Here is a 226,377-nt window from a genome sequence, read left to right as displayed (position 1 = left end):
CCGGCACCTGCGAACCGAGGAATTGATCAAGCAGCTTCTTCGCGTCGAACATCGGGCGTCTCCATAGGTTTCAGTCTCGACTGCTAGATAAGAAGGCGATCATGAAAATACAAAGACGTCCCCGCGCTTCGATCGAACTTTCCGTCAGCCGGCGAGTGCGCAGGCTTCCGCGGCGAGCCTCGTGATGCCCGCCCAGTCGCCGGCCTCGACCATTTCCTTCGGCGCGACCCACGAGCCGCCGACGCAGACCACGTTCGGCAGCGAAAGGTAGTCCCGGGCGTTCTTCAACGAAATGCCGCCGGTCGGGCAGAACAGCGTGCCGGCGAGCGGCGAGGACAGCGACTTCAGATAGGCTGCCCCCCCGGCCTGCTCGGCGGGGAAAAACTTCAGCACCTGATAGCCTTCTTCACGAAGCTGCATCACTTCGCTGGCGGTGGCGGCACCCGGCAGAAGCGGGATGTCGGAAGCACGCGCCGCATGGATCAGTTCGCGGGTCGTTCCCGGGCTGACGATGAACTGCGAGCCGGCCTTCACCGCCGCCTCGAAATGCGAGGGATTGAGAATCGTGCCGGCACCGACCACCGCGCCCTCGACTTCCCCGGCGACGCGACGAACCGCGTCCAGCGCCGCATCGGTGCGCATGGTGATCTCGATCGCCTTCAGACCGCCAGCCACCAGCGCCCTTGCGAGCGGCACGGCACTGGCCGCATCCTCGATGATCAGAACCGGAACGACCGGCTGCAGCTTGAGGGTGGAAAGGAGCTTTTCGGTTTTTTCACTCACGCCGGTCATCCATTTCAAACGATTGAATTCGCCCCAAGGATTATCGCGAACCTGTGTCATTGTCGAGACAAATGCGCGCGGTAAGGATGCTGACCGTTTGCATGGCGGCGCAACTGCGGTAGGGTGCTGGAGATTTTCACGATGGGCGGCGAGATGGCGAAAGAGATCGAGCGCAAGTTCCTGGTGATCAATGACAGCTGGCGCGACCGCGCCACGTCGGCGACCGCGATGCGTCAGGCCTATCTCTCGGTCAATTCCGATCGATCCATCCGCGTTCGCACGAGCAATGAGAAAACGGCGAAACTCACCATCAAGTTCGGCAAGACCGCTCTTGTTCGGGACGAGTTCGAATACGACATCCCGTTCGAAGAAGCGCTCGAGATGATCACCTTCGCGATCGGCAGCGTCATCGAAAAGGTTCGCTACACGGTCGATGTCGGCGGCTTCACCTGGGAGATCGACGTGTTCGAAGGCGCCTTCCAGGGGCTGGTCATCGCCGAGGTCGAAATGCGGTCGGAGCATGACCGTCCCGAACTGCCGGCCTGGCTCGGCCGCGAGGTGACCGGCGACCGCCGCTATTCCAACCAGGCGCTCGCCACCGAACGGTTGAAGCCCGAGGTCGTGCATGCCGTATCGAATTAGACCGGACCGCCCGTTCGGCGAGGAGGTCGTGGCCGTCGCGAGCGAACAGCTCGGACGGGCGATCGCGGCTCTGGAGGAACAGCCCGAAGGCCTGCACGAAGCCATCCACGAAGCCCGCAAGAAGTTCAAGCGGGTGCGCTCGCTCTACCGCCTGGTGGCCCTCGACCAGAAATCGTTCCGCGCTGCGGAGAACGCCCGGCTGCGCGACACCGCCCACACGCTATCCGTCGTCCGCGATGCCACGGCTTTGATCGAGACCGTCGTCTATCTCGAAAACCACGCGCTGAACGACGAGGAGAAAAACGCCCTCTCCCATGCGCGCGCCGCATTGACCGAAAGGCGCGACGCGCTGGCGCTCGCCGAAACCGATCTGCCGGACAAGGTCGCAGCCGCGATCTCGGCCTGCCACGACGCGATCGCCGCCCTGGAAACCACGTCCTTTCCCTCCAGCCCGCGCAAGGCCGCCAGGCTGCTGGCAAAGGGCTGGCGCAAGGGTCTCGGCCGCGGGCGCGCCGCCCGCGACGACTGCCACCGCAGTGTGCACGAGGAAGTCTTCCACGAACTGCGCAAGGCGGGCCAGGCCTATTGGATGAACCTCTCGCTGCTGCGCGGCATCTGGCCTTCGGCCATGCATGCCAAGCGCGCCGAGGCCAAGGCGCTGGTCGACACGCTGGGCCACGAGCACGACCTCGCCCTTCTCGCCGACCTTCTCGACCGGGAGACCGGACTGATCGGCGGCGGCGAGGAATTTTCCCACCTGCTCGGCGCCATCATCCGCCAGCAACAGGAACTGCGCCGGAATGCCCTGGCGCTCGCCGAGCGCATCTTTGGCGACACGCCGGAGCGCGAGGGCATGATCATCGAAGCCTTGTGGATCGCTGCGGCGACCGAATAAGCGTCACTGCTGACACTTTTTGACAGCAAGTCCTGTATGATCGCACAATGAGTCGCTCCGAACGCTTGCTGTCGCTCTTGCAGGTGCTGCGCCGCCACCGCCAGCCGGTGAGCGGAGCTGCGCTCGCGTCGGAACTTGGCATCTCTTTGCGCACCCTCTACCGCGACATCGCCACCCTGCAGGCGCAGGGGGCCAATATCGAGGGCGAGGCCGGCGTCGGCTACGTGCTGCGTCCCGGCTACATGCTGCCGCCACTGATGTTTTCCCGCGAGGAGATTGAGGCACTGGTCCTCGGCGCAAGGCTCGTGGCCCAGAGGGCCGACCCGGAGCTGGCGATCTCCGCCCGCGATGCGCTTGCCAAGATCACCGAAGTCCTGCCGGGCGATCTGCGCGAGGAACTCGCGGCGAGTACCCTGTTCGCGGGGCCGGGACTGCCTCTGCCGGAAGACCGCATCGACCTTGCCCGGCTGCGCGAGTTCATTCGCTCCGAGCAGATGATGAAGATCGCCTATCGCGACGAAAAAGGCTCCGCGACCGAGCGACTGATCTGGCCCTTTGCCCTTACCTTCTTCGAAGGCGCCCGTTTGGTCATTGCCTGGTGCACACTGCGCGGCGACTTTCGCAGCTTCCGAACCGACCGCATGGATCTCATGGAGGGGCCGCTCGGTCGCTATCCGAAGCGGCGGATGCAGTTGCTGAAGGCCTGGCGGCTGCAGCACGGCATTCCCGAGCGCATGTTCTAGGCTGCTGCCATTTTTTGGCAGCATGTCGGCGTAGGAATGGGCTCTCACCACAGGAGAGACCCATGACACCGAACCTCATCATCCTCTATGTCGCCGATCCGGACCGCAGCACCGCCTTCTACGAAAACGTGCTGGGCGTAGCACCGGTCGAACGCTCGCCGGCCTTTGCCATGTTCGTCTTCCCCGGCGGTATCAAGCTTGGTCTCTGGTCCAGGAAGGCCGTGGAGCCGGCAGTGACCGGCAGCACCGGCGCCTTCGAGATCGACGTGCCCCTGGCAAATGGCGCCGAGGTCGACACGGTCTTCGCCCGTCTGTCCGCTGCCGGTCACACGGTCCTGCAGGAGCCGACCGACATGGAATTCGGCCGCACCTTCATGCTGGCCGATCCCGACCAGAACCGCATCCGTTTCTACAATCCGCCGGTGTGACCGATGGCCTGGATCATCGTTGCCTCCGCCGACCACGTCGCAAGAGGGGTTGAAGGCGGGTTCGTCCAGGCCTGCCATGGAAAGGATGCGCCGCTCAGGCGCATCCGGACCGGCGAGACCGTGATCGCCTACTCCCCGGTGACGGTGTTCGGCGGCAAGGAACGCCTGCAGGCCTTCACCGCGATCGGAACGATCCGGGAGCGGGAACCCTATCGGGTCCAGATGAGCGCCACCTTCCATGCCTCCCGTTCCGACGTCGACTGGCGGCCGAGCCGGCCTGCTTCCATCCACCCCCTGCTCGACCGACTCGAACTCACCAAGGGCAAGCGCAATTGGGGCCAAGCCTTCCGCTTCGGCATCGTCAGGATTTCGGCGGAGGATGCCGGGATCATCGCCGCGGCGATGGCGGCACCACCTGTGGAGGGCGACATATGCCCGCCCAGGCAGGCTTCACTGCTTGCCCTGCTCGGCATTTGACAAAATTCAAAGTGTGGCCCATCGCGCGAAAATCGTTGCACAGCAGGGGCCGAGGCAGTATTCCCCGGCCATGACCGATGATTTCCAGACCCCTCGCCACGAAGAGGGCGGCGCCTTCTGCGTCGCCGCGCTCTATCACTTCGCCCGCTTCCCGCGCTTCGAGAGCTTTCGCGCGGAGCTCGATGCCGTCGCCCGCGAAAACGGCATCAAGGGCACGCTGCTGCTGGCCGCCGAGGGTATCAACGGCACGATCGCCGGCACCGACGAGGGCATAGCCAGGATCCTCGCCTTCATCCGCTCCCAGCCGGAATTTTCAGGCTTGGTGCACAAGGAAAGCCGCGCCGCGAAGATGCCCTTCCTGCGCATGAAGGTGCGGCTGAAGAAGGAAATCGTCACGATGGGCGTCGAGAATATCGACCCCAACAAGATCGTCGGCACCTATGTCGATCCGAAGGACTGGAACGCTCTGATCTCCGATCCGGAAACCATCGTCATCGACACCCGCAACGATTACGAAACGGCGATCGGCATCTTCAAGGGCGCCATCGACCCGAACATCAAGACCTTCCGCGAATTCCCCGACTGGATGCGCAACAATCCCGGCCTGCACAACAAGCCGAAGCTCGCCATGTACTGCACCGGCGGCATCCGCTGCGAGAAGTCGACGGCCTTCGCCAAGGAAATGGGCTTCGACGAGGTCTACCACCTCAAGGGTGGCATCCTCAAATATCTCGAGGAAGTGCCGGCGGAAGAAAGCCTATGGGACGGCGCTTGCTTCGTCTTCGACGAGCGCGTGTCGATCACCCACGGCCTGAAGCAGGGCGAACACACGCTCTGCCACGCCTGCCGCTATCCGCTGACGGCGGAAGAGGTGACGTCGCCGAAATTCGAGGAAGGCGTCTCCTGCCCGCACTGCTACGACAGCCGCACCGAGGCCGACCGCGACCGCTACCGTCAGCGGCAGATGCAGATCGCGCTCGCGAAGAAGCGCGGCGAAAGGCACATCGGCAGCTGATCGGGCGGCCGATGTGCGGCCCTCGCCTTACGGCTCCGGCTCCCGATCGCGCATGAGCAGCCCCCATGCCAGGCCGTGTTGCCTGGCTGTCTGCGCCAGCACCACGACAGCCAGAACCAGAAGCATCAGATCCGCTATCGGGATGGCGAACCAAATTCCCTGCTCGCCGAAGACCATCGCAAAGCCGATGATCAACGGGATCGTGAAGAGGTAGGGCTTCGACAATCCCAGGATCGCTGCCCGGCCGGCATCGCCGATCGCCTGGAAATAGCCGGTCAGCATGACGAGCGGACCCGAGACAACATACATCGCGACCATCACCGGCATGATCCGGGCGATCTCGCTCACGACCGCATCCTCGCTGACGAACAGCAGGCTGAGCGGCCGGATTGCGCCGACCAGGAGACATTCGACCGCAAGGCAATAGAGGAGCGCCGCCATCAGCCCGAACCGGAGGCTTTCGTTCGAGCGCCGCCAGAGCCTCGCGCCGACATTGTTGCCCACCATCGACTGCATCGCCTGGCTCATGCCCAGCAGCGGAAGATAGGCAAATGTCATGATCCGGGTGATGATGCCGTAGCCGGAAACGACCGCTTGGTATCGGTCGCCCGCCGAGACCTGCAACGCCGCAATGATCGTCGCCGATATCCCCGCAAGGCCGACGAAGCCGAGGCTCTGTGGCGCACCCAGAGAGACGATCCGGCGCCACGCCGTCGTCGGCCTGTGCCGCAGCAGCGCGGAAAGCCGGAGATCCGTCCGACCGACCAGGCGAAAGACGACGAGCAGGCAGAGCGCCATCCCTTGCGCCAGCGCCGTGCCAGAGGCGGAGCCCACCACTCCCCAGCCCAGTCCGACGATAAGGAGATAGTTGAAACCGATATTGGCGAGCGATACCACAAGGCTCATCGCTGCCATCAGTCCGGTCCGGCCCTCGCTGCGCAACGCATCAGCCTGGACCAAGAGCAGGAACTGCAAGGGTGAAGAGAAGACGATGGTCGCGGCAAAGGCGTAGGCCATCTGGTAAAGCACAGGCGATCCGTTGGCGAGGCGCAGAGTCAGGCGATCGCCGAAGACGATGAAACCGACAATCAGCAGGGCACTGATCGCCAGCGCGAGCATATGCGCCCCGGCAAAAACGCCTTGCGCCTCGTCAATCCGGCCTGCCCCGAGACTGCGCGCGAGCAGGCTGGACATGCCTGCGGATACCAGTGTCGCAAGGGCGACGATCAGCATGTAGACCGGAAACACGACAGTGACGGCGCCCACCGCCTCCGGGCCGACAAAGGCCCCAAGGAATATCGCATCGACGACGGTCAGGACGCCGTTCATGCTCATCACGAAGACTATGGGCAGCGCGGTTTTTGCGAACAGGCCGGAAATAGGCCCACTGAGATAGGCATTGTGGGTGGAGGTGCCAGACGACATCCCACGCTCCTCAAAAAGGCATTTCGCTCTGAAGGAGGGGGCTCGCATTGCCCGCGGCGCGAAATGCACAGAGGGTGAGAAATCGTCAAGGTCAGACCTTCACCGAGACACGTGTCCGCGAGCGGCAGGCGGCTGAAACCTGAAGGCTGCGTAACGTCGAATACCGAATACGTCAATGCGAATCAAAAGAGATCGGGCGGGCAATGGTTCTCTCCATCGCCCGCCCGTCATGAATCCGGGATTGCTGCCCGCTTACCAGCCGGCGACGACGGCGCCCTTGAACTCTTCGGCGACGAAGGCCTTGATCTCGTCGTTGTGGTAGGACTCGAGCAGGGTCTTCAGCCAGGCGGCGTCCTTGTCGGCCGCACGAACCGCGATGACGTTGACGTAGGGCGCCTTCTCACCTTCGATGGCGATCGAATCCGTCTTCGGATTGAGGCCGGCTTCGAGGGCGTAGTTCGTGTTGATCACCGAGACGTCGACGTCGTCGAGCGAGCGCGGCAGCTGGGCGGCGTCGAGTTCGACGAATTCAAGATTCTTCGGATTTTCGGTGACGTCCGCCGGACCGATCTTCAGGCCCTTGGCCGCATCGACCTTGATCAGGCCCTTGTCGGCCAGAACGAGCAGCGCGCGGCCGCCATTGGTCGGGTCGTTCGGGATCGATACCTTGGCGCCGTCGGTCAGTTCGTCGAGGCTCTTCACCTTCTTGGAATAGACGCCCATCGGGAAGTTGACGGTCGGGCCGACGCTGATGATTTCATAGCCGCGGTCGGCGATCTGGTTGTCGAGATAGGGCTGGTGCTGGAAGGAATTGGCGTTGAGGTCGCCGTCGGCCAGCGCCTGGTTCGGCACGACATAGTCCGAGAATTCGAGGATCTCGATGTCGAGGCCCTTCTTGGCGGCGACTTCCTTCACCTTTTCCATGATCTGCGCATGCGGGCCAGGGGTCACGCCGATCTTGATGCTTTCGGCCAGAGCCGCGCTTGCGGAAAAGAGGGCGGCGAAAGAGGCCGCGAGGATCAGTTTCTTCATGGAAATCACTCCTTGGGTTTTCTGAAGAGGGGGAATTCAGTTCTTGCGGCTGCGCTTGTCGAAGCGCCGCGCCAGATGGTCGCCGGCGCTCTGCACCGCCTGCACCAGGACGATCAGCACCACGACCACCGCCAGCATGACGTCGGGCATGAAGCGCTGGTAGCCGTAGCGGATGCCGAGATCGCCGAGCCCGCCGCCGCCGACCGCACCGACCATGGCCGAGAAGCCGATCAGGCTGACGAGCGTCAGGGTCAGCGCCAGCACGATGCCGGGCCGCGCTTCGGCCAGAAGCACCTTGCTGACGATCTGCAGCGGCGTCGCGCCCATGGCGCGGGCGGCCTCGATCAGCCCCTTGTCCACTTCGCGGATCGCCGCCTCGATCAGGCGCGCGACGAAGGGAATGGTGGCGACGGTGAGCGGCACGATCGCGGCAATCGTGCCGATCGAGGTGCCGGTAACGAACCGGGTGAAGGGGATGATCGCCACCACCAGGATGATGAAGGGCGTCGAGCGCGCCGCATTGACCACCAGGCCGACGATCCGGTTGATCGTCGGGGCGGCAAAAAGCTCGCCCCTTCCGCTGGTGGCGAGGAAGACGCCGATCGGCAGGCCGACCAGCGTGCCGATGACGCCGGCCATGGCGACCATCTGGAGGGTCTGCCACAGCGCCTTTACGAGCAGGTTGAAGAGCATATCAAACGCCATAGCCGATCACCTCCGTGGTCAGTCCGGTTTCGGTATAGAAGCGTTGCGCCCGCGCAAGCGTTGCCGGATCGGCGGGATAGGAGACCACCAGCGAGCCGAAGGGCTCGCCGGCAATGTCGTCGATGGCGCCGGCCAGGATGTTGACGTCGGCGCCGAGCTCGGCCACCAGCCGCGCGGTCAGAGGCTGGAATGCCGTCTCGCCGAAGAAGATCAGCCGCACGAGCGCCCGGTCGCCCGGCGACGGTTCGGCTTTGAGATCCGAGCGGATCCACTCGGGCAGCTTCGCCCCGATCGAGGCCGACAGCAGCGCCTGCGTGGTTTCGTGTTTCGGCGCGGTGAAGACGTCGAAGGTCCGGCCATGCTCGACAATCAGGCCACGGTCGATCACGGCCACCTGCGAGGCGATGGTCTTCACCACTTCCATCTCGTGGGTGATCAGGAGCACGGTCAGGCCCAAATCGCGGTTGATGGTCTTCAGCAGTTCGAGGATCGACTGCGTCGTTTCCGGGTCGAGCGCCGAGGTCGCCTCGTCGGAGAGCAGCAGCTTCGGCTCTGTGGCAAGCGCCCGGGCAATGCCGACGCGTTGCTTCTGCCCGCCGGACAGTTCCGCCGGATAACGGTCGGCCTTGTCGGAAAGTCCGACCAGGTCCATCAGCGGCCTGACGCGCTGGTCGATCGTCTTCCTGTCGAGACCGGCGATCTCCAGCGGCAGGGCGATATTGTCATGCACGGTGCGCGAGGACAGCAGGTTGAAATGCTGGAAGATCATGCCGACTTCGCGGCGCAGCGCACGAAGGGCTGCATCGTCAAGCGCGCCGACATCGACGCCGTCGACCAGCACCTTGCCGGACGAGGGAATTTCAAGGCCGTTGACCAGCCGGATCAACGTTGACTTGCCCGCGCCGGAGCGGCCAATGATGCCGGTGATCGAGCCCCTCGGCACGACATAGTCAACGCCCGCCAGTGCCGTGAAGGCCGGCTGGCCCTTGGCGCCGCCGAAATGCTTGGTCACGCCCTCAAAGGCGACCATGGGATTGAGGACGGTCGGTGTTCTTTCGGCAGCCGCGCTCATCGGAAGCCTCCTGTCGAGGCGTCGCGCGGATTCGGTCGGTGGGTCATGCTAGTCTCTTCGGTGATCGCCGCTCAAAAGGCGGCCAAGATGGCAGGATGTCGGACGGTCTATCGCGACATACACATTCGGACGGTTCGGCGCCGATCTAGCATCTTTGGTTTCACCTTTTCAAACCCGCGAAACGCAGGTCAGCCATGCGTCGCAGAAAACTGATCCGCTTATGCCATCGGCGGCCCCAGCGGAACAGAGAGGTTTTTCCCCGGAATCCCCCTGCACGCGGAAAATTCGTCCAAGCAGCAAACCACCGGTCACCGGCCTTTGGGTGCACGGCGGACCAAGAAGGCCAGAGGATAGGGCGGCCTGCCCGCCCGAAGGCGGCATCGCTCCATCGACCTTCGGCGTGCCGGGCCGCAAGCCCGGCACGCCGCATCGCTTACTTCACTTCGGAGATGAAGCTTTCCTTGGGGCGGCGCACCTTCTTGAGGTTCACCAGCCAATCGCCTTCAGCCTGGCGATAGCCGAGCGGCATGATCGTCACCGAACGCAGGCCCCGTTCGCGAAGGCCCAGGATCTCGTCGAGCTTGGCGGCATCGAAGCCCTCCATCGGCGTGGCATCGACACCTTCGAAGGCGGCGGCGGTCAGGCCGATGCCGAATCCGATATAGGCCTGGCGTGCGGCATGTTCGAAGTTCACCTGCGGATCGCGCGGCGGATAGGTGTCGAGCAGCATCTTACGATAGTTCTCCCAGCCTTCGTTGGAGAAGCCGCGTTCCGCATTCACGAGGTCGAACATGCCGTTGATGCGCTCGGGCGTGTAATTGTCCCAGGCGGCAAAGACGAGAAGATGCGACCCTTCCGTGACCTGGGCCTGGTTCCACGCGATCTCGCGGATCTTCGCCTTGGTGTCCGGATTCTTGACCACGATCACTTCATAGGGCTGCAGACCGCTCGAGGTCGGCGCAAGCCGAATGGCTTCGAGGATGCGCTGAACCTTGTCTTCGGATACCGGCTTGGAGGGGTCCATCTTCTTCGTGGCATAGCGCCAGTTGAGTTTGTCGAGGAGCATGGGAGGGTGCCTTTCCTGGTTGCCCGCGCGCGCCCTTTCCAAGCCTTGGGAGGTCGGCCGGAAGCGGACCGCAAATGCGGTATTGATTAGTAACCAGGTGTAAATAGGGAACTTGAAATCTTCAGCAAGAAGGCACATTTTTGTAACCGAAGAATGGGGGAGGCAGGATGCCGAAACACTACGACCCGGCGAAATGCCAGACGGTCAGCGAAATGCTGTCGCGCATCGGCAACAAGTGGAGCGTGCTGGTCATCATGATTTTGGGCGATGGCCCGGCCCGGTTCAGCGATCTCAAGCGCGCTGTCGTGGGTGTCTCGCAGCGCATGCTGACGCTGACGCTGCGGGCGCTGGAGCGCGATGGCCTGGTGAAGCGCAGTGTCTATCCCACAGTCCCGCCGCGGGTCGAATATGAGCTGACCGAACTTGGCCAGTCGCTGCGCGAACCGATTCAGGCCATGGGCGGCTGGGTGTTCGCCAATCACGACAAGATTCACGCGGCCCGTGCCGAGTTCGACAAGCGACACGCCGCCGAGCGCCCCGATCAGAAGCTGGTCAAGCTGGCCTGAGGCCCGGCAAAGCCGCTGGCCGCCCTTGAGAGACGCGCAAGGACTCACACCGTCTTGTGGTTGCCCTTCGGAAACTGTGCCGCGAGCGCGCTATACCACTTGCCGCTCTTCTTCACGGTGCGCACCTGGGTGTCGTAGTCGACATGGACGAGGCCGAAGCGCATCTTGTAGCCCTGCGCCCATTCGAAATTGTCCATCAGGCTCCAGGCGAAATAGCCGCGCATCGGATAGCCGTCCTTGATCAGGTCGGCGACGATGCTGAGGTGCTCGGCGTAGTAGTCGAGGCGCGGCTGGTCGTCGACCTCGCCGTTCTCGACTTCCATGTTGTAGCAGGCGCCATTCTCGGTGATGTAACAGACCGGCAGCTCGTAACGCTTGTAGAGGCCCTCGACCAGCGACTTCAGCGCCGGCGCATAGACCTCCCAGCCGATATCGGTCTTGACCTCGGAGACCGGCGGCGCGTCGACGGTTGCCGGGAATTCCGCCCCCGGCGTCGGATCGTCGGCGACCCGCAACGGCGTGTAGTAGTTGAAGCCCCACCAGTCGAGCTTCTGGCTGATGATCTCCATGTCGCCATCTTCGATCTTCGGCAGACGGGAGCCCAGCGCCGACAGGAAATCCGCCGGATAGGCGCCCTTGAACACCGGATCGAAGAAGACGCCGTTGTGGAACTGGAAGGCCCGCTCGGCCGCGGCCTTGTCCGCAGCGCTATCGGAACCGGGTACGACCGAATGGGCATTCAGCACCAGCCCGACCAGCACCTGCGGCGCCACCTGGCGGATGGCGTCGACGCCGAGGCCGTGCGCGAGATTGGTGTAGTGCAGGGCGTGGAGTGCTGCGTCCATGTTCTTCTCGCCCGGCGCATGCACGCCGTAGAGGTGGGAGAGCCACACCGAGCACCAGGGCTCGTTGAAGGTCGCCACCGCGTCGAGCCGATCGCCGAGCCGGGCCATGACGATCTTGGCATAGCGCTGGAAGGCGTAGGCGGTCGAACGCGCGGTCCAGCCGCCGTCGCCCATCAGCGCCAACGGCAGGTCCCAATGGTAGAGCGTGGCAAAGGCCTTGATACCGCGATCCTTCAGGCCGTCGATCAGCTTGTCGTAGAAATCGAGGCCCTTCTCGTTGATCCTTCCGGTCCCCTCGGGGATGATCCGCGGCCAGGCGATCGAGAAGCGATAGGCCGAAACGCCCATTGCCTTGATCAGGTCGAGATCCTCTTCCCAGCGATGGTAGTGATCGCAGGCCACGTCGCCGTTGTGCCGGCCATAGACGCGGCCCGGCATGTTGGAAAACGCATCCCAGATCGACGGCTTTCGCCCATCGGCCTTGGACGCCCCTTCGATCTGGAACGAGGCGGTCGCCACACCAAAGGTGAAATCGCCGGGGAAGCGTTCGGCAAGCGACTTGGGATCAATCATGGCTGGTCTCATCCAGGCTATGCATCTGGCGCAGATCACGGCAGCGGGATGCAGGAACTTTGTCCAAGGCGGTTTAACCCATGTTCAGTTCGGGGTGAAGAGCCCGATGCACAATTCTGCAACGTTGCAGATTCGGGGTGTTGCCGGAACATCGTCAGCGCCTCGCTTCGAGATGGTCATCCCTGGCCGATTGTCCCCCGGCACCGGCTCAGATCCCTCGCGAGCGCATCCCAACTGGACCTCGCCTTCCAGGCTCTGTACCCTGGCCGCATGACCAGCAAGGAAAGCGACAGCGCGCAAACGGTCCCGCCGGGTGCAGACGTGCAGACGCGGCACGTGGGCTCCGGCGGCGTCACCCTGACGCGCCTGCGCCACTCGGACTTCGAGACCCTGCAGCCGGCGCTTCCCGACTACACCTTTTCGATATTGCTGGCCGGCCGTTCCCGACCCTGGCGCGACATCGGCGACGGATTGGTGGTTCCGAAGGGCGCGGAAGGATACCGGCATCAGGGTGCGGGTATCCTGACCCCTGCCGACACCTCCGCTCTCTGGCGGGTCGAGGGCAATCACGACTGCCTGATCTTCTCCTTCCCGAAGGACATGGTGGCACGCATGCTCGAAGAGTTCACGCCGACGGGCGCAACCTCGCTCGACCGGCTGACCGGGCACGTCGTGCAGGATCCGATCTTCGCCGCCGTCTCGACCGCGCTCTGGAAGGAAGACATTGGGGCGGGAGCGGACGGCATCGGCCGCGCCTATGGCGACCATGGTGTCGCGCTTGTTCTTGCGCAGCTCGCCCAGGAAGCGGAGCGAAACCCGTCCCTTGATACTGCTCGGCAGGCGAAAGAGCGCCTGTCACCAGCCAGCCTGAGGCGGACGATCGACTATATGCGCTCGAGAGTGACGAACGATCCGAGCCTCGAGGAGATCGCGGCTGCGGCAGGATTGAGCCAGTTCCATTTCCTGCGCGCGTTCAAGGCCTCCACGGGGCGGACGCCGTTTCAATGGCTGCAGGACTTCCGCATCGAACTCGCCTGCGGCTTGCTGGCGGCCACCGACATGCCCCTCGCACAGCTCGCCCTGGACGTGGGCTTCAAGAACCAGAGCCATTTCACCAACGTCTTTCGCGGAGCGACCGGAACGACGCCGGCGCAATGGCGTGCGCGGGCACGCGCATAGTTTTCGCAATGGCAGGCAATGGGCCGCAACCAGCGGAAAGAATGAGGCCTCCAGATCCCCTAGGGAACACGCATCGGCACCGATGCCGCCCGAAGGAGATTTGTCATGCAAGCCAACACAGCACGGGATAACTCGGCTGAGAACCACCCCTGCCCGCTCGATGTCGTGCGCGCAGTCTACCGGGCCTATGCCGGCCGCGACCTGCCCGCCATCCAGGCTCTCTACCATCCCGACTGCGAAATCTACCAGTCCGACCTCCTGCCCTGGGGCGGCGAATATCGCGGCCACGCCGGCCTGCAGCAGTTCTTCATCCGCCTGACCGGCACGATCGACACCCAGATCGTCGACGAGCAACTCTTCCAGGCAGGCGACCGCGTGGTGAGCATCGGCCGCACACGGGGCAAGGCTCTCGCGACGGGCCGGCAATTCGAGCTTGCCGCGGTCCATGTCTACACAGTGCGCGAGGGAACGATCCGCCGCTACGAAGCCTATGTCGACACCCCCGCCATGCTCTCGGCCTGCGCACCGGACTGACCGGTCAGATTTGCCTCGGCATCTCCAGAATCTGCCTACGTCCCTTCGGTCACCCTCCTCCGCACCGGCGGGGAGAAGCGGGGAGCAAGCCAGTTGCTCCCGTGGTGAGGGCAGTGCGGGCGAGGAGAGCTTGCGCTCGGCCCCACGAGCGTAACGTCACACCTTGACCCAAGCCCCGTTGCTCTTCGACGAGGCCACGCAGGCCTCGACGAAGGCAACGCCTTTGACGCCGTCGTCGATGGTCGGGTAGACGACCGCCGGATCGACGGCCGTGCCGGCCTTGGCGGCATTGATGGCGGCTGCCGCCTCCGTGTAGATCGTGGCGAAGGCTTCGAGATAGCCTTCCGGATGGCCGCCGGGAATACGCGTGACGCGCTGCGCCGAGGCTCCGGCACCCGCACCTCCGCGCGTGATCAACTGTTTCGGCTCGCCGAGCCGGGTGAACCACAGATAGTTCGGATCGGCCTGCACCCATTCGATGCCGGCCTTGGTACCGTAGACCCGGACCTTCAGCCCGTTCTCGTGGCCGACTGCCACCTGGCTGCACCACAGCAGCCCCTTGGCGCCGCCCTTGAACCGCAGCATCACATGGGCATTGTCGTCGAGCTTGCGGCCGGCGACGAAGGTGTGCACGTCGGCGGCAAGTTCCTCGATTTCGAGGCCGGAGATGAAGCAGCCGAGATTATAGGCATGGGTGCCGATGTCGCCGGTCGAGCCGCCGGCGCCCGACTGCTTGGGATCCGTGCGCCAGGCTGCCTGCTTCTGGCCGGTCTGCTCGATCGGCTCGGCCAGCCAGTCCTGCGGATACTCCATCTGCACCAGGCGGATTTCGCCCAGTTCGCCGGACCGCACCAGTTCGCGCGCATGACGCGCCATCGGATATCCGGTGTAGTTGTGGGAGAGCACGAACAGCGCCTTGGACTGGTCGGCCACCGCCTTCAGCTTTTTCGCATCCTCCAGATTGGACGTCAGCGGCTTGTCGCAGATGACGTGGATGCCGCGCTCGAGAAAGGCCTTGGCCGCCGGATAGTGCACATGGTTGGGCGTGACGATCGACACGGCCTCGATGCCGTCCGGCCGGGCCGCTTCCTTCTCGGCCATCTCCTCGAACGAGCCGTAGCAGCGCTCCGGATCAAGCCCCAGTTCGCGGCCAGAGGCCAGCGATTTCTCCGCCGTCGACGACAGCGCGCCGGCCACGAGATCGAAATGATCGTCGATGCGCGCCGCCATGCGATGCACGCCGCCGATGAAGGCGCCGGAACCGCCGCCCACCATGCCGAGCCTGATCTTCTGCGTCCGCGCTTCCGTCTTTCCTTCAATTGCCATGAAATACCTCCTGGAAAAATCTGATGTGGTGGAGCTGCCCCTCATCCGGCTGCCGCCACCTTCTCCCCGCAAGCGGGGGAGAAGGACCTGTGCGGCACCGTCGCGCCGATGCTGTTCACCCGGGGCTGGAAGGGGCAAGTCCCCTCTCCCCGCACGCGGGGAGAGGGCTAGGGTGAGAGGCGAACGCCGCCTCTCAAAGCCCGAGCATGCGCCGGTTGGCGGCATCGTCGGTGCCGCCGGCGGCGAAGTCGTCGAAGGCGTGGTCCGTGACCCGGATGATGTGGTGCTTGACGAACTCGGCGCCTTCGCGGGCACCGTCTTCCGGGTGCTTGAGTGCGCATTCCCATTCGACCACGGCCCAGCCGTCGAAGTCATTGGCGGCCATCTTCGAGAAGATCGCGCCGAAATCGACCTGGCCGTCGCCGAGCGAGCGGAAGCGCCCTGCCCGGTTCACCCAGCTCTGGTAGCCGCCATAGACGCCCTGCCGGCCGGTCGGATTGAACTCCGCGTCCTTGACGTGGAACATCTTGATCCGGTCCTTGTAGATGTCGATGTGGTCGAGATAGTCGAGGCACTGGAGCACGTAGTGCGACGGATCGTAGAGCATGTTGGCCCGGGTGTGCCCGCCGACGCGCTCGAGGAACATCTCGAAGGTCACGCCGTCATGCAGGTCCTCGCCCGGATGGATCTCATAGGCGACGTCGACCCCCTGGGAATCGGCATAGTCGAGGATCGGCTTCCAGCGCCTGGCCAGTTCGTCGAAGGCTGTCTCGACGAGACCAGCCGGCCGCTGCGGCCAGGGATAGAAATAGGGCCATGCCAGCGCCCCGGAAAAGGTCGCATGGGCATTGATGCCGAGATTGTTGGACGCCTTGAGCGCATACTTGACCTGTTGCACGGCCCATTCCTGCCGCGCCTTGGGATTGCCGCGCACTTCCGGTGCGGCAAAGCCGTCGAACGCCTCGTCATAGGCCGGATGCACGGCGACCAGCTGGCCCTGCAGATGGGTCGAAAGCTCGGTGATCTCGACGCCGTTCTGGCGCGCCACACCGGCGAGTTCGTCGCAGTAGGTCTTGGATTCGGCCGCCTTTTTCAGGTCGATCAACTGTCCGGCCCAGGTCGGCACCTGCACGCCGAGATAGCCCGCGTCCGCCGCCCATTTGGTGATCGCATCCCAGGAATTGAAAGGTGCGGCATCGCCAGCAAACTGGCCGAGAAAGATCGCCGGCCCCTTGATCGTCTTCATGAATTCTCCTCCCAAAGTCTTCCTGCAACGTTTCAGTCACGATTACAGGAGATGCAAAATCGATACAACGGCGATGATGACGGCGGCGAAAATCTGCCCGGGAAAACCGGGCAGATCGCTGCGTCTGGCAGATGCCGCTGGTCAGAACGGCGAGTCCGGGAAGTAGTAGTTCTTGGCATTGTCCGGCGTGATCAGGGTCGCGTCCAGCGTGTAGGTGCCGTGGACCGGAACCTGGTCGTAGATCGCGGCCGCGGTCAGCTCCATCGCGGTGCCGACCATCGACGGCGGATAGAGCACGTTGACCGGCACCATCTTGTCGCCGTCCATGACCTTCTTGATCATGTCCTTCGAACCCGCGCCGCCGATGATGTACTGGATGTCGGTGCGCTTGGCCTGTTCGATGGCCTGCAGTACGCCGACAGCCATGTCGTCGTCCTGGCACCAGACCACGTCGATCTTCGGATACTTGGTCAGGTAGTCCTGCATGACCTTGAAGGCGTCGTCACGGTTCCAGTTGCCGAACTGGCGGTCGAGGATCTTGACGTTCGAGCCGGCAATGCCCTTATCGAAGCCGTCCTGGCGCTGCTGGTCGATCGGGATCGGCATGCCGCGGATGACGACCACTTCGGCATCCGGCGTGTTCTTGGCGATATACTGGCCGGCGACTTCGCCGAGCGCCGGATTGTTGCCGGCGACGTAGAGGTCGCGCACCGTGTTGTCGTTGACGGAGGGCGCACGGTCGACGATCGTGACGAAATGGCCTTTGTTCTTCACTTCCTTGATCGCGTTGACCAGCGGGTCCGGGTCGGTCGGCAGGATGACGAGCGCGTCGATGCCCTGGATCTCGAGATCCTGCACGGCGTTCGCCTGGGTGGCAGGATCGGCCGAGGTCTTGACGATGACGTTGAGGCCGGGATGTTCCTTCATCAGCAGTTCGGCGACGCGGTTGGCGTGGTAGACGACACCGGCGGTCCAGCCGTGGTCGGCGGCCGGAATGGAGACGCCGATCGTCTTCGTCTCCTGCGCCTCGGCGGCGGTGAAGATCGACGCCAGTGCCGTCATGGCGACGGCAAGGCCGAGCAGTTTCTTGTGCATTGGTTTCCTCCCAAGATGTCCAGGGTCTCGTTGATGGACGGACCGGGCGACCCTCCTGCCCGGCCGCGGTTCACGCCTTGCGCGCCAACGACCGCTGGACGAGCATCGCGATGATGATGATCGTGCCCTGGATGGCGCCGATCAGATATTCGGAGATGAAGTTGGAGAGCAGCATGATGTTGCCGACGAGTTCCAGGATGAAGGCGCCGCAGATCGTGCTCCACACCCGGCCGGCGCCACCTTTCAGCGCCGTGCCGCCGACGACGACCGCGGTGATTGCCTGCAATTCCCAGAGGATGCCGGTGGTCGCCGAGGTCGAGCCGAGACGCGGCACGTAGAGAAGCACGGCGATCGCCACGCAGAGCCCCTGGATGATGAAGGCGATGGTGCGCACCCGGTCGACCGCGATGCCGGAATAGCGCGCGACGTCGCGATTGGAGCCGACGGCGACCACATGCCGGCCGTAGCGCATGCGGTAAAGCACGAAGGCGGCGATCGCGGTCACGACGAGGATGATGAAGATCGGCACCGGCAGACCGAGGATCGAGCCGAAATAGACCGGCCGATACATTTCCTGCTGTGCCGGATCGCGCAGCGTGATCGCCCCGCCCTGCGAGAGCCAGGTCGTCAGGCCGCGGTAGATCCCCATGGTGCCGAGCGTCGCGATGAAGGGCTCGATCTTGCCGACCGTGGTAATCAGGCCGTTCACCAGCCCGCACAGCGATCCGATGACGACGGTGAGAAGCATGGCAACGGCAATCATCATGCCTGGATCGGCAATCACACCCGAATTCATGAACAGGATCATCAGGCTGGCGACGAAGGCCACCATCGAGCCGACGGAGAGATCGAGGTCACCGGACGAGATGACGAAGGTCGCGCCGACCGCGATGATGGCGATGAAGGCCGAGCGGGTGGCGACATTGGCGAGGTTGGTGAGGCCGATGAAATTCGGATTGACCATCGCCCCGATGATCAGCAGCAGGAGCAGGGCGGCAAAGGGCGCGACCGCTCTCAAGTCCACGTCCCGCCATGTGCGGCGGCCACGGATTTCGGTTGCGCTCTCGGTCTCGGTCGTCATTGTCTCTCGTCTCCTCCGGCAGCCTGCCCAAGTCGGCGGCTGCGCCGTCCCATGTCTCTTGTCCAAGCCCGGTCTTGCCGCCGGGCCTTTTCGCAGAAACGTTCTGTCAGCTCGCCATCTGGCGTTTCAGGCCCGCGGCGTAGCGCATGATGGTCTGCTCGTTGATCTCCTCGCCTTCCAGCATGCCAACCATGCGACCTTCACGCATGACGGCGACGCGGGTGCACAGCCCGATCACTTCCGGCATCTCCGAGGAGATGACGATGATCGAGCGGCCCTCGCGGGCAAGTGCTGCGATGAAATGGTAGATCTGCTGCTTGGTGCCGACATCGATGCCGCGCGTCGGCTCGTCGATGACGATCACCTGCGGCTCGATCTCCATGATCTTGGCGAGCAGCAGCTTCTGCTGGTTGCCCCCCGACATGCGGCCAACCTTGATCCTGTCGTCGCGCACCCGGATGTCGAAGCGGCGCTTGGCCCGGGCCATGGCCCTGGCTTCGCTCGCCGGATCGAGATAGATATGCTTGAGATGCCGCTCCATGGATTGCAGCGTCAGGTTGGCGGTCATCCCCTCGCCGAGCAGCAGCCCCTTGCCCTTGCGGTCCTTGGTCATATAGGCGAGCCCGCGGCGGTTCGCCTCGCGGAAATCCTGCGGCTCGAGCACGGCACCCTTCAGCCAGACCTGCCCCGACAGGCGCGGGCGCAGGCCCGCGACCGCCTCCATCAGTTCCGTGCGGCCCGACCCGATCAGGCCGGAAAAGCCCAGCACCTCGCCGCGCCTCAGCTCGAAGCTCGCATTCTTGACGAAGCCGGTGGAGAGACCCTTGACCGACAGCACGACCTCTTCGTCGACATCCGGCTCGTGCTTGTTGGGATAGAGGCTCGACAACTCGCGCCCGACCATCAGCTGGGCGATCGCCTCGCCGTCCAGCGCAGAGGTCGGCGCGGTCTTCACCCACTGTCCGTCGCGCAACACGGTCACCCGGTCGGTCAGCTCCATGACTTCATCGAGCTTGTGCGACACGAAGACGAAACTCGTGCCCCCGGCCCGCAGCTTGCGCACCTGGTCGAACAGCACCTCGGTTTCCTCGCGCGACAGCACGGCCGTCGGCTCGTCCATGAACACGATGCGCGCCCGGCGGCTGATCGCCTTGGCGATCTCCACCATCTGCTTGTCGGCCACGGCGAGCGAGCTGATCAGCGCATTCTCGTCGATCCGCGAGCCGAGCTGGTCGAGCACGCGGCGCGTCTCTGCCCGCATGTGCTTGCGATCGAGCATGCCGAAACGGGTGACCTCGCGGCCAAGGAAGAGGCTCTCGGTGACGGTCAGGTGGTCGGCGAGGTTGAATTCCTGGTGGATGAGCACGATGCCGAGCGCCTCGGCCGCGCCGTTGGGCGGCAGGATGACCGGCTCGCCGTCAAGCAGGATGGTGCCGGAGCTTGCCTGTTCGAAGCCCGACAGGATCTTGACCAGCGTGGACTTGCCCGCGCCATTCTCGCCCATCAGCGCGTGCACCTCGCCCGGCAACACGTCGAAATCCACGCTGAACAGCACCTGGACGTCGCCGAAAGATTTCGAGATTCGCTCCGCCGCGAGCACGGGTGCGCGCGCAGAGTCCCCAACTGATGTCATGCAAGCCTCCCCGCGGCTCCTCAACCGCTCCTGGGATTTTGTGTAAACCTTTACATTGCCAATGTAAAGGTTTACATCACTGCATCATGGGGGTAAAAGCCACCCCATCGGCTTTCGCAGTCGCAACACAGACGATAATCTCTCCAGCGATTCCAGACGGATAGGGGGATGGTGTCCGCGTGCAGAACTCAGCACCAGCGACGATCGAGGATGTTGCGCGCCTGGCCGAGGTGTCGATCGCGACGGTGAGCCGTGCGATCCACACGCCCGACAAGGTCGCCAAGTCGACGCGCCAGCGGGTGAACCAAGCAATCGCGATCACCGGCTACACGACCAATGCCATGGCGCGCTCGCTGCGCATGGGCCGGTCGAACATGATCCTCATCCTGGCGCCGGACATCGGTGATCCGAACTTCTCCTCCACGCTGATCGGGCTGGAGAACGAGGCCCGCGCCCATGGTTTTGGCGTTCTCATCGGCCACACCCAGAACGACCCCGAGCGCGGCCTTGAATATCTGAAGTTCCTGAGTTCCGGCCAGGCGACCGGCCTAGTGCTGTTCACCGGCCACGAGCCCTTTGGCCACCAGGTCGCCGGCACCCGGCTGCCGCCGACGGTCGCCGTGTTCGAACCCGTTTTCGGCTCGAAGATATCCTATGTCGGCGTCGATGATGTCGCCGGTGCCCGGAAGGCCGCCGAACACCTGCTCTCCGCGGGCCATCGCCGCATCGCCTTCATCGGCGACAGCCGAACCCGCCTCGGCCACCAGCGCCGCCGTCATGGCTATGATCTCGCGCTCGACGCGGCGCGCATCGTGCCGGAGAACCGCATCGTGGTCGAGGGCGAAGGCACGATCGAAAGCGGCCGCCTGGCGGTCGAGCAGCTCTTCATGCGCGACACGCTGCCGACCGCCTTCATGTGCGTCAACGACGCCACCGCCATCGGCGTGATCAACGGGCTCAATGCGCGCGGCTACGACCTGCCGAAGGATTTTTCCGTCATCGGCTTCGACGACGTGCCGCAGGCGACCTATCTCAACCCGGCGCTCACCACCATCCGCCAACCCCGCACCGCGATCGGCAAACAGGCCATGGCACTGCTGCTCGCCCAGCTCGCCGAGCGCCCGACCGAGCGCCGCGAAATCCTGCTGATGCCGGATTTGATCGTGCGCGGTTCGGTGACTGGACCGGCGGCCAGACGCTAGGCGCCCCCGGGTCGGATGGACCATCGAACAAGGAGGAAGGCTCGATGTCTTTGGAGATCCGCCCGGCCACGATACAGGATGCGGGCGCAATGGCCGAACTTCTCAACGAAATCGTCGCGATCGGAGGAACCACGGCCTATGCCGAGCCTTTTGACGAGGCCGGCATCGTCGATACCTTCATCACGCCTCGGTTCGCCATCAGCTGCTTCGTCGCCGTGAACGGTTCGAAGATCGTGGGTTTCCAGTCGCTCGAATGGGCCGATCCCGAATGGACCGGCGACGATCCCTTGCCCTCCGACTGGGCGATCATCGCGACCTACGTGGATCCACACGCGCACAAGATGGGCATAGGGCGGTCGTTGTTTGCCGAAACGGCCAGCGCGGCGAAGGCGGCCGGCGCCACCTTCATCGATGCGACGATCCGGCGGGAGAACAAGGGCGGCCAGGCCTACTACCAGGCAATGGGCTTTCGCGATTATCGGGACGCTACGGCAACCATATCCAAGCGCTATTCACTGGGTTGAATGGCCCGATCCGCCGCCGGGCGGAGCCCTCTCCCCGCAAGCGGAGAGAGGGCCTGTTGCTGTTAGACGTAGCGGTTGACCACGTTCTCCAGATACTCCTGCCGGCCCGACTTCGGTTCCGGATTGACGTTACCGTCCTCGACCATTTTTGTGATCGCTTCCAGCGACAGCTCGCCGCGCAGCATGCGCTGTGCCTCGGGGCTGTCCCAGTTTGCGTAGCGCTCTTCCAGCGGCTTCGACAGCGCGCCGTCCTCGATCATCTTCGCCGCCGCCTTCAGGCCACGGGCGCAGCAGTCCATGCCGCCGATATGGCCGTAGAGCAGGTCGGCCGGATCGAGCGACTGGCGGCGCAGCTTGGCGTCGAAATTGGTGCCGCCGGTCTGGAAGCCGCCGCCCGACAGGACGTGGTAATAGGCCAGCGCCATTTCCGGCACGTTGTTGGGGAACTGGTCGGTGTCCCAGCCCGACTGGTAGTCGTTGCGGTTCATGTCGATCGAGCCGAAGATGCCGAAGGCGTTCGCCATGGCGATCTCGTGCTCGAAGGAATGGCCGGCCAGGATCGCGTGGCCCTGCTCGATATTGACCTTGACCTCGTTTTCCAGCCCGTTCTTCTGCAGGAAGGCGTAGACGGTCGCGACGTCGTAGTCGTACTGGTGCTTGGTCGGCTCCTGCGGCTTCGGCTCGATCAGGATCGTGCCCTTGAAGCCGGTCTTGTACTTGTACTCGACGACAAGGTTGAGGAACCGGCCGAGCTGGCTCAGCTCGCGCTTCAGGTCGGTGTTGAGCAGGGTCTCGTAGCCCTCGCGCCCGCCCCACAGCACGTAGTTCTCGCCGCCCAGCCGCTGGGTGGCGTCCATGCAGGTCTTCACGGTCGCCGCCGAGAAGGCGAAGACGTCCGGGTCCGGATTGGTGGCGGCCCCAGACATGAAGCGGCGGTTGGAGAACAGGTTCGCCGTGCCCCAGAGCAGCCTGACGCCCGTCTCGGCCTGCTTCTTCTCGAAATAGTCGACGATCTCGTTGAGGTTCCTGGTGTTCTCGGCGAAGGTCCGACCCTCGGGCCGCACGTCGGCGTCATGGAAGCAGTAATAGGGAACGCCGAGCAGCTGGTAGAATTCGAAGGCGACGTCGGCCTTCATCTTTGCCGCTTCCATCGTGTCGGAGAACCACGGCCGCTCGAAGGTCTGCCCGCCGAACGGATCGCCGCCCGGCCAGGTGAAGGTATGCCAGTAGGCCACCGCGAAGCGCAGATGGTCTTCCATCCGCTTGCCGAGCACCACTTCGTCGGGATTGTAATGGTGGAAGGCGAGCGGATTGGTGCTGTCCGGGCCTTCATACTCGACCTTGGCGATATCGCCGAAGAAGCCTGTCGTCATGGGTATTTCCTCCTGGTTCGTGTTCGAATGCTGTGAAAGTCGCATTTCTGGCTCCCCCCTCACCCTGCCCTCTCCCCGGTGGGGAGAGGAGGGCCTCGGCGCTTGCCGCAGATCTCTTCTCCCCATCGGGGAGAAGGTGCCGGCAGGCGGATGAGGGGGCTCCGTGTCAATGAGCCAGCGATTTGATCGCCGGATAAAGCGACCGGTAGCGCCCGTAGGCCTCCTCGTAGGCACCGGCGAGCGCCGTGACGGGTTCGACCGTCTCGGCCGTCTTCGGTGCCGTGCAGACGGAAAGCGGGTCTGCGCCCGTCGCGGCGATCAGCCCGAGCCGTGCCGCACCGAAGGCCGCGCCGAAATCGCCGTCGGCCGGAATGTCGACCGGAAGGCCGAGCGCCGTTGCGATCGAGGCCAGCCAGTAGCGCGAGCGCGAACCGCCACCGATCGCCGTCACCCGGGAGATATGGGTGCCCGCCGACCTCAACGCCTCGAGATTGTCGCGGATAGCGAAGGTAACCCCCTCGAGCACGGCCTGCGTCAGCACCTCGCGCGAACTTTCATGGCCAAGGCCGATGAAAGCGCCGCGGATCTTCGCGTCGTTGTGCGGGGTGCGCTCGCCCGAGAGGTAGGGCAGGAAGGTGACGCTGCCCGGCGCCTTCAGATCGTTGCCAAGGTCGCCGGTGAGTTCTCCGGCCGCCTTGCCGGTGATGCCGCTCAGCCAGTTCAGCGCGTCGGTCGCCGAGAGAATGACGCCCATCTGGTGCCAGGTGTTCGGCAGCGCGTGACAGAAGGCATGCACGGCGCTCTCCGGCTTCGGCAGATAGGAGCCGTTGGCTGCGAAGAGCACGCCGGAGGTGCCGAGCGAGACGAAGGCCTGGCCTTCCGCGACCGTGCCCATGCCGCAGGCGGAAGCTGCATTGTCGCCGGCGCCGCCGGCGATGGTCACGCCGCTCGCCATGCCCCATTCGGCGGCCAGTTGGTGACGCAGCGTTCCGGCCGGATCGGTGCCCTCGACGAGCCCCGGCATCTGCCGCTCGGAAAGCCCGGTCGCGTCCAGCAGTTCTGCCGACCAGCGGCGCGCGCCCGTATCGAGCCAGGCGGTTCCGGCCGAATCCGACATGTCGGAGAGATATTGGCCGGTCAGCCACAGGCGCAGGAAATCCTTCGGAAGCAGAACCTTGGCCACCCGGGCAAAGACGTCCGGCTCGTTCTTCGCCACCCAGGCGAGTTTCGGTGCAGTGAAGCCCGGAAAGACGATATTGCCGGTGATGGCGCGGAAGCGCGGATCGGCATCCATCTCCGCCGCCTCGACATGGCTGCGCGTGTCGTTCCACAGGATGCAGGGGCGAAGCACCTGATCCGCCGCATCGATCAGCGTGGCGCCATGCATATGGCCGGAAAGGCCGATGCCCTTGACGACGGAAAGCGCTGGGCCATGCGCAGCCTTCAGCGCGCCCACGGCTTTCCGCGTCGCCCGGATCCAGTCGAGCGGCTCCTGCTCCGACCAGCCGGGATGCGGACGCGAAACATCGAGCGCCGCATTGGCGACGCCCACCACCCGCTGGTTCTCGTCGATCAGCATGGCCTTCACACCCGAGGTGCCGAGGTCTAGCCCCAGATACATGTCGTCTCTCCTATTTCCCGCCCTTCACGGCAGGTTGTCCTTCAAGAAAATGTCGATGCGGATGCGTTCCTGCGCCGCCAGAAGCGGCAGGCCGTCGGCCTTGGCCTTCAGCACCCGGATGGCGCTGCGCACCTCGTGGCCGGCGTCCTGGTTGAGCACCGCGTCGATCAGACCGTCGGTCAGCGCGTTTCGCGTCGTGCCGGTCAGTTCATGGGCGATCACCGCCGGGCGCCGCTCGAACCTGGCCTTGCCAAGCGCTGCCACGAGACCACGATTGCCGGCGCCGAGGCTGTAGATTCCGAGAATGTCGCCGCGCTCGCGAAAGAGATCGGTGAGCCGGCTCTCGACAAGCGCCGGATCGTCGCGCCCCTCGATGACCTCGAGCAACGAAAGATGCGGATATTCGGCGGCCATGACCGAACGGAATCCTTCCAGGCGCTCGCGATGGTCGCGCACCAGCATGGAGCCGGCCAGAACCGCGATCGAACCGCGCCTGTCGCCGACGAAACGTCCGAGCAGGCTCGCCGCCGTTCGGCCGGCGGCCAGATTGTCGATGCCGGCGAAATGGACCCGCCGCGATGCCGGCAGGTCGGAAACCAGCGTCACCACCGGAATGCCCGCCTCCACCAGCCGGTCGACGGCACCCGCTACCTCCGGCGCGTCGACGGCGACGAGCGCCACGCCGGCCGGCCGGTCGTCCGCCAGTGCGTCCAGCGTCTGGACAAGGGCGGCCGCATCGAAGGGCGGCACCTTGAGGATGCGGATATCTGTCCGCTCCGAGGGCGAGCGCGCCACGGCATCATGCACCGCCGCCTCCACCTCACGCATGAAGGAATTGTCGTTGGAAGGCAGGATGAAGGTCAGCGGATAGACGCGCCCCTTGGCGAGATTGGCAGCCGCCACGTCCCGCACGAAACCGAGCGTCGCGACGGCAGCCTCCACCCTGCCGCGGGTGCGGGCGCTCACGCCCGGCCGGCGGTTGAGCACCCGGTCGACGGTGGCAAGGCTCACGCCCGCGGCGGCTGCGATGTCGTGCACGGTCGGCTTCATGTTTCCTCCGAGCGGACTCCTAGCGCAGGTTCCGAGGTACGTAAATCATTTTCTGATGTACGTACCTCATCTTTTCTTTCATGCAACAACGAAAAGGACCGTCTCCTGTTGGGAAAGACGGTCCTCGGCGCTGCGGTGGATTTCGAAAGAGGGTCCGGAGGGCCCGGATCAGTGGCCGGAGCCTGCCGGCGCGGGCGCACTTGGCTTCTTGATCAGAAGCGTCAGGAAGACCAGCAAGAAGAACAAGGCGGTCAGTCCCATGAAGACGTCGATGAACGACAGCAGCGTGGACTGCTGGGTGATCACGCCGGAGAGCTTCTTGATCGCAACCGCAGTGCCGTCGAGGCCGTAGGAATCGTAATTGGCGCCGACGCTGGCCAGCCAGTCGAGGGCGGCGCGATTGCCCCAGTCGGCATGCTCCGACAGACGGGCATAATGCTCGTCCGAACGCTGGGTCAGCATGGTGTTGATGATGGCGAGCCCGACGGCGCCGCCGAGATTGCGCGTCAGATTGAACAGGCCCGAGGCGTTCTTCATGCGGTCCGGCGGCAGCGTACCGAGCGCGATGTTGTTGATCGGCACCATGCACAGCATCAGCGAGCAGCCGCGGAGGATCTGCGGCAGCAGCAGCTCGTAGAAGTCCCAGTCGGCCGTCATGTAGGTCATGGTGTAGGTGCCGGCAGCGAAGCCGGCGAAACCGATCATCATCATCACCCGCGGGTCGAGCTTGCTCGAAAGCGCACCCGCCACCGGCGCGGTGAGGAACATCGCCGCGCCCGAGACGAACATGGTCTCGCCGATCATCATCGAGTCATAGCCGCGGATGCGGCCGAGATAGACCGGGTAGAGATAGGTGAGCCCGTAGAGACCCACCCCCATGACGAAGGAGAACAGCGAGCCGAAGGCGAAGTTGGCGTTGGAAAACGCCCTGAGGTCGACAACCGGGAAGTCGACCCTGAATACCCGGTGGAAGAAGAAGAACCCACCCGTCACCATGGCCACGGTGCCCATGACAATGTGTTCGTCGTTGAACCAGTCCTTGTTGTTGCCCTCCTCCAGCACGAATTCCATCGTGCCGAGGAAGAGCGCCATCCAGAACAGGCCCCACCAGTCGAACTTCTTCAATAGCTTGAAGTCCGGCTTGTCGAAGTCGATCAGACCGAAGGTCACCGCCGTGACGATGATGCCGGGCACGACGTTGACGAGGAACAGCCAGTGCCAGGACATGGCATGGCTGATGTAGCCGCCGATGGTCGGGCCGATGGTCGGCGCGAGCGTCGCGACCAGACCGATGATCGGCGACACGATGTTGCGCTTGGACGGCGGGAAGATGGTGAAGGCGGCAGCGAACACCGACGGGATCATGCCACCGCCGATGAAACCCTGGATCGCCCGGTAGACGATCATCTGGTCGATATTGGTCGCGGTCGCGGCAAGTGCGCTGGCAAGGGTGAAGCCGGCGGCGGAGAAGGAAAACAGGATGCGGGTCGACAGGATGCGCGCCAGTGCTCCCGACAGCGGAATCATGATGACCTCGGCGATCAGATAGGAGGTCTGCACCCAGGCGATCTCATCGGAGCCGGCGCCGAGACCGGCCTGGATCTCGGCCAGCGAGGCCGAGACGATCTGGATGTCGAGGATCGACATGAACATGCCGAAGACCATCGCGAAAAAGGCGATGACACGCTTCGGATCCATGCGCTCGTCGGCAACCGGCAGCGCCACGGCACCTGCCCCTGTCGTTCCCGCTGCCGCCATTGTCTCGGGCCCCCTGCGATCCGCGTTACTTGGCCACCGGCGCGGCACCTTCCGGCGCCGTGCGCGTGTCGACATCGACCACGACGCTCAAGCCCGCACGCAGATGGCCCGAATCAAGCACGTCCTGCGGAATCTCGATGCGAACGGGAACCCGCTGCACGACCTTGGTGAAATTGCCCGTGGCGTTTTCCGCCGGCAGCATGGAGAAGACCGAACCCGAAGCCGGGGCGATCGACGTCACTGTGCCCTCGATCGCCTGGTCGCCATAGGCATCGACATGGATCGCGACCTTGGAGCCGGGAACCAGCCTGGCGATCTGGGTCTCCTTGAAGTTGGCCTCGATATAGAGTTCCTGGACCGGAACCAGCGCGGCGAGGCGCTTGCCGACCGAAACGAGATCGCCCGTCTGGACCGAAAGGTTGCCGACAATGCCCTCATAGGGGGCCTTGAGCACCGTGAAGGCGAGATCGCGCTCCGCCTTTTCCAGCGACAGCTCGGCCGAGCGCATGCCGGCATCGGCTTCCGCGCGCTGCGCCTTCAGCACGGCAATGCTGGCGTCAGCGGCAGCAATATTGGCGTCGGCGGCGGCAATGCTTGCCTTGGCCTGCTCGAGCTGGGTCCTGGCGCTGTCGAGATCGGCGGTCGAAACCACCTTCTGCTGCTGCAGGTCGCTGACGCGCTTGAGCGAAAGCTCGGCAAGGCTGAGCGTCGCCTGGGCCGACTGCTTCTGTGCCATGGCCTGGGCCAGAGAGGCATCCCCGCCCTTGATCTGGGCGTCGATCCGCGCGAGCGTCAGGCGCTCGACGGCGATCTGTGCCTGGGCCTGCTCGGCGGCGATCCGGTAGTCGCCGTCATCCAGCGTCACCAGCGGATCGCCGGCCTTCACGCGCTGGTTGTTCGTCACCTCGACCGCCTTCACATAACCGGAGACCTTGGGCGAGATGATCGCGATGTCGCCCTCGATATAGGCGTCTTCGGTCGAGACCATGAAGCGTCCTTCGGTCCACCAGCCGTAGCCGTACCAGGCGGCGCCGGCGAAGAGCGCGGCCAGGATCACCGGCAGCACCAGGCTGCGGCGCTTCTTGGGCGCAATCTGTTCTGCGGCGGCGGCCGGGGCAGCCTGCCGTTCCGCCGTCACGCCGGGACGCGCCTCCAGAACGGCAGAGCCGTTTTCGGCTGACTGCGCGTCGATGGCAGCGACAGAGCGGACGGCACCCGTCCTTGAGGATCCTGACATGATCAAACCATTTGTTGGCGAAAAAGGAAATCGGACTGAACCGTTCGGTTCGATTGACATAAAGGCTTTTCTATCACATATCAAGAGCCAGAAAGTCAGTACGTTTCCTATCTGACGGGATGCAGTTAATTTTCGGATAGTCCATGACCCGCAAGCCTAAAAAGGTCGAGGAGATCGCCGCGACCGACTTCCCCTACCCTGTCGTTCCCAACCGCTTTCCGGCCGGTGCGGACCCGGTCAAGCGCGGCCAGATTCTCGACGGCGCCAAACAAGTCTTCATGAAGATGGGCTTCGACGCGGCCAGCATGAACGACGTGACCCGCGAGGCCGGCGTCTCGAAAGGCACGATCTACGTCTACTTCCAGAGCAAGGAAGACCTGTTCGCCGCCCTGATCGAGCGGGAAAAGGGCCGTTTCACCGAAGCGCTGCGCGACATCCTCGCCGAGAGCAAGGATGCCGAACAGGGCCTGCGCCGCTTTGCCACCGTCTTCATCAACCAAATCGTCTCCACCGACATGATCCCGGCGATGCGGATCGTGCTCGGCGTCGTCGACCGCATGCCCGGCCTTTGCCATCGCTTCCTGTCCAATGCCCCGGCCAATGCCCGCAGCGTTTTGGAGGACTTCATCCGCCGGCAGATCGAAGAGGGTGCGCTGAAGACCGAGGATCCCGATCTCGCCGCCCGCCAGTTCATCGATCTCTCCACCGGCACCTATTTCAAGCAGCGCCTGTTCGGCGAGATGCGGCGCGACCCGACGCGCGAGGAGATCGACCGGGTGGTCGAAAGCGCCGTGCGGGTATTCCTGTGCGCCTACGGGACGCAATCCTGCTCGAAGCCGGGCTGAGGCCGTAAGGACAATCTTTTTGACCCGCTCTTTGCGCCGGCCCTTGCCCTTGCGAGGGCCTTGCTCCATTTGTTGCAGCGACCGCCAATGCAAACCGGAAAGAGCTCATGCAGGAAATCCTCCTCCTCCTTCAGGATCCCGCCGCCTGGATCGCCCTCATCACCCTCGTGGTGATGGAAGTCGTCCTCGGCATCGACAACCTCGTCTTCATTTCCATCCTGACCAACAAGCTCCCGGCAGAACAGCGTGAAAGAGCACGGCGCATCGGCATCGGCCTGGCGCTCATCATGCGCCTCGCCCTGCTCGGCACCGTCGCCTATATCGTCAAGCTGACCACACCACTGTTCGAAGCCTTCGGCCACGGGTTCTCGTGGAAGGACCTGATCCTGATCGCCGGCGGCCTGTTCCTCGTCTGGAAGGCGACCAAGGAAATCCACCACAGCGTCGATCCGGTCGACCACGACGAAGATTTCATCGCTTCTTCGAAATCGGGAACGATGACCGCCGCCATCGGCCAGATCCTGCTGCTTGACCTGGTCTTCTCGGTCGACAGCATCATCACCGCCGTCGGCATGACCGACCACCTGCCGATCATGATCGCCGCCGTGGTCATCGCCGTGGCCGTCATGCTCATCGCAGCGACTCCGCTGGCCAACTTCATTGAGAAGAACCCGACCATCGTCATGCTGGCGCTCGGCTTCCTGCTGATGATCGGCATGACCCTGATCGCTGACGGCATGGGCTTCCATGTGCCGAAGGGCTACGTCTACGCCGCCATGGCCTTCTCCGGCCTCGTCGAGGTATTGAACATGTTCGCACGGCGCAAACGACAGGCCGAGAAGGTATCGAAGACCAAGCTGCACTGAGCCGGCGACCTTCGCCGACAGGGACACATAAGAGAGGCCCGCGACCGCGTCGCGGGCCTCCATTTTTGGCGCAATGCTCTCGCGCCAGGAACAAAGCCAATGCGGCGGCATTGATAGCGACCGCCTGCCCTCTATATCTCCTCGACACAACACATCCGGAGTCCCATGACCACCGAGCAAATCCTTGCCTTCGCTGTCATCGGTGCGATGATGGTCGCCTTTCTCTGGGACCGTCTGCGCTATGACGTGGTCGCCTGCGTTACCCTGATTGTCGCCGTGGCCCTGGGTCTGGTTCCCGCCGCAGAGGCCTTCTCCGGCTTCAGCGACGACATCGTCATCATCGTCGGCAGCGCCCTTGTGGTCAGCGCCGGCGTGGCGCGGTCCGGTATCGTCGACTTCGCCATCAAGAAATTCTTCCCCTCGCTCACCTCGATCCGCGGCCAGATGCTGCTTCTGGTCGTGACGGTGACGATCCTGTCGGCCTTCATCAAGAACATCGGCGCGCTGGCGATCATGATGCCGGTCGCCTTCCAGTTTGCCCGGCGCTCCGGCACGCCGGTCTCCGCTTTCTTGATGCCGATGGCCTTTGGCGCCCTGCTCGGCGGCCTGATGACGCAGATCGGCACCTCGCCGAACATCGTCGTGTCGCGCCTGCGCGCCGAGATTACCGGCGAAGCCTTCTCCATGTTCGACTTCACCCCGGTCGGTGCGACGCTCGCCCTTGCCGGCACAATTTTCCTGATGTTCTTCTACTGGCTGGTGCCAAAGCGCGAGAACCAGACCCCCTCCCTCCAGGAAGCGCTGGAAAGCTCGACCTTCTCCACGGAGGCGACCGTCGGCAAGCAGTCGCCCTTCCTCGGCAAGTCTCTCAACCAGCTCCTGGCGATCGCGCCGGGCGAAGTCATCGCCACGGCGATCCTGCGCGGCCACACCCGCATCTCGCCATTCCCCGACATCGTGCTGAAGGAAAACGACGCGGTCCTGCTGGAGGGCACATCCGAACCCCTCGACCGCATCGTCTCCCAGGCCAAGCTTTTGCTGTCCGGCAAACCGATCGGAAAAAGCGAGACGAAGGCCAGCGGCGAGATCGCCGCGATCGAGGCAGTCATCAGCCGCGACTCCGCCCTCATCGGCCTGTCCGCCCGCGAGCTCTCGCTCTACAACACGTATGGAGTCAATCTCCTCGCCGTTAGCCGCAAGGGCAAGCGCATCCGCGAACGTCTAGGCCAACTGACGCTGCGCTCCGGCGATGTCGTGGTGCTGCAGGGCCAGCGCCAGGCCCTGCCCGGCCTGCTGCTCGAACTCGGCTGCCTGCCGCTTGCCGAACGCGAGATCCTGCTCGGCACCAGCCGCAGCGCGATGGTGCCGCTGGCGATCCTCGTCGCCGCCATGGGCGCCACGGCACTCGGCCTTGCCCCGGTACCCGTCGCCTTCTTCGCCGCAGCGCTGGCCATGGTCATCCTGAAAGTCATCCCGCTCAGCGAGATCTACCGCGCGGTGGACGGTCCGATCCTCGTCATGCTCGCCGCCCTTATCCCGGTCAGCGACACGCTGCGCACCACAGGGGCAAGCGAAGTGATCGCCGGCTGGCTCGGCACGGCCGCGGACGGACTGCCCGCCTATGGCGCGCTGACCCTGATCCTCGTCACGGCCATGGCGGTCACACCGTTCCTCAACAACGCCGCTACCGTGCTGGTCATGGCACCGATCGCCGCCAGCTTCGCCGCCGGTCTCGGCTACAAGCCGGACGCCTTCCTGATGGCGGTCGCCATCGGCGCCGGCTCGGACTTCCTCACCCCGATCGGCCACCAGTGCAACACGCTGGTCATGGGTCCCGGCGGCTATCGCTTCAGCGACTATCCGCGTCTCGGCCTGCCGCTGTCGATCATCATCATCGTGGTGTCGATCCCGATGCTGCTGCTCGTCTGGCCCGTTCAGTAGGAAGACCCCGAGCGTCGACACAAGGACAGGCCCGCTTAAAAGCCGGGCCTGCTTTCGTATCAGCGGTCGGATCGTCTATCCCTGGGCACCAAAAAGGAAAAGCCTGCATCGGCGGGATGCAGGCTTTCCTCGGGGCGGGAGACTAGGAACGAGCGCGGGCCGAACGGGTAAGAGGCTCGTCTGCCGTTTCGTTGGCTACGGAGAGAAACCGGAAAAATCTCCGTATTCCCCTTTTCCCGTCGCGTCCGGTTGGCACGACCTGCGCTCTGTTCACAAAACGACGGTGCCATGCTTTGGTTCCCGAGCCCCGCGATTTCCTAAAACTTGCGTTGGAACACGGCTGCCATGCCGCGCGCACCTGCAGTTTTCCTTGACGCCTGCGGCTGAATATGGCCTAAGGCCAACCGACGGAATTGACGGCATGGGCGTGTTTATAAGGCCTTTTCTCGTCTTTCCGCCCGATTGTTTTCCATTTTTTCGCTGATCCTGCGGCCACCGCTCGATCACCCCGCACGTCACTACGAGCAAGATTCCATGAGCACTTCCGGCGTCCGCGTCCGCATCGCACCCTCCCCGACCGGCGAACCCCATGTCGGCACCGCCTATATCGCGCTGTTCAATTATCTCTTCGCCAAGAAACACGGCGGCGAGTTCATTCTGCGCATCGAGGACACCGATGCGACGCGCTCCACGGCCGAGTTCGAGCAGAAGGTGCTGGATGCGCTGAAATGGACCGGCCTGAGCTGGTCGGAAGGCCCCGATGTCGGCGGCCCCTACGGCCCCTACCGCCAGTCCGAGCGCAAGGACATATACCGTCCCTTCGTCGAGCAGATGGTGCGTGACGGCCATGCCTTCCGCTGCTTCTGCACGCCCGAGCGCCTGGAAATGATGCGCGACGCCCAGCGCGCCAAGGGCCTGCCGCCGGGCTATGACGGCCACTGCCTCAACCTCAAGGCCGAGGAAGTCACCGAACGCATGGAATCCGGCGAACCGTCGGTCGTGCGCCTGAAGATTCCGACCGAAGGCTCCTGCGATTTCCACGACGGCGTCTATGGCGACGTGTCCATTCCGTGGGAAAGCGTCGACATGCAGGTCCTCCTGAAGGCCGACGGCATGCCGACCTATCACATGGCCAATGTCGTCGACGACCATCTGATGAAGATCACCCACGTCGCGCGTGGCGAGGAGTGGCTGGCCTCGGTGCCGAAGCACATCCTGATCTACAAATATCTCGGCCTCGAGCCGCCGAAGTTCATGCACCTGTCGCTGATGCGCAATGCCGACAAGTCCAAGCTGTCGAAGCGCAAGAACCCGACCTCGATCTCCTACTACTCGGCCCTCGGCTACCTGCCGGAAGCCCTGATGAACTTCCTCGGCCTGTTCTTCATCCAGATCGCCGAAGGCGAGGAACTGCTGACCATGGATGAGCTGGCGGAGAAGTTCGACCCCGACCACCTCAACAAGGCCGGCGCGATCTTCGACGTGCAGAAGCTCGACTGGCTGAACGGCCGCTGGATCCGCGAGAAGCTGTCGTCTGACGACTTCCTGTCCCGCGTCTTCGGCTGGGCCTCGGAGAACGATCGCCTGACGGAAGGCCTGAAGCTGGCCCAGAGCCGCATTTCCAAGCTCGGCGAACTGCCGCAGCTTTCCGGCTTCCTGCTTGCCAGCGACGTCGGCCTGACGCCCGCCTCGTTTGCCGGTCTCAAGACCTCGCCGGCCGAAACGCTGGAAATCGTCAACACGGTGGCCTTCGATCTCGAGAAGATCCTCGAATGGAATGTCGAAACGATCGAGCAGGAACTGCGCGACATCGCCGACCGCCTCGGCAAGAAGCTGCGCGTGGTCACCCCGCCGCTCTTCGTCGCCATGTCCGGCTCGGCGCGCTCGCTGCCGCTGTTCGATTCGATGGCGCTGCTCGGCCGTTCGGTCGTGCGCCAGCGCCTGAAGGTTGCAAGCCAGGTGCTGACCGCCATGGTGGGTGCCCAGAACTGACTTGAGATAGTGCCCCTCATCCGCCTGCCGGCACCTTCTCCCCGCGAGCGGGGAGAAGGCCACAAGCGGCGCCGCAGGCAGCCCCCTCTTCCCGCTTGCGAGGAGGGGCAGGGTGAGGGGCAAAGACATACGGCAGAGGCCAGAGGCCGCCACAGGAACGACACGATGACCGAACAGAAGACCGCAGCACCCGCCCTCTCCTCCGACGTGACCGAAGTCCGCGCCCAGAAGCTCGCCCTCCTGCGCCAGCAGATCGGCGACGTGTATCCGGCGCATTTCCACCGCACCATCACCAATGCGGAGCTTGCCGAGAAATATGCCGACCTGGAGCTCGACACCGAATCCGGCGATATCGTCACTGTCGCCGGCCGTGTCTACTCGTCGCGCAATTCCGGCATGTTCATGGACATCCATGACGCCTCGGGCAAGATCCAGATCTTCTCCCACAAGGACACGACGCCGGAGGAAGCCCGTGCGCTTCTGCCGATGATCGACCTCGGCGACATCATCGGCGTGACCGGTGCGGTGCGCCGCACCAAGCGCGGCGAGCTGACGATCAATGCGCATGAGATCACCATGCTCACCAAGTCGCTGCTGCCGATGCCGGAAAAATATCACGGCCTCGCCGACATCGAGACGCGCTACCGCAAGCGCCACCTCGACCTTTTGACCAACGAGGAATCCAAGCTGCGCTTCCAGCAGCGCTCGAAGATCATCTCGGGCGTGCGTCGCTTCATGGAAAACGACGGCTTCATGGAAGTCGAGACCCCCATGCTGCAGACGATCTATGGCGGCGCCACGGCCGAGCCCTTCAAGACCCACCACAATACGCTGAAGATGGACATGTTCCTGCGCATCGCGCCGGAACTCTATCTCAAGCGCACGCTGGTTTCCGGCCTGTCGGACAAGGTCTTCGAGATCAACCGCAACTTCCGCAACGAAGGCGTCTCCACCCGGCACAATCCGGAATTCACCATGATGGAGTGCTACTGGGCCTATGCCGACTACGAGGACATCATGGACCTCGTCGAGCGCATGTTCTCGGAACTGGCAATGACCATCCACGGCACCACGGAAGTGCCCTATGGCGACAAGGTTTTGTCCTTCAAGGGCCCGTTCCGCCGCATTTCCATGCCCGGCGCCGTCAAGGAAAAGACCGGCATCGACTTCCTCGCCATCAAGACCGACGAGGAGGCGCGCGCCGCCGCCCGCCATGCCGGCTTCGAGGTCGAGAAGGATTCCACCTGGGGCGAATGCCTCGCCTTCGTCTTCGAGGAAACCGTCGAGGGCGACCTCATCCAGCCGGCCCACGTCATCCACTTCCCGAAGGACATCTCGCCCTTTGCCAAGGAAGTGCCGGGCGAGCCGCGCCTGGTCGAGCGCTTCGAGACCTATGTCAACGGCTGGGAACTCGGGAATGCCTTCTCCGAACTCAACGATCCGGAAGAGCAGCGCACCCGCATGGTCGAGCAACTGACACAGGCCCATGCCCGCGGCGAAAAGGAAAAGGCCCTCGACGAGGACTTCCTCGATGCCATGGACCAGGGCATGCCGCCCGCCGGAGGCCTCGGCGTCGGCGTCGACCGCCTGATCATGGTGCTGACCAACGCGCCGTCGATCCGCGACGTCATCCTCTTCCCGGCCCGCCGCCACAAGGGCGACTGAGCGGCGCAACAAAGGGACAAGACAAACAAAGGCAACCCTCGCGGGTTGCCTTTGTTGTTTCTGGCGCCGGAACCAGGACGACCTCGCGCTGGCCGAAGGACAGGGCAAGGGTGCCGATCACCGCCTGCTCACTCCTCGGAAAATGACCACGTCACGCGCGCCTCCAGAGGCGCTGCGACTTGGCCGGAATTGTGCGAGGCCGAGCCTGCGGCCGCGACCTCGGCGACGCCGGTCCAGGCGCCGTCCCGCCCGGCGGGCTGATCGAAGAGTTCGATGACCTGCTTGCCCTCGATGAGCGGCACCGCCCTCTCGTCGGTGAACGCTCCAGGTCCCAGCGTCACCGGAACCGCGAGCTTGGCGGCGGAAAGCCGCAGGCTCATATGGCCCGTCTGCCGGTCGAGGGTGAGTTCGACGGCACAGACGGCGTCCATCAGGCCGAAATCGTCCTTGGGCAGCGTTAGGCTGCCATTGCGGGTGAAACGGTAGGCGCGGGCCGGCTCCGGCGGCGAGATATTGACGCCGCTCAGCACGTCCTCGACCACCAGCGTGCCAGACGCGCAGGTGCCGGCGCGATCGGCGGCGAAATTGCCGTAGCGGCCGGGCTGCTGGCCGGTCATCTGCAGGAAGGGATTGCCACTGCCCGTCTTGGCGAATTCCATCATCGTCCGGGCCAGGCATTGCTGGTCTTCGCCGCAGGCATCGATCTTCGCCTTCAGATCCTCCATCGCCGGCGGCAGTGCGGCGTCGGCCTTGCTCGCGGAGACGATGGGTAAACCGTCATTGCCGACATCGACGACGGCAAACGCGATTTCCAGCGTCCGCCGCGCCTCGATGGCCGCCCATTCCACACCGTTGGGAAGATCGACGCGATTCCTGCCGGAAAGTTCGATGCGGACATCGAGCCTGCCGCGCGGATTGCCGGCAAACGGGTCCTGCGCGCAGGCCATGGTAGCGGACGTCAGAAACAGGCTCGACAAGGCAAGGACAAGGCGCACGGCAACCTCCGGCAATCGCATGCACCTGTCATAGCGATCCGTGACTTTCGCGCCAACACGGCGAGGAGGGCAAAGAACTATGAGAAACTGCAAAGAGTTATGCGCGACTGCCGGCCTGTGGGGCCGGCAGGGACCGGGGCGGAATCGACCGCCCCGACGGCGACAGGTCGCTGGCACGGTGCAGCCGTGGGCGCCGGGAGCCGGCCTACCGTTCGAGGGTGAAGACGACTTCGTAGAGGCCGGGGTTTGCCACGCCGTATTTCTTGTTCTCCGCGATCAGTCCCCTGGCATTCAGTCGGTCGATGACCCGCCGGGCTGCGTCCATACTCTCCGTCTGGGCGTAGTTGACGACCCGTGTGCCATCGAGACATCGGTGAAGACTGGCCGAAATCCAGCCAGGCTCCTCGCGAGCCACCCTCGCCGCCTCGACGAGAAAGGCGACCATCGCGTCCTGCCCGCCTGGCGGAACCGTAAAGACATTGATCTGCGTAACGATGGCGGTATTCGCAAGGATGATGGGCATGTGCGTTCTCCAGGGTTGGAGGCGCGGCAGCCGGCGTCAGGACGCGAACAAGTTCAGGCACGCGTCAAGCCGCCGGTCTTCGCGCCGGTTGCTTGCCGCGGGTCCGCCGAAGGGGCGGTACGGAGCCTTCCATGGGAAGAGAACGGGCTTACCATTGCCGTCCTGGGTCCTTTTCGACAGGTCCAGACTAGCGAATGACGCCCGGAGCGGCAAGACCGTATGCCGGGCTGGTCCGACCGATCGCAATGTCAGCCCCGTGTCGGGCATTTGCCGGAATACCGGCCTCGATGCCGGCTCTCGGCCAGGGCACGCCTCAGTGGGTCGCTTCGGCGTGCTTTTCGGCATCGGCCTTGGCGCTTGCCTTCGGCGGCAGGATGTCGGAATCCTCGGCCGGCATCTCGCCTGCTCCCGGTGCGGCCGTCACGCCTTCGAGCGGTTGCGACCTCAGTTTCTCCAGCCATGCGGCGCCGGCGGATTTCGCCTTGCCTTCCGCAGCAGGCTCGGGTGCAGCTTCGTGTTCCGCAGCCGCGGCGTCTTCGGTCGGTGCGGGGTCATGCGCCGCCGGTGCCGCTGCCTCTTCCGTTTTGGCCGGAGCGGCGTCGTGGCCGGCAGCAGTGCCGTCCGGCGTCGCAGGCGCGGGCGATTCTTCATCGCTGCCAAGCACCATGCCCTTCAGCGACGAGAACCAGCCGCCGCTCTCGGCCGGTTCGACCGCCTTGGCATGAGCGTCAGCCTCGGCTGCATGGGCCACAGCTTCGTCCTGCCCGCCTTCGCCAACCGGCATTTGGTGGGCGGGAGCCGCTTCGGCGGCATGGCCCGCATCCGCGCCATGCACGTCGGTTTCAACCGGCGCAGCAGGATGGGCATCCGCAGGGGCCGCGTCATGGGCGCTCGCCGGTTCGTCGGCGGGCGCTTCCGCGTGGCCATCGGCCGGAGCGACCGCATGGTCCGCCGGAGCGGCGTCGTGACCATCGGCGGGCAACGCCTCGCCGGTTCCGGCATCAGCACCGTGGCCATCTTCGGCCGGCGCTTTCTCATCCGAGCCGAACACCATTCCGGTGACCGAATCGAGCCAGCCCTTGCTTTCCGCAGGACCCTGCTCGGGCGCTGCGGCGCCATGCGCATCGGTTGCGGCTTCCGCGCCATGCTCCGCGGCGGGTGCTTCCGCTCCGTGGCCCTCGGCAGGCGCGGCCTCTCCATGACCCTCGGCGGGCGCAACCTCTCCATGGCCGGCCGGCGCACCGTGCTCGGCAGGCGCCCCGTGCCCCTCGGGAATGACCACTTCGGGCTTGATGCAATCGGTCTTGTCGTCCAGCCGGGCGACCAGTTTCTCGATCTCCGCCTCGGGAAGGGCGATCTTCTCGCCGTAGAACAACCCTTCGGCATTCGCGAGCTTGTCGACATAGCGCGCGGTGAACACCTGGCCGTTCGCCTCCTCCGGCACGCGGCTCGGATCGGCAATGTAGACGACGTCGGCGCCGACGGCGCGGCCACGCATCGCCGAACGGTCGGTCGGCCCGTTCTTGTCGAGCACGACCACCTGCACCAGATCCGGCTTCTCACGCTCATAGAGGGTTCGCGCCACGCGAAGTGCGGTCTTGACGCGCGTCATGCCGTCGCCGGGGTCATCGGTGGTGATGTATTTCCGGACCCAGAAACGGTCCTTCTTCTTGATCGTGACGGTCTGGACCTCGGTGCATTCGAGGCCGTTCAGGTCCGCATAGGACGGACCGAGGATGACGTCGGCGCCGATGAACACGGCCGCGGCACCGGTCGCACCGCACAGGACAAGCACGCCGCCAAAGGCGAGGACGATCTTGCGAGAGATCCGGATCTTGCTGAAAAGACCCTTCACGCCATGAACTCCGACATCAATCCCGCCCCGCCGCAACACGCAATACTGACGTCGATACTTGCCACAACGGTCTTGATGAAGGTTTAATCCGCTCGCGACAATCCTCTGCACGTCGCCCGGCCTGCCGTCAGAACCTCCGATTTTTTCGTCTTTTTGCGAGCCATTCGCAAAAAGCATTGACAATCGGATTTTCCACCTTAGCTTTTAATGAGAATTATTCGCAAGAAGCCCCAGGAGTTTTCATGCTGCCCCGCATCGCCGGCTTTCTCGCTGCCGCCCTCATCCTGCTGCCGCTCCCGCTTGCCGCTGCGGAAAAGCCGAAGGTCATCACCACCTTCACCGTGATCGCCGACATTGCCCGAAACGTCGCGGGCGACATGGCCGAAGTCGACAGCATCACCAAGCCGGGTGCCGAGATCCACAACTACCAGCCGACCCCGCGCGACATCCTGAAGGCACGCGATGCCGACCTCGTGCTGTGGAACGGCCTCAACCTGGAACGCTGGTTCGAAAAATTCCTCGCCAATCTCGGCTCGGTGCCGGCCGCCGTCATCAGCGACGGCGTCCAGCCGATCAGCATTTCCGGCGGCGGCTATGACGGCAAGCCCAACCCGCATGCCTGGATGTCGCCGGACAATGCGCTGATCTATGTGGAGAACATTCGCAAGGCGCTGGCCGAAGTCGATCCCGACCATGCCGAGGCCTATGCTGCGAACGCCAAGGCCTATTCCGACCAGATCCGCGCCGAGATCGAGCCGATGAAGGCTAAGATCGCCGCCCTGCCGGCCGAAAAGCGCTGGCTGGTGACCAGCGAGGGCGCCTTCTCCTATCTCGCCCGTGATCTGGGCCTGAAGGAACTCTTCCTTTGGCCGGTCAATGCCGATGCGCAGGGCACGCCTCAGCAGGTGCGCGCCGTAATCGACGCCATACGCGAAAACCGGATCGCCGTGATCTTCTCCGAGAGCACGATCTCCGACAAGCCTGCCCGCCAGGTGGCTGAGGAGACCGGGGCTGCCTATGGCGGCGTTCTCTATGTCGACTCGCTGAGCGAGGAAGGCGGCCCGGTTCCGACCTATCTCGACCTGCTGAAGGTCACCGTCTCGACCATCGCGGAGGGGCTCGCCCGATGATCATGGGACCCAGCACCAGAACACTGCCCGAGGGCCTGACCGCCAAGAACGTGACGGTCACCTACCGCAACGGCCTGACGGCGCTCAAAGCCGCAAGCTTCTCCATCCCGAAAGGCACGATCACCGCGCTCGTCGGCGTCAACGGCGCCGGCAAGTCGACCCTGTTCAAGGCCATCATGGGTTTCGTTCCGCTCGCCGCGGGCGAAATCAGCGTGCTCGGCATGAGCGTGCGCCAGGCCCAGCGCCAGAACCTCATCGCCTATGTGCCCCAGGCCGAGGAGGTCGATTGGGACTTTCCGGTCCTGGTCGAGGACGTGGTGATGATGGGCCGCTACGGCCACATGAACTTCTTCCGCATCCCCTCGCGCACCGACCACAAGATGGTCGCCGATGCGCTGGCGCGGGTCGGAATGAGCGATTTCCGCAAGCGCCAGATCGGCGAGCTTTCCGGCGGCCAGCGCAAGCGCGTCTTCCTCGCCCGGGCACTTGCCCAGGAAGGACAGGTGATCCTGCTCGACGAACCCTTCACCGGCGTCGACGTCAACACCGAGGAGCAGATCGTCGCATTGATGCGGGACCTGCGCGCCGAAGGGCGCGTCATGCTGGTCTCGACCCACAATCTCGGCAGCGTGCCGGAATTCTGCGACCGCACCATCTTCGTCAAGGGCACGGTGATCGCGTCCGGCCCGACCGAGGAAACCTTCACCGAGGACAACCTGAAGACCGCCTTCGGCGGGGCCTTGCGCCACTTCGTTCTCGGCGGCGCCGACCTGCATGACGACGCCGATGCGCGCCAGTTGAAGGTCATCACCGACGACGAACGTCCTTTCGTCATCTACGGCAAGCCGCAGACGGGAAAAGCCGATGACAAGCCTTCTGCTTGAGCCTTTCACCTATGACTACATGCGCAACGCCATCCTGGTGAGCGCGCTGGTCGGCGGGGTCTGCGGTTTCCTCTCCGCCTATCTGATGCTGAAGGGCTGGTCGCTGATCGGCGACGCCCTCTCGCATGCCATCGTCCCGGGCGTCGCCGGCGCCTACATGCTCGGCTTGCCCTTTGCCTTCGGCGCCTTCATCTCCGGCGGGCTTGCCGCCGCCGCCATGCTCTTCCTCAACCAGCGCACGCGGCTCAAGGAAGACGCGATCATCGGCCTGATCTTCACCTCCTTCTTCGGTCTCGGCCTGTTCATGGTCTCGCTCTCGCCGGTGTCGGTGAACATCCAGACCATCGTGCTCGGCAACATTCTCGCCATCACCCCGGCCGACACGCTGCAGCTCGTCCTGATCGGCGGCGTCAGCCTCGTGGTGCTGACGGCCAAGTGGAAGGACTTCATGGTCGCCTTCTTCGACGAGAACCATGCCCGATCGATCGGCCTGCGCCCCGACCTCCTGAAAATCGTCTTCTTCACCCTGCTGGCGGGTTCGACGGTCGCCGCCCTCCAGACGGTCGGCGCCTTCCTCGTCGTCGCCATGGTCGTGACGCCAGGCGCCACCGCCTATCTCCTCACCGACCGCTTCCAGCGGCTGATCGTGCTCGCCTTCCTGATCGGCGCTGGAACGAGCTTCACCGGCGCCTATGCGAGCTATTTCCTCGACGGGGCCACGGGCGGCGTCATCGTCGTGCTGCAGACCGCACTCTTCCTGCTCGCCTTCGTCTTCGCGCCGAAGCACGGCCTCATCGCCGCCCGCCGGCGCGCGGCCGAAGCCCTGGAGCCGACGCCATGAACAACGAGACCTTCGAGCTTCTGCTTCTGCCGTTCCAGCTGCCCTTCATGCAGTCGGCCTTCGCGGTGACCCTGATGATCGCCGTTCCGATGGCGCTGCTCTCCTGCTTCCTGGTGCTCAAGGGCTGGTCGCTGATGGGCGATGCGGTGTCCCATGCCGTGCTGCCCGGCGTCGTCATCGCCTACATGGTCGGCCTGCCACTCGCCGTCGGTGCCTTCGTCGCCGGCATGATCTGCGCGCTCGCCACCGGTTATGTGAAGGAGAACAGCCGGATCAAGGAAGACACGGTGCTCGGCATCGTCTTCTCCGGCATGTTCGGCCTCGGCATCATACTCTTCGTCAAGGTCGAATCCGACGTCCATCTCGACCATATCCTGTTCGGGGACATGCTCGGCATCCTGCCCTCCGATCTCGTCGAGACCGGCCTGATCGCCCTTTCCGCAACCGCCTTCCTGGTGATCCTGCGCAAGGATCTCCTGGCCCATGCCTTCGATCCGCAGCACGCCCGCGCCATCGGCCTGCCGGTACGCCTTCTGCACTACGGCCTGCTGGCCGTCCTGTCGCTGACCGTCGTCGGCGCACTGAAGGCGGTCGGCATCATCCTCTCGGTCGCCATGCTGGTTGCGCCCGGCGCGATTGCCTTCCTGATCACCCGCCGATTCCAGACCATGCTGGTGGCCGCCGTCGTCGTCGCGGTCACAGCAACCGTGCTCGGCATCTATCTCAGCTTCCTGATCGACAGCGCACCGGCGCCGACCATCGTCCTGCTGATGACTGCGATGTTCATTCTCGCCTTCCTGCGCACCGTATGGAAGTCGCGGGACCTGCGCAGGCAGCCTCAGCCGGAGATCGACGCTTAGCCGCGCCGGAATTGCCTTGAGTCAAGTCGCTCCCTTTGGCAATCGTCTAGCGTGAACGTCACGCCTGAACGAGGACCAAGCCCGATGACATCCATGACGCTGCTGACGAAGCCGAACCGCCACCTGTTTTTCACCGGAAAGGGCGGCGTCGGCAAGACCTCGATCAGTTGCGCCACCGCGATCACGCTGGCCGACAAGGGACTGAAGGTTCTGCTGGTCAGCACCGACCCGGCCTCCAATCTCGACGAGATGCTTGGCGTGGCGCTCGGCAGCGATCCGACTCCTGTGCCGGGCGTGTCCGGCCTCTTCGCCATGAACATCGACCCGGAGACGGCGGCCGAGGACTACCGCGTCCGTGTGCTCGACCAGATGGGGCCGGCCGCCACCGACAAGGACAAGGCGACCGTGCGCGAACAGCTGTCCGGCGCCTGCACCACCGAGATCGCCGCCTTCGACGAGTTCGTCGGCCTGCTCGCCGACGAAAATCCGCAATTCGACCACATCATCTTCGACACAGCGCCGACCGGCCACACGCTCAGGCTCCTCAGCCTGCCCAAGGCCTGGACCGGTTTCCTCGAGGCCAACGAGCGCGGCGCCTCCTGCCTTGGACCGCATTCGGGCCTGAAGATGCAGGAAGATCGCTTCCGCGAGGCTCTCGACTGCCTGGGAGACCCGGCCCGCACCACCATCGTGCTGGTGACCCGCGCAGAGCGGGGCGCGATCCGCGAGGCGGCGCGCACGGCGGGAGAGCTGGCCGAACTCGGCCTCTCCAACCAGATGCTCGCGGTCAACGGCCGCTTCACGCCCTCCGACCCGAACGACACGGTCGCGGCCGCCTTCGCCGCGGAGCAAACGGCAGCACTCGCCGAACTGCCCGCCTCGCTCGCGTCCCTGCCGCGCGACGAGGTGCCGCTGAAATCCTTCGACATGGTCGGGCTCGAAGCCCTGCGCGCCCTCTTCGCCCCGAATGACGATCTCACCGGTTCCGGCGCTGGCGACCTGCCCGCCATCACCGACCTGCCGCGCCTTTCGGCGCTGGTCGACGATATCGCCGCGGGCGGCAAGGGCCTGGTGATGGTGATGGGCAAGGGCGGCGTCGGCAAGACGACGATCGCCGCCGCCGTGGCGGTCGGGCTTGCCGCGCGCGGCCATTCCGTGCACCTGACGACCACGGATCCGGCGGCCCACTTGTCCTTCGTCGTCGGCTCGGACGCCATGCCGGGCCTGACTGTCGACCGCATCGATCCGGAGGCGGAAACCGCGCGGTATATCGACAAGATCATGACGACCAAGGGCCGCGACCTCGACGCGGACGGCAAGGCCCTGCTGCGCGAGGATCTGGCCTCCCCCTGCACCGAGGAGGTCGCCGTCTTTCACGCCTTTTCCCGCGTCGTCGGCGAGGCACGCAGCAGCTTCGTCGTCATCGACACGGCGCCGACCGGCCATACCCTGCTGCTGCTCGACGCGACCGGCGCCTATCACCGCCAGATGACGCGGCATCTCGACGAAAACGCCCCCGGCCGCATGGTGACTCCGCTGATGCGCCTGCAGGATCCGACCTATACGCGCGTCCTGCTCGTCACCCTGCCGGAAACGACGCCGGTCTCCGAAGCCGGAGCGCTGCAGGAGGATCTGCGCCGCGCCAGGATCGAGCCCTATGGCTGGGTGGTCAACAAGTCGATGGCGATCACCGGCACGCGCGACCCTTTGCTACGCGCCCGGATCAAGGGCGAGGCCGCCCAGATCGAGCGGGTGAAACGCGATTTCGCCAGCCGCGTCTACGGCCTGGATTTCCGCTCGGTCGCACCCGTCGGGCTGACCGAACTACGCAAGATCGCCGACTCGGCGTGAAGGCATGGCTGGCGCTGCGTTTCCGAACGGTCTCTGCGCTCATTTTTCCGGCTGAACCGCCGCATTGCGCCTTGCCAGCACGTTCTCCCGCCAGACGGTGAACAGGCCGGCGCCGACGACGATCGCCGCGCCGATCACCATATTGGCCCGCAGCACCTCGCCGAAGACCAGGACGGCAATGCCCGAGGCCAGCACGAGCTGCAGATAGGTGATCGGCTGGACCGCCACGGCGTCGAGATTGTCATAGGCCTTGATCAGCAGATAGTGACCGGCGATGCCGGTGCAGCAGAGCAGGATCATCCATTTCCAGTCGGCCGGCGAAATCTCGGTCCAGAAGAATGGACCGGCAATCGAGAGTGCCACCGCACCGACCGTGCCGATATAGAAGAAGCTCGTCATCGGCCCGTCCACGCGGCTGACCAGCCGCGTCATCAATCCGTAGAACGCGCCGATCACGGCAGTCGAGATCGGCAAGATCACCAGCGGGCTGAACTGGTCGCCGCTCGGCGACAGGATCAGCAGAACGCCGCACAGGCCGACCCCGATCGCCGTCCAGCGCCGCCAGCCGACCTTCTCGCCGAGGATCGGCACCGACAGCAGCGCGACGATCAGCGGCCCCGAGGCGAAGATCGCCTGCGACTGGGCAAGCCCGACCTTGGCGAAGGCGGTGATGGCGATCGGAATCTGCAGGGCCAGCAGCAGGCCGCGGGCGATCTGCAGGACCGGGCGCTTGGTGGCGACCGCCGCCCTCAGCCCGCCACGTGCGCGCATGGCGAACAGGATGGCGAAGACCGCAAACGCCCAATAGCGGAACATCGCCACCAGCACCGGCGGATAAGCCATGCCGAGATGCTTGGACACTGCGTCCTGCACCGAGAATATGGTGAAGGCGATGATGGCGAAGGCGTAGCCGAGCGGCGTGGATTTCATGAAACCGGCTGACCTGGGACGGGCGGAAACGGGGGCGCCACAGGGAAAGCGGCGAATCGATCGTATACGTCTCTTGTCATTTGCAAAGTCGGAACTTTGCACAGCTGCCCTGCGACAAATGAAGCCGAAGGGCGTCTGGGCCAGCCGCAAACTGCTGCCGCTTGCCCTTGCGCCGCCGCCCATGCTCTAACGGCGCCATGGCCTTCACGCTTCGCCAGTTGCAGTATTTCATCGCCGTCGCCGAGCAGGGCTCCGTGACGCGGGCGGCGCAGAACCTGTCGATTTCGCAGTCCTCGGTCACCGAGGCGATCAAGGAACTTGAGGGCGATCTCGGCGTCGAGCTGTTCGAGCGTCATCCGCGCGGCCTGTCGATCACCCATAACGGACACCAGTTCCTGCGCCATGCCACGAAGATCCTGGGCACCGTCTCCGACGCGCGCAACGCCTTTTCCGAGACGCAGGAGAACACCGGCGGCACGCTCAATATCGGCGTCACCTCGCTGGTCGCCGGCTACGTGCTCTCCGACCTGCTCGCCCGCTATCGCCGCGCCTGCCCCGGCGTCGAGGTCTCGGCCATCGAGGACAACGGCTCCTATCTCGAGCACCTGCTGATCGGCGGCGAACTCGATGTGGCCGTCATGGTCATTTCCAACCTGCGCGACCGCCTTGCGCTGCAGGCCGAGATCCTCGAAACCTCGCCCTACCGCCTGTGGCTGCCCATGGGCCATCCGCTCGTCTCCGCCGACATCATCTCGATCGCCGACATCGCCCGCGAACCGCTGATCATGCTGACCGTCGACGAAATCGAGGAAAACACCGGCAAGCTCCTCTCGGCGCTCGGCGCCCGCCCGCACGTCGCCTTCCGCACCCGCTCGGTGGAGGCGGTGCGCAGCCTGGTGGCGACCGGCGCTGGCGTGGCGCTCCTGCCCGACCTCGTCTATCGCCCGTGGTCGCTGGAAGGCGACCGCATCGAAAGCCGCGACGTCTCCGGCGCCCTACCGGTCGTCCAGGTCGGCATGGTCTGGCGCAAGGGCTCGAGCCTGCCCCAATCGGCCCGCGATTTCGTCGGCATCGCCGAGGCGCTCAGAAGCGGGCGGGGACGGTAAGAAGCTAATTTCCTCGAATTGGTGGTTTGCCTCTGCGGCTAATGATAGCGTCCGCCTTGGCTTCCAGTTTCATCCGTCGTTCGTCAACCAACTCAACCAAAATATCCTCTAACAACTCGTAGCAGTCCAGAACGTCGTCGAAATCGGCCTGACCCTCATGGCTACCGACATTTCCTACGTACCGTAGCGCGTTAAGCGCCTTTTCGTGTCCTGGTTTTGACTTTCCAAGGATTTCGATTCTGTCGAACAAGTCCAAGCGAGCGTTTTTCCTTCGACCCTTCTCACCTTCACGCTCAATACCGAGCTGATCGAGAAGCAATTCTACGACGATCCGCAGACGGTTTGCGCAGGCACCCGGATCAGACCACAGAAGTCCGAACGAGAGCTTGATCTGCTTAACTGCTTCAGCCCTCAACTTCCGGGGAATATTAATTATAGGCGGCGGCGGATGCATTATCTGCGGCGAGTAAGTCCTATCCGTAAACGCTACATCTTCCTGTGTAGTCTCATCATATTGATGAAATTCTCGCTCCCAGTAGTCTCCCGCGACGACGACTAGCTCCCCGCAAAAAGTTGCATTGCACTTCAGAAAACCGGAAAAGCGTCCCTGCTCCCATTCACCTTCCAAACCCTGTTCGATGCCTTGTGCCATATATTTCGGCACCACTCTGATGAAATCTTTTGCCACCATGCTGAGATTGCTTTTTCGGCACCTGGGACATGGGAAGCCTGAGAACGAGCTAAGGCTACGCTTCCAAATTTTCCGCTCCACGAGTTCCTCACTAGGCAGATTCAACCGACGTCTCAGACAGGTAGATTTAAGGTGATTTCACTGATTTGCCAGCCTGTCTCCCCCCAAGGAAATACCCTACAAAGACCACACACTCTTATACATGCCAAACCCGCCACTCGCCCCGTCGACCATTCGGAAAAACCGATAGCGACTTTCTGACAAATGAATTTGCGAATGCGGCGGTTTCGCGTCACCTTCATCGTCGGGAACAAGCGCCGCGACAAGGCGGCCCCCAACCGGGAGAAATCGCTATGAAAAAGTTATTGCAGTCCTGCACCGCAATCATTGCCGTTGCCAGCTTCGCCACCAATGCCGTCGCCCAGGAACCGCTGAAGGAACTCGGCAAGGGTGAAGGCGCGCTCTCCATCGTCGCCTGGGCCGGTTATATCGAGCGCGGCGAAACCGACAAGAATTACGACTGGGTTACCAAGTTCGAGGCCGATACCGGCTGCAAGGTCACCGTCAAGACCGCCGCGACCTCGGACGAAATGGTCGCCCTGATGAACGAAGGCGGCTTCGACCTCGTCACCGCCTCGGGCGACGCGTCGCTCCGCCTCGTCGCCGGCAAGCGCGTCCAGCCGATCAACACCGACCTCATCCCGTCCTGGAAGACCATCGACGAGCGCCTGCAGAACGCGCCCTGGCACACCAAGGACGGCGTCCACTACGGCACGCCCTATGTCTGGGGCCCGAACGTGCTGATGTACAACACCGAAGCCTTCAAGGAAGCGCCGACCAGCTGGAAGGTCGTCTTCGAGGAAATGACGCTCGCCGACGGCAAGTCCAACAAGGGCCGCGTCCAGGCCTATGACGGCCCGATCTATGTCGCCGACGCAGCCCTCTACCTGATGAAGCACAAGCCGGAACTCGGCATCAAGGACCCCTACGAGCTGAACGAGGACCAGTACAAGGCGGCCCTCGATTTGCTCCGCGTCCAGCGCACGCTGGTCGGCCGCTACTGGCACGACGCCATGATCCAGATCGACGACTTCAAGAACGAAGGCGTCGTGGCCTCCGGTTCCTGGCCCTTCCAGGTCAACCTGATGAAGGCCGAAGGCGCCAAGATCGCCTCCACCTTCCCGGAAGAAGGGGTGACCGGCTGGGCCGACACCACCATGCTGCACGCCGACAGCGAGCACCCGAACTGCGCCTATATGTGGATGGAGCATTCGCTCTCGCCCAAGGTCCAGGGCGACGTCTCCGCATGGTTCGGCACCGTCCCCTCCGTCCCGGCCGCCTGCAAGGGCAATGAACTGCTGACCGACGAAGGCTGCGCCGCCAACGGCTACGACAACTTCGAGAAGATCAGCTTCTGGAAGACGCCGACCTCGAAGTGCGAAAGCCAGGGCGAATGCGTGCCGTATCACCGCTGGGTGTCGGACTACATCGGCGTGATCGGCGGACGCTGATCGAAGCATATGAGGGCTCTCTGCCCCTCACCCTGACCCTCTCCCCGCAGGCGGGGAGAGGGGACTTATCCCGAAATGTCGCAGCAAACGCGCGGCAATTGAAAGATCCGCAAGGCCGAAAGGTTCGGCCTTCTCCCCGCATGCGGGGAGAAGGTGCCGGCAGGCGGATGAGGGGCCGTTTCATCCATCGGAGTACCCATGACCGCAGCCGTTGAATTCACGCAGGTGTCGCGCCATTTCGGCGCCGTCAAAGCCGTCGATGCCGTCGACCTGAAGATCGCGCCCGGCGAGTTCTTCGCCATGCTCGGGCCGTCCGGCTCCGGCAAGACGACCTGCCTGCGCCTGATCGCCGGTTTCGAACAGCCGACCTCCGGCCATATCGAGATCTTCGGCGAAACGGCCGAGGGCGTGCCGCCCTATCGCCGCCACGTCAACACGGTGTTCCAGGACTACGCCCTGTTTCCGCATCTCGACATCCTCAACAACGTCGCCTACGGGCTGATGGTCAAGGGCGTGGAGAAGTCCGAACGGCTGCAGCTCGCCGAACAGGCGCTCGACCTCGTCAAGCTGCCCGGCTATGGCGCACGCAAACCCAGCCAGCTCTCCGGCGGCCAGCGCCAGCGCGTGGCGCTCGCCCGCGCTTTGGTCAACAAGCCGAAGGTGCTGCTGCTCGACGAACCGCTCGGCGCGCTCGACCTCAAGCTGCGCGAGCAGATGCAGGAAGAGCTGAAAACCCTGCAGCGCTCGCTCGGCATCACCTTCATCTTCGTCACCCACGACCAGGGTGAGGCCCTGTCCATGGCCGACCGTGTCGCCGTGTTCAACGACGGCAAGATCGTTCAGGCCGGCACGCCGGAAGAAATCTACAACCATCCGAAGACCCGCTTCGTCGCCGATTTCGTCGGCTCCTCCAATGTGATTTCGCCCGCCGACATGAAAAAGCTCGGCGGCGAGGCGAAATGGGCGAGCCTGCGCCCCGAGGCCATCCGCCTTCTCTCCAGCGGCGGCATTTCGGCGACCGTCCGCTCGCACAGCTTCCTCGGCGCCGCCACCCGCGTCACGGTAGGAGCCGGCAACATCGTCCTGTCAGTCATGGTGCCGGCGGGCCAGCCGGTGCCGGACATCGGCGCCGCGACCGGGCTCTCCTGGCAGCCGTCCGACCTGCATTACATGGACGACGCGGCATGAGCGAGGTCGCCACCACATCGATCCTGCCGGGGCGCGGCGGCGTCATGGGGCGCCTGTCGGACCTGTTCTGGCGCCGCCCCAACCTGCTGCTCGCGCTGATGCTGGTCCCGCCGCTCCTGTGGCTCGGCATCATCTATGTCGGTTCGCTGGTCGCCCTGCTGCTGCAGAGCTTCTTTTCGATCGACGAATTCTCCGGGATGATCAACTACGAGCCGACGCTCGCCACCTATGGGCAGCTGCTCAACCCGGCCAATTTCGACATCATTCTTCGCACCGTGCTGATGGCGGCGGTCGTCACGCTCGCCTCCGCCGTGCTTGCCTTCCCGATCGCCTATTATGCCGCCCGTTACGCCACCGACAAATGGAAAGCCTTCTTCTATTTGGGCGTCATGCTGCCGCTCTGGTCGAGTTATCTCGTCAAGGTCTATGCCTGGAAGCTGATCCTTGCGAAGGAAGGTATCCTCACCTGGGCCTTCGACAAGCTGCATCTGACCTGGCTGCTCGACGCCGTCCTGGCGATCCCGGTGATCGGCGGCAATTCGCTGTCGATCAGCTATATCGGCACTTTCCTGGTGTTCGTTTACGTCTGGCTGCCGTTCATGATCCTGCCGGTCCAGGCAGCGCTCGAGCGTGTTCCCGGCAACCTGATCGAGGCGTCCGGCGATCTCGGCGCCCGGCCGAACCAGACCTTCCGCCATGTGCTTCTGCCGCTGGCGCTGCCCGGCCTCATCGCCGGCTCGATCTTCACCTTCTCGCTGACGCTCGGCGACTACATCATCCCGCAGATCGTCGGCTCCTCGCGCCTGTTCATCGGCCAGGCGGTCTATGCCCAGCAGGGAACGGCCGGCAACGTACCGCTCGCCGCCGCCTTCTCGGTCGTGCCGATCGTCATCATGGGCCTTTATCTGTGGGCTGCCAAACGCATGGGGGCTTTCGATGCGCTCTGATCGATCCTCGGCCGGATGGCCCCTCAAGATCGCAGCCGCCGGCGGACTTCTGTTCCTGCACCTGCCGATCCTCTTGATCTTCGTCTACGCCTTTACCACCGAGGAAAAGAGCTTCCAGTGGCCGCCGCCGGGCTTCACCACCAAGTGGTTCGCCGTGACCTGGAACCGGCCGGACGTGTGGGAAGCGCTGGCGCTTTCGGTCAAGGTCGCCTCGATCGCCACCGCCGTTGCGCTGCTGCTCGGCACGCTGGCCGCCGCCGCCGTCTCGCGCACCAAGTTCTTCGGCCGTGAAGTGATCTCGCTGCTGGTCATCCTGCCGATCGCCCTGCCCGGCATCATCACCGGCATCGCGCTGCGCTCGGCCTTCTCGCTCGCCGACATTCCGTTTTCGATGTGGACGATCATCCTCGGCCACGCCACCTTCTGCGTCGTCGTCGTCTACAACAACGCGGTCGCCCGTTTCCGGCGCACCTCCGGCTCGCTGATCGAGGCCTCGATGGATCTCGGCGCCGACGGCTTCCAGACCTTCCGCTACGTGGTGCTGCCGAACATCGCGACGGCTCTTCTCGCCGGCGGCATGCTCGCCTTCGCGCTGTCCTTCGACGAGGTCATCGTCACGACCTTCACCGCCGGCCAGCAGTCGACGCTGCCGATCTGGATGCTCGAAGAACTGATCCGCCCGCGCCAGCGCCCGGTCACCAATGTGGTCGCCATGCTGGTGGTGATCGTCACGCTCCTGCCGATCCTCGCCGCCTATTACCTGACCCGCGATACGGACCAGATTTCCGGCAGCGGCAAATAACATCAAAGACAACTCGATACGTTGAGGGAGAACCATATGGACACGCAAATGCTGATCGGCTCGAAGTTCGAGGCCGGCACAGAAACCGAGGAAAAGGTCCTCAACCCGAAGACCGGCGAGACCATTCTCTCCCTGCCCGAGGCATCGCTTGCCCAGGTGGACGCCGCCGTCGACGCCGCCGAAAAGGCCTTCGACAGCTGGTCCGCCACCACCCCGTCGCAGCGTTCCGCCTATCTCTTGAAGATCGCCGACGCGATCGAGCAGGATGCCGCCGGCTTTGCCACGCTGGAAAGCCTCAACTGCGGCAAGCCGATCAATGCCGTCCTGAATGACGAAATCCCGGCCATCGTCGACTGCTGGCGCTTTTTCGCCGGCGCCATCCGCTCGCTGCACGCCCCGGTCGCCGGCGAATACCTGCCCGGCCACACCTCGATGATCCGCCGCGATCCGGTCGGCATCGTCGGTTCGATCGCACCGTGGAACTATCCGCTGATGATGATGGCCTGGAAGCTCGCGCCGGCGATCGCCGGCGGCAACACGGTCGTCTTCAAGCCGTCCGAACAGACCCCGCTCACCGCGCTGAAGATGGCCAAGCTGCTGGCCGACATCCTGCCGGAAGGCGTGGTCAACGTCGTGCTCGGCCGCGGCGAAAGCGTCGGCAATGCCATCATCAACCATGTCAAGGTCAACATGGTGTCGATCACCGGCGACATCGCCACCGGCAAGAAGGTGCTGGCGGCCGCCGCCAAGTCGGTCAAGCGCACCCATCTGGAACTCGGCGGCAAGGCCCCGGTCATCGTCTATGATGATGCCGACCTCGAAGCCGTCGTCGCCGGCATCCGCACCTTCGGCTTCTACAATGCCGGCCAGGACTGCACCGCCGCCTGCCGCATCTACGCCTCCGACAAGATCTACGACAACTTCGTCGCCGACCTTGCCTCGGCCGTCTCGACGCTGAAGTTCAACCAGGCCGACGACACCGAAAACGAGATCGGCCCGCTGATCTCCAAACGCCAGCGCGACCGCGTCGAAAGCTTCGTCACCCGCGCCTCCGAGCACAGCCACATGGAGGTCGTCACCGGCGGCAAGGTATCGGGCGAAAAGGGCTTCTTCTACGCACCGACCGTCATCGCCGGCGCGCTGCAGGACGACGAGATCGTGCGCCGCGAAGTCTTCGGCCCGGTCGTCTCGGTCACCCGCTTCTCGGACACCGACGATGCGATCGCCTGGGCGAACGACAGCGACTACGGCCTTGCCTCCTCGGTCTGGACCAAGGACATCTCCCGCGCCATGAAGACCGCCGCCCGCCTGCGCTACGGTTGCACCTGGATCAACACCCACTTCATGCTGTGCAACGAGATGCCGCATGGCGGCCTGAAACAGTCCGGCTACGGCAAGGACATGTCGGTCTACGCGCTGGAGGACTACACCGCCGTCCGCCACGTGATGATCGCGCACTGAGCACCGCTCGCGGATAGGAGACAAAACCGGCGTGGCGAACCGCCACGCCCGAGCCTGCTGGACGATTGCACCAGCATCTCAGCCGCAGGTTCGCAGGAAACGACGCCCCTCGTCTGTGAATCCCTCTTCTCCCCGTCGGGGAGAAGTGCCGAGCGAATGCGAGGCGATGAGGGGGCGGGGCGGCACAGCGGGTATGGCCAGAGCTTCGCTCCCCCTCATCCGGCGCTACGCGCCACCTTCTCCCCGATGGGGAGAAGCGGCCCCGAAACCGCTCGCACCCCGCTGGATGGCCCCTCCACGTCTCTCTACGAAAACTCCGCCAACATCCGGCCGCGCCGCCCGTAGCGCCAGTGTCGAAACGCACAGCCAACGCGCCCCTCCGGTACGCACTGCTTGCCCCGCACGCGACAGCCCCCGTTTACCTTCGCCTGAGATAATCTGGCGACATAACGGCCGCTGTACTATCGTCGCCGCAAATCATGGAGAACCGCATGCGCCGCATCCTGCCCGTCCTGATCGCCCTGGCGACCTTGTCCTGGTCCGCCATCGCGCCGGCACAGGAACCGCTGGTCATCCCGGCGCCGAATCTCGGCGGCAATCCTTCGGACGATGCGGCGATCTGGCATGTCTACGGGCTGATCCCCGGCGATGTTCTGAACATCCGCTCCGGTGCCGGCCCGGCCTTTCGGGTGATCGGCGCGCTGCAGGAAGGCCAGCCGGTGCGCAATCTCGGCTGCCGCGAACGCGACGGCGGCTTCTGGTGCCGGATTTCCACCTATGACCGGCCGAGCATCAGCGGCTGGGTCAACGGTCGCTACATTACCGACGAATGGGTGCCGCCGGCCGGCGCGCTGCCTGAAGACGATGAGGACCGGGTCATTCCAGGAACCGCCTATCACGCCACCGGCACGATCCGCTGCCAGATGCCGGGCGACGCCCGCATCGGCGCCTGCGCCTTCGGCATCGTCCGCAACGGCCCCTTCGCCGAAATCGACCTGACCTTCGCCAACGGCTATACCCGCGCGCTCACCTACCGCGCCGGCCGCTTTTCCGCCAAGGACGGCGCAGAGGTCCGCAGCCACAAACAGGGCGGCGTCGCCGTCGTCACCGTCAACGGCGAGGAGACGTTCCACATTCCCGACGATGTCGTGATGGGGTGGTGAGGACGATCCCGCCCACGGAGAAATGCCCCTCACCCTGACCCTCTCCCCGCAAGCGGGGAGAGGGAATGGCCGCGGCCGCGCCGATTATCCCTTCTCCCCGTTCACGGGGAGAAGGTGCCGGCAGGCGGATGAGGGGCCGTTCTTGAAAACGGACCCTTAAGCCGCCAGCGCCTTGGCGATCTGTGCGCGCAGGGTGCCGAGGTCCTTGGCAAAACCGCGAATGCCTTCGGCGAGTTTTTCGGTCGCCATGGCATCCTCGTTCATCGCCCAGCGGAAGGCCCTCTCGTCGAGTGAGGCGCGCGGCTCGGCCTTGACGCTGTCCGGCGATAGCACGCGCGGCAGGTCGCCAGTCGCGGCGTCGAGTTCGTCGAGCAGCTGCGGGCTGATCGTCAGGCGGTCGCAGCCGGCCAGCGCTTCGATCTCGCCGGCATTGCGGAACGAGGCGCCCATGACGATCGTCTTGATGCCGTTCGACTTGTAGTAGTTGTAGATCGAGCGCACCGAGAGCACGCCCGGATCGGTCTCCGACGTGTAGTTCTCGCCGGTTGACTTCTTGTACCAGTCGAGGATACGGCCGACGAAGGGCGAGATGAGGAAGACATTGGCGTCGGCGCAGGCGATCGCCTGGGCCTTGGAGAAGAGAAGCGTCAGGTTGCAGTCGATGCCTTCGCCCTGCAGCACTTCGGCGGCGCGGATGCCCTCCCAAGTCGAGGCGAGCTTGATCAGGATGCGGTCGCGCTCAATGCCGCGCTCCTTGTAGGCGGCGATGATCTGGTGCGCCTTGGCGATCGACGCCTTGGTGTCGAAGGAAAGGTCGGCATCGACCTCCGTCGACACGCGGCCCGGTACGAGGCCGGCCAGCGCTGCGCCGACGGAAACGGCCAGCCGATCGGCGATGGCCTCGACCACGGCCTCGTCCGCGCCACCCTTGGCCTTGCCCCAGGTGATCGCTTCCTTGAAGGCGTCGGCAAAGGCGTCCGTGCCAAGCGCCTTCAGAACGATCGAGGGATTGGTCGTGCAGTCCACCGGCTTCAGGCGCGCGACGGCTTCGATGTCACCGGTGTCGGCGACCACGGTGGTCATGGCGCGAAGCTGTACGAGTTTGGAGGTCATGATCGTTATCCCTGTTCTTCGAAGCGGCCCGGTTGTGGAAAGGGTCGGGGCCGAAAAATTCGTGCCGACTATCACCAGCGGAAGATGGCAAAGTCAAGAATGCGGGAAAACGATTCTAATCGATTAATTGATCCATCAGCCTTAACGCTCAGCCGCAGATTTTTCCTGCCTCCCAGCCGAGCATGGCGCGCTTGCGCGTCAGACCCCAGTGATAGCCGGTGAGCGCGCCGCTCTTGCCGAGCGCGCGGTGGCACGGCACCACGAAGGAAATCGGATTGCGGCCGACCGCCGCACCGACCGCCCGGTTCGCCGTCGGCTGGCCGATCCTTGCGGCGATGTCGGAATAGGTGACCGCCTTGCCGAGCGGGATTTCCAAGAGGCTCTCCCACACCCGGACCTGGAAATCCGTGCCGATCAGCACGACGCGCAGCGGCTGTTCGCCGGACCATTTCTCGGGGTCGAAGATCCGGCCCGCATAGGGCGCGGTCGCGGCCTGGTCGGCGACATAGTTGGCCTGCGGCCAGCGCTCCGCCATGTCGTCGAAGCAGGCGGCCTCGCCGCCCGGGTCGGCGAAGGCTAGCCCCGCCAGCCCCCGCTCGGTCACCATCACCAGCGCCAGCCCAAAGGGCGAGGGATGAAAGCCGTAGCGTATGGTGAGCCCTGCCCCGCGCGCCTTCCATTCGCCCGGCGACATGGCCTCGTGCGTGACGAAGAGATCGTGAAGCCGGCCGGGGCCTGACAGGCCGAGCTCGATCGAGGTTTCCAGTAGCGGCATACCTTCCCGGCCGAGCAGCCGCTTGGCGTGGTCGAGCGTCACCGCCTGCAGGAAACCCTTCGGCGTGAGGCCCGCCCAGCGGGTGAAGGTCTTCTGCAGCTGGCTCGGCGATTGCCCGAGCCGCGCCGCCATCACCTCCAGCGACGGCTGCGCCTGGTAGTCGAGCGTCAGCATCTCGATCACCCGGCGCACGGTCTCGTAATCCGAGCCCTCGGGCGTGATGTCGGTGGTCGTCGAAAGGTCGATCTGTTGAGCAAGGGTCATGGCTTAATCCTCATTTATGACCCGACTTCACCACGCGCAAGGCCGACGCGCCACCCGTTTCTGGCCGGATCCGACGATGATGGACGACTTCGAGCACAAGGCAATTCTTCGCCGGGACGGACCAGGGTCGAGGCGTGTGTTCTGCCCCTCACCCTGCCCCTCTCCCCGTAAACGGGGAGAGGGGACGGCCACGGCGGTGCCGCATGGTCCTTCTCCCCGCCTGCGGGGAGAAGGTGCCGGCAGGCGGATGAGGGGCTGTCACCGCCGCCCCACGAAATGTTCGCATCAGATCCGCTGCTTGGCCGTCGCCAGCGCACCCTTGAACGCCCGGGCGAAGCTCTCCCGGTCGTCGGGATTGAGAAACGAGCCGATCTCGGTGCGCTGCCCCTGCCCCGTCACCTGCATCGAGACGATGCCGATCTCGTCGTGGCGCTTGACGAAGAAGCGGGCCCAGAAAGGATTGTACCAATGCTCGGTCATCCGCCCCGAAGGCGTGAACTTTCGGATCGCGAGATCGGTGCGCGAGACATAGACCTCCTCGCGGGCGCGGCCGGATCGGTAGTTCAGCCAGAAGGCGCCGTAGAGCAGCAGGAAATCGAGGCCGAAGAACAGGCCGATCGGCCAGGCACCGGTCGCCATGAAGAACACGGCATGCACGGCACAGACCGCGCCGGTCATCATCAGCAGGATGCGGAAGCCCTTCCGGCCGAGCGAGCGATGGGGCACAAGTTCGGCAGCGAATATCGGCTGCTCCGCGACGGGGTTCACATTGCCTTTGGTCATTGGGGCCGACTATAGATTGTCCATGACGAGTCCGATGAAGAAATCCAGCACCCAAACCTTGAAAAAGTCAAATCCCGGAGGCGTGGAGCGCAAGCCCCTGGTCCGTTCGGCCTATTCGAAGGCGGAATTGGAAGAGATCTTCCGCCGCTTCTCGATCCAGCGGCCTGAGCCCAAGGGCGAACTGGAACACGTCAATCCGTTCACTCTCGTCGTTGCCGTCGCGCTGTCCGCCCAGGCAACCGATGCCGGCGTCAACAAGGCCACACGCGCCCTGTTCAAGGTGGCCGACACGCCGCAGAAGATGCTCGACCTCGGCGAGGAAAAGGTCCGGGACTACATCAAGACGATCGGCCTTTACCGCAACAAGGCGAAGAACGTCATCGCGCTCTCGCAGCGCCTGGTCGACGTCTATTGCGGCGAGGTGCCAAAGACCCGCGAGGAGTTGGTGACGCTGCCCGGCGTCGGCCGCAAGACCGCGAACGTCGTCATGTCCATGGCCTTCGGCATCCCGACGATTGCCGTGGACACGCATATCTTCCGCATCGCCAACCGCATCCGCCTCGCCCCCGGCAAAACGCCGGACGAGATCGAGGACAAGCTGATGCGGATCATCCCCAGGCAATATCTCTTCCACACCCATCACTGGCTCATCCTGCACGGGCGCTACTGCTGCAAGGCGCGCAAGCCGGAATGCGAGCGTTGCATCATTGCCGACATCTGCAAGTCGCCGGAAAAGACCTGCGACGTGCCGGCGCCGCTGGTGGAACTGCCGCCGCAGATGATCGGCGCCGCCGACTGAGCAAGATCGATGGTGCCGTCCGCAATCGCAGTGGAGACTGCGCGGCTGCATCAACGTCGTGCTTGCGCGAGGCCGTCGACAAGAGTTCGGATCGCGTTCTCGTATTCGCTTCGCCGCCCCCCTGCCTCGATCGCAAGGGCGGCACGGTCAAAGGCTGCAGAGAGTAGATCGGTCAGCGCGTCGAGACCCTCGAGGGAAGCTCCGGCCTCTTCGAGATGAGCCTTCAGCCCCTCGCGCAAGCGACCTTCGGCGTGTTCAGCATCTATTTTCGACACCTTGGCTGTTCCAAGCCCGGCAGGCCCGTCAAGCAAAAGCAGCCGCGTCCGCCCGGGTTCACGCATGGTGTCGAAATAGGCCTTGGCGCCCGAAAGCAAAGCTTCGCGGGCAGACGTGGCCTCACCGGATTGCGCCTCGATGGCAGCGGAAACCGCCTCTGCCTCGGCAGCAAGGACCGCTTCGAACAAGGCCCTCTTGTCGTCGAAGTGATGATAGAGCGCGCCGCGCGTGACACCCGCGGCCGCGACAATGTCGTGTGTCGCGGTGTCGGCAAATCCCCTTTCCGCGAACAGCCGCCGGGCTGCGGCAATCAGCGCCTGCCGCGTCTGCTCCATTCCCTCTCGGGTATTTTTCGCCATGGACTCTCTTTACGTGCAAGGTGAATGTATGATAGGGATCACGATACATTCATACTGTATGTTAAATTCGATCGGAGCGAAAGCCATGAAAACGACAAGCTACTATCCGGTGATCATGACCGATCGCGTCGCCGAGACTGCCGGCTTCTATTGCCGACATTTCCGCTTCGCGACTCTCTTTGAGAGCGACTGGTATGTACACCTGCAGTCGACCGAGGACGAAAAGGTCGCGCTTGCGATCCTCGATGCTTCCCACGAAACTGTGCCGGAGAAGGCCCGCACGGGCGTGGCCGGCCTCATCCTGAACTTCGAGGTCGAGGACCCGGATGGCTTGTACGAGACCTGCCAGAACGCCGGCCTGCCGATCCTGAAGGAAATGACGGACGAAGATTTCGGCCAGCGCCACTTCATCACCGCCGACCCCAACGGGGTTCTGATCGACATCATCAAGCCGATCCCGCCGAGCGCCGAGTTCGCGGCAATGTACGATACGGTGGCCCTGCCGTCCTGATCAGACGGGTAGGACACCGTCCCGTGCCGACAGCAGCTTGTGCAGGTGCACCATCAGGCCCGCGGCAAACAGCGGGGTCAGCAGATTGAGGATCGGGATCGCCAGGAAGGCGGAGATCACCAGACCGGCTGCGAAGACGGTGCCGGAATGGCGTGAGCGAAACAGCCGCGCCTCGTCCGGCGAACGGAAGCGCATGGCGGCGAATTCGAAGAATTCCCGGCCGAGCAGATAGCCGTTGACGAGGAAGAAGGCGACGATGTTGATCCCGGGCACCAGCAGCAGCATCAAGGCGATGATATTGCCGACGAGCACGATGCCGAAGAACTTCAGCGAGGAGAGCATGGCCGCGCCGATCGGCATGGCCGTGCCCGGTCGATCGGCCGGATAGTCGCGCGTCTCGATCACCTCGGCCACGTCGTCGAGAAACAGGCCGGCAATGATCGCCGTGACGGAAGAAAGAAGCAGCGCGAGCGCCAGCGCCAGGCCGATGCTGGCGAAAATGCCGAAGATGAAGGTCAGCCACCCGGCCCATTCCGGCATGCCGGGCATCAGCGCATCGACCCAGGGCATGGCATAGGCGACGAAGGTCTCGCGAAGCGCGAACCACAAGCCGGCGAGCACCAGCAGCGTCAGCCCGATCACCTTCCAGAAGACAGACCGGGTCTCTGGAGCGAAAAGATTGCGCAGGGCCAATCCTGCAGCGTCAAGGATCATCCGGAGCCTCCATCGATGTCGCACCCATGTAGGATGCATCCGTCCGACGGACAAGGTCGCGGTTGCTCCGAGTCTATCCCAGCCGATAGAGCCCCGTCCGCCGGTCGGCGAGATAGGGGTTCTGCCGGCGGCAGTCGTCATAGGCGGCGGTGTCCATCTCGGCGACGAGCAGGGTTTCGCGCGTGCCGGCGCGGGCCAGTTCGTCGCCGTCAGGGCCGATGATCGCCGACCGGCCGCTGTAGGAGAAGCTGCCCTCCTCACCGCAGAGATCGGCATAGACGAGGAAGATGCCGTTCTCGAAGGCACGGGTCGGCACCACCATGTCGGCGACGCGTCGGCTGATTTCGCCGTTCGGAAGGGCCGTGGGCACCAGCACCAGTTCGGCACCGGCCAGCGCCAGCGTGCGGACATATTCCGGAAACTCGACGTCGTAGCAGATCAGCATGCCGGTGCGGATGCCGAATAGGTCGAAGACCGGCGGCACATCCGCGCCGGGCACGAAGCATGCCCGTTCTCCGTCGCCGTAGAGATGCCCCTTGCGGTAGAATTCACAAGTGCCGTCCGGTCGCGCCACGACCGCCGAATTGTAGACGGCCCCGCCGTCGCGCTCGGGAAACCCCGCGCAGATCGCCAGCTGGAACTCGGCGGCGATGTCGCACAGCGCCCCGACGATCTCGCCGTCCCGGCCCTCGGCGATTTCGGCAAAGCGCTCGGGCGTAAGCCCGTAGCCGCTGACCGCGAGCTCCGGCGCCACCAGCAGTTCGGCCCCCATGTCGCTCGCAGCTTCGGCCGCCTGGGCGATCTTGGCGAGATTGGCGGCCGCATCGCCGGAAACCGGCTGCATCTGGTAGAGCGAGATCAACATGGCATGTCCTGGGCGTGAAATTCGGTCCGCCGACGATAGGCTGCCTTCGACCGCTTTGCAAAGAGGTTGAAGGGCGGGCGGTTTTCGACGGTCAGAAGATCGTCGTTGTCAGCAGCAGGATGAAGCCCTTGACGAGGGCGAACAGCACGCCGGCGACCACCGTCAGCGAGACGACGGTCATCGCCGCTCCCAGCACCACGCATAGGCCGTCGCGCTCGAGAATGCCGAAGGAGAACAGGCATATCGCAATGGCCGGCAGGATGTTGCCAAGCGGCACGGGCAAGATCAGCACGGTGGACAGGATGAGACAGAGCAGGCCGATGATATATTCGGCTGGCGGATAGATGAGAAAGCCGAGGCGCGGCCGCAACATGCGCTCGCCACGCGCCAGCCAGGGCGAGATGCGGCTGACGATCGAGGCGAAGTCGCCGCGCGTCATCGACCGTTCGGCGATGATCTTCGGCAGCCAGGGCGACTGGCCGAGCATCAACTGGGCGGATAGGAAGACGAGTGGGGCGCCGGTGAGGGCCGAAGTGCCCGGCGGCGTGGGGATGATGTTCGGCAGTGCGAAGATCAGGATCAGCGCACCGAAGGCGCGATCACCCATGGCCTGGAAGATGTCGGCAACGGAAACGCGGTCCCGGCTTTCGTCACCGGCAATGCTCGTCAGGATATCGGAGAGCCGACCACCGCGCCTGCGGGCGCCGCGATCCCCGGGATCGTTCGAATGCTCGCCGTTTGTCTCCGCCATGCCATTTCCCCACCGGCTCTCGCCCGAATGCCCCTTGGCCCTAACCGAGAACAATGACGGATGTTTGATTAGGGGCAGATGAAATCTGCGCACCTCCAGTGGAAACAGGCCCGATCGAGAAGGCAGGCGATCGGACGCACCTGCCCTTACATCTGCACGAGATGCCCGGCCGAGACCTCGCGATATTGCCGCACTGGCGGCACATAGCCGACCGGCCGCACCGGGCTCTTGATCTCGTCGGTCGAGATGTTGCGCTTCAGGCTGCGACGTGCGGGGTCCGGGATCGGCACGGCCGCCATCAGCTTGCGCGTATAGGCATGCTGCGGATTGTCGAAAACCGCCTGGCGCGGACCGATCTCGACGATCTCGCCGAGATACATCACCGCCACCCGGTGGCTGACCCGCTCGACCACGGCCATGTCGTGGGAAATGAACAGATAGGCGAGATTGAAGCTCTGCTGCAGGTCGAGCAGCAGGTTGCAGACCTGCGCCTTGATCGACACGTCGAGCGCCGAGACCGCCTCGTCGGCGACAATCACCTTGGGATCGAGCATCAGCGAGCGGGCGATCGCGATGCGCTGGCGCTGACCGCCGGAGAATTCGTGCGGATAGCGCCGCATCATGTCGGCCTTCAGCCCTACCCGCTCGAGCAGGTCGGCGGCCTTGTCGCGGGCCTGCGCCTTCGGCCCCAGGCCATGTTCGACGAAGGGCTCCATCACCGCGCTGCCGACGCTCATGCGCGGATCAAGGCTGGCGAACGGATCCTGGAACACCATCTGGATGCTGCGTCGCATCTTGCGCAGCGATGTCCGGTCGAGGTTGACGACGTCATAACCGTCGAGCGAGATCGCGCCAGCGGTCGGCTCGACCAGCCGGGTGATCGAGCGCCCCGTCGTCGACTTGCCGCAACCCGATTCGCCGACCAGCGCCAGCGTCTCTCCTTCGCGCAGGTCGAAGGAGACGTTCTCCACCGCGTGCACGGCGCCGCTCTTGCGGCCGAGCAGGCCGGAATGGATGTCGAAGCGCGTGGTGAGGTTTTTCACCTCCAGCACCGGCCGCTTGGTACCGTCGACGCCGCCGGCTTCCGTCTCCGGAATGCGGGTCTCGCCCGTGACGATGTCGATCACCGGAAAGCGCATGGGCCGCAAGCGCCCGCCCATCGAGCCGAGCTTCGGCACGGCCGACAGCAGCGCCCGCGTATAGGGGTGCTTGCCGCGATTGAAGATGTCGTCGGTGGACCCCGTCTCCACCGCCTCGCCGCGATACATCACGATCGTCCGGTCGGAGACCTCCGCCACCACGCCCATGTCATGGGTGATGAACAGCACCGCCATGCCTTCCTCGTCCTGCAGCACCTTGATCAGGTCGAGGATCTGGCCCTGGATGGTGACATCAAGCGCCGTCGTCGGCTCGTCGGCGATCAGGAGCTTGGGGCGGCTGGCGAGCGCCATGGCGATCATCACGCGCTGGCGCATGCCGCCGGAAAACTGATGCGGGTAGTCGCCGAAACGGTTCTTGGCGTTCGGGATGCGAACCTTGTCCAGAAGCCGCAGCACCTCGGTCTTCGCCTCGGCGGCCGAGACGTCGCGATGGCAGGTAATAGCCTCGGCGATCTGCTTGCCGATCGGGAAGATCGGGTTGAGCGAGGTCATCGGCTCCTGGAAGATCATGGCGATCTCGTTGCCGCGCACCCTGCGCATCTCCTCGGAGCCGAGCGTGAGCAGTTCCCGCCCGTTCAGCTTGACGCTGCCCTCGATGCGGCTCGAATTCTGCGGCAGCAGCCGCATGATCGACAGTGAGGTGACGCTCTTGCCCGAACCGGATTCGCCGACGATCGCCACCGTCTCGCGCGGAGCGACATCGAAGCTCACGCCCTTGACCACCGACCGCCACTCGTCGCCGACCTTGAAGGAGGTCGTCAGGTCCCGGACCGAGAGGACCGGGGCATCGCCCTGAAGATTGCCATTCGCCTTATCCACCATCCGACACATCCCTTGAAGCCTACGATTTCCGACAAGAACCTGGGGTCGCGGCCCTATGCCGCGAGCGCCGTCTCCGCGAGCGTCACCCAATAGCTGATGCCATAGGGGATCGCCTCGTCATTGAAGTCGTAGGCCGAATGGTGAAGGTTGGCGCTGTCGCCATTGCCGATGAAGACGAAGCTGCCAGGACGCGCCTCCAGCATGTAGGAAAAGTCCTCCGCCCCCATCATCGGCGGCAGGTCGCCATCGACCGCCCGTTCGCCGGAGATCCGCCGCATGACGCCCAGCGCGAATTCGGTCTCGTGGGCATGGTTGAACGTCACCGGATAGCCGCGCCGATAGTGCACGTCGGCGCTGGCGCCGAAGCTCGCGGCCATGCCATTCGCCACCTCGCTCAGGCGCTTTTCGGCATAGTCCCGGGTCTCGGGCAGGAGCGTGCGGATCGTGCCGGTCAGCTTGACGGTATTGGGGATGACGTTCGAGGCCTCGCCGCCATGAACCGTCGCCACCGTGACGACCACCGATTTCAGCGGATCCACCTCGCGCGAGGCGATCGACTGGAGCGCGATGACGATGTGGGAGGAGACCAGCACGGGGTCGATGGTCTTGTGCGGCTGGGCCGCATGGCCGCCGCGCCCATGCACGATGATCTCGAATTCGTCGGCCGCCGCCATCACCGAACCCTTGCGGGTGGCGAAGTGTCCGACCGGAATGCCGGGATGGTTGTGCATCCCGTAGACCTGCGAAATCCCGAAGGTCTCCATCATGCCATCCTCGACCATCTCGCGGCCGCCGCCGCCGCCCTCTTCGGCCGGCTGGAAGATCACCGCGACGGAACCGCGGAAATTGCGGGTCTCGGCGAGATATTTCGCCGCGCCCAGCAGCATGGCGGTGTGCCCGTCATGGCCGCAGGCATGCATCTTGCCCGGCGTCTTCGACGCCCATTCCTTGCCGCTCGTCTCGTAGATCGGCAGGGCGTCCATGTCGGCGCGGAATCCGACCACCGGCCCGTCGCCGCGGTTGCCCTTGATGATGGCGACGACGCCGGTCCGGCCGATGCCGGTCTCGACCACGTCACAACCAAAGGATGTCAGCTTCTCGGCGACGAATTCGGCCGTCTCGTAGACGTCGAACAGCAGTTCCGGGTTCTCATGAAGGTGGCGGCGCCAGGCGGCTACCTCGCCCTGCAATTCGCTGGCACGGTTCAACACAGGCATGCGTTCGGTCCTCGATTATTCTTATGGTTCCCACTCTTGTTGCGTCATACTGCGCTGCCTCAAAGCGCTTTTGCAAGCCGCAATTTTCCGCCTTGAACGCAAAATAGGCCTATGCTTAGATGGCTCAAATTTTGATCAGGCCCGCCATCTTCGGATGTCTTTTTCGAACGGGCGGCGATTTTCAGCGGAGGCCAACCAGTCAAAATTACGAAACAAGGCCCGATATATAGGCGGAACGGGCCTTGATTGCCGGGAGAGCGGGAACTCTCCTTCGGCGGCTTTGACCATCACAACTCCAACTATAAAAACAGGGGAATGACGACATGCAGAAACTTCGCATACTATTGGCAGCTTCGGCTGCAGCGCTGGCCTTCCAGGCCGCGCCTGCGCTGGCCGAGCGAGGCTCGGACGGTGAACTGAAGATCCTCTTCTGGCAGGCCGTTTCGACCCTGAACCCCTATCTCTCCGGCGGCACCAAGGAAGTCTACAGCTCGTCCATGGTGCTCGAGCCGCTCGCCCGCTATGACGAGACCGGCGGGCTGGTGCCGATGCTCGCCGCCGAAATCCCGACCGTCGAGAACGGCGGCGTCGCGGCCGACCTGAAGAGCATCACCTGGAAGCTGAAGCCCGATCTGAAGTGGTCGGACGGCTCGGCCGTGACGGCAGACGACGCCATCTTCACCTGGAAGTATTGCACGGCGCCGGACGGCGGCTGCGCCCAGGCCGCGTATTACGAAGGCGTGACCAATGTCGAGGCGGTCGACGCCTCCACCATCAAGGTATCCTTCGCCGAAGCCAAGCCCTACCCCTATAGCGCCTTTGTCGGTGCCCAGTCGCCGATCATCCAGGCCGCCCAGTTCAAGGATTGCCTCGGCGCCAAGGCACCTGAATGCACCGACGCCAACTTCGGTCCGATCGGCACCGGCCCCTTCGTCGTCAAGGAGTTCAAGGCCAACGACGTCATCACCTTCGAAGCCAATGCCAACTATCGTGACCCGGCCAAGCCCGCTTTCGCCACCGTGACGCTGAAGGGTGGCGGTGACGCGGCATCGGCCGCCCGTGCCGTGCTTGAGACCGGCGAATTCGACTATGCGTGGAACATGCAGGTCGAGCCGGAAATCCTCGCCACCATGGTCGCCGCCGGCAAGGGCACGCTGGTCACCGCTTTCGGCACCCAGGTCGAACGTATCGACGTCAACGCCTTCGCCGTCGACTCCTCGCTCGGCGACAAGCGTTCCACCAAGGAAGCAGGCCCGCATCGGGCCTTCAAGGATCCGGCCGTGCGCAGGGCCCTGTCGCTCGCCATCGACCGCGACATCATCGACGAGGCCGGCTATGGCGAAGCGGGTCAGCCGACCTGCAACATCCTGCCGGCGCCGGATATCTACAAGTCGACCGACGTCGACTGGTGCCTGAAGCAGGACGTCGAGGGCGCCAACAAGCTTCTTGACGATGCCGGCTGGGTCAAGGGCTCCGACGGCATCCGCGAGAAAGACGGCGTGAAACTGTCCTTCCTCTACCAGAGCTCCACCAACTCGGTGCGTCAAGCCACCCAGGCGCTGGTCAAGGACATGTGGTCGCAGATCGGCGTCGATGTCGAACTGCGCAACATCGCGGCCTCGGTCTTCTTCGGCGGCGATCCGGCCTCCCCGGACACCTTCCAGAAGTTCTATGCCGACCTCCAGATGTACACCAACAACTTCGACGGCACCGATCCGGAGAAGTATATGGCCGGCTGGATGTGCGACAAGATCCCGAGCCCGGCCAATGGCTGGCAGGGCGAGAACATCGTTCGCTACTGCAATGCGGACTATGACAAGCTGGTCGTCGAACTCGGCAAGACCGCCAAGCTCGAGGACCGCGCGGTCATCGCCAAGAAGCTGAACGACATGCTGACCAACGACGTGGCGCAGATCCCGCTCATCCATCGCGGTAGCGTCTCGTCCCATTCGGTCACCCTCGAAGGCGTCAAGATGAACGCCTGGGACAGCGAACTGTGGAACGTCGCTGACTGGACTCGCAAGAAGTAAGTGCCGTTTCGCCGGGCCTGCATCCCCGCCGGCCCGGCGACCGCCCTCTTCGTGACAGTCAGGGGACCATCCGATGTTCACCTACACTCTGCGGCGATTGCTGTTTGCAATCCCGACGCTGCTCATTATTAGCTTCATTATCTTCGCCCTGCTGGATCTCGCTCCCAACGATCCCCTCGGCGACCTGCCCTTGACCATTCCGCCCGAAGTTCGCGAACAGATGCGAGCCGCGCTGGGCCTGGATCAACCCTTCTTCATCCGCTTCCTCAAATGGCTGCAGCAGTTCTTCGTCAACGAACCGCTGAACATCTTCGAACAGCTGACCGGGCTGACCATCGGCACGGGCGAACGCCTGCGCGTGCTGTCCTGGGCCACCCGCAGCCCGGTCGTCGACCTCATCGTCCAGCGCCTGCCCCAGACGCTCTGGGTCGTCGGCCTGTCCTATCTGTTCGGCGTCCTGCTGGCGATCCCGATCGGGGTGATCTCAGCCTACAAGCAGTATTCGGTGTTCGACCAGATCGGCACCTTCGTCTCGATGGTCGGCTATTCCGTGCCGACCTTCTTCACCGGCGTGCTGCTGATCGTCATCTTCAGCTCGCACCTGCAGTGGTTCCCGTCGATCTACGACACCAATCTGGTCGTCAACGACTGGTCGAGCTTCCTCGCCCAGGTCAGGCAGATGTTCCTGCCGGTCGTCGTGCTCACCCTCTACAATACCTCGCAGATCAGCCGCTTCGTGCGGGCCTCCATGCTCGACAACCTGCACCAGGACTATGTCCGCACCGCGCGGGCCAAGGGGGTGAAGGAAAAGGTCGTGCTTCTGGTGCATGTGCTGCGCAACAGCCTGATCCCGGTGGTGACGGTCATCGCGCTCGGCGTTCCCACCATCTTCTCCGGCGCCATCATCACCGAACAGATCTTCCGGGTGAACGGGCTTGGCCAATTGCTGATCACCGCCATCCAGGGCGCCGACATTCCGCTGGTGCAGACGCTCACCTTCATCTTCGCGGTGCTGATCGTTCTCTTCAACCTGATTGCCGACGTCCTCTACGGCATTCTCGACCCGAGGATTCGCTATGACTGACGCCATCGCCACCATCGAACAGCCGAGCGGCTCGTTCGCCGGAGATCTCTGGCGCCAGTTCCGGGCACATCCGGGCGGCGTCGCGGGGCTCATTGTCTTCGCCTTCATCGTCATCGCCGTCTATTTGGGACCGTTCATCCACACGATCGACCCGAACAAGATCGACATCAAGGCGAAGAACCAGGGACCGTCCTGGGTCCATCCCTTCGGCACCGACAATCTCGGCCACGACATGCTGGCCCAGGTTCTCGCCGGCGGGCAGATCTCGCTTGCAGTCGGCATCACGGCCATGCTGCTGGCCCTGCTGCTCGGCACGCTGGTCGGCGTCCTGTCCGGCTACTTCAAGCGGATCGACGGCATGCTGATGCGGATCACCGACCTGTTCCTCGCCCTGCCGCTGCTGCCGCTGCTGCTGGTGATCATCATGCTGTTCCGCGACACACTCAGGGCCGCCTTCGGCCCGGAGACGGGGATCTTCATCCTGATCGTCTTCGTCATCGGAGTGACCAGCTGGATGCACACCGCCCGCATCGTGCGCGGCGACGTGCTGGCCGTCAAAAGCCAGGAATTCGTGCTGGCGGCCAAGGCGAGCGGCATGTGGGAATACCGGGTGATCCTCAAGCACATCCTGCCGAACGTCATGAGCTCGATCATGGTTTCGGCGACGCTCGGCATCGCCTCGGCGATCATCACGGAATCGGCGCTGTCCTTCCTCGGCCTCGGCTTCCCGTCGGACTTCCCCACCTGGGGCCGGCTGCTGTTCGACGGCGCAAACTTCCTGCAGATCAACCCGTCGCGCGTCCTCTGGCCGGGTCTCGCCATCTCGCTCACGGTGCTCAGCGTCAACTATATCGGCGACGCGATCCGCGATGCGCTCGATCCGAGGATGATGAAGCGCTGAAGCTTCCCTTCTCCCCATCGGGGAGAAGGTGGCCCGAAGGGCCGGATGAGGGGGCGAAGCCAACTGATCTCAGCGCACGAGGCGTCCTCATTGCCCCGTCCTGAGCCGGTCGCAGGGTTCTCGGCCCTTCTCCCCCGGGGAGAAGAGTCGTTCTCCTCACACCCCGCTGATGATCTCGATCTTCGAACCGTCGAAGAAACGCGACAGGCGGAAGGCTTTCGGGTCGACGCAAGGGGCGTGACCAGTGACGAGGTCCGCCATCAGGCGCCCCGCCCCCGGACCGATGCCGAAACCGTGGCCGGAGAAACCGGTGGCGATGAAGAAACCCGGAACCGCCTCAACCGGCGAAATCACCGGCACGGCGTCCGGAGACACGTCGATATAACCCGCCCAGCGCTGCTCGATCTCCGCCTTGGCGAAGACCGGATAGTCTTGTCTCAGCTGCGCCAGCGCATGATTGGTCCACTTGTCCGAGGGTTTTGGGTCGAGCACCCGGCAGCGCTCGAACGGCGTTTCCTCGTCCATGCGCCAGCGCTGCGCCATGCGGCCCTCCTCGAGAAAACGGCCGGAGACGCGGAAGCGCAGCGAACGCCACTCGCTCTTCAGCGCGGGGAGGAATTTCAGCATGAAGCGGAAGCTGTCCGGCACGATCTCGACGATGTTGTCGTAGCGCGAGGCGATCGTGTAGCCGCCATCCTGGCGCTTACGGAAAGCGAAGTCCTTGCCATAGAGCGTGTGTTCCGGCCCGCCCTCGATCGGCTTGGTGCGGATGACGGTGTTCATCACCTTGAGCTGCGGCAGGTCGATGCCTGCATTGCGGGCAAACAGGCTCGACCAGGCGCCGCCGGCCAGCACGACCGAGGAACAGGCGATCGAACCGCGCTCGGTGACCACGCCGGAGATCTTTCCGCCCGACGTCTCGATGCCGCGCACCGCGCAGCTGGTCAGGATATGCGCGCCCTTGTCGCGCGCCGCCTCTGCGATCGCCGGTGCGGCCTTCTGCGGCTCGGCGCGGCCGTCGGCCGGCGTGAACAACGCGCTCTTGAAGTCGTGCTTCATGCCGGGATAGAGCCCGCTGAATTCCGGCCCGTCGATCATCCGCGACTTCATCTGGTAGTCGCTGAGAATGTCCGGCCACTCGGCATTCTTCGCTGCATATTTGTCGTCGAGCGAAGCAAAGACGATACCGCACTGCTTGTAGCCCGTGTCGCGCCCGGTCCGGGCGTCGAGCCCCTGCCAGATACGAATCGCCTCGGCCATCAGCGGCACCTCGCGCGGGTCACGCCAGGAAATGCGCACCCAGCCCCAGTTGCGGCTCGACTGCTCCTCGCCGATCCCGCCCTTTTCGCACAGCGCCACCGAGACGCCACGTTCGGCCAGTTCCAGCGCCGTCGACACGCCGATGATGCCGCCACCGATGACGACGACATCGACGCGGGCGGGCATGTGCGCGTCACCTTGAACGGGAACGACCTTGGGACCGGGCATGGGGGATGAACTCCTGAAAGACATAGAGGGTCCGGCAGGCGGGGAAGGACGCAGATTGGCTGCCGGTGCAATGGCCGAGCTATAGCACCGGCGGATCGCTTCGTCACGCCGCCAGGCTGACGCAGCGCATTACAAAGGCGGCAGGGCCGACCCCGTCCCGTCCGTCAGTGGTACTTGGCCTTCTCGGCAGTCAGGATATGCTCCGCATCGAGCGCCGCGATCGGCAGGTCGGGATTGGCCGGGATGTCGCCGGACAGCTGCAGTGCCAGATAGCGGCCGCAGCAGACGCGCAGGAACGAGGTGAAATTGCCGAGATCATGCCCGGCGTCGATCGATTCATGATAGAGCTTGGCGATCAGCTGGATCACGGTCATGCCGTCGCGGCGGCCGACCTCCTCCAGCGTCATCCAGAAGAAGTTCTCCAGCCGCACGCTGGTCACCATGCCGTCGATCCGGAGCGACTTCGTCTGGCTTTCCCAGAGGCCCGGATCGGCCTGGATGAAGAGCTTGCACATGGTTTCCTCCCGAATGTGCGGCCTCGACGTGGACAAGACCCTATCGCGAAACGGCGGAGCTCGCAAAGCCCCGCCGTCGCGGCAAAACGTCGTGGATCAGGCGGAAAGCACCGCCATGAACTGCTTGAGCCATGCCGGATGCGCCGGCCATGCTGGCGCGGTCACCAGCTTGCCGTCGGTGACGGCCGCGTCGATGGCGATGTCGGCATAGGTGCCGCCGGCGAGTTCCACTTCGGGGCGGCAGGCCGGATAGGCCGAACAGGTGCGGCCTTCGAGGACGCGGGCGGCGGCGAGGATCTGGGCGCCGTGGCAGACGGCGGCGACCGGCTTGTCGGCGTCGAAGAAGTGCTTCACGGCGGCAATCACCTCCGGATTGAGACGCAGATACTCCGGCGCCCGGCCGCCCGGAATGACCAGCGCGTCATAGTCCGATGCCTTGATGTCGGCGAAGGTGGCGTTGAGCGCGAAATTGTGGCCGCGCTTTTCCGTGTAGGTCTGGTCGCCTTCGAAATCATGGATCGAGGTGGCGATCGTCTGGCCGGCCTTCTTCCCGGGGCAGACGGCGTCGACGGTATACCCACAGGCCAGCAGCGTCTGGAACGGCACCATGGTCTCGTAGTCTTCGGCAAAATCGCCGGTGATCATCAGAATCTTTTTCGACATGTCATCCTCCCGTTCTGGAATGTCGGGCGGACGCTAGCAAATCGCCTGCGGCAGCGGGTATTATCGCCATACTACAGCGGCATATTTCGAAGGCCGGGCAGTTGTCCGTCTCGCGGCCCCATGCTCTTCCGGCGCACCATCCTCCTCCTATGGCTTGATTCCGATCACGGACGAGGCCAATCTCCGCGCATATTTTCAAGGCCATAGGTGGTTCCCTCGGAACCGTAGCGCATACGAGGAGCGGCATGACATCCCAACTCAATCTTCTGACCGATGTCGAAGGCGTTGCCGTCGGCCATGCGACCGACCTGAAGCTCGGGTCCGGGGTGACCGTGATCGTCTTCGACCGGCCGGCCACAGCCTCGGGCAGCGTGCTCGGCGGCGCGCCGGGTGGGCGGGAGACGGCGCTCCTCGATCCGGGAATGACGGTGGAAGCGGTCGATGCCTTCGTGCTGTCGGGCGGATCGGCCTTCGGCCTCGATGCCGCTGGCGGCGTGCAGGCGGGGCTTCGCGCCATCGGACGGGGCTTCCCTGTCGGCGATGTCCGGGTGCCGATCGTGCCGCAGGTGATCCTGATGGATCTGCTCAACGGCGGGAACAAGGACTGGGGCCTGCATTCGCCCTATCGCGACATGGGCTATGATGCCTTCATGGCGGCGAAACACGGTCCGTTCGAACTCGGCAGCGTCGGCGCCGGCACTGGCGCGACGACGGCCACCTTCAAGGGGGGCCTGGGCTCCGCCAGCGCCATGACCAGCGGTGGCCATACCATCGCCGCCATCGCCGCGGTCAATGCCATGGGCTCGGCCACGATCGGCGACGGTCCGTTCTTCTGGGCCGCCCCCTTCGAGCTCGACGACGAGTTCGGCGGCATCGGCCTTCCGGCCAATTTCTCCTCGCCCGACACCATCCTGCGCGCAAAAGGCATCAACCTGACCGCCACCACGATCGGCGCGGTCGTCACCGATGCAGCGCTGACCAAGGCGCAAACCCACCGCCTGTCGATCATGGCCCATGACGGGCTTGCCCGCGCCGTGCTGCCCGCCCACCTTCCGGCCGACGGCGATACCATCTTCTCGGCCGCGACAAGTCGCCGGGCGCTCACCAGTTCCACCGATTTCATGGAACTCTGCCATCTGGCCACCCTCGTCATGGCCCGCGCCATCGCCCGCGGCGTCTTCGAGGCGACATCCCTGCCCGTGGACGGTGCGCAAGCCTCCTGGCGCGATCGCTACGGCTGATCCGAGGCGCCGCCCTCCCGCGGGGGGGGGGCAACGCGGCCGGTTCACAGCCCGGCAAGACGGCATTAAGGGTGCGACGCAGCTTCGATTGAATCACGGCTGCAAAAGCTTATATTGCATTGCAATAACGACGATCATGCGACCGCCGGAAGGCGGATGGAACGGTCGCGTACCCGTCATAATGCTGGGCTATCCGTGGGCGGAAACGACACGCCGAAGCGTGCTGGAGAAGATCGCATGTCTATATCGAGTATGGTCCGGGCCGGTGACCCGTCGCGTGCCAACATGGATACGGCGCTTGATGTCATGGGGTTCGACGATGGGTCCCAGGCCGCCGGCTTCGAGGCACTGACGCGCATGAACGAGGCGCTGATCGCGCCCATGACCGGCGGCCTATCGCCCGCGGCCCTGTCGCTTGCGATCTACGACTGGGCGGTCCACCTGGCCATGGCGCCGGGAAAGCGGCTGGAACTGGCGCAGAAGGCAGTGCGCAAAAGCAACCGCCTTGCGGCCCACATGGCGGCCGCCGCCGTCGATCCGCAAACGCCTCCCTGCATCGAGCCCCTGCCGGGCGACGACCGGTTCAAGGGCGAGGAATGGCAGCACTTTCCCTACAACGTGATGAAACAGTGCTTCCTGCTGAACCAGCAATGGTGGCACAATGTCACCAATGACGTGCCGGGCGTCGCGCCGCATCATGAGGACGTGATCTCCTTTGCCACGCGCCAGATCCTCGACATGTTCTCGCCGTCGAATTCACCGCTGACCAATCCGGTGGTGCAGAAGCGGGCACTGGAAACCGGAGGCATGAACTTCCTCGAAGGTGTCCGCAATTTCATCGAGGACACCAACCGCCAGCTGACCCAGCAGCCGGTCTCCGGCACGGAGGCTTTTCAGCCCGGCGAGACCGTTGCGGTCACTCCGGGCCGGGTCGTCTATCGCAACCGCCTGATAGAACTCATTCAGTATACGCCCGCGACCGAGACGGTCCATGCCGAACCGATCCTGATCGTTCCGGCCTGGATCATGAAATATTACATCCTCGATCTCTCGCCGGAGAATTCGCTGATCCGCTACCTGGTCAGCCAAGGCCACACCGTGTTCTGCATATCCTGGCACAATCCGACCGCCGCCGACCGCGACTTGAACCTCGACGACTACCGTCGGCTCGGCGTCATGGCAGCGCTTGACGCAATCAATGCCATCGTGCCGGAGCGCAAGATCCATGCGACCGGCTATTGCCTCGGCGGCACGCTCCTGTCGATCGCCGCAGCCGCCATGGCGCGGGCGAAGGACGAGCGGCTGGCCTCGGTCACGCTTTTTGCCGCCCAGACGGATTTCAGCGAACCCGGCGAACTCGCCCTGTTCATCGATCACAGCCAGCTGCATTTCCTCGAAAGCGTGATGTGGAATCGCGGCTTCCTCTCCGCCGACCAGATGGCGGGCGCCTTCCAGCTCCTGCGCTCCAACGATCTCGTCTGGTCGCGCATCGTGCACGACTACCTGATGGGCGAACGTACGCCCCTCAACGACCTGATGGCCTGGAATGCCGACACCACCCGCATGCCCTTCCGCATGCACTCGGAATATCTTCAGCGCCTCTACCTCGACAACGAACTCGCCTCCGGCCGCTTCATGGTCGACGAGCGCCCGGCAGCGCTGCAGAACATTCGCGTTCCGGTGTTTGCCGTCGGCACCGAGCGCGACCACGTCGCGCCGTGGACATCGGTCTACAAGATTCATTACCTGACCGACACCGACGTCACCTTCGTGCTGACCAGCGGCGGTCACAATGCCGGTATCGTCAGCGAGCCGGGCCATCCCCACCGTCATTTCCGCACGACGACGAAGAAGGCCGTCGACCCCTGCGTCAGCGCCGAGGAATGGATGGCCGAATGCCCGTCGCAGGAGGGTTCCTGGTGGCCGGCCTGGTCGACCTGGCTTGCATCCCATTCCTCACCGGATAAGGTTGCTCCGCCGCCGATGGGATCGAGCGAAAACGGTTACGTCGCCAAGGAAGCCGCGCCCGGCACCTACGTCCATCAGAGATAGAGCAGCCATGAACCAGACCCTGCTTACGAACCGCACCTTCGACGAGCTGAAGGTCGGCGACAGCGCCACGATCGCCCGTACCATCGGCCGCGAAGACATGGAGCTGTTCGCGCTCGCTTCGGGCGACTTCAGTCCCGCCCATGTCGACCCCAAATTCGCCGAGAAGGACTTCTTCGGCCACATCATCGCCCACGGCATGTGGACGGCGGCCATGGTCTCGGCCGTGCTCGGCACCAGACTGCCCGGCCCCGGCACGATCTATCTCGGCCAGGAACTGCGCTTCCAGAAGCCGGTCTTCCCCGGCGACACGATCACCGCGATCGTCACGGTGACGGAGAAGCGTGCCGACAAGCGCATCGTGGTGTTCGACACGCGCTGCACCAACCAGAACGGCGAGGACGTGCTGAGCGGTCAGGCGACCGTGATTGCCCCCTTCGAACGGGTCGAGTGGCCGCAGGTCGCGCTGCCGACCATAGTGGCGCAGCACCATGATCGCTTTGAAGATATCATTGCGGAGGCGCGCGCCCTGCCGCTGATCAGGACCGCCCTCGTTCATCCCTGCTCGCCCGAGGCGATCCAGGCGGCCTTGGAGATCCGCGACGAGAACCTGCTCGACCCGATCCTGATCGGACCGGAGGCCAAGATCCGCGCCGCCGCGGCACAAGCCGGTATCTCGCTCGACGGTTTCGAGATCATCTCGGTCGAGCACAGCCATGCCGCTGCCGAAAAGGCCGTCGAACTGGCGGTCGCCGGCAAGGTCGCCACCCTGATGAAGGGAAGCTTGCACACCGACGAACTGCTCGGAGCCGTCGTCGCCCCCGGTTCGGGCCTCAAGACCGCGCGGCGCATCAGCCATGTCTATGCCATGGACGTGCCGGCCTATGAAAAGCTACTGGTGGTCACCGATGCGGCGATCAACATCGCGCCCACCCTCGACCACAAGCGCGACATCTGCCAGAACGCCATCGATCTCCTGCGGCTGCTCGGCAATCCCAATCCCAAGGTTGCCGTGCTCGCCGCGGTCGAGACGGTCAACGACAAGATGCAGGCGACGCTCGACGCAGCCGCGCTCACCGTCATGGCGGCGCGCGGCCAGATCACCGGCGGCAGCGTCGATGGGCCGCTGGCCTTCGACAATGCCATCAGCTTCGAAGCCGCCCGCACCAAGGGCATCGTTTCGCCGGTCGCCGGCCAGGCCGACATCCTGCTCGTGCCCGACCTCGAGGCCGGCAACATGCTGGCCAAGCAGTTGCTCTATTTCGCCGGCGCCGATGCCGCGGGCCTGGTGCTCGGCGCCCGCGTGCCGATCATCCTCACCAGCCGCTCCGACAGCCTCAAGGTCCGTATCGCTTCGGCCGCGCTCGCCAAGCTGGTCGCCGCCAAGCGTGCGGCACAAGGGCTGCCGGCCCAATGAGGGAGAAGATGCTCCTCACCTTCAATGCCGGATCTTCGACGGTAAAGATCGGCCTTTTCCGGCGCGAGGACGGCAAGGCGCGGCGCATCGGCAAGGGCATGATCGACTTCCGCCACAAGCCGTTGACCTTCCACTTGGTCGAAGGCCCTGAAGTGTTCGATGTGCCGCTAGAGGCGGAGGGCGGCGACGTGCTGCACGAGGTGCTGGACGAAACCTTCGGCTGGCTCGCCGACCATTTCGACATCGATGCCGTGACCGCCGTCGGCCACCGCGTCGTGCATGGCGGCGACGTCTTTGCCGGCCCGGTGCTGATCGACGACGCGGCGCTGTCAAAGATCGCCGCGCTAACCCCGCTTGCGCCGCTGCACCAGCCGCAGAACTTGCGCCTGATCGAGGCGATCCGCCACCTGAAGCCGCATCTGCCGCAGACCGCCTCCTTCGACACGGCCTTTCACCGGACCCAGTCGCCGACGGTCCAGCGCTTCGCCATTCCGCGCGAATACTTCGCCCGGGGCATTAAGCGCTACGGCTTCCATGGCCTGTCCTACAAGTACATCGCCGGCGCACTGACGAAGATCGGCCCGGATCTCGGCAAGGCGCGAACCATCGTTGCCCATCTCGGCAGCGGCGCCAGCATTTGCGCGATCAAGGACGGCTTGAGCCGCGACAGTTCGATGGGTTTCTCGACCATCGACGGCATCCCCATGGCGACCCGCTCCGGCGCGCTCGATCCGGGCGTGATCTTCCACTTCATGGCGCGCCTGGGCCTCTCGCGCGAAGAGGTGGAGGACATCGTCTACCACAAGTCAGGCCTGATCGGCCTCTCCGGCATCAGCGCCGACAGCCGTGCCCTGCTCGAAAGCAGCGCCGCGGAGGCCGCCGAAGCGATCGACGTCTTCACCTTCCGCATCGCCGGCGAGGTCGCCAGGCTCTCCGCCACCATCAGCGGGCTCGACACCCTGGTCTTCACCGCGGGTATCGGCGAAAACCAGCCGCCGATCCGCCGCGCGGTGTGCGGCCGCCTCGCCTTCCTCGGCGTCGAACTGGACGAGAGCGCCAATGCTGCCAATGCCCCGATCATATCGACGGCCGGTTCAAGCGTGCGGGTGATGGTCATCGAGACCGACGAGGAACAGGTGATCGCGGACGAAGCGCTGTCGGTCCTTTAGGCAGACAACCGACGCCACCGACATAGAACAGTCATATGCCGCCGCTATGCACACTCGCACACGGGGGCCCGCGTGAGTCGCATGGACATCCCCGATCTCCCTTGACCCGAAACGAGGATGCACGATGCTGGTCGAGACCTTTCAGAATGGCGAGCCGCGCCCCAACGCCGCGAACGATCGCCTCGTCATCGGCAATGCGCGGATCGTGCTGGCCGATCAAGTTATCCATGGCACGGTTGTCGTCGAGGATGCCCGGATCGTTTCCGTCGAGGCCGGTTCGCCGGTTTCCGGCGCGCTGGACTTCGGCGGCGACTACCTGCTGCCCGGCCTCGTCGACATCCACACCGACCATTTCGAAAAGCACGTCTATCCCCGCGCGCATGTCCGCTGGGACTATATGCGCGCCGTCCTCGCGCACGACGCCCAGATCATCGGCGGCGGCGTGACCACCGTGTTCGACAGCCTGTGCGTCGGGGTTTCCTCGGAAGACAGCGAACGGGCGGAAATCCTCGGCCCGATGATCGACGTGCTGGAGCGCGCCCAGGCCGCCGGCATGCTGCGCGCCGAACATTTCATCCACCTGCGCTGCGAAGTCGTCGACCCACGGACACCGGAACTGACCGCTGCCAACATCGACCGGTCGCTGGTACGCGTCGTCTCGGTGATGGAACACCTGCCCGGCATCCGCCAGAGCCGCGACATGGATGCCTACGTCAACCGCCTGCAGAAGGCGGGCGGCGAGAGCGAGGCGGTCATCCGCGACCGCATCGCCCAGATGGTGGCCGAGAAGTCGGACATCGGCCGCACGGTGCGCCCCGAGGTCGTGGCGCTCGCCCGCACGCGCGGCCTGCCGCTCTTGAGCCATGACGACACCGACATCGAGCATGTCGATCTGGCCGCAGACGAAGGCGTGGCGATCTCGGAATTCCCCTGCACGCTGGAAGCGGCCCGCGAAGCGCGCACCCGTTCCATGCTGATCGTCGGCGGTGCACCCAACATCGTGCGCGGCGGTTCGCAGTCCGGCAATGTCGCGGTGCGCGAACTGCTGGAGGAAAGGCTCATCGACATCCTCGCCTCGGACTACGTGCCGCGCTCCATGCTCGATGCCGCCTTCCTGATTGCAGCCGATCCGGCGCTCGCCTACGCGCTGCCGGATGCCGTACGTTTGGTGACGAAGGCGCCGGCCGAGGCAGCCGGTCTTTCAGACCGCGGCGAGATCGCCACGGACAAGCGCGCGGATCTCATCCGCGTCGGCCTGCACGACGGTCATCCGTTCCTCAAAGCCGTGTGGCGCGAGGGGCATCGGGTCGCCTGATCGCTCAGGCCTCCCGCACGAAACCCTCGCTCGCCACCATGAGCTGGCGGGTATAGTCGGTGGAGAACTCCCTGGAGCGCAGCTGCGCGACATCGAGCGCCTCGACCACCTTGCCGGTCTTCATCACGGCCAGCCGCTCGCACATATGGCTGATGACCGCCAGGTCGTGGCTCACCATGACGAAGGTGAGGCCGCGATCCCGGCGCGCCTGTTCGAGCAGGTTGAGGATTTCTGCCTGGATCGAGGCATCGAGCGCCGAGGTCGGCTCATCGAGCAGCAGGATCTTCGGCTCGACGATCAGCGCCCGGGCAATGGCGATGCGCTGGCGCTGGCCGCCGGACAGCTGGTGTGAGAATCGGAAACGAAAGCCCGTCCCCAGCCCCACCTCGTCAAGCGCACGGGCGATCCGCGTCTCGGTGTCGGTGAAGCCGTGAATGGCCAGTGGCTCCAGCAGCAGCTTGTCGACCGTCTGGCGTGGATGCAGCGAGCCGTAGGGGTCCTGGAACACCATCTGCACGGTGCGATAGAATTCATGGTCACGCTTGTGGCCGGTGAAGCTGCGGCCGTTGACGGTGAGCGTGCCGCTGTCGAAGCGGTTGAGGCCGGCGACTGCCCTCAGCAGCGTCGACTTGCCCGAGCCGGATTCACCGACGATGCCGAAGGATTCGCCCTCGGCGATTTCCAGGCTAACCTCATCGAGCGCCCGGAAGCCATTGAAGCTCACCAGCATGTCGCGAATGGAAAGTGCAGGTACGGTCATAGCGCCCACTCCGCCTGGCGTTCGAGGACGGGCAAGGGATGACGGTCGGAATTGATCTGCGGCAGACAGTTCAGCAGGCCCCGGGTATAGGGATGCTGCGCCTCGGAGAGACGCGATGCCGGCAACTCCTCGACCACCCGCCCGGCATACATGACCAGCACCCGGTCGCAGAAGGACGAAACGAGACGCAAGTCATGGCTGATGAAGATCAGCCCCATGCCGCGTTCGGACACCAGCTTGTCGAGGATCCCCAGCACTTCGAGCTGCACCGTGACGTCGAGCGCCGAGGTGGGCTCATCGGCGATCAGCAGTTCGGGACCGCAGACCAGCATCATGGCGATCATGACGCGCTGGCCCATGCCGCCCGAAACCTCGTGCGGGTAGAGATCGAAGACGCGTTCCGGATCGCTGATCTGCACCGCCTCCAGCATGGCAAGCGCCCGTGCCCGCGTCTCGGCATTGGACAACCGTTCGTGGGTCTGCAGGGTTTCCATGATCTGCCGGCCGATCGGCATGACCGGGTTCAGCGAATATTTCGGATCCTGCAGGATCATGGCGATCTTCTTGCCGCGCAGCGAACGCCGCTCGCGTTTCGAGATCGACAAGAGATCGGTATCGCCGAAGGAGAGCGTGTCGGCGGTGATCTTCGCGTGGCCGGGCGTCAGTCCCATGATGGCGCGGCCGGTCTGCGACTTGCCGGAGCCGCTTTCGCCGACGATGCCGAGCCGCTCCTTGCCGAGCGTGAAGTTGACGCCGCGCACGGCCTCGATCAGCCCGGTGCGGGTCGGAAAGCTGACCTTCAGGTTTTGAACGGTGAGGAGCGGCGTCATTGGCCGGCCTCCTTCGGATCGAGCGCGTCACGCAGGCCGTCGCCCAGAAGGTTGAAGCCGAGCGAGACGATGAGGATGGCGAAGCCCGGCATGGCCGCGACCCACCACTGGTCGAGAATGAAGCGGCGGCCCGAGGCGATCATCGCACCCCATTCCGGCAGCGGCGGCTGGGCACCGAGACCGAGGAAGCCGAGGCCGGCCGCGGTCAGGATGATGCCCGCCATGTCGAGCGTGACGCGCACGATCAGCGACGACATGCACAGCGGCATGATGTGGGAAACGACGATGCGCAGTGGTGAGGCGCCCATCAGCGTGACCGCGGCGATGAAGTCCGAGTTGCGGAAGGTCAGCGTCTCGGCGCGCGCGATGCGGGCATAGGGCGGCCACGAGGTGATGGCGATGGCGAGCACCGCATTCTCGATGCCTGGGCCCAGAGCCGCCACCAGCGCCAGCGCCAGCACGAGCTTCGGGAAGGCGAGGAAGATGTCGGTGATGCGCATCAGCACGGCATCGACCCAGCCCCCGGCATAGCCGGAAACCGTGCCGACGATCAGGCCGATCGGGGCGGCGATAATCGCCACCAGGAAGATGACGAAGAGCGTGAGCCTCGAACCGTGGATCAGGCGCGAAAGGATGTCGCGGCCCTGGTCGTCGGTGCCGAGCAGAAAACCGGCCGTGCCCGGCGGCAGGAGCCGGGAATTGCGCAGGTCCCCCTGCACCGGCGAGTGGGGTGCGAGCACGTCGGCGAAGGCAGCGACGAACAGCAGGCCGATCAGGATCAGCAGTCCGAGCACCGCCAGGCGGTTCTCGGAGAACCGCTGCCAGATGATGTAGAGGCGGCCGAGACGGGCCTGGCGGCGCGATTGCGGCCGGTCCGAGAGCAGCCAGTCGCGCAGGCTTTGGGTGGATTGCATTTGTGTCTCGCTCATCGGCTGCGCGTCCTCGGGTCGAGCGTCCGGTACAGGATGTCCGAGAGCAGATTGATCGCGATGAACACGGCACCGATGATCATCGTGCCGCCGAGCACGGCGTTCATGTCGGCATTCTGCAGCGAATTGGTGATGTAGAGGCCAAGGCCCGGCCAGGAGAAGATCGTCTCGGTCAGCACTGAGCCTTCGAGCAGGCCGGCATAGGAGAGCGCGATCACGGTAATCAGCGGCACGGCGGCGTTTCGCAGCGCATGGAACCAGATGATCCGCGTCTCGGACAGTCCCTTGGCACGCGCGGCGACGATATATTCCTGGCTAAGCTCGTTCAGCATGAAGGAGCGGGTCATCCGGCTGATATAGGCAAGCGAGAAATAGCCGAGCAGCGCGCCGGGCAGGATGATGTGGCGAAACAGGTCCCACAACACGTCCCACTGCCGTTGAAAGGCGGCATCGAGCAGGAAGAAGCCGGTCACCGGCGTGAACGAGTATTCGTAGAGGATGTCGACCCGCCCCGGATAGGCGACCCAGTTGAGCTTCGCGTAGAAAAACACCAGCGCCAGCAGGCCGAGCCAGAAGATCGGCACGGAATAGCCGATCAGGCCGATGACCCGGACGATCTGGTCGGCGATCGAACCCCGCTTGACGGCCGCAAGCACACCGAGCGGCACGCCGAACACGGCGCCGATCAATGTCCCCACGCTGGCAAGCTCGATCGTCGCGGGAAAGACCCGGCGAATGTCGGTCATCACCGGATTGGTGGTCAGAACCGACGTACCGAAGTCGCCGGTCAAGGCCTGGCGGACATAGATGAAGAATTGCTGGTAGAGCGGCAGGTTGAGCCCCAGTTCCTCACGCACGCGCTCGACAACATGGGCGGGCGCCCGATCGCCGACGATCGCCAGTGCCGGATCGATCGGCACGACGCGGCCGATGAAGAAGGTCACGGCCAGAAGGCCGAGATAAGTCGTCACTACGGTCAAGAGGAACCGTAGTGACGACATGGCGAAGGCCGAGGCGCCGGCGCCGGAGCGCCGCGCCTCGGTTTTTGTCTCGAGAAGGGCCAAGGGCCTCAGTCCTTGGAAACGGTGTAGACGAAGTTGGTATCGAAGCTCGGGCCGAGCTTGAAGTCCTTCACCTTGGCCGAGTAGCCGGCGACTTCGGTCTGCTGGAAGACGACGACGAACGGACCTGCGGCGAGAACCTGCTTCTGCAGGTCTTCATAGATCGCGGCGCGTGCGGCCGAATCCTTTTCGAGCAGAGCGGCCTGCGTCTTGGTCGACAGTTCCTTCGGGTCCCAGGAATTGCGCCATGCCAGCGTCTTGTTCTTGCCCTCGTCCGAATTGTCCGGGTTGAAGGTGAAGGTCTCGGCATTGGAGTTCGGGTCGAAATAGTCGGAACCCCACTGGCCGATATAGATGTCGTGCTGGCGGGCACGATACTTGGTCAGCGTCTGCTTGCCGTCGCCCGGGATGATTTCCAGCTTGATGCCGGCCTGGGCGAGCGTCTGCTGGACGTTTTCGGCAATGCCGGTGACCGGCTGGGTGTTGCGCACGTCCATGGTGACGGTGAAGCCGTCGGCAAGGCCGGCCTTGGCCAGCAGTTCCTTGGCCTTGGCGACGTCGAAGGTGTAGGGCGTGTCGTCGAGCGCGCCGAGCTGGCCGGACGGCAGGAAGGTCTGGTGGATGGTGCCGATGCCCTTGATCAGGGTCTCGCCGATCGCGTCATAGTCGACGAGATACTTGAAGGCCTCGATGACTTCCGGCTTGGCCAGGTTCGGGTTCTTCTGGTTGAGGCTGAAGTAGTAGAGCGTGCCCTTCGGAGCCGACGTGGTGGCCACGCCTTCCTTCTTGGAGACCGCTTCGATGTCGCCCGGCTCGAGGTTGCGCGCGACGTCGATGTCGCCGTTCTCAAGCGCCAGGCGCTGGCCAGAGCTTTCCTTCATGTGGCGATAGATGACGCGGGCGAGCTTCGCCTTTTCGCCGAAGTAGTTGTCGTTGCGCTCCAGCACGACCACTTCATTGGCGCGCCATTCGCGGATCTTGAACGGGCCCGAACCGGCATAGCCGGTCTTCAGGAACTCGTTGCCGAAGTCGTTATCATACTTGTATTCGGCGGTCGGGGTGACCGGCTTGACGTTCTCGGAGACGAGCTTCTTGTCGACGACCGAAGCGACCGTCGAGGTCAGCACGTTGAGCACGAAGGTCGGCGCGTAGGCCTTGTCGACGGTCAAGACGAAGGTGCCTTCATCGGCAGCCTTGGCCTTTTCGGTGACGTTGTCGCCGGAGAGACCGAACTGGGTCAGCAGGAAGGCCGGCGACTTGTCGAGCTTGACGGCGCGCTCGAAGGAGTAGGCCACGTCTTCGGCGGTGATCGGATTGCCGGAGGCGAACTTCAGGCCGGGCTTCAGCTTGAAGGTATAGGTCATGCCGTCGTCGGAAATCGTCCAGCTTTCGGCGAGCTCACCGACGACCTTTGAGGTGTCGGACGGGTCGAGGCCGACCAGCTTGCTGTAGGTGTTGGCGGTGATTTCGGCGGTCGACAGCTCGAAAGCCTCGCCCGGATCGAGCGTGATGATGTCGTCGAAGGCAAAGCCCTCGACCAGCGTGTCGGCCGGCGTCGCGGCAAAGGCCTGCGGGGCGGCTGCGAGCAGCAGCGCCATGGCCGCACTGCTGGTCAGCAGGCGCATCGTCTTGTTCAATGAGTGCATCATCTTCTTCGTTCCCCTGTTTGCTTTAGGTCGGTTTTCCAGAGCGTCCGCGGGCTATTCGTGCCAGGCGGATGCCAGAACTCTCAGCCAGTTTTCCCGGCATATTTTCGCAAGCTCTTGATCAGCGTATCCGGCGTCCCTGAGGGCCGCAACCAGTTTCTGGTTGCCGCTCGCATCGGTGATTTCGGCCGGAATCGTGGCGCCGTCGAAGTCCGAACCGAGTGCCACGCAGTCGATCCCCATGCGCTCCACCATGTAGTCGACATGGCGGACCATGTCGCTGAGCGGCGTTGCCGGGTCGTCCCGGGCATCATCGCGCAGCATGGTGACGGCGTAGTTGAGGCCGACCAGGCCGCGGCTCTCCTTGATCGCGTCGAACTGTTTGTCGGTGAGGTTGCGCGCCACCGGCGTCAGCGCATGCACGTTGGAATGGCTGGCGACGAGTGGCTGATCGCTGGTCTTCGCCACATCCCAGAAGCCCTGTTCGGTGATGTGGGCGAGATCGACCAGGATGCCGAGCCGGTTGCAGGCCTTCACCAGTTCGAAGCCCGCAGCGGTCAGCCCCGGCCCGGTGTCCGGCGACATTGGATAGGCGAACGGCACGCCATGGCCGAAAATATTGTTGCGGCTCCAGACCGGCCCGAGCGAACGCAGCCCGGCAGCGTAGAAGGTTTCCAGCGCATCGAGATCCTCGTCGATCGCCTCGCAGCCTTCCATGTGCATGACCGCAGCGAACACGCCGTCGTCCATGGCCTTGCGGATTTCCGCGGTCGTGCGACAGAGCCGCCAGGCGCCGGCCCGGTCGAGCCTCAGGGCGATCGATGTCATCTGCAGTGCGATGTCGAGCGACGGGGGGCGCGCAAGCGGCGCTTCGAGCGGCGTCGCATAATGGCCATTGGCGTCCGGCTCTTTGAGAGCGAAATCGCCGGGGGATGGAATGAAGATGGCGCAGAGACCGCCCGCGAGGCCGCCAGCCTTGGCCCGCGGTCCGTCGATATGCCCCTCGTTCGTGCCGTTGACGAACTCGGCGACAGGGTCGGTCCCGTTCGCCCGTCCGCGCCAAAGCCTCAGCAGGACGTCGTTGTGACCGTCGAATACCCGTTCCATGAAAAGAAATTCCTGCCGTCTGATAGCCAGATTGAAAATACCAAGGGGACGAAGCGGCCCTGTCCGACGTCGAGAAGACAATGGCCGAAAACGCTTGTTGAACTAACGTAGAACTAAATCGACGGCCGGTTCAAGCCAAAAAAAACGTGAACTTACAAGGCGATGCACGGGCTGGTAGAGTCAGCACCAGCGCATTCCCGTCAATTTCGGTGCATTTGCCGCGGCGGCAGATGGCCACCGCCGGAGGCAAAAATCGGTGGCGCTCAAATTTTACCCCGACTGGCGAAATAAAAATGGTCAAGCGACCAAATTTGCGGCAACATGCAGAAATTCCGCTCCGGGCGGGATGGGGCTTGGAGGAGCCTCGGGAGGATTGACGATGCCTAAGACAGCGCATTTGTCGTCGGTTCGTGGCATTTCGCGCCACGAATTGGACGGACGCGGAGGAATTCTTCACTTTGCCGTGCATGGCACGCTTATTGCGTCGCCATGGCCAGACGAGCCTACCGGACGAGACCTGAGATCGACTGCTCCGGGACGCGGATGTTGCCGAAAAGATTCATTTGAAACTGGGGATATTTCTTGAGTTCGATATCGAAAGAGGCCGCAATCGAAATCCGGGGTGTGAGCCGAGTCTACGGCTACGGCAATGCCCAGGTGACCGCGCTGGACAGAGTGCATCTGACCATCCGGGAAAACGAATTCTTCACGCTGCTCGGACCTTCGGGCTGCGGCAAGACCACGCTTCTCCGGCTGATCGCCGGCTTCGACTTCCCGACGAGCGGCGAGATCTTGCTCCACGGCCAGGACATTGCGCCGCTGCCGCCGTTCAAGCGCCCGGTCAACACGGTCTTCCAGTCCTATGCGCTCTTCCCCCATATGACGGTGGCCGAGAACATCGGCTTCGGCCTGAAGATGCTGGGCAAGCCCGCCGCCGAAATCAAGGCCCGCGTCGACGAGATGCTGGCGCTGGTGCACATGGAGGCCATGAAGGACCGGCAGGTCAGCCAGATTTCCGGCGGCCAGCAGCAGCGCGTGGCGCTCGCCCGCGCCCTTGCGCCCAAGCCGAAGGTCCTGCTGCTCGACGAGCCGCTGTCGGCCCTCGACTACAAGCTGCGCAAGGAAATGCAGATCGAGTTGAAGCGCGTGCAGGCCGAAACCGGCATCACCTTCATCTTCGTCACCCACGACCAGGAAGAGGCGCTGACCATGTCGGACCGCATCGCGGTCATGTCGAATGGCGAAGTCCGTCAGGTCGGTTCCGCCCACGAAATCTACGAGCGTCCCGCCGACCGTTTCGTCGCCGACTTCATCGGTGAATCCAATTTCCTGGCAGGCGACATCCTCGACCTGTCCGAAACGACCGGCAGCGTTCGCCTGGGCTCCGGCGCAGTGATCGAAGCCTCGCTTCCCGAAAAGGGGCGCCCCTCCGGCAAGGTCACCGTCGTCATCCGGCCGGAACATGCCTCACTCGACGCACCTGGCACCGGAAATTTCGACGGCGAGCTGGTCGATGCGATCTATTTCGGCACCGACACCCACTTCCACGTCCTGCTCGACAGCGGCGATTCCTTCATCGTGCGCGAGCAGAACATGCGATCCGGCGGCGTGCCTCACTTGAAGGGATCGCGTGTCGCCATCCGCCTCGGCCCGCAGGCCGCGCAGATCCTGAGGGATTGACGGATGAGCACCGCAGCCGAAGCCGCGAGCGCGGCAAAAAGCAAGGACATTCGCAACCGCTGGCTCTTGAGCGCGCCGGCCCTTGTCCTGATCACGCTGGCCGGCGTCGGCCCGCTGCTGATCGTGCTGGTCTATTCCTTCCTCGCTCCGGGCAGCTACGGCGACGTCAAGTGGGAATTCTCGACCCAGGCCTGGTTCAGCGTGTTCCTGGAACGCGACATCTTCGACGACACGCTGTCGCTCGCCGACGCCCATGTCAGCATCCTCTGGCGTTCGATCAAGCTGGCGGTCGCCACCACCATCGCCTCGCTGGTCCTCGGCTTCCCGACGGCCTATTTCATCGCCAGCCGCCCGGCCCATCTGCGCCAGGTCTGGCTTTTCCTGGTCACCATCCCGTTCTGGACCAACATGCTGATCCGCGGCTTCGCCATCCAGGAGATGATCCGCAACGAAGGTCTGGTCAACACCATCCTGATGAAGCTCGGCGTCATCTCGGCGCCGATCCAGATGCTCTATACCGACTTCGCCATCCTGCTCGGCATGGCCTATGTGCACCTGCCGCTGATGGTGCTTCCGCTCTATGCCAGCATGGAAAAGCTCGACTTCCGCCTCGTCGAGGCCGGCTATGATCTCTACGCCACCCGCTTCCAGGTGCTGCGCCGGATCATCATCCCCCTGGTCAAGCCCGGCATCATCGCCGGCTCGATCCTGGTCTTCATCCCGGCGCTGTCGTCCTACGTCATCCCGCGCATCCTCGGCGGCGGCAAGAACCTGATGATCGGCAACCTGATCGAGCTGCAGTTCGGCCAGGGCCGTAACTGGCCGCTCGGCGCCTCGCTGTCGATCACGCTCGTCATCATCGTGCTGGCGGCCATGCTCTACTACGTCAAGAATGCCGGAAAGACCGGAGGCGGCCATGCATAAGCGCTTCGACATCCGCGTCCAGCCGGGCTTCGCCGCGATCGCGATGCTCTGCTTCGCCATCCTCTACGTGCCGATTTTCACGCTGGTGGTCTATGCCTTCAACTCGGGCACGTCGATCGCCCGGTGGGAAGGCTTCTCGATGCGCTGGTTCGCCGCCGCCTGGAACAACAGCCAGGTGATCGAATCCTCGATCCGTTCGGTCGAGATCGCCGCCGTCGCCGCGGTCATCGCCACGGCGGCCGCAACGCTCGCGGCGATCGCCACGACCCGCACCGAGCCCTATCGCGGCCTGACGTTCAAATATTCTTTCATCAACATGCCGCTGATGGTGCCGGAAATCGTCACCGCCGTGGCGCTCCTGATCTTCTTCTCGCGCGTCAAGGTATGGAGCGGCTATTCCGGTCTGGGCTACCTGATCATGGCCCATACCGCCTTCTGCATTCCCTTCGCCTACCTGCCGATCCGCGCCCGCCTCGAAAGCATGGATCTGGCCCTCGAGCGCGCGGCCGCCGATCTCTACGCGACCCCGTTCAAGGCCTTCCGCTATGTCACCCTGCCCTTGCTGTGGCCCGGCATCCTCGCCGGCCTGATGCTGGCTTTCGTCATCTCGCTCGATGACGTGGTGATCACCGAATTCGTGAAATCCGGTGGTCAGGATACCCTCCCGACCTACATGCTCGGCCAGTTGCGCCGTGCCATCACGCCGGAAATGAACGCCATCTCGACAGTCTTTCTGCTGCTGTCGCTGGCGGTCGTCACGATCTTCTTCTTCCTCAGCAGATCCAATGAAAAAACCGAATAGAAAACAGGAGTGGGAACCATGAAGCATACCCTTAAGCTCGCGACCAGCGTGCTGGCACTGCTCGCATCGGCGACGTTCGCCCATGCGGAAGGTGAACTGAACATCTTCAACTGGGGCAACTACACCAACCCCGAGCTGATCAAGAAGTTCGAAGAGAAGTTCAAGGTCAAGGTGACCCTGACCGACTACGACTCCAACGACACGGCGCTCGCCAAGATCCGCCAGGGCGGCCACGGCTTCGACATCGTCGTCCCCTCGGCATCCGCCATGCCGATCTTCATCGGCGAAGGCCTGCTGCTCGAGTCCCGTCCGGACCAGCTGGAGAACTTCAAGAACATTGATCCGCAGTGGGTTGACGTACCGTTCGATCCGGGCCGTCACTATTCGGTTCCGTGGCAGTGGGGCACGACCGGCGTTGCCGTCGACAAGTCGGTCTATGCCGGCGATCCGAACACCTCGGCCATCTTCCTCGACCCGCCGGCCGAACTCGTCGGCAAGGTCAATGTCGTGCCGGAAATGTCCGACGTCATGCACCTCGCCGTCACCTATGCCGGCGGAGAACCCTGCACCGGCGACATGGAAGTGCTGAAGAAGGTCCGCGACCTGCTCGTCGCCGCCAAGCCGAAATGGATCTCGATGGACTACGGCACGGTCGAGAAATACACCAAGGGTGACCTTGCTGCCTCGGTCGACTGGAACGGCGCAACCTTCCGCGGCCGTCTTGCCAACCCGAACATCGTCTACGGCTACCCGAAGGAAGGCTATCCGATCTGGATGGACAATGCGTCGATCCTGAAGGACGCCAAGAACGTCGACAACGCCAAGCTGTTCCTGAACTTCATCATGGAACCGGAAAACGCCGCCCTGATTTCCGCCTTCGCCCGCTATGCGAACGGCATCAAGGGTTCGGACGCCTTCATGCCGGAAGACATGAAGACGGCCCCGGAAGTGAACATCCCGGAATCGGCCAAGGCCGCCGGCAAGTTCAACCTCGCCTGCAAGCCGGAAGTCCAGGAAATCTACACCAAGATCTGGACCGAAATTCAGAAGTAACCGGTCCAAATCCCAATGCCACGAAGACGGGAGAGCCCTTAGGCTCTCCCGTTGCAAGGATCCGCGTCCCATGACCACCGAATTCAAGACGACCTACGGCTTTGAGCGCCGCGACGTGACGATCGCCAACTGGCGCACCGCACCCTATAGCCGCTGGTCGTTCCAGAACCTGCGCGAGATGGTGCCGATCACCGAGATCCGCGCTGCCGCCGAGGAACCGGAAACCGCCCTCTCCGCCTCGCCCCTGCTCGATGCCGCGCTGGAGACCGGGCTTGCCGGCACGGCCGACGCCCGCGCCTTCCTCGATCATGCCCATACCAACGCCTTCGTCCTGATGAAGGGCGGCCAGATCCTCGCCGAACACTACGCGCCGCACACGCACGTGAATGCGCGCCACATCGTCTTTTCCGTCAGCAAGTCGCTGACCGCGCTGGTCTCCGCCGTGCTGCAGGACCAAGGCGTCATCGATCCGGACTGCCCGGTCATCAGCCTGATTCCCGAAGCCAAGGGCTCGGCCTATGGCGATTGCAGCTTTCGCGACGTGCTCGACATGCGCGTCAGCCTCGACTTCGACGAGGCTTATCTGACCAAGGACGGGGCCTTTGCCCGCTATCGCCGCTCGACACTGTGGAACCCGGCCGAACCCGGCGCGCCGGTCGAGACCCTGACCGAATTCCTGATGACCCTGCAGAAGGCTGACCGCCCGCATGGCGGCCCGTTCTTCTATGCCTCGCCCAATTCCGACCTGCTCGGCATCCTGATCGAGCGCGCCTCCGGCCGGCGCTATGCCGACCTGTTCTCCGACCTCTTGTGGAAGCCGCTCGGCGCGAAGAACCATGCGCTGGTCAGCGTCGATGGCGCGGGCACTGCCCGTTCGGCCGGCGGCGTCTGCGTCACGGCCCGCGACCTCGCCCGTGTCGGCCAGATGCTGCTCGACGGCGGAACTGCGAACGGCCGTCAGGTCGTGCCCGCCGCCTGGGTTACGGACATGCAGACCGCCGGCGACCCGAGTGCCTGGGCGGCAAGCCAGCCGACCATGCTGCCGAACGGTCGCTACCGCAGCAAGTGGTACCAGACCGGCGAGCCGGACGGCGCCTTCTGCGCCATCGGCATCCACGGCCAGTGGCTCTATGTCGATCCATCGACCGAAACGGTGATCGTCAAACTCTCGTCGCAGCCCAACCCGCTGGACGACGAACTCAAGCAGGACAATTTCGCCTTCTTCCGCGCCCTCAGCCGCCTTGGCGCCTGACCGCCGCACATACCCTATGCAGGACTGACACCATGCCCCAGACCGCCGACCTCATCATCCGCAACGCCTGCGTTCTGACCATGGACGCGGCTTCTCCCAGGGCCGAGGCCGTCGCCGTCGCCGGCAACCGCATCCTTGCCGTCGGCTCGAACGACGAGATCGCGGCGCTTGCCGGGCCGTCTGCGAAAGTGATCGACGCAAAGGGCGCGACCGTGCTGCCAGGTTTCAACGAAGCCCACATGCACATCTTCCCCGGCTCGGTTTCGCTGCGCCAGCTCAACCTGCACGGCATCCAGGGTTTCGAGGCACTGAAGAAGGCCATGCAGGACTATGCCGCCGCCAACCCGGGCGAACCGCTGCTGATGGGCTTCTCCGCCGACTATTCGATCATCTCGCTGACCGAATCCGTCACCCGCCACCACCTCGACGCGATCCTTCCCGATCGGCCCTTCATGATGTTCGCCCCCGACCATCACACCGCCTGGGCCAATACCGCAGCGCTGGAAAAGGCCGGCCTGCTGCACGGCAAGGATGTCGGGGTCGGCAATGAGGTCGTCATGGGCGACGACGGCATGGCCAGCGGTGAACTGCGCGAAGGCAATGCCTTCGGTCCGGTCTCCGCGCTCGCCTCGACCGGCGGCCGCGAAGAACTCGGCATGGTCACCGGCATGGACCCGGAAAACGTCACGCCTGAACAATATGCGCTGGACCGGGCGATCCTGAAGAACGGCCTCGAATATTGCGCCTCCTGGGGCGTCACCTCGATCCAGAACTTCGACGGCAACCACTACCAGCTGCGCCTGATGCACGACCTGGAGCAGGCGGGCGAACTCCCCTGCCGCATCCGCATTCCCTTCCACATGAAGAATTTCATGGATCTCGCCGAGCTCGACAAGGCGGCGGAGTGGAAGAAGGAGTTTGCCACCGACATGGTGCGCGGCGACTTCGTCAAGGTCTTCATGGACGGCGTGCTCGACAGCCAGACCGCCTTCATGCTCGAAGGCTACGGCGATCGCCCCGGCTACACCTACGAGCCCCTGTTCTCCGCCGACGCCTTCAACGCCATCGCCACCAAGGCCGACGCGCTCGGCCTGCAGGTCGCCGTGCACGCGATCGGCAGCGCCGCCATCCGCCAGACGCTCGACGGCTACGAGGCGGCGGTCAAGGCGAACGGCAGACAAGACCTCCGCCACCGCATCGAGCACATCGAGATCATCGACCCGGCCGACATTCCGCGCTTCAGGGAACTCGGTGTGGTGGCCTCCATGCAGCCGGTCCACGTTCCCGGCGGCACCTGCTTCCCGCTGGAGCCGACCGATGCCCGCATCGGCGAGGACCGCTGGGAATATGCCTATGCCTGGCGCACGATGAAGGAGGCCGGCGCCCCTGTCGTCTTCGCCTCCGACTGGCCGGTCTCGCCGGTTTCGCCCTTCCAGTGCATCCAGGATGCGCTGACCCGCAAGCCATGGAAGGATGGACTGCCAGACCAGCGCTTCACGCTCATGGAATCTCTCGAGGCCTATACCGCGATCGGCGCCTGGGTCGAGTTCATGGAAGACCGCAAGGGCAAGCTGAAACCCGGCTTCCTCGCCGACATCGTCATCCTGTCGCACGACATCGAGCGTGTCGCCCCGGACCAGATCATGGATACGGTCCGCCCCGCCGTCACCATCTGCGACGGCCGCATCACCCACGAGGCGGCCTGACGGCCGACATCGGCGCGGGAACGCAACAACCGCTTCCGCGCCCGGAACCCCGAACCGAAGGGCGAAGACGTCGCCCTGCCCCAAGCGTGTCGAAGACACCCAGCAAGACGGACGAACGGCCATGGACATCATCATTCGCAATGCACGCGTGCTCAGCATGGACGACGATGCGCCGCGTGCGCAGGCCGTGGCGATTGCCGGCAACCGGATCGCAGCCGTCGGCAGCGACGCCGAGATCGCCGCACTGGCGACACCCTCGACCCGCATCATCGATGCCGGCGGCGCCACGGTCATGCCGGGCTTCAACGAAGCCCACATGCATATCTTCGGCGGCTCCGTCGCGCTCAACGAACTGTCGCTGTTCGGGGTCAAGGGCTTCGATGATCTGAGCACTGCAATCAGCGCCTATGCCGCGGCCAATCCGCATCTCGAGCTTCTGGTCGGCCAGTCGGTCGACTATACCGTGCTATCGGAAGAAGAACGCGTCACCCGCCACCATCTCGACCGCATCATTCCCGACCGTCCCTTCATGATGGTCGCGCCCGATCGCCACACCGCCTGGGCCAACACGATCGCGCTCGAAAAGGCAGGCATTCTCCAGGGCCGCGATGTCGGCGTCGGCAACGAGATCGTCATGGGCGACGACGGATTGGCCAATGGCGAACTGCGCGAGTCCAATGCCATGCGGCCGGTCGCCATCATGAGCGCGACAGGCGGCCGCGAAGGGTTGGGCGTCGGCACCGGCGGCGAACCGGAGAGTGTCACGGCGGCCGAGCGGGCGGGTGATATCGCCGTGCTCAAGCAGGGCCTCGCCTACTGCGCCTCGCTCGGCATCACCTCGTTCCAGAACATGGACGGCAATCTCTACCAGCTCGAACTGCTGAAAGAGATCGAGGACACGGAAGGCCTGCCCGCCCGCGTGCGCATGCCCTTCCACATGAAGAACTTCATGCCAATCGCCGATCTGGAGGAAAAGGCCGCCGCCTGGCGTGACCGCTTCAACTCCGACAAGCTGCGCTGCAACTTCGTCAAGGTCTTCATGGACGGCGTGACCGAAGGCGAGACCGCCGTCTTCGTCGACGACTACGCCCACAAACCCGGCTGGAAGGGCGAGCCGCTGTTTTCCGCCGAGCACTTCAACCAGGTCGCCGTCGAGGCCGACCGCCTCGGCCTGCCGGTCGCGGTCCACGCCATCGGCGACGGCGCGGTGCGCATGGTGCTCGACGGCTACGAGGCGGCGATCAAGGCCAACGGCAAACGCGACAGCCGCAACCGAGTCGAGCACATCGAGGTGGTCCACCCCGACGACATTCCCCGCTTTGCCGAACTCGGCACGATCGCCTCGATGCAGCCCACCCACCCGCCGGGCTCGGCCGGGCTTCCCCTCGAACCCTACCTCACCTATATCGGCGAGGAGCGCTGGCCCTACGCATTTGCCTGGAAGACGCTGGTCGATGCCGGTGCCCGGATCGTCTTTGCCACCGACTGGCCGGTCTCGCCGCTGCCGCCGCTGTCGTGCATCCATGACGCCATGACCCGCAAGCCCTGGAGGAACGATATGCCCGACCACCGCCTGACACTCAACGAGACGCTGAAGGCCTATACCCGCACCAGCGCCTGGGTCGAGTTCATGGAAGACCGCAAGGGCATCCTGAAGCCGGGCTACCTCGCCGACGTGGTCGTGCTCTCCGGCGACATCGAAGCGGTCGCAGCCGAGGACATCGCCGCCCTGGCTCCCAAATTCACGATCTGCGATGGTCGCATCACCTACGAGGCAGCCTGACGACACCATGGACGAAGAACGCAGCCCATCGATTTCACCGCCCGGCAAGACGCCGGGCGCCACCCGCAAGGGGATCGAGACCCGCGCCCGCATCATTCGCGGTGCGCTGGAGGCGCTGGAGAACGGCGGCATGGAGGCGCTGACGACGCGCAAGATCGCCGCCAGCGCCGGCGTGAAACTGGCGACGCTGCACTATTATTTCGACAGCAAGGAAAGCCTGCTGCTGGCCGTGCTGGACGACCTGATCGCCGACATGGATACGGCCTACCGGCAGGACATGCCCATGCCGGCCGATCCGCTGGATCGCGTCGAGGGGCTCATCCGCGCCAGCTGGCGCTATGTCCAGCGCACCCGCAACAAGCAGCTCGCCCAGACCGAACTCACGCTCTATGCGCTGAGGACTCAAGGGGCCGACTGGCTGGCCGCACGCCAGTACGGCGCCTATATCGACTTCTACAGCAAGATGATCTTCGACGGCATGGGGGAGATGACCGAGGAGAAGTCGCGCATCGGCAGTGCGGTCGCCCGCTTCATGCTGATCGGCATCGACGGCCTGATCCTGCAGAACTTCTCGCTGTATCGCGACGGCGACACCAATGAGGGCGTCGAGACCCTGGTGATCGCGACGCGCGACCTGCTGCGCCGGCTGCAATCCGAAGCCGGGACGACGGCGGCCTGATCACTCTGTCTGTGCCGTGCTAGGATGCCGGTGACGTCCCCATCCAGCGGCTCAATCCCATGCCCGACACCGCCCAGGCATCCACTCGCCCTCCCCGCCCCAACCGGGTGACGCCCTTCGGCGATCTCGAAGCTACGCCGGCGCGCGGAACGCTGATGGGCAATCGCGGCGACCTGCACGGACCGGACGGCACGATCCGCCGGCACCATGTCGGCAAGGCGTGGATCTGCTGCACGCTCGCCGAGCGCAACGGCCGCCGCGTCGTCTTTGACACCAAGGGCCACTACACGCCGCTGTTCTTCCTCGACGAGGCCGTGGCATTCGCCGCCGGCCACCGCCCCTGCGCCGAATGCCGCCGTGCCGATTTCCTCCGCTTCAAGCGGCACTTCAATCGCGCCACCGGCCGCCCCGACGACCAGTTCGTCCCCGCCCGCGAGATCGACGCCCTCCTCCACCGGGAACGCCTCGACGGCAAGACCAAACACCTCGACCGGACCCCCGTCGCCGACCTGCCGGACGGCAGCTTCTTCACAACGGACCCCGCACCGCAGACGCCGCTCCTGCTCTGGCAGGGCAAGGCCTATCCGTGGAGCCACCAAGGCTATGGCGCGCCACTCGCCTTGCCGGACCGCGCGGATGTGACCGTCCTGACACCGCCCACGCTCGTTGCCGTCCTGCGCGCCGGCTATGCGGTGACACCCCGCCTCTGATCCTTCGGCGGCGGAACGCAAGGCCGGCCGGAATCGATCTCCCCCCTCGAGGGGGAGATGTCGGCGAAAGCCGACAGAGGGGGGTATCCGCCAAGCAAGCGCACGAGGGCGTGTATCCACCGCCCCGCAGCGCAGGTCGCCCCCTCTGCCCTGCCGGGCATCTCCTCCGCAAGGGGGGAGATCGTTTACGGCCGGCCTTGGGCGTGCGCCAAACAAAAAAGCCGGGCGTGTCCGCCCGGCCTCCGTCATTCACACTTGCGTGCGACCTTACTTGATCATCGGCAGAAGTTCGCTGACCGACTTCTTGGCGTCGCCGTAGAACATCCGGGTGTTCTCCTTGTAGAACAGCGGGTTCTCGATGCCGGAATAGCCGGTGCCCTGGCCGCGCTTGGAGACGAAGACCTGCTTGGCCTTCCACACCTGCAAAACGGGCATGCCGGCGATCGGCGAGTTCGGGTCTTCCTCCGCCGCCGGATTGACGATGTCGTTGGAGCCGATGACGATGACGACGTCCGTGTTGGGGAAGTCGTCGTTGATCTCGTCCATCTCCATGACGATGTCGTAAGGCACCTTGGCTTCGGCCAGAAGCACGTTCATGTGGCCCGGAAGACGGCCCGCCACCGGATGGATGGCGAAGCGCACGTCCTTGCCGCTGGCGCGCAGCTTGCGGGTGAGTTCGGATACCGCCTGCTGCGCCTGGGCGACCGCCATACCGTAGCCCGGCACGATGATGACGCTGTCGGCTTCGTTGAGCGCGTTGGCCACGCCTTCGGCGTCGATGGCCACCTGTTCGCCGGCGATCTCCATCTGAGGGCCGCTCGTGCCGCCGAAGCCGCCGAGGATGACCGAGATGAAGGAGCGGTTCATCGCCTTGCACATGATGTAGGACAGGATCGCACCCGAGGAGCCGACCAGCGCGCCGGTGACGATCAGAAGATCGTTGCCGAGCGTGAAGCCGATCGCCGCTGCAGCCCAGCCGGAATAGCTGTTCAGCATGGACACGACCACCGGCATGTCGGCGCCGCCGATGCCCATGATCAGGTGATAGCCGATGAAGAAGGCGAGCAGCGTCATCAGGATGACGGCCCAGATGCCCGCGCCGTTGAAATACATCACCAGCAGGATCAGCGAGGCGATCGCTGCGCCGGCATTGAGCATGTGCCCGCCCGGCAGCTTCTTCGCCTTGCCGTCGACCTTGCCGGCCAGCTTGCCGAAGGCGACGACGGAGCCGGTGAAGGTGACCGCACCGATGAACACGCCGAGGAAGACCTCGACCTTGAGGATGGCGACCAGAGCACCGCTCGGGTCGGCCAGCTTGTGCGCCAGAACGGCGGCAAAGCCGGTCAGCGCATGCCGCGCCGTCTCGTCCATGGCGGCGACCCGGCCGAGTTCGAGCTCGGCATTGTAGCCGATGAACACGGCGGCAAGGCCGACGAAGGAGTGGAGCGCCGCGACCAGCTGCGGCATCTCGGTCATCTGCACGCGCGAGGCGACGTAATAGCCGAGCACGGAGCCACCGGCGATCATCACCAGGATGACGAACCAGTTGCCGACATCCGGTCCGAAGACGGTGGCAGCAACGGCGAGCCCCATGCCGACAATGCCGTACCAGACGGCGCGCTTGGCGCTTTCCTGGCCGGAAAGCCCGCCGAGCGAGAGGATGAATAGAACGGCCGCAGCGATATAGGCGGCGGAAACGATACCGATCGTCATGACCCTATCCCCCTCAAGACTTCTGGAACATGGCGAGCATGCGCCGGGTGACGAGGAAGCCGCCGACGATGTTGATCGTGGCGATCAGCACCGAAAGCGCGGCCAGGATGACGATGAGCCAGTTGCCCGACCCGACCTGCAGCAGCGCGCCGATGATGACGATGCCGGAAATGGCGTTCGTCACCGCCATCAGCGGCGTGTGCAGCGAGTGGCTGACATTCCAGATCACCGAGAAGCCGATGAAGCAGGCGAGCACGAAGACGATCAGATGCGCCATGAACTCGGACGGCGCATAGGCGCCGACCAGCGCCATCAGCAGGCCGCCGATCACCAGCAGGCCGACCTGGTTGCGGGTCTGGACCTTGAAGGCGGCGACCTCCTTGGCCCGCTTTTCCTCCGGCGTCAGTTCCTTGACCTTTTCCTTCGGCTTGGCCGCGGCAATCGCCTGGATCTTCGGCGGCGGCGGCGGATAGGTAATCTCGCCGTCCTTGGCAACGGTCGCGCCGCGGATGACGTCGTCTTCCATGTTATGGACGATCATGCCGTCCTTGGCCGGGGTGAGGTCCGTCATCATGTGGCGGATATTGGTCGAGTAAAGCGTCGAGGCCTGGGCCGCCATGCGGCTCGGGAAGTCGGTATAGCCGACGATCGTCACGCCGTTCTCCGAGACGATCTTCTGGTCCGGCACCGTCAGGTCGCAATTGCCGCCGCGTTCGGCGGCAAGGTCGATGACCACCGAGCCGGGTTTCATCGAAGCCACCATGTCGGCAAGCCAGAGCTTCGGCGCGTCGCGGCCGGGGATCAGCGCCGTGGTGATGACGATGTCGATCTCGGGCGCGAGTTCGCGGAACTTGGCCAGCTGCTTCTCGCGGAATTCCGGCGAGGAAGGCGCTGCATAGCCGCCGGTCGCCGCCCCGTCCTGAGTCGCTTCGAACTCGAGATAGACGAACTGGGCGCCCATCGATTCGATCTGCTCGGCCACTTCCGGACGCACGTCGAAGGCGTAGGTGATGGCACCGAGCGAGGTCGCCGTGCCGATCGCGGCAAGACCGGCGACGCCGGCGCCGATGACCAGCACCTTGGCCGGCGGAACCTTGCCCGCCGCCGTCACCTGGCCGGTGAAGAAGCGGCCGAAATTATTGCCGGCCTCGATCACCGCGCGATAGCCGGCGATATTGGCCATAGAGGAGAGCGCGTCCATCTTCTGGGCGCGGGAAATACGCGGCACCATGTCCATGGCGATGACGTTGGCGCCCTTCTCCCTGGCGCGTTCCAGAAGCTCCTTGTTCTGGGCCGGGTAGAAGAAGGAAATCAGCGTCTTGCCCGAAGACAGACGCTCCACTTCCACCGTCTCCGGCGGACGCACCTTGGCGATCACGTCGGCGCTGGCATAGAGCGCCTCGGCACCCTCGACCACCTCGACGCCGGCGACGCGGTAGGCGTCGTCGGAAAACCCGGCAGCCTTGCCGGCTCCGCTTTCGATGATGCAGTCATAGCCCAGCTTTTTCAGCTGAAGCGCGCTGTCGGGGGTCATCGCGACGCGTGCCTCCCCCGCAAACAACTCCCGTGGCGAACCGATCTTCAAACCTGTCTCCCATCTCGCATTAGGCCAAAGTCGAACAATTTCGGCGTGAAAACGAGCAGAATGCGACAACGCTGTCCAGCCCACTTTCCCCCTCATGTGAGGGTTTCGCGCGGATGATACGGCTCCGTCAACGAATAATTCACATCGACTGTCTTCTGCGGCGATTGGCGCTCCCTAAGCCTGCGGCCCGAATGGAACAAATTCGCCTTTCGACGGTTCATCCAGCGGTCAAAAAAGAATGGAGAGCATCATGCTGCAATGGATTCTGATCTTCCTGGCGATTGCCGCCGTCGCCAGCCTTCTCGGCTTTCGCGGTGTTGCCGGCGCCTCGGCCGGGATTGCGAAAATCCTGATCTTCATCGTGCTGGTGATCTTCATCATCGCATTGTTCGCCGGCGTGCTCGTGGTCGCCTGACCGGAGCACCGGACGACAGAAGCAACCGCCGGCTTCACCACCGGCGTTTTTTTTGCGCCGCCGCGGACCCCGCGAAGACCTCAGATGAGGGGTCGCAGTCGTGGCGTGCCGGGATTCCAGTTCGCCACGGCCTGCAACCCCTGAGGGTCGAGGACCTCGCAGCCCCGGTCGAGCCACTGTATCAGGCCGCGCTCGGCCAGCTTGCGCAGCGTCTTGTTGGTATGGACGATCGAAAGGCCGAGCGTATCGGCGACATGCATCTGGGTGACCGGTACGTGCCGACGGTCCTCGTCGAGCAGGCCCGCGTTTCGCCCGCGCTCGAACAGGAAGGCCAGCAGATAGGCCGCACGTTCGGTCGCCGTGCGCCTTCCGACGCTGAGCAGGTGCTCGTCGAGAATGCTCTCCTCGCGCGCGGCCAGCCAGGTCAGGTCGAAGGCGAGCCCCGCATGCTTCTCGAACAGGTTGAACAGGCGGCTTCGCTCGAAGACGCACAGCGTCACGGGCGTCAGCGCCTCGACGGAATGCTGCATCTCGGCCATCACCGCCCCCTGCAGCCCGACCATGTCGCCAGGCACGACATAGTTCAGGATCTGCCGGCGGCCGTCTTCGAGGATCTTGTAGCGGAAGCCCCAACCTTCCAGTAGTGTATAAAGATGAGCACTGTGGGAGCCCTCGACGATCACGGTCGCGCCCGCATCGGCGTTGAGGTCACCGCGCTTGAAATGCGACACGAAGTCCAGTTCTTCGCCGCTGAACGGGCGGAAGTGTTTCTTCTGGCGCAAGGGACATTCGAAGCAGCTGACACGGACCGGGTTCTTGCGAGAGTCGATTGCCATGCACTGTTCCCTTGTTTCAGCGCCGGAGGAATACCGGCCACTGCCCGGTCGGGCATGTCTTATTTAAATGACCTCCTTCGCCAAACGACCGATAAGGCACTTTGGCAAAAAAGGAACAGCCATGCCCAACCCGTCGCTGCGCGTTCTCGTTGCGGAGAACCAATACCTGATCGCGATGGAGGTCGAACAGATTCTCGTCGACGCCCTGGACTGCACCGTTACCATCGTGCCGCTTGCCCGCCTCGAGCAGCAGCTCGGCGACGATCAATTCGACGCCGTCCTTCTCGACAGTGCCCCGATCCCCTCCGTCAATCTCGAGCGGGCGCGGCGGGTGAAGGAAAGCGGCGCGGCTGTCGTCATCCTGTCGTCCTATGACGACGTCGGCACGGAAGCATCCGGTATCCAGGCTTTCCCCGTGGTGGCAAAGCCCATCTTCGCAGACGAACTCATCCGCGCCGTGAAGATGGCGACGCGCGCGTCGGCCTGAACCTCAGACGGCGAAGGCGCGTTTGGTGACGGCGGAACTGTGGGCATCCGGACCGTAATCGCCTTCGCCGCTAACGCCGAGAATTTCCTGCAGCTTGTTGCGCGCACGGTTGATACGGCTCTTGATGGTACCGACCGCGCAGCCGCAGATTTCGGCGGCTTCCTCATAGGCGAAACCGGATGCGCCGACGAGAATGATCGCCTCGCGCTGGTCGCTGGGCAGTTGGTCCAGCGCCTTCTTGAAGTCCTGGAGGTCGAGGGAACCATACTGCTGCGGATGGGTCGACAACTGCGCCGTGAAGAAGCCGTCGCTGTCGGACACTTCTCGGCCGCGCTTGCGCATCTGCGAATAGAACTCGTTGCGCAGAATGGTGAACAGCCAGGCCTTCATGTTGGTGCCCGGCTCGAAATGATCCTGCTTGGCCCACGCCTTCATGATGGTGTCCTGCACCAGGTCGTCGGCGACGTGATGGCGGCCCGTGAGCGACACGGCAAACGCACGCAGATTCGGCAAGGCTGCGAGCAGATCCCGCTTGAACGAGCGTTCGATGGACGTGGCATCTTCAGTCATTGCGCTGAATCCTTGATGCGAAGAGCCTGATCGGCCTGCTGCTCAGCCTGATCGAGTTTCTCGAGCAGGCTGAGGAACCGGTCGGGGATCGCTTCATCCTGCACCGACTGGTAGAGCTGGCGCAACTGCGTAGCAATGCCGGGCTGTGAATCAGCCATGATCTGTCTTTCCTTGGCTGATGGATCGTTTGGGGAATTGGTCATGCTTTTCCAACGGGGTTGTGTGTCTCATCGCCTGACAACGGTCGTCCCGACCGAAGGTTCCGTAAGAGAACGGTTATTTTTCCAAAGCTTTTCGAGGGGGAAATCCGGTTGCGCCATTCTCGAACTTTCGCCATGGAACAATTCATCCCGTGCTTCGTTTCCCTGCCATCGAAATCAGGAGAACCGTCATGCTTTACTACGCACTCGTCTTCCTCGTCGTCGCCCTGATCGCCGGTGTGCTCGGTTTCGGCGGTATCGCCGGTGCATCCGCAGGCATCGCCAAGATCCTGTTCCTGGTGTTCATCGTGCTCTTCCTCATCTCGCTGGTATCGCAGCTCTTCCGCCGCCGCGCCTGAGCCGAACCAGCACCCATGACGAAATCGAAAGAGCCGGCCCTGCCCCCAGCCCTTAACCAAAATGTGGACTTTTAGTTGAAGTCCCTCGGAAACCCCTTAGAGAACAACGCTCTGAGGGGTTTTATCTTGCTTAAAAAATCTGAAGGAAGTCAAAAGTTACGTCTTCCCCACTCCTTCAACGGAGTGAACGTCAACTTCTGCAAAAATCCGCTCTGCTCCAACTTCGGTGAGCCAGCAGAGGTCGAGGACCAACGCGGGAAACGACGTGGCAACGACAGTTCCATGTACCGCGTCACGGGCGATTCCCTGTATTGCATCCCCTGCGGTACCCACAGCGCCGTCAAAAGCAACCGCGCCGTCAGCGAAGAACTCGACAGGCATCTTGAGCTACTGGCGACGCCAGGTGGCCTTCACTGCCCGACCGTGACCTGCGCGAACTACTTCAAACCCGTTGATTCGCACCCTGAATCTTATTCTCCGCACGGCAGGACCGCCAGGGGCGACAAGCGATACAAGTGCAAATGCTGTTCGAAGACATTCTCATCCGGGAAACCGCACCAGCGACAGAAGACATCCCACGAGAACAAGTCTGTCTTTCAAATGCTCGTAGGGAAAGTCTGCATTTCCAAGATCGCGCAGATCACGGGCCTCGCGCCGAAGACTGTCTACGACAAGATCGATTTCCTGCATGCCCAGTGCACGAAGTTCCTGGCTGATCGGGAACGACGTTTTCCAGAACTGGAATTCCAAAGCATGCGGATCTCCACCGACATGCAGGACTACATGGTCAATTGGCCCACCAAGAAGCTCAGGAAGACCATCCAGTTCCGAGCACTGGCATCGAGTTGCCTCGACACCGGATACGTGCTTGCATGCCATCCCCAACTCGATCCGCGGTTCAATACGAACGAGATCCAGAGCGCCGTAGAGGCATGCGGTGATCTCGATCTGAAGCCTGCCATGCGTGAGTACGCACGCCTCTGGAACTACGAGGACTACGCCACCGCGCTGCAGATGGAACCTGGGACTTTCGCACCTGTCCGCGAGGATCAAGACGCAGCCGAGGACATGACGGGGGATCGCCAGCTTCCCAACCAGAGGGCTATGGTGCACATCGACTACCTGATGTTCGGCCATTTCCTGTATCTGAACGCCCTGATCGGGCGCAGGTCTGGACACGTTCATTTCTCCCTGGATGCCGATCCGGGTTTAGCCAATGCGTGCCTTGCCGCGTGGAAGGACAAGTTCCTGAACGGCCAGCTCGATGCTGCGATCCTAACCTGCGACAAGGGTGCGACGATCGATCAGAAGAATGCCGCAGTCGCAGATGCGGCCAAGCTCAAGATGAAGGCTGAAGAGCAGTTTCCAGATCTACATCCGCTGCAGGCCTGGCTGGCCTACTTCGTCGACAACAGCGTTCTGCCTTACTTCAAGGGGCGCCGCCGAGGCGAGGAGCTACGATCCAGAGAGATCCCTTACCCGTTCATCAAGAAGTCGGAGCCAGGCAAGAAGGTGCGCTTCCTGACGGATGACGGCAGTCGCCCTGCCATGGAGATTGCACGCCTATTCCACGATACCTCATTGCACCAGGTAGACCGCTTCTTCATGCAGGTCCGGCGTAGCATCGCTGGCCTCGAGCGCGCGCCGCAGTACCCGCGGCGTGCTTCCCGGAAATGGTACCTGTATGGCTTCTATTCGCCGGAGATGGTCGAGAAGTGCCTCACTATCTATCGAACCTATTTCAACTACATCGCCAAGGGCGATGACAAGATGACGCCCGCGATGCGGATCGGCCTCGCAAAGGGGCCAGTGAGGTTCGAAGAGATCATTTATTTCGAGTGATTCAACTCAGGTGTTTGGCCACATTCAACCATCTTGCTCAACGGAACAAACCATGAAAACATGGATGAGCGAAAGAGGAACGCTTCATGACCAAGCCATTGGTGCCGACAAGAGAGTTGATTGAAAGCAAGAAGATCTCGGAGAGTAGGAATTACGACTTCAAGAGAGAAATAGATCTCGACAAGAAACACCCGAACGGGAGCAAGTCCGGGAAGGAGCGGTTTCTTGACGACGTTGTGGCGTTTCTCAATGGAGGCCACGGCCACATCGTCATCGGCGTGGTTGAAGTAGACGGAGTGTGGCAAAGCTATCAGCCTCTCAGCGGAGACCGCGAGAAGCTGTGCAACCGCATCCAGATGGTGATCCATGACAACATCAAGCCAGCCCCGACGAAAATCGAGGTTGTGCCAATAGACGTTGACGATGGATTCATTGTCGACGTCCAGATTCCAGATCACTGGAAGAAGCCTTATCAAAATGGCATGTCAGGCGCGTTCTACACACGATCAGGCGCGCGGAACCGGGTTCTATCCGTTGGGGAAATTCAAGAGCTGTTCGCCGAAAACGAGAGAATGGAATCTGACCTTGCGAAGATCTATACAGAGTTTGATCGCGATCTTGGTCTTCAGGATATGGTTTCCAGCTCTCGGTTGAGCGTACCGTCAGTATGGTCCTCCGGAGTTCAACAGGCGACTGATTACCCTCCTCGCCTCAAGTTCGGCATCTTGCCCCGCCAGCACTACGACCGTGACCGCCATCCATACAACCCACGCAAAATGGGAGGCCGGCGAGGTTTCTACTCATTCGACGGTGGGCTACTCCCTTCCCTTAAGGGCTGCAGCGAGGGCTTCGAGGCGGCATCCATCCACGAGCGGCTATTTCTTGGCACCGATTGGCGCGTCCTGGGTCACGTTGATCATCCGTTAGATTTGCGGTTGGGAAGGCCGAATGTCGAAGCTTTCGGGCAAAAATTGAGCGCGTATCTTTGCTCTATTGGAGATTTTCTTGCAGAGGAAGGCATCGTTGGACCGTTCGCGATCATTATGGGCATCGAGAACCTAGACGAACTTGATGGCTGGTCGCGGCCGGGCATGGCTAGTTCCGTTAGCGGCGGACGTCCCAGGATCGTGGAACAACTGCACGATGAGACTGTACTGGGAGCCTTCATCGAACAGGTCCGGAGCGGACTATTTGGCTAGCCAAAGAATATGTGGAGGCCATGTTTAGCCTCCACATATTGGTTAGGGGCTGGGGCCCTGCCCGGCTCTTTCCGTTTGACCGGAGCCGCCGACGCGATCTTTCCTCTCGGGGGCCGATCAGGAACGGGAAACGCGAAAAATCCGCCGGGTTCGGCGGATCGGGTCGAACAACGATGCGAAAGCGATGGCTAGAAGAGAATCGAAGCGATCATGATGGCGAAGGCCAGCAGGATCACCGAGACAACCAACACCGTCGAACCACGCCAGCGGGGCGGCACCATGGATTCGAGATCGGTATCGAGCTTGGCCTCCTGCGCGATCTCGCGCGTCTGCAGGTCGATGCGGCGGTCCCTCTCGGTCATATCGTCGGACATTACTTGCCTCCATCATAGCTGTCGAACGGCCCGGGGCCGGGCCTGACGCTGGCTGCGGAGAATGCCTTGGCTTCGACGGTTCCCTGGGAAGGGACCGCAAGCGCCGCGAGCTTCACCGGATCGATGGTGCGGCGGATCTGACGGCCGGCCAAAAGCTCGGCGTTCACAGGCACGCAATCACCGTAGATCAACGTGGCCATCCGACGCGCCTTGTCCATCTCGCTCGGCAGCGCGGTGCGACACTCGGTACCGGAAGCGTAGGAGATGACAACAACCGGCTCTTCGAGACAGCTGGTCTGCTGGGGATGGCATGCCACGAGTACCATGAGTGCAGCAAGCGTGTTCATCGACGTTCTCCTTGTTAGGAGGTTAACGTCGCTGACCGATGTAAGTTCCCTGGAGAACGTCGAGCGGCCTTGTTTTCGCCGGTTTCCCGGCGATCAGCCGGCGGGGGCTGCGTGGATGATGTCGTGGATGTACTGCAGCTTGCCCAGCACCGGCGCCGACAGGACGAAGGGATAGAGATCCCGCTGGCCCATGCTGCGGTTGATGCTGTTGATGGCGATGGTGAGCGGCACCCAGGCATCGAGCAGCACGCGCGCATCGATGGCGCGATAGCTGTCGAAGGTCGTGGTCAGCGAGAGTTCCGGCGCCTCGGTTTCCGGATGGGTCCTGAGGCCGAAGGCGTCGGCCGTGTCCAGCGCATCGACGATGTGGAAATAATGCGCCCAGGTTTCCGCAAAGTCCTCCCAGGGGTGGCTCGCCGCATAGGCGCTGACATAGGATTGTTCCCAGCCCTGCTCGGGCCCCCGCGCATAGTGCTGCTGCAGCGCTGCGCCATAATCCTCGCGCTCGTCACCGAACAGGGCGCGAAACGCTGCCTGGTCGCCCCGGTCGCGCACCAGCCGGTCCCAGTAGTAGTGCCCGACCTCATGGCGGAAATGGCCGATCAGCGTGCGGAACGGCTCGCCGAGCGATACGCGTCGCGCTTCGCGTTCCGCATCCGACGCCTCGACGATGTTGAGCGTGATCAGGCCGTTGGCATGGCCGGTCAGCACCGGAGACCCGGTTTCGTTTTCGTCGGCCAGGAACGCAAAACCCAACCCGTTCGCCGAATCGTCGGCGCGGCTCACCAGCGGCAGGCCGAAGCGCATGATCGAATAGATCACGTAGCGTTTCGCCAGCTCGATCCGCTGCCAGTTTTCGACATTCTGCTGGGTCGAGAGATTGGGGATGGTCAGATTGTGCCGGCACGCCATGCAGAAGCCCGAAGCATGGCCGTCCTCGACCAGCCAGTTGCAGGCGCCCATCCCGGCATTGGCACATGGTATGAGCAGGCTCTGCGGCTCGGCCGGGTCTCGAAAGGCACTGCCGTCCGGCTCCATGGCGACCATGTCGAAGCCGCTTGGGCGATAGGCCAGCCGCATGCCGCAACTGACACAGCCGTTGTTGTCGAAATGGACGACATTGGCGCAATTGGAGCAGTGGAAGATACGCATTCAAGGTTCCCGTGACGAAAGAAGGCGCGGCAGCAAGGGATGGCGGCATAGACCGGAATGGAAGCCTGACGCGCGCCGGGCCGACCGGATAGGTCATCAGACCACGAAACGTTCCACCAGGATTAGGGCTATTCGTAGATCTCCTGCGGGAACGTGAGATCGTAGCGCACCTGGTCACGTTCCACGCGATGGTGCGCGTGCCCGTTGACCGAGGACGGAACGACCCGTTCGAGAACGGTGCTGCCGAACCGGGCCGTCTTCGCCACCGCAATCGCCGCGTCGTCGAGCGGTCCGACCGGCTCGATCCAGGTCACGCGAATCTGCGGTCCCGTGCCGGCCTCGATCCGTTCGCAGTTGACCTCGATCGCCCGCCGGCGCGCCAGGAAGTCTCCGTGGCTCACCGCATTGACGATCAGTTCGTGCAGCGCCAGGCCGATATGCAGCGAGGAATTCGGGGTCAAAAGCACGTCTTCGCCCGAAACCTTCACCAGATCGCCGTTCTCCTGCACATAGCGATCCACCTGCTGCTTCAGCAGGTCGCGGAAATAGGCGCCGCGCCAGCTGGAATCGGTGATGAGGTCCTGCGATTGAGACAGGGCGTGCAGCCGGCCGCGGAACTTGCCGAGGAAGGACTCGAGCGTACCGGAATGGCGGGCGGTTTGCGACGCGATGCTCTGGATGATGGCAAGCAGGTTCTTCGAGCGATGGCTGACCTCGCGCAAGAGCGCCCTTAGCAACCGTTCCCGCCGGCGATCCTCGGTCCGATCCATCACCACGGTCAGCATATTGACCTCTTGGCTGCTCATCTCGACGAAGCGACACCGGAATTCGAAGAAGGTGTCGTCCCCGGCTTCAATCTCCAGCTCGGCGCGATCGCCGGGCTTGGTCAGCCCGGCCTTCAGTTCCTTGAGGCGGGCACCGATCTCTGGCCCGAAGATCCCCTCGTCGCTCGGGCGCTGCCCCGGCTTCAGCGACCAGCGGGCCGGCAGCGTGGTGATGCAGATATACTGGCCACCGCTGTCCTGCAGGATCAGGCTGGCACTCATGTCGATCAGGGCGGTTATGAAGAACTCGCGCAGCTTGTCGTCGCCGCGCTCAGGTTCAAACCATGTCAACCGATGTACCAACTTCTCACTCCGCCACTGCTCGGCTATCCGTTCTCGGCCTTTTGGGGCCTCCATGCCCCCGACGTGCGGAGCGCTCCCGTCCCCGGTCCTTTCGATTCTCGCTCAGGCGCCTTCGGCCACCCGCTCGTTGAAGAACAGGGCCTGGCTGATGAGCGCCTTGACCATGTCGGGGTTGAAGGGCTTGGTCACGAGGAAGGCCGGCTCGGGACGCTCGCCGGTCAGCAGGCGTTCCGGGAAAGCCGTAATGAAGATGACTGGCACGGTGTCGACTTTCAGGATGTCGTTGACCGCGTCGATGCCCGAGCTGCCGTCGGCGAGCTGGATGTCGGCGAGCACCATCTTGGGGCTGGTCCGCTTGTAGAGCTCGACGGCTTCGGCATGGGTGCGGGCGATGCCGGTGACGCGATGGCCGAGGTCCTCGACCATCTGCTCGATATCGAGCGCGATCAGCGGTTCGTCCTCGATGATCATGATGTCTGTCGCCACCTGGCGCGAAATCTCGGAGGATGCCTCGTTGAACAAGGCGTTGAATTTCGCCTCGTCGACACCGAGGATCTCGGCCGCCTCGGCCGGCGAGAAGCCTTCGACCGTAATCAGCAGAAAGGCATGGCGCGCACGCGTCGGGACGCTCGCAAGATTGGCTGCGGCGCGCTTTTCCCACGCGAAGGGCGAGGAGATCTCGGGAATTTCCACATGGGTGGAATCGAAGAGCGTGACGAACAACTTGTAGAGAGAAACGCGATCGTTGGCGCCCTTGGGAAAGATCGAGATGTCGGCGATCAACGCTTCGAGCGCCGCTGCGACATAGGCGTCTCCGGAAGTCTGTGAGCCGGTGACGGCTCGTGCGTATCGCCGAAGGTATGGCAGGTGAGCGGCAACGCGGGCAGTAAGAGACATGCGGTTTCTCCAATTGAATACAGTATGGGTGCGGACTGGGCTGGAAACGCGCCTTCCAAAAAAATGTTCCCCCGATAAGGAACTTTTTTCCGTTGCCCCGCTTAATAGACTAATCTCAATTTCGATCAGGGGACAAACGGGGCTTCATGACAATGCCGGATAAGAAATCCGAACCGGGCAAACGGTCCGACGCCGCGGCATCGGGAAAGCAGGATGCCAATGCGATGATCGCCCAGAAGCTCCGTGGATATTACGACAGCATCATCCAGGAAGGCACGCCTCCGGCGTTTCTCGACCTCCTCGAACGGCTCGACAAGGCGGAGCGCGGCGAAAAAGACTGAACCGGGTCCGCACCCGTGGTCCCGTCTCTTCCGCGCTCAAGCTCCGCCCCCTAGGCCCGCCGGATTTGGCTGAACGGCATCAGGTGCGATCCCGGGGACGCCGCCCGAACCCGCGGCTGCGGGCCAGCACATAGACCAGGCTGCTCACCATGAGCGTCGTGACAATAGGGCTTTCCCGCATCATGTCCGGCAGCTCGGCAACCAGCCGGGCGGTGACCGGATCAGGTCCGCGGGCCGCCATGGCCGCCTGCTGCTCCAGCATTCGCCGCTCGGTCTGCCGGTTGAGCACGGCGACGACGGCCAGCACGACCAGCGCTCCCGCCATGGCCGCGGCCGCAACCACCAGGGCTGCCGCCACGGGGCCTCCGTTCGCCGCGACATAGAAGGCCAGCGCCATCACCAATGCCACATAGGCGGTCAGCAGGAAGACCGTCGCGATCAGCCCGCCGATGGTCTTGCGCCTGACCTCGACGACGGTCGTCGTAACGTTTCCCAATGCCAGGACGGCGATCTGCTCGATCAATCCGCGCATCGATCAGCGCCGCGTCAGCAGGGCCGCCAGGAAGCCGACGCCGGCTGCGATGGCGATCGCCTGAAGCGGCTTGTTCCGGATATGCGCTTCGAGATCCTGTTCAGCCGAGACAAGACTGCTGCGTGCGCTTTCCACGTATTGGGCGGAAGCGTCCGCTGCTTCCGCACCGAGCTGGCTGGCCCGGTTGCTGGCTTCCTTGAGCTTGCCGGTGCCGAAGGAGGCTATCGTCTGCGTCAGCGCGGCAATGTCGCGACGCAGCTTCTCAAGTTCGGCCTGCACGTCGCCCGCGCTGGCGCTGGTTGCGATTTCCGCTTCGTCGATCAGGCTGTCTGCCTTTGCCTTCGCCTTGTCCGCCATGGATACAGTGGCCATCAGAAATCTCCTTGTGATCTGCTTCGTGCTGAAAACGTCTCAACCGCCGATCGGTTCCTCATTTTTGTAGGCCTTACGCCGATAGCGCGCAAGACGCGTGCACAACACCGGCCGGCGCACGGTGCCGCACCCATTCATCCATCGCCCATGCGCGGGACAAGTTGTGGCCTGTCGGCCCTTGGGGCGGAACCAAACCGCGCCCGTCGCGTTGATGCCCCGAGGACAACGGCCTCTACCGTTATCAACCGAGAAGGAGATCGACATGAACTGGAATCAGATCGAAGGCAATTGGGAGCAGTTCAAGGGCAAGGCCCAGGTTCAGTGGGGCAAGCTCACCGGTGACGACATGGACGTGATCGCCGGTAACCGCAAGCAGCTCGCCGGCAAGATCCGGGAAGCCTACGGCAAGACCGAAGAAGAAGCCGAACGCGAAATCGACACCTGGCTCGGCCGCCACTAAGACCTTCCGCCCCCTATCCGAAGGCCCGGGACCCCGTCCCGGGCTTTTCTGCGTCGGGCATCATCTTCGGATCAGCTCCGCTCGTCAGGCGGCGTCGACGGTCTGGCGCCACTGCCGACAATAGCCGGCAAGTGCCGGATCGGCGGCGATCGAGCGCTCCTCGCCGGGCTGAAGCGCAATGCCGGTCAGAAGCCCCGCCCCTTGCGCCGTGCCCGTCGGCGCCGCGCCGGACAGGACCACCACCGTGCGGCCGCCGGCCGTGGCGAGCGCGCGCAGATAGATTTCGTTTGCGGCAAAAGGCCCCTCGACCACGATCGGACCGCGATTGCCGATCAGATCGAGGCAGGTGGCCGTCATCATCGCCGCATAGAGCGAGGCGACGACCCGACGCTCGGCATCCGTCTCCGCCACGCCCTGCCATTCCATCCGGCGCCCCGGATAGGGTCCGGAGCCAGCCGCGACATTGGGGAATACCATGATTGAACGCGACACGACGGCCGCCAGCGCCGCGTCCAGCTCTGCCTCGCTTGCTGGCACGAGCGTCTCCGTCAGCATCTCGTATTCGCGGCCGCCCATGAAGCGTGCCGAGGGCACGGCACGGCCGAAGGCATCGACATTGGCGAGCGTATCGCGTGTCGGATCTAGGCCTTGAAGATTGCCGCCGACGGCAAAACACACAACCCAGGTTCCGGTCGACACCACGGCAAAGGGCGCCTCCCGCCGCAAGAGATGCGGCAGCAGCGACGCGTTGGAATCGTGAATGCCGCAATGGACCGGCACCGCATCCTTGAGACCGATGCGTTCGCAGATCTCCGGCAGGAGCGGTCCGAGCGCATCGAAGGCCGGCCGCACCGGCGCCATCAGCGAACGGATGCCGAGCCGGTCGACCAGCGTCGAATAGGTCCCCTCGCCCGGCAGCCAGAGATCGGTGTGGCAGCCGAGCGACGTCGCCTCGTTGGCGGCAACCCCGGTCAGCCGGAAGGCCCAGTATTGCGGATAGGTGAGAATGGTCGCCACCCGGCCGAAATAGTCCGGGTACAAGGACTTCTGGAAATGCAGCTGGGCGCCCAGATTGAGACCGCCGGAAAGCCTGGGCGAGCATGTCTCGGCAAAGTCCGGGCGCAGCCGGTCATAGGCGTCGCGAATGGCTTCAGGGTATTCGAACTCATAGTCGAGCACGGGCAGTGCCAGCCGCCCCTGAGCGTCGAGAAGGGCGGCACTCGCCCCGTGCGTGGTGATCGAGATTGCCTCGAAGCCCGGCGCGCGGGCGAACTCAGAAAGCGAGGAAAGGATTAAGCTCCAGAGCGCCTCCACGTCATAGTGCGGATAGGGCGTAGCACCGATCACCCGGTTGGGCGTCCTGCGCGCCGCGATTTCCGCCCCGCTCGTTCCGTCGAGCACGACGACCTTGGCATTGGTCTTGCCGATGTCGATGACCGCCACGCGGGCATGTTTGGACGCGGTCATGGCAGATGGAACACCGTGACGAGATCGATCGCGACCGGCGAATTGTCCGGATTGCTCTCCATGATGTCGGCCATATGCGCCCACCAGCGCTTCATCACCGGATGCTCCGGCAGGCTCGCCATCGTGTGGTCCTTCGGGCGGGTGAGAACGCCGAACAGGATGTTGGTCTCGCGGTCGAGATGGATCGTGTAGTCGCTGACGCCCGCCTCGCGCAGCAGATCCACCAGGTCCGGCCAGATCTCGTCATGGCGCTTCTTGTATTCCGCCTCCATGCCGGGATGGAGTTTCATCTTGAAGGCGTGTCTTTCGAGTTCACTCATCGTGCCGTCCTCGCATTGCGGATGCGCCGGCCAATGATCGGCAGCGCGATGGTGACGATCAAGAGCAGCCCGATGAAGATCGACATGACGATGCCGGGCACGTTGAGGAGGCCGAGGCCGAAGGTGACGAGGCCCATGACGAAGGCGGCGATCACCACGCCGGCGATCGTTCCGGCGCCGCCGAGGATCGACACACCACCGAGCACCACCATGGTCACCACTTCGAGCTCCCAGCCCTGCGCGATCGAGGGCCGGGTCGAGCCGAGCCGGGAGGTGAGGCAGACGGCGGCAATGCCGCTCATCAGGCCGGTCAGCAGGAAGAGGATGAACTTCACCCGCTCGACCGGAATGCCGGAGAAGCGCGCGGCCAGCGGATTGTTGCCGATCACATAGACCTGCCGGCCGAAATTCGTGGCGTGCAGCAGCACGGCGAACAGCCCGGCCATGACGAGGAACAGGACGAATTCGAAGGAGAACACCCAGAAGACGTAGCCCTGGCCGAAGAAGGCGAAGTCGGCCGGGTATTTGCCATAGGCCTGGTCGCCGAGCACGATATAGGAAATGCCGCGAAACAGGCTCATGGTGCCGATGGTCACGACGATCGACGGCAGTTTCAGCCCGGCCACCAGAATGCCGTTGAAGGCCCCGCAGGCGAGACCGGTGCCGATGCCGATCGCCACCAGCCCCGGCGCGCCGATGCCCATCTGTGCGGCATAGCCCATGGCGGTGGAGGCGAGCGCGATGATCGCGGCAACCGAGAGATCGATCTCGCCGGCGATGATCAGGAGCGCCATGGCAAAGGCGATCATCGCCTTTTCGGTGAAGTTGAATGTGGCGTCCGACAGGTTCCAGGCATCGAGGAAATAGGGCGAGGCCAGCGAGTTGGCGATGAAGATCACCACCGCCACGCCGAACAGAAGCACTTCCCAGCTGGCCAGCAGCCGCTTGAACGGCGTGCCGAGCCGGTCGGGGATCTGCCGCCGGGTGGTCTTGGTTTCGGAAGTCGCGATGCTCATGCGGTCACCTCCCGGCTGTCCTTGGCTGCGCGGTCGCGCAGGATGATGCGGCCCTTCTTCGCTTCGGCCCGGGCGTTGAAGACGACGGCGAGCACGATGACGACGCCGGAAATGGCCATCTGGGCGAAAGGCGAGATGCCGATGACCGGCAAGGCGTTCTTGATCACGCCGAGGAACAGCGCGCCGAGCACGGTGCCGATCACCGAGCCGATTCCGCCGGCGATCGATACGCCACCGATGACATTGGCCGCCACGCTGTCGAGTTCGAAGCCGGCGGCGATATCGACATAGGCCACCGCATAGCGCGACACCCAGAGATAGCCCGACAGACCTGCGAGCGCACCCGACAGCACGAAGGCGAGGAAGCGGGCCCGGCCGACATCGATGCCGGCATAGACCGCTGCCGTCGGATTGCCGCCCGCCGCATAGGTCGAGCGGCCGAACGGCGTGCGGGTGAGCACGAACCAGATGAGGAAGACGATGGCGATCGCCGCCCAGGACAGGATCGGCATGCCCAGCACGCTGATGCGCGGCAGGCCGAGGAAGTCCGGCGTCATCTGGTGCGCGTTGACCCAGCTGCCGCCCGAGAGCACGAAGGCCATGCCGCGATAGATGGTGAGCGTGCCGAGCGTGACGACGATCGGCGGGATCTGCAAGAGCCAGACGAGAAAGCCGTTGATCGCACCGAGGGCCGCGCCGATGCCGATCGCGATCACGATCAGCAGCGCCAGCGGCAGGCCGGGATAGGCGGCATCCAGCATGGCAACCGCCATGCCGGTGAAGGCAAGGTTGGCGGCGACCGAAAGATCGATCGACTTGGTCAGGATGACGGTCATCTGGCCGAGCGCCAGGATGATCAGGATCGAGGTGTCGTTGAAGATCGTCGCCAGATTGCCCGGCGTGGCGAAATTCGACGCCCGCGTCGAGAAGCCGGCAATCATCACGACGATGATCAGCGCCAGCAGGATTTCGCGGTTCTTGAGAAGCCGTTGCATGTCGAATGTCCTTAGCGGTTGCCGGTGGCGGCGCGCACCAGCGTCTCGGCGGTGAGGCCGTCGCGGTCGTAGAGCCCGGCCATCAGCCCTTCGTGCATCACCAGCACGCGGTCGGACATGCCGAGGATTTCCGGCAGTTCCGAGGAGATCATGATGATCGACAGCCCCTCGCCCGCGAGTTCCGAGATGAAGCCGTGCACGGCGGCCTTGGAGCCGATGTCGATGCCCTTGGTCGGCTCGTCGAGAATGATGACCTTCGGCTGTGTGGCGAGCCATTTGCCGATGACCACCTTCTGCTGGTTGCCGCCCGACAGCGTGCCGACCGGCACCGAGAGTGCGGCGGCGCGCAGGTCGAGCCGCTCGGCATATTTGCGGGCGAGCGACAGTTCGTTGACCACCTTGAGGAAGCCGCGGGCGGACGTGCGCGCCAGCGACGGCAGCGACATGTTCTGGTAGATCGGCATTTCGAGCGCCAGGCCATGGCGGCCGCGCTCTTCCGGCACGTAGACGATGCCCGCGGCGATGGCGTCGGCGGGGGTGCGGATCGATATCTCCCGGCCCTCGAGTGACAGCCGGCCGGAGGCCGGCGCGGTGATGCCGAACAGCGACTGGCAAAGCTCGGAGCGCCCGGCGCCGATCAGCCCGTAGACGCCGAGGATCTCGCCCTTTTTCAGGTCGAAAGAAATGTCGCGAAATTCGGTGTCGTGGCAATAGCCCTCGACCGAAAGCACCGTGCCGCCGATATTGGCCGGCACCTTGGGGAAGACGTCATGCACGTCGCGGCCGACCATCAGCCGGACGATCTCGTCCTGCGGCGTGGCTTTCAGCGCGCCGGAACCGACCATCTTGCCGTCGCGAAACACGGCGTAGTTTTCGGCGATTTCATAGACCTCGTCGAACTTGTGGCTGATGAACAGGATCGCCTTGCCCTGGCGCTTCAGCCCCTCGACGATGCGGAACAGGTCGTCGATCTCCTTGCGCGACAGGGCCGCCGTCGGCTCGTCCATGATGACGATGCGGGCCTCGACCGACAGCGCCCGGGCGATCGCGACCAGATGGCGCTGGGCGATCGACAGATCCTTCAACCGGATGGTCGGGTCGATACTGCTTTCCAGTTCGGCCAGCAATTGGCGGGCGCGCTGGTTGATGGTCTTCCAGTCGATCAGGCCGAACCGCGTGCGTGGCGCGTGGCCGAGAAAGATGTTCTCGCCGACGGTCAGTTCGTCGAACAGCACGGTTTCCTGGTGGATCGCGGTGACGCCGGCATCGATCGCGTCTTGGGCATTGGCAAAGGCGATCTGCCGGCCGTCGATCAGGATCTCGCCCTCGTTCGGCCGGTAGATCCCGGTCAGGATCTTGACTAGCGTCGACTTGCCGGCGCCGTTCTCGCCGATCAGGGCCGTCACCTTGCCCGGATAGAGCGCGATGTTCACGCCATCGAGCGCCTTCACCCCCGGAAAGATCTGCGAAATGCCGCGCATTTCGAGAATGGGTGTGTCGGCGATGGCGACCGTCGCATTTAGCTTTTGGGTTTGAACACTCATCATCAGGCTTTACCGGTCAATTCATTGAAATCGGGCGGTAGCACCCCCCTCTGCCCTGCCGGGCATCTCCCCCTCAAGGGGGGAGATCGGCAAGCAGCGAAGTCTTGCCCTTTATCATCGCAGTCGACGGCGCCACATTGAAGCCGCGCCGCACTTCACGATGGCGAAGCGGCCGCCCCATCCAATCTCCCCCTTGAGGGGGAGATGCCCGACAGGGCAGAGGGGGGCGGCGCTCGCGGTCGACAGATAGAAGATCAGAAGATCTTCGAGAACTCGTCGATGTTCGACGAATTGTAGACGAAGGGATCGGCCATGGCCGCTTCGCCATTGTCGCCGACCTTGATCTTGCCCATGCGGCCGGCTTCGATTTCCGAGCCCGGCGCGCCGTCGGTGTCGCCCTTAACCAGGTGATAGGCGATCTGGGTGGCCGAGTAGCCGAGGTCGATCGGGTTCCAGATGGCGAATTCCTTGGTGGCACCCGACTTGATGGCGCCGGCCATTTCGGACGGCAGGCCAAGGCCGGTCACGAAGACCTCACCGATCTTGCCGGCATCCTTGACGGCCTGCGAGGCGGCGAGAACGCCGACGGTCGTCGGAGCGACGATGACCTTGACGTTCGGCGAGGAGGACAGAAGGCCGTTGGCTTCGCGATAGCTCTTGTCGGCCAGGTCGTCGCCGTAGACGGTCGTGGTCAGGTTGAGGCCCGGGAAGTCCTTGAGCTGCTTCTTCATTTCCTCGATCCAGATGTTCTGGTTGGTCGAGGTCGTGGTAGCCGAGAGGATGGCGAAGTCGCCCTTGCCGCCTTCGAGATGGTTGGCCGCGAGCTGCAGGCACATCTTGCCGATCAGTTCGTTGGACGACGGATTGAGGTGCATGATGCGGCCTTCGGCGGCAACGCCCGAATCCCACGAGATGACCTTGATGCCGCGCTGGGCGGCCTTCTTCAGCGCCGGAACGACGGCGTCCGGATCGTTGGCCGAAATCGCGATGGCGTCGACGCCCTGGGCGATCAGCGAATTGATGACTTCGATCTGGCCTTCGGCCGTGGTCGTCGTCGGGCCGGTATAGATGATCTCGACGCCGCCGAGTTCCTTGGCGGCTTCCTCGGCGCCCTTGTTGGCGGCCTCGAAGAAGCCGTTGCCGAGCGACTTGACCACGAGTGCGATCTTCATGTCGGCCGCGTTGGCACCGGATGCCATTGCCATGGCGGCAAAAGCCACACCGGCGAGCAGTGTCTTGGACAGTTTCATTTGGTCTTCCTCCCAGGTTGATGGACTGCTTTGAACTCCCCACGCGGCCGGATCACATCATGCGACCGACGTGGTATCCTCCTTCTCGGCCGAAGCCATCGGCTTGACCGTAATGAGCTTGATGCCGGCATCGGCGACCATGGCAGCCGCCTCGTCGGGAATTTTGTCGTCGGTGATGATCGTCGAGACGCTGTCGAGCGGACACAGGATCAGGCTGGAGCGCTTGGCGAACTTGCTGGAATCGACCATGACGATCAGCTCCTCCGCCTGCCGCATCAGCTTCTGCTCGCTCTGGATCACCAGCGCATCGGACTCCATCACGCCATGCGCGTTGATGCCCTGCGCCCCGATGAAGATGCGCCGCGCATAGAAATTGCGGATCGCGTCATTCTCGAAGGGCGAAAGGATCAGGCTCTGGTCGCGATAGATCGCCCCGCCCGGCACCGACACGGTGCACTTGGAATGCTTCACCAGGTGCTCGGCGATGGCGAAGGAATTGGTCATGACCTGCAGGCGGCGCGCCGACATGAAATGCACCATCTGGAAGGTCGTCGTACCCCCGTTGATGATGATCGAGTCGCCTTCCTCACACAGATCGACCGCGGCGCGTGAAATTGCGCGCTTCTTGTCGATATTGACCGATTCCGAAACGCGGAACGGTCGCGCCGCGAGATTTCCAAGCTGCGGCGGATGCACTGCCTCGGCCCCGCCACGAACCCGACGGAGCTTTCCCTGCACGTGAAGCGACGCGATATCCCGGCGGATCGTGGCCTCGGAAGCCTCGGTCAGCTCGGCGATATCCTGCACGGTGATGACCGGCTTTTCCTGGATCGCGCTTAATATGATGCGATGACGTTCGCGTTCGTGCATGGGCTCCTCCTGAGCGTGATTTATCCGGATTGCTTTTATGCTGTCAATCACAAACGATCAAAAAAGATAATGTTGCGTCGCACAATGAATGTTTGTGATCGAAATTGATTGACAACTGTCGCCAGGATGCGCGATACCGTCGACCAGAAGGAGATGGGCCGCCTTTTGCGCGCCGCCCATGAATCGACATGCACAGGGAGGAAGCAATGACGGGCCAAACCCGCCTTCTCGAAAACCGTTGGGACGACGCTTGCGCTGCAAAGCTCGACGAGCCCGGCAAGCTGCTCTACCGGTCCAATCTCTTGGGCGCCGACAAGCGCATCACCAATTACGGTGGCGGCAACACCTCGGCAAAGGTCATGGAAACCGATCCGCTGACCGGCGAGAAGGTTCGCGTCATGTGGGTCAAGGGGTCCGGCGGCGACGTCGGCACGATCAAGCTCGACGGTTTCTCCACCCTCTATATGGACAAGCTCGAAGCGCTGAAGACGCTCTACAAGGGCGTCGAGGACGAGGACCGCATGGTCGGCTTCCTGCCGCATTGCACCTTCAACCTCAACCCGCGCGCCGCCTCGATCGACACGCCGCTGCATGGTTTCGTGTCGTTTACCCATGTCGACCACATGCATCCCGACGCGATCATCGCGATCGCCGCCTCGAAGAACTCGAATGAACTGACGAGCCGGATCTTCGGCGCCGACATCGGTTGGCTGCCCTGGCGCCGTCCGGGCTTCCAGCTCGGCCTCGACCTCGAAGCCTTCGTCAAGGCCAACCCGACCGCCAAGGGCGTGGTGCTGGAAAGCCACGGCCTGTTCACCTGGGCCAACGATGCCAAGGACTGCTACCTGCTGACGCTCGAGATCATCAACAAGGCGATCGAGTGGTTCGCCAAGGAAACCGAAGGCAAGACGATCTTCGGCGGTGCCGTCGCGAACAGCCTGCCGGAAGCGGAACGCCGCGCCATCGCCGCGAAGCTGATGCCGGAAATCCGTGGCCGCATCGGCAAGGCGGAGCGCAAGCTCGGCCATTTCGACGACCAGGCCGCCGTGCTCGAATTCGTCAATTCCAGGGATCTTCAGGCGCTGGGAAGCCTCGGCACCTCCTGCCCCGACCACTTCCTGCGCACCAAGATCCGCCCGCTGATCGTTGATTTTGATCCGGCGAAGCCCGATGCCGATACCGTGATCGCCGGCCTCGACAAGGCGCTGGAAGACTACCGCGCCGACTACACGCGCTATTACGAGACCTGCAAGCACGACAATTCGCCGAAGATGCGCGACCCCAACCCGGTCATCTTCCTGGTCCCCGGCGTCGGCATGCTGTCCTTTGCCAAGGACAAGGCGACCGCCCGCATCGCCGGCGAGTTCTACGTCAACGCCATCAACGTCATGAAGGGCGCCTCGACGGTTTCCGAGTACCAGGGCCTGCCCGAGCAGGAAGCCTTCGACATCGAATACTGGCTGCTCGAGGAAGCCAAGCTCCAGCGCATGCCGAAGCCGAAGTCGCTGGCCGGCCGGGTGGCCTTCGTCACCGGCGGCGCCGGCGGCATCGGCCGCGCCACGGCCGAACGGCTGATGGCGGAAGGCGCCTGCGTGGTGCTGGCCGATATCGATGCGGGTGCACTCGCCGACACGATGTCCGACTTCACCAAGCGCTATGGCGGTGACAGCGTTCGCTCCGTCACGCTCGACGTGACCAAGGAAGAGGCCGTCGCCTCCACCTTCGCCGAGGCCTGCATCGAATTCGGCGGCGTCGACATTCTCGTTTCCAATGCCGGCATCGCCTCTTCGGCGCCTGTCGAGGACACGACGCTTGCGATGTGGAACAAGAACATCGACATCCTGGCGACCGGCTATTTCCTCGTCTCGCGCGAAGCCTTTCGCCTGTTCCGTCGCCAGGCGATCGGCGGCAATATTGTCTTTGTCGCCTCGAAGAACGGCCTTGCCTCCTCGCCCAACGCCTCTGCCTACTGCACCGCCAAGGCAGCCGAGATCCATCTCGCCCGCTGCCTGGCGCTCGAAGGGGCGGACGCCGGCATCCGCGTCAATACGGTCAATCCGGATGCGGTGCTGCGCGGCTCGAAGATCTGGAACGGCGAATGGCGCGAACAGCGGGCCGCATCCTCCAAGATCGAGGTCACCGATCTCGAGGAGCATTATCGCAAGCGTTCGATGCTGAAACTCAACGTCTTCCCCGAGGACATTGCCGAAGCGATCTACTTCCTCGCCTCGGACCTCTCTGCCAAGTCGACCGGCAACATCATCAATGTCGATGCCGGCAACGCCCAGAGCTTTACGCGCTGATCAAGCCTCCCAAGCCCGCCACGGCGCCAATGCCGTGGCGGTGGCCGCTATCTCCGCAGGATCACCCAGATGGCGTGAATGATCCCCGGAACATAGCCGCACAGGGTCAGCAGTATGTTGAGCCAGAAATGCAGGCCGATACCGACCTGCAGGATGACACCGACCGGCGGCAGGATGATGGCGAGCAGTATGCGTACGACGTCCATGAATGCCCCATTTTGCAATGATCGAATTGACGTAGAACGCGGACGGACGACAATCGTTCGCGGGCAGGAGGAGATAACATGACGGACAGCCAGATTTCGTCGGACCTGATCGGCGCCGAGAACGACAAGCGCGCATCCGCGCTCAAATCCGACTATGCGGCGCTCGGCGAAAAGCTCGCCCGCGGCAATGTCGACATCGAGACGGTCACCGCCAAGGTCGCCGAGTTCTTTGTCGCCGTTCCCTCCTGGGGCGTCGGCACCGGCGGCACCCGCTTTGCCCGTTTTCCCGGCCTTGGCGAACCGCGCCACATCTTCGACAAGCTCGACGACTGCGCCGTCATCCACCAGCTGACCCGCGCCACGCCGACGGTCTCGCTGCACATTCCCTGGGACAAGGCCGATCCGAAGGATCTGAAGGCCAAGGGCGAAGCACTGGGTCTCGGCTTCGACGCGATGAATTCCAACACCTTTTCGGATGCGCCAGACCAGGCCCACTCCTACAAGTTTGGCTCGCTCTCGCATGTCGACGCGGCAACCCGCGCGCAGGCCGTCGAGCACAACATCGAATGCATCGAGCTTGGCAACGCGATCGGCTCCAAGGCGCTGACCGTATGGGTCGGCGACGGCTCCAACTTCCCCGGCCAGACCAATTTCACCCGCCAGTTCGAGCGCTATCTCGCCGCCATGGCCGACATCTACAAGGTGCTGCCCGACGACTGGCGGATCTTCTCCGAGCACAAGATGTACGAGCCGGCCTTCTATTCCACCGTCGTGCAGGACTGGGGCTCCAACCTGCTGATCGCCCAGACGCTGGGCGACAAGGCCTTCTGCCTCGTCGACCTCGGCCACCATGCGCCCAACACCAATATCGAGATGATCGTTGCCCGCCTGATCCAGTTCGGCAAGCTCGGCGGCTTCCATTTCAACGATTCGAAATATGGCGACGACGACCTCGACGCCGGTTCGATCGAGCCCTACCGCCTGTTCCTCGTCTTCAACGAACTCGTCGATGCCGAACATCGCGGCGTGAAGGGCTTCCACCCGGCCCACATGATCGACCAGAGCCACAACGTCACCGATCCGATCGAAAGCCTGATTTCGAGCGCCAACGAGATCCGCCGCGCCTATGCCCAGGCCCTGCTGGTCGACCGCGCAGCTCTTGAAGGCTTCCAGGACGGTAACGACGCGCTGATGGCGACGGAAACGCTGAAGCGCGCCTATCGCACCGATGTCGAGCCGATTCTCGCCGAAGCCCGCCGCCGCGCCGGCGGCGCCATCGATCCGGTCGCCGCCTACCGCGCCAGCGGCTATCGCGCCCGGGTCGCTTCCGAGCGTCCGGCCGTCAGGGGCGGCTCCGGCGGCATCGTCTGATCGCCGAAGTCACCACGCAAATGTTCCGCAATGCCGGGCTCGTCCCGGCATTGTCCGTTTTGCGCCTGCCGACCGTTTGAGCGCCAAACCGGCCTTGCCATCGTGATTTCCTCTATTTCTAATGCGCTCGCCTGAGCAAGGAGTGCTGAAAACCGATGCTGAAGATCGTCTTTCTCGACCGCGACACGCTTTCCCCCGAAACCGTTCTGCGCCCGCCCGCCTTTCCCCACGAACTGATCGTTCATGATCGCACTACGCCGGATAAAGTCGCCGAACGCATCGCAACGGCCGACATCGTCATCTCCAACAAGGCGCCGCTCAGCCGCGCAAGCCTTGGCCGGGCCTCGCGCCTGAAGTTGATCGCGGTCTCCGCCACCGGCACCGACATCGTCGATCTGGCCGCCGCCCGCGAGCAGGGCATCACGGTCTGCAACATCCGCAATTATGCGAAACACACCGTGCCGGAACACACCTTCGCGCTGATGCTGGCCCTGCGCCGCTCGATCCTGCCCTATCGCCAGTCGGTGCTCGACGGCCGCTGGCAGGAGGCGGCGCAATTCTGCTTCTTCGACCACCCGATCGCCGATCTCGGCGGCTCCACCCTCGGCATCATCGGCAACGGCACGCTCGGCAAGGCCGTCGGCCGCATCGCCGAGGCCTTCGGCATGACCGTGCTGGTCGCCGGCCGCAAGGGTTCAAGCGAACTCAAGCCGGGCCACACGCCGTTCGACGAGGTGATGCGCCGCGCCGACGTCATCACCCTGCACTGCCCGCTCAACGCCGAGACGCGCGGCATCGTCGGCGCGCGCGAATTCGCCCTGATGGAGAGAAAGCCGATCCTCATCAACACCGGCCGCGGCGGCCTGGTCGACGAACAGGCCCTGGAGCAGGTGCTGGAGAAGGGCGAGATCGCCGCCGCCGGCTTCGACGTCACCGACGGCGAACCGCCGGCCGCCGACAGCCCGATGATGCGCATCGCCGCCCGCCCGAACGTCATCCTCACGCCCCACGTCGCCTGGGCCAGCCGCGAAGCGATCCAGGCGCTCGCCGACCAGCTGATCGAAAACATCGAACTTTTCGTCGCCGGCACGCCAAGGAATGTGGTGGGCTGACGGACCGACGATCGCTCCGGACCTTGAGGCGTGCGTGAAGCGATCTCGAACTGTCCGCCTCCGCCCCATCACCTAGAGTTTGCCCCTCATCCGCCTGCCGGCACCTTCTCCCCGCAGGCGGGGAGAAGGACCATGCGGCACCGCCGTGGCCGTACCCTCTCCCCGATTACGGGGAGAGGGTCAGGGTGAGGGGCAAATGCCAAAAGCAACGACACCCCCTTGGTTTCCGCTCGCGCGCTCCTCATCCGGCGCTGCGCGCCACCTTCTCCCGGCCGGAAGCCAGGAGCACCCGCCCAAAAGATCGCACACTCCCGTTTCGCAACCCCGACTTTCGACAGGGATGATCGCGGGGGCGAAGCTGTGTTAAGCCGGTCGGCATTGAGGGCGCCCTGACGGAGGCGGTGCCCATCTCTTGGAGGAGAGCCATGGATTTCACCCTGAGCGACCAGCAGCAGGCCTTTGTCGACATGGCGGCCGACTTTGCCGCCGAGGAACTGGCTCCCTTTGCCCTCGAATGGGACCAGAGAAAGCACTTCCCGGTCGACACGCTGAAGAAAGCCGGCAGCCTCGGCCTCGGCGCCATCTGCGTCGCCGATGACGTCGGCGGCTCCGGCCTCGGCCGGCTCGATACGGCACTGATCATCGAGGCGCTGGCGACCGGCTGCCCGACGGTTGCCGCCTATATCTCGATCCACAACATGTGTGCGACGATGATCGACCGCTACGGCACGCCCGAGCAACGCGAGACGCATCTGCCCGCCCTTGCCACCATGGACGCGCTCGCCAGCTACTGCCTGACCGAGCCCGGCTGCGGCTCGGATGCGGCGGCCCTGAAGACCCGCGCGGTGCGCGACGGCGACGATTATGTGCTGACCGGCCAGAAGCAGTTCATCTCCGGCGCGGGTGCCAGCGCCCTCTATCTCGTCATGGCCCGCACCGGCGAAGACGGCCCCAAGGGCATTTCCGCCTTTCTCGTGCCGGGCGATGCCAAGGGGCTGACCTTCGGCGCCAACGAGAAGAAGATGGGCTGGAACGCCCAGCCGACCCGCGCCGTGATGATGGACGGCGTGCGCGTGGCCGCAGAAAACCGGCTCGGCGCCGAGGGCGACGGTTTCCGCATCGCCATGTCCGGCCTCGACGGCGGACGGCTCAACATTGCCGCGGCCTCGCTCGGCGGCGCCCAGTTCGCCTTCGACAAGGCCGTCGCCTACATGAAGGACCGCAAGGCCTTCGGCAAACCGATCGCCGAATTCCAGGCGCTGCAGTTCGAGCTCGCCGACATGGCGACCGATCTGGAAGCCGCGCGCACCTTCCTGTGGCGCGCCGCAACCGCGCTCGACGACAAGGCGCCGAACGCCACCACGCTCTGCGCCATGGCCAAGCGCCTCGTCACCGACCGCTGCTTCGATGTCGCCAACCGCGCCTTGCAGCTGCACGGCGGCTATGGCTATCTCGCCGAATACGGCATCGAGAAGATCGTCCGGGATCTCCGCGTCCACCAGATCCTCGAAGGTACCAACGAGATCATGCGGGTGATCGTTGCCCGCTCCGTGATCGGCGCTTAAGGAGACAGGGCATGCGCTATCTGACGACCGAACTGACCGGCGAGGAAGTTCTCACCGGCCGCACCGGCGCACTCGGCCTGATCGCGCTGAACCGCCCGCGCATCATCAACAGCCTGTCGCTGGCCATGATCCGCCAGATCGAGGCGGCGCTCGACGGCTTCGAGGCCGATCCGACGATCGCCGCCGTCCTCGTCACCGGCGAGGGCGAGCGCGGCTTCTGCGCCGGCGGCGATATCCGCATGCTCTACGAAAGCGGCCGCACTGGCGACCCGGAAGCGGCGACCTTCCTGCGCGAGGAATATCGGCTGAACGGCCGCATCGGCCGTTATCCGAAACCCTATGTCGTCATCATCGAAGGCATCACCATGGGCGGCGGTGTGGGCCTTTCCGGCCATGCCAGCCACCGCATCGCCACCGACACGACGAAGCTCGCCATGCCGGAAACCGGCATCGGCTTCTTCCCCGATGTCGGCGCGACCTGGCTTCTGTCGCAGGCGCCGGGCGAACTCGGCACCTATATGGGATTGTCCGGCGAGCCCATCGGCCCGGGCGACGCGATCGCCGCCGGCTTTGCCGACTGCTTTGTTCCGCCAGCGAATCTGACCGCCCTTGCCGAACGCCTCGCCGCCCTGCCCGCCGGCGCCGATGCAAAGGCCGTATCCGACCTGATCGCGACCTTCGCCACGCCCGCGCCGGAGGGCCTGTTCGCCGCAAACCGCGCCCTGATCGATCGCTGCTTCGCCTTCGACACCGTCGAGCAGATCATCGCCGCGCTCGACGCCGAGGAGAGTGACTTCGCCGCGAAGGCCAAGGCGACCATGCTGACGAAATCGCCGACCAGCCTGAAGGTGACGCTGGCGCTGCTGCGCGCCGGCCGCACCTCGCCGGATCTAGAAACCTGCCTGGCCCGCGAATTTGCCGCCACCGCGCAGACGCTGAAGACCCCGGACTTCTACGAGGGCATCCGTGCCGCCATCATCGACAAGGACCGCAATCCGAAATGGTCACCGGCAACGCTGGACGACGTCGGCCCTGAGATCGTCGAGGCTTTTCTGAAACCCCACCCGCAGCCGCTGTTCGGCTGAACCTCCGTAGGCGGGCGGGCGTTGCCCGCCCGCTCATGCCAAAAGCCAGGCTACCCCGCCGTCAATCGGGAAGCCGGACGGTCATTTCCATTTCCATCTGCAGATCAGGCCCGGCAAGGGCGGCGACCCCGACGCCGGTGAGGCTCGGCTTAGCGCCGTCGAAGAAGGCGGTGATATGCGGCATGGCCTCGGCGATACGCTCGGGCGTGAGATCCGTCATGTAGACGCGCACGATGACGATGTCTTGTGGGGCAGCACCGATCGCATCGAGCGCCGCCTTGGCATTGGCGCAGACCAGACGGGCCTGCTCGCCAAGGGAATCAGGGGCGGGTTCGCCGCCCGCCCGCCAGGCGACCTGTCCGGAAACGAAGGCGAGCCTGCCGGGCTCCATGACGCTGATCTGCGAATAGCCGAGTGCGCCCGCATCGGGCAAAGTCGGCGGGTTCAAACGGTGAAGTGTTTGTGCCATGTCTCTTCCTTCCTGTCGTCGTTCCGCTTCCCGGTCTAGAGCTGCCGCAAAGCATGGCCACTATAGCCGGTTGATTGGCGAATGGGCGTCGACACAGAAGCGAACGAGCGGAGTGAGCTGATGCTGCGTGCCAATCTGAACGACATCCAGGTGTTCATGGCGGTGGTCGACGCCGGCAGTTTCATCGCCGGCGGCAAGGCCATGGGCCTCTCGCGCTCGGCGGCGGGCAAGGCCGTCATGCGCCTGGAGGACCGGCTAGGTGTGCGCCTGCTCAATCGCACGACGCGCACGCTGAGCCCGACCGACGAAGGACGGCTGCTCTACGAACGTGGATTGCAGATCCTCGCCTCGGTCGACGAAGCGGAGGCAAGCGTGGCAGGAACGAGCGGCATGCCGCGCGGCGTGCTGAGATTGACGGTACCCGACGCCTACGGGCGGCACGTGCTTCTCCCGATCATCGGGAAATACCTGAAGTCATGGCCCGACATTCAGGTCGAGGTGAGCTTCACCGACCGGGTCGCCGACATCGTCGAGGAAGGATTTGACCTGGCCATCAGGATCGGCGTCACCAGCGCGGATTCGAGCTTCGTCTCGCGGGTCGTCGCCCGCTGCCGGGCCATGCTCTGCGCTTCGCCCGCCTACATCGCCGCGCGGGGGGAGCCGACGGATCTCGATGAACTCGCCGCCCATGACTGCCTCGTCTTCAGCAGCCGCAACCAGCGCCAGACCTGGCACTTTCCCGGCGAACAGGGCGGATGGATCAAGGCGCAGGGGCGGAGCCGGTTGCGGCTCGACAGCGGCGAGGCGCTGCTGGACGCCGCACGCGCCAGCCTCGGCATCGCCTTCCTCCCGGATTTTCTGGTCGCCGAGGACCTTGCAGCCGGGCGTTTGCGCCGGATCTTGCCCGAGCACGGCTCCGGCGACGTGCCGATCATCGCGCTCTACCCCGACAAACGCCTGCTCGAACCCCGCGTCAGGCGGTTCATCGATCTGATGGTGGAGGAACTGGGAGCGTGAGTGATCCCAAGAACGTGTCACATTGACAGCACAATGCATTTGCATTACATGGATCCTCTGTAGGAGGCTGATATGAGCACGACAGCGACTCTGGAAATCGACGCCACGATCACGGAACGGGGACAGACCACGGTTCCCGCGGCTATCCGCAAGATGCTGGGCGTCTCCAAAGGCGCAATCGTCTTCAAGGCGATGCCTGATGGCACGGTGATCATTGAAGCGAAGCGAGAAGAGACCGAAGAGGACCCCGCGTTGGGGGCGTTCCTTACCTTCCTTGCGCACGATATCGCCCGCAATCCCCAAGCGCCCGTTCCGTTGAGTCTGGAGCTCCTGCAGGAAGGCCGTGATCTTGTAGGCGATGTCTCCGTCGATCTTGATAGCCCACTCGACGATGACTGAAATTATGATCAACGGATGGCGGCTGTTCCTCCATCCCCTTTTCCTCGCGCAGTACCGGGCAATGATCGCGGCCGTGAGGCACGACCGGGCGAATGACCCGGAAAATTACAAGACGCGGCGCAATGCCAAACTGCTGGCAGCCACGATGAAGATGGCTTTCGAGGAAATCCCCGCCGATCCATCTCACTCCAGGTTCCGAATGGGGAGCACGCTCGGTGAGGGCTACAAACACTGGTTCCGTGGCAAATACGTTGCGCAATATCGGCTATTCTTCCGGTTCAGCGCCAAAGACCGGATCATCATTCTGGCCTGGGTGAACGACGACAATACCAAGCGAGCCTATGAAAGCCCGACGGACGCTTATCGTGTCTTCGCCAAGATGTTGAAACAGGGCCGTCCGCCGGACGACTGGCAAGGCCTGCTCACGGAGGCCGAAGCCGCCACGAAAGCCTTGGCGGACGATGATCTCGGCGCCTGAACGCCGATGACGCACGCCCTCACTCGATCTCGTAAGGGGTCGCGTTCCGCACGCTGTGGTCCACCACCAGCTTGCGCTTCAAGGGCGGCACGGCGCGGCTGGTGCATTTGACCCGCTCGCAGATCCGGCAGGAAATGCCGATCGGGTCGAAGGCGGCGCGGTTGGAGAGGTCGAGATCGTCGGCATAGACGAATTGATCGGCGTAGGAGATCTCGCAACCCAGCGCCAGGGCATAGCGCGGCTGCGCGGCGCGAAAGCCGAGCGTGCCCTTGTTGACCTGCATGGCGAGACAGAGATAGCGCACCCCGTCCGGCGTCTCGGCCAGCTGGCGGATGATCCGCCCCGGCGCCTCGAAGGCCTGATGGGCGTTCCACAAGGGACAGGCCGCGCCGAAACGGGCGAACTGCAGCCGCGCCGCGCTGTGCCGCTTGGTGATGTTGCCGGCCCGGTCGATGCGGGCAAAGAAGATCGGCACACCCTTCAGCCCCGGCCGCTGCAGCGTCGAAAGCCGATGACAGACCTGTTCCAGCGACGCACCGAAGCGGGCGGCGAGAAGTTCGATGTCGTGCCGCAGCTCGCGCGCCGCCTGGTGGAAGCTGCGATAGGGCAGGATCAGCGCGCCGGCGAAATAGTTGTGCAAGCCGATGCGACAGACCTCGACGGCTTCCTCGGTGCGGAAGCCCGCCTGCTTCAGCACCTGCTCGATCGTGTCGCGCGCATGGAGCTGGGCCACCTGGATGGCGATCTGGAAATCGCGGGTCGGCGCCGAGGCATAACGCGAGAGCGTCAGGATACGGCTTGCCGGGTCGAAGCGGCGGATCGCCTCCTCGCCCGCATCGCCGCGCACCACGCGCACCCCGTGGCGACTCTCGAGGAAGCCGGCGAGCGCCGCGTAGTTCTCCCCCTCCCCGAGCTTCAGCTGGCCGGCCAGGCTCTCAGCCAGGATGTCGATGTCGTGAATATAGTTGTCGACGAAGTGGAAGAAGTCGCGCACCTCGTCATAGGAGGTGGTCTCGTTCGAGGGGGCGGCGCCGAACCGGTCGTCATAGCTCACCAGCTGCTCGCTGTTGCGGCGATAGGCCTGGTGGCAGGTGATCAGGGCATGGGCGAGCCCCGGCGCGTTCTGGGTGACGAGCTTCAGTTCCTGCAGGCTCGGCGAATAGGTCTCGAACAGCGGATCGTTCAGTGCCTCCGACAGCGCCGATAGGAGACGGTCGTTCTGACCCGACGAAAGTTCAGTGATGTCGATGCCGAACTTCTCCGCCAGCGCCAGCAGCACCGAGGCCGAGACCGGGCGCTGGTTGTTCTCGATCTGGTTCAGATAGCTGGTGGAGATGCCGATCTTGTCGGCAAACTGGGCCTGCGTGGCATGGCCCGCCTGCCGAATTTCGCGCACCTTGCGCCCGATGAAAAGCTTGCCGATCGCCATTTGCAATTTCGCATTTCGCTGTTTGCAAATTTATAAATCCACAATTGCACCTGTTCAATCATTTTCTTTGCAAGCCCCTGCGTTTAAGGGCACAAATCACAGAGGCGCCTTGCATTTTGTCGGGAGGAAGCATGCTACAGATTCTGGACCAGCTCGAGGCGCGCCGCGCCGAGGCCCATCTCGGCGGCGGCCAGCGCCGCATCGACGCCCAGCATGCCAAGGGCAAGCTGACGGCGCGCGAGCGCATCGAAGTCCTGCTCGACGAGGGCTCCTTCGAAGAATACGACATGTACGTGACGCATCGCTGCACGGACTTCGGCATGGCCGAGCAGAAGATCGCCGGCGACGGCGTCGTCACCGGCTGGGGCACGATCAACGGCCGCCAGGTCTATGTCTTCTCTCAGGACTTCACCGTGCTCGGCGGCTCGCTGTCCGAGACCCATGCGCAGAAGATCTGCAAGATCATGGATATGGCGCTGAAGAACGGCGCGCCGGTGATCGGCCTCAACGATTCTGGCGGCGCCCGCATCCAGGAGGGCGTGGCCTCGCTCGCCGGCTATGCCGACGTCTTCAAGCGCAATGTCGACGCGTCCGGCGTCGTGCCGCAGATCTCCGTCATCATGGGCCCCTGCGCCGGCGGTGCGGTCTATTCGCCGGCCATGACCGACTTCATCTTCATGGTGCGTGATAGTTCCTACATGTTCGTCACCGGCCCGGACGTGGTGAAGACCGTCACCAACGAGATCGTCACGGCCGAGGAACTCGGCGGCGCCGGCACCCATACGAAGAAGTCCTCGGTCGCCGACGGCGCCTACGAGAACGACATCGAGGCGCTGGAGCAGGTGCGCCTGCTGTTCGACTTCCTGCCGCTCAACAACCGCGAAAAGCCCCCGGTCCGTCCCTTCCACGACGACCCTGCCCGCGTCGAGGCCCGCCTCGACACGTTGATCCCGGACAGCTCCAACAAGCCCTACGACATGAAGGAGCTGATCTACGCGCTCGCCGACGAGGGCGATTTCTTCGAGATCCAGGAAGCCTTCGCCAAGAACATCATCACCGGCTTCATCCGCATGGAAGGCCAGTCGGTCGGCGTCGTCGCCAACCAACCCATGGTGCTCGCCGGCTGCCTCGACATTGATAGCTCGCGCAAGGCCGCCCGTTTCGTGCGCTTCTGCGATGCCTTCAACATCCCGATCCTGACGCTGGTCGACGTCCCCGGCTTCCTGCCCGGCACGGCGCAGGAATATGGCGGTGTCATCAAGCACGGCGCCAAGCTCTTGTTCGCCTACAGCCAGGCCACCGTGCCGATGGTCACGCTCATCACCCGCAAGGCCTATGGCGGCGCTTACGACGTCATGGCCTCCAAGCATATCGGCGCCGACATCAACTATGCCTGGCCGACCGCCGAGATCGCCGTCATGGGCGCCAAGGGCGCGACCGAAATCCTCTACCGCTCCGAACTCAGCGATGCCGAGAAGATCGCGGCCCGCACCAAGGAATACGAGGTCAACTTCGCCAACCCGTTCAAGGCTGCCGAGCGCGGCTTCGTCGACGAGGTGATCATGCCGCATTCCTCGCGCCGCCGCATCGCCCGCGCCTTCGCCTCGCTGCGCAACAAGCAGGTCGGCACGCACTGGAAGAAACACGACACCATCCCATTGTAAGGGGAAGACGCCCATGGCCAAGACCCCCGAAATGACCAAGCATCGCGGCTTTCCATCTGGACTGCCGGGACACGGTCATCATTTCACCATCCGACGGCCGAACCAGAACGGGGCGACGCCGCTGAAGCCCCTGCAACGGCTCGCCCGGCCCAACACGATCGAGCAGAAGGTAGACGCGGCCTTCCTGCACGCGCTCTGGCACCATTTCGGCGACGAACCGTTCGAACGCGGCAATCTCGATGCGGGGCGGCTCAACCTGCTGTTCGGCCGCGAGGTGATCCCCGCCGAAAGCCCGTTCGACCCGACCTCCTACCAGGCCCTGCTGCGGATCGACGAACGCGTCGGCCGCAAGAGCTTTCCGGAAGCCTTCGAAGACGTGATGGAAATCTGACATGGCGCCCGACGAAATCCGCAAGCGGGGTTGCTGCTGATGGCCAAGGATCCGCTCATGCCCAAGCACGCCGGCTTCCCGGCCGGACTGCTCGGAACCCAGTGGCAATTCACCATCCGCCGGGCCAATTCCAAGGTAACCCCGTTGAGCGCCTGGCCGCGGCACCGGACCATGGACAAGTCGGTGGCGCTCGCCGACATCGAATTCGTCCAGGCCCTGTGGCGGCATTTCGGCACGGAACCGTTCCAGCGCGGAAACCTGGATGGCGAACGGCTCTGCCGCCTGTTCGGGCGCGAAGTGCTGCCGGCGGAACGGGCCTTCGATCCGGCCTCCTATTTCGCCCTGCTGAAACTCAATGCAAGCCTAGCGCGGAAGAACTTCCCGCAAGCCTTCGAAGACTCTATGGAAGCCGGAAAGCCATGATCAAGAAACTCCTCATCGCCAACCGTGGCGAAATCGCCTGCCGCGTCATCAAGACCGCCAGGAAGATGGGCATCAAGACCGTCGCCGTCTATTCCGACGCCGACCGTGATGCGCTGCACGTCAAGATGGCCGACGAGGCCGTGCATATCGGCCCGGCGCCGTCCAACCAGTCCTATATCGTCATCGAGAAGATCCTTGAGGCGATCGCGAAGACCGGCGCCGACGCCGTCCATCCGGGCTACGGGTTCCTGTCGGAAAACGCCGTCTTCGCCGATGCGCTGGCCAATGCCGGCATCACCTTCGTCGGCCCGCCGGTCAATGCCATCCAGGCCATGGGCGACAAGATCACCTCGAAGAAGCTCGCCGCCGAAGCCGGCGTCTCCACCGTTCCCGGCCATATGGGCCTGATCGAGGACGCCGACGAAGCGGTGAAGATCTCCGACCAGATCGGCTATCCTGTCATGATCAAGGCCTCCGCCGGCGGCGGCGGCAAGGGCATGCGCATCGCCTGGAACGCCGAGGAGGCCCGCGAAGGCTTCCAGTCGTCCCGCAACGAAGCGAAGAACTCCTTCGGCGACGACCGGATCTTCATCGAAAAATTCGTCACCGAGCCGCGCCACATCGAGATCCAGGTGCTCGGCGACAAGCACGGCACCGTGCTCTATCTTGGCGAACGCGAATGCTCGATCCAGCGCCGCAACCAGAAGGTCATCGAGGAGGCCCCCTCGCCCTTCCTCGACCCCGCCACCCGCAAGGCCATGGGCGAACAGGCCGTGGCGCTGGCAAAAGCGGTCGGATACCACTCTGCCGGCACGGTCGAGTTCATCGTCGACGGCAAGCAGAACAAGTTCTACTTCCTTGAAATGAACACCCGCCTGCAGGTCGAACATCCGGTCACCGAACTGATCACCGGCCTCGACCTCGTCGAGCAGATGATCCGCGTCGCCCAGGGCGAAAAGCTCTCCTTCGGCCAGGACGACGTCAAGCTCAACGGCTGGGCGATCGAAAGCCGCCTCTATGCCGAAGACCCCTATCGCAACTTCCTCCCGTCGATCGGCCGGCTCACCCGCTATCACCCGCCGGTCGAAGGTGTTCAGGACGACGGCACGATCGTGCGCAACGACACCGGCGTCTATGACGGCGGCGAGATCTCGATGTATTACGACCCGATGATCGCCAAGCTCTGCACCTGGGCCCCCGATCGCCTGTCGGCCATCGACGCCATGTCGAAGGCGCTCGACAACTTCGAGGTCGAAGGCATCGGCCATAACCTGCCCTTCCTCTCGGCGGTCATGCAGCAGGAGCGTTTCCGCTCCGGCAAGATCACCACCGCCTATATCGCCGAGGAGTTCAAGGACGGCTTCACCGGCGTCGCCCCCGACGGTGTCTCAGCCCGCAAGCTCGCCGCCATCGCCGCTGTCATCAACCAGACACTGCAGGAGCGCGCCGTCACCATTTCCGGCACGATCGGCCATCACCAGCGCAAGATCGGCAAGGACTGGGTCGTCACGCTCGCCGGTCATGAATTCCCGGTCGCGCTGTCCACCGGCGTCGACGGCATGGCCGTCACCTTCGCCGACAACGGCAAGTGCGCCGTCACCGGCGGCTGGCTGCCCGGCCAGTTGCACACCGTCTTCCACATCGACGGCGAGGCCGTGGGCGTGAAGATCAATCTCGTCGGCCCGGCCATCCGGCTGCGCTGGCGCGGCATGGACGTCACCGCCCGCGTGCGGTCGCCGCGCGTCGCCGAGCTTGCCAGGCTGATGCCGGAGAAGCTGCCTCCGGACACCTCGAAGATGCTGCTCTGCCCGATGCCGGGCGTCATCACCTCGGTCGCCGTCAAGGAAGGCGAACAGGTCGAAGCCGGCCAGGCGCTCGCCACCGTCGAGGCGATGAAGATGGAAAACATCCTGAAGGCCGAGAAGCGCAGTGTGGTCAAGAAGATCGCGGTGAAGGCCGGCGAAAGCCTCGCCGTCGACGGCCTGATCATGGAATTCGAGTGATGCTGGCAATGACGGCGTCACCCCCCTCTGCCCTGCCGGGCATCTCCCCCTCAAGGGGGGAGATCACGTGGGGAACCGTCCTGCCAAGAACATATGTGGCATTCGCAGATAAGACGCCGACGATACCCCGCAAGGCCAAAAGGTGGGCGCTAGGCCGCCCCCAGCCGATCTCCCCCCTTGAGGGGGAGATGGCCGGCAGGCCAGAGGGGGGTGTTTCTGCCCATCGTAAAGAGGAAGCCGATCGATGACCGAAAAGACGATCAAGGACTGGAAAGCGCTGGCCGAGAAGGAGCTGAAGCGTCCGGCCGACACGCTGACCTGGCACACGCCTGAAGGCATCGACGTCAAGCCGCTCTACACAGCGGACGACCTTGCCGGCATCGACCATCTCGGCTCGCTCCCCGGCTTTGCCCCCTTCGTCCGCGGTCCGCGCGCCACCATGTATGCCGGCCGCCCCTGGACCATCCGGCAATATGCCGGCTTCTCCACGGCGGAGGAATCGAACGCCTTCTACCGCAAGGCGCTCGCCGCCGGCCAGCAGGGCGTCTCTGTCGCCTTCGACCTCGCCACCCACCGCGGCTATGACAGTGACCATCCCCGCGTCGTCGGCGATGTCGGCAAGGCCGGCGTGGCGATCGACTCGGTCGAGGACATGAAGATCCTGTTCGACGGCATCCCGCTTGAGGCGATCTCGGTGTCGATGACCATGAACGGCGCCGTGATCCCGATCCTTGCCAACTTCATCGTCACCGGCGAGGAACAGGGCGTGCCGCGGGCACAGCTCTCCGGCACCATCCAGAACGACATCCTCAAGGAGTTCATGGTCCGCAACACCTACATCTACCCGCCCGAACCCTCGATGCGGATCATCGCCGACATCATCGAATACACGGCGAAGGAGATGCCGAAGTTCAATTCTATCTCGATCTCCGGCTATCACATGCAGGAAGCCGGGGCGACGCTGGTGCAGGAGCTCGCCTTCACGCTGGCCGACGGGCGCGAATATGTCCGCGCCGCCCTCGCCAAGGGGCTGAACGTCGACGATTTCGCCGGCCGCCTGTCCTTCTTCTTCGCCATCGGCATGAACTTCTTCATGGAAGCCGCCAAGCTGCGCGCCGCGCGCCTGCTGTGGACCCGCACCATGCAGGAATTCCAGCCGAAGAAGGCCTCCTCGCTGATGCTGCGCACCCACTGTCAGACCTCGGGCGTGTCGCTGCAGGAACAGGATCCCTACAACAACGTCATCCGCACGGCCTACGAGGCGCTGTCGGCGGCGCTGGGCGGCACTCAGTCGCTGCACACCAATGCGCTTGACGAAGCGATCGCGCTGCCGACCGACTTCTCCGCCCGCATCGCCCGCAACACCCAGCTCATCCTGCAGAACGAGACCGGCGTGACGAGGGTCGTCGATCCGCTCGCCGGCTCCTACTATGTCGAGAGCCTCACCAACGAACTGGCGGAAAAGGCCTGGGCGCTGATGGAAGAGGTGGAGGCCATGGGCGGCATGACCAAGGCCGTCGACGACGGCCTGCCCAAGCGGCTGATCGAGGAGGCCGCGACCCGTCGCCAGGCCGCCGTCGACAAGGGCGAGGAAGTCATCGTCGGGGTCAACAAGTTCCGCCTGGAAAACGAAGACCCGATCGACATTCTCGACATCGACAACACCGCCGTGCGCACCTCGCAGATCAAGCGCATCGAACAGACCCGCCGGCAGCGCGATCCGAGGGCGGTCGAAGCGGCGCTCGTCCGCATCACCGACTACGCCAGCACCGGCCAGGGCAACCTCCTGGAAGCCGCCGTCGAGGCCGCCCGCGCGCGAGCCACCGTCGGCGAGATTTCCGACGCCATGCGCGTCGTCTACGGCGACCATGCCGCGACCCCCATCGTCGTGCACGACATCTACGGCAAGGCCTATGAAGGCGACCCGGAAATGCAGATGCTGTCCGGCCGCCTCACCGATTACGCGAAGAAGGCCGGCAGGCCGCGCATCATGGTCGCCAAGCTCGGCCAGGACGGCCATGACCGCGGCGCCAAGGTGATCGCCTCGGCCTTCGGCGACATCGGCTTCGACGTCGTCGCCGGCCCGCTGTTCCAGACCCCGGAAGAGGCCGCCGACCTCGCCGTCGCCGAGAAGGTTCAGGTCGTCGGCATGTCGTCGCTCGCCGCCGGCCACAAGACACTCGCCCCGCAGCTGGTCGAGGCGCTGAAAGCCAAGGGCGCCAAGGACGTGATTGTCGTCGTCGGCGGGGTCATCCCGCGCCAGGACTACGACTATCTGATGCAACACGGCGTATCGGCCGTGTTCGGCCCCGGCACCAATGTGATGGAAGCGGCCCGCACCGTTCTCGACCTGATCGAGGGCCGGCTGCGCAACGCCTGACGCGTCAGCCCACCGCCTCGATGACCGCGCGCCCGACCAGGGGGCGTCCGGTAAAGGCCAGGGCATTGTCGCTGACCACGCCGCGCAGGAACTCGATCACGGTGCGCACCCGCGCCACCTGCCTGAGATCGTGATGGCAGGCGATCCAGTAGTGGCGGCAGAGGTCGATCTCGTCCTCGAGCACCGCCTGCAATTCGGGATAGCGATCTGCGATGAAGATCGGCAGCACGCAGAGCCCCAGCCCGCTGCGGGTCGCGGTCAACTGGGCAAAGATGCTGGAACTCTGGAAATGCGGCCGGATGCGCGGATGGATGTCGCCGAGATAATCCAGCCCCGGCGCGAAGATCATGTCCTGGATATAGCCGATGAAGGCATGTTCCAGCAGTTCGTCCCGGCTCCTCGGCTCGCCGCGCCTGGCGATGTAGTCGCGGGTCGCATAGATCTTCAGGTGATAGTCTGTGAGCTTCTCGGTGTAGTACGGCCCACCCTTCGGCGGGTCGAGGACAACGGCGACATCGGCCTCCTTGCGCGACAGCGCCATGATCTGCTGGATCGTCACCAGCTCGAGCGAAATGCTCGGATGGCCGGTGGTGAAATCCGGTAACATCTGCGTGAAGAAGAAGTTGGAAAAACCCTCCGGCGCCGAGAGCCGCACCACGCCGCGCTGGGCGGTCGCCCCGCCGGCGAGGTCGGCCTGCAGCCGCTCGGTCTCCTGCTCGATCTTCTCCGCCGTCTCGATGAAGCGCTGCCCCATCGTCGTCAGCACGTAGCCACGCGGATTGCGCTCGAAAAGCTTGACCTTGAGGTCGAATTCGAGCCGGTCGATGCGCCGCGACACCGTCGCATGGCTCGATCGAAGCTGGCGCGCCGCCGTCGAAAGCTGTCCGGTCCTGGCGACGGCCAGGAAGAACTGCAGATCGTCCCAGGTGAAACTGGCGTTGCTCATGGACCCTCCCTCTGTTCAGAAATGAACAGACCCTGTTTGCAATTAGTCAAGCCTTGCGCTTGCGTCAACCGGCGCTTTCCGGGATCATGCCCTCATGACATGCCGTTCTGAGGAGTACGGCTGGTCAATTTTGAACAGGTTCGCGACCTGCACTCTGGGAGGAGATCAAATGCGCAACAAGCTCATCGCGTCCATGGCTATGGTATTGGCATCCAGCACGGCGGTTCTCGCCGAGCCGTCCGACGGCAAGGTGAAGATCGGCATTCTGAACGACCAGTCCGGCGTCTACGCCGACTTCGGCGGCAAGTCGTCGGTCGAAGCCGCGAAGATGGCGATCGAGGATTACGGCGGCAAGGTGCTGGGCGTTCCAGTCGAGATCGTCGACGCCGACCACCAGAACAAGGCCGACATCGCCTCCAACATCGCCCGCCAGTGGTTCGACACCGAGCAGGTCGACGCGATCATGGAACTGACCACCTCGTCGGTCGCGCTGGCCGTCCAGGCGATCGCCAAGGAAAAGAAGAAGATCGACATCGTCACCGGTGCCGCGACCACCGAACTGACCGGCAAGCAGTGCTCGCCTTACGGCTTCCACTGGGCCTATGACACCCACGCGCTGGCCGTCGGCACCGGCGGCGCGCTCGTCAAGCAGGGCGGCGACAGCTGGTTCTTCCTGACCGCCGACTACGCCTTCGGCTACTCCCTCGAACAGCAGACCTCCGACTTCGTCAAGGCCAGCGGCGGCACGGTCACGGGCGCGGTCCGCCATCCGCTTGCCACCACCGACTATTCGTCCTTCCTGCTCCAGGCCCAGTCGTCCGGCGCCAAGGTCGTCGGCCTGGCCAATGCAGGCGCCGACACCCAGAACGCCATCAAGCAGGCGGCCGAATTCGGTATCACCCAGGGCGGCCAGCGCCTTGCGGCCCTGCTCTTCACCCTTGCCGAAGTGCACGGCCTCGGCCTCGAAGCGGCCCAGGGCCTGACGCTGACCGAGGGCTTCTACTGGAACCGCGACGAGGAGAGCCAGAAGTTCGGCAAGCGCTTCTTCGAGCGCACCGGCAAGATGCCGAACATGGTCCACACCGGCACCTATTCGGCGGTCACCCAGTACCTCAAGGCCATCGACAAGGCCGGCACCGACGAAACCGAAGCCGTCGCCAAGGCCCTGCATGAAATGCCGGTCGACGACGTCTTCGGCCGTGGCGGCACTGTCGGCGCCAATGGTCGCATGATCCACGACATGTACCTGCTCGAAGTGAAGAAGCCGGGCGAGTCCAGCGAACCGTGGGACTACTTCAACGTCCTCGCCACCATTCCTGGCGCGGAGGCCTATATCGACCCCGCCAAGAGCGGTTGCGAGCTGGTCAAGTAAGCGCCGACTGATGACGAACGTTTCAGTCCCAACTGAAAAGGAGCCGCGGGTGGTCTTGTCCGCCCGCGGTCTCCGCCGCGACTTCGGCGGCTTCACCGCGGTGCGCGATGTCGATCTCGACGTGCACCACGCACAGGTTCATGCCCTGATCGGTCCGAACGGCGCCGGCAAGACCACGGTCTTCAACCTGCTGACCAAGTTCCTGCAGCCCTCGGCCGGCACCATTACCCTGCTCGGCACCGACATCACCCGCACGCCGCCCGACAAGGTCGCCCGCATGGGGCTGGTGCGCTCGTTCCAGATTTCCGCGGTCTTCCCGCACTTGACCGTTCTCGACAATGTCCGCGTCGCCCTGCAGCGGCCGAACGGCCTTGCCCATCAGTTCTGGCGGCCGCTTTCGGCGCTCGATACGCTGAACGGCCATGCCGAGGATCTGCTGGCAAGTGTCGGCCTGACCAAGGAGCGCGACCACATCGCCGCCGACCTGTCCTATGGCCGCAAGCGCGTGCTTGAGATCGCCACGACCCTTGCCCTCGATCCCAAGGTCCTGCTGCTCGACGAGCCAATGGCCGGCATGGGCCAGGAAGACGTCAGCGTAATTGCAGAACTGATCCGCGAGGTCGCCAAGACCCGCGCCGTTCTGATGGTCGAGCACAACCTCTCCGTCGTCGCCGACATCTGCCACCACGTCACGGTCCTGCAGCGCGGCGAGATCCTCGCCGAAGGCGATTATGAAACGGTCAGCCGCGACCCGCGCGTCCGCACCGCCTACATGGGAACGGAGGACGCGTGATGACAGCACTTCTGGAAGTCCGCGGCCTGAACGCCTGGTACGGCGAGAGCCATGTCCTGCATGGCGTCGACATGAATGTCCGGGAAGGCGAAACCGTCACCATTCTCGGCCGCAACGGCGTGGGCAAAACCACGACGCTGCGCACCATTACCGGCATCGTCCGCACACGGAAGGGCGAGATCCGCCTCGGAGGCAAGGACCTGATGCAGGTTCCGCTTCACCGCAGCGCCCATCACGGCGTCGGTTACGTGCCGGAAGAGCGCGGCATCTTCTCGACGCTCACCGTGCTCGAGAACCTGATGCTGCCGCCGGAAGTGGCCAAGGGCGGCATGACACTCGGGGAGATCTTCGAGCTCTTCCCTAACCTGCACGAACGCCGCAACAGCCCTGGCACGCGGCTGTCCGGCGGCGAGCAGCAGATGCTGGCGATCGCCCGCATCCTGCGCACCGGCACCCGCCTGCTGCTGCTCGACGAGCCGACCGAGGGCCTCGCTCCCGTCATCGTCCAGCGCATCGGCGATGTCCTGAAAACCCTCAAGCAGCGAGGCATGACCGTGCTTCTGGTCGAACAGAACTTCCGTTTCGCAAGCCGCGTCGCCGACCGCTTCTACCTGATGGAGCATGGCCAGATGGTGGCCGAGTTCAAGGTCGAGGAACTGCCGGAGCGCATGGACATGCTTCACAAGGTCCTGGGGGTCTGACGATGACGATGATCTTCGGCATTCCCCTCCAGGCATTGTTCGGCCAGTTGCTGATCGGCCTGATCAACGGCTCCTTCTACGCGCTGCTGTCGCTCGGCCTCGCCATCATCTTCGGCCTTCTGAGGATGATCAACTTCGCCCACGGGGCGCAGTACATGCTCGGCGCCTTCGTCGCCTACCTGCTGCTGACCTTCGCCGGCATCGGCTACTGGCCGGCGCTGGTCCTGGCTCCGCTGATCGTCGGCGGCGTCGGTGCGGTGGTGGAACGCTTCTTCCTGCGGCGGCTCTACGATCTCGATCCGCTCTACGGCCTGCTGTTCACCTTCGGCCTGGCGCTGACGATCGAAGGCACGTTCCGCTATTTCTACGGCTCGTCGGGGCAGCCCTATGCGACACCCTCGGCCCTCGCCGGCGGTACCAATCTCGGATTCATGTTCCTGCCGATCTATCGCGGCTGGGTCGTCGTCGTCTCGCTGATCGTCTGCCTCGCCACCTGGGTGCTGATCGAAAAGACCAAGCTCGGCTCCTATCTGCGCGCAGCCACCGAGAACTCGACCCTCGTCCAGGCCTTCGGTGTGAACGTGCCGGTGCTGCTGACCTTCACCTACGGCCTCGGCGTGGCGCTCGCCGCATTCGCCGGCGTGCTGGCGGCACCGATCTACCAGGTCTCGCCGCTGATGGGCTCCAACATCATCATCGTGGTCTTCGCGGTGGTCGTCGTCGGCGGCATGGGCTCGATCATGGGCGCCATCGTCACCGGTTACATGCTCGGCATCGCCGAGGGCCTGACCAAGGTCTTCTACCCGGAGGCCTCCAACATAGTGATCTTCGTCATCATGGCGATCGTTCTTCTCATCAGGCCTGCAGGCCTCTTCGGCCGGGATGCGTGACATGGCTCATACCACGACGACAACCTCGACCCACGTTCCGCCGGCCTCGGGCAATGCGTCCACGGCCCGCGCCGTCCTCATCGGCGTCGGACTGCTGCTGCTCATCGCCGCACCCTTCTTCCTCTATCCGGTGTTCCTGATGAAGGTGCTGTGCTTCGCGCTCTTCGCCTGCGCCTTCAACCTGCTGCTCGGCTATACCGGTCTTCTGTCCTTCGGCCATGCCGCCTTCTTCGGCGGAGCTTCCTACTTCACCGCCCATGCGGTGAAGGAATGGGGCCTTTCGCCGGAACTCGGCATCCTCACGGGCGTCATAGGTGCCGCCATGCTGGGCCTGGTCATGGGCTTCTTCGCCATCCGCCGGCAGGGCATCTACTTCGCCATGATCACGCTGGCCCTGTCGCAGATGTTCTTCTTCTTCTGCCTGCAGGCCGAGTTCACCCATGGCGAGGACGGCATCCAGTCGGTCCCGCGCGGACATCTGTTCGGCTTCATCGATCTCAGCCAGCCACTGTCGATGTACTATCTCGTGCTCGCCGTCTTCGTCATCGGCCTGCTGGTCATCTGGCGCTTCATCAACTCGCCCTTCGGCATGATCCTCAAGTCGATCCGCGAGAACGAGGCCCGCGCCACCTCGCTCGGCTATTCGGTTGCCCGCTACAAGCTCGGCGCCTTCGTCATGTCGGCGGCACTGACCGGCCTTGCCGGTTCGCTGAAGGCTTTGGTGTTCCAGTTCGCCACGCTGACCGACGTGACCTGGCAGATGTCCGGCGAAGTCATCCTGATGACCCTGCTCGGCGGCATCGGCACGCTGATCGGCCCGATCTTCGGCGCCGGCCTCGTGGTCACGCTCGGTAACTATCTCGCCACCACCGGCTTCCCCGTGACGGTCATCACCGGGGTGGTGTTCATGGTTTGCGTGCTGGTCTTCCGGCGCGGCATCGTCGGCGAATTCTACGCCTCGCGCCTCGGCCGCAGGTTCGGCTTCGAATATCGGCGGTAAGGACGAAACGGAAAGCGGAGGCGGTACCCCTCTTCTCCCCATCGGGGAGAAGGGCGCGCGCAGCGCGGGATGAGGGGGGCGAAGCCAACTGGTCTGAGTGCACTTGGCCCCCTCATCGCCTCGCTATGCTCGGCACTTCTCCCCGTCGGGGAGAAGAGGGTGTCCGCCAGCCACCGGCCTGCCACGTTCGGTTCCCCCGAGGGACGATCCTCGCCCTTTGACAAACTCACAAGGGCAGACGGGTGCCTTCAGGACCTGTCGCCACCTTTGACAAAAATCGGCCCCAAGGCCGATGCGGAGTGAAGCATGGAAAGCTACGACTACATCGTCATCGGCGCCGGCACCGCCGGCTGCGTGATGGCCAACCGCCTGGCGGCCGATCCGGCAACGCGCGTCCTGCTCCTGGAAGCCGGCGGCAGCGACAATTACCACTGGGTGCACATCCCCGTCGGCTATCTCTATTGCATCAACAATCCGCGCACCGACTGGTGCTTCACCACGGCCAAGGAAGAGGGCCTGAACGGCCGCTCGCTCAGCTATCCGCGCGGCAAGGTGCTCGGCGGCTGCTCGTCGATCAACGGCATGATCTACATGCGCGGCCAGGCCCGGGACTACGACCAGTGGCGGCAGATGGGCTGCGAGGGCTGGGGCTGGGACGACGTCCTGCCGCTCTTCCGGAAGTCGGAAGACTACTACAAGGGTGCCGACGAAATGCACGGCGCCGGCGGCGAATGGCGGGTGGAAAAGGCCCGCGTGCGCTGGGCGGTGCTCGAAGCCTTCCAGCAGGCGGCCAAGGAAGCCGGCATCCCCGAAACCGCCGATTTCAACCGCGGCAGCAATGAAGGGTCCGGTTATTTCGACGTCAACCAGCGCTCCGGCATCCGCTGGAACACCGCCAAGGCCTTCCTGCGTCCTGCCATCAAGCGGGGCAATCTGACGGTTCTGATCAAGGCGCATGTCAAGCGCCTGATCATCGAGGATGATGCCGTGACCGGCGTCGAGGTGCATCATGACGGCGTGACAAAGCAATTCTCGGCAAGGCGCGAGACGGTGCTGTGCGCCGGCGCGATCGGCTCGCCGCATATCCTCGAACGCTCCGGCATCGGCCGTGGCGAGGTGCTGAAGAATGCCGGCATCGAGGTGGTGAAGGACGTGCGCGATGTCGGCGAGAACCTGCAGGACCACCTGCAACTGCGCCTCGCCTTCAAGGTCACCGGCGTACCGACCCTGAACGAGAAGGCCTCGAGCCTGATCGGCAAGGCCGCGATCGGCCTGGAATACCTGCTCAAGCGCTCCGGTCCGATGGCCATGGCACCGAGCCAGCTCGGCATCTTCACCCGCTCGGGGCCGGACAAGGAGACGCCCGACCTGCAATATCACGTCCAGCCGGTGACGCTGGAAAAGTTCGGCGAGCCGGTTCATTCCTTCCCGGCGGTCACCGCCAGCGTCTGCAATCTGAGACCTGAGAGCCGCGGCTCGGTGCACGCGACGGCACCGGACTTCGCCGCCCAGCCGGCGATTGCGCCACGCTACCTGTCGGCGCCGGCCGACCGCGACGTGGCCGTCAGGTCGATCCGGCTCACCCGCAAGATTGCCCGACAACCGTCCTTCGCCCGGTACAATCCGCAGGAGTTCAAGCCGGGTCCGGCCTACGAGTCAGACGAAGATCTAATGCGCGCTGCCGGCGATATCGGCACGACGATCTTCCACCCGGTCGGCACCTGCCGTATGGGTTCGGACGAGCAGAGCGTCGTCGATCCGCGCTTGAAAATGCGGGCGCTGAAGCACCTCAGGATCGCCGACGCCTCGATCATGCCGACGATCACCTCCGGCAACACCAATTCGCCGACCATCATGATCGCCGAGAAGGCGGCGGAGATGATCCTCGCGGACAACCGCTGAGGCTTAAAGACAGGAGACTGAAATGGCCACTATCGCATTCATCGGACTGGGCAATATGGGCGGGCCAATGGCCGCCAACCTCGTCAAGGCCGGCCATGCCGTGAAGGGCTTCGACCTCTCGGCCGAGATCCTGAAAAGCGCGGCGGCATCCGGCGTCTCGCCCGCGACGTCGATCAAGGACGTGGTCGCCGGCGCCGAGACGGTCGTCACCATGCTGCCGAAGGGAGCCCACGTGCTCTCCGTCTGGGGAGAACTCATCACGTCGGCCAAGGCTGGCACGCTGCTCATCGACTGCTCGACCATCGATGTCGCGAGCGCCCGCAAGGCCCATGAGCTTGCCGCCGGCGCGAACTGCCTGTCGCTCGACGCCCCCGTATCCGGCGGCACCGGCGGCGCCTCGGCCGGCACGCTCACCTTCATGGCCGGCGGCAGCGACGACGCCTTCGCCCGGGCGAAGCCCGTGCTGGAAGCCATGGGCAAGAAGATCGTCCATTGCGGCGGCAACGGCGCCGGCCAGGCCGCCAAGATCTGCAACAACATGATCCTCGGCATCTCGATGATCGGCGTCTGCGAGGCCTTCGCGCTCGGCGAAAAACTCGGCCTCACCCACCAGGCGCTGTTCGACGTCGCGTCAACGTCGTCCGGCCAGTGCTGGTCGATCAACACCTATTGCCCGGTCCCCGGCCCCGTGCCGACTTCGCCGGCCAACAACGACTACAAGCCGGGCTTTGCCGCGGCCCTCATGCTGAAGGACCTCAAACTGGCGCAGGAAGCCGCGCTCGCCGCGGGTGCTGCAACCCCGCTCGGCGCCGAAGCCGCCCAGCTCTTCGACCTGTTCGACAAGCAGGGCCATGGCGGGCGGGACTTCTCGGCGATCATCGAGATGCTGCGCGGCTGAGACTCCTCCCTCCTGCGCAGCAGAACGGCCGACGGAAGCGATTCCGTCGGCCGTTCTGTCTTTAAGGGGGTGGAGGAGCACGACTCTGGGGGGTGGGGGCGTGCCGTGCTCCTCCCGCGATGCCTATTGAGATCGTGGGCCGTCCGGCATGGGGTGACGGGACGGACACCGATAGGCATCGCGACGGTCCCATGGCGGGACCGATGGCGTGACTATCTGGACCTCGGGGCGCGCGGGCTCGCCGCGACGGCCGCTTGTCTGAAAAGGGTGGACTGGATTGGCCGAAGGGCCAAGGACCGGCTGGAGCCGGGAAACGCAAGGGACACCGCCAAGGGTACCCGATTGGCCGTCACGAGCCGTGACGGCAGGTGTTCACGCACGTCCGCAATGATTGCGGACCCTTTTGCGCACATCATGTGCCTCATCCCCATGTTTCATCATCCGCTACGTCATGCGCGGAGTTCCATCCGGAACAAAGCAAGGGTTAGGCCGCAAACCTAAACGAAGGGTAAATCTGGCCGGCTAGTCTTTAGGATTTACGCTTACGAACTGGAAAGGCGCCGGGGTCCACCCCGACGCCGGCGCAAGATCGTGGATCAGCGCTCGTCTTCGGCCATGGCGCCGAGCAGCTTCGGCAGGTCGCCGAACCGGGCGACGAGGCCGAAGACCAGCGCCGCGACCGCGACGAACAGGATCGTCACCGAGGCCATGGTCGGCGTGTAGCCGTAGCGCAACGCGTTGAAGATCTTGATCGGCAGGGTCTCCATGGTGAAGCCGACCGTCATGTAGGCGACGATGTATTCGTTGAGCGACAGCACGAAGGCAAACGCATAACCGGAGACCAGATAGGGCCGGATCAGCGGCAGGACGACGGTGCGGAACACCATCCTGTCGTCGGCGCCCATGGTGGCCGCCGCCTCCACCAGCGAACGGTCGATGGCGGAAAAGCCGAGGGACAAGGTCACCAGCGGCAGGGTCACGAAGAAGATCGCGTGCCCGATGACCGCCGTCCAGGGCTGGCCGTAGAAGCCGGTGGTCGCCCAGAAGGTCAGGAGCCCCAATGCCGTGATGACGGGCGGCAGGGTAAAGGGGGCGATGCCGAGCACCTGGAAGATGTTGGCCCAGGGGGCGATCCGCCGCCACAGGAACCAGGCGAGCGGCAGGGCGATCGCCACCGCCAGCGCCGCCGAGGCGAGCGCCAGCACGACCGAGGCGAAAAAGGCCGCGCGCCAGCCGGTATCGGTGAAGATCGCGCCGTACCAGGCGAGCGAAAAGCCCTGCGGCGGGAAGGTCAGGCTCTGCTTCTCGTTGACCGAGACACCGGCGACGACGACGATCGGAGCGGCAAGAAAGATACCGATCAGGGTAAAGTAAATACGGGTCAGCAGCGTGTTCATGCCGTCTCTCCCTTGCGGCCGACGAACAGGGTCAGCGCCACCATGCCAAGCGTGACGAGCACGAGGAACACCGCCATGGCCGCTGCGAACGGCATGTTCGACTGATAGATCGCCTGGTCGGTGATCAGCACCGACAGCGTCCAGTGCTGCGGCCGCCCGAGGATCTGCGGCAGCAGATAGGAGCCGAGCGCGAAGATGAAGACCATGATCAGCGTCGCGAGAATGGTGTTCCGAAGCGCCGGGACGACCACGGTGAAGAAGGCCCGGATCGGCGAGGCGCCGAGGGTGCGGGCCGCCTCGGTCAGCGTCGGATCAAGCCGGACAAGCGCGGGATAGAGCACCAGCACGGTATAGGGCAGCGCCTGATAGGTCATGCCGGTCAGCACCGCGCCGAAATTCGGCATCAGCGCCACCGGCTTTTCCATCAGCCCGATCATGACGAGCAGGTTGGTGATGCCGGCGGTGCGGGAAAACAGCGTCGACCAGGCAAAGCCGATGATGACTTCCGACAGGGACAGGATCGACAGCAGCGCCACCAGCCACAGCACCTGGGCTTTGCGTGACATGCGGGCGAGCAGATAGGTGAACGGGAGGCCGAGCACCACGCAGACGACGGCCACCGCGATCGCCAGCATCAGCGAGAAGCCGAGCACGCCGGCGAAGAAGGGGCTGATGAAGCGGGCGTAATTGTCGAGAACGAAGGCCGGCGAATAGAAACCGGCGGGATTGCGCTGGAAGAAGCTGACGGCGATCATCGTCGCAAACGGCACGACGAAGAACAGGATCAGCATGGCCGCCGGAAAGGCGAGCGGCGCATAGTCGAGGGCTCTTTGGGGCGGTTCGCGTCTCATGCGGCAAGCACCACGGCGGTGGCGGGATCGATGCCCACGCCGACGTCCTGGCCGACCGAGACCACCGGCCGTTCGCGCGGCGTCGAGACGGCCACCACTTCGGTGCCGCGCACGTCGATGAAAGTCTCGATCGTGCCGCCGAGATCGCGGATGAAGGTGACGCGGCCGGTGAGCCGCCCCTCACCCGGCGCGGAAAGATGGATATCCTCCGGGCGGACCGAAAGGCTGGCCGCAGCCAGGCCCGCAGGCGGCGCGATCCCTTCGACCGCCTGGCCGAGCACCAGCGTGCGCCCGCCCTCGACGGTGAGCGGCAGGAGGTTGGTGGAACCTATGAAATCGGCGACGAAGCGGTCGGCGGGCTTGCGGTAGATCTCGATCGGGCTTGCCGCCTGGCGGATCTTGCCGCCGTTCATCACCACCACGGTGTCGGCCATCGTCATCGCCTCGCGCTGGTCGTGGGTGACGACGATGGTGGTGATGCCGAGCTGCTGCTGCAGCTTGCGCAGTTCGACCTGCATGGCCTCGCGCAACTTGGCATCGAGCGCCGAGAGCGGTTCATCGAGCAGGAAGAGTTTCGGCGAGATGGCGAGCGCCCGGGCGATCGCCACGCGCTGGCGCTGGCCGCCGGACAGCTTGGTGACGGGCCGGTCGGCATAGCCGGCGAGATGGATCATGGCGAGCAGTTCGTTGACACGCTTCACCTGTTCCTCACGGCCGATGCCGCGGATGCGCAGCGGATAGGCGATGTTCTCGCCCACCGTCAGATGCGGGAACAGCGCCAGCGACTGGAATACCATACCGAGATTGCGCTTGTGGGTCGGCACGGCCGTGATGTCCTCGCCGTCGAGCACGATCGAACCGCCGGTCGGCGTGTCGAGGCCGGCGATCATCCGAAGCAACGTCGTCTTGCCGCAGCCCGAAGGTCCGAGCATGCAGACGAAGGTGCCGTGCGGGACGGCCAGCTGTACCTGGTCGACGGCCGTGAACGGACCGAACTGCTTGGTGACGGCATTGAGGATGAGTCCGGACATCATGTCTCCGAGATATAGGGGTAATGGGAATTCGTCCCTGTCTGCCCCGGCTGCGTCATCCCATCAAGGGGTTTGATTGTCGCGCGATCTTGTATGGGGTTCAAGCGGGATACGGATCTTGTCGACGTCCGGAAAGGCGCACGTATCTGCCCCTCATCCGCCCTGTCGGGCACTTTCTCCCCGCGGGCGGGGAGAAGGAAACACGCCGCAGCACCTGCAGTCCCCTCTCCCCGCAAGGGGGGGGAGAGGGTCAGAGTCAGGGGCACGCTCTTCCTCAGCCGACGATCAGTTCGGTCCACTTCTGGTTCAGCCAGTCCGACTTGGTCTGGTAGAGGTCGTAGCGCGGAATGATCGGCGCGATGTCAGACGACACGGCAGCGAACTCTTCGGCCGTCAGGTCGAGCAGTTCGCGCTTGACGGTCGGGGCGGTGCCGACCTTGCGCGACAGGGTCGCCTGGATCGACGGCTGGGACATGTAGTCGATGAAGACGTGAGCCTCTTCGGACTTGGTCGAAGCGCGCGACAGCGCCCAGCAGCCCGAATCCATGATGCCGCCTTCCTTGGGGAAGGTGGAGCGGACCGGATGGCCGTCGGCGGCGGCAAGGCCGGTCACGTCGTGGTAGTACTGGCCCATCGGGATTTCGCCCGACTTCAGCGCCTGCTCGAACTGGGCCTCGTCACGATACCACAGGCGCACGTTCGGCTTCACTTCGGCGAGCTTGTCGAACACCTTGAGGATGCCTTCCTCGGTATCGAGCACTTCGGTGCCGCCGAAATGGGTCTTGGCGGTCACTTCCAGCAGGAAGGAGTTGGAGACGAGGGCCAGCAGACCGAGCTTGTCTTCGTTTGCCGGATCCCAAAGGGCGGCCCACGAGGTGGGCGCTTCCTTGTAGACGTCGGTATTGGTGACGAGCGTGATGTACCAGGCAACGGCGCCGATGCCGGCGACGCGGCCGTCCGGATACTTGTTGACGAAGGCGTCGATCAGGCCCGAGGCGTTCTTGATCTTGGAAGTGTCGAGCGGTGCCCACAGGTCCGTGGACTGGCCCTTGAGCATCGAGACCTGGGACATCATCGAGACGTCGGCCGGTGCCTGGCCGGCCTTGGCGGCCTGCTCGAGCTGTACGAGCCAGGCTTCGCCGGTCGGCTCGGCGACCGATTCGACGGCGATGCCGCTCGCCTTGGTGAATTCCGGGAAGATGTTCTTGTCGAACGAATCCTTGAAGTAGCCGCCATAGACGCCGACCTTCAGCGACTTGTCCTGGGCCTTAAGGATCGACGGCATGGCGAGCATGCCGGCACCGGCAAGCGAGCCGGCCAGCACGCCGCGGCGGCTGACGGAGGCGTTGAGAATGTTCTTCATATTCCGTTCCCTTTTCTTGATTGGTAGTCGTGAACTCAGGTTGCGGGGCGCCCCATAACGCCGCCCCGGAAAAGATGCCGGCGGCCGGTTCAGCGGCCCTTGATCGCCGGACTATAGACCATCAGGCTGAGAATTTCGAAGAGAACCTGCGCCCCGGCATGGGCCGTGTTGTGGGTCGCGTCGTATTGCGGCGCCACCTCCACGACGTCGCCGCCGACGAGGTTGATGCCCTTGAGCCCACGGATCAGTTCGAGCACTTCGCGCGAGGTCAGCCCGCCGACTTCCGGCGTGCCGGTGCCCGGCGCAATGCTCGGATCGAGGCTGTCGATGTCGAAGGAGATGTAAGTCGGGCCGTCGCCGATGATCTTCTTGGCCTTGTCGATGATGGCCGGCATGCCGAGACGGGTGATCTCTTCGGCATGGATGACGGTCATGCCGGACTCGTAGGAGAATTCCCACAAATACTCGGCCGAACCGCGAATGCCGATCTGGATGGTGCGGGTCGGATCGAGCGTGCCGTCGAGAACGGCATTGCGGAAAGGGCCGCCGTGATGGAACTTCGACTGGTCGAACGGCCCGCCGGTGTCGCAATGGGCATCGATGTGCACCAGGCCCACCGGGCCATGCTTCCGGGCGATGGGCTTCAGGATCGACTGGGTGATCGAATGGTCGCCGCCGACCGACAGCGGCAGGATGCCGGCTTCGACGATCTTCGAAAGATAACGCTCGATGTCTTCGTGGCTGAGCTCGAGGCGATAGCGGCTGGAGAACGGCACGTCGCCGATGTCGCCGACCTTCAGGTCGAAGACAGGCGCGCATTCGAGCACGTGGTTGTAGGGGCCGATGCGGTCGATCGAGCGCAGGGCGCGCGGCCCGAAGCGCGCCCCCGGGCGGTTGGTGACGCCGAGGTCCATCGGCACGCCGACGATCGCCACCTGCAAGTCGCCGAAGTCGGGGTTCTGCGGATCGATCGGCCGGTGCGGTGCCGAGAGAAAGGTGGGCACGCCGGCATAGGGCGCGGCGCGGGTGCCGTTCTGGAAGATCTTCTGCCCGACCTTGGCGAACTTCGGATCGAAGATCTCGCCGGCATTGTCGCCGCCATATCTGGCGCGCAGTTCCGCAAGCTTCTTTTCGTCGAACGTCATGTCATCACCCTCTTCGCGTTCGCCCGATCGCACCGCGACTGTTTAAGCGGCAGATCGTCGATCTGCCTTTAATGTGAGCATTAATCCGCAAAGCCTATAGAAATGCAATTCACGATGTTGTAGCAATCCTTGTGAGAAAAACTCATAGAGTCATTGCCTGATGTCGAACCGCCTGCCGCCGCTCAACCCGCTCCGCGCCTTCGAGGCGGCGGCCCGGCGCGGCTCGATTTCGGCGGCCGCGCGCGAGCTGAACGTCACCCACGGGGCCGTGAGCCACCAGATCAAGACGCTGGAGGAAACGCTCAAAGCGGCCCTGTTCGAGCGCGGCGGCAAGCGGCTGAAACTGACGCCGCAGGGCGCCCTGCTGCTGCCCGCCGTCTCCTCGGCCTTCGACGGCATCGCCGCCGCAACCGCCCTGATGAACCGGCCGTCGACCAGCGGACGGCTGCGCATTTCCTGCGTGCCCGCACTTCTTTCGCTCTGGCTCATCCCGCGGATGAACAGCTTCTCCGAGCAATATCCTGAGATCTGCCTGACGCTGACCTCGAGCAATGATGCGGACCTCATCCATTCGCCCGACGTAGACGTCGCCATCCTCTACGGACCGGGTGGCTGGCGCGACTGCTGGACACGCCAGTGGAGCACGCTCCAACTCTTCCCCGTTGTCTCGCCCTCGCTCCTCAATGCCCGCCCGCTGCGTTCTATTCGCGACCTGCGCGACCATGTGCTCCTGCACGGCGACGACGGGCGGGAATGGAACACCTGGCTCGCCGCCGCCGACCAGCTCGACATGCCCCGCGGCCGGGAGCATTTCATGAGCGATGCGCGGCTTTCGACCGAGGCCGCCCGCCATGGCCAGGGGGTGGCGCTGGGCGACAGCATCACCGCCTCCAGCCTGATTGCCGCGGGCGAACTGATCATTCCCTTCGACCTCTCCGTACCGGCCTCCGATGCCTTCTATGTCGCGACCCGCAACGAGATGCGCGCCGCGCCGATCGTGCGCGTCTTCATCGACTGGTTGTTTGCCACGCTGGAAAACGAGCGCAGCTCGCAGATGAGCCCGGCGATTCGTCAGGCCGGCCGCAGCCGGGCGCCGCGCGCTGCCAAGGCTTCGCCGGCGCACGAGACAGCCCATTCCGACACCGGCGAGACTGCCGACCTGACCTCCTGAAACAAACGAGCAAGACAATGCCTGCACCCGCGTTCAACCCGCTGATTTCCCGCCTCTCGCCGCCACCCGTTCCCGCGGTCTTCGCCTGGGCGCGCGCTTATGACGGCGCCCGTGGCCCGCTGATCGACCTCTCCCAGGCCGTGCCGGGCTATCCGCCGCATCCGGACATGCTGACCTGGCTTGGCGAGACGGCCGCCTCGCGCGCCTATGCCGGCTACGGCCCGATCGAAGGCGAGCCGGACCTGCGCGCAGCCTATGCGGTAGAGATGACGGAGGTCTACGGCGCGCCGGTCGGGGCGGAAAACATCCACATCACATCCGGCTGCAACCAGGCCTTCACGGCCGCCGCCATGGCGATTGCCGGTCCAGGCGATGCGGTCGCGTTGACCGATCCCTATTATTTCAACCAGGAAACGACGCTTGCCATGATGGGCATCGAGCGCCGCCTGCTGTGGCTCGATCCGGCCGGCGGTTTCGTGCCGGACATCGGCGCCGTCAGAAAGATTCTCGCAACCGGCGTCAAGGCGCTCGGGCTGGTTTCGCCCAACAACCCGACCGGGGCGATCTATCCGGCCGGGCTTCTGCGCGAGATCTTCGACGCCTGCCGCGCGGCCGGCGCCTGGCTGATGCTGGACGAAACCTATCGCGACTTCCTGCCCGAAGGCCAGCGCCCGCATGAGCTGCTGTCCGTTCCCGGCTGGGAGGACAACCTGATCCTGCTCTACTCCTTCTCGAAGTCCTTCTGCATTCCCGGTCATCGCCTCGGTGCAATCACGGCTGGACCGAAGGCAATCGCGGAAATCGCCAAGGTGATGGACAACCTGCAGATCTGCGCGCCGCGCGCGCCCCAGGCCGCCGTCGCCCGCGCCATCCCGGCGCTGAAGGAGTGGCGCAAGGCCAACCGCGCCGAGATCGCCAGACGCGCCGACACGCTGCGCACCGTCATGGCCGGGCTGCCCGACTGGAAGATGGATTCGATCGGCGCCTATTTCGCCTTCATCCGCCATCCCTTTGCCGGCACGCCCTCGGCCGAGGTGGCGGAGAAGCTGGCGCGCGAGGCCGGCGTGGTGTGCATTCCCGGCGCCTATTTCGGCGAGGGCCAGGAGAACTACCTGCGCTTCGCCTTCGCCAATGCCGACAGCGAGACCATCGCCTCGCTGGCCGATCGCCTCGCCGCCTTCACCCTCGCCTGAGCCGCAACAAGGAAGATCGATCCCATGACGGCACGGCGCATCACGATTATCGGCGGGGGACCGGCCGGCCTGATGGCCGCCGAGCAGTTGTCCCGCGCCGGCCATACGGTCACGGTCTACGAGGCCATGCCGACGGTGGCGCGCAAGTTCCTGCTGGCCGGCAAGTCGGGGCTGAACATCACCCATGCCGAGCCCTATGAGCGCTTCGTCACCCGTTTCGGCACAGCGGCGCAATGGCTGCGCCCGATGCTCGACGGCTTCACGCCCCAGGACGTGCGCGACTGGGCAGACGGCCTGGGCACCGAGACCTTCACCGGCACATCGGGCCGGGTGTTTCCCAAGGTGATGAAGGCCTCGCCCCTGCTGCGCGCCTGGCTGAAGCGGCTGGAGGCGCAAGGTGTCGCGATCCTCACCCGCCACCGCTGGATCGGCTTCGACGGCAATGCCTGCCGGATCGACACGCCGCATGGCCAGGAGACCGTCGAAGCCGACGCCGTGCTGCTGGCGCTCGGCGGCGCGAGCTGGCCGCGGCTCGGATCGGACGCAGTCTGGGTTTCGTGGCTTCAGGCGCAGGGCGTCGAGGTCGCCCCCTTCCGCCCCGCCAATTGCGGCTTCGACTGCGCCTTCACCGAAAGCTTTGCCGAACGTTTCGCCGGAGAGCCGGTCAAATCCGTGACAGCAACCAGCGCCGCCGGCACCACGCAAGGAGAATTCGTCATCAGCCGCAACGGCATCGAGGGCAGCCTGATCTACGCCCATGCCGGCGCCCTGCGCGACACCTTGCAGAAGGCCGGCATGGCTACGCTGGTTCTCGACCTCGCCCCCGGCCGAACCGTCGACAAGCTTGCCCGCGATCTGGAACGCCAGGACGCAAAGGCGAGCTTTTCCAACCGCTTGCGCAAGGGTACCGGTCTCGACGGGGTCAAGGCGGCCCTCGTCAGGGAACTCGCTCCCGACGCCAATCGTCTCGATGCCCGGCGCCTCGCCGAAGCGATCAAGGCGCTGCCGCTGCCCGTCGTTTCACCCCGGCCGATCGCCGAGGCGATCTCGTCGGCCGGCGGCATCACCTTCGACAGCGTCGACGCGAACCTGATGCTGAAAGCCCTGCCCGGCACTTTCGTCGCGGGTGAGATGCTGGACTGGGAAGCGCCGACCGGAGGCTACCTGCTGACCGCCTGCCTTGCCAGCGGACGAAGCGCCGCTCGCGGTATCGAAGACTGGCTGGCGAAGAACGTCTAGAACCGCGCAGTCCCGATCTCCGCCTCGGACGCATGCATGAACGGGGCGGCCTCAAGAGGGGCGACCTCGACCGCTCCCGCTGCGTTCGCCACCGCTGACGCTTTGACGCTGCGGCAGGGCTACCCTACGCTCACGCGTACGAGGGCGGCGCGATCGGGTGCCGCCGGGAGGAAACCAAAGCCGATGAAATTTGCCCTCAATCACATGACCGCGCCGGCCATGCCGGTCGCCGACTTCTTCGATCTGGCCCTTTCGCTCGGCATTCATGCCGTCGAGATCCGCAACGACCTGGCCAACAACGCCATCCTCGACGGCACAGCGCCCGGCGAGATCCGCAAACTGGCCGAGGATCGCGGCATCGAGATCATTTCGATCAATGCGCTGCAGCGCTTCAACGAGTGGAGCGAGGCGCGTTCAAGGGAAGCCGATGAACTGATCGCCTATGCCCGCGATTGCGGCGCGAATGCCCTGGTCCTGGTGCCGAAGAACGACGGCACGGGCCTCAAGGACGGCGAGCGCCAGCAGAACCTGCGTGAAGCACTCTCGGCGTTGAAGCCGCGCCTCGAAGCGGCCGGCGTGATCGGACTGGTCGAGCCGCTCGGCTTTGCCGTCTGCTCGCTAAGCTCGAAGCAGGAGGCGGCGGACGCCATCCGAGACGTCAGCGGCGAAGACGTGTTCCGGCTCGTCCACGACACCTTCCACCATCACCTGGCCGGAGAACCCGCGATCTTTCCCGCGTTGACCGGGCTCGTGCACATTTCCGGGGTCACCGATCCGGCCGTCTCCGTCGCCGAGATGCGCGACAGCCACCGGGTTCTCGTCGACCGTGCCGACCGGCTCGACAATATCGGCCAGATTCTTGCCCTTCAGGCCGCCGGCTATGACGGCCCCTTGTCCTTCGAGCCCTTCGCCGACAGCGTTCACGCGCTGAGCGATCCGGGCGCTGCGGTGAAGGCGAGCATGGATTACATCAAGGCCGCGGTCTGAACCTGGCGCGATCGGGAGACCTGTAACGGTCCCGGCTGGGTCGCCGTCATCCGGGATCGCCACGCGCCTCTTGCTCCCAATCCCCCTTTACCTGTAGTTCGCAAGCGAAATGGAATGGAAATTCCATCCATGCGGCACAGAGCCTCACGCGTTTTTTCCCGATTTTCCAGAGCCCTAGCGGAAATCTGCTGCAAGCGAGCGCAAGCGCCGTTGACGCGCCGTGTAAAAAATGGAATAAATTATCTGCATTTCAGGGTCAGCGGTCTATTCATTCCGTTTTATCCGACGCGTCGGGAGCGCGAAGCAAGTGCAGGGTCGGCCCGAACGGGCGGCCTCCGGCAGGAGAAGGTGGAGCCGGACACCATCTGAGGAGGAAATATCATGAAGAAGCTTATTCTGGGCGCCGCCATGTCCGTTCTGTTGAGCACGGCCGCCCATGCCGAGACCGTCGGCGTTTCGATGGCGCTGTTCGACGACAACTTCCTGACCGTGCTTCGCAACGGCATGCAGGATTATGCCAAGACGCTCGACGGCGTGACGCTGCAGGTCGAAGACGCGCAGAACGACGTGGCCAAGCAGCAGAGCCAGATCCAGAACTTCATCGCCGCCGGCGTCGATGCGATCATCGTCAACCCGGTCGACACCGACGCGACCGTCGCCATGTCGAAGATCGCCGCCGATGCCGGCATTCCGCTGGTCTATGTCAACCGCGAGCCGGTCAACGTCAACGAACTGCCGGACAAGCAGTCCTTCGTCGCTTCGGAAGAAATCGTCGCCGGCACGCTGGAAGCCAAGGAAGTCTGCCGTCTGCTCGGCGGCAAGGGCAAGGCCGTCGTCATGATGGGCGAACTGTCCAACCAGGGCGCCCGCATGCGCACCAAGGCCGTCCATGACGTCGTCGCCACCGACGACTGCAAGGGCATCGAAATCGTCGAGGAACAGACCGCCAACTGGCAGCGCACGCAGGGCGCCGACCTGGTGACCAACTGGCTTTCGAGCGGGCTGGAGTTCAACGCCGTCATCGCGAACAATGACGAAATGGCGATCGGTGCGGTGCAGGCGCTGAAGGCTGCCGGCAAGGACATGAAGGACTATGTCGTCGCCGGTGTCGACGCCACCCAGGACGCGCTTGCCGCCATGGAAGCCGGCGACCTCGACGTCACGGTCTTCCAGAACGCCGCCGGCCAGGGCAAGGGCGCGCTTGACGCGGCGCTGAAGATCGCCAAGGGCGAGAGCGTCGAGAAGAAGGTCTACATTCCCTTCGAACTCGTCACGCCGGAAAACCTCAAGGACTACCAGGCCAAGAACTGATCCCTTCGGGGATCCGGGAATGCGGGCTTTTGCCCGCATTCCACCCGCATGAAGCGTGAGGAGATTTGCCATGGTCAGCCCGACTACGATGGCCGCTGTCCGCAGGAGCGGCGCAGTCCCCAATTCCGAATATCTTCTGGCCGCGGAGGGCGTGCGCAAGGAATTCCCGGGTGTCGTCGCGCTCGACGACGTGACGTTCAGGCTGAAGCGCGGCAGCGTGCACGCGCTGATGGGCGAAAACGGCGCCGGCAAGTCGACGCTGATGAAGATCCTCGCCGGCATCTACCATCCCGACAAGGGCACGGTGCAGCTGAAGGGCGTCGACATCAAGCTCGAATCGCCGCTCGACGCACTGGAAAACGGCATCGCCATGATCCACCAGGAACTGAACCTGATGGCGCCGATGACGGTGGCGGAAAACATCTGGATCCGCCGCGAACCGCTCACCCGCCTGGGCTTCGTCGACCACAAGGAGATGAACCGCAAGACGGCGGAACTCTTCAACCGGCTGAACATTTCCATCCACCCGCAGACCAAGGTCGGCGAACTGTCGGTCGCCAACCGGCAGATGGTCGAGATCGCCAAGGCGGTCTCCTACGAATCCGACGTGCTGATCATGGACGAGCCGACCTCAGCGCTGACGGAGCGCGAGGTGGAACATCTCTTCCAGATCATCCGCGGCCTGCGCGACCAGGGCATCGGCATCGTCTACATCACCCATAAGATGAGCGAGTTGTTCGAGATCGCCGACGAGTTCTCTGTCTTCCGCGACGGCAAGTATATCGGCACCCACGCCTCCACCGACGTGACGCGCGACGACATCATCCGCATGATGGTCGGCCGCGAGATCACCCAGATGTTCCCCAAGGAAGACGTGCCACTGGGCGACGTCGTACTGTCGGTGAAAAACCTGACGCTCGACGGCGTGTTCCACGACGTTTCCTTCGACGTGCGTGCCGGCGAGATCCTCGGCGTCGCCGGCCTCGTCGGCTCGGGGCGCTCTAACGTCGCCGAAACGATCTTCGGCGTGACGCCGGCCTCGTCCGGCACCATCGAGATCGACGGCAAGCCGGTCAACGTCTTCAGCCCGACGGAAGCGATCCGCAACCGCATGGCCTTCCTCACCGAGGACCGCAAGGACACCGGCTGCCTGCTGATCCTCAGCGTGCTGGAGAACATGCAGATTGCCGTGCTTCAGGACAAGTTCGTCAGCCGCGGCTTCGTCGAGCAGGCGGCGCTGTCGGCGGAATGCGAGGAGATGTGCCGCAAGCTGCGCGTCAAGACGCCGAACCTGGCCGAACGCATCGAGAACCTGTCGGGCGGCAATCAGCAGAAGGTGCTGATCGGCCGCTGGATGCTGACCAATCCGCGTATCCTGATCCTCGACGAACCGACCCGCGGCATCGATGTCGGAGCCAAGGCGGAGATCCACAAACTGGTGACGGAGATGACCAGGAACGGCGTCGCCGTGATCATGATATCGTCGGAAATGCCGGAAGTGCTCGGCATGAGCGACCGCATCATGGTCATGCACGAGGGCCGCGTCACCGGCGTCCTCGATCGCGCGGAAGCCACACAGATCAAGGTCATGGACCTGGCGTCGCGTTAAGCGGCAGCCGTCCACGGACCTTCGAGGGAGGAAGAGATGAACAGCAAGATCCTGACCAAGGGCGAGGTCGACCTGAAGACCGGGCAGCCCCTTCACCGCCGCATCCCGCCGGAAGCCAATATCCTGTTCGTGCTGATCGGCATCGCGCTGATCTTCGAACTGCTCGGCTGGCTCTTCGTCGGCCAGAGCTTCCTGATGAACCAGCAGCGCCTGACGATCATGATCCTGCAGGTCTCGGTGATCGGCATCATCGCCGTCGGCGTGACCCAGGTCATCATCACCGGCGGCATCGACCTCTCCTCCGGTTCGGTCGTCGGCATGACGGCGATGTTCTCGGCGAGCTTCGCCCAGGCCTCGACCTGGCCGCGCGCACTCTATCCAAGCCTGACCGACATGCCCTTCTTCGTGCCGATCGCGGTCGGCATCGCCATCGGCCTGCTGGCCGGCTTCATCAACGGCCAGCTGATCGCCCGTACCAAGATCCCGCCCTTCATCGCCACGCTCGGCATGATGGTGACGGCGCGCGGCATTTCCAAGTGGTACACGAAGGGCCAGCCGGTCTCGGGCCTCAGCGAGGATTTCATCTTCATCGGCACGGGCATTGCCCCGGTCGTCGTCTTCCTCGTCGTCGCGATCATCTTCCACATCGCCCTGCGCTACACCCGCTACGGCAAGTTCACCTATGCGATCGGCGCCAATGTCCAGGCGGCCCGCGTCTCGGGCATCAACGTCGAAGCCCACCTGATCAAGGTCTATGCCATCGCCGGCATGCTGGCGGGGCTGGCCGGCGTCGTGACCGCAGCCCGCGCCCAGACCGCGCAGGCCGGCATGGGCGTGATGTACGAACTCGACGCGATTGCCGCCGCAGTCATCGGCGGGACGTCGCTGGCCGGCGGCGCCGGCCGCATCACCGGCACGGTGATCGGCACGATCATCCTCGGCGTCATGACCTCCGGCTTCACCTTCCTGAGAGTCGATGCCTACTACCAGGAGATCATCAAGGGCATGATCATCGTCACCGCCGTGGTCGCCGACGTCTACCGGCAGAAGAAACGCAAGGTCTGAAGATCGCTCCCACCGCGAAAGCCACCTGGCGGCGCCCCGGCGCCGCCTTTTTGTTTTCAGGGAAGAACGATCAACGCCACCGCCCCTTGCCCTTCACGCCGCCGGCCTTTTCGAACGACACCACGGTCCTGGCGACCGGCAGGCCGAACTTGGTGACGAGCGCGGTGTTGAGCACCGTGCCGTCGCTGCGCAGGACCATCTTGTCGTAGAAGCGGACCTTGTTCGCCTGTTTGGCGGAATCGAGATAGACGAGGTAGTTGAAGCGCGCGACATTGCCCTGCAGCGTCACCTTGGTTTCGCCGATCACGTCCTCTCGGGTGCCGGAATAGGTGGCGGGGCCGGTCTTGACGAAGCGCCAGGTCTTGGTGTCACGGGTGCCGTCGTTGAAGACGAAGTCCTCGCGCAGTGTCAGGACGTGCCCGTTCCATTTGCCGGTGAGATCCACCGTGAATTGGCGTTTCACGCCGTTGATGGCGCTGAAGGATCCCACCGCCTTGCTCTTGCCGGCAAAGAAACCCTCCAGCGTGAACTTGTCGGCGGCGGCGACGCCGGAGGCAGACAGCATGACGGGCAAGATCAGTGCGAAAAACAGGGAAGCGGTCTTGAACATGGGTAGGGTTCCTGTGTGAATTCTCCTGACCCAGTACGCACCGCAAGCGCCGGCGGATCTTCCGGCCGGTCATGTCACCAGGGGATGGCCTGGCCGTCATAGGCATAGAAGCCGCCCGTCTGGGCAGGCTCCAGCGCATCCAGCACGGCAAGCAAACGCCGCACGCTGTCGTCGGGTGTGAACCGCTCGCGGCCGGGCGAGAAGCGATCGGAGAGCGCGGTGGCGACGGTTCCGGGATGCAGAGCCGCCACCACGGCCTGCGGCCGCGTGCGGCCAATCTCGATCGCGGACGTGCGGACGATCTGGTTCAGCGCCGCCTTGGCCGCGCGATAGGAGACCCAGCCGCCAAGCCGATTGTCGGCGATCGATCCGACCCGCGCCGACAGGAAGGCGATCAGGCTGCGGCGGTCGCGGTGCAGCAGCCCGCTGAAATGTTTGAGGACCAGGGCCGGGCCGATGGCATTGAGCGCGAACTGCGCCGCCATGGCATCCGCCTCGATGGCGCGGATGGATTTCTCCGGGCCGATACCGTCGATGGTGAGCGCACCCGTGGCGCAGACGATGACATCGAACCGGGTCCCATCGCCGTCCAGCCGCTTCGCGGCATCCGCGACGGAGGCCTCGTCGGTCACATCGAAACCGTCACCGCGGCGCGAAAGGCCGGTCGCCCGCGCGCAGGCCGGATCATCTTCAAAGGCGCTGAGAAAGGCATAGCCGATGCCGCCCGAGGCGCCGAGCACCAGCGCGTGATAGCCGCACCCGAGCGACGGCAGAATTTGGCTTTCCATGATCGACCCTCCGCGACAAGGCGGGCAGCGGACAGCTGTCGCCGTGTCTCTGCCATGGACTACGGGCGGACGGCGACGGCGGATCAATCGGACCGGAAGAGAGGGGAGACTATCCCTCGACGGTGACCCAGCGTTGTTCGGCAAAAGACTGTGCCATGGCATGAACGCTGCGCTCGATCCTGAGGCCGTCGTCGAAGCCGATCACATGCGCCTTCTCGCCGCCGATCGCGGCGATCAGCTCGCGGCACTCGATCACTTTCAGGTCGTTGAAGCCGAGGCCGTGGCCGGGGGCCGGGATGAAGCGATCGTAAGGCTTGTGATGCGGGGCGGCGAGGATGGTGCGGAAGCCCTGCTCCTCCGGCCGGCCGCTGGCCTGGTAGAGCTGGAACTCGTTCATGTGTTCCTGGTCGAACAGGATCGAGCCGGCCGAGCCGAAGATCTGCACGGCGATGCGCCCCTTGCGGCCCCAGGCCGAACGATTGACCATCAGCGCGGCGGAGATGCCGCCGTCGAGGCGCAGCAGCACGCTGGCAATGTCGTGGTTCTCGACCGGTCGGCTGCCACCGTCGGCCAGCGGCCGCGTCGCGTAGGGTTTCACCATGTCGGTCACCACGGCCGCCACATGGCCGAACAGCGTGAACAGCAGCGACAGCGGATGCACGGCGAAATCGTCGAGCGCGCCATATCCGGACGAAGCTTCGCTCTTCCAGTAGAAGGGCTGCGCCGGGTCGGCCATGAAATCCTCGTCCATCTCGACGCGGACGTGATTGACAGAACCGATCGCACCTTCCTCGATCAGGCGGCGGATGTGGCGGATCATCGGGTTCTGGATGTAGTTGTAGCCCAATACCGCCACCCTGCCCGACCGGGCGGCGGCGTCGCGCATGCGGATCGCGTCGGCCAGAGCCGGCGCCATCGGCTTTTCGCACCAGACATGCTTGCCGGCTTCGAGGGCTGCGATCGCCATCTCGGCATGGAAGGCGTTCGGCGTCGTCACCGAGATGACGTCGATCGACGGGTCGGACAGCAGGTCCCGCCAGTTGCCGGTCGACCTGGCAAAGCCCAGCTCGTCCGCCTTCTTCGCCGCAAGCTCGGCATTGACCTCGGCCAGCGTGGCCAGATGCGGCCTATCCACATCGCCGAAGATGCTCGAGACATTGTTCCATGCCAGCGCGTGGCACTTGCCCATATAGCCAGTGCCGATGAGCCCGATGCCGAGACCCGCCATGTCTTCCTCCCAGAAGTCGATCTGTGAATGGCCGTGAGGCACTTACGGATTGTCGCGCCGATAGATCCAGTCGTGGTCCGGATGGTTCTGGAAGCGCCATTTGCGCAAGGGGCCGGCCATGACGTTGAGGTAGTACATCTCGTAGCCATAGGGCGCGCCGCAGGGATGATGTCCCTTGGGCACCAGCACAACGTCGCCGTCGCTGACGGCCATCGTCTCGTCGAGCGAACCGTCCTCGGTGAAGACGCGCTGGAAGCCGAAACCCTGGGCCGGATTGAGACGGTGGTAATAGCTCTCCTCGAGATAGGTCATCTCGGGAAACCTGTCCTCGTCATGGCGGTGTGGCGGATAGGACGACCAGTTGCCCGACGGCGTGAACACTTCCGTCACCAGCAGCGCGTCGGCCACGTCGCGGTCTTCCATCGCGATCGGATAGATGTAGCGGGTATTGGCGCCCTTGCCGCGTTCCACCAGCGAAATGCCGGCCGGGCCGATCACCTGGGCCTCGCGGCCGGGCATGGCGGGCGCCGTGCAGACGGCAAGCGTGCAGTCGGTGGTGGCGGTCGCCGACCAGTCGGAACCGGCCGGCACGTAGACGCAGTGCGGCGGGGTGCGCTCGAAGACGTTCATCCGGTCGCCGAGTTCGCCGAAATCCTTGCCGCCCCCGGAAACCTTCGCCTTGCCCTCGACCAAAACGAGGATGACCTCGGTGTCGCCGGTCGGCTCGGAAGCCGTCTCGCCGGCCTTCAACCGATAGAGGCCGAAACCGACATAGCCCCATCCGGCATTCGCCGGCGTTATGTCATGCACCTTGCCGGAGTAACCCTTCGGCTTGCGCAGCAGATTGTTCATCCCTCGTCTCCCTTGTCGTCCCTGGCCGTCTCGTCTGCCTGAGGCTTTTCACCCGGCGCCGGCTGCGGTGCCAGGAACAGCTCGTAACCCGCATAGGCCGCCGCCCCGATGAAGACGATGGCCCAGCCCGCCTCACCGTTCGAGAACTCGACGAAGCCCCAGGCCACCGGCGCGACGACGGTCAGAATGCGGCGCCAGAGCGGCTTGAAGAACGGATGCTGCGGGTCGAGAAATTTCACGCTGTCTCCTTGTCCAGCCCGGCCTCCCTGGCCATGGCCTTCAGCGATTTCAAACCAAGGCTCTGATATTCGAAGGGATTGCGGACATCGGGGTCCTGCTCGGCTTCGATGACCAGCCAGCCTTGGTAACCATGCTCGGCGGCGATCCGCAAGACCGGCAGGAAATCGACCCCGCCTTCCGCGTCGCCCGGCACGGTGAACACGCCGCGGCGCACGCCTTCGAGGAAGGAGAGATTTTCGTCGCGCACCTGCCGGGCGATGACCGGGCGAATGTTCTTGGCATGGATGTGGCCGACGCGGTGCATGTGGTTCTTCGCCACCCGCTCCGGATTGCCGCCGCCGAACAGGCAATGGCCGGTGTCGAGCAGGAGCTTCGCGTGCGGCCCGGTATGGGCCATCAGCTTGTTGATTTCTTCCTCGCTCTCGACGATCGTACCCATGTGGTGGTGATAGACGAGCGCGATGCCCTGCGCGGCGGCGTATTCGGCCAGCGCCTCGACGCCGGCGCCGAAGGCCTTCCAGGCGGCGTCGGCAAGCTTCGGCCGGTCGTTGACCGCGACGGCGTCATTGCCGTGGATGGCGTTGGAGGTCTCGCAGACGATGATGACCTTCGAGCTCATGGCCTTGAGCAGATCGAGCGCCGGCTGCATCGCCGCCTTTTCTTCCTCGATCGTGTGGGTGAGCAGGTTCAGCGAATGCCAGCCGGAGACGTAGCGCAGGCCGCGCGGTTCGAGCACGGCCTTGAGGCCGGCCGGATCCTGCGGGAACTTGTGGCCCTTCTCGATGCCGTCGAAGCCGATCTTCGCGGTTTCGTCGAGGCACTGCTCAAGGCTGATATGGGCGCCAAGCGAGCGATCGTCGTCGTTCGACCAGGCAATCGGATTGGTACCATAGGAGATCATGCTTAGCGTCTTTCCTTGAGAGCCGCCTCGTAGCGGACACGGGCTTGATTGACTTCGGCGCGGGGCGAGACTTCCGGAACCGCGACGTCCCAGAAATGCCCGCCGGCCGCCGGCGTCGGATAGGGGTCGGTATCGATGACGATCACCGTGGTGACGGTCGCGTCGCGTGCGGCGGCAAGCGCCTCTTCCAGCTCGGCGATCGAGGAGACCTTGCGGGCGCTTGCCCCCATGGAGGCGGCATGCGCGGCAAAATCGATGGCCATCGGATGCACATTGGTATGGGCGTAGAGATTGTTGAACTCGGCCCCGCCGGTGCCTATCTGCAGCCGGTTGATGCAGCCGTAGCCGCGGTTGTCGGTGATCACGACCGTGATCTTGAGACCCATGGCGACGGAAGTCGCGAGCTCCGAATTCATCATCATGTAGGAGCCGTCGCCGACCATGACGATGACGTCGCGGTCCGGTTCGGCCATCTTGATGCCGAGCCCCCCGGCCACTTCGTAGCCCATGCACGAGAAGCCGTATTCCATGTGGTAGGAGAGCGGCAGCTTCGCCTTCCACAGCTGGTGCAACTCGCCCGGCATGGTGCCGGCCGCGCACATGACGACCGTGTTGTCGCGCGACTGGCGCTGCACGGCGCCGATCACCTGCATGTCGGTCGGCAACTGATTGCCATCCTTCGGCGGCGCGGTCACGGCATCGGCCTTGGCGAACCAGCCGGCCTTGATGGCGGAATCCGGCGGCGTGAAGCGATGGTCGCCGAGCGCGGCCGACAGTCTTTCAAGGCCGATCTTCGCGTCCGACGTCAGGGGGATCGCGTCGTGCTTGGTGCTGTCATAGGCCTGGACGTTGAGCGCCAGGATGCGGCGCTCCGGATTCTTGAACAGCCCCCAGGAGCCGGTGGTGAAATCCTGGAAGCGCGTGCCAACGCCGAACACCAGATCGGCCTTTTCGGCGATGATGTTGGCGCATTCGGCGCCGGTCACGCCGACCGGACCGAAGTTGTGATCGTGGTCCCAGGCGAGCGCCGACTTGCCGGCCTGGGTTTCGACGACCGGTATGCCGTGTTTCTCGACGAAGGCCTTGAGCGTGTCCGTGGCACCGGAGAAGTGCACACCGCCGCCGGCGACGATGACCGGGTTCTTGGCTGCCTTCAGGACTGCTACCGCCGCCTCGAATTCCTGCGCATCGGGCTCCGGCCGGCGCTGGCGCCAAACCTTCGGCTCGAAGAAGCTCTCGGGGTAGTCGTATGCCTCGGCCTGCACGTCCTGGCAGAAGGACAGCGTCACCGGCCCGCAATCCGCCGGATCCGTCATGGTGCGCAGGGCGCGCGGCAGGGCCGTCAGAAGCTGTTCGGGCCGCATGATGCGGTCGAAATAGCGGGAAACCGGCTTGAAGCAGTCATTGACCGTCATCGTGCCGTCGCCGAAATCCTCCAGCTGCTGCAGCACCGGATCGGGCCCGCGATTGGCGAAGACGTCGCCCGGAATGAAGAGCACCGGCAGGCGGTTGACATGGGCCAGCGCCGCCGCCGTCACCATGTTGGCCGCACCCGGACCGATCGAAGACGTCACGGCCATGGCGCGCCGCCGGCGCAGCTGCTTGGAATAAGCGATCGCCGCATGGGCCATCGACTGCTCGTTCTGGCCGCGCAGCGTCTGCAGCCGATCCCGCACGCCGTAAAGCGCCTCGCCGATACCCGCCACATTGCCGTGGCCGAAGATTGCCCAGACACCGGCGATATAAGGAACGCCGTCCTCGTTCAGCTGGTTGGCGAGATAGCGCATCATCGCCTGCGCCGCCGTCAGTCTCACCGTATTCATGCCTTTTCTCCCAGTGCGCCTGATCCTTGCCGGGCCTTGTCCCAGACGGAACAGAGGCTGCGGTAACGCTGCGCCATTTCCTCCACGGCCTGCCGGTCGCTGATCGTGCCGGACAGCCATTTGCGTGCCGCCTCGCCGAAGATCGTCCGGCCGACGGCAAAACCCTTCACCAGCGCGAAGCGGGCGGCCAGCGCGAAGCTCTCCTCCAGCTCGGCCTGCGGCGCATCGAGCCCGAGCACGACGATGCCCCGGGTATAGGGATCGTGGCGCTCGACGGCGGCGCAGGCATTGGCCCACGAAGCTTCGGTACGCATCGGCTCCAGCTTCCACCAGTCGGGATAGACGCCGATCTCGTAGAAGCGGTCGATGATCCGGGCAACCGTGTCGTCATCGGTCGGGCCGACCTTGGACGGGATCACCTCCAGCAGCATTTCCAGCCGGTTGCGGCGGGCGGCAGCAAACAGCCGCAGCACGGTCGCCTCCTGCTCGGCGCGCATCTCGGCGGTATCGTCCGGATGGTAGAAGCACAGAACCTTGACGACGTCTTCGAGCGGCCATTCGACGAGCCCGCCGAAGTCGGGACCGATCTCGGGCTCCAGCGCCAGCGGACGCGAACCCGGCCACTCCACCGGTCGGCCGATCCACAGGCCCGAACCGCTCGCCGCATAGAGCGCATCGCGGCCGAGCCGGCTGTCGCACAGGATGCCGTAACCGGACGCGCCATCGGCAACGTCGAGAACAGCATCAAGGCAGAGCCTCTTGAAAGCGCCGATCCGCTCGCGGGCGACACCCGCCTCGTCGGCCATGGCCTCCAGCTGCATGCGGTGGTCGAAGGCGAAGACGCGCATCTTAGACCAGTCGCCCTTGCGATTGGTCGACCAGTGCACCTGCTCCAGCGCCTCGTCCTTGCGCAGCGCCTTGTTGCGGATGCCGGCCTTGAAGAAATATTGCAGCTCTTCCCAGCTCGGATAGGCCGGTGTGCAGCCATGGCGCGAAACGGCGAAGGCGCCGCAGGCATTGGCGAATTTGAGGCTGGTCGGCCAGTCCTCGCCGGTGAGCCACCCCTTCAGCAGTCCGGACATGAAGCCGTCGCCGGCGCCGAGCACGTTGAACACCTCGATCGGGAAGCCCTGCCCCGCCTGGCCCTCGTCGAGACTGTCGGGGATCGCGCCTTCGAACACCACCGCCCCCATGGCGCCGCGCTTGCAGACCAGTGCGGCATCGGAGACGCGGCGCACGGCCTTCAGCGCCTCGACCGTATCGGTCGTGCCGCCGGCGATATGGAATTCCTCTTCCGTGCCGACGATCAGGTCGAACAGGTGCAGCGTCGCCTGCAGCTTGGCGGTGACGGCCCTCGATTCGATATAGCGGCTCTCGCCCGCGCCATGGCCGGCGAGCCCCCAGAGATTGGGGCGGTAATCGATGTCGAGCGCGGTCCTGGCGCCACCTTCGCGGGCGATCTTCAGCGCCTTCAGCACCGCGGCCTCGGTGCGCGGATGGGACAGATGGGTGCCGGTCGCCAGCACGCAGCGCGCCGCGCCGATGAAGTCGGGATCGACATCCTCTTCGCAGAGCGCCATGTCGGCGCAGTTCTCACGGTAAAAGATCAGCGGAAACTGGTGCTCGTCGCGGATGCCGAGGAGAACGAGCGCCGTCAGCCGCTCCGGATCGGTCTTGACGCCGCGAACGTCGACCCCCTCGCGCACCAGCTGCTCGCGGATGAAGCGGCCCATGTGCTCGTCGCCCACCCGGGTGAGCACGGCCGACTTCAGGCCGAGCCGGGCGGTGCCGGCCGCAATATTGGTGGGGGAGCCGCCGATATACTTGTTGAAGGAGGCCATGTCCTCAAGCCGGCCGCCGACCTGTGCGCCATAGAGGTCGACCGAAGACCGGCCGATCGTGATCAGATCGAGTTGTGCCAAGCGAACCTCCCTGTCGGCGACGCGGTCGCTTGCCCCGCCGTCCGTCCTTTCAGGCAACCGCGCGGCGGCGGCCTCCCATCTCCTCTAAGAATGGACTATAAATTCTATTTTTTGAACTTTCAATACAAATATTCAATCATCCTGCCGTGCCGTGCCCACTGCGACGGATAGCGTGATCGCCAGACAGAGCGTCGCCGACAACGAACGGAAGGCGCCGAAATCGACCTCCGATACGGAAAGCGTGATCGCATCGAACCGCCGCAGCGGGCTGACGATCGTGTCGGTGACGGCGACCACCGGAATGCCGCGGGCGGCGACCGATTCCACCAGATCGATGGTCTCTGTCGAATAGGGCGAGAAGGTGATGGCCAGCAGCACATCGCCCGGCCGGATGGCGTGATGGTTCTCCAGCTTGCCGACCGCGCTGTGCAGCATGGCCGGAACCTTCATCTTTTCCAGCGCATAGGCCATGTAGCTGGCAACCGGGAAGGAACGCCGAAGACCGATGATGTGGATCATTTTTGCCTTGGCGAGTGTCTCGACCGCCCGCTCCAGCATCTCCGGTTCGACCGTTTTCAGCAGTCCTTCCAGGGAGGTACGGCCAGCCTCGACGAATTCCGCCAGCAGGGCCGTCGGGCTGCCCTCGGCCTTTTCCCGCAGATGTTGCAGGCGCGTCGTATAGTCCGGCCAGCCGCCGACGAAGGAATCGCGAAACAGCTTCTGCATTTCGGAGAAGCCCGAGAAACCGAGGATCTGGCAGAAGCGCATGAAAGCGGATGGCTGGACCCCCGCTCCTTCCGCCATTTCCGCCACGGTCGAGACCGCGATGCGATCCTTGTTGGCCGCGACATAGTCGGCGCACTGGCGAAGCCGCTTCGGCAGGCTTTCGGAGACCTCCAGCAAGCGCTCCTCGAATGCCTTGATGCTGGTTGGCCCGCCGGTATCCGTCATGTCCGTCCTTTCCGCAATGTCGCTTGACACAAACGATATCGCAATCTAGCAAAATAGAATGTATATTCCAAACGGAGATTTGGAACGTCCAATCGGGAGGCAGACCCCGCTCGTATTTTACGTTTCTCGGCGAAGAGCGACGACCGGGCGCGGCGGAATGCCAGAATATGTGTCTAGGGCGCTTGGGGCCGGTTCGGCAAGGCGACCAAGGGAGGAGAAAACCATGGTAACGAAACTGGCCCTTTTGGGCGCCGGACGGATCGGCAAGGTACACGCACGCGCCATCGCCGAAGACAAACGGGCAAAACTGGTGGCTGTGGCTGACGCCTTTCCTGAGGCGGCGAACGCGATCGCGGCGGCTTCCAGCGCCGCGGTAAAGACGATCGACGAGATCGAGGCCGACAAGGACATCGACGCCGTCATCATCTGCACGCCGACCAACACCCATGCCGACCTGATCGAGCGTTTTGCCAAGGCCGGCAAGGCGATCTTCTGCGAAAAGCCAATCGACCTCGACGTCAACCGCGCCCGCGCCTGCCTGGAAACGGTGCGCAAGGTCGGCGGCAAGGTCATGCTCGGCTTCAACCGCCGCTTCGATCCGCATTTCCAGGCCGTGCGCAAGGAGATCGACAAAGGCTCGATCGGCAAGGTCGAGATGGTGACGATCACCAGCCGCGACCCGGGCGCTCCGCCGGCCGACTATATCAAGGTGTCCGGCGGCATCTTCCGCGACATGACGATCCACGACTTCGACATGGCCCGCTATCTGCTCGGCGAGGAAATCGACACGGTGATGGCCTCGGCTTCGGTTCTGGTCGACCCCAAGATCGGCGAACTCGGCGACTACGACTCGGCGAGCCTGATCCTGACGACCAAGAGCGGCCGCCAGGCGATGATCTCCAACTCGCGCCGTGCCTCCTATGGCTACGATCAGCGCATCGAGGTGCATGGTTCGCTGGGCGCCGTCTCCGCGGAAAACCAGCGGCCGGTGTCCATCGAGATCGCCACCAAGGACGGCTATACCCGCCCGCCGCTGCACGATTTCTTCATGACCCGCTACACCGCGGCCTATGCCGCCGAAATCTCGGCCTTCATCGACAGCCTGGAAAAGGGCACGCCGCTGTCGCCTTCGGCCGAGGACGGCCTGATCGCGCTGGCGCTGGCCGATGCGGCGATCAAGTCCGTGGAACAGAAAGCGGCCGTCAAGGTCGCCTACTGAGCCTTCGCACCGGCCGTTGAGGCTTCGCCTCCTCCTCATCCGGCGCCACGCGCCACCTTCTCCCCGACGGGGAGAAGGTGTTCGGGCCGCCTACACGGCCAGTTCCCGCCGCTCGCGCTCGGTTATCAGGGCAAGGTCGAGGATCTTCTGCAGGTTGGCGGCGTGGCGGAAGCTCGGTTCCTGCATGTGGCCATCCCGGATCGCAGCAACGAACTTCTGGTAGTTGGTTTCGACCGGATCAACCTCGATCTCCTTCCATATCGCCGTCTCCACGTCCTCCTTGAGGCAGGCGCGCAGAACCGAACGGTCCGGACGGTGGATCACCTCGAGCGCGCCCTTGTCGCCATGGACGCGCAGCCTCAACTCGTTCAGGTGACCCGTCGCCCAGCGGCTCGCATGGACAACTCCCATCGCGCCGTTAGTGAATTCGGCGGTCATCGTGAAGCTGTCGTTTGCGTCGAGATCGTATTCGCCGATCCTGTTGCCGGGCGCCTTCTCGAAGGTCTTCAGCCGCGCGAAGATGTGGTCGATATCGGTCGCCGCGCCGAAGCCGGCAAAGTCGAGGATGTGGATGCCGACGTCGCCAAGCACACCGTTCGAGCCGTGCTTGGTCGACAGCCGCCAGAGCCACTGGCTCTCGGTCGCCCAGTCGCCCCAGGCCTTGGACACCAGCCAGCTCTGCAGGTAGGAGGCCTCGATGTGGCGGACACGGCCGATCTCGCCGTCGACCACCATCTGCCGCGCCTTCTGCACCTGCGCCACGTTGCGGTAGGTGAGGTTGACCATGTTGACGAGGCCGGACGCTTCCGCCGCCGTCGCCATCTCGTCGGTCTTGGCATAGGTTTCGGCGAGCGGCTTCTCACACATCACATGCTTGCCGGAGGCGAGCAGCGCAAGCGTCGTCGCATGGTGGATGCGATCGGGCGTGACATTGGTCACGGCATCGAACTGGCCCCAGGCGATCGCCTCGTCGAGCGAGGTGAATGTATGGGCGATGTCGTGGCGGGCGGCGAAAGCGCGGACCTTGGCCAGGTCGACATCGACCGCCGCCACCAGTTGCACGTCCGCAATCGTGGCGAAATTCATGGCATGGGTGTTGGCCATGCCCCCGGTCCCGAGGATCAGGAGACGAATGGGAGATGCACTCATTTGTAGCCTTCCTCGCCGGCCTGGTGCAGACGCGGTCCGCGCTCGGTGATCGGCTCAAGCGCCTGTTCGACCGGAACATTCGGCGCTTCATGCACGGCAGAATAGCGCGGCATCGGATTGTAGGCCCACTTCACGCCGTTGCGGATGACCTGCTGGACATTCGCATCGTGATAGGTGGGATAGGTCTCGTGGCCCGGGCGGAAGTAGAAGATGTTGCCCGCACCGCGGCGCCAGGTGAGACCCGAGCGGAAAATCTCGCCGCCGGCGAACCAGGAGATGAACACCGTCTCCAGCGGCTCGGGCACCGAGAAGAACTCGCCATACATCTCTTCGTTTTCAAGCACGAAGTTTTCCGGAATGCCGGCTGCGATCGGATGGCCGGGATTGACCGTCCAGATCCGTTCGCGCTCGCCCGCCTCGCGCCATTTCAAAGCGCAGGGCGTGCCCATCAACCGCTTGAAGGGCTTGGCGAAATGGCCGGAATGCAAGACGATCAGGCCCATGCCTTCCCAGACGCGCTTGGCGACGCGCTCGACGATCTCGTCGGAGACTTCGCCATGCGCCTTGTGGCCCCACCAGACGAGCACGTCGGTCTCGGCCAGCCGATCGACGGAGAGCCCGTGCTCCGGCTCCTGCAGCGTCGCGGTCGTCGCCTCGATTTGCGGATCCGTGCTCAGCGCAGCAGCGATCGTCGCATGCATGCCGTCGGGATAGATCCCACGGACGATGGCGTTTTCGCGCTCATGAATGTTCTCACCCCAGACAACCGTTCTGATCGTCACCTGTATTCTCCTTGGTTTCGGCTCCCCGCCATGGGAAGCCACATTTCGTTAGCGGCGCTCAAGCAGCGCCTTTCAACAGGCCGCGGCCGATGGCGCGGCCATCGCGGTCGAAACGGTGTAGTTCATGGTCGAGCGGTGACACTCCGACCATCTCGCCGGGACGGAGGGTCGCGGTGCCCTCCTGCCGTACGACGAGCGGCTCGGCGCTGCCGATATCGACATAGACGTAGCTGTCCGAGCCCAGCATCTCGGAATGCACGACAGAGCCCTGCCAGCGCCCCTCTGCCTCGATGGTCAGGTGCTCCGCACGGATGCCGATCGTATGGACACCATGCGGTTCGGATAGGCGGCCCTCGAGAAAATTCATCTTCGGCGATCCGATGAAGCCGGCGACGAAGAGCGAATTCGGGCTCTCATAAAGTTCGAGCGGGGTTCCGATCTGCTCCACAACGCCGTCGCGTAACACACAGATGCGGTCTGCGAGCGTCATGGCTTCGACCTGGTCATGCGTCACATAGATCATCGTCGTGTTGTGCATGCTGCGGTGCAGCTTGGCGATTTCGAGGCGCGTCGCCACGCGCAGTGCGGCATCGAGATTGGAGAGCGGTTCATCGAACAGAAACACGCGAGGGTCTCGAACGATCGCCCGGCCGATCGCCACACGCTGCCGCTGACCGCCGGAAAGCTGCCGCGGCAAGCGTTCGAGATAGGGCGTGAGCTGCAACATGTCGGCCGCCTCCCGCACCCGTCGATCGCGCTCCGCCTTGTCCTGACCGGCAAGTTTCATGCCGAAGGCCATGTTGTCGAACACGGTCATGTGCGGATAGAGCGCATAGGACTGGAAGACCATGGCGATGCCCCGCTTGGCTGGGGCAAGCTGGTTCATCACCTGGCCGTCGAAGGCGAGCGTGCCTTGGCTGATGTCTTCGAGCCCGGCGATCAGGCGCAGCAGCGTGGACTTGCCGCAGCCGGACGGACCGACAAAGACCATGAATTCGCCGGAGCGGATTTCCATGTCGACACCCTTGATGACCTCGAGGGCACCGAAGGATTTGCGAACATCGGTGAGCTGGATATGGGCCATGGGTTTTCCTCCTATCCCTTGACGCCGCCGGCAGTGAGGCCGGAGATGATCCTCCGCTGGAAGATCAGCACGAGCACGACCAGCGGAACGGTGACGATGACCGAGGCGGCCATGATGCTGCCCCAGGGGATTTCGAACTGGCTGTCGCCGGAGAGCAGCGCGATGGCGACCGGCACCGTCCGCTGGCTGTTTGACGACGTGAAGGTCAGGGCGAACAGGAACTCGTTCCACGCCGCGATGAAGGCGAGCAGTCCCGTGGTGACGAGCGCGGGCCACATCAGTGGCATGAACACCTGTGTCACAATCACGAAGGAAGACGCTCCGTCGACGATCGCCGCCTCCTCGATCTCGACAGGCAGATCCCGCATGAAGGTGGTCAGCACCCAGACGGTGAACGGCAGAGTGAAGATCATGTAGGAGAAGATCAGCGCGAACGGCGTGTTGAAGATCCCCAGAAAGCGGACGAGCTCGAACAGGCCGGCGAGAACGGCGATCTGCGGAAACATCGAAACGCTGAGGATGGTGAGAAGCAGGAGCCCCCTGCCCCGGAACCGCACGCGCGCCAGAGCATAGGATGCGGTCACGGCCAGAAGCAGCGAGATCGCAACGACGATGCTGGCAATCATGACCGAATTGCCGAGATTGCGCAGAAAGCTGCCGCGCGACAGTACGCCTTCGTAATTCGAGAAGGTCACCACTTTCGGCCAGTAGCTGATATCGAACAGCGAGCTGCCAGGCTTCAGACTGGTGATGATGGCGTAGTAGAACGGGAAGACCGCGATCACCACGATCACGGCGACCAGCGCATAGAAGAGACCTTGTTTGAAGATCGTCGGCATCAGCGGTCACCTCCCGAAAGGTTCACCCGTCCGAAGACGATGTAGAGCACCGTGATCGAGGCGATGATCAGGAAGAGCATGGTGGACGCCGCCGCCCCATAGGCGAACTTGTCGAACTCGAACAGGTTCTCGCGGGCCATGACAGACATGGTCTTGGTCTGCGAATTGTTCGGCGTCAGCACGTAGATGAGATCGAAGATGCGCAGCGCATCGAGCATGCGGAAGATGACCGCGACCATCAGCGCCGGCCGGATCAGCGGCAGCGTGATGCGCCAGAACACCTTTGTCGGGTGAACGCCATCGATCTTGGCTGCCTCATAGATGTCCTGAGGAACCATCTGCAGACCGGCGAGAACGAGCAGTGCCATGAACGGCGTCGTCTTCCAGACGTCGACGATCAACACAGCAACCATCGCCGTATCGGGATTGGCCGTCCAGGCGATCTTCTCGCTGATCAGCCCGAGATTGAGGAAGATGTCGTTCAGGATGCCGAACTGGTCGTTGAGCATCCAGGCCCACATCTTCGCCGAGACGATCGTCGGGATCGCCCAGGGGATGAGGATCGCGGCCCGGACGAGACCCCGACCGCGAAAATTGGCGTTCAGCACCAGCGCGACGACGAGGCCGAGCACCGTCTCGATCGAGACCGAGAGCAGCGTGAAGCGCAACGTGTTCCACACGGCACCCCACCAGGCGGGATCCACCAGCAGCCCGCGCCAGACGGTACGGCCGCTCTGCAGGGTGATCCAGGTGAGGTAGTTGGAGAAGCCGATGAATTCGGCGCCTTCGAGATTGTTCAGCGTCGCATTGGTGAAGCTGAAATAGATCGTCCGGACCAGTGGCCATCCGGCCACCATGGCAAGGACGAGAAGTGTCGGCGCGAGAAAGATCCAGGCGGAGCGGGTTCGCTGTGCGCTGAGATCGGATCCCGCAGCCGCCCTAGTTGGGGGCGGCCGGACGGTACTCTGCATGCTGATGTCGGTCATGGGCGTTCCTCCCTGCAGGTGGCGGAAAGCCGGGCGGCGTCGCCGCCGCTCGGCACCAGTATCACCAGCCGTTGCCCATGAGTTCGTTGAGCTCGATTTCGAGCAGTTCAAGGTTCTCGGCCGCCGTGCCGGAGCCCGACAGCGTGTTGTGGACCGCACCCCAGAAGCGCGAGGAAACCTCGTTGTACTTGACCTTGGTGGTTGCCGACGGACGCGGAACGGCATCCTGGAAGATCGGCTTCCACTGCGGCATGAAGGGCTGAGCCTTGGCGACATCGGGATCGTCATAGAGCGCCTGAAGCGTCGGCAGCTGCGACAGTTCGATTGCACGGCGCTTCTGCGCCTCCGCTGAAGTCAGGAACTTCACGAGCTCGATCGAAGCCTCCTGCTCGTCGGAATACTTGGAGACCGCAAGGTTCCAGCCACCGAGCGTCGAGGACGGCTTGTCGCCGGCAGCCGCGACCGGCAGCGTCGTGACGTCGAACTTGCCCTTCACAGCGCTGTCTTCGCCATTGCCAAGCGCATAGGCATAGGGCCAGTTGCGCATGAAGACGGCGTTGCCGGTCTGCCATACACCGCGCGACTCCTCCTCCTGGTAGGCGAGCACGCCCGGAGGCGAGATGCTGCCGATCCAGGATTTCGCCTGTTCGAGGGCGGCGACCGACTTCTCGTTGTTGACCGAAATGGTGCCGTCGGCCTCGACGATCTGACCACCGCCGGAGGACTTGATCCATTCCAGCGCGTTGCAGGTCAGCCCTTCATAGGCATTGGCCTGGAACACGAGACCCCAGAGGTCCTTCTGTCCGGCCTCACGCTCCTTGTCCTGGATTTCCTTGGCCACTGCCGCCATGTCGGCCCAGGTCTTGGGCAGTTCCTTGCCGTGCTTTTCCAGGAGATCCTTGCGATAGAAGAGCGCTGGCGCATCGGTGAACATCGGCATGGCGACCAGCCGGCCGTCAACCGTCTGGGACTCGATGATCGACGGGAAGAACTGGTGGACGACATCGCTCGCCGCATCCTTCAGATCGATAAACTGGTCGGCAAGCTGCGGCGCCCAGACCACGTCCGTCTGGTAGACGTCGACACCGGTATTCCCTGCCGCAAGCCACAGGCGATACTGGGCGAACTGCTCGGAGCTCGACGGCGGCATGGTGACCAGCGACACCTTGTGACCCGTCTTCTGCTCGAATTCGGCAAACATCTTGCGCAGGAAATCAAGGTTCTTGCCGGTCGAGTTGACCGCAACGGCAATCTCCTCGGCCTGTGCCGTTCCGCACAGTGCGGTGGCTGCAATGAAGGCGGCAGTCAAAAGCTTCTTCATGGACATCTCCTCCCAAAAAACAACCAATCCGTTTGCTCTCCCAATCAATTTGAAAACGGTTTGGCTACGGAAAACTGGCAAAGAATCCAGAAGCTGTCAAACGTGATTCCGACAAAAGCCGGATCTTGCAATCATCCTATTGAAATATATAAGTTCATATCCAGGATGACGATGTGGACAATCAGCGAAGACACGCATCACTCCCTCGATATCGGACAATCGTCATACGTGAATTTTGTAATCGCTTTGGTGAATGGACGGAGAATCTTGCCAGATCATGCCCGCGCATGGGATAAGCACGTGCGGGTTGACGCGGGCGACAGAGACCGGTGCGGCCGGCGGGGGATGGCGCACTCGAAATGAAGCTCAAGGAATTTGCTCAGCAGATCGGATTGTCGCCGACAACGGTGAGCCGCGCCTTGAGTGGCTATCCGGAGGTGAACGAGGCCACGCGGGCCCGGGTGATGGCAGAGGCCGCCCGCTTGGGCTACCGGCCGAACATCAATGCCGTGCGTCTTGCGACCGGCCGGGCGGGTGCCATCGGCGTTGTCATGACCAAGGCCGGCGATTACCAGTTTTCCGAATTCATGAGCGGTATGGCCGACCGGCTGAGCGGTGAAGAGATCGACATTCTCATCACCCCGATGGCCGAGCACGACACCGGCGATGAGTTACAGCTCTACCGGCGTCTGGCAGAAAGCCGCCGCGTCGATGCCGTCGTCATCCACTCGCCGCGACCGAAGGATCCCCGCATCGCGCTCCTGCACCAGCTGAAACTCCCCTTCATCGTGCATGGCCGCTCTGCCACCGACGTGCCCCATGCCTGGCTCGATATCGACAATGAAGGCGCCATCCGGCGCAGCACCGAACACCTGCTCGATCTCGGCCATCGCCGGATTGCCCTGCTTAACGGCCGGGAGGGTCTGACCTTCACCCTGCATCGCCTCGCCGGCTACAAGGCCGCACTTGCGGAACGCGGCATCGAATTCGACCCGAAACTCGTGACCCATGGCAATTTCACCGACGAGATCGGTTTCCGCTTTGCCCGCTCGGCACTCGAACAGCGCCCCCGCCCGACCGCTTTCGTCGCCGGCTCGATGATGACGGCACTCGGTGTCTATCGTGCCGCTCGTTCGCGCAATCTCGTCATCGGCCAGGACATATCCGTTATCGCCCATGACGACGTGTTCCCCTATCTGACGGCGGAAAACATGGCCCCGTCCCTGTCGACGACCCGTTCCTCGATCCGCGCCGCGGGCACCCGTATCGCAGACCTGCTGCTCCAGATGCTGGGTGGACGCGAGGCGACCGACGTGAAGGAACTCTGGCCGGTCGAACTGATCCTCAGGGAGACGAGCCGACCAGCGCCGAAAGAGGCGCTGGAATGACGGACGCTCGACCAAGCCGGATCGTCGTCATCGGCCACATCAATCATGACCGCATCTGGCGCCTCAACGAACCGCTGCGCGCCGGCGCACGAATCACCTGGTCGGAACGCCGGATCCGCCTCGGCGGCGGGGGCTACTACACCGCGCGCCGGCTGATGGATCTCGGCCGCCCGGTGCGACTCGTGTCGACGCTGTGCAACGACAGCCACGGCCGCTGGGCCTTCGATGTGCTGAGCGCCCGGCACTACGACCTCTCGCATGTCGGCATGTCGGACGCAGAAACGGACTGTGCCGACATCCTTCTCGAACCGGGCGGGGAACGGACGATCCTGTCGGGCGAAAAGCGGATCAGCCGCAGCTTTTTCGTGCCCGCACCAATCGACGGCAAGGCCTTCTACGTCAACGGTGCCCGTCTCTGCGACAACATCGTCCGCTCGCTGGAGGCCGCCCCTCTGGTGGTCTCACAATTTCCCCTGGGTACGCCCACCCCTCGCCCGGCCGATTTCATGGTCGGCTCGAAGGCCGACTTTCCGGGTCGCAGCCTCGAAGAAATATGGCAGACGGCCCTCACAATCTGCGGCGACCGCCTCCGGCATCTCGTCCTGACCGACGGGCCGCGCGAGACCACCGTTTTCGACGGCAGGGAACGCCGGGATGTGCGTGTCGCTCGCCCGGTTTCGACCAGCGACACGACCGGCGCCGGCGACAGCTTCAGCGCCGCCCTGCTTCATGCCCTGATCGGCGGCGAGAGCCTGATGCAGGCGGCGGAATGGGCAAGCGAAGCGACCGCGTCATGGCTGAAGGCACGCGACGCCGCGGCACGGCCGGACTGGTCCGACGAACCCGAGGGTCTCGTCGACTAGCGGCTCAGACCAAGGTGCCAACTTGCCGGCCGACCATCACAATCAATTGAAATGGTCGGCGAAGCGGCGCGGAACTTTTGCCCTGCCCAAGTGTTCGGGTCGGCGCAATGGAGAATGCCATGAACGACAGCCATCCCACCTGGCCGGATCCGGTCGAGATCAGACTGCAGTCCGGCCTCAACAGAACCTTTCGCGAAGCCTTCGACGCCCTTTATTTCCTCGAAGAGGAATGGCCGACCCGGCACGGCGTCGCCTATGACCGCGCCCGGCGATGGTGCCGGCTGGCGATCGAAACCGACCAGGCGGCGGACGTCGCCCGCAAGGCTTTCATCGCCGCCGCCCGACAGGCCGGCATGCTGGCCGCGGAAAGTCCCAAAGACGCGGACCCGGTTCCGACACGCACGGCCGTCGCCTGAGACCTGACCGGCACGGGCGACGCAGTCTGCAGTCACCGGAAGGGGAGAAGAACGGGGGCGGGCTTGCCTCCGCTCCCCGCCCCGCCTACGGTTTTCGCCGGTCGGCGCAGGTGCCGCCAGAAAAGGCGAAGGCGGCAGAGACTGACATGCAGATCCGGGCGCTGATCTATTTCGACGAATTGGTGCGCGCCCGCTCGATCCGCGCAGCGGCCGACAAGCTCAACATCCAGCCGACCGCCCTCGCCCGCCAGATCGACCAGCTCGAGCATTATTTCGGCACGGCGCTCGTCGAACGCTCCAGCCGAGGCGTGCGGCTGACATCGGCCGGCGAACTGCTCGCCGCCCGCGCCGGCAAGACGCTGCGGGAACTGGATCACGTGCGCCAGTTGATCGACGATCTCGAAGGATTGAAGCGCGGCCATGTCGCCATCTTCGCCAGCGGCGCGACGGTGGCCAACCTCTTGGCGCCGGCGCTCGCCGATTTCAGCCTCAAGTTTCCGAACATCCGCTTTTCCGTCACCATCGCCTCGGCCCGTGCCGCGGTCGAGGCCGTCGCCAATGCCGAGGCCGATATCGCCGTCACCCTGTTTTCCAAGCCGGAGCCGGGCACCAAGGTGCGGTTGCGCTCGGAGATCGTCTACGACGTCATCGCCGCCGCCGATCATCCCGCGGCAGCCCATTCGCAACTGACCGTGAGCGCGCTTGCCCGCTATCCGCTGGCCGTTCCCGACCAGTCCTTCGGCGCGCGGCTCGCCTTCGACGCGCTGTTCAAGCAGGCCGGACTGACGCTCGATCCGGTCTTCGTCACCAGTTCACTGGAAATGCAGAAGGAACTCGTGTTGCGGGGGGCGGCCGTCACGCTGCTGCCGGCGCTGACCGTCCTGCGCGAATGCCGGGCCGGCCAGCTGGTGGCGATCCCGATTGCCGGGGGCAAGGGCATTCGCACGCCGATCGACCTCTGTATCGCAGCCGACCGGCAATTGTCCTTTGCCGCGACAAAGCTGCTCGACGCCATCGACCGGTTCATGCGCGACACCATGCCGAGACTGCCGGGTAGGGGAGTGTAGCGATTTTCGATGCACCGAGAACACAAAAAACCGCATTGTGTGCGCGCCGGCAAGATGCCAGTATTTTTTGCAGTGCGCCATGGCTGACACGCCGGAACGGAAAGAGCGCCAGGAACAGGGGAATTTCATGACCGATGCTTTGCCTGCCGCCAAGTCCGGGGCTTTTCGCAGCTTCGCCTTCAGCCTGGCCGCCACCGTGGCTGTCATCCTCTCCGGCCCGGCTCTGGCTGCCCAGAAGGACCTGACCCTCGGCATGACCATCGAGCCGACCGGGCTCGACCCGACGATCGCCGCGCCCGTGGCCATCGGCCAGGTGACCTGGCAGAACGTGTTCGAAGGTCTGGTGACGATCGACCGCGACGGCAAGATCAAGCCGCAGCTGGCGAAAACCTGGGAGATTTCCGGGGACGGCCTGACCTATACCTTCAAGCTCGAGGACGGCGTGAAGTTCCATGACGGCGAGGCCTTCGATTCGGCCGTGGCCAAGGCCTCGCTGGAGCGTGCCCGCGGCGCCGACAGCGTCAATCCGCAGAAGCGCTTCTTCGCCGCTATCGACACGATCGAAACGCCGGATGCAGCCACCCTGGTGCTGAAGCTGAAGGAGCCGGCCGGCAGCCTGCTCTACTGGCTCGGCTGGCCGTCCTCAGTGATCGTCGGCACCAAGAGCGCGGCTGAGGCCAAGACCACGCCGGTCGGCACCGGCCCCTTCAAGTTCGTCAGCTGGGCCAAGGGCGACAAGGTGGAGCTTGCCGCCAATCCGGACTACTGGAACGAAGACGTGAAGGTGAAGCTGGACAAGGTCACCTTCCGCTTCATCGCCGACCCGCAGGCGCAGGCCGCAGCGCTGAAATCCGGCGATGTCGACGCCTTCCCGGAATTCGGCGCGCCGGAACTGGTGGAAAGCTTCAAGGATGACGCGAAGCTCACGACCGTGATCGGCAATACCGAACTCAAGGTCGTGGCCGGCATGAACAACGAGCGCAAGCCGTTCAACGACAAGCGCGTGCGCCAGGCGCTGATGATGGCGCTCGACCGCGCGGTGATCGTCGACGGCGCCTGGTCCGGCTACGGCACGCCGATCGGCAGCCATTATACGCCGAACGACCGCGGCTATGTCGACCTGACCGGCACCTACCCTTACGATCCAGAAAAGGCCAAGGCGCTTCTCGCCGAGGCCGGCTATCCGGATGGCTTCACCTTCACCATCAAGACGCCGCAGATGGCCTATGCGCCGCGCTCGGCCCAGGTGATGCAGGCGCTGTTTGCCGAGATCGGCGTGACGATGAACATCGAGCCGACCGAGTTCCCGGCCAAATGGGTGCAGGACGTGTTCAAGGGCCGCGACTTCGACATGACCATCGTCGCCCATGCCGAGCCGATGGACATCGACATCTATGCCCGCGACCCCTATTATTTCGGCTACAAGAACCCGGCCTTCAACGACATCCTGAAGAAGGTCGAGGCGACGTCCGACACCGCCGAGCAGGACCGGCTCTACGGCGAGGCACAGAAGATCCTCGCCGAAGACGTACCGGCACTCTTCCTGTTCGTCATGCCCAAGCTCGGCATCTGGGACAAGAAACTGAAGGGCCTGTGGGAAAACGAACCGATCCCGTCCAACGTGCTGACCGAGGTCTATTGGGAGGAGTGAGGGACGGCGTTCGCTGATCTTCGGTTCCTCACGAATAGGTGATGTGCATGACACCCCCCTCTGCCCTGCCGGGCATCTCCCCCTCAAGGGGGGAGATCGACTGCGGCTCGCCTTCGCTCGGCGGCTGCTGCCCCACGCGCAACACCGCCAGCGTCGGCAATCGGGTCATCGTATCCGCACGCTGGAATGATCGCGCAGCCACGTCTTGCGGCGCTGAGTACGCACGTTGGCGGCCACGGGTGATCTCCCCCCTTGAGGGGGAGGTGCCCGGCAGGGTAGAGGGGGGTATCCCGACCGATGCAGCCCCACATGCAAGTCGCGGCCGCTCCGGAGAAGGAAGGAGCGGCCCATGCTGACACTGATCACCCGGCGGCTCGCCAGTCTCATGCTGACGCTTGCCGCGGTTTCGGCCCTGATCTTCGTCGTCATGGACGTGCTCCCCGGCGATCCGGCGGCGATCATGCTCGGCACGTCGGCGAGCCCCGACACGCTGGCCGCCCTTCGCCACGAACTCGGCCTCGATCAGCCCTTGCCGGTGCGCTATTTCCTCTGGCTCGGCGGCGTGGCGACCGGCGATCTCGGCACCTCCTATACCTATGGCGTGCCGGTGGCCGGCCTGATCGCCGAGCGCCTGACCGTCACCCTGCCGCTCGCCATGATGGCGATCCTGATCTCGGTGGCGATCGCCATCCCGCTCGGCGTCGCTTCGGCGGCGAAACGCAATTCCGGCTTCGACTATCTCGCCGGCGTGCTCTCCCAGCTGTTCATCGCCGTGCCCGGCTTCTGGGTGGCGCTCCTGCTGATCCTTGGCTTTTCGATCTCGCTCGGCTGGATGCCGGCCGGCGGCTTTCCCGGCTGGGAGACGGGCCTGCTCGCGGGATTGCAGGCCTTGCTCCTGCCGGCGATCGCCCTTGCCCTGCCGCAGGCCGGCGTGCTGACGCGCGTGACGCGGTCCGCGGTGCTCGAAGTGCTGCACGAGGATTTCGTCCGCACCGCCCGCGCCAAGGGCCTGCCGCGACGGGCCGCGCTCTGGCGCCATGCCGTGCCCAATGCGCTGGTGCCGGTCATCACCATTCTCGGGCTGCAATTCACCTTCCTGATCGCCGGCGCCATCCTGATCGAGAACGTCTTCAACCTGCCCGGTCTCGGCCGCCTCGCCTATCAGGCGCTGACCCAGCGCGACGTGATCGTCATGCAGGATGTGGTTCTGTTCTTCGCCGGCCTCGTCATCGTCATGAACTTCCTGGTCGACCTCTCCTATCTCGCGCTCGACCCCAGATTGAGAGGACGCGGCCGATGAGCGCGCCCGCAGAGAAAACCGCGGCAAAACCTGCGGCCTACAGCCCTTGGCTCTTGCTGCACCGGCCCAATCTGGCGATCGGTGGCGCGATCATCCTGGCGCTCGTGGCGATCGCCCTGGTCTCGCTCGTCTGGACACCGCTGCCGCCGGCCAAGATGCAGATCATCCACAAGCTGAAGCCGCCGCTCGCCTACGGCCTTCTCGGTACCGACCAGTTCGGCAGGGACATCGCCTCCATGCTGATGGTGGGTGCATGGAATTCGCTGTCGACCGCTGCCGCCGCCGTGGCGCTCGGCGGCTCGCTTGGCACGGCGCTTGGCGTGCTCGCCGCCGCTCGCAGGGGGCTGACCGAAGCCTTCGTCATGCGCGCCAACGACGTAATCTTCGCCGTGCCACCGATCCTCTCGGCGATGATGCTCGGCGCGCTGATGGGTTCGGGCCGATTCACCGCGATCATCGCCATCGCCGTCTTCATGGTGCCGGTCTTTGCCCGCGTGACGGCCAGCGCCGCGCGGCAGATCTGGTCGCGCGACTATGTGCTCGCCGCCCGCGGCGCCGGCAAGGGGCCGTTCCTGATCACGGTCGAACACGTGCTGCCGAACATCTCCAACCAGATCATCGTCCAGGCGACGATCCAGCTCGGCCTGGCGATCCTGACAGAAGCGGGCCTGAGCTTCCTCGGCCTCGGCATGCCGCCGCCGGCCCCTACCTGGGGCCGGATGCTGGCCGACGCCCAGACCTATCTCGCGACGGCGCCATGGCTGGCCATCCTGCCGGGCCTCGCCATCGCGCTCACCGTCTTCGGCTTCAACATGCTGGGCGACGGCTTGCGCGACCTGCTCGACCCTCGTGAGAAGGGGAGGATGTGACGATGACGGACGCCCCTCTCCTCTCCGTCCGTGATCTCTCGGTCTCCGTCCGCCTCGGCGACGGAAGCCGCATGCCGATCCTGACCGATGTCGCCTTCAACCTCGAAGCCGGGGATACGCTCGGCGTGGTCGGTGAAAGCGGGTCGGGCAAGTCGCTGCTGTCGCTGGCGATCATGGGGCTTCTTCCCGGCGTTGCGGAAGCCAGCGGCACGATCGCGCTTGCCGGCGAAAACCTGCTCGCCGCATCGGAAGAACGGCTGTGCGAGATCCGCGGCAACAGTATCGGCATGATCTTCCAGGAGCCCATGACGGCGCTCAACCCGGCCATGACCATTGGCGACCAGATCGCCGAAGGACTGGTCTGGCATCGCGGCCTGTCCTGGCGCGATGCACGGGCGCAGGCCGTGGACCTGCTCGACCAGGTGCGGATCCCGGATGCGAAACGCCGGGCAAGGACCTATCCGCATGAGATGTCCGGCGGGCAGCGCCAGCGGGTCGGCATTGCCATTGCGCTGGCGCTGAAACCCGCCCTGATGATCGCCGACGAGCCGACGACCGCGCTCGATGTCACTGTGCAAGCCGAAGTGCTCGACATTCTCGGCGAACTGGCCCGCGAATACGGCATGGCGCTGATGCTGGTCAGCCACGACCTCGGCGTCATCGCCCGCATGTGCCGGCGTACCATCGTCATGTATGCCGGGCGCCGGATGGAGGAAGGCGCGACCCGCGACGTCCTGACGGCACCGCGCAATCCCTATACCCGCGGACTGATCGCCGCCGTGCCGAAACGCATCGGCGACGGCGCTCGGCTTTCGACCATTCGAGGCACCGTGCCCGGCTTCGACCGGCTGCCGGCCGGCTGCGTCTTCTCCGACCGTTGTCCGGACATGATCGCCGCCTGCCATGCCGGCGAACCCGGATGGACGAGCTTTGCCAACAGTCGCGGCGTGCGCTGCATCCGGGCGGAAGGGGAGGCTGAGTGATGAGCTGGCCGACTTCGAAGTTTTCCGTTCCTAGAAATGCCCCTCACCCTGACCCTCTCCCCGTCCCGACGGGGAGAAGGTGCCGGCAGGCGGATGAGGGGCCAAGCCGATGCACGCTATGACCCGTCCACTCCTCGATATCCGCACCCTCACCCGCGACTATGTCAGCCATTCCCTGTTCGGCGCTCCACACCACACCCGCGCCCTCGACGACGTGTCGCTCACCGTCGATGCCGGCGAGATCTTCGGCGTGGTGGGCGAGAGCGGTTGCGGCAAGTCGACGCTCGCGCGGCTCGTCATGGCGCTCGACAAGCCGACCTCCGGCCACGTCCTGTTCGACGGCGACGACCTCTTCTCGCTGCAGCCGAAGGAACTGATGCGCAAGCGCGAGAATTTCCAGATGGTGTTCCAGGACCCGTTTGGCTCGCTCGATCCGCGCCAGAGGGTCGGCCGTATCATCGCCGAACCGCTGCATGTGCTGGCCCGCAAGCCGGGCCGGGCCGAGATGAAGGACCGCGTCGTCGACATGCTGGAGAGCGTCGGGCTGAAGGCCGAACACGCCGAGCGCCATCCGCACGAGTTTTCCGGCGGCCAGCGCCAGCGCATCGCCATTGCCCGCGCCCTGGTCACCGAACCGAAGCTGGTGGTCGCCGACGAGGCCGTCTCGGCGCTTGATCTTTCCGTGCAGGCGCAAGTGCTCAACCTGCTGATGGACCTGCGCGAGAAGCGCGGCGTGACCTTCCTGTTCATCACCCACAACCTCGCCGTGGTCGACTGCATCGCCGACCGGGTCGGCGTTATGTATCGCGGGCGGCTCGTCGAAGCGGGGCCGGCGCATGCGGTCTTCGAGCAGCCGCTGCATCCCTATACGAAGGTGCTGGCCGATGCCGAGCCGAACATCGAAAGGTTCGGCCGCCCTCAACCTTCCGAACGTGCGCCGCCGCCAGCCTCGCTGACCGAGACCGGCGGCTGCGCCTTCCGCAACCGCTGTCCGCTTGCGTACGAGCGTTGCGCCACCGAGCGGCCCGAATTGCGGACGATCGTGCCGGGACGCCAGGCCGCCTGCCACAGGGCCGAGGACATGGCGGCCCGACCGCCGTCGGCGGATTGACCTCAGACGATTAGATCAATGCATTTGAGCAGAGACGGAATGTCGACATGACCGATGACCTCAATTTGACCATCAAGGATCTCCTCGCCGGTTTTCGGGCGAAAACGCTGTCTCCTTACGAATACTGGCTGGCGGTGGAAGCGCGTATCGAAACCTTCGAGCCGCACGTCGCCGCCCTCTATGTCTATGACCCGGAGAGCGCCCGTGCCCAGGCGAAGGCCTCGACGGAACGCTGGCTGCGCGATGCGCCGCAGGGCGTCCTCGACGGTATTCCGGTGACGCTCAAGGAGCTGATCGCCACCAAGGGCCAGCCGGTGCCGCTCGGTACGGCGGCGGTCGAACTGATCCCGGCCGAGGCGGACGCGCCGATCGCCGCCCGGATGAAGGAAGACGGCGCGGTGATCTTCGCCAAGACCACCTGCCCCGACTACGGCATGCTGTCCTCCGGTCTGTCGAGCTTCCACCCCTTGAGCCGCAATCCCTGGGACCTCAGCCAGAACCCCGGCGGCTCGAGCGCAGGGGCAGCAGCGGCCGGTGCCGCCGGTTACGGGCCTTTGCACATCGGCACCGACATTGGCGGTTCCGTGCGCCTGCCGGCCGGCTGGACCGGGCTGTTCGGCTTCAAGCCGAGCCATGGCCGCATTCCGGTCGACCCCTATTATGTCGGCCGCTGCGCCGGGCCAATGACCCGCTGCGTCGACGATGCGGCCATCGCCATGGCGACGCTGTCGCGGCCGGACTGGCGCGACGGCACCAGTCTGCCACCCAACGACTTCGACTGGATGGATCACGATATCGACGTGCGCGGCATGCGGATCGGCGTCATGCTCGACGCCGGCTGCGGGCTTGAGGCCGAGTCCGAGATCCGCGACGCTGTGCTGGTGGCTGCCAAACGCTTCGAGGATGCGGGCGCCGTGGTCTTCGAGGTCGAGCCGGTGATGACACGCGCCATGCTCGACGGGCTGGACAAATTCTGGCGCGCCAAGTTCTGGGGCGACATTCGCAACCTCCCCGACGAACGCCGTGCGAAGATCCTGCCCTATATCTACCAATGGGCGGAAAAGGGCGCCGATGTCACCGGCGTCGAGGCGGTGCAGGGTTTTGGCCAGACCATTGAGATGCGCAAGACCTGCGGCCAGCTGTTCACCACGGTCGATGCGGTGCTGACCCCGACCAATCCGATCGTCTCCTACCCGGCCGAATGGGCCTCGCCCACAAACGACCCCGAACAGCCATTCGAGCACATCGCCTTTACCGTGCCGTGGAACATGTCGGAACAGCCGGCCGCCTCAATCAATTGCGGTTTCTCGAAAAGCGGCATGCCGATCGGCCTGCAGATCGTCGGCCCGCGCTTCGACGACATGCGGGTGCTGAAGCTCTCGAAGCTGTTCGAAACCTGGACCGGCGGCGTGAACAACTGGCCGGAACCGCCCGCGATGTGACGACGATTGCTGGCCCTGTCTCACGCCTGTTCCAAATCGCTTCGAATTTCGTGAAACTGTCACGTCCCCGCTATTGCACCTGCGAGAAGGATGTTGCTTTAATCGAATGATTAGAAATGAATCGGGGCCGATCTCGACGGTAGGAGGGGCCCGCTCTACAGGAGATCGAAGCGGTGAAACCAGCCAGCCGAAACGGGATCATTGTCGCTCTTGTCCTCGCCGCGGCGGCGGGCGGCGCCTATTATTTCTGGCAGTCGCTGCAGGCGTCCGAATTGGCCGACGGCATCGCCAGCGGCAATGGCCGGATCGAAGCAGTCGAGATCGACGTCGCGGCCAAGACCGCTGGTCGTATCAGCGAGATATTCGTCGATGAAGGCGATTTCGTCAAAGTCGGCGAGAAGCTGGCCCAGATGGATATCAAGCAGCTGGAATCGCAGTTGCGCCAGGCTGAGGCCGAGAAGCGCCGGGCCGATATCGGCATCGAGACCGCGCAGGCGCTCGTCGAGCAGCGCAATGCCGAGAGGAAGGCAGCGATCGCCGCCGTCTCGCAACGTCAGATCCTGCTCGATTCGGCCGACCGCAAGATGGTGCGCTCCAAACAGCTCGCCAGTTCCAGCACCATCTCGCAGCAAACGCTGGAGGATGATCAGGCCGCTGCTGAGGGCGCGCGTGCGGCCTTGGCTGCCGCCGAAGCCCAGACGGCCGCAGCGGATGCCGCGATCAGCTACGCCAAGGCCCAGGTGGTGAACGCAGAGGCGGCGGCCGATGCGGCGAAGGCCGCGATCGACAACATCGAAACCGTCATCGCCGACAGCACGCTCACCGCCCCGCGGGACGGCCGCATCCAGTTCCGCGTCGCCCAGCCGGGCGAAGTCGTCGCCGGCGGCGGCAAGGTCATCAATTTGGTCGACCTCGGCGACGTCTACATGAGCTTCTTCCTGCCGACCGACCAGGCGGGCCGGGTGGCGATCGGCGCGGAAGTGCGCCTGAAACTCGACGCTGCGCCACAATACATCATTCCGGCAACCGTTTCTTTTGTCGCCAACGTCGCCCAATTCACGCCGAAGACGGTTGAAACCCAGATCGAGCGTGAAAAGTTGATGTTCCGCGTCAAGGCGAAGATCGACCCGGAACTGCTGCTGAAGCATATCGAGATGGTCAAGACCGGCCTGCCGGGCGTCGCCTATGTGCGGCTCGACCCGGCAGCGCAATGGCCGACCGGTGTTGAGGGCGACGTCGTCCAATGAGCGAGCCCGCGCGGAACGAGGCGGCCGAGATGTCCGACACCGTCGTCTGCATCAAGGGCGTCTCCCTCTCCTATGGTCGCACCCGGGCACTCGGCGACATCTCGCTCGATCTGCCGAGCGGCGGCCTGATCGGCCTGCTCGGTCCCGACGGCGTCGGCAAGTCGAGCCTGCTTTCGCTGGTCGCCGGCGCCCGCGCGGTGCAGCAGGGCACGGTTCACGTGCTGGGCGGCGACATGGCCGATTCCGTCCACCGGGCCCGTACCTGCCCGCGCATCGCCTATATGCCACAGGGGCTGGGCAAGAACCTCTATCCGACGCTCTCGGTCTTCGAAAACGTCGATTTCTTCGCCCGCCTGTTCGGTCATGGGCGCAGGGAACGCCAGCGCCGCATCGCCGAACTGCTGAAGAGCACCGGCCTCTCCCCCTTCGCCGATCGCCCGGCCGGCAAGCTGTCCGGCGGCATGAAGCAGAAGCTTGGCCTGTGCTGCGCGCTGATCCACGATCCGGACCTCTTGATCCTCGACGAGCCGACGACCGGTGTCGATCCGCTGTCGCGCCGCCAGTTCTGGGAACTGGTCGACCGCATCCGCGAAAACCGCCCCGGCATGACGGTCCTGGTCGCCACCGCCTATATGGAGGAGGCCGCCCGCTTCGACTGGCTGGTCGCCATGGACGACGGCAAGGTGCTGGCGACGGGCACGCCGCAGGATCTGCTGGAGCGCACCGGCGCACCGAACCTCGACAAGGCCTTCATCGCTCTTCTGCCGGAGGAGAAGCGTCGCGGCCACGGCGAACTCTCCATTCCGCCGCGCAATCCGGAACTCGACGGCGAGATCGCCATCGAGGCCAGCCACCTGTCGATGCGCTTCGGCGACTTCACCGCCGTCAACGACGTGAGCTTCCGCATCGAGCGCGGCGAGATCTTCGGCTTCCTCGGTTCGAACGGCTGCGGCAAGACGACGACGATGAAGATGCTGACCGGACTCCTGACCGCCAGCGAGGGCACGGCGCAACTTTTTGGCCACGCCGTCGACGGCTCGGATCTCGCCGTCCGCCGCCGCATCGGCTATATGAGCCAGGCCTTTTCGCTCTATGGCGAACTGACGGTTCAACAGAACCTCGACCTGCATGCCCGCCTGTTCGACCTGCCGAAGGAACGCATCGCCCCGCGCGTCGAGGAGATGGCCAAGCGCTTCGACCTCATCGACGTCATGGACGCCATGCCGGATGCGCTGCCGCTCGGCATTCGCCAGCGCCTGTCGCTGGCCGTCGCCATGGTGCATGCGCCGGAAATCCTGATCCTCGACGAGCCGACCTCCGGCGTCGACCCGATTGCCCGCGACGATTTCTGGCAGATCCTCGGCGAGCTTTCCCGCAAGGACGGCGTCACCATCTTCGTCTCCACCCATTTCATGAACGAGGCCGAGCGCTGCGACCGCATTTCGCTGATGCATGCCGGCACCGTGCTGGTCAGCGACACCCCGGACGGGATCGTCCAGAAACGCGGCGCAGCCTCGCTCGAGGAAGCCTTCATCGCCTATCTGGAGGATGCGATCGCCGGCAATGCCGAGTTTGCCGCGGAAGCCGCGCCGGAGACGGTAGAAGCAGCCGAGCCGGCGGCCGCAGCCGGGGCCGCGCCGCGGCAGTCGCTCTTCAGCCGCTTCTTCGACCTCAGGCGCATGATGAGCTATTCGCGCCGGGAAGCGCTTGAGCTGCAACGCGATCCGATCCGCGGCACGCTGGCGACAATCGGCAGCGTCATCCTCATGTTCGTGATCGGCTACGGCATCAATCTCGACATCGAGAAGCTCAGCTTCGCCGTGCTCGACTACGACCGAACCACGATCAGCGACGACTATGTCGCGCAGCTTTCCGGCTCCCGCTACTTCGTCGAACATGCCCCGCTCAAGGACTATGACGACCTCGACAAGCGCATGCGCAGCGGTGAAATCAGCCTGGCAATCGAGATCCCGCCGAATTTCGGCCGCGACGCCCTGCGGGGCGACGCGGTCGAGATCGGCGCCTGGATCGACGGCGCCATGCCGACCCGCGCGGAAACGGTGAGCGGCTATGTGCAGGGCATGCACGCCCACTGGATCACCGAGAAGATCCGCGAAGCCTATGGGGAAGAGGCGACCAGGGGCAATTACACGCTCGAAACCCGCTACCGCTACAATCCGGACGTCAAGAGCCTGGTGGCCATGGTGCCGGCCGTCATCCCGCTGCTTCTGCTGCTGATCCCGGCAATCCTGGGCGCGCTCAGCGTCGTGCGCGAAAAGGAACTCGGCTCGATCATCAATTTCTACGTGACCCCGACGACCCGGCTGGAATTCCTGATCGGCAAGCAGCTTCCCTATATCCTGCTCGCCATGATGAATTTCGTGCTTCTGACCGCTTTCGCCATCCTGATCTTCAAGGTGCCGTTCACCGGAAGCCTCGTGACCTTCGCCGCCGCCGCCCTCCTCTACGTCATCTCGACCACGGCGCTCGGCATGCTGGTCTCGACCTTCGTGTCAAGCCAGATCGCCGCCCTGTTCGGCACGGCACTTCTAACCCTCATTCCGGCCGTGCAATTTGCCGGCATCATCGACCCGGTATCATCGCTCAAGGGTGCCGGCGCCTTCATCGGCAGCATCTATCCGACGACCCATTTCGTCACCATCGCACGCGGCACGTTTTCAAAGGCGCTCGGCTTTGCCGACCTGCAGCAGCAGATGATCTATCTGCTGATCGCCATCCCGATCCTCCTCGGGCTGACCGCCATTCTCCTGAAAAAGCAGGCGAGGTAAGGCCCATGCACATCCGCCATATCGGTCAGCTGATCGTCAAGGAACTGCGCGGCCTCATGCAGGACCGCATGCTGCTGGTCTTCATCCTCTATTCCTTCTCGCTGTCGATCTACACCGAGGCGCGGGCATTGCCGGAGACGCTTAACATGGCGGCCATCGCCATCGTCGACGAGGATCTTTCGCAGCTGTCGCTGCGCATCCAGGATGCCTTCTACCCGCCCTATTTCACCAAGCCGGACATCATCACGGCGAACGAGATGGACAAGCGCATGGATGCGGGCCTGTCGACCTTCGCGCTCGACATTCCCGCCAACTTCCAGCAGGACGTCCTGGCCGGACGCGTTCCGACCATCCAGCTCAATGTCGATGCCACCCGCATGACCCAGGCATTCAGCGGTTCGGGCTATATCCAGAGCATCGTCAACAGCGAGGTGAGCGAGTTCGTCGACCGCTATCGCAGCACGATCGACCTGCCGGTCGATCTCACCATGCGGGCGCGCTTCAATCCGCAGCTCAACAATGTGTGGTTCGGGGCGCTCAACAACATCATCACGAACATAACCATGCTGTCGATCATCCTGACCGGCGCCGCCCTCATCCGCGAGCGCGAGCACGGCACGATCGAGCATCTTCTGGTCATGCCGGTGACCGCCTTCGAGATCATGGTCAGCAAGGTGCTGGCCATGAGCCTGGTGGTGCTGGTGGCATCGGCCTTCTCGCTGGTGGTCGTCGCCCACTGGATCCTCGAAGTGCCTCTGCAGGGTTCGCTGCCCCTCTTCATGGCCGGCACGGCGCTGCAGCTCTTCGCCACCACCTCGCTCGGCATCTTCCTGGCAACCATTGCCGGGTCCATGCCGCAGTTCGGCCTGCTGCTGATGCTCATCCTCTTGCCCCTGCAGGTGCTGTCCGGCGGGCTCACGCCCCGCGAAAGCATGCCGGAGATCATCCAGCTGATCATGAACTTCGCACCCAACACGCATTTCATCGCCATGGCGCAGTCGATCCTGTTCCGCGGTGCCGGAATGGATGTGGTATGGCCGGATTTCCTGTGGCTGATCGCGATCGGGACGGTGCTCTTCCTCTTCTCGCTCGGCCGCTTCCGCGCCTTCCTGAGATAGGCGGTCCGGATCAGTATGCCGGTTCGGCCGGGGGAAAGGTGACGGTCGCCTTGAGGCCGCGTCCGCCCGAACCCTGGGCAAGGTCGAGCCGACCGGCGAAGAGGCGGGCGATCTCCTCGACGATGGGCAGGCCGAGGCCGGCGCCCTCGCCCTTGTCTCCGCGGGAAAAGCGCTGCCGCACCGAGGCGAGTCTTTCCGTCGGGATGCCCGGACCGTCGTCCTCCACTTCGAGGCAGACGCCTTCGGGACGGGCGAACACACGGACCGTGACCTCCGTGTCCGGCCCGGCATAGGCGATCGCATTGGAGATCAGGTTGCCGAGCAGTTCGCCGATCAGCAGCGGCTCGGCCAGCACGAAGGCCGTCCCCTCGCCCTCGAATCCGAGATCGATGCCGGCCTGGGTGGCCTTCGGCACGTTGTCGGCCGTGACCTCCTGCGCCAGCCGGACGAGATCGATCCGGGCGACCGGCGGCCGATGATCCGAGCTGGCGGCGTCGATCTTTGCCATCAACAGCAATTGTGCCAGCACATGCTCGGCATGGCCGACGGCGCGGTCGCCCTTCAGCGCTGCCGCCCTGGCCTCCTCCAGCGTCGTCGCCCGGGCAGAGAGTGCCAGCTGCGTGCGGATGATGGCGAGAGGCGTGCGCAGCTGGTGGCTGGCATTGCCGGTGAAGTTGCGCAGCGCATCGAGCGCCGAGCCGAGGCGGATCATGAAGGAATTGACGGTGTCGACCAGCCCCTGGACCTCGGTCGGCACGGAGTGCTCGATCGGGTGGAGATCGTCGGGATTACGCTCGGCGATGGCCTCGCCAAGCCGATAGAGCGGCCGCAGCGAATAGGTGACCGCGATCCAGACGATCGCGCCCGCACCGCCGATCATCAGCGCTAGGCGGGCGGCCGAGCGCAAGAGGATCGCCTGCGCCAGCTGCTGGCGGGCGATGGTGGTTTCCGCGACCGTCACGGAAAACGGCACGGAATCGATGCCGGTCGAGGCCGAGCGCTGCAGGACGGCGACCCGGATCGGCTCGCCGCGGAAGATCGCGTCGGTATAGAAGGACGACTGGCCGCCGAGATCGACGAAGGTGGGCAGGTTCTGGTAGCCGGTGATGAAGCTGCCGGGCGGTCCGTCGACCCGGTAGAACACGCGGTCCTGGGCCGCCGAGGTCAGCATTTCGAGCGCCACATAGGGAATGTCGACCTCCAGCGTCCCGTCTTCGGAGACGATCACCCGCTCGGCGATCGCCATGGCCGAACCGGCGAGCACCCGGTCGGAAACCGTATTGGCGGTGCGAACCGCCTCGCGGTAGGTATCGACCAGTGCGACGATGCCGAGGACTGCGGTCGCCAGCAGAAGCCAGCCCAGCAATCGCCTGCGCAGCGAATAGACGGCAGCGGTCATGCCGGTTCCGCCACCTTGTCGAGATAGTAGCCGATGCCGCGCGCGGTGCGGACGGAGAGGCCGTAGGGACTGAGCCGCTTGCGCAGGCGGCTGACATATTGCTCGATGGCATTGGCGCTGAGGTCGTCGTCGAAACCCGCCAGCGACTGGATGATTGCATCCTTCGGCACCACCTTGCCCGCCCGCATGAACAGCACTTCGAGAATGCCGAGTTCGCGCGCCGGCAGGTCGATCAGCACGCCGTCGGCGGAAAAGGTCCGCGACGTGAGGTCGAGAGACACATTGCCGTATTGTACGGTGGAGGAGTGCAGCCCGGCGCGCCGACGCAGCAGAACGCGCACGCGTGCCTCAAGTTCGCTGACGTCGAAAGGCTTGGTCATGTAGTCATCGGCGCCGAGATCGAGGCCCTTGACCCGCTCTTCCGTCGTGCCGCGCGCCGTCAGGATCAGCACGGCCGCCTTGTCCTGCCGCGACCGCATCGAGCGCAGCACTTCCAGGCCGCCCATTTCCGGCAGGTTCAGATCGAGGATGACGAGATCGAAGGTCTCGGTCGCCGTGACCGCATCGGCCGATGCGCCGTCACCGACGACGTCAACCGCGTAACCGCTGCCGCGCAGGATCGAGGACAGCCCGTCCGCCAGCGTCTCGTTGTCCTCGACCAAAAGTATGCGCAAGATCGTTCCCCTCGACGCCACTCTAGCGGCGAGCCTGCGGCTTGTGAACGCCTGCCGGCCGCGGCATTATGAATTTATGCGCATTGTTCTCCTGACCATCGTCTTCATCCTCGGCCAATCGTTGGCCGCTTGGGCCAGCACGACGCTCTTTCCGGCACGCTCGGGAAGCGCCGACGCCCGCACGCTCGTCGTCTATTCCTCGCTCGACGAACCGGTCGCCCAGCCGATGATCGAGGCCTTCCAGAAGGCTAATCCCGACGTCGCGGTCCGTTACGAGGACATGCTGACCGGCGAAATCTACGATCGCATCGTCAAGGAAACCGACAGCGGTGCGCGCACCGCCGACTTCGCCTTCTCCTCCGCCATGGACCTGCAGGTGAAGCTGTCGAACGACGGCTATGCCCAGCGCAGCGACCTGCCGATGAGCGCGCGCTGGCCAGCCTGGGCCAACTGGCGCAACACAGCCTATGCGCTGACCTTCGAACCCGCCGTCTTCGTCTATCACAAGCCGAGCTTCACCAAGGAAAAGCCGCCCGCCACCCGGGCCGAATTCGTCGACTATCTGAAGCGCCAGGGCAATACCGTCTACGGCCGCATCGGCACCTACGACATCGAACGCTCCGGCGTCGGCTTCCTGTTCATGGCAAGGGACCAGGAACAGTTCGGCGACATCTGGTCGGTGATCCAGACCATGGGGGCCGCCGGGGTGAAGCTCTACTCGACCAGCTCCGCCATCCTCGAACGCATCGCCGACGGCCGCTTCGTGCTGGGATACAACATCCTCGGCTCCTACGCCGCCGACTGGGCCTCGCGCCATCCGGATCTCGGCATCGTCCTGCCGAAGGACTATACGGTCGTCATGTCGCGCATCGGCCTCGTGCCGCAGGCCGCCGCCTCGCCCGACCTCGGGCGGGCCTATCTCGAGTTCTTCATGTCGCGCGAGGGCCAGACCATCATGGCGCGGCAGTTGCAGATCGCCGCGGTGAGCCCCGACGTTGCCGGCGAGAACACCGCCACCACGCTGCAGGAACAGCTCGGCAAGCAGCTGAGGCCCGTCCCGGTCAGCCCCGGCCTCATGGTCTATCTCGACCAGGTCAAGCGCGCGCGGCTGATCAGCCGGTGGAACGAAGTCTTGCGGCTGCAATAGTTCGGCGTATGCTTTTCCTTGACCCACATCGCATGACGCAAGAGCGTCGGCGATGTCAGGCAAATGTCAGCTTGATATGATCTTATTCGAGTGCGGTCACGCGTGGAGGCGTTTGGCCGGCAAGGTCGGGAGGAGACCTGGTAGGATCCGGCACCTGTCCGTCTGGACACGGCCCTGTCGCTTGCCGGAACGCTCCCCTTGTCCGCTCAACAAGAAATGCACTGCCGATGAGCAGTGCCTGACGGAGGAGTCCATCTTGAAACAGTTTATCCTGGCAACCATCCTGGCCGGCGCGATCGCGCTGCCGACCTTTGCCGCCGACTACACCATCATGGCACCGGCCAATCCGGGCGGCGGCTGGGACCAGACCGCCCGCTCGATGCAGACCGTACTGCAGCAGGAAGGCATTTCGCCCGCTGCCCAGGTACAGAACGTTCCGGGCGCCGGCGGCACCATCGGCCTTGCCCAGTTCGCCAACCAGGCGAAGGGCAACCCGAACGCACTCATCGTCGGCGGCTATGTCATGGTCGGCGCGATCCTCACCAACAAGTCCCCGGTCTCGCTGAAGGATGTCACCCCGATCGCCCGCCTGACCGGCGAATATGAAGCCATCGTCGTTCCCGCCGCTTCGCCGATCAAGACCATGGGCGAACTCGTCGAGGCACTGAAGAAGGATCCGGGTTCGGTCTCCTGGGCTGGCGGCTCCGCCGGCGGCACCGACCATATCGCTGTCGGCCTGATCGCCAAGGCGGCCGGTGTCGATCCGACCAAGATCAACTACATCGCCTTCTCCGGCGGTGGCGAGGCTCTGGCCGCCATCCTCGGCAGCCAGGTGACCGCAGGCATTTCCGGCTATGGCGAGTTCGAATCGCAGATCAAGTCTGGCACGCTGCGCCTGCTCGCCGTCTCCAGCGCCGAACGCCTGGCAAATGCCGACGCGCCGACGCTCAAGGAAAGCGGCCTCGACGTGGTGGTCGAGAACTGGCGCATGGTCGCAGCTGCTCCGGGCCTCACCCCCGAACAGACGGCCGCAGTCTCGGCCGACGTCGAGAAGATGGTCAAGTCCGCCAGCTGGCAGGAAATCCTCAAGACCAAGGGCTGGCAGGACACCTACCTCGCCGGCGACGCCTTCAAGGCCCAGCTCGACAAGGACGTCACCGCCACCGAAGCCGTCCTCAAGGACATCGGGCTGGTGAAATGAGCGAGGCAAACACCTCAACGACGGAAACACGCCGCCCCGACGGGGCGGCGCTTGTCATCGCCCTGGTGCTCGCGGCGCTCGCCGCGCTCATTTTCTGGGACGTCGATCGCCTGAGCGACGTCGTCGGCTATTCGCCGGTCGGTCCGGCCACCGTGCCGAAATGGATCGCCTTCGGCCTTGCCGGCCTTGCCGCCTGGACCGCGATCGCCGCCTTCCGCCGCGACTTCCCCGAGCGCGAGCATCAGGAGATCGCACCGGTCGCCTGGATCATCGGTGGACTGGCCGGCCAGATGCTGCTGCTCCCGACGGTCGGCTTCTCGATCGCCACCGGCGTGCTCTTCGCCGCGACCGCCCGTGCCTTCGGCAAACGCCAGCTGTGGTTCTCCCTGCCGATCGGCATCGCGATCTCGCTCGCCGTCTGGCTGGTCTTCGCCCTGCTGCTGCAACTTTCGTTGCCGGCCGGGCCGCTCGAACGCCTGTTCCTCTGAGGAGTAGCCACTCATGGATACCTTCGAATTCCTCTGGCAGGGTGTGCTTGTCGCCTCCCAGCCGATGAACCTGCTCTATGCGCTGATCGGCGTGACGCTCGGAACCGCCGTCGGGGTTCTGCCGGGCATCGGCCCGGCGCTCACCGTCGCGCTGCTCCTGCCCATCACCTTCAAGCTCGACCCGGCCGGATCGCTGATCATGTTCGCCGGCATCTACTATGGCGGCATGTATGGCGGCTCGACGACCTCGATCCTGCTCAACACGCCCGGTGAGAGCGCCTCGATCGTGACTGCGCTTGAAGGCAACAAGATGGCGCGCGCCGGACGCGGCGGTCCGGCCCTTGCGACCGCCGCCATCGGCTCCTTCGTCGCCGGCCTGATCGCCACGGTCGCGCTTGCCTTCATCGCGCCCTTCATCGTCAAGCTCGCCCTGGTCTTCGGCCCGCGCGAATATTTCGCCCTGATGGTGCTCGCCTTCGTCACCGTCTCCTCGGCCTTCGGCGACTCGACGCTGCGCGGCCTCACCTCACTCTTCATCGGCCTGACGCTGGCGACCGTCGGCATCGACCAGTTGACCGGCCAGACGCGCATGAGCTTCGGCGTGCCCGACCTGCTCGACGGCATCGAGGTGACCACGCTGGCCGTCGCCATGTTCGCCATCGGCGAAAGCCTATTCCTCGCCGCCCAGGGAGATCGCGGCCCGGACAAGGTCGAGGCCGTCAAGGGTTCGGTTTGGATGACGGCTGCCGACTGGGGCCGCTCCTGGAAACCCTGGTTGCGCGGCACGGCGATCGGCTTCCCGATCGGCGCCATGCCGGCCGGCGGCGCCGAAATCGGCACCTTCCTTTCCTATGCGACGGAAAAGCGGCTGACCAAGCATCCCGAAGAGTTCGGCAACGGTGCCATCGAAGGCGTGGCCGGTCCGGAAGCGGCCAACAACGCCTCTGCCGCCGGCACGCTCGTGCCGCTGCTGACGCTTGGCTTGCCGACCACGGCGACCGCCGCCATCATGCTCGCCGGCTTCCAGCAATACGGCCTGCAGCCCGGCCCGCTGCTGTTTGCCACCAATCCGCAGCTCGTCTGGGGTCTGATCGCCAGCCTGCTGATCGCCAACTTCATGCTGCTGATCCTCAACCTGCCGCTGATCGGCCTGTGGGTCCGCCTGCTGACCATCCCCAAGCCCTGGCTCTATGCCGGCATCCTCTTGTTCGCGACGCTTGGCACCATCGGCGCCAACCCGTCGATCTACGAACTCGGCATGCTGCTCGCCTTCGGCGTGATGGGCTATATCATGCGGATCTTCGGCTATCCGATCGCCCCGGTGGTCGTCGGCCTGATCCTCGGGCCGCTGGCCGAGCAGCAGCTGCGCCGTGCCCTGTCGATCAGCCAGGGCGACGTGACGGTGCTCGTCACCTCGCCGATCGCCGCCGGCCTTCTGCTGCTGGCCGCCACGGCACTGATCCTGCCGCTGATCCTGCGCGCTCGCGGCAAGGGCGAAGTCCTGTCGCATCTCGCCGCCAGCGAAGACTGACCCTGATAGAAATGACGAAGATCAAGGCGGGCCGGAACCCAACAGTTCCGGCCCGCATTTCTTGCATGGCTGCACTGAATATATCGCCATTGTAGAAACCGCTAATGAGGACCATCTTTCTCTTGTCAACACACAGAGAAAGCAAAGACAATGTCTGTCCTCACAGGTTCCATGCATAAGGGTTTCCTTGGTAGGGCCTTCGCCGTCATCGGAGCAGCAAGCGCCGCCGCAGCAGCCGTCGAGGCCCATCGCAGCCCGCGCGCCCGTGATCTGCGCACGCTCGGCATCGACCCCGAAGGCTTCCGCAAGGTTCGCCTCTAAACGCTGACCGAAACTCCCAGTACCCAAGACCAAGGCCGACGTTTTCGCCGGCCTTTTGTTTTTTCAGGCATTGGTTTCCGCCGCATGGCGCCGACGCGCGGCGACCGGCGTGATGGCGAACTCCTTGCGGAATTTGCGGATGAAGTGCGAGACGTTCTCGAAGCCCGTCTCCAGCGCGATGTCGATCAGCGGCTTGTCGGTGAATACCACCAGTCGGCGCGCATGTTCCAGCCGCAGCCGGATATACATGGCGACCGGTGTCGCACCAAACTCGGTTCGGAACAGCCGCTCCAGCTGGCGGCGCGACAAGCCGACCGCTTCCGACACATCATCGATGCTGACCACATCCTCGATATGCTGCTCCATCATGATCAGCGCCATGTTGGTCCGCTTGTCCCTGACCGGCGTCGAACCGAGCGGATTGCGCGTCTGCATCTCGCTGGCATCGCGGCGGCGGGTGATCTGCATGATTTCCAGCGCATTGCGCTCGGCAGCCTCCCCCACATGGCGGCGGATCAGATAGGTGGCAAGATCGGCGACGCTCGACCCGCCGGCGCAGGTGATGCGGCCATGGTCCTCGACGAACAGGCGCTTGGACGTGGCGTCGATCGAGGGAAAGCGCGAGCGGAACTCGACATAGTGCAGCCAACTGACGCAGGCGCTACGGTTTTCCAGGAGGCCGGCCTCGGCGAGAATGAAGCTGCCGGTGCAGACCCCGATGATCGGCACCCCGGCAGCTGCGGCTTCATGCAAGAAGGCGATCGCTTCGCGGTCGATCGGCTCAGCGACGTTGAGCCGCCCCCCGACGACGGCGATGTAGCTGAACTGCGTCGGATTGCCGAGCGGCGCGGTCGGCGCGACCTGGATGCCGCAGCTCGCCGTGATGAAATTGCGCGTGCTGCCCAGCACCGCCCAGTCGCAATTCACCCGGCCGGACCGATCCTCCACATCGCTGCCGAGGCGCAGCGCGTCGGCGAACAGCGAAAACGCGCTGAGCGTGAAGCTGCGCGCGAGGATGAAGCCGATGCGCAGCACCGGCTGGTTCTTCTGCGCTTTTGCTCTGCTGGCGTTTGCCTGCGTCATGAATGACCGTGACCCGATTTCAGTAGGAACTTCGCAAATAGCAAAGGCGGGCAGGAATATCCACTGCCCGCCTTCAAGCGACGAATTCGAACCGGGCCTTTGAGCGGCCTCAGCCGGCCTTGGCGACCGGGCGGACGCGCTTGGCCATGCGGGCGCGGATGGACTCCACGTCGGCGCGCGGCGTCGCGGCGAACAGCGTCTTGGTGTAGTCGTGCTTCGGATCGGAGAAGACTTCCTCGCGCGTGCCGTATTCGACCGCCTCGCCGTAATACATCACCATCACCTCGTCGGCGATGTAGCGCACCACCGACAGGTCGTGGCTGATGAACACGTAGGTGAGGCCGAACTCTTCCTGGAGGTCGGCGAGCAAGTTCAGCACCTGCGCCTGGACCGAGAGGTCGAGCGCCGAGACCGGTTCGTCGAGCACCAGGAGCTTCGGGTTCAGCATCAGCGCGCGGGCAATCGCGATACGCTGGCGCTGGCCGCCGGAAAACATGTGCGGATAGCGGTTGTAGTGTTCCGGACCGAGGCCGACCTTGATCAGCATCTCGGTCGCCCGTGCGCGGCGCTCCGCCGAGCTCATGTTCGTATTGATCAGCAGCGGCTCGCCGAGCACGTCGCCGATCTTCTGGCGCGGATTGAGCGAGCCATAGGGGTTCTGGAAAACGATCTGCACCTTCTGGCGCATGTCGGCCGTCAGGTGTCCCGGACGCGTGTCGACGGGCTTGCCTTCGATCAGCAGTTCGCCGGACGTCGGCTCGTCGATGAAGGTGAGGATGCGGGCAAGGGTCGACTTGCCGCAACCGCTCTCGCCGACGATCGCCAGCGTCTTGCCGGCTTCGAGCTTGAACGACACGCCCTTGACCGCGTGAACCACCTTTTCCGGCTTCAGGAAGCCGGTCGGCACATGGTAGTCGCGCGTGATGTTGCGGATTTCGAGCATGGGGACTTTGTCGGTCATGCGTTCTCTCCTGCTGCCGCGCCCGCCATGAAGTCGGAGACGGTGGTGAGGCGGTCGCCCGTGGCGTTTTCCGGCAGGGCCGAAAGCAGGGCCTTGGTATAGGCGTTCTTCGGCGCCTCAAAGAGCGAGAGCACGTCGGCCTCCTCCATCTTGCGCCCCTGGTACTGGACGATGACGCGGTCGGCGGTTTCGGCAACCACGCCCATGTCATGGGTGATCATGATCAGGCCCATGCCGGTCTCGGCCTGCAGGTTCATCAGGAGGTCGAGGATCTGCTTCTGGATCGTCACGTCGAGCGCGGTCGTCGGCTCGTCGGCGATCAGGAGCTTCGGGTTGCAGGCGATCGCCATGGCGATCATCACGCGCTGGCACTGGCCGCCCGACATCTGGTGCGGGAAGTGATGGAGCCGTTCGGCCGGATCGGGAAGGCCGACCAGCTTGAACAGCGCTATCGCCCGCTCGCGCCGGGCCTGTCGCCCAAGGCCCATGTGGATGCGCAGCACTTCCTCGATCTGGAAGCCGACGGTGAAGCACGGGTTGAGGCTGGCCACCGGCTCCTGGAAGATCATGGCAATGTCCTTGCCGATCAGCTTGCGCCGCTCGGCAGCCGAGATGCCCTGAATGTCCCGGCCCTGGAACAGCATCTTGTCGGCGATGATCTTGGCCGACCATGGCAGCAGACCCATGACGGCGAGCATGGAGACCGACTTGCCGGATCCGCTCTCGCCGACGATGGCCAGCACTTCGCCGGCCTCGACCGAAAGCGTGACGCCGTCGACGGCCTTGAACCAGCCGGACGCCGTCTCGAACTGGACGGTCAGGTTTTCGATTTCGAGAAGCGCCATGTCAGGACCTCTTCAGCTTGGGATCGAGGGCGTCGCGCAGGCCGTCGCCCATCAGGTTGATGGCAAGGACGGTGATCAGGATGGCAACACCCGGGAAGGTCACCACCCACCAGGCGCGCAGGATGAACTCGCGCGCTTCGGCGAGCATCGTGCCCCATTCCGGTGCCGGCGGCTGGGCGCCCATGCCGAGGAAGCCGAGCGCGGCCGCATCGAGGATGGCGTTGGAGAAGGACAGGGTCGCCTGGACGATCAGCGGCGCCATGCAGTTCGGCAGGATGGTGCGGAACATCAGGCGGATCGGGCCGGCGCCGGCGAGCCTAGCTGCCGTGACGTAGTCGCGGGTCTTCTCGGTCATCACGGCGGCACGCGTCAGGCGCACGAAATGCGGCTGCAGCGTCAACGCAATCGCGATCATCCCGTTGGTCAGGCTCGGGCCGAGAATGGCGACGAGCACCAGCGCCAGGAGCAGCGACGGGAAGGCGAGGATGATGTCCATCAGCCGCATGATGACGGTATCGATCCAGCCGCGATAATAGCCGGCGATCAGGCCGACCAGGATGCCAGTCGACAGCGACAGGGTGGTGACGAAGACGCCGATGAACAGCGAATACTGCGCGCCGTAGATCAGCCGCGAGAGAATGTCGCGCCCGACCGGATCGGTGCCGAGCAGGAACGAGGTATTGCCGCCTTCGAGCCAGGACGGCGGAAGGAGTGTCGCGTCGCGATACTGCTCGAAGGGCGAATGCGGCGCGACGAGCGGTGCGAAGATGGCGATCAGCACGAGCGCGAGGAAGACGAACAGCCCGATGACAGCGCCGCGGTTTTCCGAGAAGTAGAACCAGAATTCGGCCAGCATCTGACGACGCAGCGCGGCGGTGGAGACCGGTTGATTGGTGGCGGTATCGGCCATGGGATTTGCTCCTTCTAGTGGCGGATGCGCGGGTTGATCAGGCCGTAGAGCAGATCAACGATGAGATTGACGACCATGATGATGCCGGCGATCAGCAACAGGCCGCCCTGGATCACCGGATAGTCGCGACGGAATACGCTGTCGACCATCCACTTGCCGATGCCCGGCCAGGAGAAGATCGTCTCGGTCAGGATGGCGCCGGCGAGCATGACGCCGATCTGCAGGCCGATCGTGGTGATGACCGGGATCATGGCGTTGCGGAGCGCATGCAGCCCGACGACGCGCAGCGGCGACAGGCCCTTGGCACGCGCCGTGCGGATATAGTCCTCGGACAGGACTTCCAGCATGGCCGAACGGGTCTGGCGGGCAATGACGGCAAGCGGGATGGTGGCCAGCACGATCGACGGCAGGGCGAGATGGCTGAGCGCCGACACGAAGGCGCCCTTCTGGCCCGACAACAGCGAGTCGATCAGCATGAAGCCGGTGACCGGCGGGAAGAAGAACATCAGCGAGATGCGTCCCGACACCGGCGTCCATTGCAGCATGCCGGAGAACAGGATCATCAGCAGCAGGCCCCACCAGAAGATCGGCATGGAATAACCCACCAGGGCGACGCCCATGACCGACTGGTCGAAGAAGGATCCGCGCTTGATCGCCGCGATCACGCCGGCCGGAATGCCGAGCACGATGGCGATGATGATGGCGCACAGCGACAATTCTACCGTCGCCGGGAACAGCGCCAGGAATTGGTCGAGGATCGGCGACTTGGAGACGATCGAAGTGCCGAAATCGCCGGTGAGCACGCCGCCCAGATAGTCGAAATATTGGATGACGATGGGCCGGTCGAGACCGAGATTGGCACTGATCTCGGCGTGCCGTTCGGGCGACATCACGCGCTCGCCCGATAGAAGGGCGACCGGATCGCCCGGCAAAAGTCGGATGAAGGCGAAGGCGATGACGGAAACCCCGATGAAGGTCGGGATCAGAACGGCGATCCGCCGCAAGAGAAAGCCAAACATAGTGGACCTGCTGTTGTTCTTCTTGGAGGTCTGTGGTCGCTGTAAACGCAGCGGGCGTATCATGACCCGGACGATCTTTTATCCGTTCCGGGCGTTCACGGGCCAACCGTGACTATCGGTCGTTCGTAATGCAATCGCCGCGGGACAGGCAAGCTGTCCCGCGGCAAAATTCAACAGGATCGACCGTTACTCGGCGATATCCACGTTTTCGAAGGTGAAGTCACCGAGCGGGCTCTGAACGAAGCCCGAGACTTCCTTGCGCATCGGAACGACGGACAGGGAGTGGTCGATGGTGGCCCACGGAGCTTCGCGCTTGAAGATCAGCTGGGCTTCTTCGTAGAGCTTCGTGCGCTCGGCCTGATCCGAAGTGATCTTGGCCTTCTTCACCAGGGCGTTGAACTCCTCGTTGCACCACTGAGCGCGGTTGTTGCCGCCTACGGCTTCGCAGCCGAGCAGCGTGTCGAGGAAGTTGTCCGGATCGCCGTTGTCGCCGGTCCAGCCGAGCATGACGGCGCCGTCACGATCCTTGGCCTTCGAACGGTCGAGATATTCGGCCCATTCGTAGGAGACGATCTCGACCTTGACGCCGACCTTGGCGAAGTCGTCCTGCATGATTTCGGCCGCACGGCGGGCGTTCAGCATGTAGGGACGCGAAACCGGCATGGCCCAGATCTTCATCGAGAGATCCTTGACGCCGGCTGCTTCGAGTTCCTTCTTGGCAGCGTCGAGATCGTAGGCGTCGTCCTGGGTCGCGTCGTTGTAGGACCACATGGTCGGCGGGATCGGGTTCTTGGCCGGCGTTGCCATGCCCTGGAACACGGCGTCGACGATGGCGGGCTTGTTGATCGCCTTGTTCAGCGCCTTGCGGACTTCCGGCTTGTCGAACGGAGCCTGGGTCGTGTTGTAGGCGAGGTAGGCGACGTTCAGGCCTTCCTGTTCCATGACGGTCAGGGTCGGGTCGGTCTTCATCGCGGCAACGTCGGCAGCGTTCGGGAACGGCATCAGGTGGCATTCGCCGGCCTTGAGCTTCTGGTAGCGAACGGCGGCGTCGGTGGTGATGGCGAAGACGAGGTCGTCGATCTTCGGAGCGCCGCCCCAGTAGTCGGCGTTCTTCTTGTAGCGGATGACGGCGTCCTGCTGGTAGCCGACGAAGATGAACGGACCGGTGCCGACCGGCATCTGGTTCAGCTGTTCCTTCTTGCCGTCGGCTTCGAGCTTGTCGGCATATTCCTTCGAAACGATCGAGGCGAAGGGCATGGCGAGGTTGGCGAGGAATGGCGCTTCCGGACGGTTCAGCGTGAACTTGACGGTCAGGTCATCGACCTTCTCGATCGACTTGATCAGTTCCGGGAAGCCCATGCCGGCGGCATATTCCCACGAGGTGCCGGCGACGTACTGGGCCCACGGATGGTCGGCCTTGATCTGGCGCTCGAGCGAGAAGATGACGTCGTCCGCGTTCAGCTCGCGGCTCGGGGTGAAGAATTCGGTGGTGTGGAACTTGACGCCCGGACGCAGCTTGAAGGTGTATTCGGTGCCTTCGGCGTTGACTTCATAGCTTTCCGCCAGACCGGCTTCCGCTTCGGTCGTGCCAGGCTTGAATTCCATCAGGCGGCTGTAGACCGGATGGGCCGAGGCATCGAAGGTGGTGCCGGCGGTGTACATACCCGGATCGAAGCCTTCCGGCGAGCCTTCCGAGCAGTAGACGAAGGTCTTGGCACTTGCGGCGCTGGAAAGGAAGGTGGCCGCGAGCAGAGCCGCTGCGGCAAAACCGAACTTGTACTTCATGACATTCTCCCCTTTGCGCTTGTCCGGCCGAGCCGGATGCGCTGGTTTCTGTATTGAACGGCGCGCCCCAAAATCGCGCCATGGTTCTTATGTCCGTGATGTCCACCACGAAGCCCGGAGCCGTCCGAACAGAGCCGTCCCGGGCATCCGAAGCGCTTGCGCTCCTCCGCCCGATGGCCGTGATCGTCGACACACTCCCTTCGTCTTATCCGTTGTTGCACACTTGTAAAGAGACTTTTTGCCGCAATTTTGCTGCATGTTGGACAAATTTTCGTAATTTCGCGACTTCTCTAGACGTTTCGCATTGCAGCAAATCGTCGCAAAACCGAAAGGAAATCGAACTTTGGCCATATGACCAGCTCGCGGGGATGATGCCGCGCACAGCGATGGCGGGCTGCCGCCCGCCGGTTCCAGGCTAGCGCTTCAGCGTCAGCAGAGCTCGACGGCGATGGCGGTCGCCTCGCCGCCGCCGATGCACAGGGTTGCCATGCCGCGGCTCTGGCCATGGCGACGGAGCGCCGCCAGCAGCGTGACGATGACGCGCGCGCCCGAAGCACCGATCGGATGGCCGAGCGCGCAGGCCCCGCCATGCACGTTGACCTTGTCATGCGGCAGGTCGAGGTCGCGCATCGCCGCCATCGCGACGACGGCGAAGGCCTCGTTGATCTCGAACAGATCGACGTCCTTCAGCGACCAGCCGGTTCGCTCGGAAAGCTTTTGCAGCGCGCCGATCGGCGCGGTGGCAAAAAGACCGGGCGCCTGGGCATGCGTGGCATGGCCACGGATAACCGCAAGCGGAGTAAGCCCCATCGCCTCGGCGCGGGAACGGCGCATCAGCACCAGGGCTGCGGCCCCGTCCGAAATCGAACTGGAATTGGCGGCCGTCACCGTGCCGCCCTCGCGGAAGGCGGGCTTGAGCGTCGGGATCTTCTCGGGCCTGGCCTTGCCCGGCTGTTCGTCGCGGTCGACCACCTGCTCGGCCTTGCCGGTGCGCACCGTGACAGGCACCACCTCTTCCCGGAAGGCGCCAGTGTTGATCGCCCTCACCGCCCGCTCGAGCGAGGCGATCGCGTATTGGTCCTGGGCTTCGCGGGTGAACTGATAGGTCTCGGCGCAATCCTCGGCAAAGGTCCCCATCAGCCGGCCCTTGTCATAAGCGTCTTCCAGCCCGTCGAGGAACATGTGATCGATGACACGCCCGTGACCGAGACGGTAGCCGCCGCGCGCGCGGTCGAGCAGGTAGGGGGCGTTGGTCATGCTCTCCATGCCGCCGGCGACGCAGATCTGCGCGCTGCCGGCGAGGATCAGGTCATGGGCCAGCATCGCCGCCTTCATGCCCGAGCCGCACATCTTGTTGACCGTGGTCGCGCCCGTCGAGAACGGCAAGCCGGCGCCAAGTGCGGCCTGACGCGCCGGCGCCTGTCCCTGCCCTGCGGGCAGCACGCAGCCGAAGACCACTTCGTCGACTGCATCGGCCGGTACGCCGGCGCGCTCGAGCGCCGCGCGGATTACCGCCACGCCGAGTTCGGAGGCCGTCATTGCGGCGAGCGCGCCCTGGAAACCGCCCATCGGCGTGCGGGCGGAACCAACGATGACGACCGGATCGTCGATGACCATGTCACTCTCCCTAGTCAACATCCAAGACACTTACCACATCGACCGGCGCGTCGGACACCGACCCGGCGGGTCAGCCGTGCGCCGGGTTCTCGACGATCACCGCGATGCCTTGCCCGCCGCCGATGCACATGGTGGCGAGGCCATAACGCCCGCCGGTGCGAATGAGTTCATAGATCGTCTTGATCAGGATGATCGCACCCGATGCACCGACCGGGTGGCCAAGCGCGATCGCGCCACCATTGGGATTGACCTTCTCCGACGCAAAGCCGAGTTCCGCCGAAACGGCACAGGCCTGCACGGCAAAGGCCTCGTTGGATTCGATGACGTCGATGTCGGAGACCTTCAGGCCCGCGCGCGACAGCGCCTGCTTGACCGCCGGCACGGGGCCAAGGCCCATCACCTCGGGAGCAACGCCGCCGAGACCACAAGCGACGATGCGGGCAAGCGGCCTGACGCCGCGAGCCGCCGCCACGCCCTCTTCCATCAGCACCACGGCGGCGCCGGCATCGTTAAGACCGCTGGCATTGCCAGCCGTGACCGTGCCCTCCTTGCGGAAGGCGGGGCGCAGCTTCGCCAAATCCTCGGGCTTTACATCGGCGCGCACATGCTCGTCGGTATCGAAGACGAACTCCTTGCGGCCCTGCTTGACGGTGAGCGGCAGGATCTGCTCGGCAAAACGGCCCTCGGCGATGGCGTGCGCCGCACGCCGGTGCGATTCGAGCGCGAAGGCGTCCTGGGCGGCGCGGTCGATGCCGGTCCGTTCGGAAATATTCTCGGCGGTGATGCCCATGTGGCCGTTGCCGAAGGGATCGGTGAGCGCGCCGATCATCATGTCGACGGCGAGCGTATCGCCCATCTTCTGGCCGTGCCGGGCCTGGGTCAGCAGATGGCCAGCCCGGCTCATGCTTTCCGCACCGCCGGCGAGCGTGATGTCGGCATTGCCGAGCATGATCTGCTCGGCGGCGGTGACGATCGCCTGCAGGCCGGAGCCGCAAAGGCGGTTGAGCGTCAGGGCCGGAACGGTTTCCGGCACGCCGGCGCGGATCGCGGCGACGCGGGAAATATACATATCCTCGGGAGCGGTATGAATGACATGACCGAACACCGTCTGGCCGATCTCGGACGGCGAAATGCCGGCACGCGCGATCGCCTCGCGGGCAACGCCGGCGGCGAGATCGCAGGGCGAGATCCCCGCCAGGGAACCACCGAAGTCGCCGATGGCGGTGCGAACGCCCGAGGCGATGACAACTGTTCTGCTCATGGTCCTGTCCTTCTCCCGATGCCCGCTGGCGGGCTGAAAACCTGATCCCGACGGCGACCCGCGATCAACGCGGCGCTCGTCCCTGCCATTGGCCGTACATCCTCCAAGCCCCGGCCCGCAAGCCCCGAAACCTTGTCATCGGTTTCGCAGGCCCTGAAGATCCGAGCAATGGGAGGGGATCTCGTTTGCGGGGCGTCTCAGGTGTCCTCAAGAGGAGAAGACGCATGGTGACATAAGGCGCCGGGCTGGCCGTCTCAGTCGGCGCCGGGCGCCACTTCGGCGACCAGTCGGAGCATCAGGCTCTGCGCCGACGTCGGCCGCCAGTTCTCCCGGTAGGTGAGGCCGATCGGGCGCACGAGATGGTCGGTCGGATAGGTAAGCGAAACAAGCAGCCCGTGATCGCATTCGCGTTGCGACTGGTGCCGCGACAGGCAGCCAAGATGCTGGCTCTCGTTCAAAAGCTCGCGCATCAGCAGCAGCGATCCAGACTCGATCAGCCGCCGCGGCGGCTCCTTGCCGGCCGAAGTGAAGATCGTCTCGAACTGCTCCCGTGTCGGCGTGCCGAGGCGCGGAACGACCCAAGGATAACCCAGCAGATCCTCGACGGTGATATCGGTCCGCGAAGCGAGCGGATGATCCGGCCCGGCAAGCAGGGCCAGCCGATCATCGAACAGGCGCCTCTGCACCACGTCGCCGATCGGCGCCGGTTCGCGCAACGCACCGACGAGAAAATCGATCGCGCCGCGCCGCAGGGCTCCAAGCAGTTCGTCATAGGGGCCGTCGTGGATGCGCACCGGATAGGTCGGCTGCTGCTGGCGAAACCGCGCAAGCGCCCGCGGCAGCAGGACGGATCGTGCCAGAGGCATGGCCCCGATGACGATCGCCCCGGCTTCCCCGCCATTGAACTCGGCCAGTTCCGCATCGGCCTGGTCGAATTCATAGACCGCCAGCCGGGCCGCCTGGGCCAGCGCCTGGCAGAGCCGCGTCGGCAGGATGCCGAAGGAGGTGCGCTCGAACAGGCTGCGAGCCGCCGCCTGCTCGATCTGGGTGACGGCGCGATGGACGGTCGGCTGGGCAAGCCCGAGACGGCGGGCGGCGAGCGTGAAATTCTCGCTTTCGCTGACGGCGACGAGCGCCTGGAGCTGTGCGAAGCTCAACGACAAACGCAACCTCGGCGAGATGTCGTTCAGCACCGGATCGAGCAGGGCGAAGGCGCTTTCCACGCGGGCGAGGAGAACCTCGCCGCGCGGCGTGAGGAAGAAACCGTGGCGGCTGCGCTCGAACAGTGCGCCGCCGGTCTCGCGCTCCAGCTTGTTGATCGCCTGGGTCACAGCCGGCTGCGAGATGTGCCATCTCTCCGACGTGAGCGTGAGCGATTTCAGTTCCGCAACCCCGGCAAACAGTCTCAGGTGTCTGAGGTTTCGCGAAATCATAGCTTGCTCAGGATCGCATCGCTTCGTCGCGCCAGGTCATCCTCTCCGGGGGCAACGTCGAGCGACGACACCAGCCTCTGCCACTCGATGGTGCCCCGGCTCATCCAGTCGGGCAGACCGAAGGCCCGCAGCGTGATGCAGACTTCCTCGACCTCGGCGGCGCGTCTCGCACCGTGCACCATCATGCGCTCCAGATTGTAGGAGCCCCGCGCGCGCCAGTCGATGCCGGGATCGGACGCCTGGAGCGACGCGAGGACCGCATCCTCGACGCCGGCGCGCCGCGCCGCGAGGAGGCATTCCGTCGTCAGCGCCTCCAGCCCCTTGATCATGACGGAGCGCAACATCTTGATGCTCGATGCATCGCCGACCTTCGGACCGGACACGCTCGGTCGCATACCCAGCCGTTTGATGAGAACCGCGGCCTGAGCCGCGTGGGGGCCGGCGAGCAGCAGCGGCACTTCATGACGCTTGGGATAGACCGGTGCCATGACGGCGACATCGACATAGCGGCCGCCCGCGGCCTCGATGAGCGCGGCCGCCTGCTGCTTGGTCTGCGGCGCACAGGAATTGCAGTCGAGCCACAGAGCACCGTGCGCCAGATGCGGCGCACAGGCCCGCGCGACCTCCAATGCCTGGTCCGCCGTCACCACGCTGAAGATCAGGCCGGCGCCCTCGATCGCCTTCGTTGCGTCGGCGACCGGCTCCGCACCGGCACTTGCGCAGCGATCCAGAACCCGTCCGGCGGTCGCGGCATCGTGCAGTTTCAGGTCATAGGCTTTCGGCCGAACGGCTGGCGGCAGCGACCAGCCGGAGGCAAAGGCGTGGCCCGCCTCGCCGAAACCGACCAGAGCAATACTGGGAAACTCATCCGCAATCTCGGGCATCTGAACCTCGTCTTTCTGTGGGACGACTGTGGCAAATCCCACCGGTCATTACCAGAGACTATAGCCTGAACTTATGGAGCGCCTCAGCCTTTCGATTTGATCTGACGCCCCGCGGGTAGCATGCCTAGGTGACCAAGGATCAGGGAGGCACGACGATGTCCAAGGAAGACGTGGCGGGCAAAACCGCCCTGGTGATCAGCGCCCACGCGGCTGATTTCGTCTGGCGCTGCGGCGGCGCGATCGCGCTGCATGCGCAGCTCGGCTACGCAGTTACAGTGGTGTGCCTTTCCTTCGGCGAACGCGGCGAAAGTGCGAAACTTTGGAAGCAGGAAGGCATGACGCTGGATCGTGTCAAGGACGCCCGCCGCGCCGAGTCCGAACGCGCGACACAAGCGCTCGGGGTACACGATCTCATCTGCATGGACCTCGGCGACTATCCGCTGGAACTCACCCGCGACGACAAGAATGCGTTGGTCGACGTGATCCGCAAGGTGCAGCCGCGCTTCATGCTCAGCCACTCCCAATACGATCCCTATAATACAGACCATATGTACGCGACGCAGGTGGCCCTCGAGTGCCGCATGATCGCCCAGGCCTGGGGCCACAATCCGGGGCAGAAGGTGCTCGGCGCGCCGCAGCTCTATCTCTTCGAGCCACACCAGACGGAGCAGATGGGCTGGAAGCCCGACACCTTCCTCGACATCACGCCGGTGTGGGAGAAGAAGCGCGCCGCCATCGAGTGCATGGAAGGCCAGGAGCACTTGTGGGACTATTACACCCGCGTCGCCATCAATCGCGCCAATCATTTCAAGCGCAATTCCGGCGGACAGTCGGGCGGCCGCGACTGCAAGTATGCCGAAGGTTTCCAGTCGGTCTTCCCGCGCACCGTCGACGAACTCTGAGGGACGGCCATGGAACCCTGCTTCGACATCGCCCATCTCGCCCATGTCGAGATGTATACCGACAAGTTCGAGGAAAGCCTCGATTTCTTCACCCGCGTCTACGGCCTGAAGCTTTCCGGACAGGACGATACCTCGGCCTATCTCAGGGCCTGGGACGACTATGAGTTCTGCTCGCTCAAGCTGACAAGATCCGACACGACGGGCGTGGGCCACGTCGCCTATCGCACCTCGAGCCCCGAGGCGCTGGAGCGTCGGGTGAAGGCCATCCTGGCGAGCGGCTACAAGGTGATCGGCTGGATCGACGGCGACCTCAGCCACCGACGCGCCTTCCGATTCGAAGACCCCTTCGGCCACGTCTTCGAGATCTACTGGGACACGGTGAAGTTCCAGGCGAAAGGCGCCGATGTGCCGGCGCTGAAGAACACAGCCTCGGCCTTTACCGGAGCCGCACCGCGCCGCCTGGACCACCTGAACCTCCTGTCCTCGGATGTCTCCGAATTCCGCCGGTTCATGCAGACCTGCCTCGGCAGCCGGGTGACCGAGATGATCCAGCTCGACAACGGCCGGATCGGCGGCTGTTGGTTCACCGTCAACAACAAGACCTACGACCTCGCCTGCACGGAGGAACATGGCGGCGGCGTGGGGCGCCTGCACCATGTCACCTATGCGACCGACCAGCGCGAGGACATACTGCGGGCGGCCGACCTCTTCCTGCAAAACGGCGTGCATATCGAGACCGGGCCGCACAAGCACGCCGTCCAGGGCACCTTCTTCCTCTATGTCTGGGAGCCGGCCGGCAACCGCGTCGAGCTTGCCAATTCAGGCGCGCGCCTCATCCTCCAGCCGGACTGGGAGCCGGTCGTCTGGACCGAGACCGACCGTAAGAAAGGACAGGCCTGGGGCCTGAAGACGATCGAGACCTTCCACACCCACGGCACGCCGCCGGTAAAGAAGGAGCACTGACATGGCCGTCGTCGTCCAGAACATCGAACGAGCCGATCCGGCCGTGATCGACGGCCTTGCCCGTGCAGGCGTCGCCACCGTACACGAGGCGCAGGGTCGCAGGGGCATGCTCGCAAGCTTCATGCGGCCGATCTTTTCCGGGGCGCAGATCGCCGGCTCGGCCGTGACAATTTCGGCACCGCCCGGTGACAACTGGGTGGTGCACATCGCCATCGAGCAGCTGAAAGCCGGCGACATCCTGGTGCTCGCCCCGACCAGCCCCTGCGACAACGGCTATTTCGGCGACCTGCTGGCGACGTCGGCTCAGGCCCGCGGCTGCCGCGGTCTGGTGATCGATGCCGGCGTGCGGGACATCCGCGATCTGACCGCGATGAATTTTCCGGTCTGGTCGAAGGCGATTTCGGCGCAAGGCACGGTGAAGGAGACGCTGGGCTCGGTGAACGTGCCGATCGTCTGCGCCGGCGCCGCCATCGAGGCCGGTGACGTGATCGTCGCCGATGACGACGGCGTGGTCGTCGTCCGCTGCGCCGAAGCGGCAAGCGTGCTCGAAGCCGCCGACAAGCGCCTCGCCGCCGAAGAGGCCAAGCGCAAGCGGCTGGCCGCCGGTGAACTCGGACTCGACATCTATGCCATGCGCGAGAGACTGGCAGAGAAGGGTCTGAAATATGTCTGAGGACGACCCGGACGGTATCTCCTGCCTCTGGATGCGCGGCGGCACCTCGAAGGGGGCGGTATTTCTTGCCCGCGATCTTCCGGCCGATCCGAGCGAACGGGACGACCTGCTTCTGCGCATCATGGGCTCCCCCGACGCCCGCCAGATCGACGGCATCGGCGGGGCCGATCCGCTGACGTCCAAGGTTGCTGTCCTTTCGCCCTCGACGCGTCCCGACGCCGATGTCGACTACCTCTTCCTGCAGGTCTTCGTCGATCAGGCCCTCGTGTCCGATGCGCAGGGCTGCGGCAACATCCTTGCCGCCGTCGGTCCCGCCGCCATCGAGCGGGGCTTGGTCGCGGCTCAGGACGGCGTGACGCCCGTGCGCATCCACATGCTGAACACCGGCGAGGTATCGGTGGCGCAGATCTCCACCCCCAGCGGCCGCGTCACCTATCGCGGCGATGCGCAGATCGACGGCGTTCCCGGCAGACACGCCGCGATACCGCTGCTGTTCCGGAACACCGAAGGCTCGATGTGCGGCGCGCTCCTGCCCACGGGGCGGGCATGCGACCGGATCGACGGAGTGGATTGCACGCTGATCGACAACGGCATGCCGATCGTCATCCTGCGCGCCGCGGATTTCGGCCTGACCGGCAGCGAAAACCGCGAGGCACTGGATGCCGATGCCGAACTGAAGGCCAGGTTGGAGGCAATACGGCTGAAGGTGGGGCCTCTGATGAACCTTGGGGATGTCAGGGATAGATCGGTGCCGAAGATGACGCTCGTCTCCCCTGCCCTGAACGGTGGCACGATCAACACGCGCAGCTTCATCCCGCATCGCTGCCACGCCTCGATCGGCGTCTTCGCCGCAGTCAGCGTGGCTACCGCCTGCACGATTCCAGGGTCTGTCGCGGCAGAACTCGCCATGCTGCCGTCCGACGGACGCTTTCTGATCGAACATCCGACCGGCGCCGCCGAAGTGCTGGTCCATCGGTCCACGACAGGCGAGATCCGGGGTGTCGGCACACTGCGTACAGCGCGGAAGCTGTTCGACGGGAAGGTGTTTCCAGCGCCGCCGTCGCCGCAAGTATAAGCCCCCGCAAGCTTCCTGTTGCAGCGCAGCAAACGAGCTGTCAGTTTGAAGCGCTGTGGCTTCTCACGGCAGCCCCGGCAAGCCTGCGCCGATGACGGCGCCCGAAAGGGAGACCGCCCATGACGTCAGTGTTCCTTTCAGCCATCAGCCGACGAGTGTCGGCGATTATCGGCACCGCTAGCGCATTACTTCTTCTGGCGGGACAAGCGGATGCGACACCGACGGTATTCTGGGCCAGCGACCCGGTGAAGCCCGGGCAGACGGTGCAACTGAGCGGCATCCACCTCGATCGCGTCGAGGCGGTCGAGGTTTTCCGGCTTCCGGATGCAACGGCGGATGCGGGAAGCGCCACTCTCCCGCCACAGCCGGCGGAGGTCCTGGCGAAGACCGAAAACACCCTCTCCTTCGTGCTTCCCGATGACCTGGAGCCTGGCGTGTATTCGGCAACCCTCAGTGGTGTCGAAGGTCCCGTAGTGGTCCAACTGAATGCGCCCGATGCCTACTGGGCCCAGGGCGACAGGGGGCCGGCGGCAAGCCCCGGCGGCTGGCTGAGGATTTCGGGCCGCAACATTGCCTTGAGCGAACAGGCAACCGTCAGACTGATCGCCCCTGACGGCCGCGAAACTGAGATAAGAGTCGAAAAACCTGACCCCTGGTCGGCGACCTTTGTCCTGCCGGCGGGTCTTTCGCCGAACACTTACAGCATGCGCCTGTGGAATGGTCGCGGAGATGCCACGGCTTGGCGAGAAGGGGGGAAGCTCGCGGTCGAGGCTGCCGAGCCAGCCAATCGGCCTGCGATGGAACTGTCGAGCCGGCAACCCGACGACCCCGACAACGACGATACTGCCCGCATCAACGCTGCGCTGACCGCGCTGGCCAAGCGTGGCGGCGGCACCCTCACGCTGCAATATGGCAATTATCGCTTGAGCGGCGCCCTGCATATCCCCGATGGCGTCTCGCTGAAGGGCGAGTCCCGGGATCTGGTGGCATTGATCTGGAAGGATACCGAGACTCCGCCCGATGCGCTCATTTCCGGGTTCAGCGACATCTCCGTGGAGGATCTGACGATCAATGCGGATCGCCATCGCCATATCATCAAGGCCGGCTTTTCCATCGATCCCAAGGGAGCGGACGGACGCAACATTTCGATCCGCCGTGTCACCGTTCGCGCTTCTTCCTTTCTGCGCCACCTGGAAACAGACGAGCCCATCAAACGGCTTGAGGCGATGCGCCGACATACCAAGACCGGCGTCGTCGGGCTCCTGCTGGCCGGCACCAACGTTGTCGTCGAAGATTGCGACATCCTCTCCTCAATGCGCCCATTCGTGCTGACGCGACCGGTCGGCGCGCGCGTCTCGGGCAATACGTTCCGAATTGGCAGACGCGGCTGGTACGGCATTTCGGCGCCGGACGGTGTGCTGTTCGAAGGCAACCATCTCATCGGTGCCGATCTTCAGGCGTCCGGTGGCGGGATCAACACGTTCGGCGGTCCTTTTGCGCGCAATGTCCTGATCCGCAACAACCGTTTCGAGACCATGTATGGTTGGGATCGGGAGGCGCTGACTTCCGACGGACCTGGCGGCTATTACCGCGGTCCGATCACGCCGCGATCCGGCAACACGGTTCAGATCAGCGCCGACGGGCTTGGCCTAGCGAAGGGTAGCAACTGGGAAGGCGCGGCGCTGTTCGTGCTGAAGGGCCGCGGGCTTGGCCTCATGGCGCGCGTGATGAAGCGCAATGGCGACCTGATCGAACTTGACCGTGATGTGGCAGGGCTGACGGACGCCGGAACGAAGGTCACCATCGCACCGCTTCAGGAGAACTATCTGATCATCGGGAACGCGTTTCAGGACGTCGGCGGCGCCCAGATTTTCGGCACGGGCTACAAACACGTGTTTGCCGGCAATCGCTCGCTCAGAAGCAACGGTTTTTCCGCGGTCTCGCTCGACTACCGCCACCCGCAACCGAACGTCTACATCCAGTTCCTTGGCAACGAAACCATGGCGTCCGGATTCAGACAGGCCTCCGGAATCTCCGTGACCGGCCGTCAATTCAAGGGTAACGACACGCTTTTGACCTTCGGCATCGTCATTCGGGAAAACCGGCTGCGCTCCGCCTCGACGATTCGCGTCGACGGACGCTCGCCCGTCGTGCCCTCGGTGCGCAATGTCCTGATCGAGCACAATGAGATCGAACGGACGGATATCGGCATTCAAATCGGCCCAGGTGTCGAAGAACTGATCATCCGGGGCAACGGCATGCACCAAGTTCACATGCCAGTGAAACAACCCTAGCAAGAACGCCACCCGCCATCGGCGAACAAAATTTCCGCCCGTTTTCCCCGCCCCTCCGCCTTGCCCCATAATCCGACGGAGCACGCGGCTGGCATTCCGGTGCCGGCGCGTCGGCCAGGCGCGAACGGAAGAGGATCGGGTGATGAATGACATGAGACTTGGGATTGGGCTCGACATGCGCGTCGGAGGCCGGAACATCGACAGCGCCCAATGGGCGCCGAAGGACGGCACGGGAAGACACCCGGCCTTGTTCCTCGACCTGGAGAACAACCGTGGTTGGTATGATGGCCGCATCTTTGCGACGGAAGCGGCAGCGCTCGCGGCAGCCGGCGGCACGGCTTCGGGCGGCGCGCGCAGGATCGGCGATCATGTCGCGACCGACGCGCCGGAATTGCTGCCGAACGGGGACCTGTCCCTCGGTGTCGGTGACTGGACGCCTCTCAACGGCGCGACAGTTGCCGTGGTCGCCGGCGAACTGGAAATGAGCGGCACCGGCCTCACCAATCCGACCGTGCGGTCGGGTGCAGCCTCAACCCAACAGGGCAAGGCCTATCGTGCGAAGGCCACCTACCGCAAGGGAACAGCCACTGGAACCCCGCTGGTCATTACCAGCCGCGCGTCGACAATGTCGCCGCAGAGCAATGCGATGCCTCCCAATACAACAACAATTCCTACCCCAGCCACAAGAACATTCGGCGGCGAAGGTTCGGCTCACTATCTCGGCCTGCGAACGGTCACCGGACCGGGCGGTACGGTCTACGGCGACAGTTTTTCGATCAAGGAAGCCGTGGCCTTTGCCGGGTTCTCAACGCCTGCCTTTGCCGCCATCGTCACGTTTCGCATGCCGTCCAGCCTTCCGCTCTCGATAAAGGTTCTCTTTTCCTTCGATGACGACGGTGCGCGCAACCGCTACCGCGCCGCGTTGAACGCGGATGGCACGATCAGCGTCGTTCTCGACAGCAACGGCACAAACCGGACCACCCACGAAATCGCCGCCAATCTCGTCACGCCGGGCGCAGAGCACACTCTCCATATCTCGTCCGACGGTTCGAGCCGCTTCCTCGTCGCGTTTGACGGCACCAGTCTCTACGGTCAGCAGGCCGGGTTCACGCCGGCGGGCGCGTGCTGGGTACGGCTCGGGGCCTCGCCCGCGGCCGGAGAGGAGTGGACCGGTACCGTTTTGTCTGCGGCGCTGTTCGCCCACGAATATGCCCCGCCGCGCTTCATTTGGGCGGTCGGCGACAGTTATGTGGCGGGAACGGGCGGCGCGTCGCTCGAGCAAGGGGTCGAGGCATCCGACGCAAGCCGCCTGGTCGTGTCATCAGGCGCGGGCGGCTCGGCCGTCGCGTCTCAACTCGCCACCATACGCAGCAATCCCGGCCTGCACGGATGCGTGTTGCTGCATTGGGATGGAGACTCCAACGGTGCGGATGCCGCCACCGACCCCGCGACTTTCGAGAGCATGGCCCAACTGGCAGCCCGGCATGTCTTTGTCGGCTCTGTGCGCCGGGCGAACCAATCGGCGGGTCAGTTGGCGGCAACGAACGCCCGCAACGACTGGCTGTCCTCGCGCTTCGGTATTCGCTACCTCGACCCGCACCCGACCCTGTATTCGCTTGCGACAGCATCTGCCGAAGACCTGGCCGCCGTGGCGGCCGGACACGCGCCTCCCTCCTGCCTGCAGGCAGACGGCACACATTTGACCGTCGCCGCCATGAATGGGGTATCCGCGGTGATCCTTGCCCGGATCGAAGCGCTCGGGTGGTGATCTGTGCAGACCAAGATGCGGCGGGAACCGGAGCGTCACGATCCCTTCTCCGCCACCAGGCCAAGCAGACGCGAAGCTAGATGGCAAGCCCGGTCAACTGCGCCAGGGCTTTTCGTTTCTCCTCGGGCGTTGGCAGAGACCGGATGGCTCTGTCGAACTCGAGGACCTTGGCGCCGACGAGGAAGCGATACCAGTAGCCCTGCAGGAAATGGTAGATCAGCCCTTCACGGCCATCGAGAAGGCCGAGCTGGATCACATAGCGGAACAGGAAGTATCCGAGCGTCGAGACCGAAAAAGGGATCCGGTTGTAGACACGCTCCTTGATGAAGCGCTTCACCGTCGCCTGCAGTGAAGTGCCTTTGCTTGTCAGCCCGGCATCCGTCGCGAACAGACCGTAACGCCGGTTGAGCACGTCGACAGCCTCGCGGGTGGCGTACTTATTGTGCTTGTCGGTAAAATAGCCGAGATCGTGAAGATTGTGGTCGCGGAACGGATTGTCGAACAGGACCGTGCGTCCGCCCCAGACGATGATATGTTCGTCCATCCAGCGATCCTCGACCCGCCCCTGCCCCCGCCGCCAGAGGCGCGTCAGGATCAGCGGATAGCGCCCACCATGCCGAATGAAGCGATCGAGGAAAATATGCTTGCGCTTCAGGTTGACGCCCGCGACGCCGGTCCCGAGCGTCGGCAGTTTCTCGGCGATCTCGCGCGCCAGTTCCGGCTCGATCACTTCGTCGGCATCAAGCCGCATGACCCAGTCCGAGGTGATCGCCGCATTGTCCAGACCCCACTGGAACTGCCGGGCCTGGTTCACGAACGGGTTTTGCAGCACCGTGGCACCGAGCGACCGGGCGATTTCCACGGTGCGATCCGACGAAAAGGAATCGATGACCAGAATCTGCGTGGCAAAAGAAGCCACGCTGTTGATCGCCCGGGCGATGTGAATTTCTTCGTTATAGGTGAGGATGAGGACGGAAACCACCGGGCACCTTTTCGCGCTTTACTGAGAGTTCTCTGAAATCTCGCGGACGCCCACTGATCGAGCGGGGTTGCCGACCATGATGTGCCAAGCGTCCACATCTCTCACGATCGCCGCGCGAGCCCCGACGACAGCCCCCTGCCCGATCGTCACCCCCGGCCCGATGAATGCTTCAGCCGCGACCCAAGCGTGGTCTTCTATAACGATCGGCCGCGCAAACAGTGGACGCGACATCCGCCGAATATCGTGGGATGCCGTGCACAAGAATGTCCGCTGGCTGACAGTCGTGTAGTCGCCCATCGTCAGAGGCCCGATGGTATAGCAGTCGACTCCATCCGCAAGACAAGCATAGTTGCCCATCGTCAGGTTCCAGGGCGCCCAGACGAAACAAGTAGGCGCGACGCGACTTCCCTTGCCTATTCGAGCACCGAACAAGCGCAGAATGAAGAGGCGCCATTTGTCGAGGGCAAAGCGTGGCGTCGGACGAAACAGAGTGTGGTATGCGAGTCCCCACATCAGGCGCCGCAAACGAAGACTTCGAGGCATTTCGTCATTGTAGAGCCGTTTGATCTCAGTCGTCATCGGGTCGCAGCCGCCCCCACCAAATCAGAATTCTTCGACAATTTCGTTCTCCAGAGGAATTTGTCCTGAGACCAAGTCCTCCATTTGCCGGATAAACCGAACCATCTCTGCCGTGCCCTGCCCACGATTAACCAGGCAATTCAGCGTCTTGTCGGAAAATGGTTGAAGAGAATAGTGCAGTGGAAAGCGCCTAAGAACGATGTCGTTGAGCCACTTCCTATTGATCGGTGACTCACGACGAAAAAGTTTGAACTCATAATTCAGAAAATAGTACCCCGCCGAAATCAGCTTGAAGATGCGATCGCGCCGACCGAGTGCGCGATAGGGAGAACCCGAGAATATGCTCCCGAGGTTAGGATACATGAAGTCTTGATACTTGTGCCGCTTTGCATGGTAAACTTCCATTTTGGCGAATATCTTCTGTGCATTGCCGCGGGGCGCTTGGAAGGTCGCAGAGCATACAAATCCGCCGGAAGCCTCGCGCCGAAGTACGGACGAACGATGCGACAGCTGAAGATCCGCGATTGTGAAGTATTGAACGCTTCCGTTTGGCAATGCCAGCTCAGCCCCGATGAGCTTGTCCTTTAGCTCAGCCCCGTAGGCCCCCGCGTTCATGAATATTCCTCCACCAATTGTGCCGGGAATACCTTCCAACCCCTCGAACCCCGTGAGCGAACTCAACAGGGCGGCACGCGCCAAATCAGGCATCATGGCACCGCCCTGAGCAACAATTCGTCCCACGTCGGCGTCCACGGTGATCTGCGTCATGCCTGCTGAGCAGATCAGAACCGGATAGTCTACCTCGTCGAGAAAGAGAAGATTCGAGGTATTGCCGATAGGCTTATAGGGGATCCCGTTTTCTGAAAGAAAACTAAGCAGCTCAGCAACCTGGGCCGAAAATAAGGGCTTTAGCAGCGCCTGCGCTCGTCCACCGGTTTTCATGTAGGTCAATTCTGAAAGGTCAACATCCCGGTCATAAGGGAGATGTTTTTCATCGCAAAAGCGATAAACCAAAGAGATAATATTCGCGGCGAGATACGCCATTACTAGGCCTCCGTCATGTGAGGTCAGACAATAGATTGATCTGGTGAGAGCAACTCAGCCGTTTGTTGTTCGATCTCCGAGGACAAGTATTCTCGTCCGGCCCTCTGTATTTCTCCAAGTCGTACCTGCACCCCCTCCCAGTCAATCTCTTGCCCCAGACGCCGGGACACGGCATCCCGGTCGCCCGCTTCGACGAAGCGGTCCATCAAGTCCAACTGCTGCAACAGGTTGCGGACGCGCTCGTTGAGCCCGCCCTTGGCGCCCGGCAGTCCGACGGTGAGGAACGGCTTGTTCAACAGGATGCTCAGCACGGTTCCGTGGAAGGAATTCGTCACGACGAAGGACGACTCCGCGATCATGGCCACCCAACCGGCCGGCGAGGGATAGACCGTCTGGCCGATCTCGCGCCAACGGCGGTGGACATTGTAGGGCGAGGCGATCGGCGCACCGGTCGACTGAGCGACAATCTCCGCCACCTCACGGATGCCATCGCCCGTGCGCAGCGCATAGCAGAAGACGTGGCCCGCGGGCACTGCCTCGGCCGTCTTCAGCAGGCTGGAAAAGTCCCCGAGCAGGATGGTCGGATCGGGTACGCTCACGGCCTCTCGGCCGGTAATCCTGCGAACGATATCAACGCCGCTCTGCTCGCGCACCGACAGCCCATGCATGCCGGAGAGATAATTCCTGACCTCCGTGTCGAAGGAAGGATCAAGGCTGGCCTTGCCGAAGCTCGGGGCATAGGCGATGCGGCGCGCACCGGCGGCATCGCTCATGGCGAGAAAATAGACGGCGTCGAGCCCCTTCTGGGCGGACGGGTTCCAGATCTGGTCGCTGCCGCAGACCAGAATATCGAAACGACCCTCGGGGCTGGCGAAAAAGGCTTCGACCTCAGTCTGGCTTTCCAGGCGTGGTCCGGTCACCCCGAGCACATGGCGGCGGAAGGTCTCGAACTGCTCGGCCTGAAGGCGGCTGCCGAACAGCCGCCGCTGGAATGTCGACAGACGAAGATAGGCAATCTTCAAATTCCGGCGAAACAGCGCCGGCTTGAAGATCTGCTCGAAATCGCCGCCCTCTTCCACATAGCGCGGATGATAGTTGACGAACTCGGCATTGTGCCCCTGATTGATCAGCCATTGCCGCAGGCCGTAGGCCTGCATCAGGGCTCCGAAGTTCTCGGAGAAATGGTAGGTGAGGATACCGATGCGCTTCTTGACCAATTAGGAGCTCCCTGTAGCGGGTACGGGCGCGCCACCATAGAGCAGCGCGTCCTGGCGAATGATGGCGGCTTCATCGAAGCGCATGCGGATCAGGCGGGCCGGATTACCGCCGACGATGGCATAGGGTTCGACGTCCTTCGTCACGACGGAACCGGCCGCGACCATCGCCCCGCGTCCGATCCGGACGCCGGCCCGTATGATCGCGCCATGCCCGATCCAGGCGTCCGCCTCGAAGACGGTCACGTGATGCGCCCAGCGAAAGGCCAGGCGCATCGGCGTCTCGGGATCATCCACGCCGTGGTCATTGGCGACGATGGTCACCCCGGTCGAAATCATGCAGAAGTCCCCGACGCAGATGGGACTGGGGGAACCGAAGCCGCGGCCGATATAGGCATACCGCCCCAGCCGGCTGCCGGCGGGAACCCGCGTTTTCAAGCCCAGCTGAAAACCATCGCCCATCTCGGCGAGGCGGTTCTTCCGGGTGAGATACCAGTTGACGATATGGCGCAGTCGGCGTTTGGCAGGCCGGTCCACGATCCGACGGCATTGATCGATCATTTCCGCCGACACCTGCATCGGCGCTGGGACGAGAGGTGCTGCGCCGCGTTTGCTCATGACCGTTCCTCCCGCAAACCGCAGACCTTTTCGATCGCCGCTTCGATCAGAATGCGCTGTTGTCGGGGATTCCAGTTGCCGGCGATCATGTCGTAGCAGGCCTTCCGCACTGCGGTTCGGTCCTTGCCGGACCGAAGCCACGCCTTGATCCTGCGCGCGAGATCGTCAGCATCGCCTCGTTTGAAAAAGTCGCCGGTTGCTCCCGGCAATATGGTCTCCACCTCCGGCATTTGTTGGTCGAGATCACCGTGGGTGATGGCCGGCGTCCCATAGCTCAAGCTGTGAATGACCGTGAGGCCGATCTTGCCGGGAGAAACCGTAAGGTCGGAAAAATAGATGAGGCGAGCCAGAATCTGCTCGTCGTAGCACGCGCCATAGAAATGCGCGCCGACACCCAGTTGGCGCGCCAGATCCTCGAGGGACTGCCGCTCAGCACCGTCACCGACCAGCAGCACATTGATCGGCCGCCCTTCGATCTTCAGCTTCGCCGCCGCCTGCAGCAGCAGATCGAAGCGGCAGAGCTTTGTCAGGCGTGCCGTGCAGATGATCAGCGGACGGTCCTTCTCGGCGAACAGATCCTGTGGACGCGGCAGCGCCTCCGCCCCGCTCTCGATCTGCGCCACGAGCACCTTGGCTCGCTCGAAATCCAGGCTGTTGTAGATCACCGTGATGCGATCCGCCGGGTAGCCAAGCGATATCCCGATCTTCCGAGAACGCTCCCCGTAGACCAGCATGTGATGCGCGAGCCGGAAATACAGGTTGCGGAACACCCGTTTGAAGACCGGCTCCGGCTTGAGCCATCCATGGGCCCAGAAGAAAACCTTCTTGCCCGTCAGGCGCCCGGCGATCGCCATCAGCCAGCTTGCCGGCATGTTCGGATTGGCAAGGATGATCAGGACGTCGCAACTGCGGTCGAGTACCGCGGGCCAATAGCCCTTGAGCAACCAGAGGCCATGCCAGACACGAAAATGGAGGGGCGTTACCGACACCTTGTCGTCGCCCGCGAAAGGAACGATCCCCGCCACCGGCTCGACGCCTGCAAAGAACCGATAGTCGTTCGCCCCGTTCTCCACGAATTCAAGCATGATCGGCCGCCGGTAGTGAGGGAACTGGTGATAGACCACGTTAACGCTCGGCATTGAGGACGTCCCTGCGAAGCGAATAGGTTTGTTCACGTCCCCTTCTCGTGAAGAGCAACCCCCATTCCGAGCGGTTCAGCAACACGCTGTATACGGGCACGACATAGGTGAATGTCACCCAGTCATAGGCCGTGCCATGCAGAAACAGGCGGGGCGAGTTCAGGATGAACAGCGCCGCAACGAACTTCTCGCAATCCGTGCCTCGCCGGAAAGCCTTGAACGCGACGAGGTAGGGAAGAACAAGGAAGGCGAAGGTGAAGGCGAGCCCGAAGAAGATGCCGAAATCCTGATAGGCTTGCAGCAAGGGAAAATCGAGTTGGCGGGTCCGATAACCCGCTCCGCCGAGCGGATTGCGCATGAAGTTGTCGAGGCCGATCTCCCGTGAAATCCGTCGCCCATGCGCCGATTGTTCGAAATCGGACTGGTCACCCGACAAGGTGCTGACACCGGACATCATCAGGTCCACGGTATTGGCAAGCCTGTCCCGAAGGCTGGGAACGCTGGAAAATACCAGAACCGCGAAGACGAATGCCGTGCCTGTATACAGCACGATACGCCGGAGCACCGATTTGCTGATTTTGTTAAGAAAATAGAGCCAGAAAACGGCCGCCGCCAGGCCGACGAGCACCGAGCGCGTACCACTACCCAGGATCACGATGATGGAAAGACCGAGCACGACGGCGGAGCGCAGCCAGGCCTTGCCCATGAAGACCATGGAGTAGAGCGCAGCGAGCGTGCCGCCGGCGATCGCGTAGGCGGTCAGCGTATAGGCGGAATTGTCGAAGGAGACGCGACCACGACCGCCGGAGTAGGAGAAGATCGCCTCGCGGTTGAAAGCGAGGAAGAACATGAGTTCGATCAGGCCGACCAGCAGGAAGCCGTCGACCAACCGTGACTTGGCGATATCCGCCTGGCTCATCAAGCCGAGATAGACCACGCCGAACAGCAGCCACAGGAAGATCTTGGTGTCCTGATGGTAATAGGCGGAACTCAGCGAAACCAGAAAATAGAGCAGGATCGGCAGGAGATAGAGCACGTGGTATACGGTCAGCGAAACGGCACGCTTGTAGGACGCGGCGAAGAGCATGCCCATGCCGATCGCCAGCGCTATGGCGATTTCGACGAAGCTGTCCTCGCCCGTGCCGCTCGTCCTCACCCAGGCGAGGATGTAGCCCGAATAGACCAGCGCCATGCCCACACCGGAGGCGAGCAGCAGCCGTGAAATCCAGACTGATCGCTGAGGTCGGTTGTTCACGCCTGCCTCCCTCCGGCCACGATATCGACGATGCGTCCCACCATCCTTTCACTGGTGAAATTTGCCAGCGCGTGCGCGCGGGCCGCCCGGCCGATGTCCGTGACACGCGGCAGATCGGCCAGAACGCGTCTCAGGGCGGCGACGAAAGCCGCCTTGTCCGGCCCCTGGATGTGCCACCCGGTTTGCCCGTCGATCACGGTTTCGCCCGGACCGCCTGCCTTGTGGGCGAGCACCGGCTTGCCGAGCATCATCCCCTCGATGACCGAAAGCCCGAACGGCTCCGGGTCGAGCCGGCTGTTCACCACCACGTCGCAGATCTTGTAGTAGGACGCCACATCGCTCACCGGTCCCGTGAAATGCACGCGGCCGGCAAGGCCGTGGCCCTGGACGAAGGTCCGCAGTTCGGTGGCATAGGTGCTGTCAAGTGGCCCACCACACAGCAGGAGGTGAACGCGAGCAGCCTCCTCGCCAAGGTCCGAAAGGGCTTCGGCAAGCCGCCGTTGTCCCTTCTCCGCCACCATCCGGGCAAACACACCAAGCACGACGGCATCCTCCGGGATCCCGAGAT

The 226,377-nt window shown here is 64.1% G+C and carries 210 protein-coding genes (2 of these 210 cut by a window edge); 106 read left to right on the top strand and 104 right to left on the bottom strand.

Translation table 11 applies throughout. From position 1 onward, the window contains the following. Together AC07Y0_RS02115 and AC07Y0_RS02110 are read right to left on the bottom strand one after the other, a co-directional pair. Positions 1-52 carry the beginning of a tellurite resistance TerB family protein gene (locus AC07Y0_RS02115; protein ID WP_498674079.1) on the bottom strand. 644 nt of this gene lie to the left of the window's left edge, so the window shows 52 of its 696 coding nt (coding positions 1-52); it begins with the start codon at positions 50-52; its stop codon lies off the left edge, out of view. Between the two features lie 92 nt (positions 53-144). Beyond that, on the bottom strand, positions 145-783 hold the full coding sequence (locus AC07Y0_RS02110) for a 2-dehydro-3-deoxy-phosphogluconate aldolase (protein WP_498674077.1): 639 nt from the start codon (positions 781-783) through the stop codon (positions 145-147). A gap of 153 nt (positions 784-936) precedes the next feature. Between AC07Y0_RS02110 and AC07Y0_RS02105 the strand changes: the two genes are divergently transcribed. The 6 genes from AC07Y0_RS02105 to trhO all read left to right on the top strand — a co-directional run bounded on the left by AC07Y0_RS02105 (position 937) and on the right by trhO (position 4,983). Next, positions 937-1,425, top strand: coding sequence for a CYTH domain-containing protein (locus AC07Y0_RS02105; RefSeq protein ID WP_498680160.1), 489 nt, complete (start codon positions 937-939; stop codon positions 1,423-1,425). Next, complete coding sequence (locus tag AC07Y0_RS02100; RefSeq protein WP_498674076.1) at positions 1,409-2,320, top strand: CHAD domain-containing protein; 912 nt, start codon at positions 1,409-1,411, stop codon at positions 2,318-2,320. The genes AC07Y0_RS02105 and AC07Y0_RS02100 overlap by 17 nt, the downstream gene beginning before the upstream one ends. Before the next feature lie 47 nt (positions 2,321-2,367). Next, positions 2,368-3,063, top strand: a complete 696-nt coding sequence (locus tag AC07Y0_RS02095) for a helix-turn-helix transcriptional regulator (RefSeq protein WP_498674075.1) — start codon at positions 2,368-2,370, stop codon at positions 3,061-3,063. A gap of 62 nt (positions 3,064-3,125) precedes the next feature. After that, on the top strand, positions 3,126-3,491 hold the full coding sequence (locus AC07Y0_RS02090; protein WP_498674073.1) for a VOC family protein: 366 nt from the start codon (positions 3,126-3,128) through the stop codon (positions 3,489-3,491). Between the two features lie 3 nt (positions 3,492-3,494). Beyond that, positions 3,495-3,968 (top strand): EVE domain-containing protein, encoded by a 474-nt coding sequence (locus tag AC07Y0_RS02085; RefSeq protein ID WP_498674069.1) that lies wholly within the window; start codon positions 3,495-3,497, stop codon positions 3,966-3,968. 70 nt (positions 3,969-4,038) lie between these two features. Beyond that, entirely contained in the window at positions 4,039-4,983 is a 945-nt protein-coding gene (gene trhO / locus AC07Y0_RS02080; protein ID WP_498674067.1) for an oxygen-dependent tRNA uridine(34) hydroxylase TrhO, read from the top strand. 27 nt (positions 4,984-5,010) lie between these two features. Here the strand turns inward: trhO and AC07Y0_RS02075 are convergent, their stop codons facing one another. From AC07Y0_RS02075 to AC07Y0_RS02055, 5 genes are all read right to left on the bottom strand, one after another. Then, positions 5,011-6,408: an MATE family efflux transporter gene (locus tag AC07Y0_RS02075; protein WP_498674065.1), complete on the bottom strand. Its 1,398-nt coding sequence runs from the start codon at positions 6,406-6,408 to the stop codon at positions 5,011-5,013. Between the two features lie 252 nt (positions 6,409-6,660). Then, a complete protein-coding gene (locus AC07Y0_RS02070; RefSeq protein ID WP_498674063.1) occupies positions 6,661-7,440 on the bottom strand; it encodes a MetQ/NlpA family ABC transporter substrate-binding protein in 780 nt (259 codons plus the stop codon). Positions 7,441-7,476: 36 nt separating this feature from the next. Further along, positions 7,477-8,145, bottom strand: coding sequence for a methionine ABC transporter permease (locus AC07Y0_RS02065; RefSeq protein ID WP_498674062.1), 669 nt, complete (start codon positions 8,143-8,145; stop codon positions 7,477-7,479). Then, the gene (locus AC07Y0_RS02060; protein WP_498680159.1) at positions 8,135-9,175 is read right to left on the bottom strand and encodes a methionine ABC transporter ATP-binding protein; all 1,041 of its coding nucleotides are present in this window, start codon (positions 9,173-9,175) and stop codon (positions 8,135-8,137) included. Before AC07Y0_RS02060 ends, AC07Y0_RS02065 begins: the two co-directional genes overlap by 11 nt. 475 nt (positions 9,176-9,650) lie before the next feature. Further along, the gene (locus AC07Y0_RS02055; RefSeq protein WP_498674061.1) at positions 9,651-10,283 is read right to left on the bottom strand and encodes an NAD(P)H-dependent oxidoreductase; all 633 of its coding nucleotides are present in this window, start codon (positions 10,281-10,283) and stop codon (positions 9,651-9,653) included. Between the two features lie 167 nt (positions 10,284-10,450). On the opposite strand from AC07Y0_RS02055, the gene AC07Y0_RS02050 reads away from it, so the two are divergent. Further along, the gene (locus tag AC07Y0_RS02050; protein WP_498674058.1) at positions 10,451-10,849 is read left to right on the top strand and encodes a winged helix-turn-helix transcriptional regulator; all 399 of its coding nucleotides are present in this window, start codon (positions 10,451-10,453) and stop codon (positions 10,847-10,849) included. 44 nt (positions 10,850-10,893) lie between these two features. Here the strand turns inward: AC07Y0_RS02050 and AC07Y0_RS02045 are convergent, their stop codons facing one another. Next, complete coding sequence (locus tag AC07Y0_RS02045; protein WP_498674056.1) at positions 10,894-12,267, bottom strand: GH1 family beta-glucosidase; 1,374 nt, start codon at positions 12,265-12,267, stop codon at positions 10,894-10,896. 321 nt (positions 12,268-12,588) lie between these two features. Between AC07Y0_RS02045 and AC07Y0_RS02040 the strand changes: the two genes are divergently transcribed. Together AC07Y0_RS02040 and AC07Y0_RS02035 are read left to right on the top strand one after the other, a co-directional pair. Next, the gene (locus AC07Y0_RS02040) at positions 12,589-13,446 is read left to right on the top strand and encodes a helix-turn-helix domain-containing protein (protein ID WP_498674054.1); all 858 of its coding nucleotides are present in this window, start codon (positions 12,589-12,591) and stop codon (positions 13,444-13,446) included. Positions 13,447-13,551: 105 nt separating this feature from the next. Beyond that, the gene (locus AC07Y0_RS02035) at positions 13,552-13,980 is read left to right on the top strand and encodes a nuclear transport factor 2 family protein (protein WP_498674052.1); all 429 of its coding nucleotides are present in this window, start codon (positions 13,552-13,554) and stop codon (positions 13,978-13,980) included. 156 nt (positions 13,981-14,136) lie between these two features. Here AC07Y0_RS02035 and AC07Y0_RS02030 read toward each other — a convergent pair whose 3' ends face one another. From AC07Y0_RS02030 to AC07Y0_RS02010, 5 genes are all read right to left on the bottom strand, one after another. Beyond that, on the bottom strand, positions 14,137-15,306 hold the full coding sequence (locus AC07Y0_RS02030; RefSeq protein ID WP_498674050.1) for a Gfo/Idh/MocA family protein: 1,170 nt from the start codon (positions 15,304-15,306) through the stop codon (positions 14,137-14,139). A 193-nt stretch (positions 15,307-15,499) separates the two neighbouring features. Continuing rightward, the gene (locus tag AC07Y0_RS02025; RefSeq protein ID WP_498674049.1) at positions 15,500-16,552 is read right to left on the bottom strand and encodes a sugar phosphate isomerase/epimerase family protein; all 1,053 of its coding nucleotides are present in this window, start codon (positions 16,550-16,552) and stop codon (positions 15,500-15,502) included. Positions 16,553-16,693: 141 nt separating this feature from the next. Continuing rightward, positions 16,694-17,647 (bottom strand): substrate-binding domain-containing protein, encoded by a 954-nt coding sequence (locus AC07Y0_RS02020; RefSeq protein WP_498674048.1) that lies wholly within the window; start codon positions 17,645-17,647, stop codon positions 16,694-16,696. Positions 17,648-17,717: 70 nt separating this feature from the next. Continuing rightward, positions 17,718-18,728: an ABC transporter permease gene (locus tag AC07Y0_RS02015; protein WP_498674046.1), complete on the bottom strand. Its 1,011-nt coding sequence runs from the start codon at positions 18,726-18,728 to the stop codon at positions 17,718-17,720. A 106-nt stretch (positions 18,729-18,834) separates the two neighbouring features. Beyond that, complete coding sequence (locus tag AC07Y0_RS02010) at positions 18,835-20,361, bottom strand: sugar ABC transporter ATP-binding protein (RefSeq protein WP_498674045.1); 1,527 nt, start codon at positions 20,359-20,361, stop codon at positions 18,835-18,837. 179 nt (positions 20,362-20,540) lie between these two features. On the opposite strand from AC07Y0_RS02010, the gene AC07Y0_RS02005 reads away from it, so the two are divergent. Both AC07Y0_RS02005 and AC07Y0_RS02000 read left to right on the top strand, forming a co-directional pair. Then, the gene (locus AC07Y0_RS02005) at positions 20,541-21,563 is read left to right on the top strand and encodes a LacI family DNA-binding transcriptional regulator (protein WP_498674043.1); all 1,023 of its coding nucleotides are present in this window, start codon (positions 20,541-20,543) and stop codon (positions 21,561-21,563) included. A 44-nt stretch (positions 21,564-21,607) separates the two neighbouring features. Then, on the top strand, positions 21,608-22,087 hold the full coding sequence (locus AC07Y0_RS02000) for a GNAT family N-acetyltransferase (protein WP_498674041.1): 480 nt from the start codon (positions 21,608-21,610) through the stop codon (positions 22,085-22,087). 62 nt (positions 22,088-22,149) lie between these two features. On the opposite strand, the gene xylA is transcribed toward AC07Y0_RS02000, so the two are convergent. The 5 genes from xylA to AC07Y0_RS01975 form a co-directional block, all read right to left on the bottom strand. Continuing rightward, positions 22,150-23,460 carry a xylose isomerase gene (gene xylA, locus AC07Y0_RS01995; protein ID WP_498674039.1) on the bottom strand — a complete coding sequence of 437 codons (1,311 nt, stop codon included), beginning with the start codon at positions 23,458-23,460 and terminating at the stop codon, positions 22,150-22,152. A 166-nt stretch (positions 23,461-23,626) separates the two neighbouring features. Then, entirely contained in the window at positions 23,627-25,081 is a 1,455-nt protein-coding gene (gene xylB, locus AC07Y0_RS01990; RefSeq protein WP_498674037.1) for a xylulokinase, read from the bottom strand. A 24-nt stretch (positions 25,082-25,105) separates the two neighbouring features. Then, positions 25,106-26,131 carry a LacI family DNA-binding transcriptional regulator gene (locus AC07Y0_RS01985; RefSeq protein ID WP_498674036.1) on the bottom strand — a complete coding sequence of 342 codons (1,026 nt, stop codon included), beginning with the start codon at positions 26,129-26,131 and terminating at the stop codon, positions 25,106-25,108. A gap of 168 nt (positions 26,132-26,299) precedes the next feature. Beyond that, the gene (locus tag AC07Y0_RS01980; protein ID WP_498674034.1) at positions 26,300-27,889 is read right to left on the bottom strand and encodes a DHA2 family efflux MFS transporter permease subunit; all 1,590 of its coding nucleotides are present in this window, start codon (positions 27,887-27,889) and stop codon (positions 26,300-26,302) included. 25 nt (positions 27,890-27,914) lie between these two features. After that, on the bottom strand, positions 27,915-29,126 hold the full coding sequence (locus tag AC07Y0_RS01975; RefSeq protein WP_498674032.1) for an HlyD family secretion protein: 1,212 nt from the start codon (positions 29,124-29,126) through the stop codon (positions 27,915-27,917). 143 nt (positions 29,127-29,269) lie between these two features. Here AC07Y0_RS01975 and AC07Y0_RS01970 point away from each other — a divergent pair, with 143 nt between their 5' ends. From AC07Y0_RS01970 to lysS, 5 genes are all read left to right on the top strand, one after another. Beyond that, positions 29,270-29,971, top strand: coding sequence for a TetR/AcrR family transcriptional regulator (locus AC07Y0_RS01970; protein ID WP_498674029.1), 702 nt, complete (start codon positions 29,270-29,272; stop codon positions 29,969-29,971). A gap of 107 nt (positions 29,972-30,078) precedes the next feature. Then, positions 30,079-30,837 (top strand): TerC family protein, encoded by a 759-nt coding sequence (locus AC07Y0_RS01965; protein ID WP_498674026.1) that lies wholly within the window; start codon positions 30,079-30,081, stop codon positions 30,835-30,837. Positions 30,838-31,002: 165 nt separating this feature from the next. After that, complete coding sequence (locus AC07Y0_RS01960; protein WP_498674024.1) at positions 31,003-32,778, top strand: SLC13 family permease; 1,776 nt, start codon at positions 31,003-31,005, stop codon at positions 32,776-32,778. Positions 32,779-33,312: 534 nt separating this feature from the next. Then, positions 33,313-34,770, top strand: coding sequence for a glutamate--tRNA ligase (gltX, locus tag AC07Y0_RS01955; RefSeq protein WP_498674022.1), 1,458 nt, complete (start codon positions 33,313-33,315; stop codon positions 34,768-34,770). Between the two features lie 165 nt (positions 34,771-34,935). After that, a complete protein-coding gene (lysS, locus tag AC07Y0_RS01950; RefSeq protein WP_498674020.1) occupies positions 34,936-36,435 on the top strand; it encodes a lysine--tRNA ligase in 1,500 nt (499 codons plus the stop codon). A 128-nt stretch (positions 36,436-36,563) separates the two neighbouring features. On the opposite strand, the gene AC07Y0_RS01945 is transcribed toward lysS, so the two are convergent. From AC07Y0_RS01945 to AC07Y0_RS01935, 3 genes are all read right to left on the bottom strand, one after another. After that, positions 36,564-37,430, bottom strand: coding sequence for a hypothetical protein (locus AC07Y0_RS01945; protein WP_498674018.1), 867 nt, complete (start codon positions 37,428-37,430; stop codon positions 36,564-36,566). 205 nt (positions 37,431-37,635) lie between these two features. Continuing rightward, entirely contained in the window at positions 37,636-37,953 is a 318-nt protein-coding gene (locus tag AC07Y0_RS01940) for an antibiotic biosynthesis monooxygenase family protein (RefSeq protein WP_498674016.1), read from the bottom strand. A 313-nt stretch (positions 37,954-38,266) separates the two neighbouring features. Next, complete coding sequence (locus AC07Y0_RS01935; RefSeq protein ID WP_498674015.1) at positions 38,267-39,808, bottom strand: hypothetical protein; 1,542 nt, start codon at positions 39,806-39,808, stop codon at positions 38,267-38,269. Positions 39,809-40,050: 242 nt separating this feature from the next. Between AC07Y0_RS01935 and AC07Y0_RS01930 the strand changes: the two genes are divergently transcribed. The 5 genes from AC07Y0_RS01930 to arsA all read left to right on the top strand — a co-directional run bounded on the left by AC07Y0_RS01930 (position 40,051) and on the right by arsA (position 45,374). Then, entirely contained in the window at positions 40,051-40,938 is an 888-nt protein-coding gene (locus AC07Y0_RS01930) for a metal ABC transporter substrate-binding protein (RefSeq protein ID WP_498674013.1), read from the top strand. After that, the gene (locus AC07Y0_RS01925; protein WP_498674012.1) at positions 40,935-41,822 is read left to right on the top strand and encodes a manganese/iron ABC transporter ATP-binding protein; all 888 of its coding nucleotides are present in this window, start codon (positions 40,935-40,937) and stop codon (positions 41,820-41,822) included. The genes AC07Y0_RS01930 and AC07Y0_RS01925 overlap by 4 nt, the downstream gene beginning before the upstream one ends. Further along, positions 41,803-42,663, top strand: a complete 861-nt coding sequence (locus AC07Y0_RS01920) for a metal ABC transporter permease (protein ID WP_498674010.1) — start codon at positions 41,803-41,805, stop codon at positions 42,661-42,663. Before AC07Y0_RS01925 ends, AC07Y0_RS01920 begins: the two co-directional genes overlap by 20 nt. Beyond that, complete coding sequence (locus tag AC07Y0_RS01915) at positions 42,660-43,523, top strand: metal ABC transporter permease (protein ID WP_498674009.1); 864 nt, start codon at positions 42,660-42,662, stop codon at positions 43,521-43,523. Before AC07Y0_RS01920 ends, AC07Y0_RS01915 begins: the two co-directional genes overlap by 4 nt. An 84-nt stretch (positions 43,524-43,607) precedes the next feature. Continuing rightward, the gene (gene arsA / locus AC07Y0_RS01910; RefSeq protein WP_498674007.1) at positions 43,608-45,374 is read left to right on the top strand and encodes an arsenical pump-driving ATPase; all 1,767 of its coding nucleotides are present in this window, start codon (positions 43,608-43,610) and stop codon (positions 45,372-45,374) included. A 39-nt stretch (positions 45,375-45,413) separates the two neighbouring features. Here the strand turns inward: arsA and AC07Y0_RS01905 are convergent, their stop codons facing one another. Next, a complete protein-coding gene (locus AC07Y0_RS01905) occupies positions 45,414-46,304 on the bottom strand; it encodes a DMT family transporter (RefSeq protein ID WP_498674005.1) in 891 nt (296 codons plus the stop codon). Positions 46,305-46,501: 197 nt separating this feature from the next. Here AC07Y0_RS01905 and AC07Y0_RS01900 point away from each other — a divergent pair, with 197 nt between their 5' ends. Then, positions 46,502-47,410: a LysR family transcriptional regulator gene (locus AC07Y0_RS01900; RefSeq protein ID WP_498674004.1), complete on the top strand. Its 909-nt coding sequence runs from the start codon at positions 46,502-46,504 to the stop codon at positions 47,408-47,410. Between the two features lie 4 nt (positions 47,411-47,414). Here the strand turns inward: AC07Y0_RS01900 and AC07Y0_RS01895 are convergent, their stop codons facing one another. Next, a complete protein-coding gene (locus AC07Y0_RS01895) occupies positions 47,415-48,182 on the bottom strand; it encodes a DUF4145 domain-containing protein (protein WP_498674003.1) in 768 nt (255 codons plus the stop codon). Between the two features lie 272 nt (positions 48,183-48,454). On the opposite strand from AC07Y0_RS01895, the gene AC07Y0_RS01890 reads away from it, so the two are divergent. The 6 genes from AC07Y0_RS01890 (at position 48,455) to AC07Y0_RS01865 (ending at position 55,173) form a co-directional block, all read left to right on the top strand. Further along, a complete protein-coding gene (locus AC07Y0_RS01890; RefSeq protein WP_454747045.1) occupies positions 48,455-49,612 on the top strand; it encodes an ABC transporter substrate-binding protein in 1,158 nt (385 codons plus the stop codon). A 198-nt stretch (positions 49,613-49,810) separates the two neighbouring features. Next, complete coding sequence (locus AC07Y0_RS01885; RefSeq protein ID WP_498673999.1) at positions 49,811-50,800, top strand: ABC transporter ATP-binding protein; 990 nt, start codon at positions 49,811-49,813, stop codon at positions 50,798-50,800. Continuing rightward, positions 50,797-51,747, top strand: a complete 951-nt coding sequence (locus AC07Y0_RS01880; protein WP_498673995.1) for an ABC transporter permease — start codon at positions 50,797-50,799, stop codon at positions 51,745-51,747. The genes AC07Y0_RS01885 and AC07Y0_RS01880 overlap by 4 nt, the downstream gene beginning before the upstream one ends. Further along, positions 51,737-52,549, top strand: coding sequence for an ABC transporter permease (locus tag AC07Y0_RS01875; RefSeq protein WP_498673990.1), 813 nt, complete (start codon positions 51,737-51,739; stop codon positions 52,547-52,549). The genes AC07Y0_RS01880 and AC07Y0_RS01875 overlap by 11 nt, the downstream gene beginning before the upstream one ends. Positions 52,550-52,585: 36 nt before the next feature. Further along, positions 52,586-54,010 (top strand): gamma-aminobutyraldehyde dehydrogenase, encoded by a 1,425-nt coding sequence (locus AC07Y0_RS01870; protein WP_498673989.1) that lies wholly within the window; start codon positions 52,586-52,588, stop codon positions 54,008-54,010. A gap of 491 nt (positions 54,011-54,501) precedes the next feature. Continuing rightward, positions 54,502-55,173 (top strand): SH3 domain-containing protein, encoded by a 672-nt coding sequence (locus AC07Y0_RS01865; RefSeq protein ID WP_498673987.1) that lies wholly within the window; start codon positions 54,502-54,504, stop codon positions 55,171-55,173. A gap of 156 nt (positions 55,174-55,329) precedes the next feature. Here the strand turns inward: AC07Y0_RS01865 and tal are convergent, their stop codons facing one another. The 3 genes from tal to AC07Y0_RS01850 form a co-directional block, all read right to left on the bottom strand. Next, a complete protein-coding gene (gene tal / locus AC07Y0_RS01860) occupies positions 55,330-56,286 on the bottom strand; it encodes a transaldolase (RefSeq protein ID WP_498673985.1) in 957 nt (318 codons plus the stop codon). 148 nt (positions 56,287-56,434) lie between these two features. Continuing rightward, positions 56,435-57,325 (bottom strand): methylated-DNA--[protein]-cysteine S-methyltransferase, encoded by an 891-nt coding sequence (locus AC07Y0_RS01855; RefSeq protein WP_498673984.1) that lies wholly within the window; start codon positions 57,323-57,325, stop codon positions 56,435-56,437. A 285-nt stretch (positions 57,326-57,610) separates the two neighbouring features. Continuing rightward, positions 57,611-58,108 (bottom strand): DUF2244 domain-containing protein, encoded by a 498-nt coding sequence (locus AC07Y0_RS01850; RefSeq protein WP_498673982.1) that lies wholly within the window; start codon positions 58,106-58,108, stop codon positions 57,611-57,613. A gap of 22 nt (positions 58,109-58,130) precedes the next feature. Here AC07Y0_RS01850 and nth point away from each other — a divergent pair, with 22 nt between their 5' ends. Beyond that, positions 58,131-58,907 (top strand): endonuclease III, encoded by a 777-nt coding sequence (gene nth, locus AC07Y0_RS01845; protein WP_498673980.1) that lies wholly within the window; start codon positions 58,131-58,133, stop codon positions 58,905-58,907. Positions 58,908-58,957: 50 nt separating this feature from the next. On the opposite strand, the gene AC07Y0_RS01840 is transcribed toward nth, so the two are convergent. Further along, entirely contained in the window at positions 58,958-59,542 is a 585-nt protein-coding gene (locus tag AC07Y0_RS01840) for a TetR/AcrR family transcriptional regulator (protein ID WP_498673978.1), read from the bottom strand. A gap of 85 nt (positions 59,543-59,627) precedes the next feature. Between AC07Y0_RS01840 and AC07Y0_RS01835 the strand changes: the two genes are divergently transcribed. Further along, the gene (locus tag AC07Y0_RS01835) at positions 59,628-60,053 is read left to right on the top strand and encodes a VOC family protein (RefSeq protein ID WP_498673976.1); all 426 of its coding nucleotides are present in this window, start codon (positions 59,628-59,630) and stop codon (positions 60,051-60,053) included. Here the strand turns inward: AC07Y0_RS01835 and AC07Y0_RS01830 are convergent, their stop codons facing one another. From AC07Y0_RS01830 to AC07Y0_RS01810, 5 genes are all read right to left on the bottom strand, one after another. Further along, a complete protein-coding gene (locus AC07Y0_RS01830; RefSeq protein ID WP_498673974.1) occupies positions 60,054-60,767 on the bottom strand; it encodes a sulfate transporter family protein in 714 nt (237 codons plus the stop codon). A gap of 73 nt (positions 60,768-60,840) precedes the next feature. Next, a complete protein-coding gene (locus tag AC07Y0_RS01825) occupies positions 60,841-61,632 on the bottom strand; it encodes a carbon-nitrogen hydrolase family protein (protein ID WP_498673971.1) in 792 nt (263 codons plus the stop codon). Positions 61,633-61,723: 91 nt separating this feature from the next. After that, positions 61,724-62,383, bottom strand: coding sequence for an exopolysaccharide biosynthesis protein (locus AC07Y0_RS01820; protein WP_498673969.1), 660 nt, complete (start codon positions 62,381-62,383; stop codon positions 61,724-61,726). Between the two features lie 146 nt (positions 62,384-62,529). Further along, complete coding sequence (locus AC07Y0_RS01815; protein WP_498673968.1) at positions 62,530-64,365, bottom strand: ABC transporter ATP-binding protein; 1,836 nt, start codon at positions 64,363-64,365, stop codon at positions 62,530-62,532. A 53-nt stretch (positions 64,366-64,418) separates the two neighbouring features. Further along, on the bottom strand, positions 64,419-65,582 hold the full coding sequence (locus AC07Y0_RS01810) for a M20 aminoacylase family protein (protein ID WP_498673966.1): 1,164 nt from the start codon (positions 65,580-65,582) through the stop codon (positions 64,419-64,421). 323 nt (positions 65,583-65,905) lie between these two features. On the opposite strand from AC07Y0_RS01810, the gene AC07Y0_RS01805 reads away from it, so the two are divergent. The 3 genes from AC07Y0_RS01805 to AC07Y0_RS01795 all read left to right on the top strand — a co-directional run bounded on the left by AC07Y0_RS01805 (position 65,906) and on the right by AC07Y0_RS01795 (position 69,597). Further along, the gene (locus AC07Y0_RS01805) at positions 65,906-67,612 is read left to right on the top strand and encodes a peptide ABC transporter substrate-binding protein (protein ID WP_498673964.1); all 1,707 of its coding nucleotides are present in this window, start codon (positions 65,906-65,908) and stop codon (positions 67,610-67,612) included. A gap of 73 nt (positions 67,613-67,685) precedes the next feature. Then, a complete protein-coding gene (locus AC07Y0_RS01800) occupies positions 67,686-68,696 on the top strand; it encodes an ABC transporter permease (RefSeq protein WP_498673963.1) in 1,011 nt (336 codons plus the stop codon). Then, positions 68,689-69,597 carry an ABC transporter permease gene (locus AC07Y0_RS01795; RefSeq protein WP_498673961.1) on the top strand — a complete coding sequence of 303 codons (909 nt, stop codon included), beginning with the start codon at positions 68,689-68,691 and terminating at the stop codon, positions 69,595-69,597. The genes AC07Y0_RS01800 and AC07Y0_RS01795 overlap by 8 nt, the downstream gene beginning before the upstream one ends. A gap of 156 nt (positions 69,598-69,753) precedes the next feature. On the opposite strand, the gene AC07Y0_RS01790 is transcribed toward AC07Y0_RS01795, so the two are convergent. The 3 genes from AC07Y0_RS01790 to AC07Y0_RS01780 all read right to left on the bottom strand — a co-directional run bounded on the left by AC07Y0_RS01790 (position 69,754) and on the right by AC07Y0_RS01780 (position 72,263). Next, complete coding sequence (locus AC07Y0_RS01790) at positions 69,754-71,085, bottom strand: NAD(P)/FAD-dependent oxidoreductase (protein WP_498673959.1); 1,332 nt, start codon at positions 71,083-71,085, stop codon at positions 69,754-69,756. A gap of 164 nt (positions 71,086-71,249) precedes the next feature. Beyond that, positions 71,250-71,600 carry a ribbon-helix-helix domain-containing protein gene (locus tag AC07Y0_RS01785; RefSeq protein ID WP_498673957.1) on the bottom strand — a complete coding sequence of 117 codons (351 nt, stop codon included), beginning with the start codon at positions 71,598-71,600 and terminating at the stop codon, positions 71,250-71,252. Between the two features lie 96 nt (positions 71,601-71,696). Further along, on the bottom strand, positions 71,697-72,263 hold the full coding sequence (locus tag AC07Y0_RS01780) for a DJ-1/PfpI family protein (RefSeq protein WP_498673954.1): 567 nt from the start codon (positions 72,261-72,263) through the stop codon (positions 71,697-71,699). A 245-nt stretch (positions 72,264-72,508) separates the two neighbouring features. On the opposite strand from AC07Y0_RS01780, the gene AC07Y0_RS01775 reads away from it, so the two are divergent. The 5 genes from AC07Y0_RS01775 to AC07Y0_RS01755 all read left to right on the top strand — a co-directional run bounded on the left by AC07Y0_RS01775 (position 72,509) and on the right by AC07Y0_RS01755 (position 79,454). Next, entirely contained in the window at positions 72,509-73,504 is a 996-nt protein-coding gene (locus AC07Y0_RS01775; protein ID WP_498673951.1) for a P1 family peptidase, read from the top strand. A 306-nt stretch (positions 73,505-73,810) separates the two neighbouring features. After that, positions 73,811-75,556 (top strand): PHA/PHB synthase family protein, encoded by a 1,746-nt coding sequence (locus AC07Y0_RS01770; protein ID WP_498680158.1) that lies wholly within the window; start codon positions 73,811-73,813, stop codon positions 75,554-75,556. Between the two features lie 7 nt (positions 75,557-75,563). After that, on the top strand, positions 75,564-76,970 hold the full coding sequence (locus AC07Y0_RS01765; protein WP_498673949.1) for a bifunctional enoyl-CoA hydratase/phosphate acetyltransferase: 1,407 nt from the start codon (positions 75,564-75,566) through the stop codon (positions 76,968-76,970). Further along, entirely contained in the window at positions 76,967-78,139 is a 1,173-nt protein-coding gene (locus AC07Y0_RS01760; protein WP_498673947.1) for an acetate/propionate family kinase, read from the top strand. The genes AC07Y0_RS01765 and AC07Y0_RS01760 overlap by 4 nt, the downstream gene beginning before the upstream one ends. A gap of 124 nt (positions 78,140-78,263) precedes the next feature. After that, a complete protein-coding gene (locus tag AC07Y0_RS01755; RefSeq protein WP_498673944.1) occupies positions 78,264-79,454 on the top strand; it encodes an alpha-D-ribose 1-methylphosphonate 5-triphosphate diphosphatase in 1,191 nt (396 codons plus the stop codon). A gap of 4 nt (positions 79,455-79,458) precedes the next feature. On the opposite strand, the gene AC07Y0_RS01750 is transcribed toward AC07Y0_RS01755, so the two are convergent. From AC07Y0_RS01750 to AC07Y0_RS01725, 6 genes are all read right to left on the bottom strand, one after another. Further along, on the bottom strand, positions 79,459-80,214 hold the full coding sequence (locus tag AC07Y0_RS01750; RefSeq protein WP_498673942.1) for an ABC transporter ATP-binding protein: 756 nt from the start codon (positions 80,212-80,214) through the stop codon (positions 79,459-79,461). Beyond that, positions 80,211-81,044, bottom strand: a complete 834-nt coding sequence (locus AC07Y0_RS01745; protein WP_498673939.1) for an ABC transporter ATP-binding protein — start codon at positions 81,042-81,044, stop codon at positions 80,211-80,213. Before AC07Y0_RS01745 ends, AC07Y0_RS01750 begins: the two co-directional genes overlap by 4 nt. Beyond that, a complete protein-coding gene (locus AC07Y0_RS01740) occupies positions 81,041-81,973 on the bottom strand; it encodes an ABC transporter permease (protein ID WP_498673938.1) in 933 nt (310 codons plus the stop codon). The genes AC07Y0_RS01745 and AC07Y0_RS01740 overlap by 4 nt, the downstream gene beginning before the upstream one ends. Continuing rightward, the gene (locus AC07Y0_RS01735; RefSeq protein ID WP_498680157.1) at positions 81,970-82,974 is read right to left on the bottom strand and encodes an ABC transporter permease; all 1,005 of its coding nucleotides are present in this window, start codon (positions 82,972-82,974) and stop codon (positions 81,970-81,972) included. The genes AC07Y0_RS01740 and AC07Y0_RS01735 overlap by 4 nt, the downstream gene beginning before the upstream one ends. 68 nt (positions 82,975-83,042) lie before the next feature. After that, positions 83,043-84,683, bottom strand: a complete 1,641-nt coding sequence (locus AC07Y0_RS01730) for an ABC transporter substrate-binding protein (protein ID WP_498673935.1) — start codon at positions 84,681-84,683, stop codon at positions 83,043-83,045. Between the two features lie 51 nt (positions 84,684-84,734). After that, positions 84,735-85,787: a dipeptidase gene (locus AC07Y0_RS01725; protein WP_498673933.1), complete on the bottom strand. Its 1,053-nt coding sequence runs from the start codon at positions 85,785-85,787 to the stop codon at positions 84,735-84,737. A gap of 582 nt (positions 85,788-86,369) precedes the next feature. Between AC07Y0_RS01725 and AC07Y0_RS01720 the strand changes: the two genes are divergently transcribed. The 9 genes from AC07Y0_RS01720 (at position 86,370) to AC07Y0_RS01680 (ending at position 96,376) form a co-directional block, all read left to right on the top strand. After that, entirely contained in the window at positions 86,370-87,467 is a 1,098-nt protein-coding gene (locus AC07Y0_RS01720) for an ABC transporter ATP-binding protein (protein ID WP_498673931.1), read from the top strand. 3 nt (positions 87,468-87,470) lie between these two features. Continuing rightward, on the top strand, positions 87,471-88,391 hold the full coding sequence (locus tag AC07Y0_RS01715; RefSeq protein WP_498673929.1) for an ABC transporter permease: 921 nt from the start codon (positions 87,471-87,473) through the stop codon (positions 88,389-88,391). Further along, positions 88,384-89,193: an ABC transporter permease gene (locus AC07Y0_RS01710; protein ID WP_028738527.1), complete on the top strand. Its 810-nt coding sequence runs from the start codon at positions 88,384-88,386 to the stop codon at positions 89,191-89,193. The genes AC07Y0_RS01715 and AC07Y0_RS01710 overlap by 8 nt, the downstream gene beginning before the upstream one ends. A gap of 18 nt (positions 89,194-89,211) precedes the next feature. Next, positions 89,212-90,246, top strand: coding sequence for an extracellular solute-binding protein (locus AC07Y0_RS01705; RefSeq protein WP_498673926.1), 1,035 nt, complete (start codon positions 89,212-89,214; stop codon positions 90,244-90,246). A 70-nt stretch (positions 90,247-90,316) separates the two neighbouring features. Further along, the gene (locus AC07Y0_RS01700; RefSeq protein ID WP_498673924.1) at positions 90,317-91,498 is read left to right on the top strand and encodes a serine hydrolase domain-containing protein; all 1,182 of its coding nucleotides are present in this window, start codon (positions 90,317-90,319) and stop codon (positions 91,496-91,498) included. 32 nt (positions 91,499-91,530) lie between these two features. Further along, positions 91,531-93,204 (top strand): amidohydrolase, encoded by a 1,674-nt coding sequence (locus tag AC07Y0_RS01695; RefSeq protein WP_498673922.1) that lies wholly within the window; start codon positions 91,531-91,533, stop codon positions 93,202-93,204. A 121-nt stretch (positions 93,205-93,325) separates the two neighbouring features. Beyond that, positions 93,326-94,987 carry an amidohydrolase gene (locus tag AC07Y0_RS01690; RefSeq protein ID WP_498673920.1) on the top strand — a complete coding sequence of 554 codons (1,662 nt, stop codon included), beginning with the start codon at positions 93,326-93,328 and terminating at the stop codon, positions 94,985-94,987. Between the two features lie 7 nt (positions 94,988-94,994). Continuing rightward, on the top strand, positions 94,995-95,666 hold the full coding sequence (locus tag AC07Y0_RS01685; protein WP_498673918.1) for a TetR/AcrR family transcriptional regulator: 672 nt from the start codon (positions 94,995-94,997) through the stop codon (positions 95,664-95,666). A 59-nt stretch (positions 95,667-95,725) separates the two neighbouring features. Further along, on the top strand, positions 95,726-96,376 hold the full coding sequence (locus AC07Y0_RS01680) for a hypothetical protein (RefSeq protein WP_498673916.1): 651 nt from the start codon (positions 95,726-95,728) through the stop codon (positions 96,374-96,376). A 267-nt stretch (positions 96,377-96,643) separates the two neighbouring features. Here the strand turns inward: AC07Y0_RS01680 and AC07Y0_RS01675 are convergent, their stop codons facing one another. Together AC07Y0_RS01675 and AC07Y0_RS01670 are read right to left on the bottom strand one after the other, a co-directional pair. Beyond that, positions 96,644-98,089: an NAD(P)(+) transhydrogenase (Re/Si-specific) subunit beta gene (locus tag AC07Y0_RS01675; protein ID WP_498673914.1), complete on the bottom strand. Its 1,446-nt coding sequence runs from the start codon at positions 98,087-98,089 to the stop codon at positions 96,644-96,646. A 13-nt stretch (positions 98,090-98,102) separates the two neighbouring features. After that, positions 98,103-99,674, bottom strand: coding sequence for a Re/Si-specific NAD(P)(+) transhydrogenase subunit alpha (locus tag AC07Y0_RS01670; protein WP_498673912.1), 1,572 nt, complete (start codon positions 99,672-99,674; stop codon positions 98,103-98,105). Positions 99,675-99,924: 250 nt separating this feature from the next. On the opposite strand from AC07Y0_RS01670, the gene AC07Y0_RS01665 reads away from it, so the two are divergent. Next, positions 99,925-100,089: a DUF1328 domain-containing protein gene (locus AC07Y0_RS01665; protein WP_454747087.1), complete on the top strand. Its 165-nt coding sequence runs from the start codon at positions 99,925-99,927 to the stop codon at positions 100,087-100,089. Positions 100,090-100,169: 80 nt separating this feature from the next. Here the strand turns inward: AC07Y0_RS01665 and AC07Y0_RS01660 are convergent, their stop codons facing one another. After that, positions 100,170-100,925: a Crp/Fnr family transcriptional regulator gene (locus AC07Y0_RS01660; protein ID WP_498673909.1), complete on the bottom strand. Its 756-nt coding sequence runs from the start codon at positions 100,923-100,925 to the stop codon at positions 100,170-100,172. 121 nt (positions 100,926-101,046) lie between these two features. On the opposite strand from AC07Y0_RS01660, the gene AC07Y0_RS01655 reads away from it, so the two are divergent. Next, the gene (locus tag AC07Y0_RS01655) at positions 101,047-101,412 is read left to right on the top strand and encodes a response regulator (protein ID WP_498673907.1); all 366 of its coding nucleotides are present in this window, start codon (positions 101,047-101,049) and stop codon (positions 101,410-101,412) included. Between the two features lie 3 nt (positions 101,413-101,415). Here the strand turns inward: AC07Y0_RS01655 and AC07Y0_RS01650 are convergent, their stop codons facing one another. Continuing rightward, positions 101,416-101,982, bottom strand: coding sequence for an RNA polymerase sigma factor (locus tag AC07Y0_RS01650; protein ID WP_498673905.1), 567 nt, complete (start codon positions 101,980-101,982; stop codon positions 101,416-101,418). Next, the gene (locus AC07Y0_RS01645; protein ID WP_498673902.1) at positions 101,979-102,140 is read right to left on the bottom strand and encodes a NepR family anti-sigma factor; all 162 of its coding nucleotides are present in this window, start codon (positions 102,138-102,140) and stop codon (positions 101,979-101,981) included. The genes AC07Y0_RS01650 and AC07Y0_RS01645 overlap by 4 nt, the downstream gene beginning before the upstream one ends. Before the next feature lie 233 nt (positions 102,141-102,373). Here AC07Y0_RS01645 and AC07Y0_RS01640 point away from each other — a divergent pair, with 233 nt between their 5' ends. The 3 genes from AC07Y0_RS01640 to AC07Y0_RS01630 all read left to right on the top strand — a co-directional run bounded on the left by AC07Y0_RS01640 (position 102,374) and on the right by AC07Y0_RS01630 (position 105,582). Then, positions 102,374-102,541 carry a DUF1328 domain-containing protein gene (locus tag AC07Y0_RS01640; RefSeq protein ID WP_028738513.1) on the top strand — a complete coding sequence of 56 codons (168 nt, stop codon included), beginning with the start codon at positions 102,374-102,376 and terminating at the stop codon, positions 102,539-102,541. Positions 102,542-102,667: 126 nt separating this feature from the next. Further along, positions 102,668-104,383 carry a transposase gene (locus AC07Y0_RS01635; protein WP_498673898.1) on the top strand — a complete coding sequence of 572 codons (1,716 nt, stop codon included), beginning with the start codon at positions 102,668-102,670 and terminating at the stop codon, positions 104,381-104,383. A gap of 86 nt (positions 104,384-104,469) precedes the next feature. Next, a complete protein-coding gene (locus tag AC07Y0_RS01630; protein ID WP_498673895.1) occupies positions 104,470-105,582 on the top strand; it encodes an ATP-binding protein in 1,113 nt (370 codons plus the stop codon). 188 nt (positions 105,583-105,770) lie between these two features. Here AC07Y0_RS01630 and AC07Y0_RS01625 read toward each other — a convergent pair whose 3' ends face one another. The 5 genes from AC07Y0_RS01625 to AC07Y0_RS01605 form a co-directional block, all read right to left on the bottom strand. After that, positions 105,771-105,956 carry a hypothetical protein gene (locus AC07Y0_RS01625; RefSeq protein ID WP_498673894.1) on the bottom strand — a complete coding sequence of 62 codons (186 nt, stop codon included), beginning with the start codon at positions 105,954-105,956 and terminating at the stop codon, positions 105,771-105,773. Continuing rightward, complete coding sequence (locus tag AC07Y0_RS01620) at positions 105,956-106,303, bottom strand: hypothetical protein (protein ID WP_498673892.1); 348 nt, start codon at positions 106,301-106,303, stop codon at positions 105,956-105,958. Before AC07Y0_RS01620 ends, AC07Y0_RS01625 begins: the two co-directional genes overlap by 1 nt. Positions 106,304-106,396: 93 nt before the next feature. Next, positions 106,397-107,455, bottom strand: a complete 1,059-nt coding sequence (locus tag AC07Y0_RS01615; RefSeq protein ID WP_498673890.1) for a zinc-binding metallopeptidase family protein — start codon at positions 107,453-107,455, stop codon at positions 106,397-106,399. Between the two features lie 128 nt (positions 107,456-107,583). Then, the gene (locus AC07Y0_RS01610) at positions 107,584-108,570 is read right to left on the bottom strand and encodes an HWE histidine kinase domain-containing protein (RefSeq protein ID WP_498673888.1); all 987 of its coding nucleotides are present in this window, start codon (positions 108,568-108,570) and stop codon (positions 107,584-107,586) included. Between the two features lie 114 nt (positions 108,571-108,684). Further along, positions 108,685-109,479 carry a response regulator gene (locus AC07Y0_RS01605; RefSeq protein WP_498673886.1) on the bottom strand — a complete coding sequence of 265 codons (795 nt, stop codon included), beginning with the start codon at positions 109,477-109,479 and terminating at the stop codon, positions 108,685-108,687. A 146-nt stretch (positions 109,480-109,625) separates the two neighbouring features. On the opposite strand from AC07Y0_RS01605, the gene AC07Y0_RS01600 reads away from it, so the two are divergent. Next, positions 109,626-109,820: a NepR family anti-sigma factor gene (locus AC07Y0_RS01600; protein WP_498673884.1), complete on the top strand. Its 195-nt coding sequence runs from the start codon at positions 109,626-109,628 to the stop codon at positions 109,818-109,820. Between the two features lie 79 nt (positions 109,821-109,899). Here the strand turns inward: AC07Y0_RS01600 and AC07Y0_RS01595 are convergent, their stop codons facing one another. Both AC07Y0_RS01595 and AC07Y0_RS01590 read right to left on the bottom strand, forming a co-directional pair. Next, positions 109,900-110,352 (bottom strand): hypothetical protein, encoded by a 453-nt coding sequence (locus AC07Y0_RS01595; protein ID WP_498673882.1) that lies wholly within the window; start codon positions 110,350-110,352, stop codon positions 109,900-109,902. A 3-nt stretch (positions 110,353-110,355) separates the two neighbouring features. Next, a complete protein-coding gene (locus AC07Y0_RS01590; RefSeq protein WP_498673881.1) occupies positions 110,356-110,724 on the bottom strand; it encodes an ElaB/YgaM/YqjD family protein in 369 nt (122 codons plus the stop codon). Between the two features lie 262 nt (positions 110,725-110,986). On the opposite strand from AC07Y0_RS01590, the gene AC07Y0_RS01585 reads away from it, so the two are divergent. Then, entirely contained in the window at positions 110,987-111,184 is a 198-nt protein-coding gene (locus tag AC07Y0_RS01585; RefSeq protein WP_498673879.1) for a CsbD family protein, read from the top strand. Between the two features lie 84 nt (positions 111,185-111,268). Here the strand turns inward: AC07Y0_RS01585 and AC07Y0_RS01580 are convergent, their stop codons facing one another. The 7 genes from AC07Y0_RS01580 to AC07Y0_RS01550 form a co-directional block, all read right to left on the bottom strand. Continuing rightward, positions 111,269-112,651, bottom strand: a complete 1,383-nt coding sequence (locus AC07Y0_RS01580) for an FGGY-family carbohydrate kinase (protein WP_498673878.1) — start codon at positions 112,649-112,651, stop codon at positions 111,269-111,271. Next, the gene (rhaM, locus tag AC07Y0_RS01575) at positions 112,648-112,971 is read right to left on the bottom strand and encodes an L-rhamnose mutarotase (protein ID WP_498673876.1); all 324 of its coding nucleotides are present in this window, start codon (positions 112,969-112,971) and stop codon (positions 112,648-112,650) included. The genes AC07Y0_RS01580 and rhaM overlap by 4 nt, the downstream gene beginning before the upstream one ends. Further along, complete coding sequence (locus AC07Y0_RS01570; RefSeq protein WP_498673874.1) at positions 112,968-113,987, bottom strand: ABC transporter permease; 1,020 nt, start codon at positions 113,985-113,987, stop codon at positions 112,968-112,970. Before AC07Y0_RS01570 ends, rhaM begins: the two co-directional genes overlap by 4 nt. Further along, on the bottom strand, positions 113,984-114,982 hold the full coding sequence (locus AC07Y0_RS01565) for an ABC transporter permease (protein ID WP_498673872.1): 999 nt from the start codon (positions 114,980-114,982) through the stop codon (positions 113,984-113,986). The genes AC07Y0_RS01570 and AC07Y0_RS01565 overlap by 4 nt, the downstream gene beginning before the upstream one ends. An 11-nt stretch (positions 114,983-114,993) precedes the next feature. Next, positions 114,994-116,529 carry a sugar ABC transporter ATP-binding protein gene (locus AC07Y0_RS01560; RefSeq protein ID WP_498673871.1) on the bottom strand — a complete coding sequence of 512 codons (1,536 nt, stop codon included), beginning with the start codon at positions 116,527-116,529 and terminating at the stop codon, positions 114,994-114,996. Positions 116,530-116,780: 251 nt separating this feature from the next. Continuing rightward, on the bottom strand, positions 116,781-117,776 hold the full coding sequence (rhaS, locus tag AC07Y0_RS01555; RefSeq protein ID WP_114364811.1) for a rhamnose ABC transporter substrate-binding protein: 996 nt from the start codon (positions 117,774-117,776) through the stop codon (positions 116,781-116,783). Positions 117,777-117,833: 57 nt separating this feature from the next. Next, the gene (locus tag AC07Y0_RS01550) at positions 117,834-118,646 is read right to left on the bottom strand and encodes a DeoR/GlpR family DNA-binding transcription regulator (protein WP_498673868.1); all 813 of its coding nucleotides are present in this window, start codon (positions 118,644-118,646) and stop codon (positions 117,834-117,836) included. Positions 118,647-118,852: 206 nt separating this feature from the next. Here AC07Y0_RS01550 and AC07Y0_RS01545 point away from each other — a divergent pair, with 206 nt between their 5' ends. Further along, positions 118,853-120,949, top strand: coding sequence for a bifunctional rhamnulose-1-phosphate aldolase/short-chain dehydrogenase (locus AC07Y0_RS01545; RefSeq protein ID WP_498673866.1), 2,097 nt, complete (start codon positions 118,853-118,855; stop codon positions 120,947-120,949). Between the two features lie 47 nt (positions 120,950-120,996). Here AC07Y0_RS01545 and AC07Y0_RS01540 read toward each other — a convergent pair whose 3' ends face one another. Beyond that, complete coding sequence (locus AC07Y0_RS01540; protein ID WP_498673863.1) at positions 120,997-121,155, bottom strand: YqaE/Pmp3 family membrane protein; 159 nt, start codon at positions 121,153-121,155, stop codon at positions 120,997-120,999. A gap of 78 nt (positions 121,156-121,233) precedes the next feature. On the opposite strand from AC07Y0_RS01540, the gene rhaI reads away from it, so the two are divergent. The 4 genes from rhaI to AC07Y0_RS01520 all read left to right on the top strand — a co-directional run bounded on the left by rhaI (position 121,234) and on the right by AC07Y0_RS01520 (position 126,288). Continuing rightward, on the top strand, positions 121,234-122,526 hold the full coding sequence (gene rhaI, locus AC07Y0_RS01535; RefSeq protein WP_498673861.1) for an L-rhamnose catabolism isomerase: 1,293 nt from the start codon (positions 121,234-121,236) through the stop codon (positions 122,524-122,526). A gap of 155 nt (positions 122,527-122,681) precedes the next feature. Continuing rightward, positions 122,682-123,638, top strand: a complete 957-nt coding sequence (locus AC07Y0_RS01530) for a D-2-hydroxyacid dehydrogenase (RefSeq protein ID WP_498673859.1) — start codon at positions 122,682-122,684, stop codon at positions 123,636-123,638. Positions 123,639-124,063: 425 nt separating this feature from the next. Continuing rightward, a complete protein-coding gene (locus tag AC07Y0_RS01525; RefSeq protein WP_498673857.1) occupies positions 124,064-125,203 on the top strand; it encodes an acyl-CoA dehydrogenase family protein in 1,140 nt (379 codons plus the stop codon). A gap of 11 nt (positions 125,204-125,214) precedes the next feature. Beyond that, positions 125,215-126,288: an enoyl-CoA hydratase/isomerase family protein gene (locus AC07Y0_RS01520; protein ID WP_498673855.1), complete on the top strand. Its 1,074-nt coding sequence runs from the start codon at positions 125,215-125,217 to the stop codon at positions 126,286-126,288. Between the two features lie 61 nt (positions 126,289-126,349). On the opposite strand, the gene AC07Y0_RS01515 is transcribed toward AC07Y0_RS01520, so the two are convergent. Continuing rightward, positions 126,350-126,757, bottom strand: coding sequence for a RidA family protein (locus tag AC07Y0_RS01515; protein ID WP_498673853.1), 408 nt, complete (start codon positions 126,755-126,757; stop codon positions 126,350-126,352). A 120-nt stretch (positions 126,758-126,877) separates the two neighbouring features. On the opposite strand from AC07Y0_RS01515, the gene AC07Y0_RS01510 reads away from it, so the two are divergent. The 3 genes from AC07Y0_RS01510 (at position 126,878) to AC07Y0_RS01500 (ending at position 128,651) form a co-directional block, all read left to right on the top strand. Continuing rightward, on the top strand, positions 126,878-127,774 hold the full coding sequence (locus AC07Y0_RS01510) for a LysR family transcriptional regulator (RefSeq protein ID WP_498673851.1): 897 nt from the start codon (positions 126,878-126,880) through the stop codon (positions 127,772-127,774). Positions 127,775-127,846: 72 nt separating this feature from the next. Further along, a complete protein-coding gene (locus AC07Y0_RS01505) occupies positions 127,847-128,173 on the top strand; it encodes a type II toxin-antitoxin system PrlF family antitoxin (protein WP_498673849.1) in 327 nt (108 codons plus the stop codon). Positions 128,174-128,177: 4 nt separating this feature from the next. Continuing rightward, positions 128,178-128,651, top strand: coding sequence for a type II toxin-antitoxin system YhaV family toxin (locus tag AC07Y0_RS01500; RefSeq protein WP_498673847.1), 474 nt, complete (start codon positions 128,178-128,180; stop codon positions 128,649-128,651). 19 nt (positions 128,652-128,670) lie between these two features. On the opposite strand, the gene AC07Y0_RS01495 is transcribed toward AC07Y0_RS01500, so the two are convergent. Then, the gene (locus AC07Y0_RS01495; protein WP_498673846.1) at positions 128,671-130,080 is read right to left on the bottom strand and encodes a helix-turn-helix domain-containing protein; all 1,410 of its coding nucleotides are present in this window, start codon (positions 130,078-130,080) and stop codon (positions 128,671-128,673) included. Between the two features lie 131 nt (positions 130,081-130,211). On the opposite strand from AC07Y0_RS01495, the gene AC07Y0_RS01490 reads away from it, so the two are divergent. The 5 genes from AC07Y0_RS01490 (at position 130,212) to scpA (ending at position 136,941) form a co-directional block, all read left to right on the top strand. Beyond that, positions 130,212-131,744: an acyl-CoA carboxylase subunit beta gene (locus tag AC07Y0_RS01490; protein WP_498673842.1), complete on the top strand. Its 1,533-nt coding sequence runs from the start codon at positions 130,212-130,214 to the stop codon at positions 131,742-131,744. A gap of 13 nt (positions 131,745-131,757) precedes the next feature. Continuing rightward, positions 131,758-132,135, top strand: coding sequence for a hypothetical protein (locus AC07Y0_RS01485; protein WP_115669870.1), 378 nt, complete (start codon positions 131,758-131,760; stop codon positions 132,133-132,135). A gap of 57 nt (positions 132,136-132,192) precedes the next feature. Beyond that, positions 132,193-132,558 (top strand): hypothetical protein, encoded by a 366-nt coding sequence (locus tag AC07Y0_RS01480; RefSeq protein WP_498673840.1) that lies wholly within the window; start codon positions 132,193-132,195, stop codon positions 132,556-132,558. Next, entirely contained in the window at positions 132,555-134,561 is a 2,007-nt protein-coding gene (locus AC07Y0_RS01475) for an acetyl-CoA carboxylase biotin carboxylase subunit (protein ID WP_498673838.1), read from the top strand. The genes AC07Y0_RS01480 and AC07Y0_RS01475 overlap by 4 nt, the downstream gene beginning before the upstream one ends. Before the next feature lie 244 nt (positions 134,562-134,805). Continuing rightward, the gene (scpA, locus tag AC07Y0_RS01470) at positions 134,806-136,941 is read left to right on the top strand and encodes a methylmalonyl-CoA mutase (protein ID WP_498673836.1); all 2,136 of its coding nucleotides are present in this window, start codon (positions 134,806-134,808) and stop codon (positions 136,939-136,941) included. A 4-nt stretch (positions 136,942-136,945) separates the two neighbouring features. Here scpA and AC07Y0_RS01465 read toward each other — a convergent pair whose 3' ends face one another. Then, complete coding sequence (locus AC07Y0_RS01465; RefSeq protein ID WP_498673832.1) at positions 136,946-137,887, bottom strand: LysR family transcriptional regulator; 942 nt, start codon at positions 137,885-137,887, stop codon at positions 136,946-136,948. A gap of 169 nt (positions 137,888-138,056) precedes the next feature. On the opposite strand from AC07Y0_RS01465, the gene AC07Y0_RS01460 reads away from it, so the two are divergent. The 7 genes from AC07Y0_RS01460 (at position 138,057) to mmsB (ending at position 145,443) form a co-directional block, all read left to right on the top strand. Beyond that, positions 138,057-139,259 carry an ABC transporter substrate-binding protein gene (locus tag AC07Y0_RS01460; RefSeq protein ID WP_498673830.1) on the top strand — a complete coding sequence of 401 codons (1,203 nt, stop codon included), beginning with the start codon at positions 138,057-138,059 and terminating at the stop codon, positions 139,257-139,259. A gap of 10 nt (positions 139,260-139,269) precedes the next feature. Then, positions 139,270-140,052 (top strand): ABC transporter ATP-binding protein, encoded by a 783-nt coding sequence (locus tag AC07Y0_RS01455; RefSeq protein ID WP_498673828.1) that lies wholly within the window; start codon positions 139,270-139,272, stop codon positions 140,050-140,052. Further along, positions 140,052-140,753 carry an ABC transporter ATP-binding protein gene (locus AC07Y0_RS01450; RefSeq protein WP_498673825.1) on the top strand — a complete coding sequence of 234 codons (702 nt, stop codon included), beginning with the start codon at positions 140,052-140,054 and terminating at the stop codon, positions 140,751-140,753. Before AC07Y0_RS01455 ends, AC07Y0_RS01450 begins: the two co-directional genes overlap by 1 nt. 2 nt (positions 140,754-140,755) lie before the next feature. After that, positions 140,756-141,643, top strand: a complete 888-nt coding sequence (locus AC07Y0_RS01445; RefSeq protein WP_498673823.1) for a branched-chain amino acid ABC transporter permease — start codon at positions 140,756-140,758, stop codon at positions 141,641-141,643. Between the two features lies 1 nt (position 141,644). Next, a complete protein-coding gene (locus AC07Y0_RS01440; RefSeq protein ID WP_498673821.1) occupies positions 141,645-142,643 on the top strand; it encodes a branched-chain amino acid ABC transporter permease in 999 nt (332 codons plus the stop codon). A 306-nt stretch (positions 142,644-142,949) separates the two neighbouring features. Next, entirely contained in the window at positions 142,950-144,545 is a 1,596-nt protein-coding gene (locus AC07Y0_RS01435) for a GMC family oxidoreductase (RefSeq protein ID WP_498673817.1), read from the top strand. A 22-nt stretch (positions 144,546-144,567) separates the two neighbouring features. Then, positions 144,568-145,443 (top strand): 3-hydroxyisobutyrate dehydrogenase, encoded by an 876-nt coding sequence (gene mmsB / locus AC07Y0_RS01430; RefSeq protein ID WP_498673813.1) that lies wholly within the window; start codon positions 144,568-144,570, stop codon positions 145,441-145,443. A gap of 596 nt (positions 145,444-146,039) precedes the next feature. Here the strand turns inward: mmsB and AC07Y0_RS01425 are convergent. The 5 genes from AC07Y0_RS01425 to speB form a co-directional block, all read right to left on the bottom strand. Next, positions 146,040-146,840 (bottom strand): ABC transporter permease, encoded by an 801-nt coding sequence (locus tag AC07Y0_RS01425; protein WP_498673811.1) that lies wholly within the window; start codon positions 146,838-146,840, stop codon positions 146,040-146,042. After that, positions 146,837-147,691 carry an ABC transporter permease gene (locus AC07Y0_RS01420; RefSeq protein ID WP_498673809.1) on the bottom strand — a complete coding sequence of 285 codons (855 nt, stop codon included), beginning with the start codon at positions 147,689-147,691 and terminating at the stop codon, positions 146,837-146,839. Before AC07Y0_RS01420 ends, AC07Y0_RS01425 begins: the two co-directional genes overlap by 4 nt. After that, complete coding sequence (locus tag AC07Y0_RS01415) at positions 147,688-148,722, bottom strand: ABC transporter ATP-binding protein (protein ID WP_498673806.1); 1,035 nt, start codon at positions 148,720-148,722, stop codon at positions 147,688-147,690. The genes AC07Y0_RS01420 and AC07Y0_RS01415 overlap by 4 nt, the downstream gene beginning before the upstream one ends. A gap of 274 nt (positions 148,723-148,996) precedes the next feature. Then, positions 148,997-150,085, bottom strand: a complete 1,089-nt coding sequence (locus AC07Y0_RS01410; protein WP_498673804.1) for an ABC transporter substrate-binding protein — start codon at positions 150,083-150,085, stop codon at positions 148,997-148,999. Positions 150,086-150,174: 89 nt separating this feature from the next. Then, positions 150,175-151,230 (bottom strand): agmatinase, encoded by a 1,056-nt coding sequence (gene speB, locus AC07Y0_RS01405; RefSeq protein WP_498673801.1) that lies wholly within the window; start codon positions 151,228-151,230, stop codon positions 150,175-150,177. Positions 151,231-151,390: 160 nt separating this feature from the next. Between speB and gcvA the strand changes: the two genes are divergently transcribed. The 7 genes from gcvA to AC07Y0_RS01370 all read left to right on the top strand — a co-directional run bounded on the left by gcvA (position 151,391) and on the right by AC07Y0_RS01370 (position 159,805). Then, positions 151,391-152,401, top strand: coding sequence for a transcriptional regulator GcvA (gene gcvA, locus AC07Y0_RS01400; protein WP_498673798.1), 1,011 nt, complete (start codon positions 151,391-151,393; stop codon positions 152,399-152,401). Positions 152,402-152,418: 17 nt separating this feature from the next. Further along, a complete protein-coding gene (locus tag AC07Y0_RS01395; protein WP_498673797.1) occupies positions 152,419-153,594 on the top strand; it encodes an aminotransferase in 1,176 nt (391 codons plus the stop codon). Positions 153,595-153,618: 24 nt separating this feature from the next. After that, positions 153,619-154,833, top strand: a complete 1,215-nt coding sequence (locus AC07Y0_RS01390) for a TIGR03862 family flavoprotein (RefSeq protein ID WP_498673794.1) — start codon at positions 153,619-153,621, stop codon at positions 154,831-154,833. Between the two features lie 183 nt (positions 154,834-155,016). Next, positions 155,017-155,820, top strand: a complete 804-nt coding sequence (locus AC07Y0_RS01385) for a TIM barrel protein (RefSeq protein ID WP_498673792.1) — start codon at positions 155,017-155,019, stop codon at positions 155,818-155,820. A 381-nt stretch (positions 155,821-156,201) separates the two neighbouring features. Then, positions 156,202-157,131, top strand: a complete 930-nt coding sequence (locus tag AC07Y0_RS01380; RefSeq protein WP_028738114.1) for a sugar ABC transporter substrate-binding protein — start codon at positions 156,202-156,204, stop codon at positions 157,129-157,131. Between the two features lie 70 nt (positions 157,132-157,201). Continuing rightward, the gene (locus AC07Y0_RS01375; RefSeq protein ID WP_498673790.1) at positions 157,202-158,740 is read left to right on the top strand and encodes a sugar ABC transporter ATP-binding protein; all 1,539 of its coding nucleotides are present in this window, start codon (positions 157,202-157,204) and stop codon (positions 158,738-158,740) included. 36 nt (positions 158,741-158,776) lie between these two features. Next, positions 158,777-159,805, top strand: a complete 1,029-nt coding sequence (locus tag AC07Y0_RS01370) for an ABC transporter permease (protein WP_454747139.1) — start codon at positions 158,777-158,779, stop codon at positions 159,803-159,805. Between the two features lie 70 nt (positions 159,806-159,875). Here AC07Y0_RS01370 and AC07Y0_RS01365 read toward each other — a convergent pair whose 3' ends face one another. From AC07Y0_RS01365 to AC07Y0_RS01325, 9 genes are all read right to left on the bottom strand, one after another. Next, entirely contained in the window at positions 159,876-160,415 is a 540-nt protein-coding gene (locus AC07Y0_RS01365) for a DUF3833 family protein (RefSeq protein WP_498673787.1), read from the bottom strand. 74 nt (positions 160,416-160,489) lie between these two features. Further along, on the bottom strand, positions 160,490-161,203 hold the full coding sequence (locus AC07Y0_RS01360; RefSeq protein ID WP_498673785.1) for an SDR family NAD(P)-dependent oxidoreductase: 714 nt from the start codon (positions 161,201-161,203) through the stop codon (positions 160,490-160,492). Positions 161,204-161,312: 109 nt separating this feature from the next. Then, a complete protein-coding gene (locus AC07Y0_RS01355) occupies positions 161,313-162,431 on the bottom strand; it encodes a Gfo/Idh/MocA family protein (protein ID WP_498673783.1) in 1,119 nt (372 codons plus the stop codon). Positions 162,432-162,473: 42 nt separating this feature from the next. After that, on the bottom strand, positions 162,474-163,283 hold the full coding sequence (gene iolB / locus AC07Y0_RS01350; protein ID WP_498673782.1) for a 5-deoxy-glucuronate isomerase: 810 nt from the start codon (positions 163,281-163,283) through the stop codon (positions 162,474-162,476). Beyond that, entirely contained in the window at positions 163,280-163,522 is a 243-nt protein-coding gene (locus tag AC07Y0_RS01345; protein WP_498673780.1) for a hypothetical protein, read from the bottom strand. The genes iolB and AC07Y0_RS01345 overlap by 4 nt, the downstream gene beginning before the upstream one ends. Further along, entirely contained in the window at positions 163,519-164,424 is a 906-nt protein-coding gene (gene iolE / locus AC07Y0_RS01340; RefSeq protein ID WP_498673778.1) for a myo-inosose-2 dehydratase, read from the bottom strand. The genes AC07Y0_RS01345 and iolE overlap by 4 nt, the downstream gene beginning before the upstream one ends. A gap of 2 nt (positions 164,425-164,426) precedes the next feature. Continuing rightward, entirely contained in the window at positions 164,427-166,247 is a 1,821-nt protein-coding gene (iolD, locus tag AC07Y0_RS01335) for a 3D-(3,5/4)-trihydroxycyclohexane-1,2-dione acylhydrolase (decyclizing) (RefSeq protein WP_498673776.1), read from the bottom strand. Further along, entirely contained in the window at positions 166,244-168,169 is a 1,926-nt protein-coding gene (locus tag AC07Y0_RS01330; RefSeq protein ID WP_498673775.1) for a bifunctional 5-dehydro-2-deoxygluconokinase/5-dehydro-2-deoxyphosphogluconate aldolase, read from the bottom strand. The genes iolD and AC07Y0_RS01330 overlap by 4 nt, the downstream gene beginning before the upstream one ends. Before the next feature lie 132 nt (positions 168,170-168,301). Beyond that, positions 168,302-169,120 carry a MurR/RpiR family transcriptional regulator gene (locus AC07Y0_RS01325; protein ID WP_498673773.1) on the bottom strand — a complete coding sequence of 273 codons (819 nt, stop codon included), beginning with the start codon at positions 169,118-169,120 and terminating at the stop codon, positions 168,302-168,304. 223 nt (positions 169,121-169,343) lie between these two features. Between AC07Y0_RS01325 and iolG the strand changes: the two genes are divergently transcribed. Beyond that, positions 169,344-170,339: an inositol 2-dehydrogenase gene (iolG, locus tag AC07Y0_RS01320; RefSeq protein ID WP_498673772.1), complete on the top strand. Its 996-nt coding sequence runs from the start codon at positions 169,344-169,346 to the stop codon at positions 170,337-170,339. A gap of 90 nt (positions 170,340-170,429) precedes the next feature. Here iolG and AC07Y0_RS01315 read toward each other — a convergent pair whose 3' ends face one another. From AC07Y0_RS01315 to AC07Y0_RS01290, 6 genes are all read right to left on the bottom strand, one after another. Continuing rightward, positions 170,430-171,488: a Gfo/Idh/MocA family protein gene (locus AC07Y0_RS01315; RefSeq protein WP_498673771.1), complete on the bottom strand. Its 1,059-nt coding sequence runs from the start codon at positions 171,486-171,488 to the stop codon at positions 170,430-170,432. Then, positions 171,485-172,270 carry a ThuA domain-containing protein gene (locus AC07Y0_RS01310; protein ID WP_498673769.1) on the bottom strand — a complete coding sequence of 262 codons (786 nt, stop codon included), beginning with the start codon at positions 172,268-172,270 and terminating at the stop codon, positions 171,485-171,487. Before AC07Y0_RS01310 ends, AC07Y0_RS01315 begins: the two co-directional genes overlap by 4 nt. 58 nt (positions 172,271-172,328) lie before the next feature. Further along, positions 172,329-173,354 carry an ABC transporter ATP-binding protein gene (locus AC07Y0_RS01305; RefSeq protein ID WP_498673766.1) on the bottom strand — a complete coding sequence of 342 codons (1,026 nt, stop codon included), beginning with the start codon at positions 173,352-173,354 and terminating at the stop codon, positions 172,329-172,331. Positions 173,355-173,365: 11 nt separating this feature from the next. Then, positions 173,366-174,193 (bottom strand): carbohydrate ABC transporter permease, encoded by an 828-nt coding sequence (locus AC07Y0_RS01300; RefSeq protein WP_498673765.1) that lies wholly within the window; start codon positions 174,191-174,193, stop codon positions 173,366-173,368. Next, the gene (locus AC07Y0_RS01295) at positions 174,193-175,179 is read right to left on the bottom strand and encodes a carbohydrate ABC transporter permease (RefSeq protein WP_498673763.1); all 987 of its coding nucleotides are present in this window, start codon (positions 175,177-175,179) and stop codon (positions 174,193-174,195) included. Before AC07Y0_RS01295 ends, AC07Y0_RS01300 begins: the two co-directional genes overlap by 1 nt. 61 nt (positions 175,180-175,240) lie before the next feature. Next, the gene (locus AC07Y0_RS01290; RefSeq protein WP_498673761.1) at positions 175,241-176,500 is read right to left on the bottom strand and encodes an ABC transporter substrate-binding protein; all 1,260 of its coding nucleotides are present in this window, start codon (positions 176,498-176,500) and stop codon (positions 175,241-175,243) included. A gap of 359 nt (positions 176,501-176,859) precedes the next feature. On the opposite strand from AC07Y0_RS01290, the gene AC07Y0_RS01285 reads away from it, so the two are divergent. The 13 genes from AC07Y0_RS01285 to AC07Y0_RS01225 all read left to right on the top strand — a co-directional run bounded on the left by AC07Y0_RS01285 (position 176,860) and on the right by AC07Y0_RS01225 (position 192,744). Beyond that, positions 176,860-177,888, top strand: a complete 1,029-nt coding sequence (locus tag AC07Y0_RS01285; RefSeq protein WP_498673758.1) for a substrate-binding domain-containing protein — start codon at positions 176,860-176,862, stop codon at positions 177,886-177,888. Beyond that, positions 177,885-178,751, top strand: coding sequence for a PfkB family carbohydrate kinase (locus AC07Y0_RS01280; RefSeq protein WP_498673756.1), 867 nt, complete (start codon positions 177,885-177,887; stop codon positions 178,749-178,751). The genes AC07Y0_RS01285 and AC07Y0_RS01280 overlap by 4 nt, the downstream gene beginning before the upstream one ends. A gap of 119 nt (positions 178,752-178,870) precedes the next feature. Continuing rightward, positions 178,871-179,167, top strand: coding sequence for a DUF982 domain-containing protein (locus AC07Y0_RS01275; protein WP_498673754.1), 297 nt, complete (start codon positions 178,871-178,873; stop codon positions 179,165-179,167). 146 nt (positions 179,168-179,313) lie between these two features. Next, positions 179,314-180,234: a LysR family transcriptional regulator gene (locus tag AC07Y0_RS01270; protein ID WP_498673751.1), complete on the top strand. Its 921-nt coding sequence runs from the start codon at positions 179,314-179,316 to the stop codon at positions 180,232-180,234. 127 nt (positions 180,235-180,361) lie between these two features. After that, positions 180,362-181,885 carry an ABC transporter substrate-binding protein gene (locus AC07Y0_RS01265; protein ID WP_498673747.1) on the top strand — a complete coding sequence of 508 codons (1,524 nt, stop codon included), beginning with the start codon at positions 180,362-180,364 and terminating at the stop codon, positions 181,883-181,885. A gap of 349 nt (positions 181,886-182,234) precedes the next feature. After that, entirely contained in the window at positions 182,235-183,185 is a 951-nt protein-coding gene (locus tag AC07Y0_RS01260; RefSeq protein ID WP_498673745.1) for an ABC transporter permease, read from the top strand. Beyond that, a complete protein-coding gene (locus AC07Y0_RS01255; RefSeq protein ID WP_498673742.1) occupies positions 183,182-184,054 on the top strand; it encodes an ABC transporter permease in 873 nt (290 codons plus the stop codon). The genes AC07Y0_RS01260 and AC07Y0_RS01255 overlap by 4 nt, the downstream gene beginning before the upstream one ends. A gap of 2 nt (positions 184,055-184,056) precedes the next feature. Beyond that, entirely contained in the window at positions 184,057-185,037 is a 981-nt protein-coding gene (locus AC07Y0_RS01250) for an ABC transporter ATP-binding protein (RefSeq protein WP_498673741.1), read from the top strand. A gap of 118 nt (positions 185,038-185,155) precedes the next feature. Then, entirely contained in the window at positions 185,156-186,148 is a 993-nt protein-coding gene (locus AC07Y0_RS01245) for an ABC transporter ATP-binding protein (protein ID WP_498673738.1), read from the top strand. Between the two features lie 47 nt (positions 186,149-186,195). Continuing rightward, positions 186,196-187,590, top strand: a complete 1,395-nt coding sequence (locus AC07Y0_RS01240; RefSeq protein WP_498673736.1) for an amidase — start codon at positions 186,196-186,198, stop codon at positions 187,588-187,590. A 173-nt stretch (positions 187,591-187,763) separates the two neighbouring features. Continuing rightward, entirely contained in the window at positions 187,764-188,837 is a 1,074-nt protein-coding gene (locus AC07Y0_RS01235) for an HlyD family secretion protein (protein ID WP_498673734.1), read from the top strand. Continuing rightward, positions 188,834-191,626, top strand: coding sequence for a ribosome-associated ATPase/putative transporter RbbA (gene rbbA / locus AC07Y0_RS01230; RefSeq protein ID WP_498673732.1), 2,793 nt, complete (start codon positions 188,834-188,836; stop codon positions 191,624-191,626). Before AC07Y0_RS01235 ends, rbbA begins: the two co-directional genes overlap by 4 nt. 5 nt (positions 191,627-191,631) lie before the next feature. Continuing rightward, on the top strand, positions 191,632-192,744 hold the full coding sequence (locus AC07Y0_RS01225; protein ID WP_498673730.1) for an ABC transporter permease: 1,113 nt from the start codon (positions 191,632-191,634) through the stop codon (positions 192,742-192,744). A 10-nt stretch (positions 192,745-192,754) separates the two neighbouring features. Here AC07Y0_RS01225 and AC07Y0_RS01220 read toward each other — a convergent pair whose 3' ends face one another. Continuing rightward, positions 192,755-194,143, bottom strand: coding sequence for a sensor histidine kinase (locus AC07Y0_RS01220; RefSeq protein ID WP_498673728.1), 1,389 nt, complete (start codon positions 194,141-194,143; stop codon positions 192,755-192,757). Beyond that, entirely contained in the window at positions 194,140-194,817 is a 678-nt protein-coding gene (locus AC07Y0_RS01215) for a response regulator (protein ID WP_498673726.1), read from the bottom strand. The genes AC07Y0_RS01220 and AC07Y0_RS01215 overlap by 4 nt, the downstream gene beginning before the upstream one ends. A 76-nt stretch (positions 194,818-194,893) precedes the next feature. On the opposite strand from AC07Y0_RS01215, the gene AC07Y0_RS01210 reads away from it, so the two are divergent. The 5 genes from AC07Y0_RS01210 (at position 194,894) to AC07Y0_RS01190 (ending at position 199,505) form a co-directional block, all read left to right on the top strand. Further along, entirely contained in the window at positions 194,894-195,964 is a 1,071-nt protein-coding gene (locus AC07Y0_RS01210; protein ID WP_498673725.1) for an ABC transporter substrate-binding protein, read from the top strand. Positions 195,965-196,220: 256 nt separating this feature from the next. Next, positions 196,221-197,165: a Bug family tripartite tricarboxylate transporter substrate binding protein gene (locus tag AC07Y0_RS01205; RefSeq protein ID WP_498673723.1), complete on the top strand. Its 945-nt coding sequence runs from the start codon at positions 196,221-196,223 to the stop codon at positions 197,163-197,165. Next, on the top strand, positions 197,162-197,653 hold the full coding sequence (locus tag AC07Y0_RS01200) for a tripartite tricarboxylate transporter TctB family protein (protein WP_498673721.1): 492 nt from the start codon (positions 197,162-197,164) through the stop codon (positions 197,651-197,653). The genes AC07Y0_RS01205 and AC07Y0_RS01200 overlap by 4 nt, the downstream gene beginning before the upstream one ends. A 13-nt stretch (positions 197,654-197,666) precedes the next feature. After that, on the top strand, positions 197,667-199,184 hold the full coding sequence (locus AC07Y0_RS01195; protein WP_498673719.1) for a tripartite tricarboxylate transporter permease: 1,518 nt from the start codon (positions 197,667-197,669) through the stop codon (positions 199,182-199,184). Between the two features lie 150 nt (positions 199,185-199,334). Beyond that, positions 199,335-199,505, top strand: a complete 171-nt coding sequence (locus AC07Y0_RS01190) for a hypothetical protein (RefSeq protein ID WP_156951575.1) — start codon at positions 199,335-199,337, stop codon at positions 199,503-199,505. Between the two features lie 63 nt (positions 199,506-199,568). On the opposite strand, the gene AC07Y0_RS01185 is transcribed toward AC07Y0_RS01190, so the two are convergent. The 10 genes from AC07Y0_RS01185 to AC07Y0_RS01140 all read right to left on the bottom strand — a co-directional run bounded on the left by AC07Y0_RS01185 (position 199,569) and on the right by AC07Y0_RS01140 (position 211,303). Continuing rightward, positions 199,569-200,588 carry a GlxA family transcriptional regulator gene (locus AC07Y0_RS01185; RefSeq protein ID WP_498673715.1) on the bottom strand — a complete coding sequence of 340 codons (1,020 nt, stop codon included), beginning with the start codon at positions 200,586-200,588 and terminating at the stop codon, positions 199,569-199,571. A 109-nt stretch (positions 200,589-200,697) separates the two neighbouring features. Then, entirely contained in the window at positions 200,698-201,549 is an 852-nt protein-coding gene (locus tag AC07Y0_RS01180) for a dipeptide ABC transporter ATP-binding protein (RefSeq protein ID WP_454747170.1), read from the bottom strand. Then, the gene (locus AC07Y0_RS01175) at positions 201,546-202,394 is read right to left on the bottom strand and encodes an ABC transporter ATP-binding protein (RefSeq protein WP_498673713.1); all 849 of its coding nucleotides are present in this window, start codon (positions 202,392-202,394) and stop codon (positions 201,546-201,548) included. The genes AC07Y0_RS01180 and AC07Y0_RS01175 overlap by 4 nt, the downstream gene beginning before the upstream one ends. Before the next feature lies 1 nt (position 202,395). Then, positions 202,396-203,304, bottom strand: coding sequence for an ABC transporter permease subunit (locus AC07Y0_RS01170; protein WP_498673711.1), 909 nt, complete (start codon positions 203,302-203,304; stop codon positions 202,396-202,398). Between the two features lie 14 nt (positions 203,305-203,318). Next, complete coding sequence (locus AC07Y0_RS01165; protein ID WP_498673710.1) at positions 203,319-204,323, bottom strand: ABC transporter permease subunit; 1,005 nt, start codon at positions 204,321-204,323, stop codon at positions 203,319-203,321. Between the two features lie 186 nt (positions 204,324-204,509). Continuing rightward, positions 204,510-206,108 (bottom strand): ABC transporter substrate-binding protein, encoded by a 1,599-nt coding sequence (locus AC07Y0_RS01160; protein WP_498673707.1) that lies wholly within the window; start codon positions 206,106-206,108, stop codon positions 204,510-204,512. 429 nt (positions 206,109-206,537) lie between these two features. Continuing rightward, a complete protein-coding gene (locus AC07Y0_RS01155; RefSeq protein ID WP_498673704.1) occupies positions 206,538-207,725 on the bottom strand; it encodes an acetyl-CoA C-acyltransferase in 1,188 nt (395 codons plus the stop codon). Positions 207,726-207,795: 70 nt separating this feature from the next. After that, positions 207,796-208,986, bottom strand: a complete 1,191-nt coding sequence (gene bktB / locus AC07Y0_RS01150; RefSeq protein ID WP_498673703.1) for a beta-ketothiolase BktB — start codon at positions 208,984-208,986, stop codon at positions 207,796-207,798. A gap of 254 nt (positions 208,987-209,240) precedes the next feature. Beyond that, positions 209,241-210,419, bottom strand: a complete 1,179-nt coding sequence (locus AC07Y0_RS01145) for a LysR family transcriptional regulator (RefSeq protein WP_498673701.1) — start codon at positions 210,417-210,419, stop codon at positions 209,241-209,243. Further along, positions 210,416-211,303 carry a DUF1932 domain-containing protein gene (locus AC07Y0_RS01140; RefSeq protein ID WP_498673699.1) on the bottom strand — a complete coding sequence of 296 codons (888 nt, stop codon included), beginning with the start codon at positions 211,301-211,303 and terminating at the stop codon, positions 210,416-210,418. The genes AC07Y0_RS01145 and AC07Y0_RS01140 overlap by 4 nt, the downstream gene beginning before the upstream one ends. A gap of 155 nt (positions 211,304-211,458) precedes the next feature. Here AC07Y0_RS01140 and AC07Y0_RS01135 point away from each other — a divergent pair, with 155 nt between their 5' ends. The 6 genes from AC07Y0_RS01135 to AC07Y0_RS01110 all read left to right on the top strand — a co-directional run bounded on the left by AC07Y0_RS01135 (position 211,459) and on the right by AC07Y0_RS01110 (position 218,978). Further along, positions 211,459-212,205, top strand: coding sequence for a PIG-L deacetylase family protein (locus AC07Y0_RS01135; RefSeq protein ID WP_498673698.1), 747 nt, complete (start codon positions 211,459-211,461; stop codon positions 212,203-212,205). A 9-nt stretch (positions 212,206-212,214) separates the two neighbouring features. Continuing rightward, positions 212,215-213,168, top strand: coding sequence for a VOC family protein (locus tag AC07Y0_RS01130; protein ID WP_498673696.1), 954 nt, complete (start codon positions 212,215-212,217; stop codon positions 213,166-213,168). A 1-nt stretch (position 213,169) separates the two neighbouring features. After that, positions 213,170-213,841, top strand: coding sequence for a 4-carboxy-4-hydroxy-2-oxoadipate aldolase/oxaloacetate decarboxylase (locus AC07Y0_RS01125; protein WP_498673694.1), 672 nt, complete (start codon positions 213,170-213,172; stop codon positions 213,839-213,841). Further along, a complete protein-coding gene (locus AC07Y0_RS01120; RefSeq protein WP_498673692.1) occupies positions 213,834-214,916 on the top strand; it encodes a 4-oxalomesaconate tautomerase in 1,083 nt (360 codons plus the stop codon). Before AC07Y0_RS01125 ends, AC07Y0_RS01120 begins: the two co-directional genes overlap by 8 nt. Positions 214,917-215,035: 119 nt before the next feature. Beyond that, the gene (locus AC07Y0_RS01115; protein ID WP_498673690.1) at positions 215,036-217,210 is read left to right on the top strand and encodes a glycoside hydrolase family protein; all 2,175 of its coding nucleotides are present in this window, start codon (positions 215,036-215,038) and stop codon (positions 217,208-217,210) included. A gap of 142 nt (positions 217,211-217,352) precedes the next feature. Continuing rightward, a complete protein-coding gene (locus AC07Y0_RS01110) occupies positions 217,353-218,978 on the top strand; it encodes a hypothetical protein (protein WP_498673688.1) in 1,626 nt (541 codons plus the stop codon). Between the two features lie 76 nt (positions 218,979-219,054). Here AC07Y0_RS01110 and AC07Y0_RS01105 read toward each other — a convergent pair whose 3' ends face one another. The 8 genes in view from AC07Y0_RS01105 to AC07Y0_RS01070 are tightly spaced (at most 24 nt apart) and all read right to left on the bottom strand, a layout consistent with a single transcriptional unit that may run on beyond the window. Then, positions 219,055-219,960, bottom strand: a complete 906-nt coding sequence (locus AC07Y0_RS01105) for a glycosyltransferase family 2 protein (protein WP_498673686.1) — start codon at positions 219,958-219,960, stop codon at positions 219,055-219,057. 18 nt (positions 219,961-219,978) lie between these two features. Further along, the gene (locus AC07Y0_RS01100) at positions 219,979-220,539 is read right to left on the bottom strand and encodes an LbetaH domain-containing protein (protein ID WP_498673684.1); all 561 of its coding nucleotides are present in this window, start codon (positions 220,537-220,539) and stop codon (positions 219,979-219,981) included. Positions 220,540-220,563: 24 nt separating this feature from the next. Further along, positions 220,564-221,583 carry an FAD-binding protein gene (locus tag AC07Y0_RS01095; RefSeq protein ID WP_498673683.1) on the bottom strand — a complete coding sequence of 340 codons (1,020 nt, stop codon included), beginning with the start codon at positions 221,581-221,583 and terminating at the stop codon, positions 220,564-220,566. A 23-nt stretch (positions 221,584-221,606) separates the two neighbouring features. Continuing rightward, complete coding sequence (locus AC07Y0_RS01090; protein WP_498673682.1) at positions 221,607-222,800, bottom strand: polysaccharide pyruvyl transferase family protein; 1,194 nt, start codon at positions 222,798-222,800, stop codon at positions 221,607-221,609. Further along, complete coding sequence (locus AC07Y0_RS01085) at positions 222,801-223,415, bottom strand: acyltransferase (RefSeq protein WP_498673680.1); 615 nt, start codon at positions 223,413-223,415, stop codon at positions 222,801-222,803. Next, positions 223,412-224,554: a glycosyltransferase gene (locus AC07Y0_RS01080; protein WP_498673679.1), complete on the bottom strand. Its 1,143-nt coding sequence runs from the start codon at positions 224,552-224,554 to the stop codon at positions 223,412-223,414. Before AC07Y0_RS01080 ends, AC07Y0_RS01085 begins: the two co-directional genes overlap by 4 nt. Further along, on the bottom strand, positions 224,541-225,809 hold the full coding sequence (locus AC07Y0_RS01075) for an O-antigen ligase family protein (RefSeq protein WP_498673677.1): 1,269 nt from the start codon (positions 225,807-225,809) through the stop codon (positions 224,541-224,543). Before AC07Y0_RS01075 ends, AC07Y0_RS01080 begins: the two co-directional genes overlap by 14 nt. Continuing rightward, on the bottom strand, positions 225,806-226,377 hold the 3' portion of the coding sequence (locus AC07Y0_RS01070) for a glycosyltransferase family 4 protein (protein ID WP_498673676.1). It continues 628 nt past the right edge of the window; the window shows 572 of its 1,200 coding nt (coding positions 629-1,200); the start codon falls outside the window, past its right edge — the gene reads right to left on this strand; it ends in the stop codon at positions 225,806-225,808. Before AC07Y0_RS01070 ends, AC07Y0_RS01075 begins: the two co-directional genes overlap by 4 nt.

This window comes from Allorhizobium sp. GW101-3B10 (assembly GCF_059424725.1).
This window is presented reverse-complemented; position numbering and strand designations above follow the sequence as displayed.

Bases quoted from the DNA above. Each gene is read 5' to 3' on its own strand.
- trhO (WP_498674067.1), top strand. From the start codon at position 4,039: ATGACCGATGATTTCCAGACCCCTCGCCACGAAGAGGGCGGCGCCTTC.
- AC07Y0_RS01455 (WP_498673828.1), top strand. From the start codon at position 139,270: ATGACGAACGTTTCAGTCCCAACTGAAAAGGAGCCGCGGGTGGTCTTG.
- nth (WP_498673980.1), top strand. From the start codon at position 58,131: ATGACGAGTCCGATGAAGAAATCCAGCACCCAAACCTTGAAAAAGTCA.
- AC07Y0_RS01705 (WP_498673926.1), top strand. From the start codon at position 89,212: ATGAAGCATACCCTTAAGCTCGCGACCAGCGTGCTGGCACTGCTCGCA.
- AC07Y0_RS02015 (WP_498674046.1), bottom strand. From the start codon at position 18,728: ATGACGACCGAGACCGAGAGCGCAACCGAAATCCGTGGCCGCCGCACA.
- speB (WP_498673801.1), bottom strand. From the start codon at position 151,230: ATGACGTTCGACGAAAAGAAGCTTGCGGAACTGCGCGCCAGATATGGC.
- AC07Y0_RS02035 (WP_498674052.1), top strand. From the start codon at position 13,552: ATGCAAGCCAACACAGCACGGGATAACTCGGCTGAGAACCACCCCTGC.
- AC07Y0_RS01425 (WP_498673811.1), bottom strand. From the start codon at position 146,840: ATGAACACGCTGCTGACCCGTATTTACTTTACCCTGATCGGTATCTTT.
- AC07Y0_RS01970 (WP_498674029.1), top strand. From the start codon at position 29,270: ATGACCCGCAAGCCTAAAAAGGTCGAGGAGATCGCCGCGACCGACTTC.
- AC07Y0_RS01295 (WP_498673763.1), bottom strand. From the start codon at position 175,179: ATGACCGACATCAGCATGCAGAGTACCGTCCGGCCGCCCCCAACTAGG.
- AC07Y0_RS01680 (WP_498673916.1), top strand. From the start codon at position 95,726: ATGCCCGACACCGCCCAGGCATCCACTCGCCCTCCCCGCCCCAACCGG.
- AC07Y0_RS01300 (WP_498673765.1), bottom strand. From the start codon at position 174,193: ATGCCGACGATCTTCAAACAAGGTCTCTTCTATGCGCTGGTCGCCGTG.
- AC07Y0_RS01525 (WP_498673857.1), top strand. From the start codon at position 124,064: ATGGATTTCACCCTGAGCGACCAGCAGCAGGCCTTTGTCGACATGGCG.
- AC07Y0_RS01780 (WP_498673954.1), bottom strand. From the start codon at position 72,263: ATGTCGAAAAAGATTCTGATGATCACCGGCGATTTTGCCGAAGACTAC.
- AC07Y0_RS01390 (WP_498673794.1), top strand. From the start codon at position 153,619: ATGACGGCACGGCGCATCACGATTATCGGCGGGGGACCGGCCGGCCTG.
- AC07Y0_RS01130 (WP_498673696.1), top strand. From the start codon at position 212,215: ATGGAACCCTGCTTCGACATCGCCCATCTCGCCCATGTCGAGATGTAT.
- AC07Y0_RS01290 (WP_498673761.1), bottom strand. From the start codon at position 176,500: ATGAAGAAGCTTTTGACTGCCGCCTTCATTGCAGCCACCGCACTGTGC.
- AC07Y0_RS01115 (WP_498673690.1), top strand. From the start codon at position 215,036: ATGACGTCAGTGTTCCTTTCAGCCATCAGCCGACGAGTGTCGGCGATT.
- AC07Y0_RS01570 (WP_498673874.1), bottom strand. From the start codon at position 113,987: ATGAGCATCGCGACTTCCGAAACCAAGACCACCCGGCGGCAGATCCCC.
- AC07Y0_RS01275 (WP_498673754.1), top strand. From the start codon at position 178,871: ATGAACGACAGCCATCCCACCTGGCCGGATCCGGTCGAGATCAGACTG.
- AC07Y0_RS01770 (WP_498680158.1), top strand. From the start codon at position 73,811: ATGGGGTTCGACGATGGGTCCCAGGCCGCCGGCTTCGAGGCACTGACG.
- AC07Y0_RS01630 (WP_498673895.1), top strand. From the start codon at position 104,470: ATGACCAAGCCATTGGTGCCGACAAGAGAGTTGATTGAAAGCAAGAAG.
- AC07Y0_RS02020 (WP_498674048.1), bottom strand. From the start codon at position 17,647: ATGCACAAGAAACTGCTCGGCCTTGCCGTCGCCATGACGGCACTGGCG.
- AC07Y0_RS01515 (WP_498673853.1), bottom strand. From the start codon at position 126,757: ATGGCACAAACACTTCACCGTTTGAACCCGCCGACTTTGCCCGATGCG.
- AC07Y0_RS01160 (WP_498673707.1), bottom strand. From the start codon at position 206,108: ATGAAGTACAAGTTCGGTTTTGCCGCAGCGGCTCTGCTCGCGGCCACC.
- AC07Y0_RS01170 (WP_498673711.1), bottom strand. From the start codon at position 203,304: ATGGCCGATACCGCCACCAATCAACCGGTCTCCACCGCCGCGCTGCGT.
- AC07Y0_RS01200 (WP_498673721.1), top strand. From the start codon at position 197,162: ATGAGCGAGGCAAACACCTCAACGACGGAAACACGCCGCCCCGACGGG.
- AC07Y0_RS01565 (WP_498673872.1), bottom strand. From the start codon at position 114,982: ATGCAACGGCTTCTCAAGAACCGCGAAATCCTGCTGGCGCTGATCATC.
- AC07Y0_RS01815 (WP_498673968.1), bottom strand. From the start codon at position 64,365: ATGGTGGATAAGGCGAATGGCAATCTTCAGGGCGATGCCCCGGTCCTC.
- AC07Y0_RS01695 (WP_498673922.1), top strand. From the start codon at position 91,531: ATGCCCCAGACCGCCGACCTCATCATCCGCAACGCCTGCGTTCTGACC.
- AC07Y0_RS01085 (WP_498673680.1), bottom strand. From the start codon at position 223,415: ATGAGCAAACGCGGCGCAGCACCTCTCGTCCCAGCGCCGATGCAGGTG.
- AC07Y0_RS01095 (WP_498673683.1), bottom strand. From the start codon at position 221,583: ATGGCGTATCTCGCCGCGAATATTATCTCTTTGGTTTATCGCTTTTGC.
- AC07Y0_RS01080 (WP_498673679.1), bottom strand. From the start codon at position 224,554: ATGCCGAGCGTTAACGTGGTCTATCACCAGTTCCCTCACTACCGGCGG.
- AC07Y0_RS01865 (WP_498673987.1), top strand. From the start codon at position 54,502: ATGCGCCGCATCCTGCCCGTCCTGATCGCCCTGGCGACCTTGTCCTGG.
- AC07Y0_RS01520 (WP_498673855.1), top strand. From the start codon at position 125,215: ATGCGCTATCTGACGACCGAACTGACCGGCGAGGAAGTTCTCACCGGC.
- AC07Y0_RS01940 (WP_498674016.1), bottom strand. From the start codon at position 37,953: ATGCCCATCATCCTTGCGAATACCGCCATCGTTACGCAGATCAATGTC.
- AC07Y0_RS02105 (WP_498680160.1), top strand. From the start codon at position 937: ATGGCGAAAGAGATCGAGCGCAAGTTCCTGGTGATCAATGACAGCTGG.
- AC07Y0_RS01885 (WP_498673999.1), top strand. From the start codon at position 49,811: ATGACCGCAGCCGTTGAATTCACGCAGGTGTCGCGCCATTTCGGCGCC.
- AC07Y0_RS01745 (WP_498673939.1), bottom strand. From the start codon at position 81,044: ATGACGCCGCTCCTCACCGTTCAAAACCTGAAGGTCAGCTTTCCGACC.
- AC07Y0_RS01385 (WP_498673792.1), top strand. From the start codon at position 155,017: ATGAAATTTGCCCTCAATCACATGACCGCGCCGGCCATGCCGGTCGCC.
- AC07Y0_RS02070 (WP_498674063.1), bottom strand. From the start codon at position 7,440: ATGAAGAAACTGATCCTCGCGGCCTCTTTCGCCGCCCTCTTTTCCGCA.
- AC07Y0_RS01250 (WP_498673741.1), top strand. From the start codon at position 184,057: ATGACGGACGCCCCTCTCCTCTCCGTCCGTGATCTCTCGGTCTCCGTC.
- AC07Y0_RS01100 (WP_498673684.1), bottom strand. From the start codon at position 220,539: ATGACGACTGAGATCAAACGGCTCTACAATGACGAAATGCCTCGAAGT.
- AC07Y0_RS01120 (WP_498673692.1), top strand. From the start codon at position 213,834: ATGTCTGAGGACGACCCGGACGGTATCTCCTGCCTCTGGATGCGCGGC.
- AC07Y0_RS01965 (WP_498674026.1), top strand. From the start codon at position 30,079: ATGCAGGAAATCCTCCTCCTCCTTCAGGATCCCGCCGCCTGGATCGCC.
- AC07Y0_RS01280 (WP_498673756.1), top strand. From the start codon at position 177,885: ATGACGGACGCTCGACCAAGCCGGATCGTCGTCATCGGCCACATCAAT.
- AC07Y0_RS01585 (WP_498673879.1), top strand. From the start codon at position 110,987: ATGAACTGGAATCAGATCGAAGGCAATTGGGAGCAGTTCAAGGGCAAG.
- AC07Y0_RS02025 (WP_498674049.1), bottom strand. From the start codon at position 16,552: ATGAAGACGATCAAGGGGCCGGCGATCTTTCTCGGCCAGTTTGCTGGC.
- mmsB (WP_498673813.1), top strand. From the start codon at position 144,568: ATGGCCACTATCGCATTCATCGGACTGGGCAATATGGGCGGGCCAATG.
- AC07Y0_RS01365 (WP_498673787.1), bottom strand. From the start codon at position 160,415: ATGTTCAAGACCGCTTCCCTGTTTTTCGCACTGATCTTGCCCGTCATG.
- AC07Y0_RS01185 (WP_498673715.1), bottom strand. From the start codon at position 200,588: ATGACGCAGGCAAACGCCAGCAGAGCAAAAGCGCAGAAGAACCAGCCG.
- AC07Y0_RS01660 (WP_498673909.1), bottom strand. From the start codon at position 100,925: ATGGCAATCGACTCTCGCAAGAACCCGGTCCGTGTCAGCTGCTTCGAA.
- AC07Y0_RS01480 (WP_498673840.1), top strand. From the start codon at position 132,193: ATGCCCAAGCACGCCGGCTTCCCGGCCGGACTGCTCGGAACCCAGTGG.
- AC07Y0_RS01715 (WP_498673929.1), top strand. From the start codon at position 87,471: ATGAGCACCGCAGCCGAAGCCGCGAGCGCGGCAAAAAGCAAGGACATT.
- AC07Y0_RS01855 (WP_498673984.1), bottom strand. From the start codon at position 57,325: ATGACCCTTGCTCAACAGATCGACCTTTCGACGACCACCGACATCACG.
- AC07Y0_RS01510 (WP_498673851.1), top strand. From the start codon at position 126,878: ATGCTGCGTGCCAATCTGAACGACATCCAGGTGTTCATGGCGGTGGTC.
- AC07Y0_RS01850 (WP_498673982.1), bottom strand. From the start codon at position 58,108: ATGACCAAAGGCAATGTGAACCCCGTCGCGGAGCAGCCGATATTCGCT.
- AC07Y0_RS01785 (WP_498673957.1), bottom strand. From the start codon at position 71,600: ATGTGCAAGCTCTTCATCCAGGCCGATCCGGGCCTCTGGGAAAGCCAG.
- AC07Y0_RS01800 (WP_498673963.1), top strand. From the start codon at position 67,686: ATGTTCACCTACACTCTGCGGCGATTGCTGTTTGCAATCCCGACGCTG.
- AC07Y0_RS01820 (WP_498673969.1), bottom strand. From the start codon at position 62,383: ATGGCGGAGACAAACGGCGAGCATTCGAACGATCCCGGGGATCGCGGC.
- AC07Y0_RS01260 (WP_498673745.1), top strand. From the start codon at position 182,235: ATGCTGACACTGATCACCCGGCGGCTCGCCAGTCTCATGCTGACGCTT.
- AC07Y0_RS02010 (WP_498674045.1), bottom strand. From the start codon at position 20,361: ATGACATCAGTTGGGGACTCTGCGCGCGCACCCGTGCTCGCGGCGGAG.
- AC07Y0_RS01710 (WP_028738527.1), top strand. From the start codon at position 88,384: ATGCATAAGCGCTTCGACATCCGCGTCCAGCCGGGCTTCGCCGCGATC.
- AC07Y0_RS01415 (WP_498673806.1), bottom strand. From the start codon at position 148,722: ATGTCCGGACTCATCCTCAATGCCGTCACCAAGCAGTTCGGTCCGTTC.
- AC07Y0_RS01625 (WP_498673894.1), bottom strand. From the start codon at position 105,956: ATGTCCGACGATATGACCGAGAGGGACCGCCGCATCGACCTGCAGACG.
- AC07Y0_RS01495 (WP_498673846.1), bottom strand. From the start codon at position 130,080: ATGGCGATCGGCAAGCTTTTCATCGGGCGCAAGGTGCGCGAAATTCGG.
- AC07Y0_RS01140 (WP_498673699.1), bottom strand. From the start codon at position 211,303: ATGCCCGAGATTGCGGATGAGTTTCCCAGTATTGCTCTGGTCGGTTTC.
- AC07Y0_RS01840 (WP_498673978.1), bottom strand. From the start codon at position 59,542: ATGGCGAAAAATACCCGAGAGGGAATGGAGCAGACGCGGCAGGCGCTG.
- tal (WP_498673985.1), bottom strand. From the start codon at position 56,286: ATGACCTCCAAACTCGTACAGCTTCGCGCCATGACCACCGTGGTCGCC.
- AC07Y0_RS01650 (WP_498673905.1), bottom strand. From the start codon at position 101,982: ATGACTGAAGATGCCACGTCCATCGAACGCTCGTTCAAGCGGGATCTG.
- AC07Y0_RS02095 (WP_498674075.1), top strand. From the start codon at position 2,368: ATGAGTCGCTCCGAACGCTTGCTGTCGCTCTTGCAGGTGCTGCGCCGC.
- AC07Y0_RS01825 (WP_498673971.1), bottom strand. From the start codon at position 61,632: ATGTTGATCTCGCTCTACCAGATGCAGCCGGTTTCCGGCGATGCGGCC.
- scpA (WP_498673836.1), top strand. From the start codon at position 134,806: ATGACCGAAAAGACGATCAAGGACTGGAAAGCGCTGGCCGAGAAGGAG.
- AC07Y0_RS01665 (WP_454747087.1), top strand. From the start codon at position 99,925: ATGCTGCAATGGATTCTGATCTTCCTGGCGATTGCCGCCGTCGCCAGC.
- AC07Y0_RS01110 (WP_498673688.1), top strand. From the start codon at position 217,353: ATGAATGACATGAGACTTGGGATTGGGCTCGACATGCGCGTCGGAGGC.
- AC07Y0_RS01560 (WP_498673871.1), bottom strand. From the start codon at position 116,529: ATGATGAGTGTTCAAACCCAAAAGCTAAATGCGACGGTCGCCATCGCC.
- AC07Y0_RS01985 (WP_498674036.1), bottom strand. From the start codon at position 26,131: ATGAAGCCGACCGTGCACGACATCGCAGCCGCCGCGGGCGTGAGCCTT.
- rbbA (WP_498673732.1), top strand. From the start codon at position 188,834: ATGAGCGAGCCCGCGCGGAACGAGGCGGCCGAGATGTCCGACACCGTC.
- AC07Y0_RS01890 (WP_454747045.1), top strand. From the start codon at position 48,455: ATGAAAAAGTTATTGCAGTCCTGCACCGCAATCATTGCCGTTGCCAGC.
- AC07Y0_RS01500 (WP_498673847.1), top strand. From the start codon at position 128,178: ATGATCAACGGATGGCGGCTGTTCCTCCATCCCCTTTTCCTCGCGCAG.
- AC07Y0_RS01925 (WP_498674012.1), top strand. From the start codon at position 40,935: ATGATCATGGGACCCAGCACCAGAACACTGCCCGAGGGCCTGACCGCC.
- AC07Y0_RS01485 (WP_115669870.1), top strand. From the start codon at position 131,758: ATGGCCAAGACCCCCGAAATGACCAAGCATCGCGGCTTTCCATCTGGA.
- AC07Y0_RS02100 (WP_498674076.1), top strand. From the start codon at position 1,409: ATGCCGTATCGAATTAGACCGGACCGCCCGTTCGGCGAGGAGGTCGTG.
- AC07Y0_RS01530 (WP_498673859.1), top strand. From the start codon at position 122,682: ATGCTGAAGATCGTCTTTCTCGACCGCGACACGCTTTCCCCCGAAACC.
- AC07Y0_RS01210 (WP_498673725.1), top strand. From the start codon at position 194,894: ATGCGCATTGTTCTCCTGACCATCGTCTTCATCCTCGGCCAATCGTTG.
- AC07Y0_RS01620 (WP_498673892.1), bottom strand. From the start codon at position 106,303: ATGAACACGCTTGCTGCACTCATGGTACTCGTGGCATGCCATCCCCAG.
- AC07Y0_RS01615 (WP_498673890.1), bottom strand. From the start codon at position 107,455: ATGCGTATCTTCCACTGCTCCAATTGCGCCAATGTCGTCCATTTCGAC.
- gcvA (WP_498673798.1), top strand. From the start codon at position 151,391: ATGTCGAACCGCCTGCCGCCGCTCAACCCGCTCCGCGCCTTCGAGGCG.
- AC07Y0_RS01315 (WP_498673771.1), bottom strand. From the start codon at position 171,488: ATGAGTGCATCTCCCATTCGTCTCCTGATCCTCGGGACCGGGGGCATG.
- AC07Y0_RS01590 (WP_498673881.1), bottom strand. From the start codon at position 110,724: ATGGCCACTGTATCCATGGCGGACAAGGCGAAGGCAAAGGCAGACAGC.
- AC07Y0_RS02065 (WP_498674062.1), bottom strand. From the start codon at position 8,145: ATGGCGTTTGATATGCTCTTCAACCTGCTCGTAAAGGCGCTGTGGCAG.
- AC07Y0_RS01835 (WP_498673976.1), top strand. From the start codon at position 59,628: ATGAAAACGACAAGCTACTATCCGGTGATCATGACCGATCGCGTCGCC.
- AC07Y0_RS01675 (WP_498673914.1), bottom strand. From the start codon at position 98,089: ATGACGATCGGTATCGTTTCCGCCGCCTATATCGCTGCGGCCGTTCTA.
- iolB (WP_498673782.1), bottom strand. From the start codon at position 163,283: ATGAACAATCTGCTGCGCAAGCCGAAGGGTTACTCCGGCAAGGTGCAT.
- AC07Y0_RS01180 (WP_454747170.1), bottom strand. From the start codon at position 201,549: ATGACCGACAAAGTCCCCATGCTCGAAATCCGCAACATCACGCGCGAC.
- AC07Y0_RS01465 (WP_498673832.1), bottom strand. From the start codon at position 137,887: ATGAGCAACGCCAGTTTCACCTGGGACGATCTGCAGTTCTTCCTGGCC.
- AC07Y0_RS01270 (WP_498673751.1), top strand. From the start codon at position 179,314: ATGCAGATCCGGGCGCTGATCTATTTCGACGAATTGGTGCGCGCCCGC.
- AC07Y0_RS01125 (WP_498673694.1), top strand. From the start codon at position 213,170: ATGGCCGTCGTCGTCCAGAACATCGAACGAGCCGATCCGGCCGTGATC.
- AC07Y0_RS01830 (WP_498673974.1), bottom strand. From the start codon at position 60,767: ATGATCCTTGACGCTGCAGGATTGGCCCTGCGCAATCTTTTCGCTCCA.
- AC07Y0_RS01545 (WP_498673866.1), top strand. From the start codon at position 118,853: ATGACGGGCCAAACCCGCCTTCTCGAAAACCGTTGGGACGACGCTTGC.
- AC07Y0_RS01420 (WP_498673809.1), bottom strand. From the start codon at position 147,691: ATGAGACGCGAACCGCCCCAAAGAGCCCTCGACTATGCGCCGCTCGCC.
- AC07Y0_RS01740 (WP_498673938.1), bottom strand. From the start codon at position 81,973: ATGAGCGAGACACAAATGCAATCCACCCAAAGCCTGCGCGACTGGCTG.
- AC07Y0_RS01285 (WP_498673758.1), top strand. From the start codon at position 176,860: ATGAAGCTCAAGGAATTTGCTCAGCAGATCGGATTGTCGCCGACAACG.
- iolD (WP_498673776.1), bottom strand. From the start codon at position 166,247: ATGAATACGGTGAGACTGACGGCGGCGCAGGCGATGATGCGCTATCTC.
- AC07Y0_RS02000 (WP_498674041.1), top strand. From the start codon at position 21,608: ATGTCTTTGGAGATCCGCCCGGCCACGATACAGGATGCGGGCGCAATG.
- AC07Y0_RS01900 (WP_498674004.1), top strand. From the start codon at position 46,502: ATGGCCTTCACGCTTCGCCAGTTGCAGTATTTCATCGCCGTCGCCGAG.
- AC07Y0_RS01595 (WP_498673882.1), bottom strand. From the start codon at position 110,352: ATGCGCGGATTGATCGAGCAGATCGCCGTCCTGGCATTGGGAAACGTT.
- AC07Y0_RS01645 (WP_498673902.1), bottom strand. From the start codon at position 102,140: ATGGCTGATTCACAGCCCGGCATTGCTACGCAGTTGCGCCAGCTCTAC.
- AC07Y0_RS01355 (WP_498673783.1), bottom strand. From the start codon at position 162,431: ATGGCGGGTCTCGGCATCGGGCTCATCGGCACTGGCTATATGGGCAAG.
- AC07Y0_RS01460 (WP_498673830.1), top strand. From the start codon at position 138,057: ATGCGCAACAAGCTCATCGCGTCCATGGCTATGGTATTGGCATCCAGC.
- lysS (WP_498674020.1), top strand. From the start codon at position 34,936: ATGACCGAACAGAAGACCGCAGCACCCGCCCTCTCCTCCGACGTGACC.
- AC07Y0_RS01255 (WP_498673742.1), top strand. From the start codon at position 183,182: ATGAGCGCGCCCGCAGAGAAAACCGCGGCAAAACCTGCGGCCTACAGC.
- AC07Y0_RS01475 (WP_498673838.1), top strand. From the start codon at position 132,555: ATGATCAAGAAACTCCTCATCGCCAACCGTGGCGAAATCGCCTGCCGC.
- arsA (WP_498674007.1), top strand. From the start codon at position 43,608: ATGACATCCATGACGCTGCTGACGAAGCCGAACCGCCACCTGTTTTTC.
- AC07Y0_RS01380 (WP_028738114.1), top strand. From the start codon at position 156,202: ATGAAGAAGCTTATTCTGGGCGCCGCCATGTCCGTTCTGTTGAGCACG.
- AC07Y0_RS01920 (WP_498674010.1), top strand. From the start codon at position 41,803: ATGACAAGCCTTCTGCTTGAGCCTTTCACCTATGACTACATGCGCAAC.
- AC07Y0_RS01360 (WP_498673785.1), bottom strand. From the start codon at position 161,203: ATGGAAAGCCAAATTCTGCCGTCGCTCGGGTGCGGCTATCACGCGCTG.
- rhaI (WP_498673861.1), top strand. From the start codon at position 121,234: ATGACGGACAGCCAGATTTCGTCGGACCTGATCGGCGCCGAGAACGAC.
- AC07Y0_RS01145 (WP_498673701.1), bottom strand. From the start codon at position 210,419: ATGATTTCGCGAAACCTCAGACACCTGAGACTGTTTGCCGGGGTTGCG.
- AC07Y0_RS01600 (WP_498673884.1), top strand. From the start codon at position 109,626: ATGACAATGCCGGATAAGAAATCCGAACCGGGCAAACGGTCCGACGCC.
- AC07Y0_RS01685 (WP_498673918.1), top strand. From the start codon at position 94,995: ATGGACGAAGAACGCAGCCCATCGATTTCACCGCCCGGCAAGACGCCG.
- AC07Y0_RS01810 (WP_498673966.1), bottom strand. From the start codon at position 65,582: ATGCCTGTGTTGAACCGTGCCAGCGAATTGCAGGGCGAGGTAGCCGCC.
- AC07Y0_RS01265 (WP_498673747.1), top strand. From the start codon at position 180,362: ATGACCGATGCTTTGCCTGCCGCCAAGTCCGGGGCTTTTCGCAGCTTC.
- AC07Y0_RS01370 (WP_454747139.1), top strand. From the start codon at position 158,777: ATGAACAGCAAGATCCTGACCAAGGGCGAGGTCGACCTGAAGACCGGG.
- AC07Y0_RS01395 (WP_498673797.1), top strand. From the start codon at position 152,419: ATGCCTGCACCCGCGTTCAACCCGCTGATTTCCCGCCTCTCGCCGCCA.
- AC07Y0_RS01730 (WP_498673935.1), bottom strand. From the start codon at position 84,683: ATGATGCACTCATTGAACAAGACGATGCGCCTGCTGACCAGCAGTGCG.
- AC07Y0_RS01220 (WP_498673728.1), bottom strand. From the start codon at position 194,143: ATGACCGCTGCCGTCTATTCGCTGCGCAGGCGATTGCTGGGCTGGCTT.
- AC07Y0_RS01655 (WP_498673907.1), top strand. From the start codon at position 101,047: ATGCCCAACCCGTCGCTGCGCGTTCTCGTTGCGGAGAACCAATACCTG.
- bktB (WP_498673703.1), bottom strand. From the start codon at position 208,986: ATGAGCAGAACAGTTGTCATCGCCTCGGGCGTTCGCACCGCCATCGGC.
- AC07Y0_RS01175 (WP_498673713.1), bottom strand. From the start codon at position 202,394: ATGGCGCTTCTCGAAATCGAAAACCTGACCGTCCAGTTCGAGACGGCG.
- AC07Y0_RS02090 (WP_498674073.1), top strand. From the start codon at position 3,126: ATGACACCGAACCTCATCATCCTCTATGTCGCCGATCCGGACCGCAGC.
- AC07Y0_RS01880 (WP_498673995.1), top strand. From the start codon at position 50,797: ATGAGCGAGGTCGCCACCACATCGATCCTGCCGGGGCGCGGCGGCGTC.
- AC07Y0_RS01450 (WP_498673825.1), top strand. From the start codon at position 140,052: ATGACAGCACTTCTGGAAGTCCGCGGCCTGAACGCCTGGTACGGCGAG.
- xylA (WP_498674039.1), bottom strand. From the start codon at position 23,460: ATGACGACAGGCTTCTTCGGCGATATCGCCAAGGTCGAGTATGAAGGC.
- AC07Y0_RS02085 (WP_498674069.1), top strand. From the start codon at position 3,495: ATGGCCTGGATCATCGTTGCCTCCGCCGACCACGTCGCAAGAGGGGTT.
- AC07Y0_RS01930 (WP_498674013.1), top strand. From the start codon at position 40,051: ATGCTGCCCCGCATCGCCGGCTTTCTCGCTGCCGCCCTCATCCTGCTG.
- AC07Y0_RS01725 (WP_498673933.1), bottom strand. From the start codon at position 85,787: ATGGAACGGGTATTCGACGGTCACAACGACGTCCTGCTGAGGCTTTGG.
- AC07Y0_RS01305 (WP_498673766.1), bottom strand. From the start codon at position 173,354: ATGGCCCATATCCAGCTCACCGATGTTCGCAAATCCTTCGGTGCCCTC.
- AC07Y0_RS02030 (WP_498674050.1), bottom strand. From the start codon at position 15,306: ATGGCAATTGAAGGAAAGACGGAAGCGCGGACGCAGAAGATCAGGCTC.
- AC07Y0_RS02045 (WP_498674056.1), bottom strand. From the start codon at position 12,267: ATGATTGATCCCAAGTCGCTTGCCGAACGCTTCCCCGGCGATTTCACC.
- AC07Y0_RS01905 (WP_498674005.1), bottom strand. From the start codon at position 46,304: ATGAAATCCACGCCGCTCGGCTACGCCTTCGCCATCATCGCCTTCACC.
- AC07Y0_RS02050 (WP_498674058.1), top strand. From the start codon at position 10,451: ATGCCGAAACACTACGACCCGGCGAAATGCCAGACGGTCAGCGAAATG.
- AC07Y0_RS01750 (WP_498673942.1), bottom strand. From the start codon at position 80,214: ATGACCGTACCTGCACTTTCCATTCGCGACATGCTGGTGAGCTTCAAT.
- AC07Y0_RS01245 (WP_498673738.1), top strand. From the start codon at position 185,156: ATGACCCGTCCACTCCTCGATATCCGCACCCTCACCCGCGACTATGTC.
- AC07Y0_RS01540 (WP_498673863.1), bottom strand. From the start codon at position 121,155: ATGGACGTCGTACGCATACTGCTCGCCATCATCCTGCCGCCGGTCGGT.
- AC07Y0_RS01805 (WP_498673964.1), top strand. From the start codon at position 65,906: ATGCAGAAACTTCGCATACTATTGGCAGCTTCGGCTGCAGCGCTGGCC.
- AC07Y0_RS01190 (WP_156951575.1), top strand. From the start codon at position 199,335: ATGTCTGTCCTCACAGGTTCCATGCATAAGGGTTTCCTTGGTAGGGCC.
- AC07Y0_RS01915 (WP_498674009.1), top strand. From the start codon at position 42,660: ATGAACAACGAGACCTTCGAGCTTCTGCTTCTGCCGTTCCAGCTGCCC.
- AC07Y0_RS01690 (WP_498673920.1), top strand. From the start codon at position 93,326: ATGGACATCATCATTCGCAATGCACGCGTGCTCAGCATGGACGACGAT.
- AC07Y0_RS01605 (WP_498673886.1), bottom strand. From the start codon at position 109,479: ATGTCTCTTACTGCCCGCGTTGCCGCTCACCTGCCATACCTTCGGCGA.
- AC07Y0_RS01755 (WP_498673944.1), top strand. From the start codon at position 78,264: ATGCTGGTCGAGACCTTTCAGAATGGCGAGCCGCGCCCCAACGCCGCG.
- AC07Y0_RS01325 (WP_498673773.1), bottom strand. From the start codon at position 169,120: ATGACGGATACCGGCGGGCCAACCAGCATCAAGGCATTCGAGGAGCGC.
- AC07Y0_RS01440 (WP_498673821.1), top strand. From the start codon at position 141,645: ATGGCTCATACCACGACGACAACCTCGACCCACGTTCCGCCGGCCTCG.
- AC07Y0_RS01165 (WP_498673710.1), bottom strand. From the start codon at position 204,323: ATGTTTGGCTTTCTCTTGCGGCGGATCGCCGTTCTGATCCCGACCTTC.
- AC07Y0_RS01490 (WP_498673842.1), top strand. From the start codon at position 130,212: ATGCTACAGATTCTGGACCAGCTCGAGGCGCGCCGCGCCGAGGCCCAT.
- AC07Y0_RS01240 (WP_498673736.1), top strand. From the start codon at position 186,196: ATGACCGATGACCTCAATTTGACCATCAAGGATCTCCTCGCCGGTTTT.
- AC07Y0_RS01155 (WP_498673704.1), bottom strand. From the start codon at position 207,725: ATGGTCATCGACGATCCGGTCGTCATCGTTGGTTCCGCCCGCACGCCG.
- AC07Y0_RS01790 (WP_498673959.1), bottom strand. From the start codon at position 71,085: ATGCCCGGTCCCAAGGTCGTTCCCGTTCAAGGTGACGCGCACATGCCC.
- AC07Y0_RS01580 (WP_498673878.1), bottom strand. From the start codon at position 112,651: ATGACCGCGTCCAAACATGCCCGCGTGGCGGTCATCGACATCGGCAAG.
- AC07Y0_RS02055 (WP_498674061.1), bottom strand. From the start codon at position 10,283: ATGCTCCTCGACAAACTCAACTGGCGCTATGCCACGAAGAAGATGGAC.
- AC07Y0_RS01410 (WP_498673804.1), bottom strand. From the start codon at position 150,085: ATGAAGAACATTCTCAACGCCTCCGTCAGCCGCCGCGGCGTGCTGGCC.
- AC07Y0_RS01445 (WP_498673823.1), top strand. From the start codon at position 140,756: ATGACGATGATCTTCGGCATTCCCCTCCAGGCATTGTTCGGCCAGTTG.
- AC07Y0_RS01975 (WP_498674032.1), bottom strand. From the start codon at position 29,126: ATGTCAGGATCCTCAAGGACGGGTGCCGTCCGCTCTGTCGCTGCCATC.
- AC07Y0_RS01435 (WP_498673817.1), top strand. From the start codon at position 142,950: ATGGAAAGCTACGACTACATCGTCATCGGCGCCGGCACCGCCGGCTGC.
- AC07Y0_RS01225 (WP_498673730.1), top strand. From the start codon at position 191,632: ATGCACATCCGCCATATCGGTCAGCTGATCGTCAAGGAACTGCGCGGC.
- gltX (WP_498674022.1), top strand. From the start codon at position 33,313: ATGAGCACTTCCGGCGTCCGCGTCCGCATCGCACCCTCCCCGACCGGC.
- AC07Y0_RS01775 (WP_498673951.1), top strand. From the start codon at position 72,509: ATGACATCCCAACTCAATCTTCTGACCGATGTCGAAGGCGTTGCCGTC.
- AC07Y0_RS01550 (WP_498673868.1), bottom strand. From the start codon at position 118,646: ATGCACGAACGCGAACGTCATCGCATCATATTAAGCGCGATCCAGGAA.
- AC07Y0_RS01765 (WP_498673949.1), top strand. From the start codon at position 75,564: ATGAACCAGACCCTGCTTACGAACCGCACCTTCGACGAGCTGAAGGTC.
- AC07Y0_RS01135 (WP_498673698.1), top strand. From the start codon at position 211,459: ATGTCCAAGGAAGACGTGGCGGGCAAAACCGCCCTGGTGATCAGCGCC.
- AC07Y0_RS01505 (WP_498673849.1), top strand. From the start codon at position 127,847: ATGAGCACGACAGCGACTCTGGAAATCGACGCCACGATCACGGAACGG.
- rhaS (WP_114364811.1), bottom strand. From the start codon at position 117,776: ATGAAACTGTCCAAGACACTGCTCGCCGGTGTGGCTTTTGCCGCCATG.
- AC07Y0_RS01980 (WP_498674034.1), bottom strand. From the start codon at position 27,889: ATGGCGGCAGCGGGAACGACAGGGGCAGGTGCCGTGGCGCTGCCGGTT.
- AC07Y0_RS01875 (WP_498673990.1), top strand. From the start codon at position 51,737: ATGCGCTCTGATCGATCCTCGGCCGGATGGCCCCTCAAGATCGCAGCC.
- AC07Y0_RS01640 (WP_028738513.1), top strand. From the start codon at position 102,374: ATGCTTTACTACGCACTCGTCTTCCTCGTCGTCGCCCTGATCGCCGGT.
- AC07Y0_RS01375 (WP_498673790.1), top strand. From the start codon at position 157,202: ATGGTCAGCCCGACTACGATGGCCGCTGTCCGCAGGAGCGGCGCAGTC.
- AC07Y0_RS01795 (WP_498673961.1), top strand. From the start codon at position 68,689: ATGACTGACGCCATCGCCACCATCGAACAGCCGAGCGGCTCGTTCGCC.
- AC07Y0_RS01195 (WP_498673719.1), top strand. From the start codon at position 197,667: ATGGATACCTTCGAATTCCTCTGGCAGGGTGTGCTTGTCGCCTCCCAG.
- rhaM (WP_498673876.1), bottom strand. From the start codon at position 112,971: ATGAGTGAACTCGAAAGACACGCCTTCAAGATGAAACTCCATCCCGGC.
- AC07Y0_RS01870 (WP_498673989.1), top strand. From the start codon at position 52,586: ATGGACACGCAAATGCTGATCGGCTCGAAGTTCGAGGCCGGCACAGAA.
- iolE (WP_498673778.1), bottom strand. From the start codon at position 164,424: ATGATCTCCTATGGTACCAATCCGATTGCCTGGTCGAACGACGACGAT.
- iolG (WP_498673772.1), top strand. From the start codon at position 169,344: ATGGTAACGAAACTGGCCCTTTTGGGCGCCGGACGGATCGGCAAGGTA.
- AC07Y0_RS02075 (WP_498674065.1), bottom strand. From the start codon at position 6,408: ATGTCGTCTGGCACCTCCACCCACAATGCCTATCTCAGTGGGCCTATT.
- AC07Y0_RS01735 (WP_498680157.1), bottom strand. From the start codon at position 82,974: ATGTCGTCACTACGGTTCCTCTTGACCGTAGTGACGACTTATCTCGGC.
- AC07Y0_RS01960 (WP_498674024.1), top strand. From the start codon at position 31,003: ATGACCACCGAGCAAATCCTTGCCTTCGCTGTCATCGGTGCGATGATG.
- AC07Y0_RS01700 (WP_498673924.1), top strand. From the start codon at position 90,317: ATGACCACCGAATTCAAGACGACCTACGGCTTTGAGCGCCGCGACGTG.
- xylB (WP_498674037.1), bottom strand. From the start codon at position 25,081: ATGTATCTGGGGCTAGACCTCGGCACCTCGGGTGTGAAGGCCATGCTG.
- AC07Y0_RS02060 (WP_498680159.1), bottom strand. From the start codon at position 9,175: ATGGTCGCCTTTGAGGGCGTGACCAAGCATTTCGGCGGCGCCAAGGGC.
- AC07Y0_RS01760 (WP_498673947.1), top strand. From the start codon at position 76,967: ATGAGGGAGAAGATGCTCCTCACCTTCAATGCCGGATCTTCGACGGTA.